Genomic DNA, 230,686 nt, shown 5'->3' on the forward strand with positions numbered 1-230,686 from the left:
TGCTCGCGTGAGCTATTGTTTGGTGAATGATACTGTTCGAAATCAAGGTCTAATCCAACGTAATGGCGTCACTGTTGCAGACAGTATCAATTTCGCTCAAAGTGATTTCCGCTACGAAGAACCCAGCTTACAGCGAGGTGGTGTGATTCACATTGACCTCGTACTTGAACAAAACCGTGAAGTTAGTGTTTACCAACAAGATGTGCAGGTACTCAATGCGCCATAGAAAATCATCTCAACAAGGTAGTGTGCTGGTCGTGGCTGTATTTGTTATCGTGGTGATCGGCTTTCTTGCCACTTCCTTAGTGCAAGTACAGTGGTCGAATCACGATACACTAACGCGTAAGCAACTGGGTACTCAGGCTTGGCTTTTAGCGCATTCTGCGAATGAATGGGCATTGACGCAAGTGTATCCTCTGTCAGTCTCACCTGCGGTGTCAACAAGCGTTAATACGGCCTGTAACGACTTAAATTCAAATCAGGTGAGCAACGGTATGTCGACTATCTGTCGTGTAGACCAATTAACCTGTCATCAGGTTGGTGTTTTAGATGGTGTGGGCTTTTTTAAAATTGAATCAACGGCGGTGTGTGGCTCTGGAATCAATCAAGTGCAACGCATTCAAGAAGTGTGGGTGAGAGAGACAAAATGAAATATCTTAGTCTTATATTTGCGTTGATCTTGGTTTCTTTTCCCGCTTTTGCGGACTTTTCTTCCTCTCAATGTCGTGCCCTTAATTCTGGAAGTGATTTTTCGGTATGGTTTAAGTTGGATCCTGCATCAGCTCAAGACACCATCTACGCCACGAAAAGAAACAGTTCTAGCCCGGCTCCAATGTGGACGAATGATCGCCGTGTTAGAGATGCTGTGATCGATGACAAGGAAACGGTGAGCGGTGATTTCTATGAAGTTTTACTTGAGTATCAAGCTGATAGGAATAAGTCTGGGTGGTTAACTTACCACTTATGGGAAGGTCGTTCTTGGCGACAAGTCGGTGTACCGCAATATGCAGACCTTTCTGGGCTTTCTGCTGCCATTGCGGTTTCAGGGGATGGAGCCAGCGACATCCAATGTGGTGATATCGCAACACCACCGCCCCCACCGCCATCCCCCGAGATTTGTGATGTGACACCAAATGTCGTTCAATCTTGGGGGGGGGATAGCCGTTTAAAATGGACTTCTAGTACGCCCAGTATCCAGATAGAAGGTACTTACCAGGCCAGTGGTCAGGTGGGTATTGGGGTTGATCCTACTAATCCGGCAGGATTAAAAACACAGTGTGATGGAAAGGAGTGTATCGAGAATTCATCGTTATATGTAGCGGAGCCGAATATCGTTAATTTAGACTTGCCAACAGGTCAGAATGTGGATGCTGGTTGGCAAGTGATTGATTTGGGTAGTGGTAAGTACAATACAGTCTCAGCAGGCGGTTCTGGTACTATTCATTTGACGGGGGATACCTATTACATCGAACGCTTAATGGTTGGCGCAAGCGGTAAAATAGTCTTGTCTCAAAATACTCATCTCTATGTGAATCGTTTTGAATTGACGGGGGCTGGAGAGGTCGTTAGCAATAATTTCAAACTCTCTATATGGGCTGAAAACTATCAAGGGAGTCAGGCGTTAGTGCGTGTTGAACGACCTTTAAACGCACTCATTTTCAGTCGAGATAAGGTGATTGTCTCTGGTGGTAATGGCCTTATACACGGGCGTGTTACTGCGAAAAATATAGAATTACGACCAGATGGAAAAATCATTGATGATGGTCAACTGTGCCCTGTGCAACCCCAACCCACAGACTATCAATTGAGTTTGACCCCGAATAAGGATTTCTCATTATTGTGTGAAAACCCGGAAGTGACGGTGACTGTTACGGATAAGCAAGGGAATCCACCCTCGAAGCAGGTCGCGGTCAATGTAACGGTACCTGCCGGTATGTCGGTTATGAATGTTGTAGAAGGAAGTTACAACGGTGGTCGGTCCTATTTAACCAACTCGTCAGGACTATTAACCCTTCAATTGGATGCGACTTCGACTGGTCATTTTCGGGTTGAGGCTGAATTAGAATCCGACTCAACGGAAAACGATGCCGGTGATTTTTTAGTCTCTCTTTATAAATTTGAAGCGAGAGATGTGCTTGCTATTGCTGGAGAAGAGGCTCAATTTACTTTTAATGTCCTAGCTTGTAAGAATGATGCCGTCACTCCTGTATCAGGTTATCAAGGAGACAAAGACCTTAGCGTTTCGGACTTTTTATTGATTCAGCCGACTAGTGCGCAAGGGGCTGTTGATGGCAACTTACTCGTCAAAGGCAATAGTGGTGGTTGGAGCGATACAGCCATCACGGCTAATTTTGATCACACCGCTCAAGCGACAGGGTCTGTTATTTACAATGAAGCGGGGAGGGTGAGCTTTAAACTCTCAGATCCAAGTTTTCAATGTCCCACAGGGTATGATTGTAAAGATAACGAAGGTGGAAGTTGGGATACATTGGAAGGTATTGTCAATGTTGATGTCAGACCTTGGCAATTCGCGATTTGTACGAATAATAATTCGGATGGCAATAGTGATAAAGGCAATGCATTTGTTGCTGCCGGTGAAGCCTTTGACGTGTTTGCTAAACCCATTAGGTTTACGGGCGATCCTAGCCAGTTGTGTAACGATCGCTTAGTCACACGAAACTATTGGCTTTCTGATGGTGCGGTCAGTGTCACTCGCACCTTAGATACGCCAAGCAACAGTGGTGCCGTTCTGGGGAGTTTAGAACCAAGCAATCGACTCATTCAATCGACTTCTGAGATAGTACCAGCTGACAACGGTTATAAATTCAAAAGCTTAAAATATTCAGAAGTGGGTAGCTTTAATTTTATCGCGACTGAAACTGGGCACTTCTATAGCTCAATTTTAGGCGGCTTCTCTGGTAGTAAATCGATAGGACGCTTCTATCCTAAATATTTCATACAAGGTGATCCTGAGTGGAAGGTCGCGGATCAAAACGATATCGCGTATTTAGATCAGCCTTATGATTCAGCCGTTCATCAAGTGTATCCCATGGCCTCTGGTGAAAATGATACGGATAAAGCGCTCAATAATTACCGCTTCTTTGCTCCACAGCTGCAAGTAAAGTTTGGTGTGTTAAAGGACAGCAGTATAAAGAATAGCCTCTTGTTGGATACTCGCTCTGGAACCTGGTCTGCTGCTCATCGGCAATGGTTATTGAATGACAGTGCGGCGGTTTTTAAACGAGTCATAGGCACTGATGGCGTCAGCATTAAAGATACGCCTTTCAATACTTCGGATGCCAACTCGACAACGACTCACTTCGGTTTAACGCTTGATGGACCAGACCCGGTTTCATTTACTGATTCTGAACCGGTGACGAATTCGGCCGTGTTCCCAATCCAACCTCCTGCGCGATACGGTCGAATGGCGCTTGATGATATTGGTGGAAACTCTGGTCGAGCCTTAACGATCCCACTTCGAGTCGAGTTCTGGGATGGCAATCAGTTTGTTGTTAACGAAGACGATAATCGTAGTACCTTTGATGGCTTCAACTATTGTAAGCAAGTCATTTGGCATCGCGCGGGGTCTGTGACCACATCAGTTTCACCGAGTGGCAGTGGAAAGGTGAATGATGGTGAAGACAAAGTAACCGCGCAGCAAAATACGCTTTCTGCGACTTCTCCCCGTGAGCAAGTTCGTCTGTGGTTGAGAATGGATGCCTCTGCACCAACGGCTAATACTGGTGAAAACCCTGTTGTTTGTTCAGGTAGCGACCAAGATCAACCGTGGCTACGTTACAACTGGCGTCAGTTAGGTGATGAAGATCCATCAACCGTCGTCACATTCGGTATCTATCGGGGGAACGATCGCGTGATCTATCGGGGAGAAAGTGGCTTAACAGGCCGGTAATCATATCATTTTGCCCCCTTAAGTTAGGAATCTGTAAGAAATTACGGGTTTCAGTCCATGTTTATACGTCAATGCCTTGCCGTAACTGCAAGGCATTGGTACATTTAGTGCAATTTTTGTCTTCTAATTCTTGCAGGATGAGCGAAGAGTATGTTTAAAAAACTTCGTGGCATGTTTTCAAACGACCTATCGATTGATTTAGGTACAGCCAATACCCTTATTTACGTAAAAGGCCAAGGCATTGTTCTTGATGAGCCTTCAGTTGTTGCTATTCGCCAAGATCGTACAGGATCAGCAAAGAGTGTTGCGGCTGTTGGTCATGCGGCTAAGCAAATGCTTGGTCGTACGCCTGGTAATATTTCAGCGATTCGACCAATGAAAGATGGTGTTATCGCCGACTTCTACGTAACAGAAAAAATGCTTCAGCACTTTATCAAACAAGTGCATGACAACAGTGTGCTTAAACCAAGTCCTCGTGTTTTGGTTTGTGTGCCTTGTGGTTCAACACAAGTTGAGCGTCGCGCTATTCGTGAATCAGCGTTAGGTGCGGGGGCTCGTGAAGTTTACTTAATCGATGAGCCTATGGCTGCTGCGATCGGTGCTGGTCTACGTGTCTCTGAACCGACAGGCTCAATGGTGGTTGATATCGGTGGTGGTACGACTGAAGTAGCGGTTATCTCACTAAACGGTGTGGTTTACTCGTCTTCTGTACGTATCGGTGGTGACCGTTTTGATGAAGCGATCATCAACTACGTTCGTCGTAACTACGGCAGTTTGATTGGTGAAGCAACAGCGGAGAAAATCAAACACGAAATTGGTTCAGCTTACCCTGGCGATGAAGTGGAAGAGATTGAAGTGCGCGGTCGTAACCTAGCCGAAGGCGTGCCTCGTAGCTTTAGCCTCAACTCTAATGAAATCCTGGAAGCGCTCCAAGAGCCGCTATCCGGTATTGTCTCTGCTGTGATGGTCGCACTTGAGCAATGCCCTCCTGAGCTTGCTTCTGATATTTCAGAAAATGGTATGGTACTGACTGGAGGCGGTGCTCTGCTTAAAGATCTTGATCGTCTGTTAACCGAAGAAACCGGTATCCCTGTCGTTGTTGCTGAGGAGCCATTAACGTGTGTTGCTCTCGGTGGCGGTAAAGCCTTGGATATGATCGATATGCACGGTGGCGATCTGTTTAGCGAAGAATAACCTCTAGTGTTAGGCTCTTTTTATTATATTGTTTTATATAAAGAGCCTAAGACCTTGTCTATGGGATCAAATGTAGCTCTAGGACCAAATATAGAATGAAGCCAATTTTTGGTAGAGGTCCCTCTCTACAATTGCGCCTGTTTTTTGCTGTCATTTTATCAGCCAGCCTTATGCTGGCTGATAGTCGTTTAGATACTTTCTCAAATGTCCGGTATTTATTGAACAGCATGGTTGCCCCCATTCAATATGCCGCCAACTTACCTCGCACTATGTTCGATGGGGTATACGATCGTTTTAGTACCCGTAAAAGCCTAATCGAATCCAACCATCAGATTAAACGAGAAGTATTGCGCTTGAAGAGCGAGTTAGTTCTTCTTGATCAATATAAAGAAGAGAATAAGCGTCTTCGTAAGTTATTAGGCTCTCCGTTTATTCGTGATGAGAAGAAGGTTGTCACCGAAGTGATGGCGGTAGACACTTCACCTTATCGCCATCAGGTTGTGATCGATAAAGGTCAGATTGATGGGGTATATGAAGGTCAACCCGTGATCAACGAAAAAGGCATTGTTGGCCAGGTCACTTTTGTTGCGGCTCACAACAGTCGTGTTCTGCTGCTCACCGATGCAAACAATGCCATTCCGGTGCAAGTCGTTCGTAACGATATTCGAGTGATTGCTTCGGGCAATGGCATGATTGATGAGATTCAACTCGACCACATTCCAACCAGTACTGATATTCAAGAAGAAGACTTGTTGGTGACATCCGGTTTAGGCGGCGTGTATCCAGAGGGGTATCCGGTGGCTTATGTCTCTTCTGTCGATTATGACCCTAAACGTGAGTTTGCGGTTATTAAAGCAAAGCCGGTCGTTGAGTTTGATAAGCTTAGATACTTACTACTTGTATGGCCTGACGAAAACAGACAGAAACAAACGGAGCAACTTAATACAGAACAAGTATTGTTAGAGGGCAAAGATGGCCAATAGCGTGTTAAGAAGTAAGGTAGTAATTGGCTGTTCATTTTTAATAGCGCTTATTCTACAAACGATCCCTTGGCCTGGTAGTTTAGACTTATTCAGACCGTCTTGGTTGCTGTTGGTGACGTGTTACTGGGTGTTGGCGATGCCTCATAGAGTGAATGTTGGTAGCGCCTTGATTCTAGGTTTATTGTGGGATCTTTTAATTGGTTCTACGTTAGGTATACGTGGCATGATGATGGCAATAGTCATGTATATTGTTGCACTTAACTTCTTAGTGATTCGCAACATGGCTTTGTGGCAACAAGCGATAATTATTGCTGTGTTGACGGTACTGTTTGAGGTGATGATATTCTTTGGTGAATACTTGATTCAAGACGTCATTTTTAATCCGTTATCGCTATGGAGTGCCTTGATAAACGGTATACTTTGGCCTTGGATGTTTTTATTAATGAGACGTGTGCGTCGCCATTGGCATGTAAGGTAGTGTGACGATGGAAAAGAAATATTTAGTTTTGGCATCCGGTTCGCCACGCCGTAAAGAATTGTTATCTCAACTTGGTTATGATTTTTCGGTCCTCGTCACCGATGTTGAAGAGTGTCAACATGCTCAAGAAACCGCCGAAGAATATGTTAAGCGACTCTCTTTAGATAAAGCCTTAACAGCGCTCTCTTTATTGAAAGGTAACCGTTCTGAAAAGCAGCATGTTGTTCCGAGTTCTGATACTGTAGTTCTTGATTCTGATATTGTCGTTCTTGGTTCTGACACTGTGGTCGTCAGCCAAGGGCAAGTGCTCGAGAAGCCCAGTGATTTTGCTGACTCTAAGCGTATGCTTACTCAGTTAGCGAATGAGCGCCATCAAGTGATGACCGCGGTTTCAGTTGTCTCAGCTGTAAAACAAAAAACAGACATTGTTATTACCGACGTTTGGTTTAAACCCCTCAGTGAACAAGAAATAGAACAATACTGGCATACAGGGGAGCCATGCGATAAAGCCGGTAGCTATGGAATTCAAGGTTTAGGGGGGCGTTTTGTTACCCGAATCGAAGGTAGTTATTACGCCGTTGTCGGCTTACCTTTATTTGAGACGGATAAGCTACTGCAAGAATTCTTATAATTACTAATCTGAGGTGCACCATGAGTGCTGAATTGTTGCTAAACGTGACCCCGAGTGAAACTCGTGTGGCCATGATTGAGGGGGGGGCCCTTCAAGAGATCCATGTCGAACGAGATGCGCGACGTGGTATTGTAGGAAATATCTATAAAGGGCGTGTCAGCCGTGTTCTGCCTGGAATGCAGGCGGCTTTTGTCGATATAGGCCTTGATAAAGCAGCTTTTTTACATGCCTCAGACATTGTTCCACATACTGAATGCGTTGCGGAAAATGAAAAAAAGCAGTTTCAAGTTCGTGATATTTCTGAGCTTGTTCGTCAAGGGCAAGATATTGTCGTTCAAGTCGTCAAAGATCCTCTTGGTACCAAAGGTGCCCGTTTAACTACGGATATTACTCTGCCATCTCGTTATTTGGTCTTTATGCCGGGCTCCAGCCATGTCGGCGTTTCTCAGCGTATTGATAGTGAGTCTGAACGTAACCGTCTTAAAAAAGTAGTGTCCCGTTACTGTGATGAACATGGTGGTTTCATTATTCGTACCGCGGCAGAAGGGGCTGATTCGAATGAACTGGCACAAGATGCCGCCTTCTTGAAGCGACTCTGGCTTAAAGTATTAGAGCGTCGTGGTAAACATAAAGCTCGCACGCGTTTGTACGGTGAGCTTTGCTTAAGCCAGCGCATTTTGCGTGATTTCGTCGGGACTGAGTTGAGTAAAATTCAGGTCGACTCTCGTCTCGAATATGAAAATCTAAAAGAGTTTACTGCTGAGTATGTGCCGGAGCTTACCGACAAGCTTGAGCTGTATGAAGGTGATAAGCCTATCTTTGATATGTACGATACCGAGAACGAAATTCAGCGTTCTTTAGAGCGTAAAGTCGAATTAAAGTCGGGTGGGTATCTGATTATCGACCAAACGGAAGCGATGACCACGGTCGACATTAATACTGGGGCCTTTGTGGGGCGTCGTAACTTAGAAGAAACCATTTTTAATACCAACGTAGAAGCAACGCAAGCCATTGCTCGTCAACTGCGTTTGCGTAACTTAGGTGGCATTATCATTATCGATTTTATCGACATGTTGTCTGAGGAACATCGTAAGCGTGTGCTCACTTCTTTAGAGTCTGCGTTAGGCAAGGATCGGGTAAAAACCAATATTAATGGTTTTACCCAACTTGGCTTAGTGGAAATGACTCGCAAGCGGACTCGTGAAAGTATTGAGCATATTTTATGTTCGAGTTGTCCTGCCTGTGAAGGTCGAGGCAGTGTAAAAACAGTCGAAACGGTTTGTTATGAGATACTTCGAGAGATTACGCGAGTGAACCGAGCCTACGATGCTGACAAATTTGTCGTCTATGCGGCGGCGGCGGTTGCCGAAGCATTAGAGGGTGAAGAATCTCATGCACTTGCAGAGCTTGAAGTGTTTATTGGAAAACAAGTTAAAATTCAGGCTGAGCCTCTGTACATACAAGAGCAGTTTGATGTTGTTATGATGTGATGGATATTTTGTGAGTTCAAGCGTTACTCTAATTCTTCGAGCATGTTTATGGCTAGTGGTTACTCTTTTAGTAACACTAGCCATTGCCGTTACTACACTGCGTGTAGCCTTACCCAATTTGAACAAGTACCAAGCTGAAATTTCGCTTTGGGTAAACCAGCATTCCGGTTTTGAATTTTCCATTCAAGATGTTGGCGGTTTTTGGCGGAATACGCATCCCTCTATTGCTCTGCAAGGCGTTAAAGCCAACCTTCCAAATACTGAAGATGCGCTCTTTTCGGTTGAGCGTGTTGAAATTGAGTTTGACTTGGTTCAATCACTGATTCAGATGCGTCCGGTTGTCGCCGATCTGGTCATGAATAAAATGTACCTTGATATTCGCTCTATTGATCTGTTTGCTGGGCAAAGTGATAAGGAACCCTCCTCAAAAGAGTCGAATTCTTCAAAGCGAGTGATGCAAGAGCTGGATAATTTGCTCTTAAAAACATTAGTGGATGTGACCGCTAAAAATTCAACCCTCATCTATCGCACGGTTTCTGATGAAGAACGCCAACTCGATATTGAAAATCTAAAATGGCAAAATTCAGGTAAACATCACCTTGCGGAAGGTGTGGTGAGTATTAAGGACGCTAACTTAAACTCCTTGTCAGTAAGTGCTAACTTTGTGGATGGCGGTTCGTTGGTCGATATGACCGGGGAGTTTTATGTCAGCGCGAATAATATCTCGATCAAGCCTTGGTTAACTCGTTACATGCAGGAGGAGTCTGGCATTGAAACGGGTACTGTTAGCCTCAATAGCTGGGTAACGTTGAAAAATAGTCAGCCAGTGAGTGCTTATGTTGAAGTGTTGCCTTCTGAATTAACTTGGAATGAAGATGGCTTGCACGATTTGATGTTCGAGTCTGGTGTATTTAAGCTTACCCCCTTGAAAAAAGGCTGGCAAGTCAGTGGGCACTCACTTAAGTTGAGAACAGATGACACGCCCTGGCCTGAACTGGATGTGGCTTTTCAGTGGAGTCAAGGCCCTTGGAAGCTCAACGTTTCTGAGCTAGATATCGGAACCATCACGCCATTGATTAAGTTGTTGCCCGATTCAAAACCATCGACCGAAATGATGGATTCGCTCGCTCCCGGAGGTTTGGTTTCCGATATTCGTGTATCCATGGATTCAAGTATCGAAAGCTTACGTTATTCAGCCAATTTTTCTGATCTGGCTATCAAGCAATGGGAATTGATTCCGGGTTTTAGCCAAGTTTCAGGTAGCGTGTCTGGCTCGACATCAGAAGCGAAAGCCAGTTTGAGCGTTATTGATGATGTCTTTCCATATGGCGATGTGTTCCAAGCGCCACTGAATATTAAACAAGGTCAGCTTGATATTTTTTGGCAACAAGATGAAAGTGGTTGGAAACTTTGGTCAGATAAAATCACCGCAGCAACACCAGATTTACAAGTGTTGGGGGCATTTCGCTTGGATTTTCCAAACAATGCGAGCCCATACCTCTCTTTTTACGGGGAAGCGGATGCTTACAACGTCGGTGAAACATGGCGTTACTTGCCGACATTAGCCCTTGGTCAAGACTTAACTAACTATCTTTCGACTGCGATTCAAGCGGGTAAAGCCGATACCGTTAAGCTACTTTGGTATGGTGAATTGGATCAGTTTCCATACTCCCATCATGAGGGGGTTTTCCAAGTTTGGGTTGGCTTAGAAGATGCTAAGTTCAGTTTTGATACCGCGTGGCCACTGATCAGTGATCTTCAACTTGACCTTTTGTTTGAAAATGATGCGATGTATTTAGATTCTCGCTCAGCTCAATTAATGGATGTGAAGGCTGACCGAATTACAGGGCGCATTCCTTATCTAGGCCAAGGTGGTCATATCGAAATTGAAGCTAAGGCAACGGCGTCAGGCAATGCTGTCCGTGACTACATGATGGCTTCGCCACTGGTTGATTCTGTGGGAGCGGCTTTAACAGCGCTTAAAGTGAGTGGTGATGTCTCTTCTGAATTTCAGCTCAATATCCCGTTTGATTCGAGTAAAGAACCCAGGGCTTGGGGGTATGCCGATCTGAGTGGTAATCATGTTGAGATGGAAGCTCCGCCGATGGTACTTGAACATACGACTGGGCGTATTGAATTTGATAACGATGTGGTAACGGCCAATGGCCTCGCGGCGGATCTGCTTAACCAAGGTATCTCGCTTGATTTTAAGGGCCTTAATGATGGTCCTGGCTATGCCGTTGATATTGATGTGTTAGGTGATTGGGACGTTAAACCTCTAGAACCTTACATTGGTGAGCGCTGGTTAAGTCGCTTGTCAGGTCATGCTCCATGGCAAAGTCAGATTGATATACAGCTCAATGATGTCGGCTTTAGTTACCAATTGGACCTGCAGTCCGATCTTAAGTTTTTAGCCAGTGATTACCCATATCCATTGACTAAAAAAGCATTGGAAAGTGGTTCAGCAAGACTTCAAGCTTCGGGTAACCAAGAATCGATTACTGCACGTTTGCAGTTACCTAACACCAAATATCAGGCTGAAATAGATATCACGGGGGATGTTCCCAAGTTAACGGCCACCAATTTAGTGCTCGGTCGTGGTGGTTACAAAATTAGTCCTGTCGTTGGCCATCATGCACTGATTCGTACCGACAAATTCAATGCCGATGATTGGTTAGCGGTAGTGACAGAGCCTGTAAAAAAGTCAAACGCAGTGCTCAGCCAAATGAATACGCCGACGATTCCCACGCCAAGTCGTATTACTTTTAAGAGCAAAGAGTTAATTTTAGGTGGTATTTCTTGGAATGATGTTGATTTTAGCGCTCGTAAAAACAAGCAGGCGTGGCAAATGGAAGTGTCCAGCCAAGAGCTCGAAGGGGATATTAATTATCAGGCGCCTTACGATTTAAGTGTTTCTTTGGATCGCTTGCATTTATTTGTTCCTGAGTGGGGCGAAGGCATCAACCAAGATCCATTACGGCAACGCAACCCACAAAAGGCACCATCGGTCTCTGAACTCGATAGAAAAATTCATGACGCGATGCCTAACTTGACGCTGACGATTAATGATTTTTGGCTGCAAGGTTACAAAGTCGGTAAAGTTGATGTTGAAATGGTAAGGAAAGACGATCGTATCGAGTGGAAGAAGATTCATATTCTAAGCGGTCGGAACAAAGCCGATGTCAGTGGTTGGTGGGAATTGAAAGAGGGCCAGAGCTATTCGTCGTTATCTCTTGATGTTGAAGGTGAAAACAACAGTGAGTTAATGGAACGTTTTGGTATTACTTCTGGAATTCAAAAAGCGCCATTTGCGTTAGAAGGTCAATTGAATTGGGAGGGGGCTCCTTGGGGGATCCAAATGGATACTCTTGAGGGCAATGTTAAAACTAAGTTTGGTAAAGGCATGATCTCGGATGTGAGTGGCGCGGCTCGATTACTTGGTTTGTTTAGCCTCGATTCGATCATTCGTAAGATGCAACTTGATTTCTCTGATGTTTTTGACAACGGGATGGCGTTTAATAGTATTGTCGGCACGGGTAAAATTAAGAATGGTATTTTCCTGACCAACGACCTAACTATGGATGCCGTCGCGGGTGATATGAAGATCAAAGGTATTGCTAACCTTAATACTCGTCAAGTCGATGCAGAGGTGAACTTCACGCCTGATATTACCTCGGGCATTCCTGTATTAACGGCCTTTGCGGTAGCCCCACAAACCGCTCTGTATGTATTGGCGGTCACCACGGTTATTTCGCCGGTTGTGGAGGTCTTTACCCAAGTCAACTATTCGGTGAAAGGGCCACTAGATTCACCAACGGTAAGTGAGATATCAAGAAGCTCTGGTGAATTCCAGTTACCAGAAAAACTGAGAGAATTAGCGAAATAAGCGTGAATAGCGAATCGATGAATTGGCGAGTGAATTCATTCGCCAGTTTATAGACGGAAAATGCTGATTTCTGAATCATAAAGAATGGAGGAGTGACGCACATGGATTGTGTTGGGTTGATTCAAATGACCTCTGGCCCTAGCCCTGAATTAAACTTTGATTATCTCGCCAAAGAGGTAGCCAAGTGTAAGGCGTTAGGGGCTAAATGGGTCGTTTGCCCAGAGAATGCATTGGTATTCGGTAGCAAAGCGGATTATCACCAGTATGCCGAGCCATTGAATGGTGGTCCATTACAGAAAAAACTGGCTGAGTTAGCTAGGCTTCATCGTATTTGGATCATTGTTGGCAGTATGCCGATAAGTACAGCGAAGGGTGTCACCACAACGACTCTAGTGATTGATGACTTTGGCAGCTTAGTGGCTCACTATGACAAGCTACATATGTTCGATGTGGATGTCGCCGATGCCCACAAGTGCTATCGAGAGTCCGATATTTTCACACCGGGTGACCGAGTTGTGACAACGGAAACGCCTTTTGGTCACTTAGGGCTGAGTATTTGCTATGATGTGCGCTTTCCTCACTTGTATTCAGAGTTACGCCAGCAAGGCGCGCAGATCATCGTGGTACCAGCTGCGTTTACTGCGGTAACCGGTCAAGCGCACTGGGAAGCATTATTAAGATGCCGTGCGATTGAAACACAGTCGTGGATTGTTGCGGTAGGGCAAGGCGGAAAACACCCTTGCCAAAGAGAAACATGGGGACACTCAATGGTGGTTGATCCATGGGGACGAGTGGTCGCACAGTTAGACCAAGATCCTAAAAGTATGGTGGTTGAGATAGACACATCCAGTTGCGAGTCCATTCGGCAAAATATGCCAATCACGCAACATACTCGATTTACCAATCAATTTTAATTACAAACAAGAGCCATCTATGAGTATTAAGCAAATTGAAGAAGCGCTACTGACCCCAACAGGGCTGACAGAGCAAAATATCGCAGATACATTGGCGAGCATTGCTACCCGCCAAATTGATTATGCTGATCTCTACTTTCAGTCAAGCTGGCATGAATCTTTGGTGCTCGAAGACAGTATCATCAAAGACGGTTCTTTCAATATCGATTGCGGTGTAGGTGTTCGTGCGGTCTCTGGCGAGAAAACCGGTTTTGCTTATTCTGATCAAATCCAATTAGAGGGCCTTAACCAAAGTGCCATCGCGGCGCGTGGCATCGCGAAGCAGGGTCAAAATGGGAAAGTTCAAGCATTCAAACGCAACGCCAATCAAGCTTACTATGATGCGGTAAACCCATTAGCGAGTTGGGAAAAACAGCAAAAAACTGAATTATTGAAATCACTGGATGCGTACATTCGTACTAAAGAGCCGATGGTGACTGAAGTGTCGGTAAGTCTAAGTGGTGTGCATGAGCAGATGCTTGTCGCCGCAACAGACGGAACGTACGCTGGTGATATCCGCCCGCTGGTTCGTCTATCAATCAGTGTACTTGCACAGAAAGGCGATCGCCGTGAGCGTGGCAGTGCGGGTGGCGGTGGCCGTTTTGGTTACGACTTTTTCCTAAGCGATGTCGACGGCTCTAAAGTGGCTTACCAATTTGCGGATGAAGCGATTCGCCAAGCATTAGTGAACCTCGAAGCGGTTGCTGCACCTGCGGGGGCAATGCCAGTGGTTCTTGGTTCTGGTTGGCCGGGCGTTCTGCTGCATGAAGCGGTAGGCCACGGTTTAGAGGGTGACTTCAACCGTAAAGCGTCATCAGTATTCTCGGGTAAAGTAGGTGAACAAGTCACTTCAAGCCTATGTACGATTGTCGATGACGGTACATTAACGGACCTGCGTGGCTCATTAAATGTCGATGATGAAGGTGTGAACGGTCAGTACAACACGCTCATCGAAAACGGCATCCTAAAAGGTTACATGCAAGATAAGCTGAACGCGCGTCTAATGGGTGTAGTACCAACAGGTAATGGTCGTCGTGAGTCATACGCGCATCTTCCAATGCCACGTATGACGAATACATACATGCTACCGGGCGAACACACGCCGGAAGAGATCATCGCAACGGTTGAGAAAGGCATCTACGCACCGAACTTCGGTGGTGGTCAGGTTGATATCACATCAGGTAAGTTTGTATTCTCCGCTTCTGAAGCGTACATGATTGAAAACGGTAAGATCACTCACCCAGTGAAGGGCGCAACATTGATTGGTTCTGGTATCGAAGCAATGCAGCAAGTGTCTATGGTGGGTAACGACCTAAGCATCGACCGTGGTGTTGGTGTGTGTGGTAAGGCTGGTCAAAGTGTACCAGTGGGTGTTGGTCAACCAACATTGAAGCTAGACTCGCTCACCGTCGGTGGTACGGAGTAAAGCAGACTAGCCTCTGTAAAGTTACGATAAAGATAAATTGAAAAGCGCCTCTATTGTGAGGCGCTTTTTGTTTTTGGGTGAATGATGAGTAAGAGCCAAAAAACGATTACATGTTCTCTTCTGCAAACTCAGCCAGTCGGCTACGCACCACACCATTGAGGTGGATGTTGGCACTGCCTTCGAAGTTTTTAAAACGCTCGACCATGTAGGTTAAGCCAGAGGTCACAGGGGTTAAGTAGGAAGAATCGATCTGCGCGAGGTTTCCTGAGCAGACGATCTTAGTACCTTCACCACAACGGGTGATGATGGTTTTGATCTGTGAAGCAGTGAGGTTCTGACACTCATCCAAAAGCACAAATGCATTCTGGATCGAACGGCCACGCATGAAGTTGATTGATTTAAACTGGATGTTGGCTTTGTCACAGATGTACTTCATCGAGCCTTCTGTACAGTGATCGTTCTTGTGCAGCGCTTCCAGTGTATCGGTCACCGCGGCCAACCAAGGCAGCATCTTCTCTTCCTCTGTACCCGGAAGAAAACCTATCGACTCACCAATGTCAGGTGTGTTTCGGGTTACGATGATCTTATCGAACTGTTTGTGTTCAATGGTTTGTTCAAGTGCAGCAGCCATGGCTAACAGCGTTTTACCACTACCTGCGGCGCCAGTGAGAATCACAAGATCAATATCAGGGTCGAGTAGTGCATCAATTGCCATCCCCTGATAGACGTTCTTTGGTGTGATGTCCCATGCCCTGCGATTCATCAGTCGTTCGCGGCTGAGGTCTCTCAGGGTAATGCTTTCCGGCTCAATCTCCTCGACTCGAGCGGCAAAATCACTTTTTTCGTCAATCACATATTGGTTGAGGAAGGTTGGCTCGAAAGGTGCTCTTGCTAAGGTGTGTAGCGTCTTTCCGCCTAAACTTCTGCTCTCGACATTATCGATACCATCCCAAAACGAGCCTTCCAGTTGTTGGAAGCCTTTGGTGAGGTATTGGATATCATCAATCAGTTGGTCGGTTTGATAATCTTCGACAAAACGAACACCGGCGCCTTTGGCTCGTAAGCGCATGTTGATGTCTTTGGTGATAAGAACCACTTCGCGTGGTGCGCGTTTATTTTGAAGATAGAGGACTGCGTTGAGGATTCGGTTATCACCAGCCTTGTCATCAGCGAAGGCTTTGATGCTTTCTTGAAGTTCGTAGTCAGCGAGTATTGAAATACTGCCGGATGCGTTTATGTCTTTAGAAAAAGGGATGCCTTCTGATATTTGGTCTGGTGTGGCTTCCCTGAACAGGTCTTCGAGCGTTCGAATCGCAATTCTCGCGTCTCGAGCAACGTCTCTTTTACTGTCTTTGATTCTGTCGAGTTCTTCTAGCACTGTCATGGGGATAACGACATCGTGCTCTTGGAAAGAAAATATAGCGAAGGGTTCGTGAAGTAGGATATTGGTGTCTAAAACAAATAGCTTCCGGTTGGTCTCGCCCATAGCATCTCCTTGCCGACGTGCGGCTTGCTTTGCATTCATTGAACGTAGATAAAACTCATATAAAGATTAGTCTCTGATTCTGGTGATAGTCAACTACTCACCTAAACTTCATCTAGAGGAACAGCGCCATATCGTTATGAGTGAATATGGCGTATTCGTTTGAGAGCAGCAATCTGCTACTGATAGATTAACCATGAATTTTTGACAGTTTGATTGCACTGACGAAAACAGAAAAAAAGTGTGAAATCATCGCCTTTAGGCGTGACCTAAATCACAGCATCGAGTAAGATTAGCGACCTTTTTCTGCACCATTTTCTCGAGATATTGATTATTGAGAGCGCACTTAAAAAGTGGCTGCAAACTAGGTATTTTTGGCTATATTTTTAGTTCAGGAACGCGAGCGTTCTTGTTTGAAACTGCAGTTAAGAAGACCAAATTCCAACTATAAGATTGAGGTAGTCGATTCATGACATTTGCTTTGGGGCAACGCTGGATAAGCGATACGGAGAGCGATTTAGGTTTAGGTACCGTTGTAGCAATGGATGCTCGCACAGTGACACTAATGTTTGCAGCATCAGAAGAAAACCGTGTTTATGCACGTACTGATGCTCCCGTAACCCGAGTAACGTTTAATGTAGGCGATGTCATCGAATGCCAAGATGGTTGGTCTCTATCTGTCGAGGAAGTTATCGAAGATAAAGGGTTACTGACGTACTTAGGCACTCGTGAAGATACTCAAGAGACAGAGGTGACTCTGCGTGAAATCTTTTTAAGTAACCAAATCCGCTTTAACAAGCCACAAGACAAATTGTACGCGGGTCAAATCGACCGTATGGATAATTTTGTGTTGCGTTACCGCGCGCTGAGCAACCAGTACCAACAACACAAGAGCCCGATGCGTGGCTTGTGTGGTATGCGTGCTGGCTTGATTCCTCACCAGTTATACATCGCTCATGAAGTGGGGCGTCGCCACGCTCCGCGTGTTTTACTGGCCGATGAAGTTGGCCTAGGTAAAACCATCGAAGCGGGCATGATCATCCACCAACAGGTGTTGTCTGGCCGTGCGGAACGTATTCTGATTGTGGTGCCTGAAACGCTACAACACCAGTGGTTAGTCGAGATGATGCGCCGTTTCAATCTGCATTTCTCTATCTTCGATGAAGAGCGTTGTATTGAAGCCTTCGCCGAATCAGACAACCCATTTGATACCCAGCAATACGTTCTGTGTTCGTTAGACTTCCTACGTAAGAGCCGTAAGCGCTACGAGCAAGCACTTGAAGGCGAGTGGGACTTGTTGGTTGTCGATGAAGCGCACCACCTTGAGTGGAGCCAAGACAAACCAAGCCGTGAATATCAAGTGGTGGAAGGCCTAGCGGAAAATACGTCTGGTGTACTACTACTCACCGCAACGCCTGAGCAACTGGGTCGTGAAAGTCACTTTGCGCGTCTGCGTCTGCTGGATCCTGATCGCTTCTACGATTACCAAGCATTCGTAGAAGAAGAAGAGCAATACGCACCGGTTGCAGATGCAGTAACGGCTCTGTTCTCAGGTGTGAAGCTTGAAAATAGCGCGAAGAATCAGATTACTGAACTGCTTTCTGAGCAAGATGTTGAGCCTCTATTCCGCGTTATCGAGGGTGATAGTAGCGAAGAAGAGCAAGCGTTAGCTCGCCAAGAATTAATTGATAACCTTATGGATCGCCATGGTACAGGTCGTGTTCTTTTCAGAAACACACGTGCTGCAATCAAAGGCTTCCCTAAGCGTAATGTCAACCTACTGCCGATGGAGATTCCAACGCAGTATACAACCTCGATGCGAGTATCGGGCATGATCGGGGGCAAGATGGCCCCCGAGGCTCGTGCAATGAAGATGCTGTACCCAGAAGAGATCTTCCAAGAGTTTGAAGGTGAAGACTCAAGCTGGTGGCAGTTCGATTCACGCGTTAACTGGTTGATTGAAAAGATCCAAGACAAGCGCAGCGAAAAGATCCTAGTGATCGCTTCTCGTGCAAGTACCGCTTTGCAATTAGAGCAAGCACTGCGTGAGCGTGAAGGTGTACGTGCAACGGTATTCCATGAAGGCATGTCGATTCTAGAGCGTGATAAAGCGGCAGCTTACTTTGCTCAAGAAGAGGGCGGTGCTCAGGTTCTGATCTGTAGTGAAATCGGCTCTGAAGGTCGTAACTTCCAGTTCGCTAACCAATTAGTGATGTTTGATCTACCGTTCAACCCAGACTTGCTTGAGCAACGTATTGGTCGTTTGGACCGTATCGGTCAACTGCGTGATATCGACATTCATGTTCCTTATCTCAAAGGCACATCACAGGCGATTCTTGCGCGTTGGTTCGATGAAGGTCTGAATGCGTTTGCGGAAACTTGTCCAACGGGTCGCACGGTTTACGATAAGTACTCAGATGTTCTTATCGAGATGCTGGCTTCGGGTAACACAGAGCAACTTGATGAAGTGATTGAAGCGTCGGCTAAGCTAAATCAAAGCTTGAAATCAGATCTAGAAAAAGGCCGAGATCGCCTACTAGAGATGCACTCAAACGGCGGCGACAAAGCGCATGAAATTGCAGAGAAGATTGCGTCGACTGACGGCGATACTAACCTAGTGACGTTTGCCCTGAGCCTGTTCGACACCATTGGCTTAAACCAAGACGACAAGGGTGAGAATGCTCTGGTTGTGACGCCGTCTGAACACATGATGGTACCAAGTTACCCAGGCTTACCATACGAAGGCGCAACCATTACGTTTGACCGTGATACGGCGCTTTCTCGTGAAGACATGAACTTCATTAGCTGGGAACACCCAATGATTCAGGGCGGTATTGATCTGCTACTGAGTGAAGGTGTTGGTGCATCAGCGGTATCGCTACTGAAAAACAAAGCGCTGCCAGTAGGTACTATCCTGCTTGAGTTGGTTTACCTAGTGGATGCGCAAGCACCGAAACGCAGCGGTATCAGCCAGTTCTTACCTAAGACGCCAATTCGTTTGATGATGGATGGCCGTGGTAATGATTTATCAGCTCAGGTTGAGTTCGACAGCTTTAACCGTCAACTCAGCCCTGTAAACCGTCACCTAGCGAGCAAGTTGGTTAACTCGGTACAAGGTGAGATTCATAAGTTAATCGAAGCGGCTGAGACGCACGTACTCCCTAAAGTGGAAGAAGTGCGTGAACAAGCTCAACGAGACATGCAGACTAACCTGAACGGTGAATTAGAGCGTCTACAAGCGCTTAAAGCCGTGAACCCTAACATTCGTGATGAAGAGCTAGAGGTCATTGAAACTCAAATCAATGAACTGACAGGTTATATCAGCAAAGCTCAGGTTCAGCTAGATTCCTTACGCTTGATTGTGGTTTCTCACAACTAGTTTTCAATTAGCGACATGCTGCAACGAAATAAGGCCTTCATGATGAAGGCCTTATGTTTATCTAGCGTTTGAAATGTGTATTGGTGGTTGAAAGATGTATTGGCTGAGGAATTACATTAACCACTTCCACCAAACAAATACCGCCAAGAAACCAAACAGGTAAACAAGACCCGCGACAGACAGCCATTTTAGTTTGCTGCCAATGGCCAGTGCTTCTGGAAGCTTAGCTTTGTTCACTAAGATGAAGTTAAGCAGCGCGAAGAATGGCGTAGTCGCAAAGGCAAGCACCATCGCAAAATCAAGCATTGGCATCAGTGCTGCGCTAAAGAACATCACAATCGCCAATGCAGCGATAGAGATAATGATGATCCAGCCTTGCAGCATTCTTGGATTCGACTCTTTTTTGAGTAGCAAGCGCTGTGATTCAGCAAGCACTCGTGAGTAGCCATCAATAACCGTAATGGTGCTGCCAAAAATACAGAAAAAAGCGACAACAGCGATTAATGGACGAGACCATTCACCAATTGTAGACGCATAGATGCCGACCAATTGATGAGTGAAGCCAACACCAGATCGAGACAGTTCAACACCGGAACCGTGAAGCACTAGCGCGCCTAACGCAACAAACACTAAAGCAAGCAATGCGGTACCAATATAGCCGACATTGAAATCGAACAGTGCTGATTGAGCGGTCACTTCTTGTTTCTCTTTTTGGCTTTTTAGCCACATAGAGGTGATGCTGGAGATCTCGATAGGCGCAGGCATCCAACCCATGGTCACCACGATAAAGCCAATAGCGGCCAATGACCAAGGTGATGGGGGAACAAAAGCCGCATCAGGTTCAACCGGAGAGCCGATAGCAATCGCAACCGCCGCTAAGGTTGTAATGGTCAGGATCGCCATAATCACTTTGGATAGCGTATCAAGAGCGCGATAGTGGCCCGCAAATAGAATGATCAAACAGGTCGCGAGTACGATCATACAAAGCGTACTGGTGGCCAAATCGAAAGGAACAAAGTAACTGAGTAGGCTGGCACTGAATAACAGCAAGGCAGCGGTATTCACGACTGCGGAAATAGCACTCAAGATCGAAAAGATCACAAGGTATGGGCGACCTAGGTTAGAGTAACCTTCCACCAAGCTTTGACCGGTTCCGAGTGTGTATTGGATTCCGGCTCTAAAAAATGGGTATTTGAACACGTTAACAAGGATAATAAGAGCCGCGAGCTGCCAACCATAAATAGCGCCAGCTTTGGTTGAGGCGACTAAATGAGAGCCGCCGACAGCCGCGGCAGCCATCATAATACCTGGGCCAAGAGATTTGATTAAACTTGATAGGGAGGCCGGTTTTTGTGCTTGTTGGGTGGGGGTTTTCACCATACTTTCCATCATTTTTCCTTTGATGTTGAGGTTCCTATTATTCGAGACTCTATCAATACCATGTTTTGTAAAGTCGTCAACTTTTATGTACAAAAATGACTTAAATTGTACTTTTTAATAAACAGAGTAGTCACAAGATAATTTATTAAGCAGCCACTAAGAGGATTCAATGGCGTTAGAACTGTACACTCCACCACGTGACCCTTGGATTGATATTGTTTATCAAGATGACGATATTCTCGTGGTCAACAAACCTGCAGGTCTACTTTCTGTTCCGGGTCGATTGCCTGATCATTACGACAGTATGTGGAGTCGGTTGGTTATCGAGTTTCCGAATATTCAAGTCGTGCATCGCTTAGATATGTCCACCTCCGGCTTAATGTTGTTAGCCAAGCACAAACAGGCAGAGCGTCATTTAAAAAAGCAGTTTCAATATCGACTGACGCACAAACTCTATTACGCGCGAGTATGGGGTTCAGTGGAAAAAGCAGCGGGTTTGATTGATTTGCCACTTATTTGTGATTGGCCGAATCGACCAAGACAAAAAGTGTGCTTCGAGCAGGGCAAAGCATCACAAACGCGTTATGTGGTTGAACAAGAGGAAGAGCAAACGACCTTATTAAAGCTACTGCCAATAACGGGGCGTTCTCATCAATTGCGAGTGCATTGCATGGCGATAGGGAACCCAATTGTGGGTGACGAGTTTTATGCCACGCCAGATGCATTTAACTATAGCGATAGGTTAGCTTTGCACGCATGTGAACTCTGTTTTTATCACCCGGCTAATGATCAGTTATTCAAAGCCTTTGTTCCGTGTGAGTTTTATCCTCAAGCATCGCCACAAATCGATCAGCACTTTGAAATTGCGCCAGAGCTTCCAGACTACAGTAAGCGAAAAGCTTAGAATGGTGTCATCAATATCAATTCAAGGACGTACAATGCCGAAGTTGAAAGTGGTCTTTCTTGATAGAGCCACCATCCCATCTCAAATCCATTTGAAACCTCTCTGCTTTGAACATGAGTGGGTCGAGTATGATTTTACGGCTCCAGAACTCGTTGCTGATCGGGTTGCGGGAGCGGATGTTGTTATTACCAATAAGGTTGTACTCAACGCTGACAATTTAGCTCAAGCACAACAACTCAAGTTGATCGCGGTGTCAGCGACTGGTGTCAATAATGTCGATGTCGAGTATTGTAAGGGTAACAATATCGCAGTAGCCAATGTGCAAGGCTATGCGACTCAATCGGTTCCTGAGCATGTTATTGCGATGCTGTTTGCGTTAAAGCGAAACCTCGTTGGTTATCATCGTGACATCGAAGCTAACGAGTGGCAAAAGGATAAACAGTTCTGTTTTTTTACACATCCGATTCAAGATGTAGCAGGCAGCACATTCGGTTTAATCGGCAGCGGCAGTTTAGGGCAAGCAACGGCGATATTGGCTAAAGCGATAGGCATGAACGTTATTTTTGCAGAGCGCAAAGGGGCGAACAGTTGTCGAGAGGGGTATCTGCCTTTTGATACTGTGATGCAGCAAGCTGATGCGATCAGCTTACATTGTCCGCTGACCGACGCGACTCGAAATCTGATTTCAGAGCGAGAGCTAGCAATGATGAAACCAAGTGCGGTGTTAATTAATGCAGGCCGTGGTGGACTCGTCGATGAACAAGCCTTGGTCGAAGCGTTGACAAATCATGAGATTGCAGGCGCGGGTATGGATGTGTTTACACAAGAACCGGCAGACAGGTCGAATCCACTATTGGTTCACAGTCACTTACCTAATTTACTGCTGACACCTCATGTGGCGTGGGGCAGTGACAGTTCAATTCAAAAGCTGTCTGATATCTTAATCGACAATATTGATGGGTTTGTTGCCGGTAATCCGCAGAACTTAGTCAGTTGATTGATGAATTAAATGGTGCGAGCACAAAACAAAAAAGGTTGGCTTTTAGGCCAACCTTTTTGGAATCGTTGTGTCGATTCAGTGAGTTAGCCTTGCGGCTTAACGACCAATACATTGATGGGGGAGTTCTGTACCACTTTACTTGCAACAGAACCAAGCACCACGTTGTCGATTTTCGAACGCTTATGGCTAGGCATCACGATAAGGTCAGCCCCAAGCTTTTCTGCGTAATCTAGAATCGTCGTGTAGGTCTTGCCTTCGGCAACGTGAACCTTATAAACCACTTTATCGTCGATGTATTTGTCGGCAAACTCTTTCAGCTGATTTTTAACATCGAGCTTCATTTGATTTGCGGCATCTTTCGGGAAGTAAGATGCCACCATCGACATGTGAATGCCCGGTAATACGTTCAAGATGTGGATTTCAGCATTACAGTGTTTTGCGTGCCATACCGCCAATTCAACAGCTTTGTCAGAAAAGCCTTTATCGTTAAGATCAACAGGAACAAGGATTTGTTTATACATGTATTTTTCTCTTTTTTATCAGCGCAGAGTCTTGACCAAGCGCTGTGATTATCCTTTCCATGTAATAAAGCCAAGTAGAGTTGAGCGCTACTTGGCTCTATCCATCACGCGCTAATCTCATCTTGACGAGCACGCCTTCTTTGGTTCATCGCTAAGCCAATTAAAATCAGTAGGGCAGGTAAGAATACCCACTCTTTCATTGGTCTTTCTGCGTCTTGGATAACGGATTTAATTTCCCAATCAAAGTCAATGCCAGCCGCTTCTGCCGGGCTACCGAACTCAACCATATCGACAATCATTTTGCCTTCAGATTTCGTCAGCATTAAGCCCATTGAAGCGATCCGGTCTTCACTTGTTATCGCAGAATCTTTAAATGGAAGGCGAACCGTTTTCTCAGAATAGTCACCTTCTAAGTTTTCGCCACCCACTCTTAACTCAAGAGATTGTCCCACAGATAGACCTTCTGTGATTTGAGCGATCTCAACTCCAGGTGAAAGAACTTTATCTGGATAGAGCATGTCCCACCAGAAACCTGGGCGGAAGAAAGAGAAAGTTAGCACTAACAACAGTACTGTTTCCCACCACTTGTTCTTGGTAAACCACCAACCTTGCGTTGCAGCGGCAAAGATCAGTACAGCCGTTACCGAAGAGAAGATTGTCAGTACTAGATGCCACCAAGAATCAATGCCCATCAAAAGTAGTTGGGTATTGAAAATGAACATAAACGGTAATATCGCGGTCCGTATGTCGTAGGTAAATCCTTGAATACCCGTTCGAATAGGGTCTGACTTTGCAATCGCGGCGGCTGCGAATGCAGCCAAACCAACCGGAGGTGTATCATCGGCAAGAATACCGAAGTAGAACACGAATAGGTGAACCGCAATCAGTGGAATGATTAGGCCGTGCGCCGCACCTAAGGTCACAATTACCGGAGCCATCAAGGTCGATACAACGATGTAGTTTGCCGTTGTGGGTAAGCCCATCCCTAAGATCAAGCTGATGACCGCTGTAAACAGCAGCATAAGAATGATGCTGCCACCAGAGATAAACTCAACGAAGTCGGTCATGACTAAGCCGATGCCGGTCAGAGTTACCACGCCGACAACCGTACCTGCTGCGGCTGTCGCGACACCGATACCGATCATGTTGCGAGCACCTGCCACCAAGCTCTCTAATAAGTCAATGAACCCTGCTTTTGTTTGCTCTGCAAGATCGTCTGACTTGTTCATCAGAGTCATTAAAGGACGCTGTGTGGTCAAAATGAAGATCATAAATACAGTCGCCCAGAAGGCAGAAAGGCCTGGAGAGAAGCGTTCGACAGTCAGACACCAAACAAGAACCACGATAGGCAAGAGGAAGTGGAGGCCCGATTTAATCGTAGGGCCAGGATCCGGAACTTCCGTTAGCTCGGCATCGATATCCATGCCACCTTCCGCTGAATATTTTGCTGAAACACGGACCAAGGCAATATAGGCGATCAATAGAGCAGCCGTCACCATCGGTGTTGCGGCATCGCCAAAGACATCTTTTGTCCAACCGACACCGTAGTAAACCGCAGCACTGATCACACAGAGACCTAAAATGGTACCAGTGAAAGAGAGGAGGCTTTGTACGATAGTTGGTGTGTGACGGCGAGGTAAGCCAGTCATGCCTGCTTTACAGGCTTCTAAGTGAACAATGTAAATGAGAGCGACGTAAGAGATCAGGGCAGGCAGTAGTGCGGCTTTGATGACTTCTACATAAGAGATGCCCACATATTCAACCATCAAGAATGCAGCAGCCCCCATGATGGGTGGTGTTAATTGACCATTGGTTGAAGCGGCAACTTCTACCGCCCCGGCTTTTTCACCTGAGAATCCGACTCTTTTCATCAAAGGAATGGTGAAAGTCCCGGTAGTGACCACGTTAGCGATCGATGAACCGGACACGAGACCAGAAAGGCCTGATGCGACAACGGCGGCTTTTGCTGGGCCGCCTTTCATATGACCAAGTAGAGAGAATGCAACCTTGATGAAGTAAGCACCCGCCCCCGCACGTTCTAGCATTGCACCAAACAGTACAAACAAGAATACGAATGACGTTGATACACCAAGTGCAACACCAAATACACCTTCAGTTGTTAGCCACAGATGCGACATTGCCTTGTTTAGGCTCGCACCTTTGTGGGCGATCACGTCGGGCATGTGTGGACCGCCAAAGGTGTAAAGTAGGAATACAGCTGCCACAACCATAAGAGGTGGACCTAAAGCGCGTCGTGTTGCTTCAAGCAGTAAAACCATACCGAATACCGCTGCAACAATATCGAATGTAGTGGGTGCGCCTGAACGGCCAGCAAGTTCTGTATAGAAAATATAGATATAAGAAGCTGAAAAACTGCCTACCAGCGCTAATATCCAGTCGACAGCAGGGATGCGATCCCTAGGCGAGTTCTTCATGGCTGGATAAGCGGTAAAGGCTAGGAAAATAGCAAAGGTAAGGTGAATCGCTCGAGCTTCAGTGTCATTTAAAATAGCGAAGTTAAAAATGAACGGCAGCGGAGATGCATACCAAAGTTGGAACAGTGACCAACAGAGAGGCACAAACCATAAAATACGGCCTTGGATACCGTGAGGGCTACGCGCACCTGTGTCTGATTGTGCCACCATTTCTTGCACATCTGGAGACGGTGATGTTGTCTGCGTCATGTACTTTATCCTTAATATTGATGGTCTGCCTTTATAACGAACAACGAGACAATATTTATTCCTTATCCAGTGTCGTGAACTGACAGGGAATACATTTTTGTCCGCTTTGTCTTAGGCTTGATACGAAGGTAAGTCCTCCAAATGGGAGAAACTTAAAGGTTTGCTCTTTTCACTTATATTGTTTTTATAAACGTGAAAAGCCAATAAGGAGGATGCCCCTCCTTATTGGTTGAGTCGGCTTAAAGTAGAGTTACTTTAGAAGGCCGACTTCTTTGTAGTATTTTACTGCGCCAGGGTGAAGTGGGATCGAGATACCCGCTTTAACCATGTCTTCTTTTTTCAGGTTTGCAAAGGCAGGATGTAGGCGTTTGAAGGTGGCAAAGTTTTCAAATACAGCCTTAGCAACGTTGTAGGCGACTTCATCAGAAACATCTGACGTTGTGACCATTGTTGCAGCTACACCGAAGCTGTTTACGTCAGCATCTGTGCCTCGGTACATACCAGCAGGTACTGTGGTGTAAGCGTAGTATGGGTTTTCAGCTACGATTTTGTCGATTTGTGGTCCGGTTGCTGAAACCAGTTTTGCATCACAAGACGTCGTTGCTTCTTTGATTGATCCATTCGGGTGGCCAACCATGTAGATGAATGCATCAATCTTGTTATCACAAAGTGCTTGTGAACGCTCAGAGCCTTTCAGTTCAGAAGCCAGTTTGAAGCTATCGTTAGTCCAACCCATTGCGTCCATGACAACGCCCATGGTTGCACGGTCACCTGAACCTGGGTTACCTATGTTGACACGTTTGCCGGCGAGGTCAGCAACATTGTTGATTCCAGAATCGGAACGAGCAATGATGTTGAACGGTTCTGTATGTAGAGAGAACATAGCGCGCAGCTTTTTGTACTCGCCCTGATCTTTGAACTTGCTTGTTCCGTTGTAGCCATGGTATTGCCAGTCCGATTGAACAATACCAAAATCAAGTTCACCAGCACGGATGGTGTTAACGTTGTAGATAGAACCGCCTGTCGACTCAACAGAACAGCGAATGTTATGGTCCTTACGGCCCTTGTTCACTAATTTACAAATGGCACCGCCAGTTGGGTAGTAAACACCCGTAACTGAACCGGTACCAATTGTGATGAACTCTTGAGCGTTAACAGCGCCAGCGCCCATTACAGCAGCTGCAATAGCACCAACTTTGATAAGTTTGGTAAATGCCATGAATTTCCCTTCCTTTATTCATTATTAACCCTGAAACAAGTGTAGTTGTTTCTGGAGTTTCCTATTTGGAAACGGCACCTTTTTCAATCCATGTGATGAAAAAGTGGCTGGATAATAGCAAAATTTGGCAGGAAATTACTCAAATGTTAAAAAACATAGATAATAAATCTAGTGAGTGAGGCGGGGATATCGAGTCTGATTTGATAGTTAATTGTTTTAAATCAACAGGTTGGACTGTGTGACCAGCAAAAGGAGAAGATATTTCAGTCTGTGATCTGGGTCACGAAGTGAATGATTGGCTCATGACCCATTATTGTGATAAATGATTATGCAACCGTAAAAAATTACCCAGCGTATTCAAACAGTTCGCATACTGAATCGAACAATTGCTTAGTCGTTACTGTTAAGGTTGGGGTGATGAAGATGGTATCATCACCAGCGACGACGCCGAGTATGCCTTCCGACTTACCTAATGAGTCCAGTAAGCGAGCGATCAGTTGTGCCGCACCTGGTCCGGTATGTATGACAACCAAGGCATTATTGTGGTCAATATCTAACACTAACTCTCTTAGAGAACTAGAAACGGTTGGAACTCCTAGCTCAGCAGGCAGACAGTAAACCATCTCCATTTTGGCATTGCGTGTTCGAACAGCCCCAAATTTGGTTAACATACGCGAAACTTTAGACTGATTAATGCTCTCAAAACCTTCGTGTTTTAGGGCATCAACAATTTCACCTTGTGAACCAAAACGTTCTTCTTTTAATAGCGATTTAAAAGCGCGAACTAAGTTGTCTTGTTTTTCTGTATTGCGCATATGTCATTCTTATTCATTAATAAAGATATCTGCATATTCTCGCATACATATTCAATTTTAGTCAAAGTATCCCATTAATTTGTTAGTTGTATCACTGTAAATTTTTAATGGAATAATGTGTTATTTGTGATGACTTGTTTTGTTATTTCAGTTGATTATCGCCATAATACGAATTCGCTGTGTAGCACGATTTTATTGACTTGCGCGAAGTCGCAAAGATAGCGTTAATTGATTGTAATCACTTTGTGATTATTATAGTTTTTTAATTTAAAGTTAGCTCAAAAATTACCCTACAAAGAACGTATAAGAAAAAGCCCTCAAGGAGAATAATAATGAAAGTAGCTGTTATTGGTGCCGCTGGTGGCATCGGTCAAGCCCTAGCCCTATTACTTAAGAATCGTCTACCTGCTGGTTCAGATCTTGCTCTTTATGACATTGCACCGGTAACACCGGGTGTTGCTGCCGATCTTAGCCATATTCCAACGCCTGTTTCGATCAAAGGTTATGCAGGTGAAGATCCAACACCGGCACTAGAAGGTGCGGATGTGGTGTTGATCTCTGCGGGTGTGGCGCGTAAACCGGGTATGGATCGCGCTGATCTTTTCAATGTAAATGCTGGTATTGTTAAATCCCTTGCAGAAAAAATTGCAGTTGTATGTCCAAACGCTTGCGTAGGTATTATCACGAACCCTGTAAACACAACGGTGCCAATTGCGGCTGAAGTACTGAAGAAAGCGGGCGTTTACGACAAGCGTCGTCTATTTGGTATTACCACTCTTGATGTCATTCGTTCTGAAACGTTCGTTGCTGAACTAAAAGACAAAGATCCAGGCGACATCCGTGTTCCTGTTATCGGTGGTCACTCAGGCGTAACGATTCTTCCTCTCCTTTCTCAAGTTGAAGGCGTCGAGTTCACTGACGAGGAAATCGCAGCATTAACGACTCGTATCCAAAATGCAGGTACGGAAGTCGTCGAAGCGAAAGCGGGTGGCGGTAGTGCGACACTGTCTATGGGTCAAGCAGCTTGTCGTTTTGGTCTTGCTCTAGTGAAAGCGCTTCAAGGTGAAGAGAACGTGATTGAATGTGCATACGTTGAAGGTGAAGGCGAACACGCCCCATTCTTCGCTCAACCCGTTAAACTAGGCAAAGAGGGGGCAGAAGCGATCCTTAGCTACGGTGAACTGAGTGACTTTGAGCGTAACGCATTAGACAGCATGCTGGAAACGTTAAATGGTGATATTGAGATTGGTGTAGAATTCGCGAAATAAGCGGGACGCCTTTAAACTCAGCCAAAAAATGATGATTAAAAGCCGGTCTTGATGACCGGTTTTTTGATCCTAGCATTCAAGTTGCTCGTATTTTCTTCTGTTATCGAGATGGAGGTGCAGCTTATGGCGACGGTTACAAAAGGTATGAATGTTGAATATTTGGGGCGCTTAGGAAAAATATTAGTCATTGATGAGCAAGAGCAGTATGCCTTAGTAGAGACTTATCATGGACATGAGCAGTATGCAGTGCCAATGGAAGAGCTTGAAGAAATTGAAGCTCAATTACCGCTATCCTTGGAAGCGAGCCGGTATTGAAAGTCGCGGCAACACAAATGTTTGTTCAGAACTAAAAAAAGAGCTTAACGGCTCTTTTTTTAGTTCTCTATAGCACCGTGCTTCTAAGACGAGATGTTCATCTTTGCTTGGTTACTTACTGCGTTTTACTGCAAGGTGTGCGAGTGCGGTTAGCGCTTGCTTATATTCAGAGTCAGGCAGCACAGAAAGCTCAGCAATCGCTTTATCGGCTTCTTCATAGGCTTTATTGATGGTGTACTCTAACGAGCCTGTTTCTTTCATAACAGCCATAATGTCGTCGAGACGCTCCATGCCATTCGCTTTTTCAATCGCCTCACGGATCATACTTGCTTGCTCTGGAGAACCATTGTGCATCGCATAAAGTAGAGGCAGTGTTGGTTTGCCTTCAGCAAGATCGTCACCAACGTTTTTACCCATCTCTTTACCATCAGCGGTGTAATCCATCACATCATCAATCAGTTGGAATGCGGTGCCTAAGAATTTCCCATAGTTTTGCATTGCGGTTTCAATTTCTGGGGATGATTCTGTCAGTATGGCACCGATTTGTGTCGCAGCTTCAAACAAACGTGCAGTCTTAGAATAAATGACCTGCATGTAGCTTTCTTCTGTGATGTCCGGGTTATTACAGTTCATCAATTGTTGAACTTCACCCTCGGCAATGACGTTTACTGCTTCACTCATGAGCTCCAGGATCCTTAATGATCCTAGCGTAGTCATCATTTGGAATGAGCGAGTGTAAATAAAGTCCCCGACCAAAACGCTAGCGGCATTACCGAAAGCTGCGTTAGCCGTTGCCTTTCCGCGTCTCATATCTGATTCGTCAACAACATCATCATGAAGCAGTGTCGCTGTATGAATAAATTCGATAAAGGCTGCGGAGGTGATATGAGCTTCACCTTGATAACCTAGAGCTCGAGCCGATAAAAGGACGAGCAAGGGGCGTAGGCGTTTTCCACCGCCACTAACGATATAAAAACCAAGCTGGTTGATTAAACTTACGTCAGAATTAAGTTGAGTTTGAATTGTTTCATTCACTTTTGCCACATCATTGGCAGTAAGCGTTTGGATAGCTTTAAAATCCATTGTTCATCCGGCTGAAGTTAGACCCTGTAAGGCTTATACGTTGTATTTAATTGTTGGATGATACACTAAAAAACATTGATTAATACATCGCTTAAAGGCATCATTGCCGCACTTTTCTTTGGCGAACAGGTTTTCGCCAATTTTTTAAAAATATGGCTTGTCATAGCGGCATGATTCCCGTAGAATCTGCGCCCTATTGATTAGTTTAGCGCACACCCGAGTTGTACAATTAACAACCATAGGCTGTGCGGAAAAAGCGGAGTAAAATATGTACGCTGTTTTCCAATCTGGTGGCAAACAACACCGAGTAAGCGAAGGTCAAACTCTTCGTTTAGAGAAATTAGACGTTGAAACTGGTGCAACTGTTGAATTTGATAAAGTTCTTCTTGTTGCTAACGGCGAAGAAATCGCTGTTGGTGCACCTCTTGTTGAAGGTGGCAAAGTGACTGCGGAAGTAGTACAACACGGTCGTGGCGATAAAGTTAAAATCGTTAAGTTCCGTCGTCGTAAGCACTCTCGTAAGCAAGCTGGTCACCGTCAGTGGTTCACAGAAGTGAAAATCACTGGCATTAACGCTTAAGTATTAGGAGAGTTTAACAATGGCACATAAAAAAGCTGGCGGTTCTACTAATAACGGCCGCGATTCAGAAAGCAAACGTCTTGGTGTTAAGCGTTTTGGTGGTGAATCTGTTCTTGCAGGTAACATCATCGTTCGTCAACGTGGTACTAAATTCCACGCTGGCACAAACGTTGGCATCGGTAAAGACCATACTCTTTTCGCTCTTACTGAAGGTAAAGTGAAATTTGCAGTAAAAGGTCCTAAAAACCGCAAGTTTGTAAGCATCGAAGCTGAGTAATTTAATCTTTTATAAGATTTTTATACTAGCTTTCAAGCTGAATTCAAAAGCCCTGCCGATTCGGCAGGGTTTTTTATTTATAACAAGAATAAAAAAGTAGACGCTCTGGCTTTGATTTTTGAGAAACGGTTTAGTTTTTAAAAAGCAGTACGCATAGAACCTCTCCTTATTTGTTCCTTGATTGCAGATCGACCTGGATCTTAGGTGATCGATCTACACTCGGATCTGCTAGAATTTATATCACTCCTTGGAGAGTGATAACGCAACGTAAGTGCGGAGTTAAAAAATGAAATTCGTTGATGAAGCATCAGTAAAAATAGAAGCCGGCGATGGCGGTAATGGCACCGTCAGCTTTTGGCGCGAAAAATTTGTCGCTAAAGGTGGTCCTGATGGCGGTGATGGTGGTGACGGTGGTGATGTTTACATTCAAGCCGATGAGAATTTAAATACGTTGATCGATTATCGTTTCCAACGTTTTTACAGCGCGGAACGTGGCGAGAACGGCCGCGGTGGTAACTGTACAGGTAAACGTGGTAAAGATATTACTCTGAAAGTGCCAGTTGGTACTCGTGCGGTTGACATCCACACCAATGAAATCGTGGCTGAAGTTGCTGAACATGGCAAGAAAGTCATGGTTGGTAAAGGTGGTTGGCACGGTCTTGGTAATACGCGTTTTAAATCCTCTGTGAACCGTGCTCCTCGTCAAAAGACCATGGGTACTAAAGGCGAAGTTCGCGAACTGCGTTTAGAGCTTCTTTTGTTGGCTGATGTTGGCATGCTTGGCTTGCCAAATGCGGGTAAATCTACTTTTATTCGCTCAGTCTCGGCTGCGAAACCAAAAGTGGCGGATTACCCATTTACGACTTTGATCCCAAGCTTGGGTGTGGTGAGTGTGGTTCCTGAAAAGAGCTTCGTGGTTGCCGATATTCCAGGTCTAATCGAAGGAGCGGCTGATGGCGCTGGTCTGGGTATTCGTTTCTTGAAGCACCTTGAACGTTGTCGTGTTCTTCTGCACATGATCGATATTTTGCCGATTGATGGTTCTGATCCTATTCAGAATGCACTGACGATCATTGACGAGCTTGAACAATACAGTGAAAAAGTGGCACAGAAACCTCGCTGGTTAGTGTTTAACAAAGTAGACCTAATGCCTGAAGAAGAAGCGGATGAAAAGATTCAAGAAATCGTCGAAGCTTTAGGTTGGGAAGGCGAGTACTTCAAGATCTCTGCTGTGAACAAAATCGGCACTAAAGATCTTTGCTTTAAACTGGGTGAGTTCATGGAGAACCTGCCTCGTGAAGTTGAAGTCATTGAAGAAGAAGAAAAAGTGAACTTCATGTGGGATGATTACCACAAAGATGCCATGAGTGGTAAGAATGTCGTTACTGAAGATGATGACGATTGGGATGACTGGGATGACGAAGAAGATGACGGACATGTTATTTATGTTCGTGACTAGCATCTTTTATAGACAATAGTTTGAACAATAAACATAATAAAAAGAGCCTGAATTAGATTCTGGCTCTTTTTTGTCTGTGCTCAACAGAATTTGGCCTACTCACTCTCAGTAAGTGATTAGATATCGCCTGGAAAAGCACTCGAGAATAAGGTGGAAATTTTCGATACGTAGTAATTTTACGATCAAAAGTTCTCACGCAGTCACGAGTCTTAAAGCCCGCTAGAATGACCAGTTAATTTTATACGATTGGTATTATCTCAAGGATCAGAGATTATGCACCTAAACCAGAAAATCTCCAATGTTGATGCGTTTATCTTTACCCACTACCGCATCATCCACGGAGTACGTATTGCGGTAGCGTTTGTTCTCACTTTAATTCTTGCGAATTATCTTGAGATTCCTGAACGAACTTGGATTCTAATAACCCTATTTGTGGTGATAGGACCAATATCGTACCTAGGCAATGTTTTGCCAAGGGCTTGGCACCGTGTTCTCGGTACTTCTCTTGGAGCTGTGTCAGGGATCATCGGCATTGCGATCAGCCAATATTCGATGGTGCTAATGTACCTATGGTGTGCGGTGATTATCTTTCTTAGTGCTTATTTTGCGCTTGGCAAGCGACCATATGTTGGAATATTGATAGGCATTACCTTAGCTGTTACCCTTGGGGCTGTAAATGCCGATGTCGATGTGGCGATGTGGCGCGGCGTTGATGTGACAATAGGCTGTATTATTGCCGTATTGTTTTGCCTTATCTACCCACAGCGTGCTTTTATCCATTGGCGATTGCGCATCGCATATACCTTAAAAATATTTTCTAAAGTTTACCATCTCTCCTATTCTCCCAATGTGCTAGAAAAGCCCAATCTTGAGTCGTTTCAAAATACGCTTTTTAAAGAGATGACGACTATCACGACTCTTACTTCACCATCAGCCAAAGAAACCAAACTCAAGCGGCAGTTGCTCGATGCTATCCAGATTCAGTTGCGTAATCTGCTAAGTACTATTGAACTCCTTAACCATTCTTATTGGAGTGACAGAGAAAGTCATTTGAATATGCTGTGGTCTAAATCGCTAAAACAGTGTCAGCAGCAAGTGGAGCAAGAGTTTGATGATCTGGCTTATTTAGTTGAAAAAGGTGAGGTTCGAGCTGGTGTTAGTATTGGGGAAACGGATGAAATCATTCGTGAATTAAAAGATATTATTGCTGAATTAGGCGGTGAAAAATCCAATATCTATGGCTATGTTTGGCTTAATCTCAAGCTTATTGAGGATCTTGGGAATCTTAAAAAATTACTGATCTTTGCCCTTAATCTTTCGTCAAAATGATAAGTTCGTTTCGGCCTTCAATTTGGTTGTTCTGAATCAATTAATTTTGAATTATCATATTGTTTTATATGTAGACCTAATAGAATCTTGTTTTTATTTTAAACAATTGTCAAAGAGATAGAATGGAATCTAAACAACGCGCTGTTTCTCGCTTAATCGCTCAAGCTGGACAGATGTTGCATGCTCATGGAGCTGAAAGTGCGCTTATCGGCGGCATAATGGAGCGTATTGGCCTTGCCTGTGGTATGGATGAGGTCGAGGTATCACTCTCAGCAAGTTCACTGGTTGTGACCACTGTTACCCATGACCATTGCATGACCACGACTCGGCGTTGTCCCGATAGGGGCATCAATATGCGCGCTGTGACCGAAGTACAACGTATCTGCATCATGTTAGAAAAAGGCATCTTAGACTACGAACTTGCTCAACAGAAGCTGAATAAAATCACCCCAGAGCGTTACAATCGCTGGCTAGTGGTATTTATGATTGGTTTATCTTGTGCTTCATTCAGTCATCTTGCAGGTGGCGACAGCGCTGTGTTTGCGATGACTTTTTTGGCTTCTTCTATCGGTATGATTGTCCGACAAGAGATAGGCCATCGTCACTTCAATCCGCTACTCAACTTTGCGACCACCGCTTTTGTTACTACCTTCATCTCAGCACAAGCTGTGGTATTTGAGATTGGCAACAGTCCAAATGTCGTAATGGCATCATCCGTTCTTATGTTGGTTCCCGGCTTTCCTTTAATTAACGCTGTAGCCGATGTATTGAAAGGGTATATCAATATGGGTATTGCTCGATTTGTGATGGGCAGTTTACTTACACTGGCAACTTGTCTCGGGATTGTTGCTGTGAGTCGTGTGTTAGGCATATTTGGGGTGACATTATGAACGATGCCTTTACTTTGCTTTTCGGTCTTATTGATGACATGTTTTTTGCGTCAATTCCAGCTATCGGTTTTGCTTTGGTTTTCAATGTGCCAAAGAGCGCGTTGTTTTATTGTGCGTTAGGTGGCGCGATTGGACACGGTTCACGTTATTTGATGATGCACTTTGGTATTCCAATCGAGTGGGCAACGTTTTTTGCCGCCACCACGGTTGGTATGATAGGAGTTCATTGGTCGCACAAAATTTTGGCACATCCTAAAGTCTTTACCGTTGCGGCATTGATACCCATGGTTCCGGGTGTGTTTGCCTTTAAGGCGATGATTGCAATGGTGGAGATTCACAGGGTGGGCTACACGCCTGAGTTACTGGCAATGTTGATGGAGAATTTTTTGAAATCGATGTTCATTATCGCAGGACTGGCAGTTGGCTTAGCGGTACCTGGGCTGTTATTCTACCGTCGTAGACCTATTGTCTAGCGTTAACTTTCTTTTTGGGGACAGGACTTTCGATTTATGATCATCAGCATGATAGCGGCAATGGCAAACAACCGTGTAATTGGTAAAGATAATCAGATGCCTTGGCATTTACCTGCGGATTTTGCATGGTTTAAACGCTCAACCATGGGGAAACCAGTGGTGATGGGACGTAAGACCTACGACTCAATTGGACGTCCTTTACCGGGTCGATTGAATGTTGTTATTAGCCGTGATGAAAGTTTAAAGATTGAAGGTGTGACTACGGTTACTTCGATTGAACAAGCTCTAGAGTTCGTCAGTGATGTTGATGAGGTAATGATCATCGGTGGTGGTTCAATCTATGAAAGTTGTTTACCTAAAGCAGATAAACTCTATCTGACTTACATCGATTTTGATGTGGATGGTGATACCCAATTCCCAGACTGGGGAGAAGGTTGGAAGCGGAGTTTTAGTGAAACTTATCAAGCGGATGAGAAAAATAAACACAGCATGGAATTTGTTGTTTTAGAGCGCTAATGTCTTATATTGGCTTGCTTTTTTGTTGTTGAGCAAGCCGGAATGGCTGCCGTCATATGGTGGCTACGTCGCGAACTATTGAATCAATGACGGTCTATTGAGTAATGGCATCTTGAGTAAAGTATTGTTTGTCTTCCCAACGAAGAGCCGTCAATTGTCCTCCCCAAACACATCCAGTATCTAAACCAATGACCTCTTTTCCTGAGTAACCCTCTAGCGCCGCCCAGTGCCCAAAGATAACCGTTTTATCGAGTTTTATACGCTGTGGAAGATCAAACCAAGGTACTAACGACTCTGTCGTGATCTCTTGCGGTGGAAGCTTACATGCCATGTCGAGTCGACCGTCAGTAAAGCAGAATCGCATTCTGGTCAGGCTGTTGATCGAATAGCGATAGCGCTCAATCCCTTCTAAGTCTTGATGCCATACCTCTGGCGTGTTGCTGTACATATTTTCGATAAGCCACGGCCATTGTTCGGATTTCAATAAGTCCGCAATTTCTCGACTTTCAATACGAGCTCGCTCTAGATCCCATTGAGGAGAGATTCCAGCATGAGACATCACAAATTCAGGATGCTCCTGAATTAATGGCTGTTGTCTTAACCACTCAAATAACAACTCTCTATCTTCTGCATCGAGGATAGGCTGAGTCTTATCTTTGGGTTTTGCGGCAAAAAGGCCTAAGGAGATAGCAAGTAGATGCAGGTCATGATTGCCTAATACCACTTTTGCAGCGTGGCCAAGACTACGAATAAAACGCAGTGTCTCCAGAGATTTTGGACCACGAGCCACTAAGTCTCCGGCGACCCACAACGTATCTTGGTGTTTATCAAAGTTAATAGTTTCAAGCAGTAATTGAAGTTCGTCAAAGCAGCCTTGAATGTCTCCGACAATATAATTCGACACAGTAACTTCCTGTAGATGCTAAGGGTAACTAATTAAGGATATTGGGTATAGCGAGTCTAAAAGGGCCAACTTCAGTGATGAAATCGATACCTTTGTTATCCGTCATAACATAATGACCTTGCATAACACCGACTGGGGTTTCGATGACGGTGCCGCTAGTGTAGGTGTATTCGTCTTGGGCTTCAATGACAGGTTGCTGTCCTACTACACCCTCACCTTCTATGGTGAGCTGTTTTCCGTTCGAATCAGTAATCAACCAGCGACGAGACATGAGCTGAACAGTCGTCTTACTGAGGTTTTTGATGGTAATAATGTAAGCGAAGAGGTAGCGATTCTTCGTTGGTTCAGATTGTTCCTCTATGTATTTAGAGTGAACTTGGCATTTGATACAAGGCGTAGATATATCCATATTCGCACCTTTTGCTGTCGGTAGGCTAAGGGAAGCGTTCCCTAAAAGTATGACATAGAAAATAGGCTCCTCACCGAAGTGTAGGAGCCTTTTCAATTATTTGTCAGCGTTGTGACTGTCGTGCAACCAGTTTGCCATATCGACAAACTGTTCGAGCGTTAGATTTTCAGGGCGCATACCAGGGTTTATCCCCAACTCTTCAAGAACTTCCTTGTCGATTAAGCTCTTGTAGCAGTTGCGCACGGTTTTACGGCGTTGGTTGAAGCCTTCACGACATACACGATCGAGCCACTTGAGATCTTTGGCCGGGTAAGGCAGCACTTCATAAGGCTGTAGGCGAACGACGGCTGAGTCTACTTTCGGTGGCGGAACAAAGGCTGTTGGCGGTACTTCTAACACAGGAGTGACTTTACAGTAATATTGAGCCATAACCGTTAGACGACCGTAAGCTTTAGTGCCAGGGCCTGCTGCTAATCGATTAACAACTTCTTTTTGAAGCATAAAGTGCATGTCTTGCACATCTTTATGGAACTCAAAAAGGTGGAACATCAAGGGTGTAGAGATGTTGTAGGGTAAGTTTCCGAAGATACGTAGTTTGTTGTTTGGCTTAACAAGTTGTTCGAAATCGAACTTCATTGCATCGCCTTCATGGATCGTTAACTTTTCAGCAAGATCGGGGTGATTACGCAGACGTTCAGCCAGATCTCTATCCAGCTCAATCACTGTGAATTTATCAACAAGCTTGCCAACAGGTTCGGTAATCGCTCCAAGACCTGGGCCGATTTCGACTAGGTTTTGACCTGGAAGTGGATTAATACTCGATACGATTCCATCAATAATGTACGGATCGTTAAGGAAGTTTTGACCAAAACGTTTACGCGCTTTGTGCCCTAAGTGGACATCATTTCTCATTGTTTTTTCTCTACTAATTCAATGGCGTGCGTGAGCGCTGTTCTAAAGCTCCCTGTATCGGCTTGGCCTTTTCCTGCCAAGTCTAAGGCGGTACCGTGATCGACGGATGTACGAATAAACGGTAAGCCAAGCGTGATGTTCACTGAGCGACCAAACCCTTTGTATTTTAATACTGGGAGTACTTGATCGTGATACATACCTAAAACAGCATCTGCATCTTGCAAATATTTTTCATTAAAGATGGTATCTGCTGGCAATGGGCCAACTAAATTAATGCCATCTTTCAGACGAATTTTTTCTAGCGTAGGGGTGATGGTTTCTATCTCTTCACGCCCTAAACAACCGTCTTCACCTGCGTGTGGGTTTAATCCACATACGTAGATAGTTGGTTTCTCAATAGCAAATTTTTCAACCAAATCTTTATGCAGAATAGCAATGATTCGCTCTAGTCTGTCTTCGGTCACGGCTTGAGATACATACGCTAGCGGGATGTGTGTTGTTACGAGAGCAACACGCAGCCCTTCTGTTGCCAACATCATTACCACGAGTGGCGTATTGGACTTCTCTGCAAAGAACTCGGTATGGCCACTAAAAGCAACGCCAGCTCGGTTAATTACACCCTTGTGAACAGGGCCGGTGACAATAGCATCAAATTCATCATTCATACAGCCAATTGCTGCGGTTTCTAAAGTATTTAATACGTAATGACTGTTGGCTTCGTTGAGTTGGCCCGCAATGGTGGGTTCCGCGAGTGGAATGTGTTTCACAACCAGTGTGCCAGATTGTTGAGGCAACTTGGGAGAGGCGGGATCGTAATCCAACAACTCAACGTCAATCCCTAGCATTTTAGCTCGCTGAGCCAGCAAATTTTTATCGGCACAAACGACGAGTTGATGAGGCCAGCTCTCTTGAGATAGAGCCAGAGTTAAATCGGGACCGATCCCTGCGGGTTCACCGGCAGTAATGACAAGGCGTTTAGTTATCATCTTGGTCACCTTTTACCATTTCAACGAAGGCACTGGCTCTTATTTCTTGTAGCCAAGCACCCACTTCTTCATTGAACTTACGATTAAATAGGATTTGGTACGCTTTGTTTTTTAAAGCTGAATCGGTACGGTCAACTTGTCTGCGGTCTAATACTTCAACAATGTGCCAACCATGAACAGTTTTAAATGGCGCGCTGATTTTACCAGTAGGCAGAGTTTCTACTTGGTGTTTAAACTCGGGTACATATAAATCAGGGGTTTGATAGCCCAATTCTCCGTCTTGTACTGCAGAACCTGGATCTTGGCTGTATTGTTGCGCAAGTTCTCCAAAGGTCGCTTCTCCGGCATTGATGCGGCGTGTGATTTCTTCCAATTGTTCTTTCGCCCCTTCGTCACTTAAGATGACGGTTGGCTTAATCAAGATATGACGTGCATTCACTTCTGTTACAGCAACGGTTTCTAGGCCTTTCACATCTTCAATTTTCAGAATATGGAAACCAGCACCACTTCGGAAAGGGCCAATGATGCTGCCTTTATTCTGCATTTTAATTTGGTCTGCAAAAATGGTTGGCATCTCTTCTTTACGCATCCATCCCCAGTCGCCACCTTGTAGTGCCTTAGGGCCTTTTGAGTAAGTATATGCCATGGTATTAAAGTCTTTGCCGCTCTTGAGTTCTTTCACTAAATCGTCAGCTTGAGACTCTAACTCTTCTTTTGTTTGAGTGTCATTGAAGCGAAGCTGAATATGCCCAATTTTATATTGAACAGTTGCGTTAGTCTCTTGCGCTAAGATGTCGGCTAAGTTGTCAACTTCCGCAGGAAGGATGTTAATGCGGCGACGAACGAGAGCGTTACGCGCTTCACTGGCTGCAATCTCTTTTCTTACTTGTTCGCGAAACGCATTGTAACTTAGGCCTTCTTTGGCTACGGAGGCGGTGAGTTGATCGACCGTTTGGTTATTCTCTTTGGCAATCCCTTGAATGGCTTGATCAAGTCGAGCGTCATCAATTCGAACGCCAATACGTTCCGCTTCTTGAGTTTGAATCGTGTCGATGATCAGTTTTTCTAAAACTTGCTCATTCAATACATCTTGTGAGGGTAATGTTTGACCGTTTTTATTCGCGTTGGCACGCAGTGTCTTCATCGCGGTATCGATGTCACTTTGTAAGATCACGCCTTCGTTAACAATAACTTTGACGCTATCGAGTTCAACTGGCGCGGCATAGCTTGTTGATAAAGTACAAGCGGCTGCGATAGTCATTAATGTGCGTTTCCACAATGTCATGAGTTGTCCTTTAAATTTACTGATGTTTTATCAATAAAGAAAATTAGTTGTTTAAGAAAAATGGGCGACCGTAGCTCAGTGAGTTGTCAGCGCTGCTTCCACCGATAGCACCAGAATCAGAACCGATGTTAGTACCAAAGCCAACAATACCGAAATTCACACTGAAGTTATTTTCATATTCAGGTGTCGTATTTGGATTACTAATGTTATTTGTCAAACGGTTACTATAGGTAAAGCCGATATACCAACAATCCGATTTATAGTTAAGTCTCGCTAACCACTCGAGGTCTTCTTCTGTTGTTAAATCATAGAAATATTGAGCACTGGCATTCCATTTCGGTGAAATTTGGTAAGCACCGAGTAAACCGGCTTGCGAGATACCTTCTTTCGTGATTGAACCAACCTTAAAATCAACGGTGTCTTCAATATACTCTTTGGTTACATAGCGGTAGTTGGTTTGTACGTAACCGCCCGCAAAGCGGTACTCTAACGTACTGTTGGCTAGCTGCATTGCTGATGTATCAATGTCGTACTGCAGCCCACCATGGTAGAACAAGGAATCATCGTAGTTAAAATCAACATCAACAGCCCAAGATGAATAGCTAGAGTTTTGTTTTGTATTATTTAGACTGTTTTGGGTATTGCTTGCTTTTGTATCTCGGTCGATATAAAAAATTTGGCCAAAGGAAATATTGAGACGTTCTCTATATTCATCGTCAAAAAAGCGAGATGACGCGCCATAGCTCACTTGGTTTGCTGAAGCAATACGGTCTACACCGCTGTATTTACGGCTTCGGAATAGACCATAGTAATCCGTTTGCAGCAGTGTCGTATCGTAAAAACCAATGTTTTCTTGATTTTCTTTGGGTACATACAGGTACTGTACTTGAGGCTCAAGGGTTTGCGTGTAGTTGCCGACAATTTTTGTGTCGCGTTCTAAAACAATTCCGGCATGGCTTCGAAACTCTGGAATAACACGAAATGCCGTATCTTCTAATCCATAATATGGGTTTGTTTCTGCTGTTCCTGATGTTGTATCGACACCATCAAGATCTTGTTGGTAGTAAGTGCCAAGCAGTCGAGCTTCTGTTGTCCAGGTTCCCCAAGTATTGCCGAATGGTATGGTTATACCTGGCTCAACATGGACACGAGTGGCCGATGGCTTACCCGAGGCATCAGTATCAAATTTTGAAATATGACTGATGAGGTCGAAATCAAGGTGATCCATTACCTGAGGAGCATAATAGTTGTAGGCCACCTGCGGCATAAGGCGGTACGGCAAGTTATTATTTTTAGTCAGGATCTGGAAATCACGGACAAGTATTGACGCATCCCAGTTTTGAGTACGGTAGGTTGCTTGCCCTTCTTGAAGCAATTGACCATCTTCACGGTTACCAATACTGCTTGAGTTTACATCCGTGAAGTAATCGATATCACTGACTTTTGAATAATCGATTTCGAATAACCAAGATTGTTGGAATATTCCTGAGTGCTCAAGTTGCGCCCCCCAACGAGCTCCTTTGTCTTGGTATTTTTGGTCGTCAGGTAAATATTCAGATTTGATGCTACCTGAACCAAAGTCGTTTAAGTATCTGAACTTACTGTTTAGCTGAGTGCCACGCTCTTGCATGTACTTGAGCGTGGTTTCCAAGTCGTAGTTTGGTGCTAAGTTCCAATAAATGGGAACCTCTGCTTCAAAGCCATCGCTCGAACCGTATGATACCGTAGGGTATAGAAAGCCTGTTTTACGCGTATCACCGATAGGTACCGTTAAGTAAGGTAAGTAAAAGATGGGAACACTTTGGATTTCAAAACGCGGATTATAAAAAGTGGCTTGCTCTTCGTTTTGGTCGACACTGATACTCGATGCTCTTAGGCGCCAAGCATTGTCACCGATAGGGCAAGAGGTAATGGAGCCATCTTCAATTTCATAAACCGCTTTCCCTGTTTTGGATACATAAACCGCGTCGCCTCGACCAGGTTCACAAAGGAATTCGTAATCGGTGTTTTCTAACGTTATGTCATTGGTCGTCAGATTATTGGTTGCTCTTTCTGACACGGACTTAATTTGACCATCACTAAAGTTCACATTGCCTTCAGCAACAACGATATTTTCTTTTTGGTGTAGAGTAACATTGTCAGCAAGGATGGTTTTATTGCCTTGCGTAACTCTAACATCCCCTGAATACATGGCTTTATCACCATTGATAGCTTCTAAGCGATCGGACTCAACATGAGCGGGCAGTTGTGTCTCGTTTTCTGCAGCGGGTTCGATCAAGCATTGATCTATAGAGGGCATTTCCTGCACACTACTATCGATGATGGTTTCGGCTTGAGTTGTCGGCACGCATAACGCTGTAGTTATAGATGCAGCTAACAAGGTGCGGGAAAAACATTGCATGAAGTTGAACTATCCTGTGTTACTAGATGAAGGGTTGATCTAGTATCAATCCAATTAATAAAGCATTTTCCTTATGATAAAGGAAATATTAGCATTCAGCACCATCAGACAGCTGTACTCAGATAAAATTCATAGATAGAGAACACATAATGCAAATATTTGGCAAAATTTTGGGCGCTTTTTTTGGCTTTTTATTTGGGAACATCCCCGGTTTAGTTTTGGGCCTTTTTCTCGGGCATCAATTCGATAAGGCTCGCCGTTTAAATCAGTCGGGCTTTAATAGCTCTGGTTTTGGGCGTGGACCAAACCAAGCGGAAAAACAGAACGAGTTCTTTACATCAGCATTTGCAGTAATGGGGCACGTTGCTAAAGCCAAAGGGCAGGTTACCCGAGAAGAGATTCAGCTCGCTTCTACCATGATGGAGCGAATGAATTTGCATGGTGAGCAACGTAAAGCCGCGCAAGATGCATTTCGTGATGGTAAAGAGGGGGATTTCCCGTTAAATGATGTGCTTGAGCGTGTCAAGATTTCATCGGGGGGGCGCTTTGACTTGCTGCAGTTCTTTTTAGAGCTTCAAGTCTCTGCGGCATTTGCTGATGGCAGTTTACATCCGAGTGAGCGTCAGGTCTTACACAGGATAGCGCAAGGGCTTGGGTTTTCTGCGGAGCAACTAGAACGACGTTTGCAAATGCAAGAAGCCGCCTTCCGCTTTCAACAGCAGGGAGGGAGCTTTGGAGGCCATCAAGGCCATGGTCAATCATCAGGCTGGCAGCAAGCTTCGCAACAAAATCAATTGGCAGATGCGTATAAAGTTATTGGTGTGAGTGAAAATTCGGATGGTAAAGAGGTGAAGAAAGCCTACCGTAAACTGATGAATGAACATCACCCAGACAAGTTGATGGCGAAGGGCTTACCACCCGAAATGATGAACGTCGCGAAAGAAAAATCACAAGAAATTCAAAATGCTTATGACCTCATTAAGAAGGTCAAAGGCTTTAAGTAGTCGACCGTTTTGAGTGATCCTGATTGTCATCAGATATTCTTTCGATCTTCTAATTAGGAATCAACAGTCGTGTTAAAGCCCTATCGAGCAAGAGGCCATTGGTTAATAAAAACTTTCGCTTCTTTTTTGTTAGGGACTTTAGCGTGAGCGTTCGTTTGCTTGATTGAGTGACCAATCGTAGTCATAGCTGATTTTGTGCGTATTCGTGACGGGTTGAGTGCGATACAGATCTAAGTGTTGAAGGAGTTGTTGCTCTGTACCAAAATCCACTGCAAACCATTGGTAAATCGATGACAGTTGGAGTTTATTATTGGTCACCAGAACACCTTTGTTACTGTTTACAAATTCACGAGCGGCTTGCTCTAACAAGGGTTCTGTATTGTCTGAGGTAAAAGCGTCAGGTTGTAAGTTAGGGCAACCTAGGCTGGCACAGTTCACTGCATAATGCGTACGAGGATCTTGCCAAATCGGTCTTAGGATTCGGTGTTCAATGTCGTTGAGTGTCAATGATTTCTCGTTAACGACTACCACATCATCTCCCCACGGCCCGAAACTAAATAGTCCGCCAAGTTTAGTGATGGATTTGATCGGGTAGGCATCAAGAATCAAATCGACAGTCACAGCGTTGTATAGATTAACCCAATAGGCATACTGTTCTGCTTTTGAATAGTTGAGCGGATTAAGCTGTTCTAACCTCTTGATATAATGCTTCAGCTTTGCCTTGTCTTCAGTGCTTACCGCTTGATAACGAACGAGAGCGTTTTGTCCTTGTTTTACTCGGTAACGGTCGAGGAATTGCTGCCAATCTTGATGAGATATCTGTTCTTGGTGGATTTCGTTGCTTTGATTCCAATATGGCCAAAGTTCGGATTTCGGCGCAGACCACGCAAAGGTCGAGAAAAGTAGGCTGACAATTAAAAGTAGTGGTTTCATGGCATTCTCCTGCTGACTGACTACTAAGACCTTATGCTTTACGATTTTCTTTCATGGTTCTTCAGTTAAATTACAGAGTTAAGTCTAATCAATATATTCAGCTAAATAAAAAAGGTTGGCACTGGCCAACCTTTAGATTTATTCAGAAATGTCTGATTATTTTAGGAAGCTAGGAATCTTAGCTTCAAACTCTGAGATCTTATCGGCGTGTTGAAGTGTCAGGCCGATATTATCTAAACCATTCAGTAAGCAATGACGACGGAACTCATCAATTTCAAACGAGTACTCTTTGCCATTCGCGCTCACTTTCATTGCTTCTAGATCAACCGTGATTTCTGCACCGTCATTCGCTTCGACGAATTGGAATAGCTCATCCACCTCTTGCTCAGTCAATCGAACTGGCACCATTTGGTTGTTGATCGAGTTACCGTAGAAGATGTCGGCAAAGCTAGGTGCAATCATTACTTGGATACCGTAATCGGCAAGCGCCCAAGGTGCGTGTTCACGAGATGAGCCACAACCGAAGTTTTCACGAGCGAGAAGAATCGAAGCGCCTTGGTAGCGAGCTTTGTTCATCACAAATTCAGGGTTTGGCTGTTGGCCTGCGTCATCAAGGAAGCGCCAGTCGTGGAACAAGTGCTTACCAAAACCGATGCGGTTTACTTTCTGTAGAAACTGCTTTGGGATGATCGCATCTGTATCGATGTTGGCCGTATCTAGAGGAACGACTAATCCGGTGTGTTGTTGAAAACCTGACATGTTAAATCCTCTAATTAAAGTTCACGAATATCGACAAAGTGGCCAGCGATTGCCGCTGCGGCTGCCATGGCTGGGCTAACTAGGTGCGTACGACCATCACGGCCTTGGCGACCTTCAAAGTTACGGTTTGATGTAGATGCGCAGCGCTCTTGTGGACCTAAACGGTCGTTGTTCATCGCAAGACACATAGAGCAACCCGGTAGGCGCCATTCAAAGCCTGCTTCGATGAAGATCTTATCTAGGCCTTCAGCTTCAGCTTGTGCTTTCACTTGTTCTGAACCTGGAACGATCAATGCCTGTACATGTTTTGCGACTTGGCGACCTTTCGCAACCGCGGCGGCGGCACGCATGTCTTCGATACGAGAGTTTGTACAAGAGCCAACGAACACTTTATCAACGTTGTAATCCGATAGAGATTTGCCTGCTTCAAGACCCATGTAAGCCAGCGCTTTTTCAGCCGACGCTTTTTCTACTGGGTCAGCGAAGCTTTCTGGTGCTGGGATTGGTGTGTCTACTGAGATAACCTGACCTGGGTTCGTGCCCCAAGTAACTTGTGGTTTGATATCAGCAGCTTCTAGCGTGACAACCGCATCGAAGGTTGCGTCAGCATCAGTTTTCAAGGTATTCCAATATTCGATTGCTGCTTCTAAGTCTTCGCCTTGTGGAGAGAACTTACGGCCTTTAATGTATTCGTATGTTGTAGCATCAGGCGCAATTAAACCCGCTTTTGCACCTAGCTCGATCGCCATATTACATACTGTCATACGCCCTTCCATCGTAAGGTCGGTAATGGCCTCACCACAGAATTCAACCACGTAGCCAGTACCACCGGCAGCCGTTGTTTTACCGATGATCGCTAGCACGATATCTTTGGCTGTAATACCCGGAGCAACTTTGCCCTTAACTTCGATCTTCATGGTTTTCGCACGTGCCTGTTTTAGCGTTTGAGTCGCTAGAACGTGCTCAACTTCTGAAGTACCGATCCCAAATGCTAGTGAGCCAAATGCACCGTGTGTCGCAGTGTGTGAATCACCACATACGATGGTCATGCCCGGTAGCGTAATGCCTAGCTCTGGGCCCATTACGTGCACAATACCTTGGTATTTGTGGTTTAGGTCGTAAAGCGTGACACCAAACTCTTCACAGTTCTTCGATAGCGTTTCCATTTGGATACGAGCCATCTCGCCAGATGCGTTGATGTCTTTAGTTTGGGTCGATACGTTGTGATCCATGGTCGCAAAAGTCTTACTAACTTGGCGAACTTTACGGCCTTTTTCACGTAAGCCATCAAAGGCTTGAGGTGATGTCACTTCGTGGACAAGGTGGCGATCGATATAAAGAATCGGGTTTTCACCTTCTGCTGCTACTGCAACGTGCGCGTCATACACTTTTTCGTATAAGGTTTTGGCTTGCTGGTTTGTCGACATAGCTTTTCTTCCTTGGGAGCATCCGTCCCAGTGTTTGTTTCTAGCCAAGTCGTGCTGTTTAAGCTGACTTGGCTTGATATTATTTTATGTACTGGCTTCTTATCAGAGCATCCAGTTTATGACGCTAAGATGTACTCAGCGATCTTGTCACCCATTTCTGAGGTCGTCAGTGCTTGGTTGTTACCTGCAAGGTCAGCGGTTAGCTCGCCTGCTGAAAGTGCTTTAGAAACCGCGGACTCGATGTCTTGTGCTGCCGTTTCTTCGCCTAGGCTGTAACGCAGCATTAGCGCAGCTGAAAGAATCTGTGCGACTGGGTTCGCGATGTTCTTACCTGCGATGTCTGGTGCACTGCCGCCCGCGGGCTCGTATAGACCGAAGTTGCTTTCGTTCAAACTTGCAGAAGGAAGCATGCCCATAGAGCCTGTGATCATTGCGCACTCATCAGAGATGATGTCACCAAAGATGTTCGAACATAGCATGACGTCAAACTGAGATGGATCTTTGATTAGCTGCATGGTCGCGTTGTCGATGTACATGTGGTTTAGTGTCACATCGGGGTAGTCTTTTGCGATCTCTTCTACGACTTCGCGCCATAAGATAGAGCTTTGTAGGACGTTCGCTTTATCAATTGAGTAAACATTTTTGTTACGTAGACGGGCAGATTCAAACGCAATTTTTGCGATACGTTCGATTTCGTAACGGTGATAAACCTCGGTATCAAAGGCTTTTTCTGTCGCGCCTTCACCTTCGCGACCTTTAGGTTGGCCGAAGTAGATACCGCCAGTTAGCTCACGTACAACAACGATGTCAAAACCGCGCTCAGAGATGTCAGCACGAAGTGGGGAGAAAGACTCTAAACCCTTGTGAATTTGTGCCGGGCGTAGGTTGCAGAAAAGTTGGAAGTGTTTGCGTAGAGGTAGTAGAGCACCACGCTCAGGTTGGTCGTTTGGTGGAAGGTGTTCCCATTTGGGACCGCCAACCGAGCCAAACAGTACCGCATCAGACTCTTCACAACCTTTTACTGTCGCTTCTGGAAGCGGGCAGCCGTGGTTATCAATCGCAATACCACCAACATCATACTCTTCGCGAGAAAAGTGAATCGCGTGCTTCTTTTCGATCGCGTCTAGCACTTTATGTGCTTGTTGCATTACTTCTGGGCCAATGCCATCGCCAGGTAGTACGGCAATTTTGTATGATTTATCAGTCATGTTAATCCTTTAATTCTTGTTGCTGAGCTCATTAGCTCGTTTTAAATTTTGTCCCTAAAGCCAACAACATTGGCTCTAGGGCTCTGTTATTGTGTGATCAAACGGTCACAATTTTTTGCTGCTTTATTTCTTCGATGGTGTCTGCGCGTTGAATGCTATTAATAACGTGCAATAGTGCTTGACCAGAGGCTTCAACAATATCGGTAGAAACGCCCGTACCATGGTATTTACGGCCTTTATAATTAGCAATAATATCCGCTTGTCCTAAGCCATCTTCACCTTCGCCTTTCGCGGTCAGATCGAATTTATCCAATGCGATGTCGTAACCTGTTAGGCGATAGATGCATTGATACAAAGCATCAACCGGACCATTACCGACAGCCGCTTCGCATTTTTCTTCATCACCACATTGCAGCTTGATACTGGTGGTCGACATTACACTACCAGATTGTACGCTTAGGTAGTTAAGTTTATAGAAGTCGTCTTCATCTCGTAGATTTGCGAAGTGCATTAATGCTTCTAAGTCGTAATCGAACACTTGGCCTTTACGATCAGCCAGCTTCAAAAAGTCTTCGTATAATGAATCTAGATTGTACTCATTGTCTTTATAACCCATTGCATCCATGTGGCTCTTGACGGCAGCACGACCACTGCGACTGGTTAGGTTGAGTGCTTTATTCTTCAAACCAATCGACTCGGGAGTCATGATCTCGTAAGTGTTCTTGTTTTTAAGCATGCCATCTTGGTGAATACCTGAGGAGTGGCTAAATGCATTCGCACCTACGATTGCTTTATTGTCCTGGATTGGCATGTGGCAAAGTTGGCTAACCAATTTGCTGGTACGGTGAATTTCTTGATGATTTAAACCGGTATGGACACCTAAAAGCTCTTGACGCGTTTTGATGATCATCGCAATTTCTTCTAAAGAACAGTTACCCGCGCGTTCACCTATCCCATTGATCGTACCTTCAATTTGGCGAGCACCAGCTTGTACAGCCGCAATTGAATTTGCAACGGACATGCCCAAATCATCATGGCAGTGAACCGAGATGATCGCTTGGTCGATGTTTGGTACGCGATTGAATAGTGTTTGGATAATGCCACCAAACTCATTCGGAACAGTGTAGCCAACGGTGTCAGGAATGTTGATGGTTTTTGCGCCTGCGTTAATTGCCGCTTCAACCATGCGACATAGGTTATCAATTGGCGTACGTCCGGCATCTTCACAAGAGAATTCAACATCGTCCGTATAGTTACGAGCGTGTTTCACGGCTTTAACGGCCATTTCTACCACGTCGTCGTAGCTACGGCGTAATTTGTCTTGTACATGAACCGTTGATGTTGAAATGAAGGTGTGAATACGAAACTGCTCGGCGACTTTTAGTGCTTCTGCAGCCGCGTCGATATCTTTCGCTACGGCGCGAGAAAGGGCGCAGATACGACTGTCTTTAATGTTCTTAGCAATGGTTTGTACTGACTCAAAATCGCCTGGCGATGAGACTGGGAAACCCGCTTCGATAACATCGACACCCAGTCTCTCAAGTGCATAAGCGATCTGTAACTTCTCTTTTACCGTAAGGCTTGCTGCCAACGCTTGCTCGCCATCACGTAAGGTCGTATCAAAAATTATTACTTGATCGTTCATGGGTGCTTCCTTATATCGATAATGAATCGATTGCTATCCAAATTATTATTAAGAATGATGTTCTTTTAAAAGTGGCAGTTACAAAAAAACCCGCTTAGTGCGGGTTTTAATATTTGTGTCGTTCTTGACCCACAACTTACCCGCGCGATTGGTTCACGATAAGGAGTAGTTTCAGAAGTCGAGAAGAAGAAAAAATCATGACACAAATATCCGTAAATAAACTGTTAACACCATATTTACCGCAATTTATTCTGAGCGTCAAACAAGAAAATCCAATATCAGCGTGCATTGGCAACGTTTTGTTTTGGTTTATGCTGCTTTACATTGCTTTGTTGGCTAAATCATCTGATTGGTGGTTTTGTATTGGGGGGTTAGTTTATCGTTTGGCTTATGTGCAGGTTAAAACTTTGTAGTAAATCTTTTTGATGGAACGATTCACCCCAAAAATCACAAGCGTAACCCCATTAATTAATCAATTGATTAAATAGTGAGTAATTAATCTTCTATTGTTACGCCTGTTTATCTCTATAATTAATCAGATGATTAATTATAGAGATGGATTTCTGCCATGACGGCACGAAAAGCGGGGCGACCTCAAAAGAACTTAGATGTTCGACAGTTATTGGTTGAGCATGCTCGCGATCTGTTTGTTGTTCAGCCGTACGACAAGGTCTCGACGCGCCTGATTGCTGAGCGTGCAGGTGTCAACATTGCGATGATCCGTTATTACTTTGGCAGTAAGGCCGGGTTGTTTGAAGCGATGCTACGTGAAACCTTACGACCGATGCAATTGCAGATGCAAAGATTGGTTGAAGAAAGCAGTCATGAGAACTTTCTTGATTTAATGCGGACTTACTACAAAGAGATGGTCAAGGTGCCGAAGTTTCCACGCTTGATTGCCCAAGTGATGAATATGCCTCCCTCTGAAGTGCAAAGAGAGTTGCTCGAAAAGGTTTTCCTCGATGTCGCCAAGCCAGCCCAAGATGTCATTTTTGAAAAGTTGGTTGAACAAGGCATCTTAAAACAGAACATGGATCCAACATTGTGCCGTGTTTCGTACGTAAGCTTGATGGTGTTTCCTTTCATCGCTCCGCCGCCTTTATTGGCAATCCATGGTATTGAGATTAATGAAGAATTTCTTAATCGTTTAATCGAACACAACATTCAACTGATGACCGAAGGCTTTATCAACGCACCGAGCCCTTCTTCCGTGCAGGAACAAAGATAATGAAAATAAATAAAAAACGCCTCTTCTTTCCAGCACTTGCGGTTGGTGTTATTGGCCTTGTCGTCGCGATTAACTTGAAACCGGATCTTCCAACCAAACCTGCGGGTGATAGAGCCCGCTTAGTTGATACCGTAAGCCTAGAGCAACAACTGATAGCGCCGTTAGTGGTTGGCTTTGGCAAAGTGGTGCCGAAAGTCGAATGGAAAGCGATTGCTGAGGTGACTGGACAAATCGTGTATCGACATCCAGATCTTGAAAAAGGCCAGGTGATCCCTGCGGGAACGGTCGTGCTCAAGGTTGATCCATTGGATTACGAATTGAAATTGATACAAGCAGAGGCGGATCTAACATCAAGCCAAACTTCGCTAGCGAAATTGAATCAAGAAGAAGATAACCTCAATCAGACTCTTAAGATCGAAAAGAATCGCTTAGTGATCAGCAATAAAGAGCTACAGCGTAAGCAGGATCTGCGTAAGAAAGGGCTGACTTCTCAGTCTGATGTCGATCTCCAACAACAAAGCGCGTTGTCTCAGCAGAAGCTAGTGTTGGACATTACTAACCAAATGGCTTTGATACCCGACGAAAAGCGCGTCGCGGAAGCGGTGATTAAAGTGAATGAATCTAAAGTTAAAGAGGCGCAACGCTCTTTGGACAAGACGATCGTGACCTTGCCGAGAACGATGCGAATTGCTCAGGTTGATATCGAACAAAATCAAGTCGTTAATCTTCAGCAAGAAATGTTTGTGGCTCACGGGATTAATGTCATGGAAGTGGAGGCACAACTTTCTATTCACGATATGCAAACCTTAGTCTCAAGTTTTGTTCAATTTCCTCGTGATGCCACAGGTATCCCTAATCTTTATGAAGCTCCGATTAAGGCGAGTATTCAGTTGAGCAGTGGCAACCTGAACCTTAGCTGGCCTGCGAAGGTGGCAAGAATTAGCGAAACGGTTGATGAAAAGCAAGCCACGGCGGGGATTATTCTCGAGATCGCTCAAGATTACTCGCAATTACAACCTGACAGCGCAACGCCTCTGGTCAACGGCATGTTTGTCAAAGCTGAGATTGAAGGTGTCGCTAATCTGAGTTGGGTGGTTCCAGAGCGAGCACTGCACGGTGATAAGGTTTACCTGATGGATGACAGTCAGCACTTGCAAGTGGTGAGTGTTGAAGTGCTTTATCGCCGAGATAACCAAGTTATCGTGGATGGTGAGTTGCATGAGGGGGATAAGTTAATTCTTAATGATGTTCTGCCTGCGATTCAAGGCATGCTACTCAAAGAATCTGTCCCTGAAACTATTGGTTTGGTTGATGATAAGCAAGAGAGTTCTCTATGATACGGTTTTTCTCTCGACATCCAACTGCTGCCAATTTGTTGATGCTTGGGTTGTTGATCTTGGGTATAAGCTCACTATCAACCATCAAACGTGAAACCTTTCCTGCCTATGACCCGCCTTATATTATGGCTGCAATCGTGTATCCCGGAGCATCACCACAAGAAGTGGAAGAGAGCTTGTGTGTGCGAATGGAAGATGCCGTCGATGGGTTAGCTAACATTGAAGAGACAAAGTGTGAGGCGACTGAAGGCAGTGCACGGCTCATTCTGAAACTCAATGAGAAAGCGGATATTGGCCGAATGCTGGTGGACGTACAAACTCAGATTAACTCGATCAATGACTTTCCAACTGAGATTGAATCCCCAGTTGTCAAAGAACTGGATTGGAACGAACCGGTTGTTGATGTTGCTATTACCGCTGAAACCTCTTGGCCGGAACTTAAGGCGTACGCGGAAGATCTTAAGCGCACCATGAAGCGTGACTACGATGTTTCTTTGGTGGAAGTCAGTGGTTTTTCTGCTCATCAGTATCGTGTAGAACTGGATATTCAAGCCATTCGTCAGTTGGGCTTAAGTGTTGGAGATATCGCCGATCAAATTGGCCGTCAAAATGTAAAACTACCGAGTGGTAACGTTGAAACGCCAGACAAAAACTTCCTGATTCGGTTTGACGAAAGACGAATTACACCGGTTGAGCTGGAAAGTATCGTGGTTGGATCGGCGCCGAATGGCTCAGTGATCCGTTTAAGGGACATAGCCAAAATAACCGACCGCTTTGAGTTGGATGAACAGAAGGTGTTATTTGATGGCAAGCCTTCGGCGCTGCTTAAGATCAGTAAAAACAAAGAAGACGATGCGCTGCGAATCAAAGAGAACGTAACGCGATTCGTTGAGGATCAAAGCGCGATTGCCCCTGATGGCGTGACGCTACAAATGACCAACGATCTCTCTTCTGTACTTTGGGATCGTCTAACCATGATGGTGAGCAATGGCTGGCAAGGTATTGTGCTGGTTTTCGCAACCATGTGGCTGTTCTTCAGCTTACGTTATTCGTTTTGGGTGGCGGCGGGGTTGCCGGTGGCCTTCCTTGGTGGTCTGTTCTTAATGGCCAACCTTGGTTTGTCGATCAACATTATGTCATTAGTCGGGTTGTTGATGGCAATCGGTATTATGATGGATGACGCCATCGTTATCGCCGAATCGATAGCGTCCCATTTAGACCGGGGGCAGAGCGTAGATGATGCGGTGTACAACGGCGTTAACAAAGTGCTTCCCGGAGTACTGTCTTCTTTCCTAACCACGGTGTGTATTTTCGGTAGCTTACTGTTTCTTGATGGCGAGATGGGCGCGGTGCTTAAGGCTGTTCCTCAAGTCTTGATTTTGGTGCTGTCGTTGAGCTTGATTGAAGCCTTCCTGATTCTACCTAATCACCTATCCCATTCTTTACACAAAGAAAAAAATGACAAGCCAGCGCTGCGCTTTAAGGTTGTGTTACTTGAGAAATTCGAGAACTTTCGTAATACCACTTTGATGAACATGGTTGAGAAAGTCGTGACATTTCGTTATGCCTTTATGGGGGGAGTAATAACGTTGTTGTTACTTTCGGTCGCCTTGATTGCTGGTGGTGTTGTTAAGTTCCAACCTTTCCCTGAACTGGATGGTGATATTGCCGAGGCGCGTATCATTCTTCCGCCGGGCGCATCATTGTCTCAAACTGAAAAAGTGGTCGATAAAATTGTTGCGTCGGCTGAGCGTTTGAACAAGCAATGGAGCGAAGAGGTTGAGGAAGGTAATACACTGGTCGAGCATATCACCAGCCAATTCAATGCCAACGCTGATGCCAATGAGTCTGGCCCGCACTTAGCCACAGTTCGCTTAGATTTGCGCGGAGCAGAGAGCCGTAATACGGTTATCGATGACTTCCTTGATGCATGGCGAGAGGATATTGGCGACTTAGCGGATCCGATTTCGTTGGTGTTCAAGCAACCGACCATGGGGCCGGGCGGTCGTGCTATCGAGATCCGCGCCAAACACGATGACCTGAGTGCGTTGAAATCTGCTTCTTTGGATATTCAGGAGTACCTTAATCAGTTTGATGGGGTGCATGGCGTGCTTGATGACATGCGCATGGGTAAAGAAGAGATCTTGGTGAAGCTGCGCTCTGGAGCTGAAACCTACAATGTGAATGGCCAGATGATTGCGTCTCAGTTACGAGCGGCTTTCTTTGGGCAAACGGCGGATGAGATTCAAATTGGGGCTGAAAATATTTCGATTGAGGTTCGCCTTAATAAAAAGCAAGCAGGGGATTTACAGCAACTGGCCAACTTCCCGATCATAACTCCTGATGGCAGTCAGATCCCGTTAGCGACTTTAGCGACATTGGATTTTCAACGTAACTACGTACGAATCCAGCGCATTGATGGGATGAGAACGATCAGTATCTTTGGTGATATTGATAATAAGAAGGCCAGTTCTTCAGCGATTTTAGCTCAGTTCCAAAAAGAGGAAGCAGCCAAGCTAACGAAAAAATACCCGGGGTTGCGTTTTGATTTCGAAGGGGAGACCAAGGATACGGCTAAGACTGGAACCTCGATGGGCAAAGGATTCTTGCTCGGCTTATTCGGCGTATTTGCGATTCTTAGCTACCAGTTCAGAAGCTACTTAGAGCCTGTGGTCGTGATGTTGGCGATTCCACTCGCTTTTATTGGTGTGGTCGTTGGTCACTGGATACTTGGCCACGCTTTGAGTATGCCAAGCATGATGGGCTTTGTATCACTCGCAGGTATAGTGGTTAATGATTCTATTTTGTTGGTGCAGTATATACGTCATCACATTGATGAAGGGGACAGTGTGCATGATTCGGTGGTGAAAGCCAGTCGTGAGCGTTTTCGTGCGGTATTTTTGACGTCGATGACCACTGCTGCAGGTTTGCTGCCTTTGTTAACGGAAACCAGTTTACAAGCTCAGGTTATTCAACCCTTGGTGATCTCGATAGTTTTTGGAATATTTGCTTCTACTTTGTTGGTGCTATTTATGATTCCAGCGGCCTACGCGATATTGGCTGATTTCGGTTTGGTGAAAAAGCACCAGCCACTCACGCTCTAGAATCTACGTTTGTTCGCGGATATTAAAGACGGAAAAGTCATCGAGCAAATAGAGCGGCCTAAAGTTGCTTTATTTTGACGTGGGCCTTATTCATCCACCGTTATTCACGTGGAAAATAAACGCGTTCAATGGGTATTTTAGTCAATAAGTGAGCGAATCAAGATGACTTTAGGAAAAAATTTTTGCGGCAAAGTAGACTTTGCTTGTTATGGATTACCTACCTGATGCATAAGTCGTGCTTATCAATGGTAGGCATGACCTAGATAGGCTCAATAGTTGATGGACGATATGAGTAAAAGAGGCAATCGTTAAACTAACCGCAGGAAAATTCATAAAAATGGCGTTTTATATTTTTTTATAAATAGCTATGTATTTGATTTTTATTATCTTGTTTAATATAAATATAAAATTAAGTGATTATTTATCAATCTTATTGGTGGCTAGAGATGCATTGGTTAATAGTAATGGAAAGTTAGGAATCATCGATCTGGTAAATATAAGAATTACTGGTTATCTATTCCCTCACAATTATCAATTTAATGCTGTCGAATCGACAAGAGGCTACTTGAATGTTAGAGAAAAAAGACGCAATGAGTGCTATTGCAAGCTACAGAATGGAAAGCACTTTGCGTGGCGTTGACTTAAATCTTTTGACTGTCTTTGATGCAGTAATGCAAGAACAGAATATTACGCGAGCCGCTCATAATTTGGGGATGTCTCAACCTGCCGTAAGTAACGCTGTGGCTCGCCTAAAAGTGATGTTTAATGACGAACTATTCATGCGTCAAGGTCGTGGTATTCAACCGACTCAACGTGCTCGTCAGTTGTTTGGGCCAATTCGCCAAGCACTACAGTTAGTACGCAACGAACTACCAAGTTCGGTGTTCTCTCCAGAGTCATCTTCTCGTCAGTTTAAACTGGCTATTTGCAGCCCTTGTGACATGCGTTTTGCACCTAAGATTATGTCGACAATCAACGAACAAGCACCAAGCGTTAAACTGCATATGGATGCCGAGTTTGACCGTCAACTTTCTGAGCGTATGCGTTATCAAGAAATTGACTTCGTTATTGATTATGCTCGATTTGATGAACAAGGTTTCTCAAGCACTGAAATTTTCCAAGATGAATTGGTTGTGGTTGCTTCCGCTTTTCACCCTCGTATTAACAGTGAAGTGACAGCAGCAGAATTACATAATGAAAAGCATGCAAAACTGTCTCGTATTCATGGTCAACGTAGCTTCTCTGAACAGGCTTACCGCGACTTAGATTGTATGCCTTTTTATGAAGGTACCAGCTTGAGTAACGTTCTTTACGTTGTCGGTCAGTCTGAACTTGTTACGATTGCACCTCGCTGGATGGTAGAACATGCAGCAAACAAAGAGCAGCTACAGATTCTGGATTTCCCATTCGATAATGCGGCGATTTCCGGCTTTCTAAGTTGGCATGAATCAAGTGAAAAGGACAAAGGACACATTTGGTTACGAGATCAATTAATGATGATCTGTGGCGAAGTCGTTGCTCTTAACTAAGCCTTAATTCTATGATTTATAAGCCCTTAACTAGGTTTCTAGCTAAGGGCTTTTTTATGTTAACAATCGGGGAAAGTATAAAATGCGAGGTGAGATGTACTATTACTGATAACTTAGAACTTCGTCAGTTGCCTTTTTTATGATCGAAGGTACACTTGTGCGCTCAAAAAAGCTTGCAGGTGTAAGCCAAAGGTAAAGAGATGGCCTATTTAGATTTTCATATTGTAAAAAGACTTCGTGACCAAATAGCCCAAGGTGGCAACCGTACAGCGTTGAAGCACAAAGTCGACAATGTATGGCAAGGTATTAGTTGGGAGCAGTTTGGACAGCAGATTGATACGCTTTCATTAGCGCTATTAGCCCAAGAGTTGAGAGTTCAAGATAAGATCGGTATCTTCTCAAATAATATGCCTCAGTGGACGGTGGCCGATTTTGCCTCTTTACAAGCTCGTCTTGTTACAGTGCCTATTTATCCAACAAATACTGCAGCGCAGTCTTCTTATATCATTCAGAATGCCGATGTGAAGGTCTTATTTGTCGGTGAGCAATCTCAGTTTGATGCGGCGGTTAGCCTGTTTGAAGAGTGCGAGCAGCTAGACATTGTTGTGGCTATGTCAGATGACATCGACCTGCAAGGACACAGCTTTGCCGTATCTTGGAATGACTTCATGGCGCGTGGCGTTAAAGCACAACAAGCCGAACTTGATGTGCGTCTTGCTGATGCAAGCATGGACGACTTACTGACTCTTATCTATACCTCGGGTACCACCGGTCAGCCAAAAGGTGTCATGCTTGATTACTCTAATATTGGTTATCAGTTAGAGGGGCACGATGAGCGTCTAAGCTTAAGCCAAGATGATGTGTCATTATGCTTTTTACCTTTATCGCACGTATTTGAACGTGCTTGGACTTTCTACGTTCTCTATAAAGGTGCAACCAACTGTTATTTGCAAGACACAATGCAAGTACGTGATGCTCTAAGTGATGTGAAACCAACCGTAATGTGTGCGGTTCCACGCTTTTACGAGAAGATTTTCTCTGCGATTCACGAGAAGGTATCCAAAGCGCCATTTCTTCGTAAGGTGGTATTTACTTGGGCGGTGAATATGGGAGCTAAACTCTCGGTTTGTCACCAACAAGGGCGCACACCATCATTGATGCTGAAAAAAAGTCATGCGCTAGCCGATAAGCTTGTGCTATCTAAACTGCGAGCTCTACTCGGCGGTAACATCAACTTCATGCCATGTGGTGGCGCGAAGCTTGATGAAACCATTGGTCGCTTTTTTCATGCTATTGGCATCAATGTAAAACTGGGCTACGGCATGACAGAAACCACGGCGACGGTGTCATGTTGGGATGATCGTTGTTTTAATCCTGACTCTATCGGCATGTCTATGCCGGGCGCAGAAGTGAAAATTGGTGCTAAGGATGAAATTCTTGTCCGAGGCCCGATGGTGATGCGCGGTTACTATAAAATGCCCGAAGAAACTGAAAAAACATTTGATGAGCATGGTTTCCTAAAAACTGGCGATGCGGGCCATTTTGATGAGAATGGTAACCTGTTTATTACCGATCGTATTAAAGAGTTGATGAAAACATCAGGCGGCAAGTATATTGCACCGCAAGTGGTAGAAGGGGCGATCGGTAAAGATCACTTTATTGAACAAATTGCCGTTATTGCTGACACGCGCAAATTCGTTTCTGCATTGATTGTCCCTTGTTATGACTCGCTAGAAGAGTATGCAAAAGAACTGAATATTAAGTATCACGATCGCGTTGAATTGATTAAGCATCACCAAATTGTGGAGATGCTGGAGAAGCGCGTGAATGGGCTGCAACAAGAGTTGGCTAAGTTTGAACAAGTGAAGAAGTTCAAACTGTTACCCAAAGCATTTTCTATGGATGATGGCGAACTGACACCGACTCAAAAATTGCGTCGTAAAGTTATCAACGACAAGTATCAAGATGAAATCGAAGAAATGTATACTGAAAAGCCTAAAGATAAGTAGTTTTTAGGTGAGATAAATGCTCAGTTGTTTGAAAATCCCTCTACGAATGTGATTGCATTTTTAGGGGGATTTTTTATATCTGATGATTTATCGCAATGTGCGAGAGCGCACATCCCAACGATCGCTTTCTATGGGTTTATTATGTAATTTTTTATTATTAAGTGCTTTTTTTTATTCTCTTTCTAGTTGTTAAGGCTGTCTTTTTGATTTTGTTTGGTTTTTGTTTGATGGTTGTCTGTTTGATGCTGGTTGTTTCCACTATTGCTTGTTAGTGGGTGTTAGACCGAGTGATAATAAAGCGTTAAAGTTGTTTCGTATTACTGATTGTTGTTATCACGACAGACAGTCATAGCCGAGAAAGTGAAAATATTTCGAATTAGGCTACGAATAAGCCCTAGACTATGTAAAACCAGCCCAACATGTTCACCAAATGTGATTGGAAACTGGTGAGGAGAGTAATATGACAACAAAACCTGAAACAGCAATGTTATCTGGCGCTGAGATGGTGGTGCAGTCTCTGATTGAAGAAGGTGTAGAACAAATCTTTGGTTACCCAGGAGGATCTGTACTTGATATTTATGATGCACTGCATGCTAAAACCGACGAAATTAAGCACGTATTAGTACGCCACGAACAAGCTGCTACTCATATGGCTGATGGTTATACCCGTTCTACCGGTAAGCCGGGTGTGGTTCTGGTCTGTTCTGGTCCTGGTGCGACCAATACCGTTACTGGTATTGCAACGGCCTATATGGACTCAATCCCAATGATTGTTATTTCTGGTAACGTACCAAATAACCTGATTGGTAACGACGCCTTCCAAGAGTGTGACATCGTGGGGGTATCACGCCCTATCGTTAAACACAGCTTCTTGGTTAAGAAAGCGGAAGATATCCCAGACGTCGTTAAAAAAGCATTCTATATTTCAACGACAGGACGACCTGGTCCTGTGGTTATTGATTTGCCTAAAGATATTCTCAATCCACAAATCAAGCTTCCTTATGACTACCCAGAAACGATTAAAATGCGTTCGTATAATCCAACGCTTACGGGTCATAAAGGACAGATCAAAAAGGCACTAAAAGCACTTCTTGATGCGAAAAAACCGGTCCTTTACGTCGGTGGTGGTGCGGTAATTTCTGAGGCAGATAAGCCGCTGTTAAAATTAGCAGAGGCACTGAATTTACCCGTGGTAAGTACCTTAATGGGGCTTGGCGCTTTCCCTGGTACCCATAAAAACGCCTTGGGTATGTTGGGTATGCATGGCTTGTATGAAGCCAACATGGCGATGCACAATGCAGACTTGATCTTTGGTATTGGCGTACGTTTCGACGACCGTACCACCAACAACTTAGACAAGTACTGCCCTGATGCGAAGATCATGCACATTGATATCGATCCATCTTCTATCTCGAAGAACGTGAAAGTAGATCTACCGATTGTTGGCTCTGCGGAAAAAGTACTAGAGAGCATGGTGAATCTGCTGGTTGAGCAAGGTGGAACCAATGACGCACAAGCGGTGGAAAGTTGGTGGAGTGAAATCCAGCAATGGCAAGAACGCGATTGTTTAGCCTATGACAAATCTTCTGAGCGGATCAAGCCACAGCAGGTTATTGAAACACTGTATAAAGTAACCAATGGCGATGCCTATGTTGCTTCGGATGTTGGTCAACATCAAATGTTTGCTGCGCTATACTACCCGTTCGATAAACCACGTCGCTGGATTAACTCTGGTGGCTTAGGCACGATGGGCTTTGGTCTACCTGCCGGTATGGGCGTTAAGTTTGCCAAACCCAACGAAGAAGTCGTTGTTGTCACTGGTGACGGCAGTATCCAAATGAATATCCAAGAGCTATCAACTGCGTTGCAATACAATATTCCGGTTAAAATTATTAACCTTAACAACCGTTTCTTAGGAATGGTAAAGCAGTGGCAAGATATTGTTTATCAAGGTCGTCACTCTAACTCATATATGGACTCTGTTCCTGATTTCGCGGCGATTGCAGAGGCTTATGGTCATGTTGGCATGCGTATTTCATCTCCAGATGAATTGGAATCAGGCTTGGAAAAAGCATTAGCAATGAAAGATCGTCTGGTATTTGTCGACATCAGTGTTGATGACACCGAGCACGTTTACCCAATGCAAATAAAAGGCGAGGGTATGGATAACATGTGGCTAAGCAAAACGGAGAGAACATAATATGAGACACATCATTTCACTATTAATGGAAAACCAACCTGGTGCACTTTCTCGAGTGGTTGGTTTGTTTTCTCAGCGTGGCTACAACATCGAATCTTTGAATGTATCCCCAACGGATGATCCAACGCTTTCTCGTCTGAACGTGACCACTAATTCTAGCGAAATGCAGCTTGAACAAATCCAGAAACAGCTCCACAAGCTGATTGATGTACTTAAGGTACAAGAGGTTTCTGAGTTTGAGCATCTCGAACGTGAATTGTTGATGATCAAGGTACGAGCAAGCGGTTTTGCTCGTGCTGAAGTGAAACGTACCGCTGATATTTTCCGTGGCCAGATAGTCGATGTAACGGCTTCGCAATATACCGTTCAAATGGCGGGCACCAGTGAGAAGCTGGATGCTTTTATTCAAGCCTTATCTGAAGTAACCGAAGTGCTTGAAGTGGCTCGCAGTGGTGTTGTGGGGATCGCACGAGGTGAGCGAGCCTTAAAAGCCTAAGTTGACTCGTCCAGTATTGAGTAAATTGAAGGTGATTATTTGAAATGGTTATTTCGAATATAACGTGTTTTAGTCGCTTCTAAGCCGCTTTTAAAAGCGGCTTTTATTTTGTTCATTTTCTAGGGTGCTATAATCGGTACTCTCTTTTTTCCCGAGCTAGTAATGCGAAACAAAAAAGCCATCTTAACATTACTGATCATCTCAATCACACTCTGTTCAGCGGTCGCTCTTTATTACTTACAGCGATACAAAGAAGTCAAACAGCAGAGTTTTGATTATTCGGCGATACAAGCTGTCCATCAGCTCGTGTATGCCAAACGAGATTATGACCTGATTAAGACCCAATTGGTCTCCGTCATGGGGTTGCTCAGTCACAGTCAGAGCCTTGTTAATTTTGCGATATCGCCATCTGAACAAACCAAAAGCTTACTCGAAGAGGTTTGGCAATCTGTACTTGTTAATCAGAAATGGTATCGACAGATTTATCTTTTAGACACCACTGGTCAAGAACGCGTTCGAGTCAATTACTCTGTAGACACAGGGAATGTCACGATCCCTCAACAGTTACAAGATAAGTCGGATTCCAACTATTTCCAACACGCTCAAGACCTAGAAAGCGAGCAGATTGGTGGTTGGGGGATTGAGCTTGATGCGGAGAATGGAGAGTTAACCTTCCCTTATATGCCTGCAATCCGTGTATTTACCCCCGTAGAAACCGCAGGTAAGCGAGTGGGGTATCTTGTTATTAACCTTGATATTATGGATTTATCGTCACGTATTAGCTTTTCTCCGGATAATGATCTTAGAGCGGAAGTACTTAATGAGGCTGGCTATTACATATCGAGTAGCGACAGCGGCAAGCTATTTGGTGACTCTATTCCAGAAAGAAAGTCGTACAACCTGAAGAACATCGCACCGAAGACATGGGAATTGATGTCGAATGAGCCGGCTGGACATGTTTTCGAAGATGGGAATTTGTTTGCGTTTAATACGGTTACGCTCGCTAACAATCAAAAGGTTCATCTGCTGATTCAACTTAATCAGGAGCAACTGATGAAGCGAGCTGAGCGTGACCTGAATGATCTCGTTCATGAAGAGATGATCGTTCTGTTTACGGTGCTGGTTTTTGCCTTTCCGTTTGCCTATTTTGTGACGCATTGTCGACGCCGACGTCTAGAGAGTAAGTTGGCACGCGCTGCATTAAGCGGGATGTCGGCCGTGATGATCTCTGATAAGCACCATCGAACTATGATGATCAATAGCGAATTTGAAAATATGACGGGTTACAGCAAAAGCCAAGTCATCGGGCATAATGCCTTGCAGTTACTTCTGGAAAACACCGATCAGGAGCTTTCTAGTGACTCAATTTGGCAAAACCTTGAGCAAGAAGTATGGGAAGCAGAGGTTCTGTGTAAGAACAAATATCGCATTCCATTTACTGCCATCATGAGAATTCAGGCGGTTCAAAACAACGCCGGAAGGATCAGCTACTATATAACATCCTTAGTGGATATTACCGTAAGAAAACAGCTTGAAGTTCGCCTACGTTTTTTAAGTGAGAGAGACTCTTTGAGCAACCTTTGGAACCGAAGAAAGTTCGAAAAACAGTTAGCGTACTACGCTCGATTGATTGAGCATTCCCCTAATGAGGCCACGACTTGTTTGGCTTTGGTTGATATCGATAACTTTAAGCGAATTAATGACGAGCTTGGTCACGATGAAGGTGATCGTGTGATAGCGGGTGTTGCTCAGCTCTTACAGAACAGCCTTCGCAGTACCGATTTCGTGGCTAGGGTAGGTGGCGAGGAATTTGCACTCCTGATGCCGCATACCTCATTGCCTGAAGCGAAGCGCATACTGGAACGCCTACGCATTGAGATAGAGCTAACCGCGGGCACTAAAGTAACAGTGAGCATCGGATTCACGGATTTGACGAGTAACACTACTCGTTCATACAAATGCGCGGATGTTGGGCTCTATCAATCGAAATCTTCTGGGCGTAATACCGTTTCTATGTATCCAAGTCATGCTGATGTTGCTTAACGTTTTATCGATCCGGCTTCTATGTTTTATTCGAAATCGCATTGTTGAGCGAGCGATATCACAAAATTCATACAGTTAGACTAAAGTCTAATGTCGGTACTAATTTGAGCTAAAATAAATGATAAGTAAACGACATTGTTTCAGATTGCATCACGCTAAGCCCTATACAAAATAGAGTGTTGAGCCGATGTAAAGGACGATACTGTTTGGCCCTTATCAATAATTTGACTGGCAGCCATCATGAAGTTCGCTGAAGCAAGAGTTTAAGGGATCATACTGTCTGGTTAAAAGAGGCGTGGTATGTTTGTCGATTTTTTAGTGAGGTTAACTATAGGTGCATTAGCGGTTCTTGGCTTTCAACTTAGCGCGTTGTATTTTTTACCTATGGTTGTGCTGCTCAATACTCATCACAAAGAGTTTTTTGGGTGGTAGTTCTGTGAATCAAAAGGGTGTGCGCTTTTGTTTATGTTGACGGCGCTGCGCATTGGCCATTTAGGAACGTTTTTTTCATAAAAAAAAGAGGGCCGAAGCCCTCTTTTCTATTTTATACGAATCGGTTCATTGTTATAGAACGTGAACAGATGCTGTATTTGTCGTACCAGAAGCAACTAGGGCACCAGATACCATCACTACGATGTCGCCTTTGTTACCTAGACCTGATTGTAGAGCAATCTCTTTACCGTTGATGTAGAAAGCGTCAGTGCTTTCAATTGAATCAACAAGAACTGGCTTAACACCTTTAGTTAGTACAAGCTGTGCAGCAGTCTTAGCGTTAGTCGTCAGCGCTAGAATGTTGGCTGTTGGGAAGTACTTACGTACTGAACGTGCAGACTTGCCGCCGTCAGTTGCTACCACAATTAGAGGAGCAGCTAGTTTTTCAGCTGTATCCACTGCGCCTTTACATACAGCTTCAGTGATGCGTAGACGTGGGCTGTCTAGACGAGAACCCAGTTCAGCTTTAAGAGCAGAATCAGTACGGTTTGCGATTTGAGCCATGATAGTCACAGCTTCAACTGGGTACTTACCTTTAGCCGTTTCACCAGAAAGCATTACTGCATCCGTACCATCCATGATTGCGTTCGCAACATCACCCGCTTCAGCACGAGTTGGACGTGGGTTGCTGATCATAGAGTCAAGCATTTGAGTTGCAGTGATAACCATCTTACGTGCGCGGTTACACTTCTCGATCATCATCTTCTGAGCGAAGATTACTTCTTCTGCTGGGATTTCAACACCTAGGTCACCACGAGCAACCATGATGCCGTCAGACGCTTCAAGGATTGAATCGAAGTTATCTACACCTTCTTGGTTTTCAATCTTAGAAATGATGTGGATGCTCTCGCCGCCGTTAGCGTTTAGAAGTTCACGGATTTCTTTCACATCGTCTTCTTTACGGATGAAAGAAGCCGCTACGAAATCAACGCCTTGCTCACAGCCAAACTTAAGGTCAGCTTTGTCTTTTTCAGAAAGCGCTGGAAGTTGAACAGAAACGCCAGGAAGGTTAACACCTTTGTTTTCGCCTAGAGCACCGTTGTTAAGAACTTTACACTTAACTTCAGTGTCTGTGGTTGCGATAACTTCCATTTCGATCAGGCCGTCATCAACAAGAATCGTGTTACCCGCAGATAAGTCTTTCGCGAAACCTAGGTAAGTTACGGCTACTACGTCTTTGTTACCAACAACTGTAGCATCAGTTGTGAAAGTGAACTCTTGACCAGCTACTAGATCTACGTCGTTACCATCTTCAAGTTTGATAGTACGGATTTCTGGACCTTTAGTATCTAGAAGGATAGCAAGTTGCTCACCTTTGTTTTCCATTACTTTACGGAAGTTCGCGATACGAGTGCCGTGCTCTGCGAAATCACCGTGAGAGAAGTTAAGACGCATAACGTTCATGCCAGCATCTACTAGTTCAGTTAGCTTCTCTACAGATTCAGTTTTAGGGCCAATCGTACATACGATTTTGGTCTTTTTCATGGAAGGTACTCTCCGGTAAGTATTGTTACAATTTCAAATTTATTTAAGTTCTGAAGAATTGGTCCGCTACATCAACATTTTGTGCCTGTTGTGTAAAAGCGCGGGACTTCCAATATGTCCTTCAGAGTTGTAAGTCTTTCATCAATTTTAGTCATTTTATGACCAAAATATTTTGATTCAATATCGGTTTTCTGTGACTTACCCCACTATATAGGGGGTAAGTTGCAAAAAAATAACAGTCAGTTTTGTAATTTTTTTTCTTTTCGGGTGCGGATTCTACCACCTAATGAGTTCAATATCACGGCTTAACAATTGTCTTAGGACAAGGTTTTATCGCTATTTATTAATTTTTTGGATCGAAATAAATGGACTAAATAGTTTCGTTGTAACTATAATAAGTTTCACATCGAAACATTATGGTCTTTTATAAATGTCGAAACGAAACACTCAGCTCAGAAGACATGCAATTTCACAGCTAGTGAACGAAAAGGGGGAGGTTAGTGTTGATGAGTTATCCGCTAAATTCGAAACCTCTGAAGTCACTATTAGAAAGGATTTGGCGTCTTTGGAAACAAACGGTCAACTCTTACGCCGTTATGGTGGTGCGATTTCGTTACCGAAAGAAGTGGTCAACGAAGAGTTGGGTTATAAGGTTTCGAATCGAAAGGTTTTGTTGGCAAAAGCCGCTGCAGATTTAATTCGCGACCATAACCGTATTGTGATCGATAGTGGTAGTACTACGGGGGCCCTAATTCAGCAGCTTAATGCCAAGCGTGGTTTGGTTGTTATGACCAACTCATTGCACGTTGCGAATGCGCTTAATGAGCTTGAAAGTGAGCCGACGTTATTGATGACTGGCGGCACGTGGGATACCCATTCGGACTCTTTCCAAGGCAAAGTCGCAGAGTCAGTGTTGCGTGCTTACGATTTTGACCAACTATTTATTGGGGCTGATGGTATCGACCTTGATAGAGGCACAACCACGTTTAACGAACTGGTTGGCCTGAGCAAAGTAATGGCTGAAGTATCACGAGAAGTGATCGTGATGGTTGAGTCGGAAAAAGTGGGACGAAAGATCCCGAACTTAGAGCTGGCATGGGAACACATTGACATCTTAATTACCGATACAGACTTGGGCGAAGAATCTAAAGCAAGTATCGAATCACATGATGTTCGCGTGATCCTGACTGATCCAGCGTAAAAACAAATTTAAATATTATGCATTTCCCTTCCTATAATTGATCTTAATAAAGATATGGCCTTTGCTTGCTGCCAATAGGAATAAAACAACATTGATGGAGTGAAACTATGTGTGGAATTGTTGGTGCAGTAGCACAGCGTGACGTCGCCGAAATCTTGGTCGAAGGCCTTCGCCGTCTAGAATACCGTGGCTACGATTCAGCAGGTGTTGCTGTTGTTGATACCGAATCGAACCTAACTCGTGTGCGCCGCCTAGGTAAAGTACAAGAGCTCGCTGACGCGGTAGAAGAGCAACAGGTGATTGGCGGTACCGGTATTGCTCATACACGTTGGGCGACACACGGTGAACCGTCTGAAGCGAACGCACATCCACACATGTCGGGTGATATTGCCGTGGTACACAATGGTATCATCGAAAACCACGAAGCACTGCGCGCTCTGCTGCAAGAACGTGGCTACGTGTTTACTTCACAAACGGATACCGAAGTGATTGCTCACTTAGTGGAGTGGGAACGTCGCACTTCAGCTTCTTTGCTTGAAGCGCTACAGAAAACGGCAAAACAGTTAGACGGTGCTTACGGTACGGTTGTTATTGATCGCAAAGATCCTAGCCGTATTGTTGTGGCCCGTTCTGGTAGCCCTATTGTGATCGGTTTTGGCGTCGGTGAGAACTTTCTTGCCTCTGACCAGTTAGCGCTGCTAAACGTCACTCGTCGCTTTATGTACCTAGAAGAGGGCGATGTGGCTGAAGTGACTCGTCGTGATGTAACGGTATTTGATAGTGTGGGTGAGCGTGTTGAGCGTGAAATTGTTGAATCAAACGTAGAACACGATGCCGGTGATAAAGGCCAATATCGTCACTTCATGCAGAAAGAGATCTTTGAGCAACCCACTGCGTTAATCAACACGATGGAAGGTCGTATCTCTGACTCATCAGTTATCACTAACGCGATTGGCGTTAAAGCGGAAGCGATCCTAAGCAAGGTTGAACATGTGCAGATCATCGCATGTGGTACGTCTTACAATTCAGGCATGGCAGCGCGTTACTGGTTTGAGTCTTTAGCTGGTGTAAGCTGTGATGTCGAGATCGCCTCTGAATTCCGCTATCGTGATTTCGTTGTTCGCCCGAATAGCCTACTGGTGACTCTGTCTCAGTCTGGGGAAACCGCGGATACGCTAGCTGCGCTTCGTCTTGCAAAAGAGAAGGGTTACATGTCAGCAATGACCATCTGTAACGTTGCGGGTTCTTCGCTGGTTCGTGAATCTGATTTTGCCTTCATGACTCGCGCAGGCACAGAGATCGGCGTGGCTTCGACGAAAGCTTTCACCACTCAACTCGCCGCAATGCTGATGATGGTCACGTCAATGGGTCGCCTACAAGGTCGCATCAATGAACAGAAAGAAGCAGAGATCGTTCAAGCACTTCATCAACTGCCTGCTGATATCGAGAAAGCACTCGCGTTTGACAAAGAGATAGAAGCGCTAGCACCCGATTTTGCTGATAAGCACCACACACTGTTCTTGGGGCGTGGTGAGTTCTACCCAATCGCAATGGAAGCATCTCTTAAACTGAAAGAGATCTCTTACATCCACGCAGAAGCATACGCAGCGGGTGAGCTTAAGCATGGTCCTTTGGCGCTTATCGATGCCGATATGCCTGTGGTGGTTATTGCACCAAGCAACGACTTACTAGAGAAGCTGAAATCGAACGTTGAAGAAGTACGTGCTCGTGGTGGACTACTTTACGTATTCGCTGATGAAGACGCTGGCTTTGAAAGTGATGAGAACATGAAGATCATCAAGATGCCTCACGTTAGTGAGGTAATAGCACCTATCTACTACACCGTCCCGATGCAGCTGCTGTCTTATCATGTCGCGTTAATCAAAGGTACCGACGTTGACCAACCTCGTAACCTTGCGAAAGCAGTAACGGTTGAGTAAGTCTAGATTATCTGAGAAGTAGATTGTACGAGAGTATTAAAGTCTCATACTAAGTATTAAAGTGTCATACTAAGGGATAAAGTATCATACTAAAAAGGCAGCGAAGATTCGATCTCGCTGCCTTTTTGCTGTTTGCTCTAGCGCGTTTTTGCCCCAAAACGTGTCATCTTGATTTGAGACCGGTGAATCCAGCAAGAATTTGCCCAATTTTTTCTAATGTCGGGCTAAGTTTGGGAAATGTTTTGGACAGGCGGTGCCTCTAACTTAACCTCAGTTATCGAGTATAGTAATAGCTTAGGTTTAACTTAGACAATCAGTCCAAAAAAAACGCCCGCATCCACTGTGTCAGATTTAAGTACAAATTAACAGGGACCACTTTTGAAACGAAAAAAAGCCCCAATTGGGGCTTTGCTAAAACTGTTCGGGGGTAGGAGCAGTTATTTGGCGTCACAAGAGAAGGCAATACCTGCACTTAATCGTGCCTGCTCGATGACGTTCATCACGGAAACCGAATGGTTTAGGTGTTGGTAACATTGTTCCAGATCCTGTTCTCGGAACAGACGCTCAAAGCCTTGAAACTCTTCGACCATGTGATTCTCATGATCAGCTTCATCAAACATTTCTGTATGGTCTCCGCACACAAACGTTACTCTTGGGCAGAAGTTTGTCGCTCCTTCAACCTTAATGTAGCCTTTCTCACCCTGAATAATGGCAAAGTTTGGGCTAGTTGAGTCTTTTGCTGCTGCACATGATGCGATGAAACTAGGGTATTTAAGGGTGCAAATACCCGAAGTATCGATGCCGTTGTGCCCTTGATTCGCTAGGTAGTGCACATCGCTTGGCGTACCAAACAGCCCCATCACAAAATGAATGTTGTAGACATTTAAATCGTACAGGGCACCACCTGATAGCTCAGGACTAAAAGCAGGAAGAACATTGCCGTCTTTGTACTGAGGGTAGCGACTCGAAAACTGGGAGAAATTACACTGCACCAGTTTAATATCACCAAGCTCACCGATCTTTTCTTGAACATATCGGTAGTTTCTAAAGTGCAGCAGTGTGATGGCTTCAAACAAGTACAAGCGCTTTTCCACTGCCATACTTGCCAACTCTCTACTTTCACTCGCTAACGATGTAAAAGGCTTCTCACAGATAACGTTCTTGTTTGCTTCAAGCGCTTTTTTGGTGAACGCATAATGCAGGCTATTGATGATACCAATATACACAGCATCGATTGATTCGTCAGCCAAGAAGTCATCGTAATCGGTGTATACCGTTTCAATAGCGTATTTCTCAGCGAGCTCTTCTGCAATCTGGCGCTCTTTTTCAAGAACACAGATCGCAGACACAGTAATTTCATCAATCTTCAGAAGTGCTTCTAAGCAGACTTTTACGATACCGCCTGCACCCACGATTCCAAGTTTCATTATTGCTCTCCTGTTACAGCTGAGTCCAGTCGAATGCGACGCACTTGTAGTTATCACGATCTTCCATCAAGCCTTGATAGCCTTGCATTGCATCACGAGGAGACAGGATATGACTGATGTAGTCTTCTGCTTTCAAACGACCATCTTTCAGACAATCGACGATGTACTGCATATTGCGCTCTACACACATGCGTGAGCCTTCTTGCTCGTAAAATGGATACAAACCATTGTATGCACCCTTAACGGTCAACATGCGCATGTGAATGCGATTAAGAATGGCGGTAACATTACCTTGATGCTCGGCACGTGGAGAGCCGCTCAAAATCACCTGACCATTGAATGCAGCACAGTTAACTGCAGTTTCGATCGCAGGCGATACCCCTGCGACATCGATGGCAATATCAACGCCGCGACCATTTGTTAACGCCATGACTTCAGATTCTTGATGCTCTGGTGCACAGCTAACAGCGTGCTGAATGCCGATTCTTTTCGCGTCTTCGGTACGAGAAGCGACAGGATCAATGGCAATGACTTTTGCACCGGCGAGTTGCAGAAGCTTTGCGGTAATAAGACCGATAGTGCCAAGCCCAAATACAGCCGCAGTGTCACCAAGTTTGATGTCAGCGATAGCAACACCATTCATCGATATAGAGGCTAGGTAAACCAGAGCCGCTTGCTCCAAAGTCAGCTCTGGATCGACTTTAAGGATAAGCTCTAGATTGCGTCCGTTGTGCTCGAAACGTTGGAACTGTTTGTGAGGGCCGTTGAACATAACTCGGTCACCAATTTCGATGTCAGATAAGTCATCGCCTTTTTCAACGACTTCGCCAACGGAAATATAGCCAGTGTAGAGCGGGTACTCGATACCTTTTTTAATACCATACACTCGAGATAGTTCAGTTCCGGCACTAATTAGTGACATCTCATTCTTAATGATGGCTTCATTTGATTTTAGATTAGAGTCATCAAGTTGTTCATTTAATAGTTGTACGTCTTTTAAGCCAATAAGCTTTACGTTATATGTATCTCTCATAACTTACCTCAAAAAATTTAAATTTTATAAGGGAGGAGGGTCTCCTCCCTGAAATTTGGATTGTCTAGGCTTCTAAACCTAACGCGTCACACATTTTCTCTTTATAGGTTTCTACATGCATGCCAATGATAATTTGAACATTATTGCCATTAACAACGACGCCAGTTTGTTTACCTTTCTCTATCTCTAACTTATTAATTAACTGTGGGTTTTTAACTTGAACACGTAATCGAGTAAAACAGTTTCCAACGGTTTCGATATTTTCTTGTCCACCTAAGCCAGCAATAAAGTGTTTCACATCTGAATTGTCGCTGACGGCACTTTTAATTACGTCCTCATTGGAGACTTCTTGGTCTTGGAATATGTCGATATTTCTCTTTTTAATGATCCATACTGTTGGCAAATACCATAGTGGCATCATCAAAATACCGATCAATACAGTGAAGTGAGCCTTCGTTAAACTTAACGGCATCGCAATATTGGTAATAATCAGGTCAATAATACCATTTGGCATATAAGTGCTAACGCCAAGCATGTAGGTAATACTGTCTGCAATACCGCCAACAAGTCCGTAGATAAACCAGATTGATGGTGCAATGAAGATGTATAAGAAGTGTAATGGCTCAAGAATACCCGTACCTACCGCTACCGCTAAGCTCGGAATAATGATGCTCTTAGCGTAGGCTTTCTTCTCTTTGGGTGCAGTGCGGATAAAAGCAGCTGCGATAGCTAAAGAACCAAACACTTTAGTCAGACCGAAGCTCACATACTTAATCGATGGATCTAGCTTTGTGATCTCATTCGCATGCGACATCTCAGCAAGGAAGATGGTTTGCGCACCATGAATCACTTCGCCGCCAACCTCTGCAGTACCGCCTAGAGGTGTGTAGAAGAAGGACATCCATAACGGGTGATGTAGACCTGTTGGGATTAGCCAGAAGTTCCATGCGGTGTAGTTAAAGATTCCGAACACACCTGAAGTCTCAATCAACGAAGCTAAGCTGTTGATTATATTGTTCATCGGTGGCCAGAAGTAACATGCAGAGATAGCAAGTACAGCGGTAATTGGAATCATTAGAATAAATACAAAGCGAGAGCCTTCATAGATTCTAAAATACGCACCAAACGTCAAGCCTTGGTATTTATTATGCAACCAACCGACTAAGATCCCCATTAGCATGCCGAGAATAACGCCCATGTCGACAACTTGGAAACCGAGTACCATTGTTTGACCAGTACCGTATAAACCAGCGATACCTTTTTCTGCTAACATATTGTTATTAGTCAGATAAGTATTGTTGGCAACCAAAAAGAATAGGAATGATATAAGCGCGGTTATAGCAGCATCAACCTTTTTCTTTTGTGCAAGTGCTGCAGCCAAACCCATACAAAATATAATTGGAAGATTGCCAAGCATCCCAAACATCATTGACATAATCATGTCGCCGATAGAAATAATGAAGCTAGGCATAAACTCCATTCTCATAATTGCCGCAACAGCCATTGCTGTACCCATTACGGCAATAAAAAGAATAACCTGTATCGCTGCTCTGGAGAACTTTTGCGTCGCCTCCTTGACATTGTATCGTAGGGCAGAGGTATTCATTTTATTATCCTTGTTACTTATTAAACTGAGGTAAATAACGTCTGTTTTCTTCAAGAATGTCTTCAACGATCGCTTTCGCCTTGGGTACATTGACCACAGTGCGGTTTAAAGTGAGGGCGTTGATGAGTTTTTGCTTGCTACCTTCATACCAAGCGTCAACCACGAGCTTTTCGTAGCCGAGCTGGCTTTCAATCATGGCTTTTTGGAATGTTGGTATCTTACCGACGCTTAGAGCTTTCGGCCCACTGCTCGTTAGCAAGCTTGGGACTTCAACCATCGCGTCTTCTTGAATATTTGAGATAGCTCCGTTATTTGGAACAATGACTAGGTAGGTTTCGTACAAATTGTAAGCAAGAGATGCTGCGACTCGAACCATGTAACGACCATGAATATCAGCGTGTAGCTCTTCTTGAGCCGTGCTGTTGGCGGAAATGACGCGCTGGCAAAGGTCAAAGACACGTTTTTCTCGCCCATTAATGACCTGGCGTGCACGCGTATTGTTGATGTCCTCTTTCGCGGCCATTTTTTCAGGGTACAGATAGTACTGTAGGTAGGTGTTTGGTAGGTACTCTGGGTTGTCACGAAGCATCGTTTGCATGTTCTTAAACGTTGCTTGCCATGATGGGTCATTGACGATTTCAGAATCTACCGCTTTGATACCCTCATTAAGAATCACGTCCTTAATACGGTTTGTAAGATCTTTACCATGTCGGTTTTTAATGCCGGTAAACCAGCCGTAATGGTTGAGTCCGAAGTACTCAGGGACTAGATCCCAGATCTCGCAGCCAAGGATTTGAGCATAGCTGACCATAATAGCCGCAGGCATATCACAGATATTGAGGATCTTTTTATCTGTCGGGAATTCACGATTGAGAGCCTCTGCTACGATCGCTGCAGGATTTGTGTAGTTCAGGATCCATGCGTCTGGACACTGTTTTCGGATATCGTTGATGATTTCAATCATGTCACCGATTGAGCGAAGACCATAAGCCATGCCACCTGGACCACAGGTCTCTTGGCCAACACAACCGTGCGCAAGAGGGATTTGCTCATCACGCTCACGCATTTGTAAGCCGCCGCTACGGATTTGGATGAAGAAAAAGTCGCTATCTTTGAATGCTTCTTCTTTGTTTGTGGTGTAGTGAAACTCTTCTACTTCTGGGTAACGTTCTTTTAATAGGATCTTTGTCGCTTCGGCGTTAAGTGCCTGACGTTCTGCATCAGTATCATAAAAAGTGATCTTTTTTAGCGGAAATGTCTCTTTTTCAGCGATCAAACTCATGATCATACCGATAGTGTATGTGCTGCCAGCGCCTACGATAGTAAGGTTTTGTTTCTTCATTTCTGAACCTATTGGATGTCGATTAAGTACGTTAAATGTATTCTTTAAGTGGATACATTTAAAGTACATTTAAAAGCGCAAGTTCAAAAAACAACCCTAGATCACATAAATATATGCATTTATAGATTGGTAACGGCTATATGTACTCTTTGTTGAATCAAAAGTACTATTAATGTATTCTTTGGGGAAATTCAACGAGGCGATATCATGAGTAAACACCTCTACATTAGAGTTTCGGAAGTACTAGAACAAAGAATTGCCGATAAAACCTATCCTCGGGATTCGTTATTACCTACCGAACAAGAGCTGCAAGAAGAGTTTGGCGTAAGCCGAGCGACCATTAGAAACGCGATGAAGATGCTAGTTGAAAAAGACCTCGTCCATCGAGTGCGTGGTGATGGCACTTACATCAAATCGGTTAAGACGCAGCATGATGCATTGAGTCACTCTGGGTTTACGGAAGAAGTTGAGCTGCAGGGCGGTAAGGCTTCAACTCGTATACTTTCATTTCAACTTCAAGAAGCAGACGAATATGTGGCGCAAAAACTGGATGTCGTGGCAGGCGATCAAGTCTATTTCATTAAGCGTATTCGAATGATTAATGATGTGCCTGAGGTGTTAGAGCACAGCTATATGCCTTTTGCGTTGTTCCCAGACTTGTCTGTAGAAACGATTCAAAACTCGAAATACCAATATATCGAGCATAAACTTGGTCATAAAATCAAACACAGCCGAGAAAAAGTGTACGCAGAAGGTATATCTGCAGAGGATTCAAAGCCTTTGAAGCTGAAAAGCGGTACTCCAACATTGTGTGTAGAAACGATTGGTGTACTTGAAGATGGTACTATCTTTGACTTTGCCATTAATCGATTTAGTTTGAAGCAGTATTCTTTCGAATATACATCTCCACGAAGTAAAATTATTCAGCAGTAATAACCGTTTTAATGTAGTGGCTGAGTGATTTTGGCCACTCGAATTGAAGTGATCTGTACCATCAATACCGGACACTAAGCGAGGTGATTTTCCATACCTTTTAATAAGTCATGCTTTGCTTAATTAGCTATCTTGCTAAAACGGAAGTGTCCAGAGACTTGATGGCGGGGTATGAAACACGAAAATGCCCCAAACCGTTTTAGAGAGCACCTTCTTTTCGATAAGACAGGTTAATGGGCTTAGATTTGATTCACCTTAATAACCCGCATATTATTGACTACCAAGGATAAAATCAGTCGAGTAAATTATGGATTTTGGAAAATATAAAGAAACAAGGCATCTCAAGCCTCTCCAAATACCTAATAAGGAACAACTACTTCTCGATGTGTCCAACATTGAAGACAGCTTCACAGGAAGGTCTGACGCTAGTATTGCAAACACCTTCATCTTTGAAGCAAGTCATCTGATTGTTAATGCTCTTGCTTTGTTCGAACTGGGATATTTTGATTGTGCGTTCTACTCTCTGCGTCAGTCATTAGAAGCCGCAATGACGATGATGTATCTCTATGATTCCGAGGAAGATGTTAGAAAAAAAGAGCTAGAGAAATGGAGAACCGAACAACATTTTCCAATGTATGCAGGTATGACTAAATACTTGGAATCGAATGAGAGCGAATTTAAGGATATCAAAAGCAAACTTTCAGCATTTTTTGAAGAAACAGAGAAAGTTAAAAAGCGTCTCAATAAGTACGTCCACAAACAGGGCTTTGATAAGTTATACGCTAGTAGAAATAACCCATTAAGTCGAATCAAAGGCAAGTTTGATGATGTCGAGTTTATTAATGAATTTGACGGATATGTTGTGAGCTGTATTGGAACTGTAGCAGTAATGAGGTTAGCGATAGATCCAATGCCTGTGCTACTCAACGATGAAGAGATCTACGCTAGAACTGGCGACACAATTACTTATCCATACTCTGATGAGTTTATTGAAAAATACATCGGTTTTGATGCAATTGAGAAGTACAAGCGAACATCAATGTATACACAGCACTACGACAATTTTATGCAAGAAGAGAAGCAAAATGAAGCCGTAAGCTGTGTGATCAAAGACAAGTTTGTTGATGTAAGAAGAGCAGATGAAATTCTAAATCAAGGTCATCTTTTGCCACAAGCTGCATTACTAGGTGTTATTGCTCTCGAAAATATTGAGAGTGTAACCAAGTTTTATACTTGCGGAGGATTTATGATGTACTTCTCAAATAGAGATTCGCTCAGACAGAAGCTTGAGTGGGACTCTCGGCAATTTAATAATTTTCTGGAAACAAATCCTAGCACTAATCAACCATTTGATGAGGTGTTCATATCAGCATTCAAGCTACCAGAAGGTGAGATTTTCCTTGAGCATAATCAAGAAATTACGGCAAACGACATTTACAATATTGAACATATTATCGGCTCATTTGAGAATGATCCGCACCAAAAGTTTTGGACACTGAGTTAAGTGAGTACAATCACTAACGAGGTGAACAATGACAACTAAGAAAATACGAATCAAACATGCTCCTGAATTTAAAGCTGAAGCACTTAAGTTAGCAGAGAAAGTGGGGGTCGCTGCGGCTGCACGGCAGCTATCGTTATATGAATCCCAGATCTATGGATGGCGTAAAGCCGTCAAAAAAGACGCGAAAGTCAGTGATAGAGAAAGAGAGCTCGCCACCGAAAATGCCAAACTCAAACGATTATTGGCAGAGCAAGCTGAAGAGCTAGATATCGTAAAAAAGGCCGCCACCTACTTCGCGAAAAATCTAAAGTAGATTGCTATGAGTTTATGCTCAAACACCTTATGCAATATAGGATTGTCCGTATGGCTAAGGTGTTTGGGGTTTCTCGAAGTGGGTTTTATTACTGGATTGATAATCGCAATAAAGTCACTCAACGAAACGAGCACCGCAAGCAACTTGATATCAAAGTTCGCGAAGTCTTTGATGATAAAAAGGAACGTGATGGTGCAAGGCGTATTCAAAAAGAACTTGAAGAAAATGGTAATAAGCACGATGTAAAAACCATCGCCGCGAGCATGAAGCGTCAGGGACTCGTTGCGAAGGCCGCCCGTAAGTTCAAAAGCACGACAGACAGTAAGCATAGGCTTCCCGTTGCCCCGAACTTGCTTGACCAAGACTTTAATGCGACAGCCCCAAATCAAAAATGGGCTGGAGATATCACCTATCTCGCGACTAGCGAAGGCTGGATGTATTTAGCTGTTATTATCGACCTGTATTCACGGCAAGTCGTTGGTTGGTCAATGAGTACAAGAATGACCGCAACTCTTGTCTGTGATGCGCTATCAATGGCTTTGTTCCGCAGAGGCATGCCAGAAGGAATGATTATCCATAGTGATAGAGGCAGCCAATATTGCTCAAAAGACTACCGAGACTTAATCGCAGCTCATAATTTAAAACAAAGTATGAGTAGGAAGGGAAATTGCTGGGATAACGCCTGTGTTGAAAGCTTTTTCCACACAATGAAAGTAGAAGCCATCCAATACGAGCCGATAATGACGCGAGAAGAGATGCGCCAAGCGCTTTTTGAATATATCGAAGTTGATTATAATCGAACAAGAAGGCACAGTGCTCTTGGGTATCTAAGCCCAGTTAACTTTGAAAAACAATATGTCGCTTAATGCGGTGTCCAGTCTGACTGGAGCAGATCATGGGACTTTATTACTCGTGTACAAGATAATAGAAAGCCCATCTCGTGATGGGCTTTTTGTGTCTGTAGCTTAAAGCAGTGGCGTCATTAAGCGCTCAGTGCTTGCTCTAGGTCAGCCAAGATATCGTCAATGTGTTCAATACCTACTGAGAGGCGAATCATCTCTGGTGATACACCGGCTTGTTTTTGTTCAGCTTCGCTTAGTTGACGGTGTGTCGTCGAAGCAGGGTGACAAGCGAGAGATTTCGCATCACCAATGTTGACCAAGCGTTTGAAGATTTGCAGTGCATCGTAAAAACGAACCCCGGCTTCGTAACCATCTTTTAAGCCAAAAGATAAAATCGCAGATGGTTTACCCTGCATGTACTTTTCGGCGAGTGGGTAGAATTCTGAATCAGGTAGGCCAGCGTAACTCACCCAACTGACTTTCTCGTGTTGCTTAAGGTATTCCGCTACTTTCAAGGCGTTCTCTGTGTGTCGCTCCATACGCAGCGATAGCGTCTCCAAACCTTGCATCAGCATGAAAGCATTCATGGGTGACAGTGCAGCACCTGTATTGCGTAGGGGAACGGTTCTAGCACGACCAATAAACGCAGCCTCACCAAAGGCCTCGGTATACACCACACCATGGTAAGAAGGCTCTGGCTGATTAAATACAGGGAAGCGGTCCTTGTGCTGTGCCCATGGGAATTTGCCTGAATCGACAATCACGCCACCTAACGTTGTACCGTGACCACCCACGTATTTGGTTAGTGAATGCACCACGATGTCGGCCCCAAAATCGATAGGTTTACACAGCACGGGTGTGGCCACCGTGTTATCGACAATCACAGGCACACCTTGTGCGTGAGCAAGTTCTGCAACACGCTCTAAGTCGATAATATTACCTGCTGGGTTACCAATACTTTCACAGTAAACCGCCTTGGTTTTTTCATCGATCAGCGCTGCTAAGCTTTCTGGTTTGTCATCTTTAGCAAAGCGAACTTCAATCCCTTGGTTTGGCAGCATGTGAGCAAATAGAGTGTAAGTACCGCCGTAAAGCTGAGGTGTTGAAACTATGTTGTCACCGATTTGAGCCAATGTTTGAATCGCATAGTTGATTGCTGCACTGCCCGCACTCACGACCAAACCAGCAATCCCACCTTCTAAGGCAGCCATACGTTTTTCTAGCACATCATTGGTTGGGTTCATTATGCGAGTGTAGATATTACCTGGTACCGCAAGGTTGAAGAGGTCAGCACCGTGTTGTGCATCATCGAATTCGTAAGCAACGGTTTGGTAGATTGGTGTGGCAACCGATTTGGTTGTTGGATCAGTTTCGTAACCGAAGTGAATCGAGAGTGTTTCGTCTTTCATGAGTCTTCCCTGAACGATTGAATAGTCTGTGTACTTTTATATTGCCGATTTTTTTATAAAAGAAAAGCATCTTTAGTCAAATAGAGGGAACTCGATGAGAGAGTCAGATCGTTGATCGAGAAGGTGCAGAGCTAGAAAAGCAAAAAGCCAGAGCAGTGTAAACTGTTCTGGCTTTTCTAATTTGGTGGCCCCTCCCAGATTTGAACTGGGGACCGAACGATTATGAGTCGTGCGCTCTAACCACTGAGCTAAGGGGCCGTAGGGCATAGATTATAGGGGAAGCGTTCAATGGTGTCTAGACACTATAGGGGCCAATTCCGCTTACATCTTAGCCACTTAAATCATGCAGGCACAAAAAAGGTGAGCCAACGCTCACCTTTTATTCTGCATGCTTAAATATTAACCCGCATTCAAGCGTGTGATTACTCGTCTAGGAAGCTACGCAGAGTTTCTGAGCGGCTTGGGTGACGAAGTTTACGCAATGCTTTTGCTTCAATCTGACGGATACGTTCACGAGTTACGTCGAACTGCTTACCCACTTCTTCAAGAGTGTGGTCAGTGTTCATGTCGATACCGAAACGCATACGCAGTACTTTAGCTTCACGAGGAGTCAGGCCAGCAAGAACGTCTTTAGTTGCACCACGTAGGCTGGTGGCCGTTGCAGAGTCTAAAGGAAGCTCGAGAGTGGTATCCTCGATGAAATCACCTAGGTGCGAATCTTCGTCGTCACCGATTGGTGTCTCCATTGAGATTGGCTCTTTAGCGATTTTCAGTACTTTACGGATCTTATCTTCCGGCATTTGCATGCGTTCAGCCAGTTCTTCCGGAAGTGGTTCACGGCCCATCTCTTGTAGCATTTGACGAGAGATACGGTTTAGTTTGTTGATCGTTTCGATCATGTGAACCGGGATACGGATAGTACGAGCTTGGTCGGCAATTGAACGAGTGATTGCTTGACGGATCCACCACGTAGCGTAAGTCGAGAACTTGTAACCACGACGGTATTCAAACTTATCTACGGCTTTCATCAGACCAATGTTACCTTCTTGGATGAGATCCAAGAATTGTAAACCACGGTTTGTGTACTTTTTAGCAATCGAGATTACTAGACGTAAGTTCGCTTCAACCATCTCTTTCTTCGCACGACGAGCTTTCGCTTCACCGATAGACATACGACGGCTAATATCTTTGATGCTTTGAACTGTCAGAGACGTTTCACGTTCGATCATATCCAGTTTTTGGATAGAACGGCGAATGTCGTGCTCGTTACGTTTGATTTTTTCTACGTATGGCTTGTCTGAAGCAAGCACTTCATCCAACCACGCTTCGCTTGATTCGTTGCCTGTAAATAGGGCAATGAATGATTTCTTCGGCATTTTAGCGTACTCAACCGTTTGACGCATGATCAGGCGTTCTTGAGTACGTACACGATCCATTGAAGTGCGAAGTTCATTGACTAGGTAATCAAACTGTTTTGGTGTTAGACGGAACTCTTTGAATACGTCTTGCATCATTGTTGTTGCAATCGTGGCTTTCGGGCTTTCGTGGCCGTATTCATTGATCGCTAGCTGACGGTTTTGGTAGCTGGTGCGAAGTGCTGTAAACTTCTCTAGAGCAAGCTCAGGATCAATACCTGTATCTTCTTCTTCCGCTTCCTCGTCGTCTTCCGCTTCTTCTTCGTCTTCGTCGTCTAGATCTGTTTCAGCCAGTTCTGAACCGATGTGTGTTGCCGTTGGTGCAGCCGTGCCATCGTCGTCTGGGTCAACAAAGCCATTAATTAGGTCGGTTAAGCGAATTTCTTCTGCTTGTACGCGATCAAACTGTTCCAGAATGTATGGAATGGTACCTGGGTACTCAGCCACAGAGAGTTGAACAGTATTGATGCCATCTTCAATGCGTTTAGCAATATCGATCTCGCCTTCACGAGTCAGTAGCTCAACGGTACCCATTTCACGCATATACATACGAACAGGGTCAGTAGTTCGGCCAATTTCGCTCTCTACGCTGGAAAGCGCAGCAGCAGCAGCTTCAGCTGCATCTTCATCTATATTGGCATCGTCATCATTCAGCGCAAGATCATCAGCATCAGGCGCAGTTTCAACTACCTTGATACCCATGTCGTTAATCATTTGAATGATGTCTTCTACCTGTTCAGAATCCACGATTTCTGCAGGTAGGTGGTCGTTTACTTCGGCGTAGGTCAGATAGCCTTGTTCCTTGCCTTTAATAACAAGTAATTTTAGCTGTGACTGCGGATTTTGATCCATAGATGATATCCAACTTCAGGTCTGGTGAAGGATGTTGCATTCTCAAATGCAAACCAATTATGTTAACAAATTTATTAAATGCTGACTAATCAAACAGGGTTACGCTTTTAGATCTCGCATTAAAGCGAGTAGCTCCCTTTTTTCTTCGGCTGATAAACCGACACTTCTTGCTTTGGCCTGCAGGTTTTCAATTTGTTTTTCAACGCACTGGGCAAGGATATTGTCCAATGAATCTAAAAATATGTCTTCTTGGTTGTCTTCGTCGAGGGGGATTTCCCAGCTCGCAAGACGAGACAGAAGAGCCTCATGTTTATTTTCTCGCCAATGTTCTAATAATTGGCCTGTGCTGATATGGGGATTCACTCGGCAGATATCAAGTACTTCGACGAATAAACTTAATCCAGGTAGTGGTAACCCCTTAATGCTTGATAAATCCGGTATCATATCAGCATAGCTCGGATTTTGGATAAGCAAAGCAATAACCTCACGCATTGGCGTGCGCTTAAGCTCTTTATGCGGTTGAGGTGCCGGGTTCTTTGTGTGAACGCGAGCACGTCTCAATTGATTATCAAATCCAGTCCGCTCATCGAGCAGTTTTTCGAGCAGCTCTTGGAAGTAAACGTCTGGGATTTTGTTAATCAAAGCGCTGGCGTGTGCACGCAGTGCTGATTTCCCTTCCGTTGTTCCTAAGTTTAGTTTATGCAGTTCGATGAGGTTATCAAACAAGTAAGTCGAGAGCGGCGTCGCATTTTGCACGAGTTGTTCAAACGCGCTTTTGCCGTGTTCTCTTATATAACTATCAGGGTCTTCGCCATCCGGCAAAAATAGAAACTTTAATGTATTACCTGTTTTTAGAAACTCTAATGCGTTTTCTAATGCACGCCACGCTGCCTCTTTACCCGCTCGGTCACCGTCATAACAACAAACCACGGTGTTGGTTTGTCGGAACAACAATTGAACGTGATCACCCGTGGTTGAGGTGCCCAGTGACGCGACAGAGTAATCGACACCGTATTGTGCCAGAGCAACGACATCCATGTAACCTTCAACCACAAGTATCTGAGGCGGTTCACGGTAGGCTTGCATCACTTCATAAAGACCGTAAAGCTCTTTGCCTTTATGAAAGATAGGGGTTTCTGGTGAGTTGAGATATTTCGGTGTGCCGTCTTCTAATACACGACCGCCAAATCCAATCACTCGGCCACGGCGATCACGAATTGGAAACATCACGCGGCCACGGAATCGATCGTATCGGTTGCCTTTATCGTTCTCGATTAACATGCCACCAGTAACCAGCATGTCTTGGGCTTCTTTTTGTTGCCCAAAGTTTTTACGAACAAGGTCCCACTCGTCGGCCACGTAACCAATACCAAACTTCTGGACGATTTCGCCAGAGAGCCCACGATTCTTTAGGTACTCAATCGCTGGTTTGTTGCTTGATATCTTAAGTTGTGAGCGATAAAAGTTGCTGATGCCGCCCATTAAGTCATAGAGATTACGTTTTTGTTCGCTGTTGGCTCTGGGTGTTGTCGATATTTCACCGCTGCGTTGCTCTCTTGGGACCTCTAACCCTAGAAATGAAGCAAGTTCTTCAATCGCTTCCACGAAATCGAGGCGTTCGAACTCCATCATGAAGTCGATAGCATTGCCGTGCACGCCACAGCCAAAGCAGTGATAAAACTGTTTTTCTTGGCTTACGCTGAAAGAGGGGGTTTTCTCGTTGTGAAATGGGCAACAAGCACCGTAGTTTTTGCCTTTTTTCTTAAGTTTCACGCGTGCGTCCACAATATCGACAATGTCGAGACGCGCTAGGAGATCATCGATGAAACTACGCGGGATGTGTCCTGCCATAAAACCTTAGAAAAATACACTAACTGGGAGTGTGGGTAATAATAGTTTGAATGGGTTACAGATACAAACAAGCCGTGCGTTCCGAAGGATTGCACGGCTTGTTGCAATTTGATTTGGGATTAAGCGAGTTTAGAACGAACTAAACCACTAACTTTCCCCATATCTGCACGCCCTTGAATTTGTGGTTTCAAGATAGCCATTACTTTACCCATGTCTTGCATGCCCGCAGGTTGAGCTTCAGAAATTGCGCTATCAAGTAGTGCAATGACTTCTGCTTCCGTTAGCGGTTGAGGCATAAAGCCTTCAAGTACCGTAATTTCTGCTTTTTCCACGTCAGCAAGATCTTGACGATTTGCTGATTCATATTGAGCAACAGAATCGCGACGTTGCTTAACCATTTTAACTAATACAGCAAGAATGTCGTCGTCGTTCAGAGTGATCCGTTCGTCAACTTCACGTTGCTTGATTGCTGAAAGAGCTAAGCGGATAGTGCCAAGGCGCGGTTTGTCCTTGGCTTTCATCGCTAATTTTTGCTCTTCTTTGAGTTGTTCAATAAGAGCCATAACTCAGTCCTTATGGATTAAGTTATTAGTACAGGCGAACGCGACGTGCGTTTTCGCGAGCTAGCTTCTTAGCGTGACGCTTTTGAGCTGCTGCTTTAGCGCGTTTGCGAACTGTAGTTGGCTTTTCGTAATGCTCACGACGACGCACTTCAGAAAGGATACCTGCTTTTTCACAAGAGCGCTTGAAACGACGTAGTGCAACGTCGAACGGTTCGTTTTCACGTACTTTAACTATTGGCATATGCCTTTCACCTCAGGGGTTATTCATTATCGCTGGTCATTCAGTACCAAATCAGAGAAGTTACCCATCGAGCTAACTCTCTATTCGCGTTTGGCCATTAACCAGCTTGATCAAAAATGGTGCGGAATTTTAATCCGATCACAGTGGCTTTGTAAAGCACTTTGTCGATTATAGTCTGTACAATATTTGTTTGAAGCGCTTAGGCAGGGTAATATTGCGTTAATTTCCCATTTTAGACGAAAGCGTGCCGAGAAAATTATGCGCATTATTGGTATTGAAACCTCTTGTGATGAAACAGGAATCGCGATTTATGATGATGAGCAAGGGCTGCTTTCTCATCAATTATATAGCCAAGTAAAGCTGCACGCCGATTACGGTGGTGTGGTGCCTGAGCTAGCTTCGCGTGACCACGTGAAAAAAACAATTCCTCTGATTAAAGCGGCATTAGCGGAAGCGAATCTGACCTCGAAAGGCATTGATGGTGTGGCTTACACCGCTGGCCCGGGGTTGGTGGGTGCACTGCTTGTAGGTGCAACGATTGGTCGTAGTATTGCTTATGCGTGGGGCGTGCCTGCTGTGCCTGTTCACCATATGGAAGGTCACCTGCTTGCGCCAATGTTAGAAGATAACCCACCTCCATTCCCATTTGTGGCTCTGCTGGTTTCTGGCGGCCATACCATGATGGTCGAAGTGAAAGGTATTGGTGAATACCGAATCCTTGGTGAGTCGATTGATGATGCCGCGGGTGAAGCGTTTGATAAAACCGCGAAACTGATGGGCTTAGATTACCCTGGTGGTCCACTGCTATCTCGCTTGGCAGAAAAAGGCACTCCGGGTCGTTTTAAGTTCCCGCGCCCAATGACCGATCGTCCGGGTTTAGATATGAGCTTTTCTGGTCTGAAGACGTTCGCAGCGAATACCATTCGCGACAACGATAATGATGACCAAACGCGTGCTGATATCGCCTACGCGTTCCAAGAAGCGGTTTGTGCAACCTTAGTCATCAAGTGTAAACGCGCCTTGGTAGAAACGGGCATGAAACGTATAGTGATTGCTGGCGGTGTAAGTGCCAACAAACAACTGCGTGTTGAGCTTGAAGCTCTTGCCAAGAAAATCGGTGGTGAGGTGTACTACCCACGCACAGAATTCTGTACAGATAATGGTGCGATGATCGCTTATGCGGGTATGCAGCGCTTGAAGAATGGCGAAACAGCGGATTTATCCGTTCACGCCACACCGCGTTGGCCCATTGACCAACTAGAGCCAATTGCGTAATTGGCTATAGTGTTTCGATAAACGGTCGCTTGGTGCGGCCGTTTTTATATATTGTTGCTTTATCAGCTTAACGATGTTCGTAGATAGATATTAGGGAAGAAAATGAATCACTTTACTGTAGATAATCAGTCAATGACCTACCTCGATGAAGGTCAAGGTCCAGTTGTTGTATTCGGTCACAGCTATCTTTGGGATAGTGCGATGTGGAAGCCACAGATCGAAGCATTAAAGACTCAGTATCGCTGTATTGTTCCAGAGCTTTGGTCACATGGTGAATCTCAATCGGCACCCACTTCGATGCGTAACTTGAAAGATTATGCTCAGCACGTTTTGGCTCTGCTTGATCATTTAGAGATCGAAGACTTCTCAGTGGTTGGACTATCGGTTGGCGGTATGTGGGGGGCTGAGTTAGCAGAATTAGCTCCCGCCCGCATTAAGTCATTAGTACTGATGGATACTTTCGTTGGTCTCGAACCAGAAGTGGCTCATACGAAATACTTCAGTATGTTGGATACCATCACTCAAACCAAGACGGTTCCTCAACCAATTGTTGAAGCGGTTGTGCCATTGTTCTTCGCGAATGATGCTCAAACTCAGACTCCGGCTTTAGTCGAAGGTTTTACTCAGCAGTTGTCACAACTTGAGGGGGAGAGAGCTGAAGAGGTGGCGCGCATCGGTCGCATGGTCTTTGGTCGTCGAGACATGATTGAAGCGATAGAGAGTTTTGCATTGCCCGTTTTGATAGCGGTAGGACAAGAAGATAAACCACGTCCGGCACTGGAGTCATACTTAATGCATGATTGCATAACAGGCAGTGAATTGGTGGTGATTCCAGGGGCTGGTCATATTAGCTCGTTAGAGCAACCCGAGTTTGTGAACACCATGCTGAAGACGTTTTTAGATAAACATCTGCTGTAAGCACTTAAAGAGCGAATAGTATTGATCAATCAGATTGACGTCGATTCAAACGCATCTCGGTTTAAAATGTTCGGCTTAAGCATCAACGTTTAAGCCGATTTTTTTTGTCCGAGTTTTGGTTCACTGCCATCAAGTAGTCGACGGATATTTTGATGATGGCGTAGCACAATCAAACAACACAACATGGCAACGGGCAGAGTATATTGTGGTTTGACGAGCCAAGCGTAAAACGGAGCAAGGAGCACGGTAACCAGTGCGGCTAGAGAAGAGTAACGAAATAGAAACGCCACAATCAACCAAGTTGCCATGAGCATACCGGTTAAGTCGAACCCAATTGGGGCGATGGCTCCGAGAGCGGTTGCCACGCCTTTCCCCCCTTTGAAGTGGAAGAATATCGGATACATATGCCCTAGACACGCGGCAATGGCGACAACCCCTAAAATGATTGGAGCGATATTGAGATAATAGCCAAGCCATACAGGAATGGTGCCTTTAAGCATGTCACACAACAATACAGAAGCCGCTGCGCCTTTACCGCCGACACGCAGAACATTGGTGGCGCCAGGGTTATTCGAACCCACCGTTCTCGGGTCAGGAAGTCTTAAGATTCGGCATATCAAGACCGCACTAGAGATTGAACCTAGCAAATAGGCTGCAATGATCATGATTAGTGCCAATGGGGTCATGTCTTTCCTTAAACGGTTATAAGCCTAACGATGGGAAAATAATGCTCAATCCAAGAGTAATTGATATCATATCTCGAATTACGCAAATAATACGTTTTTTTCCCCAATATGGGTATCCGACCTCTAAAAGGACAAGTCATGGCGCTGGATAAAGTTTTCATTGAACAGCTAGAAGTAATTACAACGATCGGTGTTTACGATTGGGAACAAGAGATTAAACAAAAACTGGTGCTTGATATTGAAATGGCTCATGACAATCGCCCTGCGGGCAAAAGTGATGACGTGGTCGATGCGTTGGATTACTCAACGGTGAGTACTGCCGTGCTTGACCATATTGCGAATGGCCGATTCTTATTGGTTGAACGTGTGGCAGAAGAAGTCGCGGAATTGATCATGACTCAGTTCTCTGTGCCTTGGATTAAAATCCGCTTGGCAAAACCGGGCGCAGTACCACAAGCGAAAGCGGTAGGCGTGATCATTGAACGAGGTCAAGCATGACAATAGCCTATGTTGGTGTTGGCACGAACATAGACCGCGACAAGCATGCAAGGGTGGCATGGACAGAGCTTCAATCGTTAGGGATTAACCTCAAATGCTCTAAAATCTATCACTGTGAGCCTGTGGGGTTTATAAGCTACCCGTTTTATAACTTTGTCATAGAACTCGATACCTCACTCTCACTGACTGAATTTTCCCAGCAGCTGCGTAACATTGAGTTTAAATGGGGTCGCTCTCAAGATGCACATAAACTCCAAGATCGAACGCTCGATCTTGATGTGGTGTTGTTTGGAGAGGTGGTGTCTGAACGTGATCCAGAACTGCCTCGCAGTGATATATTTAAATATCCTTTTGTAACACAACCACTTTATGATCTCTGTCCAGCGAGAGTGATCCCGCAGGACGGAAGAACCGTGGATGAAATATGGCAGAAGATGCAATCATTAGACTCGCTCTCTGTCGTAGATATAAAACTATAATTTTTAAGGTGAGTCATGAGTTATTTTGAAGCGTTTATGCTGGCGTTGGTGCAAGGCTTTACTGAATTTCTACCTATCTCCAGCTCAGCACACTTAATTCTACCTTCTGCTGTTTTAGGTTGGGAAGACCAAGGCTTGGCTTTTGATGTTGCGGTTCATGTTGGTACTTTAGCTGCTGTGATCATCTATTTCCGCACAGAAGTGGTGTCTCTTCTGAGCGCTTTCTTTGGTTCGGTATTTAAGGGCGATCGCAGTAAAGAAGCGAAGCTGGCGTGGATGATCATTCTCGCGACGATTCCTGCGTGTATCTTTGGTTTGTTGATGAAAGATATTGTTGAGCTTTACTTACGTAGTGCGTGGGTGATTGCGACGACAACGATTATCTTTGGTCTCTTGCTTTGGTGGGTGGATAAGAACTCAAGCTTGCGTGATGACGAATATCAAGCGGGTTGGAAAAAGGCGCTGTTTATTGGCCTTGCTCAAGCCATGGCGATCATTCCGGGTACGTCTCGTTCTGGTGCCACCATTACCGCCGCGCTTTATCTGGGTTTCACTCGTGAAGCCGCCGCTCGATTCTCTTTTCTCATGTCTATTCCTATCATCATGTTAGCAGGGGGTTACTTAGGTCTGAAGCTAGTAACCAGTGGTGATCCTGTTCATGTGGGCACCTTAATCACGGGGATCGTGGTATCTTTCATTAGTGCTTATATCTGTATTCACTTCTTTTTGAAGCTTATCTCACGTATGGGTATGACACCGTTTGTTATCTACCGTCTGATCCTTGGTTGTGGTCTGTTTGCTTTCTTGATGATGCAGTAACCGTGATGACGTAATTAAATGCTGTTACGTAGACCAATTGTTCGTCCTACCGATTGAAACGGAAAAACCCGCTTAGTGGCGGGTTTTTTAATGCATGATAATCAGCGTTATGAAGATCAATGCGTTGCGAGTTCTGATAGCGCTTTTTCAATGACGACAGCTCTACGTTGCTCTTGTTCTTCTCGAATATCTTTACCTTGAAAACCATCGGCTATGATCGCTTTCACCTCGACTTGAAGCGCTGCTTGGTAAGCGACTTCAAAACGCGCTTTTTGAGGGTAAGGCAGATCTTCTAACCCTTTTCGGCCGGCGTGGTCAGCTTGGCAGCAAAGCAGTATATCGTTGAGCCTATCTGGCTTACGCCAAACATCGAACTTGTTGAGAATCTTGAGAAAAGTGGTTGGCTTGAGCTCTTCTGCACGATGGATATTAGAATGCTGCTCGCACACTAATAGCGCTAGATCTCTAAACTCATTGGGGATTCTGACTCGTTCACATAGCTTTTTGATGATATTAACACCGGTGTGGCAGTGCATTTTGTGGCTCGGCCATTCACTTTCTGGCGTGACGCCCTTACCTAAATCGTGCACTTGAGCGGCAAAGCGTACTGGCAGCGATGGACTTAAGCGTGCGGCTTGTTGAGCAACCATCAACGTGTGAATGCCCGTGTCGACTTCAGGGTGCCATTTCTCAGGTTGAGGGACGCCAAAGAGAGCGTCAATTTCGGGTAATACAACCGCTAATGCCCCACATTCTCTCAGTACGGAGAGGAATACTTCTGGGTGTGGTGTACTCAGCGACTTATGCCACTCTTGCCAAACTCGTTCGGCGGTAAGATGTGTCAGCTCACCGGATTGGACTATCTCACTCATCATATCCATGGTTTCAGGGGCAACCGTGAAGTTGAGATGGTGAAGTTTGGCAGCGAAGCGAGCCACACGCAGTACGCGAAGAGGGTCTTCAACAAAAGCGTCCGAAACGTGTCTTAAAACACGATCGGAGAGATCTTGCTGGCCATGGTAAGGATCGTAAAGTTGACCTTTATCATCTTGAGCGATGGCGTTAATGGTCAGATCTCGGCGCATCAGGTCTTCTTCCAAACTGACGTCTGGAGCAAAGTAACACTCGAAGCCGGTATAACCGGAACCGGATTTTCTCTCAGTGCGAGCCAGTGCGTGTTCTTCTTTGGTTTTTGGGTGTAGGAATACGGGGAAATCTTTGCCCACCGCAGTAAAACCAAGGTTTTCCATCTCTTGAGGGGAACTCCCCACCACGACCCAATCTCTATCATAACTGTCGATATTGAGCAGCTTATCTCGTACTGCTCCACCGACGAGATAGCGCTGTAGCACTCGCTCTTGTGGGCGGCCATCGAATATTTGCAACGTATCACCTCGAAATGTTTTATCACTGCTGGACTTTACTGCAAGCAATGGTACTTTCCATTAACCGTAATTATAGGGCAGCACATGTATAAGGAATATTTTGGCTTCGTTGAGATGCCATTTTCGATTGTACCAAATTCTCGCTATTTGTTTTTGAGTCAGCGTCATCAAGAAGCGATGCAGAACTTACAAGCCGGTTTAGGCGAGGGTGGGGGCTTCGCTATGCTCACTGGTGAGGTCGGTACAGGAAAAACAACGGTCGCTAAAGCGATGTTGTCATCACTCGATAGCCAGACTCAAGCAGGCCTTATACTTAACCCGACCTTTTCTAATGCGGATTTACTGGAAGCTATCTGCGATGAATTTGAGGTCGAGTACCCAGAGCAGGCATCGTTAAAACAGCTCAGTCAGGCCATTCATCACTTCCTGCTTGATAGCCATGCCGAAGGTATCCAAACTCTATTGGTGATAGATGAGGCTCAACATCTCGCAGCCGATGTGTTGGAGCAGTTGCGCCTTCTCACTAACTTAGAAACGGACAGTCGTAAGTTGCTAAAAGTACTGTTGGTCGGCCAACCTGAATTACAACAGCACTTACAAACCACGCAGTTACGTCAGCTAGCGCAGCGTATTACTGGTCGCTATCACTTGCTGCCACTCAATATGGAAGAGACCGGCAAGTACATCGCGTTTCGTTTGGAAACCGCGGGTGGCGAGCAGATGTTATTTTCAAATCGTTCTATCAAGCTGATCGCTCAATATACCCATGGTATTCCAAGGCTGATTAACCTGGTATGTGACAAAGCGCTTCAACTCTCTTTTCATGATGGTGAGCTGACTCCTTCGAATGAAACCGTGAACCGAGCTTGTCAGCTGATCATGGCTTTTCAGGCCGATGTCTATCATGTTGAGAAAGTTCGTCGCGTCCATGTCGCCTCTAAATTATTCCAATATGCAGCCATAGCCACACTAAGTGTTGGCTTTGCGATAGCGACCTTTAACATCGCCCCATCATACATCGCGTCATGGTTAGCGACTCAGACTTCAAACGAAGTAAAAAATGAAGTGTTGGCAGGCTCTCAGCGAACTGTGGTAGCAGAGAGTGCTAGGTTAACCGCTGAACCGAAGGTTTCAAAGTTTGCATTACCACAAGATATTCAACAGCATTTGATGCAGGGAACCCATCGCTCTCTCGCTATCAAGGACTTGTATACCCTTTGGGGTTATCAATCTTCACTACGTGATGACTTATGTTTAAGTGAGCCGCAAAGTGTGTTTGTGTGTCAGCAACATCGCTCCAATTTGACGTCGTTATTGGCGTTGGGGGTGCCGGTAGTGCTTCATTTAGAGATAGAGCAAGAATCCGTGTTTGCGGTGCTTTATGGTGCATCTGAAGCGTCTGTCGAGCTACTGGTTAACGAAAAGCTGTTGGTGATGCCGAAGCAATCCTTAGAGAAAATCTGGCAAGGCGATTATGTTGCCATTTGGAAGCAGCCGTTAAGAGAGACCCTTAAAGAGGGCTATCAAGGTGAGGCGGTTGCTATGCTTGACTTGCTACTTTCAGAAGTTTTGGGTGAAGTGGTGTCGGGTAGTGATGTGTTTGATCGCGAGCTCAAAATGAAAGTCGAGGCGTTTCAAACTTGGCAAGGTATGTCTGTTGATGGCATCGCAGGTCAGCGCACCTTAGCAAGATTGCAAAGGTTAGCTCAACTCGACTCGCCGAAGTTGATGTCACTAGAAGGAGGCGAAAGCTAATGTCACGTATTATGCATGAGCTTAAACGGTCGTCTACCAAGCTGTCATCGGTTAATCAATCCAGCTTCAAAGGCTATCAGAACCATCATATGCCTAGTTTAGAGCGAGGAGTTGGCAATAAACGAAGTTCGTCGCGAGCGATAGGGCTGCTCATCATTTTTGTTCCTTCTTTGTTAGTGGGTGGCGCTCTGGTGTATCAATCGTACAGTCAACAACAGGCACACTTAGCTAAGCAACCCATCAATACGGTAATGGCCGAGCTTGAACCTCAAATTGTTGAGGTTGAGGATGTCGCACAGACGAAAGCGACAGCGCTGGCATCGGCGGAGAATAACACGCTGTTTGCTGTTCGTGTCGCTCCGACAAACAAGGCATTAAAAGCATTACCTCGCCAAGGGGTGTATGCGCGGGTTGAATTTGAGACGAAAAGTAACCAGCTTGCTGTTGGGCCATCAGTCACAAGGGCTAATACCCGTGAGACACTTAAAACGACTGTGAGTGCAGCTCCCAAACCGGCTCAGCCAACCGTTCAGCCAAGTGCGAGTGATAAGGGGGCTCAACCATCAGTGGACCATGATTTGTTGCAGGGGCTCGATCTGAGTCAATTCTCACCTGATCTGGCATTGAAGCTCGAGTCCATGATGGGAAAGCAACAAAGCGCACCCGAACCGATGGACTCAAGACCTGCCGGACAGGCGGAGTCACAGGTCATAGAGCTGGAGTCTCATCGCGATAGCTTATCGGGTGTTCTGCCTAAATTAGATCTGCAAACTCATATGTATTCGAGTAGTGAAGCTAAGCGTTGGGTAAAAGTAAATGGCCATGAAGTGACGCAAGGAGATTGGATTGAACAAGGTATACGGTTGCTAGAGATCAAGCCACAGTCGGTGATCATAGAATTTAATCAACAGAAGATAGAAATCCCAGCGTTGTACGAATGGCAAGGCTAGTGAGTTCTAAAGGCATCAAAATGACTGACAAATAAAAAGGAGCACCGAGGTGCTCCTTTTTGATGTTCGATACTGAGTTTACGGTACCGGATACCAGCGCTAAGTTACGCCCAACCGTTTGGTGACTTTCTGCGACGAGGCATGATGTGCGGCAGAACAAGGCCAAGAAGTAGACCAATACCCGCTACACCCCCACCGTACATGAAGTACTTCAACAGTAAGTCGTCTTTTTGTGTGTCTAGCTTCGCACGCAGCTCACGGTTTTCTGTTTGAGAGCTCGTCAGCTGTTGATTGATTTTGCTGTAGTTTTGTTCAAGCTCAGCAATTTGCGTGTTACGAGAGTCTAGAGACTTCGCTAGGCCGGCTTTTTCACTGTCAGCATTTTGGCGAGCGTTTGCTAGCTTGTCTTTTACTTCAGCCAGCTCTTTCTCTAGCTTAGGCATGCGTAATGCCATGCTCTCTTTAGTGCTGACAAACTTACTTTCAACCCAACCTTTACGACCACGGTTGTCTTGGATTTGAGTGTAACCCGTGCTTTTATTGGTTTGCAGGTAGGTGATCTTCTCACCTGCATCAACACTTCCTATAATACGGAACGTATTGTTTGGACCTGAATGCATGTAAGTAAATAGTTTGTCTGCAATATAACGGTCTTGTGCAAAGGCCGCTGGAGCCGCAAGCATTGCAAACAAAACGAAGCTAATCAGTTTTTTCACAGTAAATCCCTTAACGATTTGAATTGGGTAGGCGTATGAGTCAGCCTCAATCAACAAATAATATTTAGTTTCTTAATGCGGTGCAACAAAGAAGGGAGGCAAAGCCTCCCTTTCTGTGTATTTGAGTCAATAATGACATGTTATTTACAAAGCATTATTGAAACTCACGCTATTCTGACGCAATTATTTACGAGCGAAGTCGCGATTACATGCTAAACATCGCCTGAATTGCGTAGAAGAATACAACAGCAAGTAGTGCGCCAGCGGGTAACGTCACAATCCATGATGCAACGATATTACGCACAACACCCAAGTTGAGTGCTGCGATACCACGTGCAAAACCTACGCCTAATACCGCACCAACCAGTGTTTGCGTCGTTGAGATTGGAAGGCCAGTACCCGAAGCCAGTACAACGGTACATGCTGTCGCAAGCTGAGCGGCAAAGCCACGGCTTGGTGTGAGCTCTGTAATTCCAGTTCCTACCGTTGCCATCACTTTATGGCCCATGGTCGCGAGACCCACAACGATACCAACCCCACCAAGTGGAAGAATCCACCATGCGATAGTGCTTTTACCTGTAATCTCACCCATATGTTCAACGGTTGAAACAACTGCTGATAGTGGACCTATCGCATTTGCTACGTCGTTTGAACCGTGGGCAAAAGCCATCGCACAAGCGGTAATAACCATGAGCACACTGAAGATACCTTCTACGCCAGTAAAGCCGTGATCTTCTTCGCGGTGAGCAAATTTCTTCTGAATGTATAAGTAGCCACCAACCATGACGACGGCAGATATGCCTGCAGCCCACATCCACGCTTCAGTACCGCTTAGGTGAAGACCAACGTGTTTAAGACCTTTCTTGATCGTAACAAGTGCAATGACCATGGTCGTAATGAACATGTACACAGGCACAAAGCGCTTAGCGTTAAACAACGGATTTTCAGTATCGAATATCAGTCGCTGAGCACTGACAAAAATGAGATAGGCGAAAATGCCGGAAATCAACGGTGTGATAATCCAACTTCCCACAATACCTTGAACGCTGTTCCAATCTACGGCTTCCGTTCCTACTGACACACAGGCGAAACCGATGATTGCACCGATGATTGAGTGAGTGGTTGATACTGGCCAACCCATGTATGAAGCCAGAAGTAGCCACGTACCAGCTGCGAGTAGTGCAGACATCATGCCGTACACAAGTACATCAGGTTGGTGCGCAAACAGAGATGTTTCGATAACACCTTTACGGATCGTGTCTGTTACTTCGCCGCCCGCAAGGTAAGCCCCTGCGAATTCAAAGATCATTGCAATAATGATCGCTTGTTTTACGGTTAGAGCTTTAGAGCCTACTGAGGTGCCCATTGCGTTCGCAACGTCATTTGCACCAATACCAATAGCCATCAAGAAACCGAAAGCTGCTGCAACAATAATCAGGACAGTGCCGTAGTTAGCAAGGATATCCATCGTAATACCTAGTTGTTTGATAACAAGCGGAACAAATTTAGACGCAAAAAACCGCTCAGCGAGAGAAATACTCAACGCTCAAGTGGTTTGGTTAAAAAATGCTCTTCGTTATTTGGTTAACGTATGATTTAAGATCGAGAAAGCATTACTTCAAGACGAGCGCCTACACGCTGCGCTTGATCTGCAATACCACCGACCCATTCAAGAATTTTGTATAAGAACATGATATCAACGGGATTCATATCGAATTCAATTGCCATTAACTGTTGGCGTAATTCGATTTGCATCGCGTCGGTGTCATCTTCAATAACGTCTAATTGATGAATCATTTCAGCAACGAGTGTTACTTCACGGCCTTTAAAGCCCGTTTCAAGCAATTCGTCTAATTCATTGATTACGCTTTGTGCTTGGTTCGCTGCATCTAGACAACGTTTTACGTAAGCGATGAAGTTCTGTTGCATTGGAGCAGGAATGACAAGTTGACGACCATATACACGGCCTGCAATGTCTTTCGCTAGGTTTGCGAGTTTGTCTTGTTGTGTTAATAGCTCCAACATATCGGTGCGATCAACGGGCATAAACAAACCACGAGGAAGTTTAAGGCGAATTTCACGTTTTAGTACGTCAGCTTCTTTCTCAAGGTGAGAAATTTGAGCTCGAATTTCTGATGCTTTTTCCCAGTCACCTTTCGAAGAAACTTCAAAAAAGTTAACTAAGTGAGAACAACATTCGTTCACGCATACTACGTGACGCTGCAAAGGTTTAATTGGGGACTTTGCAAATAACCCCATAATTGTATTTACTGGCATGGTCATCCAACCTAATAAATAATAACCTTAAAACAACATACACCATATTCACGGTGAAATGTTAAGCGATGGCTACAAAGTCGCGCATGTTAACCTAATCAATGTCTCATTAAAACTGTTTTAGATCATCATAAGGGCGATATTTCTGACTTGCTGACTTTTCAAATTGGCAATATCCTGTCCCTATCTTCACAGAAAGGTATAACTATGGAAACCGAGATAGAACTGAAGTTTTTTGTTTCTCCTGATTTTTCAGAGACATTACGCAATAAAATTGCTGAAACTAAAGTACTTCAGCACAGTTGTCGAGCGCTAGGTAACATCTACTTTGACACTCCTGACAACTGGCTACGCAAGCACGATATTGGTTTGCGCATTCGACGCTTTGATGACGTATTTGTACAAACTGCAAAAACCGCAGGTCGTGTGGTTGCAGGCCTGCATCAAAGGCCTGAATACAATGCTGAGCATGATAGCAACGAACCTAAGTTATCGTTACACCCTGAAGACATTTGGCCTAACGGTAAAGACATTGAAACGTTGCAAGCTGAGCTTACCCCTCTATTTTCTACTAATTTTACTCGTGAGCAGTGGTTGATTGGTATGCCTGATGGCAGTCAAGTCGAGGTCGCGTTTGACCAAGGTTTTGTTGAATCAGGCGAACGTCAAGACCCTATTTGTGAGGTTGAGTTAGAACTTAAATCTGGCCAAACGGATGCGTTGTTTACGCTTTCTCGACTATTCTGTGAACAAGGCGGCATGCGTTTAGGGAACCTTAGTAAAGCGGCTAAGGGTTATCGCCTTGCTCAAGGTTACCAAGGCGATGAAGTGATGCCTTTGACCTTAGTGGATACGAGCAAAAGTGATACTGTTGAATCGTGCTTCATTCAATCTCTAGAGCATGCTCTCGCTCATTGGCATTATCACGAACAGATTTTCTCTGAGCGTCAATCGATTGAGGCATTATATGAGATCAGTCATTCGCTGAGCTTTATTCGACAAACCTTTACCATTTATGGCGGCATTGTGCCACGCAGAGCGAGTGCTATCTTACGTCAAGAGTTGAAGTGGCTTGAGCAGGAGCTCGATTGGCTTAAGAGCTATGATCACTTGGAATATTTGCTTGAAGATAAAGGCCATGTGCTGCGTAAGTTGGACGCGCGCAAGTTTTTGGTTGCCGAACTGAAAGAGATGCAAGAACAACTCCCTGATCGTGAGGCGTTGCTCACCTTGTTGAGTTCTGCCCGTTATACCGGTTTATTGTTAGATCTCAGTCGTTGGATTTTATCTCGAGGTTGGCAGCCGTTCTTAGACGATAAAGCTCGTGAACAAATGGCGCGTGGTATTGAATGGTTTTCGGTACAACAATTAGAGCGAACATGGGCGGATTTAATCGAAGCTTTCCCACCTGAACGCGTAATGACAAGTCAAGCCTATATCGATCAGCAATATCGTTTAATGCGAAACCTCTATTCTGGGGTTGGTTTTGCGAGCTTATACGATGATGGCGAGCGTAACAGCTTCCGTTTGCCATGGGACGATCTTGTTCAGGGTATCGATGACTTACTGGCGTTGAGAACACTTGCCCCATTAACGGATAAGTTGGAAGGCAGTGAGAAAGATCAATTGGAGCGTTGGTTAGCTCGTCAGGAAGTGTCGATCTTGCATGCAATGGAACAGACACGTCAAATTAGTGTGGAAGTTGAGCCATATTGGCAAGATTAAGACCAACACGACGATGAATAATAAAATGGGGCTACGGCCCTATTTTTTTGTTTGTTGTTCGAGTTTCTCTAATCGTTTTAGGATCTGTTGTTGTTGTTCTATGATTTTTTCAAGATGCTTCTCTTTGCTTTCCGCTCGTTGATTTTCATGACGAGTTGGGGAGGTAATCAAAGATGTAATTAGGCCTGAAATCATACCAAAAATACCGACACCACAAACAATAATCAGAGAGGCGACCAGTTTCCCTGAACTGGTCACTGGATAATGATCACCATACCCCACCGTGCTTATCGTGACGAAGGCCCACCATAAAGCATCTTGCCCTGTTGTAATGTTGGCATTGGGATCTTGGTGCTCTAAAAGCAGTATGGTCCCTGCGCCTAACGTAAGGAGCATCACCAATAGCAGAATAATTGAGGCGAGAGTGGTCTCTTTTCGGTTACGGAATAACTCTCTGAACACGCGTTTTCCTGAACGAAGAACAAGAATGACACGCAGAATCTGAAAAATGCGAGCGAAACGAAGCGGTTCGACCATGGGGATGCTTGCCAAGAAATCGATCCAGTGTACTTTCAAATATTCTTTCTTATTTTGTGATCTGAATAGATCTATTGTGAGCTGAAAAAGAAAAACACTACAGATTATAAAGTCGAGGCCGACAAGAACTTGTTTTGATTCTTTATCAATCGGTGCAAACAATAAGCCTGAGATCACAAATAACGCTAAGAAAGAAAGAATCAGTGATAATAAGCTCATTGGCTGTAGGGTATTTTTGATATTATTTAACATTCATACGAGGCTCGAAATAAATTGCGAATGTTGACTGATATAGTCACCTCGCAGATATACAAGCCTTCAATATATAAGAATTAGTGGAGAACTGACAATGACTAAACTGTCATTCAAGTGGTGGGAAAGGATTATCTCTGACATTCGTCTCGTTCCAAAAATGATTATGCTGATGATATTCAGCACTGTGTTGATCATTTCAAAGCAGTTATGGGATGCAAGTATGTTTTATGATTCATTACTTGCGGTCACAAACAATGCACAAGTCGCACAACAACACTATGAGACTTACTTAGTTGAAGTGGTTTGGCAGACAACCTTAATGATCATCGTTTTTGTGGTTCTCCTACTTGCGGCAGCTCGTGTGATGCTGCGTCAAACTCAATACCTTAGCGATGCGATAAAAACCATGGCCGACAAAAACTTATCGGTGCCGATTCAAATGGATTGTAAAGATGAATACGGCGATGTGGCACGCGAGCTTGAAAAAACTCGAGTTCAATTGAACGACATGATCAAAACTCAAGTGGCCTCTTCTGATGAGTTATTCGCTTTAACAGAAGTGATGACCATCAGCATGTCTGAAACCAAAGACTCGACTCAGGAAGAATTCAATGAGATCGACCAACTGGCGACAGCGATGAGTGAGATGACTTCTACGGTATTAACGGTTGCTGAGCATGCACAAAGTGCCTCTTCGCTGACTGAACAGGCTTCAGGCCAAGCATTGACGGGCCAAAAATTCGTGCAAGGTTCGGTGTCTAAAATGAGCGAACTGTCTTCAGATATCGCCGCATCGGCCGCAGCGGTAAATCAAGTTGAAGAGCGTGTTGATTCGATTGGTAGTGTTGTCGGCACTATCCAAGGCATTTCAGAACAAACTAACTTATTGGCACTTAACGCAGCGATTGAAGCGGCGCGTGCGGGTGAGGCTGGTCGCGGTTTTGCTGTTGTTGCCGACGAGGTTCGTAACCTTGCTCAGCGAACTCAACAAGCGACGGTTGAGATTCAAGACATGATTAGCCACCTACAAACCAGCGCTAATTCGGCTGTCGAGTTGATGGAAAAGAGTGTGGTAGAAGCGGCGGAAGGTGTCGAGTTGGTGACCAATGCCGGCTCTGAATTGGATGGTATCGTAAGCCAGGTCAATCAGATAAATGATATGAATTTCCAAATCGCAACTGCAGCGGGTCAGCAGAGCAGTGTGGCTGAAGAGATGAGCGTTAACCTAACCAATGTTCGTGAGCTGGTTGAAGCTTCCGTGGTGGTGATTGGTGAGCTGCTCGATACTTCTCAGATCATGGAAAATAATGCACAAGAACTCGACGGCAAGATTAAGCAATTTAAGGTTTAATCATTGATTGGCCCTCGCCGTTATGCCCAAGACTTATGCATAGAGACATCGGCCTAACTCGACAAGTTCACTGATAAAACGCCCACATTACGAATGTGGGCGTTTTTTATTGGTATAACTTTGATATAACTTACCTTTGGTTTTTAATACTCGTAACTGAAGAACTGAACCGTTCGGCGCGCAGCTTATACAAGGAAGAAACATGCCATTGCCTTCTCAACTCGTCATTCATTCACAGTCTGCCTTTGAGCAATTGTTAGAGCACCAAAGTGAAGCCATTAATGCTTGGCCTGAGCCGCTAATTGAAGACCTTAAACGCGTCTTAGGATTAAGCTGCTTTGTGGGTGATTGCTTACAACGTGACACGGTTTTATCGACGACTCTACCGGATATGTTGGAATGTGAGGAGCGTGCTGAAGGGTATCGTGGACGATTGGCTGAGCTGCTTTCTGATTGTACTGATGAAATGAGTGGTCAACGTGTGCTGCGTCAATTCCGTAATCGAGAAATGACTTACATTGCGTGGCGTGATTTCATGGGTTCATGGAAGCTAGAGCAGAGCTTAAACCATCTATCAATGTTGGCTGAGGCGATGATCTTCGAGACTTATCAATGGCAGTACGATAGTTGTTGTAAAGAGTGGGGTACACCTTGTAATGAGCAAGGTGAAGTACAGCCGATGCTGATCATTGGTATGGGTAAGCTCGGTGGTGGTGAGCTTAACTTCTCTTCTGATATCGACCTGATTTTTACCTATCCTGAAAATGGTGAAACCCAAGGTGCAAGACGCAGCATTGCAAATGCTCAGTTCTTCACACGCTTAGGGCAACGAATTATCAAGGCCCTTGATCAGCAAACCTTTGATGGATTCTGCTATCGAGTCGACATGCGCCTGCGCCCGTTTGGTGAGAGTGGCCCATTGGTGATGAGCTATGCCGCACTTGAGGACTATTACCAAGAACAAGGTCGCGACTGGGAACGCTACGCGATGGTCAAAGCGCGTGTGATGGGCAGTGAAATGTACCCTGAATACCAAGAGCTTCGTCAGATGCTTCGCCCGTTTGTATTCCGTCGCTATATCGATTTCAGTGCGATTCAATCTCTGCGCCGAATGAAGTCGATGATCAGCAGCGAAGTTCGTCGTCGCGGTTTATCAAACAACATCAAACTTGGGTCTGGTGGCATTCGCGAAGTGGAGTTTATTGCTCAAGTCTTTCAATTGATTCGAGGCGGTCGAGAGCCGAGTCTTCGTGGGCGAGGGTTACTGGAAACCTTAAACGCCATTGAGTCACTTCATCTGCTAGAGGCTGAAGAAGTCGGGCATTTGCGTGAGGCTTATCTGTTTTTACGTCGCCTAGAAAACTTGTTACAAGCAATGGCCGATAAACAAACTCAAACTCTACCGGACGGTGAGTTCGAACAATTGCAACTCGCGGTTGCCATGCAATTTGACGATTGGGATAGTTTGATTGGTGAGACTCGTACTCATATGGCGAATGTGCATACGGTGTTCGAAGCGCTTATTGGGGTTGATGAAGATGACGCCAACCCAGTTGCGAGCCATTTTAGTGAACTGTGGGATATGGCCCATAAACCGGACGTGATTGAACATGTACTGGAGCATGATATTGCGGTCGCTAGCCCACCAGAAGCGGCAAAAACCATTATTCAGTTTAAAGCTGATTTAGCAAAGAAAACCCTTGGTCCACGTGGCCGTGAAGTCCTCAATCGTTTAATGCCGAAAGTGTTTCAAGCGTTATATACCGCTAAGGATGCCGAGTTTGGTTTGTCGCGAGTACTGCATCTACTGCATAAAATCGTTACGCGCACCACTTACCTTGAACTACTCGATGAACACCCTGCCGCGTTGACTCAGTTAGTTCGCCTGTGTACCGCTAGCCCAATGATTTCGGAGCAATTAGGTCGTTACCCTATTCTGTTAGATGAACTCATCGACCCTCAGCAACTCTACAATCCAGTGCCTTTAGAGTCATATAAGACTGAATTGCGTGATTATCTGGCTCGTATCCCGGAAGACGATATGGAGCAACAGATGGAAGGTCTGCGTCAGTTTAAGCAGACTTGTATCTTAAGAATTGCTGCCGCGGATATTGCAGGAGTGTTGCCTGTGATGAAGGTCAGTGATCACCTTACCTATTTGGCCGAGGCGATAGTGGAAGCTGGCGTTAACCAAGCGTGGCTGCAAGTCTCCGCCAAATTTGGTGAGCCAACTCATATTAAAGATCGAGAAGGCCGCGGTTTTGCGGTGGTTGGGTATGGCAAGGTAGGGGGCTGGGAGCTTGGCTACAATTCCGATCTTGATATTGTATTTATGCATGACTGTCCGGTGCACATCTATACTGACGGTAAGAAAGAGATCGATGGCCGTCAATTTTATCTCAGGTTGGCCCAGCGCATTATTCATATTTTCTCAACCAGAACTGCTTCCGGAATTCTGTACGAAGTTGACACTCGCTTGCGTCCTTCAGGAGCATCCGGTTTGTTGGTGAGTCCAACCGAGGCCTTCGATGAGTATCAGCATAAAGAAGCTTGGACATGGGAGCATCAAGCCTTGACTCGTGCTCGAATGATTTATGGCGACGAGCCACTGGTCACCGCGTTTAACAAAACTCGCCATGATATTTTGTGCTTGCCACGTGATGAGGCGACGCTGAAAAAGTCGGTTGTGGATATGCGTGAGAAGATGCGCGGACATTTAGGCGGTAAAAAAGCCGACAGATTCATGCTTAAACAAGATGCGGGTGGGATTACTGATATCGAGTTTTTAGCGCAATATTTAGTCCTTCGATACAGCCACGAAAAACCGAAGCTCACGCGTTGGTGCGACAATGTTCGAATCTTTGGAAGTTTATTATCGCAAGGGATTATGGATGAGCAGCAAGGCATGGCTTTGACTCATGCGTATACGACGTTACGGGATGAAATTCATCATCGAAACTTACTCAATTTGGATGCGGATGTGGCAAACGACAAGTTTGAGAGGGAAAGAGAACATGTCGTGCAAGCATGGAAGCACTGGATGGATATCTCATTAGAGGCTGATGTAGGACACGGCTCCTAACTTTCTGCTTATTTTCTATTGTTTAGCCACTGTAATCAGTGTGCTAGACTCTGGCCAGATTTGATTTTTGGAGATCAATAATGAAACCAATTCTACCTGACTACAGTCAATCAGGTGTTCTTATTGTCGGTGACGTCATGCTTGATCGTTACTGGTATGGCCCAACTGGCCGTATTTCACCAGAAGCTCCTGTACCCGTTGTGAAAGTCGAAAATAACGAAGAGCGTCCTGGGGGAGCTGCCAATGTAGCCATGAATATCGCGTCTCTGGGTGGTCATGCGCATGTTGTGGGTTTAACCGGTAAAGATGAACCAGCCGAAGTGTTAAAAAACACCTTGGGTGCACTAAAGGTGACGTGTGATTTCGTTGAGTTGGACGATTACCCGACGATTACGAAATTGCGAGTGATGAGTCGTGGGCAGCAATTAATTCGCCTTGATTTTGAAGATAAGTTTGAAAATACAGATCCTGAACTTATTTTGTCGCGCATGGAGCAAGCGCTGCCTAATGTTCGTTCAGTTATCCTTTCTGATTACGCAAAAGGTGCTTTGGAGCATGTGCAGAGCTTTATTCAAAAAGCCCGCGCAGCACAAGTGCCGGTATTTATCGATCCGAAAGGCGCAGATTTAGAACGTTACCGTGGCGCGACTCTACTTACGCCAAATATGTCTGAGTTCGAATTAGTCGCTGGAAAGGTGAAATCGGAAGAAGATCTTATCGAGAAAGGCCTAGCTTTGATCGAAAAATATGATTTTGAAGCTTTGTTGGTCACTCGCAGCGAGCATGGAATGACATTACTTCGTAAAGGTCAGGCCCCATTCCATTTACCGACTCAAGCGAAAGAAGTGTATGACGTGACGGGTGCCGGTGATACGGTTATCTCGGTACTGGCAGCTTCCGTTGCTGCGGGTAAGCCGCTGGATGAAGCGTGTGCATTAGCGAACGCTGCTGCTGGTGTGGTTGTTGGTAAGCTTGGCACATCGACGCTGTCTACGATTGAGTTAGCGGAAGCGATTCACGGCAGCAAAGACACCGACTATGGCGTGATCTCGGAAGCGGCATTGGTTGAAGCAGTGAAACGTGCTCGTGCGAAAGGCGAGAAAGTTGTGATGACCAATGGCTGCTTCGATATTTTGCATGCAGGTCATGTCTCTTATATGAATCACGCGGCTGAGTTGGGTGATCGTTTGATCGTAGCCGTGAATACGGATGAGTCAGTGAAGCGTTTGAAAGGCCCGGGGCGTCCTGTGAACCCTACCGATCGCCGTATGGCGGTATTAGCAGGTTTAGGGGCGGTTGATTGGGTTGTCCCATTCTCTGAAGATACACCGCAACGTTTGATCTCTGAGGTATTGCCAAGCATTCTTGTGAAAGGTGGAGATTACAAGCCTGAAGAGATCGCTGGTGGTGCAGAAGTGATTGCTGCGGGTGGCGAAGTGAAAGTGCTTAACTTTGAGGATGGTTGCTCTACCACTGAAATCATCAAGGCGATTAAAGGCGGCCGCGGTTAAGCGCGCAACGTTATGATCGCTAATAAAAATGCCGCTCAATGAGCGGCATTTTTGTAACGGTAACGTGAGTAATTAAGAGTTACTTACTGGCTACTTTTAGACCTGCGTTTACATCCACAATGTCTTGTTCGCTTAGCGTACCAACGGCTTGACGAAGCTGAAGCACACTTAGGATGTAGTTGTAACGAGCATCTGAAAGGTTTTTGTTGGCATCGTATAGACGGCGCGTTGAGTCTAGTACGTCAACGATAGTACGAGTACCTACATCAAACCCCGCCTCTGTTGCTTCTAAAGCCGACTGAGCCGAAACGACAGACTGTTCGTAAGCACGTAGCGCGCCAATCGAAGCTGTGATGTTGTTGTTGAATGCACGTACGTCTTTGACAACGCTACGGTAAGTGGCTTCTAGATCTTCACTTGCTGCAACATAGTTGTATTCAGCTTGTTTGGTCAAAGACGTTGTGTTGCCACCTGTGTATAGAGGAACCACTAAGTTTAAGCCAACGTTTAGGTTGTCTGCATCGTAATCATTAGAGCTGTTTGATTGATCTGCAATAGAGTAGCTACCATCTAACGTTAAGCTTGGTAGGTGGCCAGAGCTCGCGAGAGAGATGTTATCTTTTGCTACGTCTTGAGAGATGCGTGCCGCGAGCAGCCTAAGGTTCTTTTGTTCTGCTTGTTCGACAAGGGCAGAAATGGATTCTGAAGGTTTACTTGCTGAGAAGCGGTCAGTGTCTAGAATGCTTAGGTCAGAGTGTTCTTGACCAGTAATTTCTCGCAGACCTTCGTAGTTATTAATCAGAGTATTCTCCGCTAAAACTTCGTCCGCTAAAACACCATCATACTGAGCTTGCGCATCATGCACATCAGTAATCGCTGAAAGTCCCACTTCAAAGCGCTGTTTTGTTTGTTCTAGTTGGCGAGCAACGGCGGCTTTTTCTGCTCGAACAAACTCTAGGCTATCTTGAGCTCGAAGTACTTCGAAGTATGTGGTAGCAACACGAAGGATCAGGGCCTGTTGTTCTGCAGCATAAGCAGAATCAGCCTGACGAGCTGTTTTCTCTGCGGTATCGAGCGTGAGCCATGAAGAACGTTGGTACAACTCTTGCGAAAAGTAGATCCCTGCTCCCCATTGATTGTTGTCATTATTTGTATCATTTCGCTCACCACGGTTAATGTCGTAGTTAGCTCTTAAGTCAATTTGTGGTAACAAGTCACTGCGATTTGATGTCACTGCTTCAAAAGCAGCATCACGCTGCGCTGCTGAACGAAGAAGTTGTGGATCGTTCTGTTTTGCTTGGTCGTAAACTTCAGCTAGCGTATCAGCAAAAGCTGACGAACTCAGGCTGACAATTGCTGCACTGATAAGTAGTGGAAGCAGTTTTTTCATTTTCCTATTCCTGCCTTTTATGGAATTTTCTTTAAAAGAGTTTAACCCAGTTTGGTGGTAATTCACTCGAAACTTTGCACTTTTTTACATTTAACTGTCCACTTGTGCAATATTTATTTTTTCAGGGCTTAACTTTAATTATAAATTTTATATAAAAAGTTGAACCTTATCCTTGGTAGTTAACTCGGACAATGAGTAAACTATAAAGATCACTGAGTGAGGTGCCAAATGCAACAGTATGACAAGCAACGACATGAGTTTACTCCGCAAGATGTGGAAATCGTCTCAAAAGAGACACTGTTTCGTGGTTTTTTCAAAATGGTTAAATACACATTTAAACATCGACTGTTTGAGGGAGGCTGGAGCCAACCCATAGAACGGGAGATGTTTGAGCGTGGTCATGCTGCCGCTTTGTTACCTTATGACCCTATTCGTGATGAAGTCGTAATCGTTGAACAGATCCGAGTTGGTGCTTTAGAGCACGAAAACCCATGGCAATACGAAATTGTTGCTGGGATTATTGACAGCGATGAATCGCCACAAGAGGTTGCTCGTCGTGAGGCAATGGAAGAAGCCGGGGTTGAAGTCGGATCTGTATTACCTATCACTTCGTATTACCCTTCGTCAGGGGGATGTTCAGAAAAGCTTGACGTTTTTATTGGCTGTGTTGATACAACAACAGCAAAAGGTGTACACGGTTTAGATTACGAAGGTGAAGACATTCGTGTGCAAGTGATGAGTCGTGAAGTCGCGTATCAATTAGTCAAAGACGGTGTGTTTGAAAATGGTGCCACGATCATTGCGTTACAGTGGCTACAATTGAACTACCAAGAATTACAGTCAGAGTGGATCGATTAACGTCATGCCAAATATCGCTGTCAAAAAACCGTATCATGTTGATCTTGCTGAATTGATGCGGGTTTATGAGACGAACTACGCGAAGCTTAATGCTCTGTTACCGGTCGCGCATGAGGTTGGTGACGTTCGCTGTTACCAAGCCGTTAATATGGTGTATCAATTGACAGTGAATGAGGTCACAAAATACACCACTTTAATAGATATATGTCAGAGTGATGCGATGCCAGTGTTTCCTTTGCCAAAAATGTCTGTCAGGCTATATCACGATGCTCGAGTTGCAGAAGTGTGCGCCAGTGGGGATTTTTCGCGAGTCAAAGCGAAATATGACTACCCCAACACTAAGCTTTTGCAGAAAGACGAGAAATTTCAATTGAATAAATTTCTTGGGGAATGGTTAACGTTTTGTTTAAAAACGGGTCTCAGCCGAAGCCCTATTACCTTTTAATTGAGCCTATTTAACAACACTTTTAAAGTCTAAACCGTAACGTATCTGGATTTGTTATTTTGGAATTATCACACACTTCAAAATTTGATGAGAGCACGATTAAGCTTGTTCAGCTAACGGACACGCATTTATTTGCGCCGAGCACAGGCAGCTTATTAAGCATCAACACTCAAGATAGCTTTCAGGCAGTCGTCGATGGCATTGTTAGCCAGGGCTTCAATTATGAAGCGATCTTAGCGACCGGTGATATCTCTCAAGATCACAGTGCTGAGTCGTACCAAAAATTTGAATCCGGTATTCAACCTTTAGAAAAGCCATGCTATTGGCTACCTGGTAACCATGACTTTAAGCCGAATATGAGTCGTGTTTTACCATCACCACAAATACAATGTGTTGAGCATGTTTTGCTAGGTGATAACTGGCAGATGGTGATGCTCGACTCTCAAGTGGTGGGTGTACCTCATGGGCGCCTCAGTGATCAACAACTTGATTTACTGGCACGAAAACTAACGGATTTCCCTGAGCGTAATACGCTGGTTTTACTGCATCACCATCCATTATTGGTGGGCAGTGCGTGGTTGGATCAGCATAACCTAAAAGACGCAGAACAGTTTTGGGATGTGGTGCAACAGCATACCAATGTCAAAGCGGTGCTGTGTGGGCACGTTCACCAAGACATGAATCGAGAGCATCTTGGTGTGCAAGTCATGGCAACCCCATCGACTTGTGTTCAATTCAAACCAAACTCGAACGACTTTGCGGTTGATACTTTATCTCCAGGTTGGCGAGAGCTTGAGCTACACCAAGATGGCAGCGTGACGACAAAAGTTCGTCGTCTGCCTGATGGACAATTCTTACCTGACTTTGATGCGGGTGGTTATTGATGCAGGACGTGACTCATGTTTGATTCTAATCCGCAAGCGACGAAGCCATCATTGCTTCTCTATATTCATGGTTTCAACAGTTCGTCACGTTCTCATAAAGCGAATGTGATGATTGATTACTGTGCAGAGCATCGCGCTGATATTAAGGTTATAGCGCCTCAATTGCCCAGTTTTCCTCAGCAAGCGGCGCTTTATTTGCAGCAGTTGGTGGAGCAGTATAAAGATCACTATCGGATCGCACTCGTGGGTAGCTCGTTGGGTGGTTATCTTTCAACATGGCTCAATAGCCACTATGGTTTCAAAGCGGTGGTAGTTAACCCAGCGGTAAAGCCTTACGAGTTGCTTGCGGACTATTTAGGTGAGCAAGTAAACCCATACACAGATGAACGATATGTGTTAGAAACACAACACATTGATGAACTGAAGGCGTTAGAGGTTGCGGCTCTCGCTAAGCCGAGTGACTTCTGGTTACTTCAGCAAATGGAAGACGAAGTTCTGGATTACCGACAAGCGGTAGAGAAGTACCAAGGTGCAACACAGACAGTAGAAGAGGGCGGGGATCATAGCTTTGTTGATTTTGAACGCTTCCCACAACAAATCATCACTTTTCTAAATCTTTAATCTGTTCCACTAACCAAGTAATTTTCTCTTGTTTGCCTGATATTTCATCTATCAATGGTGAAATATCATAGTTTGATGTCTTAGTTTTTGAACTAGCTTGACATCATTCCTCAGCTTCCAGACTATATTCCCCAATACTTCGCTCGTTCGCTCTACTATGAAGGTTCATAGTAATGATTTTGCTTTAGTGAAACTAGAGCCAGCGAATTGATGCAAACTTTTTGAGTAAACTCCGTATTATGACTGAACAATATAATGCAAAAGACCTCGAGGTACTTGAAGGTCTCGATCCTGTGCGACACCGCCCAGGTATGTATACCGAGACAGAAAGACCAAACCACCTTGCCCAAGAAGTCATTGACAACTCGGTCGATGAAGCTCTAGCAGGACACGCCAAGAAAATTAAAGTCGTGCTTCATGCTGATCAATCGTTAGAAGTTACCGATGACGGCCGTGGTATGCCCGTTGATATCCACCCTGAAAAAGGGATTTCGGGTGTTGAGCTGATTTTAACCAAGCTCCACTCTGGCGGTAAATTCTCAAACAACAACTACAAGTTTTCAGGTGGTTTACACGGGGTAGGTATCTCGGTCGTCAACGCACTCTCTAAACGTGTAGAAGTGACGGTTCGCCGTGATGGTCAGGTACATGAAATCGCCCTTGAGGGTGGTCATGCCGTAACAGAGCTTACAGTTACGGGGACTTGTGGCCACCGCAATACCGGTACTACCGTGCATTTCTGGCCAGATCCAAAATACTTCGATAGCTCTAAGTTCTCCGTTTTACGCCTTATTAATAACCTACGCGCTAAAGCCGTACTTTGCCCAGGTTTAGAAATTACCTTTATCGATAAGGTTGGCGGTGAAGAGCATAAATGGTTCTATGAAGATGGCCTAAAAGATTACCTTGCCGAAGGCGTAAAAGGTTATACCTTGCTGCCTGAAGAGCCTTATGTTGGCGAATTTGTTGCTGAAACAGAGATGGCGAACTGGGCGATTATTTGGCAGCCAGAAGGCGGTGATATGATCACCGAGAGTTACGTGAACTTAGTACCGACTAAGCAAGGTGGTACACACGTAAACGGGCTTCGCCAAGGCCTACTTGATGCAATGCGTGAGTTCTGTGAGTTCCGTAATCTTCTACCACGTGGCGTTAAGCTAACGGGCGACGACATCTTCGATCGCTGTTCATACGTGCTATCAGTGAAGATGCAAGATCCGCAGTTTGCCGGTCAAACAAAAGAACGTCTATCTTCTCGTCAAACCGCAGCGTTTGTATCTGGTGTGGTAAAAGATGCCTTTAGTTTGTGGTTAAATGAAAAACCACAACTGGCAGAACAGTTGGCAGAAGCTTGTATTGCGAATGCTCATCGCCGTATGCGTGCAAGCAAGAAGGTTGTGCGTAAGAAAATCGCTTCAGGCCCTGCACTACCGGGTAAACTAACAGACTGTTCGGTTCAAGATTTAAGCCGTACCGAAATCTTCTTCGTGGAAGGGGACTCGGCGGGTGGTTCTGCGAAACAAGCCCGTGATCGAGAGTTCCAAGCGGTAATGCCACTTCGCGGTAAAATCCTAAATACTTGGGAAGTGTCGGCTGACCAAGTATTAGCTTCGCAAGAGGTACACGATATTTCAGTGGCGTTGGGTATTGACCCAGATAACGATGATTTATCCGGTTTGCGTTACGGTAAGATCTGTATTCTTGCCGATGCGGACTCAGATGGTCTTCATATCGCGACGCTGCTCTGTGCGCTCTTTACTCGCCATTTTCATGCCTTGGTTGAAGCGGGTCATATCTATGTGGCAATGCCTCCTCTGTATCGCATCGATTGCGGTAAAGAGGTGTTCTATGCACTCGATGATGCTGAGAAAGATGGCGTGCTTGAGCGACTGTCGCAGAAGAAAGCCAAGATCAACGTGCAACGATTCAAAGGTCTGGGTGAAATGAACCCGCTTCAGTTGCGTGAAACCACGATGGATCCAAACACTCGCCGTCTCGTTCAATTAACGATTGATGACAACGACGCGACCAACGAGATGATGGACATGCTGCTTGGTAAGAAACGTGCAGATGATCGCCGTACATGGCTACAGACTAACGGTGATATGGCCGAGGTATAATGGATGTCTAACGAAATTACATATGATGGCGTTGAACAGTTGCCAATGCGCAAGTTCACCGAAGATGCCTATTTAAATTACTCAATGTACGTGATCATGGATCGTGCATTGCCGTATATCGGTGATGGCTTGAAGCCAGTACAGCGTCGCATTATCTACGCGATGTCTGAGCTGGGCTTATCGGCTGCATCGAAATACAAAAAATCGGCGCGTACCGTTGGTGACGTATTAGGTAAGTATCACCCACACGGTGATTCTGCTTGTTACGAAGCGATGGTACTGATGGCGCAGCCTTTCTCTTACCGCTACCCATTGGTGGATGGTCAAGGTAACTGGGGGGCGCCGGATGACCCGAAATCGTTCGCGGCGATGCGTTATACCGAAGCGAAATTATCTAAGTTTGCTGAGGTTCTTCTAGGTGAACTAGGTCAAGGTACTGTTGATTGGCAACCTAACTTTGATGGCACGATGAAAGAGCCGCAAATGTTGCCAGCTCGTCTGCCTCATATCCTGCTTAACGGTATCACTGGTATCGCGGTAGGTATGGCGACCGATATTCCACCACACAACGTGCGTGAAGTCGCTAATGCAGCCATTCACCTCATTGATACGCCTAAGTCTGAGCTTTCAGACGTGATGGGTTTCATTCAAGGTCCAGATTACCCGACAGAAGCTGAGATTATCTCTCCGAAATCGGACATCGAAAAGATCTACCGTACTGGACGTGGCAGTATCAAGATGCGCGCGGTTTGGCACAAGGAAGGCTCTGATATTGTTATCACGGCTTTACCTCATCAAGTGTCAGGTGCGAAGTTACTTGAGCAAATCGCCAACCAAATGCGCGCTAAAAAGCTGCCAATGGTTGACGATTTGCGTGATGAGTCTGATCATGAGAACCCAACGCGTATCGTCGTGGTGCCTCGTTCAAATCGTATCGACTGTGACCAATTGATGAGTCACCTGTTCGCGTCGACGGATCTAGAGAAAAACTTCCGCGTTAACTTGAACATGATTGGTTTAGATAACCGTCCTCAAGTGAAAGGCTTAGTTCAAATCCTGAAAGAGTGGATTGAGTTCCGTCGTACAACGGTTCGCCGCCGTTTGCAGTACCGTTTAGATAAAGTACTGGCACGTTTGCACATCTTAGAAGGTTTGCTTGCTGCTTATCTTAATATCGATGAAGTGATTGAGATCATTCGTACAGAAGACGAACCCTGTCCTGTCCTAATGAGCCGTTTCAACATTTCTGAAATTCAAGCCAATGCGATTCTTGATATTAAACTTCGTAACTTAGCTAAGTTAGAAGAGTTTAAAATCCGAGCGGAACAAGAAGAGCTTGAAGCTGAACGTGAAAAGCTTGAAAAGCTACTCGGTTCAGAGCGTCGCTTAAATACGCTGATCAAAAAAGAGATCCAAGCCGATGCGGATAAATACGGCGATGATCGTCGTTCACCTCTGATTGAGCGTGCTGAAGCGAAAGCGCTAACAGAGCGTGACTTAGTACCAAGCGAACCGATTACGGTTGTATTGTCTGATAAGGGGTGGATTCGTCATGCTAAAGGGCATGAGGTTGACGCCGAAGGCTTGAACTATAAATCGGGTGATAAATTCTTAGCCTGTGCTAAGGGTAAGAGTAACCAGCAAGCGGTGTTCCTTGGCAGTGATGGCCGTAGTTACTCCCTTGAATCTCACTCATTACCGTCGGCTCGTAGCCAAGGTGAGCCGATTACAGGGCGCTTAAATGTGAGCCCGGGCAGTTCGATTCGCCAAGTGGTGATGGGAGAGGATGAACAGCTATGGTTAGTTGGTTCTGATGCTGGATACGGTTTTGTTTGTAAAGGCAGTGATTTGTTGTCGAAGAACAAGAGCGGTAAAGCGTTGGTTAACTTACCACCATCTTCAGAAATCATGCTGCCAAGCCCAATAGCTGACCTTGAAAGTAACCAGATTTTGGCGATTACTAACCAAGGTCGTATGTTGTTGTTTCCAATTAAAGATCTGCCGCAGCTTAGCAAGGGTAAAGGCAACAAGATCATCAACATCCCTTCTGCGAAAGCAAAAGCGCGCGAAGAGTTTGTCTCGCATCTCATGGCTATCCCAGACAATGCGACGCTGACGATCTATGCCGGTAAACGTAAGCTAGGTTTGAAACCGACGGATCTTGAAAACTTCCGTGGTGAACGTGGTCGTCGTGGTGGCTTACTGCCGAGAGGGTTACAACGAGTGACCCGTATTGATATCGATGAACCAAGCGAATCTTAGTGTGATAGCTTGCTCTGAGCGATAAAAGAAAACCCAGCCTGAGAGCTGGGTTTTTTGTGTTTATATTTCTATTAGCTTGGGTCTACCACTGTGTAATATCGAGTTACAGGCGAGTATCTTCAGCGATCGTTACCTTGAGAGTTTTATTTTTTCCTTGGCGTAATATACCCACATCGATCACCGTGCCTGGTCGCAGATCAGTAACGATGTCCATGACACTTTGACGGCCATTCACCTGAGTATTGTTGATGCTAACAATAATATCTTGGGCCTCAAAACCAGCGCCAGCTGCTGGGCCATTAGGATCAATACCTAACACAACAATGCCACCAATATTTTTATTACCAAGCAAGCGTGATGTTACTGAGTTGATGTCTTGGCCATCAATACCAATATAACCACGAATCACACGACCATCTGCGATGATCTTCTGCATGATTTTATTGGCTAGTGGGTAGGGTATAGCAAACGATATGCCGTAGGTTTCCATATCAGTGGCTTGTTGGAAAGATGCGGTATTGATGCCAACCAGTTCGCCTTGTGAATTGACGAGAGCGCCTCCTGAGTTACCTTCATTAATCGCGGCATCGGTTTGGATAAAGGCTTGATGGCCATCAGCACTGATCGAAGAGCGCCCTGTTGCTGAGATAATCCCAAAAGTTGTCGTTTGGCCTAGGTTATAGGGATTGCCGATAGCCAGTACTACATCACCAACATTCGCTTTGTAATCGGGATTTAATGGGATAACGGGTAAGTTGTCGCCGCTAACTCTAAGTATCGCGATATCGGTGCGTTTGTCTGAGCCGACCAGTTGTGCTGCTGCTATTCGGCCATCTTGAAGTGCTACTACAATTTGGTCGGCTTGAGCAACGACATGAAAGTTGGTAATGATATAGCCTTTTTCGCTGACAATAACCCCAGATCCTAGCCCTTGAGTCAGCAGCTTATTACGTTCGCCTTCTGCGTATTTTCGGCTATAAATATTTACAACGGCAGGTGCTGCGCGGCGTACCGCTTGGTTAAATGAAATCTGAAGAGAGGCGATATTATCGACTTTAGGGGTTGTGGCATCGGAAACAATCGCCGGTCTTAAACTCGGAAATGCGAGAAGAATAAGCGCCGCTGAAACGAGCCCAAGGGAAATAGAACGGAATATAAAGGACAGCATGTTTCCCTCTTCAATAGGCATGGTGTGAAGCCTCCGTTAGTGGATGGCTTGATTACAAGTGAAGCATAGCATCTTGATACATTTAAATAAAAGGGAGGCTAAGTTAGTTTCAAGCTAACTTTTTTAGCCCTCCCTCGGCTTATTTGAATTCCATGTTAGCGAATCACCAGATAGATCGTTCTATCGTCTCGTTGGATATTTAATGCCAAAACACCAGGCTGTTTCTCTAAAATGTCTCTAAACTGTGCAAGGTTCTTAACTGGCTGACGGTTTACCCCGATGATAATGTCACCTTTCAATAGTTGGTAGGCTTCTGCTGGTGAGTCTTTCGCCACATTCGACACTTTGACACCTGTGACTTTATCGCTGTCGGTTGTGTTGGTTAACTCAGCGCCGGCTAGTCCTTTATGGAGTTTCGCTGCTTGCGTCTTGCTATTGGTCGATTCACCTAACGTGACATCAAAGGCTTTATTTTTTCCGTCGCGAACAACGCCCAGTTCGATCTGTTTACCTGCGCCGAGAGTGGCGACCTTAGCTCTTAACTCGCTGAAGGTATCAATGCGCTTGCCATTAATAGAGACAATAATGTCACCCGCTTTTAATCCAGCATCATCGGCTGCACTGTCAGGGACGACTTGGCTAACGAAGGCACCTTTGCTTGATTCATAACCGAGTGCTTCTGCTAATTCAGAGGTAATTTCTCCACCTTGAACGCCGAGCATCCCCCGTTTGACTTCACCAAAATCGAGAATTTGTTCTGTCAGATTTTTCACCATATTCGATGGAATCGCAAAACCGATACCCACATTGCCGCCATTAGGGCCCAGAATAGCCGTGTTAATACCGATCAGCTCACCGTTAAGGTTTACTAACGCACCACCAGAGTTACCACTATTGATAGCGGCATCGGTTTGAATGAAGTTTTCAAAGTTCTCTAAGTTTAATCCGCTACGCCCCAATGCTGAAACGATACCGGATGTCACGGTTTGACCGAGTCCAAATGGGTTGCCGATAGCGACACTAAAATCACCGACGCGTAATTGATCGGAATCTGCGATTTTTATTTGGATTAAGTTTTTGGCTTTTTCTAACTTCAGTAGAGCGATATCAGACATCTGGTCACCACCAATGAGCTCGGCATTGTATTCTCGACCATCATAAAGTTTTACTTTGATATCATCGGCACCGTTAATAACATGGTAGTTAGTCACGATATAACCTTTTTAGCATCAATAATGACACCAGACCCTAAACCACGGAATGGTCGTTCTTGTGTTTGCTCTGGACCAAAAAAGAATTGAAATTGTTCAGGAATTTGCTGACGTTGTACCTGTTTGCCTTCTACAGCAATACTAACTACAGCGGGAGTCACTTGTTCAAGCATTGGAGCTAAGCTAGGTAATGGTTCACTGCCTAAACTTAATGGTAGTGCAGCGGTTGCTTGAATGGGGGTGATGAGCGAGCTTAGGCTTAAAGTCAGTACCGATAAAGCAAGCAAAGGTTTTTTCATCATAAATGCCTCTCTAGTTAGGGTCTTCTTTTCATATCGGTTGGAGATATGAGAATTTTCAAATGACCTGAGTGACAGTTATGACTCAAAAACCTTTGTAAAGTTCACTGAAGTGTTAAATGTTTACGACGCTTTTGCTGTAACGACATCCGGAGCGCCCATGATTTCTTTCTTCTGCTCTTTAAACAGGCCTGTTGCACCATTAGCGTAATCTTTAGGTGGTTCCTCAAGTGAGGTCTCTTTCGTTGAAGGCTTATCTTGCAGCTTGTCTGAGTGGGCTGCCGCTGTTTTCACAAATGGGTTATCTTGCTCAGGTAGGTTAGGAATGAGCTCCGAGCTTGTTTTTTCCATGTGTTGATACAGTTTTGTATAGTCTTTTCCTAGTGTGTCCAACATTTCTGCGGATTTCGCAAAGTGGTCGGCGAGCTCTTGCCGCTGTTGCTCAAGAGCAAACTTTGCGCTGTCTAATTCTTTCTGTACGTTCTTTTGTTTTTTGTATTCAGGTGTCATGAGACGAGAGATAGCGACCCCTAAAATAACTCCAACGAGTAAACCGACAACGGCATACATCCAAGGCATAACAGCTCCTTATTATTGTTTTTTAACATGTTTGTTACTGCTTAGTTACACGTGATACAGCTCCATGGTACTATGAGAAAGCGACAGTATAAAGATAAATGCGTGTGCGCTACATAGCAGTTTAATGCTGCATTATTCGTCGCATAATGTCACGTCTCTTGCTGTTTGAGCTTAATTTACTCGCTGTCTGATATCGCTTTCATTGTGGAAATGCCATCATGAACCCCATCAAAAAATACGAACAAGATATAAAAGAATATGGATTTCAAAGAGATCCAGCGCAAGAGCAAGCCGTTAAATCTTTAGATGAGCTTTTTTATCAGTTCCAAGATTACCTGAACACTCCGGTTCCTCCGTTGACTCGATTTCAGAAGCTTCTTGGCAAAAAACACCCAATCCCCAAGCCACCTAAAGGTCTCTATTTCTGGGGGGGAGTCGGGCGCGGCAAAACTTATCTAATGGATACGTTCTGCGATGCCTTACCGACCACTAAAAAAATGCGCGTACACTTTCATCGTTTTATGTATCGCGTGCATGACGAGTTAAAGGCATTAGGTCATGTCAGCGATCCGCTGCCTTTGGTGGCCGACAAGTTAAAAGAAGAAGCGGATATGATCTGTTTCGATGAATTTTTTGTTTCGGACATTACAGATGCAATGATCTTAGGGACTTTGTTCCAAGCGCTATTCGAACGGAATATTATTTTGGTGGCAACGTCAAATATTCCACCGGAAGATTTATATCGAAATGGTTTACAGCGTGCGCGTTTCTTACCGGCAATTAAGCTCATTCAAGACAACTGTCATATTCTCAATGTGGATAACGGGATTGATTATCGATTGCGGACGTTAGAACAAGCAGAGATCTATCATTACCCGTTAGATAACCAAGCGAAGATAAATCTTGAAAAATATTACGTACAACTGGTGGGGGACGATAAACCGAAGTTGCAGAAGATAGAGGTTAATCATCGTCAATTAGAGGTCGTTGAAGCCAGTGATGGAGTGCTCTATGGCACCTTTGCTCAGCTTTGTCAGTCAGCCCGTAGTCAGAATGATTATATTGAGCTATCTCGAGTGTATCACACGGTTTTGTTGGCGGATGTTTTGCAAATGGACGCGACCTCCGACGATGCTGCAAGACGTTTTATTGCATTAGTCGATGAGTTCTATGAGCGCAATGTAAAATTGATAATCTCAGCAGAGGTTGAGCTTATCAATTTATACGGCAATGGTCGATTAGAGTTTGAATTTAAGCGTTGTCAGTCGCGCTTAATCGAAATGCAGAGTCATGAATATTTGGCAAAAGAGCATTTAAGTTAGCTTTGATTATCGCGAATAAGAAAGGGAATTAAAAAAATCGTGATTTTGTTCAAAAAGAGGTGATTTTTTCTTCGCTCTTCTCTATAATCCTGCGACCTACCGTTACTGCGGGCCTCTAACGACGAGTAAAATCACGTTATGCCAAGAGTTTTCCAACACTCGAAGGGGTGATGAATGGTAACTCTTAGACAGTGGGAATACGCGAGTATTCCTTAAGTGTAAATTTTTTAAATAGGTAATTATTAGCATGAAAACTTTCGTTGCTAAACCAGAAACTGTAAAACGCGACTGGTACGTTGTAGACGCTGAAGGCAAAACTCTTGGCCGTCTAGCAAGTGAAATCGCTTCTCGCCTACGCGGCAAGCACAAAGCAGAATACACTCCTCACGTAGACACTGGTGATTACATCATCGTTGTTAACGCTGAGAAAGTTGCTGTAACTGGTAACAAAGCTAAGGGTAAGGTTTACTACCGTCACTCTGAGTTCCCAGGTGGTCTTAAAACTATCACTTTTGAAAAGCTAATTGCTAAGAAACCAGAAATGGTTCTAGAACTAGCAGTTAAAGGTATGCTTCCACGTGGTCCTCTAGGCCGCGCGATGTACCGTAAGCTTAAAGTGTACGCTGGTACTGAGCACAACCATGTTGCTCAACAGCCACAAGTACTAGACATCTAAGGGGATTATGAAAATGGCAGAGAATCAATACTACGGCACTGGTCGTCGCAAAAGCTCAGCAGCTCGTGTTTTCATCAAACCAGGCTCTGGTGAGATCGTAATCAACAAGCGTAGCCTTGATGTTTACTTCGGTCGTCCAACTTCTCGTATGGTTGTTAAGCAACCTCTTGAGCTAGTTGAACTAACTGAGAAACTTGACCTTTACATCACTGTTTCTGGTGGTGGTATTTCTGGTCAAGCTGGCGCAATCCGCCACGGCATCACTCGCGCTCTTATGGAGTACGATGAAACTCTACGTCCTGCTCTACGTGCAGCTGGCTACGTTACTCGTGACGCTCGTTGCGTTGAACGTAAGAAAGTTGGTCTACGTAAAGCACGTCGTAAACCTCAATTCTCTAAGCGTTAATTTTTCTTTACGAAAAAGTACACGCTCTCAGTTTTATTACTGGAATTGCGGTTCAAAGCTCGGCTATATGCCGAGCTTTTTGTTTTTATCCCCCCCTGCTAACTACGCTCTCCTCCTCGTTTTATTGCTAAATTCTTATGTTTTGAACGCTTTTGTTAACCAGTGTGCGCTTTGCCTCATGATTGTTACAAAAAAGTAGCTTTATCTTGTCAAAAAGTAGGGTTTTATTTATCATTTGCCGTTAATAAATAGAACTAAATACATATTTTGTTAGCCATGCTCTTTGTGCGGAATGATTTTCATTCATAGGGAGCAAGTGGGAGAATGTTTGGATGAGCAACGCGCCTTTAAATAACGGTCGCAGGCGTTTCTTGACTGCAACAACAGCTGTTGTTGGTGGTTTAGGAGCAGCCGCTGTCGCCGTGCCTTTTATTAAATCATGGAATCCGAGTGCTAAGGCGAAAGCTGCAGGAGCTCCGGTGGAAGTGGAAGTCAGTAAGCTAGAACCGGGACAAATGGTTCGTGTCGAATGGCAAGGCAAACCTGTCTGGGTTGTACGCCGAGCTGAGTCGGTACTCGAAAACTTAAAAGCGATCGGTGGTCAACTTCGAGACCCTCAATCTGAAGCAGAACAACAACCTGAATACGCTCAAAATGTATTCCGTTCGATTAAACCGGAGTTTTTCGTTGCGGTTGGTTTTTGTACGCATTTAGGTTGTTCTCCAACTTATTTGCCAGATTCTTTTGCAGAACAAGTTCAGGGGGTTAAGTCTGGTTTCTTCTGTCCTTGCCATGGTTCAAAGTTCGATATGGCAGGTCGAGTCTTCCAAGGCGTACCCGCTCCATTGAATCTTGTTGTGCCGAAGCATATGTATTTGAGTGACACTAAGATCATGATAGGTGTCGACGAGGGAGACGCGTAATGCAAGGATTGCTTGACTGGGTAGAGAAACGTCTACCTGTAATGAATGCTTATAAAAAGCACTTATCTGAATACCCAATGCCTAAGAACTTCAATTTTTGGTACCTTTTCGGTTCTTTGGCAATGTTGGTATTGGTTAATCAAATTCTCACCGGTATTTGGTTGACGATGAACTACGTGCCGTCTGGTGAAGGTGCTTTTGCTTCAGTTGAATACATCATGCGTGATGTGGAGTACGGTTGGTTACTGCGTTATATGCACTCGACGGGGGCTTCGGCATTCTTTGTCGTTATCTACTTGCATATGTTCCGTGGTCTAATCTACGGCTCTTACCAAAAGCCTCGTGAGCTACTTTGGATCTTCGGTATGTTGATCTTTTTGGTACTGATGGCTGAGGCGTTCATGGGGTACTTATTACCATGGGGACAAATGTCTTACTGGGGTGCTCAGGTTATCATATCTCTATTTGGTGCGATTCCTGTTATTGGTGATGACCTAACACTTTGGATCCGTGGTGATTACATCATCTCTGGTGCAACGTTGAACCGTTTCTTCGCATTGCATGTGATTGCTCTACCAATCGTACTGTTATTGCTTATTGTACTTCACGTACTTGCGCTACATGAGGTGGGTTCGAACAACCCTGACGGCATCGAAACCAAACTGCCAAAGGGGGCAATGGGCGACGACTATAAAACTCAGTTCCCATTCCACAAGGATTACACGAAGAAATACGACATCATCGACTCCATTCCTTTCCATCCATACGGAACGGTGAAAGATATGGTCGGTGTTGCGGGTTTTCTATTCTTATTCTGTTATGTGCTGTTCTTTAACCCTGAGATGGGGGGTTACTTCCTCGAGCCACCTAACTTTGAAGCAGCAAACCCACTGAAAACACCTGAGCATATTGCTCCTGTATGGTACTTCACTCCGTTCTACGCGATCCTTCGTGCGGTTCCGGACAAGCTATTAGGGGTGGTTGCAATGGGGGCATCTATTGTTGTCCTATTCCTACTGCCATGGTTCGATCGCTGTAAAGTGCGCTCTTATCGTTATCGTAGTAAGTTGCATTTGATTAATATCATCCAGTTTACCATAAGCTTTATTGCGCTTGGTGTACTTGGCGCGCTTCCTGCAACGCCAACGTATACGCTACTCGCTCAGATTTTTAGCTTAGGTTACTTCATGTTCTTCGTTCTGTTGTGGTTCTACAGCAAAAATGAAGCGACGAAACCATTACCAGAAAGGGTGACATTCAAATGAAAAAGTGGATTGTAATTTTATTTGCTATGTTGCCGTCGTTGGTGATGGCGGCGGGTGCAAACGTGCCATTAGATAAGGCGAACAATGATTTAACAGATAAAGCTTCATTACAAAATGGTGCCAAGCTGTTCATGAACTACTGTTTTGCTTGTCACTCAACACAGTATCAACGCTATGAACGTGTCGCGAATGACTTGGAGATTCCAGTCGATCTGATGAAAGAAAATCTGATTTTCGATCCTGAAGCGAAAATTGGCAGCTTAATGGTCAATGCCATGCCTGCTGACCAAGCAGCGAGCTGGTTTGGTGCTCCACCACCAGATCTCACCTTGGTTGCTCGTGTTCGTGGCGCCGATTGGCTATACACATACCTTCGTACTTTCTATGAAGATCCGTCTCGTCCATTCGGTGTGAACAACATTGTTTTCCCTAGCGTTGGTATGCCGCATGTTCTTGAAGAGCTGCAAGGTATCCCTAAGCCGATTTACGATACGCATATCGTCGATGGCGAGGAAGTGACGGTTGTTGTTGGCACTGAGACTGACGGCTCTGGCGAATTAAGTGCTGGTGAATACGACGAAGCGGTTCGTGACCTTGTTAACTTTTTGGTTTACTCGGGTGACCCTGTACAACTTGAACGTCATGCGATGGGTTGGTGGGTTATGGCTTTCTTAGTGATTTTTTCTATTGTTGTGATTTTACTGAAGAAAGAGTATTGGCGTGATGTGCACTAATTGTGCTATAATGCCTCGCTAATTTCCAAATTATGTTAATGTTCAATGGAGGCTTTTAGGCCTCCATTGTTTTTATTTAAAGTGTACTGGAGGGCTCCATGGCTGTAGCTGCCAATAAACGTTCTGTGATGACTCTTTTCTCAAGTGCCTCTGATATGTATAGCCATCAGGTGCGCATTGTTCTTGCTGAAAAAGGCGTAAGTGTTGAAGTTGAGTTGGTGGATGAAAAAAATCTACCAGCAGAGCTTATTGAATTGAACCCGTACAAATCAGTACCGACTCTTATTGATCGTGAGCTTGCTCTGTATGACTCAAAGATCATTATGGAATACCTAGATGAGCGTTTTCCTCATCCACCATTGATGCCTGTTTACCCGGTTGCTCGTGGCAACAGTCGTCTTATGATGTACCGCATTGAGCGCAACTGGTATTCCGTTGCAGAGAAAATTGTTAAAGGTAATGCGGAAGAATCAGAAGCCGCTCGCGTGAAACTGCGCAACGACCTACTGACTCTTGCTCCTATCTTTGCTGAGTATGAATACTTCATGAGCGAAGAATTTAGCCTAATTGACTGTTACCTAGCACCGCTATTATGGCGTCTACCTGAGCTTGGTATTGAGCTGATTGGCCCTGGTTCTAAAGAGCTTAAGGTTTACATGAGCCGTGTTTTCGAACGTGATTCATTCCTCGCTTCTCTAACGGAAGCTGAGCGTGAGATGCGACTGGTTCGCTAAGCGTGATGGATATTTCAAATATGACTCCACGCCGACCATACATGCTTCGCGCATTTTATGAATGGCTGGTTGATAATGAATTAACTCCTCACCTGGTTGTTGAAGCAACATTACCGGGTGTGCGAGTTCCAGAAGAGTTTGTTCAAGATGGTCAGATTATTCTGAATATCGCGCCTCGTGCGGTTGGACAGCTTGAACTGGGCAACGAAGCGGTAACGTTCAGTGCTCGCTTTAGCGGTCGTCCACACTCGGTGATCGTTCCGCTCTATGCTGTACAAGCGATTTATGCTCGTGAGAATGGTGCGGGTACCATGTTTGAACCTGAAGAGGCATACATGGCGACGTTTGAAGAAGGGATTGAAGAAAGTCCTTTTGAAAAAACAGAAAAGGGCCCATCACTGAGCGTAGCGACGGCTGACGTAGATGCTGAAGAGTCTGACTCAGATCCCGAGCCGCCTCGTCCAGCAAAAGGTCGCCCAAGCCTTCGTGTTATCAAATAGCATTGGCGATAATAACAATGAAACAAAAAAGCAGTGAATCTTCACTGCTTTTTTTTTGTTTTTTTAAGCGCTTTTGCCAGTGCTATTGTTCTTTTAGCTGCGTTATTGGTTTTCAGAAACGTTTTCTTCACCGTATTCGAAGGCGCGTATTACCTGTTTTACTCCCGAGATGTTGCGTGCAATATCAGTCGCAATGTCAGCGTGTTTTCGCGAAACCAATCCAAGCAGAAAGACTTCTGAATCTTCAGTGATGACTTTCACCTTAATACCGTTGAGTTCAGCATTGGCGAGTAAAGCCGATTTTACCTTAGTGGTCGTCCAACTGTCTTTACTTATCGCGCTCACAGACAGTGGCTCTTTTACTCTAATTTGATTGTGGATGTTTTTCACACCAGCAACTTCTTTTGCTTGGCTTTCGAATGCACGACGCTCTGAGTCAGTGGTTGCTTGTCCCATCAATACGACCGAACCTCGGTAAGAGCTAGCTGTGGCACGAACCCTACCACGGTATGGTTGTTTGTTCGTTATCGCTGCAACTTCAAATTCGATATTGTTATCGTTCCATATCTCTTTGGTGGTTCGTGTGTCAGTGACTAAGTTCGCTGTGGTTGCTGCACCAGCAATGAAAATACCTGCACATCCAGAAAGGGACCAAGTAAGGAGTAAAGCACAGATCAGTTTAAACAGCCTTGTCGAGGTGAGTGGTTGCATTGTGATGCTCCGTATATCAGTCTTCGTGAGCAGGGAAGAGTACTTGATCGATTAAGTCACATAGACAGTGTAATGTCACCATGTGTACTTCATGAATGCGCGCTGTACGGTGTGAAGGAATGCGAATTTCTACATCGTGTTCTCCAAGCAAGCCGGCCATTTCCCCACCATCTTTACCCGTAAAGGCAATGATGGTCATGTCACGAGTTACCGCAGCTTCCATCGCTTTGATGATGTTCTTGCTGTTACCACTTGTAGAGATCGCCAACAAAATATCACCGGCTTGACCGAATGCACGTACTTGTTTAGAGAAGATTTCGTCATAGTGGTAGTCGTTGGCAACGGCCGTTAGCGTGGTGTTATCGGCCATCAGGGCCATTGCTGGAAGGCTAGGGCGTTCGGTTTCAAAGCGGTTGAGCAAGCACGATACAAATTGTTGAGCATTTGATGCCGAACCACCATTGCCACAACAAAGGATTTTGTTTCCGTTGAGCAAGGTCGCCACCATGGCTTGTGCCGCATGTGTGATGGCGTCTGGCAGTGCTTCCGCTGCCGCAATTTGTATTTGAATACTTTCTGTAAAACTTTCTTTAATGCTGTCTAGCATGTTTATCCTTGGGTAATCGCGTTTTGAATCCAGTCGATATGGTCATTCGGCCCTTCAATGGCAACGATATCAAACCTGAAGTCTGTGGAGTGCACCGACAAGCCTTGCTGCATCAGCCATACATGGGCGGTTTTGAGCAGCCGCTGTGACTTCTTTACTGTTACCATTTCAGCGGCATGTCCGTAGCGGGTTTGCTTTCGGTACTTTACCTCAGCAAACACAACGGTGTTGTTATGGCGCATTATAAGATCAATTTCGCCACATTTAGCTATGAAGTTTTCTTGAATTAACGATAAACCGTGACTCACTAAATAGTTTTTAGCCACGGTCTCGTATTGATCACCCACTTGTTTGTGGGTGATCGTCGGTTTAGATAAGAGCTTACGGCTAAAAAGCCCCATGCTCTGCCCAGCTGATTTCGCGTTGTACAACGCAATTGTTATCTATGGTTAATATGCCCGTTTCTCCAGGAATACTGAAACCTTGTACGGCTTTCATTTGGGGTAATGCATCCATGAGGTAGTATGCATCCATTCCCAATGCCTGCAAACGTTTTTGGCCGTTTGAATAGGCCGGCCATAGCTCGTCGAGCTCTTTGTTCAGTTTGTTCTTATTGTCGATGAGTAGTGGGATGTCACTGTAGAAGACACCAGTTAAATCTTCATACTGTTTATCCCCGCTGTTACTGCGTGAATTTGAGAAGAGTGCTGGTTGGCGAGCATCTGGGTTAATTGCTACTTCAATAAAAGGTTTGATTAACGTTAGCTCTGAGTTTTTCGCCACAATGTAGACCGAATCGATATCACGACGGCTGCGTGGCTCCGTTTCTAGATCCAAGTTCAGTAATTTGTCCATTTGGGCAATACGTTGTTGGCTTTCTTGCAAACCGAATACTTGATTGACATTACGTTGCAGTTGGCGTTTGTCAGAGAAAAAACTTACGGTGACATCGTTATTGCTGTATTTTTTCCACTCTTCTTTAAACGCTTGCTCCACTCGTTCTCCTAGGTGTCCTTTTGGCGCTAGGATAAGTGGGTATTTATAGCCTTGAGCAAAAAGGTGTTTCGCGGCTTGAGCAACTTCTTGTTCTGGTGACAGAGTGAGATAACAGATATTACTGTTTGGTTCCAACTCCTCAGGAATGTTAAGTGCTAAGGCTGGAATTGAATGTTCTTGGTCTTTCTGTGCTTGTTGCAGCTTGGTGATGTTGCTCTTTATCAATGGGCCAACAATAAAATCCACGTTATTTTTTTCCAGTGCCGCTTCAATTTCAGCGGTACTTTGCACGTTAGTATCCAAAACGGTCAGCGTCGCATCTTCTTCACGCTCTTTGTCATTCATCATCGCAAAGATGAAACCATCACGAACAAGCTGTGCTTGTCTGCCATATTTTCCGGTCAACGGCAATAATAGGGCGGTGTTGGTTGGTTTTCTGATATCTAACGCTAAAATGTCAGTGATCGCCTGAGGTGTGTATGTCGCCGCTGGGTGATGAGGATTCTCTGCTAACCAGTCAGACAGTGTTTTCTGGAGATCGGGAAGACTCGAATTTAGTGTTTTCATATAGACAGCCAGTTGCAACCAACCCGCTAAAACATCTTCTTCAGGGGATGTTTTGAGTTCTAAAATCTCATACTGAGAGTAGTTGTTCAGGTTCTGCCAAATACGGTCGGCCGCTTGCTGTTGAGCTTTGTCGTCATCGGTGATGAATTCTGAATAAAGCACGAGCTCACGACTTGCTTCAAAATATTGACTTAGCATCTCTAAAATGTTGGCGCGCAGTTCGTGATAATCTTTCCACTGTTCGTTAGGAAGTTTCCACCAAGGCTGAAAGTTCAGTTGGCTGTAAGCTTGCTCCGGTTGAGAGTTGTTCACAAGTAGCCGTGCTCGGGCAAGTTGCCACTCGGCTTGTTGAACGTCGCTCAGTGCCTGTTTTGCTAAGCGCTTGATAAGCAGAGTGGCTTGATCGGTTTTTCCTGCTTGCACAGAGGCTTTAAGTGCCATGATCAGCCAGTCATTTTGCAGGCTTCCTTTGCTGCTATCCGCTTGCATCATGTAACTTTCAGTGGATTGCGCTGGATCAAGTGTAATATCAACACGCGTCGGTGCTTGAGGGCCTGAAGAACAAGCCGCCAATGTAATTGCTAATGCAATTGGAGTGAGTAAGCGTGGTACACTGAGTCTCTTATGGTTCATCGTTGCCATGAGTTCTTTAAATTCCGTATCAATTTGTATCTATATTAATCGTTGAAGTGATGGTAAACAAATGACAGATAACAAAACCTTGCTCACTGAGAGCCCAACGCTCTATATTGTGCCAACCCCCATTGGAAATTTGGGAGATATCACTCAAAGAGCAATTGAAATCTTATCAAGTGTCGATGTTATTGCAGCCGAAGACACACGCCACACGGGTAAGCTGCTGGCTCACTTCAATATATCAACCAGGACATTTGCTTTACATGATCATAATGAACAAAATAAAGCGCAAGTTCTAGTTGAAAGGTTATTAGAAGGTCAGTCTATCGCATTAGTCTCTGATGCGGGTACTCCTTTAATCAGTGACCCAGGTTACCATCTTGTATCACAATGTCGTCAAGCGGGTGTGAGAGTTGTGCCACTTCCAGGTGCTTGTGCTGTGATTACCGCCTTAAGTGCTTCTGGTTTGCCTTCCGATCGTTTCAGCTTTGAAGGCTTCTTACCGCCAAAGAGCAAAGGTCGTAAAGATAAATTCTTGGAGATAGCAAAGGCCGAGCGCACCTGTATTTTCTATGAATCACCGCACCGAATTTCTGATTCCCTACTGGATATGTTAGAGATTCTAGGCCCTGATCGTGAGGTTGTGCTAGCCCGTGAGCTGACGAAGACATTCGAAACCATTCAAGGGTTGCCTTTGGGGGAGCTTATTGAGTGGATTGAAGAAGATTCGAATCGTAAGCGTGGCGAGATGGTGTTATTGATTCATGGTCACCGAGAAGAAGCGACCACAGAACTGCCAGACGAAGCGACTCGCACGCTCGGCATACTAACCAAAGAGCTACCCCTTAAAAAAGCGGCAGCAATGACAGCAGAAATCTATAATCTGAAAAAGAACGCCCTCTATAAGTGGGGGTTAGAACACTTAGAGAACTAATGCTCCTTTCGTAAATTATGAGTTCAGATACAGATAAATGAGTCATTAAGCTTAAGCTACCCTCTTTTATCTGTGTCTCTTCTCTCATTCCTCCTCGTTGGCTTTTCTGCTCAAAACCTCATCAGTTAACCATCGGTGTGCAGCATATTTGTGATCTCGCTAGACACTGCACGCTAATCTCTATACAATCCGCCCTCGGAGTTGAACGGGTAATCGCTGCTTTGCTGATGTCCTTCGGGAGACTGACGTTGAGGTCCTTCGGGAAACTGACGTTGAAGTCCTTCGGGAGACTGGTAGAGGGGAGGAACGTCCGGGCTCCATAGAGCAGGGTGCCAGATAACGTCTGGGGGGCGCGAGCCCACGACAAGTGCAGCAGAGAGAAGACCGCCGATGGCCTCATTTCTTCGGAAGGGGCACAGGTAAGGCTGAAAGGGTGCGGTAAGAGCGCACCGTGCGACTGGCAACAGTTCGTAGCGAGGTAAACTCCACCCGGAGCAAGATCAAATAGGCCCTCACATTGCGTTGCTCGCGTATGGGGGCGGGTAGATTGCTTGAGCCTGTGAGCGATTGCAGGCCTAGACGAATGGTTACCGCCGCGCAAGCGGAACAGAACCCGGCGTATGTGTCAACTCCACCTATATAAAGAACCCATCATTACTTAACGGTAGTGATGGGTTTTTTGCTTTATATTGACGTAAATGATGGTGATTGCCTTAGAATCTTTCACTCTAATCTGAGTTTGGAGAAAAATTCCTCTAGCCTATACATAATATGGTGGAGATACCGTGTGAAATCAGTACACTAAAACGTTAATAAATGAATTATTGCCGAACTATTGGCTCAATCCACTCACTGAGAAGACTATGACAGAAGCATTCAAACATATTTCAGTATTGCTTAACGAATCTATTGACGGACTTGCGATCAAATCTGACGGTACCTACATTGATGGTACTTTTGGCCGCGGTGGTCATAGCCGTACAATCCTGTCTAAACTGGGCGAGAATGGACGACTTTTTAGTATCGACCGCGATCCACAAGCGATAGCGGAAGCACAGAAAATTGATGATCCGCGTTTTACGATTATTCACGGTCCATTCTCTGGTATGGCTGAATATGCAGAGCGGTATGACTTAGTGGGCAAAGTGGATGGTGTTTTGCTGGATCTAGGCGTCTCTTCACCACAACTGGATGATGCCGAGCGTGGTTTTAGCTTTATGAAAGATGGCCCGCTAGACATGCGTATGGATCCAACTGCAGGAATCCCCGTTTCCCAGTGGTTAGATGAAGCGGATCTGGATGACATTACATGGGTGATCCGTGAGTTCGGTGAAGATAAACACGCTCGTCGCATCGCGAAAGGCATCATTGCTTATCAAGAGAATGAAGAGAACGAACCTCTGACACGTACGGGTCAGTTGGCGAAGCTGATTTCGGATGTTGCTCCGAAAAGCTTTAAAGAGAAAAAGCACCCAGCAACTCGTGCATTCCAAGCGTTCCGTATCTATATAAACAGTGAACTTGAAGAGATTGATACCGCATTGAAAGGTGCAGCAAGCATTCTTGCACCTGAAGGTCGCCTGTCGGTTATCAGCTTCCACTCACTGGAAGACCGCATGGTGAAGCGTTTTATTCGTAAAGAGAGCCAAGGCCCACAGGTACCACATGGCCTGCCATTAACAGAAGAGCAGATCAAGGCACTAGGCAGTGCTGATCTTAAGCCTGTAGGTAAAGCGATCAAACCATCGAAAGGCGAAGTGGATGAGAATACTCGTTCACGTAGCTCAGTATTACGAATCGCAGAAAAGTTATAGTCAATGAAGACCTCCAAACCCAATCTAGCCAAGATAATATTTTTTGATTTGATCTCTGAGGGTAAAGTTCCACTGGTGCTCCTTCTCTGTATATTCGCGAGTGCAATGGGGGTCGTTCTGACGACACATATGTCACGTCAAGCTATCACGCAAAAAGACATCGCGTCGGTGGAACGAGAACATCTTGACGATGAGTGGCGAAATTTAATGCTTGAAGAGACGGCTTTGGCTGAACATAGTCGGGTTCAAGCATCGGCAAAAAGAGAGCTAGGCATGAAACGCCCAGACGCTGACAAAGAAGTTGTGATTACACTGAAATGACCAGTAAAAAGGAAAAAGCACCCACGAAAACGGTGAAGAGATCAGCGAAAGATCATGTGAAGAGTGAAAATGACTCAGATCCAATTCTTATTAAATGGCGTTTCAACGTCGTGATTGCTTTCGTGTTTCTTGCCTTTGCAACACTCGTAGGTCGTGTCGCTTATATTCAAATTATTGAACCGGATAACTTAATTCGTCAAGGTGACCTTCGTTCTGTACGTGTAAAGGCTATTCCCTCTGCTCGCGGTATTATCTCAGACCGTAACGGTGAACCGCTTGCTGTGAGTGTTCCTGTTGAAGCGGTTTGGGCCGACCCTAAAACGATTTTTGATAAAAATGGCATGGCAGAAATTGATCGCTGGTATGCATTAGCTGATGTACTTGGCTTAGACCGGCAGTCGATGATTTCAAAACTCTCCAGTAACAAATCCCGTCGATTTATCTATCTACAAAGGCAAGTTAGCCCAGCGATGGCTAAATATATTCGTGAGCTTAAGCTGGCTGGTATTGGCCTTAAAGCGGAATCTCGTCGTTATTATCCTGCGGGTGAGGTCAGCGCGCATCTTATCGGTGTTACTGGGATCGACGGACACGGTTTGGAAGGGGTTGAGCGCAGCTATGATAAATGGCTCACGGGAGAGGCCGGTAAGCGCACGATCCGTAAAGATCGCTATGGGCGAGTTGTTGAAAATATAGCCCTAGAAGAGCGTGAAGAAGGCAAGCCACTAGAGTTGACAATTGATCAACGATTGCAAGCCATCGCTTACCGAGCTATCAAACAGGCCGTGGCTGATTACAAAGCGACTTCTGGCTCTGCCGTCTTGTTAGATGTAAAAACGGGGGCTGTATTAGCCATGGTTAATGCACCGTCTTACAATCCCAACAATCGTGCCGATCTACAAAGCTTTAAGATGCGAAATAGGGTCATCACTGATGCCATGGAACCGGGCTCGACAGTCAAACCTTTTGTAGTGCTTGCTGCACTCGAAAATGGGACCGCGGATGAAAACACAGTGATTGATACCGGGAATGGGATCATGCGAATTGGCGGTAGCCGCGTGCGAGACTCTTCCAAAGTGGGCAAAGCGGACTTGGCGTTGATTCTCAAGAAGTCGAGTAATATCGGTGTTGCAACACTAGCATTGAATATGCCTTTAGAATCGTTGCTTGGGATGTACAGTTCTGTCGGGTTTGGTGAAATGTCAGGGTTGAATTTGATCGGTGAAACGACGGGTATTTTTCCGAATCGTCGACGTTGGTCCAAGTTCGAGATCGCAACATTGGCGTTTGGTTATGGCTTATCAGTGACGCCGCTGCAGTTAGTTCATGCTTATGCCACGTTAGCGAACAGAGGTGTGTATGAACCGATTCATATCATTAAAAAGAATACCCAAGATTTTTCTAAGCAGATAATCAGTCGTAAGAATGCTGATTTGGTTATCAAAATGTTAGAAGGGGTGACTCACCCGGGCGGAACGGCAACCAAAGCGGCGGTTCCTGGTTATCGAGTGGCAGCCAAAACCGGTACTTCTCGAAAAGCAGATGCGGGAGGCTACAGTGACCAATATGTTGCAATTACGGCCGGTTTTGCTCCTGTGAGTGAGCCTAGAGTTGCACTGGTTGTTGTGGTCAACGAGCCTCAAGGAGACCTTTATTATGGTGGTTCGGTTGCTGGCCCTGTTTTTTCTGAAATCATGAAGGGGGCACTGCAAATACTGAATGTTCCTGCTGATGAAAACAAATTCCAAGAATAAGAATAGAGCCAATTAGGATTCAATATGAGTAGTAGCTTCACGCTGTCATCTTTACTTTCTCCTTGGGGAGACTTTTGCTCCCCTGAGTTGGATGCGATTGTTGTTGAGCAATTGGAGTTGGATAGCCGTACTATCCAGGACGGCGATATTTTTGTTGCGATAGTTGGGCATGCGGTCGATGGTCGTCGTTTTATCAATAAAGCCATCGCTCAAGGTGCGAAAGCCGTGATTGCACAAGCTGACGATGATAAAGCTCATGGTCTAGTTGAGTGGTTAAACGCGGTTCCAGTTGTTTACGTTTCAGAACTTAACTCAATGTTATCTGAACTCGCTGGGCGTGTTTACTCTTCTCAAAGCACAAAGTTGATTGGCGTAACGGGTACGAATGGTAAAACCACCATCACGCAATTGATAGCGCAATGGCTTGATCTCGTTGGTCTGCGTTCTGCGGTAATGGGCACTACGGGTAATGGTTTCTTAGATGAGCTGAAAACGGCCGCTAACACCACCGGCAGCGCCATTGAAATACAGCGTACACTCAGCGAGTTAGCGGCAAACAACGCGGTTTATACAGCGATGGAGATATCTTCTCATGGCTTGGTGCAGAGTCGTGTTAAAGCCTTAGATTTTGATGTTGGTGTGTTTACTAATTTGAGTCGTGATCACCTTGATTATCATGGGACCATGCAAGAGTACGCGCTAGCGAAGAAGAGCCTGTTCACTGAACATAAATGCAAGCATGCCGTTATCAATGTTGATGACGAAGTGGGCAAAGCTTGGATGGCTGATTTATCAGACGCGATTGCAGTTTCATTGCTTCCTCTAACCGATTACCAGCAATCAGTATGGGCTTCTGATGTGGCCTATGCGGAGACCGGCATCCAACTCTCTTTCGATGGGTGTTGGGGACAAGGCGATCTTTCGGTTCCATTGATTGGTCAGTTCAACGCATCAAACGTCTTGGTTGCCTTTGCGACCTTACTTTCATTAGGTATCGATAAGCAAACCTTGGTCGATACAGCGCCTCAGTTGCAACCGGTTATTGGCCGCATGGAATTATTCCAAGTGCCGAGCAAAGCAAAAGTGGTTGTCGATTATGCGCATACGCCCGATGCGCTAGAGAAAGCGTTGACCGCACTACGTGTGCATTGTTCAGGAAAATTGTGGGCAATCTTTGGTTGTGGTGGCGATCGTGACACTGGCAAGCGCCCTATGATGGCAGCAACTGCAGAACAGTTCGCCGATAAAATTATCATTTCCGATGACAATCCTCGTAGCGAAGATCCTGCCTTGATTGTCAAAGACATGCTCGTTGGTTTAAAGGAACCAGAATCGGCGTTCATCGAACACGATCGCTATCAAGCGGTTAAGTTTGCTTTAGAGCAAGCCAGCAGTAAGGACATTATTCTTTTGGCGGGTAAAGGCCATGAGGATTACCAAGTATTGAAAGACACGACGATCCATTACTCCGATCGAGAGTCTGCGCTACAACTTTTAGGTATTTCACAATGATTGATGTATCACTCGAGCAGGTTTGCTCTGTAGTTAACGGGACGTTGATTGAGGCGGGTGCGTCGAGCCGCAGCATCATAAATGCCGTTTCTATTGACACGCGTACCGTTGAGGAGGGCGCGTTGTTTGTTGCTCTCGTTGGTGAACGTTTTGATGCACATGACTTTTGTCATCAAGCGGTTGAGGCAAAGGCGAGCGCCTTGTTAGTTGAACGAAAACTTGACCTAAATATTACTCAAGTTGTTGTTGAAGACACTAAACTAGCTTTAGGTCAGCTAAGTGCTTGGATCCACAAACAATGTGATGTGCCAACCATGGCGATAACAGGAAGCTGTGGTAAAACGACCGTCAAAGAGATGGTGGCGAGCATTCTACAACAACGTGGCACGGTGCTATTTACGGCGGGTAACTTTAATAATGATATTGGTGTGCCATTAACCCTGTTACGCAGTGAACTTAATGATGACTACGCCGTGATCGAATTGGGGGCCAATCATATTGGTGAGATCGCCTACACGACACAGCTCGTGAAACCACAGGTTGCCTTAGTCAACAATGTGGCAGCTGCGCACCTAGAAGGATTTGGTTCGATCGATGGTGTTAGGCAAGCAAAAGGTGAAATCTTCCAGGGGCTGGCTGCCGGTGATGTTGCGATTGTGAACCTGGAGAGCAACGGTGGTGATTTTTGGCATGATGTACTCGCGGATAAAACGGTGCTGACATTTTCAGAAAGTGACAATACCGCGGATTACTTTGCTAAGAATATTTGCGTCAATGAACAAGGTGAAGCTTGCTTTGATATGCAGACGCCACAAGGCGCTATCCCCGTTGAACTTGGTATCATTGGCCAGCACAACGTCGCGAATGCGTTAGCGGCGGCAGCGTTGAGCGTTCAATTTGGTGCTACGCTTGACGAGATAAAAACCGGTTTAGCGAATCTTATCTCAGTCAAAGGGCGAGTTGAGGTTCAGCGATTAAGTGAGAATATCAAGCTAATCGATGACAGTTATAACGCCAGCGTGCCTGCGATGAAGGCGGCAGTTAAACTGCTTTCGAGCTTTAAAGGTCAACGTTGGTTGATTTTAGGCAATATGGCTGAATTAGGCGACGAAAGTCTTGCACTTCACCGTCAAGTCGGTGAATATGCTGCCCCATTCGCTTTTGAACATGTACTCACTTACGGTAATGATACCAAGGTGATTAGTGAAGTCTGTCATGGTACTCACTTTGCAACGCATCAAGCGATGATCACGCACATAGAGCAGCACTTATGCTTGCCAGAAAACGCCTCGCATACCTTGTTGGTAAAAGGCGCAAATAGTGCAGGAATGAGTAAAATAGCCGCTGCTTTAAAGGAGAACTTTTCATGATCATTTGGCTCGCAGATTTACTACAGCCACACTTTTCTTTTTTCCGTTTGTTCGAATATTTATCTTTTCGTGCAATCGCGAGTATCTTGACGGCGCTATGCCTGTCGCTGTGGATGGGACCTCGCTTAATTGAGCGTCTGCAAATGCTGCAAATTGGCCAAGTGGTTCGTAATGACGGCCCTGAGTCTCATTTCAGTAAACGTGGTACGCCAACCATGGGGGGGGTCATGATCTTGGCTGCGATCATCATTACTGTGTTGATGTGGGCCGATCTTTCTAACCCATATGTTTGGGCTGTTCTGGCTGTACTTGGTGGTTATGGCACTGTTGGTTTTGTTGATGACTACCGTAAAGTGGTTCGCAAGAATACCGATGGTTTGATTGCACGTTGGAAATACTTTTGGCAATCGGCCATTGCATTAGTGGTCGCATTTGCTCTGTATGCGCATGGTCAAGATACCGCAGCAACGCAACTGGTGGTTCCTTTCTTTAAAGATGTAATGCCACAGTTGGGTTTGTTATACATCGTACTGACGTACTTTGTTATCGTGGGGACCAGTAATGCGGTGAACCTAACCGATGGTCTCGATGGCTTGGCGATTATGCCAACGGTTATGGTTGCGGCTGGTTTTGCGGTGATTGCTTGGGCTACCGGTAATGTTAATTTTTCAGAATACCTACATATTCCATATATACCGTACACCTCTGAATTAGTGGTTGTTTGTACCGCTATTGTGGGGGCAGGGCTTGGTTTTTTATGGTTCAACACCTACCCAGCACAAGTGTTCATGGGCGATGTGGGCTCGCTAGCGCTTGGCGGTGCATTGGGTGTGATTGCGGTGTTAGTCCGTCAAGAGTTTGTACTGGTGATTATGGGGGGGGTGTTTGTTATGGAAACCTTATCCGTTATTCTTCAGGTCGGCTCTTATAAGTTGCGGGGCCAGCGTATTTTTCGTATGGCACCCATTCATCATCACTATGAATTGAAAGGTTGGCCTGAGCCGCGCGTCATCGTGCGTTTTTGGATTATCTCAATGGTATTAGTGCTGATTGGCCTGGCAACATTGAAAGTTCGTTAATTTTCTGTGTAAGCCTCTTTCGTTGGGGGCTTGAAAACAATAAAGAGCATCTTGTTTAAATGGAACAGTGGCAAAATATTCAAAATGTAGTCGTGGTGGGGCTCGGTATTACCGGGCTCTCTGTCGTGAAATATCTCGCCAAATTTCAACCTCACACTCAGGTGAAGGTGATTGATACGCGGGAACGACCACCTGGACGAGAGTCTTTGCCTCAATCGGTAGCACTGCATTCTGGAAGTTGGAACCGCCAATGGTTAGCCGATGCTGATTTAGTGGTTGCTAATCCGGGTATCGCTTTAGCAACACCTGAAATACAAGATGTGATTCAAGCGGGCACTCCTGTTGTTGGTGATATTGAACTGTTTGGTTGGGCGGTAGATAAGCCCGTTGTCGCTATAACCGGTTCTAATGGCAAGAGTACGGTGACCGATCTGACCGGTGTACTGGCAAAGGCTGCGGGTTTAAATGTCGGTGTGGGTGGCAACATTGGTATTCCTGCTTTGGATCTTCTCGAGCTGGATGCTGATTTATATGTTCTTGAGCTTTCAAGTTTTCAGTTAGAAACAACATCAAGCCTAAACTTAGCAGCAGCAGCATTTCTGAATCTGTCAGAAGACCATATGGATCGCTACCAAGGCATGGCTGATTACCGCGATGCCAAGTTAAGAATCTTTAACAATGCTCAATATGCGATTGTTAACCGCGACGACAAAGAGACGTATCCAGACCACAACATGTCATTAGTAACATTTGGACTCGATGACCAAGAGTTTGGTGTCGCGACAGTTGATGGCATCGAATGGCTGATCGATAACGGTAAGCCTGTACTTGCTACCCAAGATTTAACATTGGTTGGACGTCACAATGTGGCAAATGCGTTAGTCTCGCTAGCACTGCTTAAACAAGTCGGTATTGATTACAGCAAAAGCCTTGAAGCCTTGAAGGCCTACAATGGTTTGACACATCGTTGCCAAGTGGTGGCTGACAAACGCGAAATCAAATGGATTAACGACTCAAAAGCGACGAACGTAGCCAGCACATTAGCCGCTCTATCAGGGCTAGAATATGAAGGTACTTTATATCTCTTAGTCGGTGGTGTCGGTAAGGGGGCTGATTTTAGTGAGCTTGAGCCTGTGTTGTCACGGCTAGAGCGTGTTCAACTGTGTTGTTTCGGTGAAGATGCAGCGCAATTTATGCCGTTGCACCCATCAGCTAAGACGTTTGAAACTATGGATGACATCATCGAGAGTATCTCGAAACAGCTAGCCTCTGGAGATATGGTGATGTTATCTCCAGCGTGTGCAAGCTTCGATCAATTTAATAACTTCATGGCGAGAGGTGATGCGTTCACGGCACTTGCCCATGAGTATGCTTAACGTGTTGAAGGACTAACATTCAGTGCAAAGAGTCAAAGATATTCGCCTATCTATTTGGCAGTGGCTTAACCGAGCCACTCCAGAAGCGCTTTACGATCGTCAATTGGTATGGATCGCTCTTGGGCTGATGCTGACTGGCTTAGTGATGGTAACGTCAGCTTCGTTTCCTATTAGTGCTCGTTTAACCAATCAACCATTTCACTTTATGTTTCGCCATGCCATCTTCCTTGTGTTGGCTTTGGGCGTATCGAGTGTGATTTTACAAATCCCCATGAAGCGTTGGTTCCAATATAGTATGTACTTATTGGCCTTATCCTTCTTTTTACTGATCGTAGTGTTGGCCATTGGTAAGTCGGTTAATGGTGCATCGCGTTGGATTCCACTTGGGTTGTTTAACTTACAACCGGCAGAAGTCGCTAAGTTATCGTTGTTTATCTTTATGGCGGGCTACCTGGTTCGTAAGCAAGACGAAGTAAGGAAAACTTTCTTTGGTGGTTTTGCCAAGCCTATCATGGTGTTTGGTGCTTTTGCTGTGTTGCTACTGGGCCAGCCCGATTTGGGTACCGTAGTCGTAATGTTGGTAACTCTGTTCGGTATGCTATTTATCGCCGGCGCCAAGCTGTCCCAGTTTATCGCCTTGATGGTCGCGGGGATTGCTGCGGTCGTTGGTTTGATTCTTGTAGAGCCTTATCGTATTCGACGTGTGACCTCATTTTGGGAGCCGTGGAGTGACCCATTTGGCAGTGGTTATCAGTTAACTCAATCGTTAATCGCGTTTGGTCGTGGTGACTGGATGGGGCAAGGGCTTGGTAACTCGATTCAAAAGCTCGAATATCTTCCCGAGGCGCATACCGACTTTGTTTTTGCGGTTTTGGCTGAGGAGTTGGGCTTTATTGGTGTCACTTTAGTGCTAATCCTAATTTTTAGCTTAGTTTTTAAAGCGATTCTCATTGGCAAAAAAGCCTTCGAAAATGACCAAGCCTTCAGTGGCTATTTGGCATTTGGCATTGGTATTTGGTTCGCTTTTCAAACGCTTGTTAACGTCGGTGCGGCTTCCGGTATTGTTCCGACTAAAGGTCTCACATTGCCGTTGATCAGTTACGGTGGTTCCAGTCTCATTATCATGTCAGTGGCTGTTTCGATGCTATTGCGTATTGATCATGAATGTCGAGTACAACAAAAAGAACAAGCAGACAATCAAAACGAATTAGTTGAATAAGAATCTACCATGATGAAAAAAAACAAAAAATTGTTAGTGATGGCTGGTGGAACTGGTGGTCATGTTTTCCCAGGGTTAGCGGTGGCTAAAAAACTTCAGCAGCAAGGTTGGGAAATTCGTTGGTTAGGTACCGCGGATAGAATGGAAGCGGATTTAGTACCTAAGCACGGTATTGAAATTGACTTTATTAAAGTGAAAGGTTTGCGTGGTCAAGGCATTACCAAGTTAATCAAGGCACCATTTCAGATCATTAATGCCATACTTCAAGCAAAGCAATACATCAAAGCATGGCAGCCTGATGTGGTGCTTGGCATGGGGGGATATGTGAGTGGTCCCGGTGGTATCGCGGCATGGTTATCCGGTATTCCCGTGGTTCTTCATGAACAAAACGCCGTGGCGGGTTTAACCAATCAATGGCTCTCTAAAATAGCAAAAAAGGTATTCCAAGCGTTCCCTGGGGCTTTCCCTGCCGCAGAAGTAGTGGGGAATCCAGTGCGGGAAGATGTTGTTGCCTTAACTGAACCCGAGCAACGCATGGCTGAACGTGACGGTGATGTTCGTATCCTAGTCATGGGTGGTAGCCAAGGCGCGAAAATTCTTAACGATACTCTGCCTGTGACATTGGCTCAGTTAGGCTCTGGTTTTACCGTGATGCACCAAGCGGGTAAAAACAACCAACAGCAAGTGATTGAACAATACAAATCACATTCTGTAGATAATGTTCAAGTAACTGAATTTATTGATGATGTGGCGCAAGCTTATGAGTGGGCTGATCTATTAGTGTGTCGCTCAGGAGCATTAACTGTATCAGAAGTGTCTGCCGCCGGTGTTGGTTCTATCTTCGTTCCATTTATGCATAAAGATAGACAACAAGCGTTGAATGCTGATCACCTAGTTGAATGTGGGGCGGCGTTAATGATCGAACAGCCTCAACTGACGGCCGATAAGCTTGCGAATACCATCGCTCAGCTTGATAGAAATGAATTAAAAATGATGGCAACAAAAGCTCGTCAAGCCGCCAAGCTTGATGCTGATGTGACCGTCGCTGAAGCGATTAAAGCTTTAGCAAAATAATGAGATTGAATTGATGACGATTGAACATACCCAAGACTTAGCGCAAATCCGTGCAATGGTGCCAGAGATGCGCCGTGTTAAATCCATCCACTTCATTGGTATTGGTGGCGCGGGAATGAGCGGGATTGCTGAAGTCTTGCTTAATGAAGGTTACCAGATCACGGGGTCTGATATTGCTCAAAACCCAGTGACCGATCGTTTAGTTAGCAAAGGTGCCACCGTTTACATCGGTCACCAAGCAAGCAACGTTGTTGATGCCAGTGTTGTGGTAGTTTCAACCGCCATCAACGAAGAGAACCCTGAGATCATTGCCGCTCGCGACGCGCGAACCCCTATCGTTCGCCGTGCTGAAATGCTGGCTGAGCTGATGCGTTTTCGTCATGGTATCGCTGTGGCTGGGACGCATGGTAAAACAACGACAACCGCGTTAGTTACGCAGATTTACTCGGAAGCAGGCTTGGATCCAACCTTTGTTAATGGTGGTTTGGTTAAGAGTGCTGGGACTAATGCCCGCTTAGGCTCTAGCCGTATCCTTATCGCAGAAGCTGATGAAAGTGACGCATCATTCCTACATCTGCAACCAATGGTTAGTATTGTTACTAATATTGAAGCGGATCATATGGATACTTATGGCGGCGATTTTGAAACGCTAAAGCAGACGTTTATTGATTTCTTACACAACCTGCCATTCTACGGCCAGGCTGTGATGTGTATTGATGATCCAGTCGTGCGTGAGCTTATTCCTTTGGTGAGTCGTCAAGTGATTACCTACGGCTTCTCAGAAGATGCGGATATTCGTATTGAGAACTACGTACAAGAAGGCCAACAAGGCAAATTCACGGTGGTACGTGAAGGTAAAGCTAATCTTGATATTACGTTAAACATTCCGGGTCGCCATAATGCTCTGAATGCCTCGGCTGCGATTGCAGTTGCAACGGAAGATGACATTAGCGACGAAGCGATTCTAAAAGCGATGGCGGGGACGGAAGGGACAGGTCGTCGTTTTGATCATCTTGGTGAATACGAAACGGGCAAGGGGATTGCAATGTTGGTTGATGATTATGGTCATCATCCAACTGAAGTCGATGTGACGATTCAAGCGGCTCGGAGTGGCTGGACAGATAAACGCCTTGTCATGATCTTCCAACCACATCGCTACAGCCGCACCCGCGATCTGTATGATGATTTTGCTAACGTTCTTGAACAAGTTGATGTTTTAATCTTATTGGATGTTTACTCGGCCGGTGAGAAGCCGATTGCCGGTGCTGACGGACGCTCGTTAAGCCGAACTATTCGTGGACGTGGTAAGATTGATCCGATTTTCGTTGCTGATATCGACACACTGCCATCTGTTCTTGCTAACGTAATTCAAGGCGGTGACCTTGTTTTAACTCAAGGGGCCGGTGATGTAGGTCGCGTAGCGAAACAACTTGAGTCGTTACAACTCGATATTAATAAAATGCAGAATCCTTAACAGAATACGGTTTAAAGACTGTGGTTGATCGCTCACTTCTTGCGATTGACCTGAAATTGACCAAAAATGTTATTATCAACGTTTGATACTTTAATTTTGCTCAGTATAATTCATAGGTTAAAGTAAGTGCTTTAAATCTATTACGATGATAGGGAATAGAATTGCGAACCAACGACAGGGAATGCGGGCTTTGGTAGAAAGTACTTTTAGCGAAAACCGCCACCTATTCAGTATACCATTGTTGAAGAAACATGCGCTTGGTGGTTCTTTTTTAGTTTTGGTATTGCTATTCATTGGGTTTCTTTTCTATACCACGCTGACTTGGATGTGGGACGATCAGCGATTGCCTCTTTCTAAAATAGTGCTTCAAGGTGATTTAACTTATGTAACGGCGGGTGATGTTCAGCATGCTTTTGGTCAGTTAGAGCATATCGGGACCTTCATGTCGCAAGACATTGGTGTGTTGCAAGACAGTTTAGAAGCATTACCTTGGGTGTCTGCTGTCTCTATTCGTAAGCAGTGGCCAGACACAATAAAAGTTTTTTTGACTGAGTACCATGCGGCAGCAATCTGGAATGGTAATATGCTGTTGAATGAAAATGGTCAGGTGTTCAATGGTGATATCGGCCTGTTGAAGGGTGATAGAGTCAAGCTTTACGGCCCAGAAGGCACCAGCCAAGAAGTGATAGAAAAATGGCGACAGATAACCCCTTCGATTAACCGTCTAGGTTTATCCGTCACCTCACTCGTTCTCAACGAGCGTCGCGCTTGGCAAATAATCCTAGATAACGGTATCCGTTTAGAACTAGGTAAAGATTCTTTAGGTGAGCGTGTTGATCGCTTTATTTTGCTTTACAACGAATTAGGTAGTAAAGCGAATCAAGTGAGCTACATCGACCTCAGGTATGATACGGGAGCCGCTGTAGGCTGGTTTCCAGAGCAATAGTTAGAAGAGAGCACAGATGACTAAGACCGCAGATGACAACATAATCGTTGGTCTTGATATAGGCACTGCGACCATATCCGCTCTGGTTGGTGAAATATTGCCTGATGGTCAAATCAATATCATTGGTTCAGGGCAAAGCCCATCCAGAGGTATGGATAAAGGTGGTGTAAACGACCTAGAGTCGGTAGTTAAGTCGGTTCAGAGAGCGATTGATCAAGCTGAGTTGATGGCGGAATGCCGGATCAGCAATGTTTTTATCTCGCTATCGGGCAAACATATCGCAAGCCGAATTGAAAAAGGCATGGGCACTATTTCAGATGAAGAAGTGTCCCAAGATGACATGGATCGAGCGATTCATACCGCGAAATCAATTAAAATAGGTGATGAGCAGAGAATTCTGCACGTGATTCCGCAAGAATTTACCATTGATTACCAAGAGGGAATTAAGAATCCGCTTGGTTTATCGGGTGTTCGAATGGAAGTGAGCGTTCATCTGATTTCTTGTCATAGCGATATGGCGAGAAATATTATTAAAGCTGTCGAGCGATGTGGTCTCACAGTCGAACAAATCGTATTCTCAGGACTTGCCTCAAGTAATGCGGTAATTACTGAAGACGAGCGGGAGCTTGGAGTGTGTGTGGTCGATATTGGTGCCGGTACCATGGATATTTCCATTTGGACTGGCGGCGCTCTTCGACACACAGAAGTCTTTTCCTACGCAGGAAATGCGGTAACCAGTGATATTGCCTTCGCTTTCGGTACACCTGTGAGTGATGCTGAAGAGATAAAAGTAAGCCATGGTTGCGCTTTGAGTGAACTCGTAAGTAAGGACGATTCAGTGAATGTCCCAAGTGTTGGTGGTCGCCCATCGAGAAGTTTGCAACGACAAACGTTATCGGAAGTGATTGAACCACGTTACACTGAACTTATGGGGCTTGTTAACCAAACTATTGATACGGTTCAATTACAGCTACGCGATGAAGGTATTAAACACCACCTTGCAGCTGGTGTGGTTCTGACTGGTGGAGCGGCACAAATTGACGGGTTGGTAGAGTGTGCGGAACGCGTATTCCGCAATCAAGTTCGAGTTGGTAAGCCATTAGAAGTTAGTGGCTTAACTGACTATGTTAAAGAGCCGTATCATTCTACGGCGGTTGGTTTACTTCATTACGCAAGAGATTGCCAGATAAGTGATGAAGGTGATTACAGTGAACCTAAGCGTTCAGCACCTTCTATGTCTTCTATGTCAGGCTTATTTGGTAAATTGCGTAATTGGATACAAAAAGAGTTTTAACCTGAGTTGCAGGAAAAAACGGAGATAACACATGTTTGAACCGATGATGGAAATGTCTGACGATGCTGTAATCAAAGTCGTTGGAGTTGGTGGCGGTGGCGGCAACGCTGTTGAGCACATGGTACGTGAATCAATCGAAGGTGTAGAATTCATCAGTGTTAACACTGATGCACAAGCACTTCGTAAAACGAGCGTGAGCAGCGTGATCCAAATTGGTGGTGATATCACTAAAGGTTTGGGCGCTGGTGCAAACCCACAAGTAGGCCGTGATGCAGCTCTCGAAGATCGAGACAGAATTAAAGAAGTTCTAACGGGTGCCGATATGGTCTTTATCGCAGCCGGTATGGGCGGTGGTACCGGTACAGGTGCTGCTCCCGTTATTGCTGAAGTGGCGAAAGAGCTGGGCGTGTTAACGGTTGCTGTTGTCACAAAGCCTTTTAGCTTTGAAGGCAAAAAGCGTTTAGCGTTTGCTGAGCAAGGCATTGAAGAGCTTTCTAAACATGTGGATTCTTTAATTACGATTCCAAATGAGAAGCTACTCAAAGTGCTTGGCCGCGGCGTAACGCTACTCGAAGCTTTCGCAAGTGCAAACGATGTACTTAAAAATGCGGTACAAGGTATTGCTGAACTCATTACTCGCCCTGGTATGATTAACGTCGATTTCGCGGATGTTCGCACCGTAATGTCGGAAATGGGTCATGCAATGATGGGTAGCGGTATCGCAAAAGGTGAAGACCGTGCTGAAGAAGCGGCTGAAACGGCAATTTCTAGCCCACTACTCGAAGACATCGACCTCGCGGGTGCGCGTGGTGTTCTTGTGAACATCACAGCTGGCTTAGATATGCGTCTAGATGAATTTGAAACAGTCGGTAATACAGTTAAGGCATTCGCATCTGATAACGCAACCGTGGTGATTGGTACTTCTCTAGACCCTGATATGACGGATGAAATTCGTGTGACTGTTGTAGCAACAGGCATCGGTACTGAGAAAAAACCAGACATTACATTAGTTGCTGGTGGCAAAGCTAAGGTTGCATCAACGCCTCAACCACAGGTCGCAGCTCAAACTGCAGCAAAAGTGGAAGATAAAGTGGCACAGCCATTGCAGGAAAAAACTGAAGTGAAACCTCAAGTTAAGCCGCAATCAACGACATCAACGGTTTCTTCAGGAACAGGCGCTAGCCAGAGTGCGGCACCTAAAGCTGAAAAAGAGAGTGGATACTTAGATATTCCAGCGTTCTTGCGACGTCAGGCTGACTAGTCAATACTCAAAATTTGACTATCGTCGAATTAATGATAAAATTCACGGTCGGTAGATGCTGGCCGTGATTTGTAGCACTGATAAGAGGTAAGTAGATGATTAGACAACGTACTCTCAAAGAGATCGTGAAAACAACTGGTGTGGGTCTCCACTCTGGTCGTAAAGTCACACTTACTCTTCGTCCGGCAGCTGCAAATACAGGTATTGTTTATCGTCGTACTGATGTCAATCCGCCTGTCGATTTTCCAGCTGACCCTGCGTCAGTTCGTGACACGATGCTATGTACTGCTCTTGTTAACGACGAAGGTGTGCGTATTTCGACAGTGGAACACCTTAACGCAGCTCTAGCGGGTATGGGCATCGACAACATCATTATTGAAGTCGATGCACCTGAGATCCCAATTATGGATGGTAGCGCAAGCCCATTTGTATACTTGCTACAGCAAGCGGGTGTCGAAACACTGAATGCAGCGAAGCGTTTTATTCGAATCAAGAAACCCGTTCGTTTTGAGGATGGCGATAAATGGGCAGAATTTGTACCATTTGACGGCTTCCGAATGGATTTTGAAATCGAATTCAATCACCCAGCGATTGAATCCGATGAGCAACGTTTGTTATTTGATTTCTCATCGCAAGGTTTTGTAAAACAGATTTCTCGCGCTCGTACTTTCGGCTTCATGCGTGATATTGAGTACCTGCAATCACAAAATTTGTGTTTGGGTGGTAGCTTTGATTGTGCCATCGTACTGGATGAATACCGCATTCTTAATGAAGAAGGTCTTCGTTTCGAGAATGAGTTTGTCACTCATAAAGTACTCGACGCGATTGGCGACCTTTATATGTGTGGACACGCTATTATTGGTGAGTTCCGCGCATACAAATCAGGTCACGGTCTAAATAATCAACTTTTACGTGCAGTGCTTGCTGACGCAGAAGCTTGGGAATGGGCTACATTTGAAGAAGAAGTCGGTTCTCCAGTGGCTTTCGCAGAGCCGGGTATGGTTCTAGCGTAATAAGTGGCTTACAACAATATAAGATTTCAAAAACCAGGTCATCGGCCTGGTTTTTTTGTGTCTATTTTCCAGATACAGTGTCGTTAACCTCCGGAAATTGCTGGCCAATGGGCTGCTGTTTGCTTAATCCAGCAGCAATTAGAAAGAAAAGTTCCAAGCACATCAAACAAATGGTGTTCTAAATGGTCGTTAGTGTGAAAATTACTTACACTAAGGGGCATTAATTTTAACTCAAGCCTTGAAAACTCTACGCTCAAGTACAATATCAAAGATACTAGATTTATCTCAGTATCCTTGGTTAGTAACTGAAGACTAGCTTATCGCTAGTAGAGACTGACGGCATTTAAAATAGATCGCGGACGATCTGAGAACGAAGAGATTCCAAGCACATGATTACTAAGCTGCTGACAAAGGTAATTGGCAGTCGCAATGACAGAACACTGCGCCGCCTTAGAAAAATTGTAAAAGAAATTAATAGCTACGAACCGTCATTAGAAGCTCTATCTGATGAAGAGTTAAAAGCAAAAACGGTTGAGTTTCGTGAGCGCTTAGATAAGGGAGAATCGTTAGACCAACTTCTACCAGAAGCATTTGCAACGGTACGAGAAGCGTCAAAACGTGTTTATGGTATGCGCCACTTCGACGTGCAATTGATTGGTGGCATGGTTTTAAATGCTGGCCAAATTGCAGAAATGCGTACTGGTGAAGGTAAAACTCTTACTGCAACTTTGCCTGCTTATCTTAATGCTTTACCAAGTAAAGGTGTTCATGTCGTAACGGTGAACGATTACTTAGCGAAGCGTGATGCGGAAACAAACCGCCCATTATTTGAATTCCTTGGTATGACGGTTGGCGTGAATGTGCCAAATATGGCTCCGCCAGAAAAGAAAGCGGCGTATCAAGCTGATATTTTATACGGGACTAACAACGAATTTGGTTTCGATTACCTACGTGACAACATGGCTTTTCGTGCTGAAGACCGAGTTCAGCGTGAGCGTTTTTTCGCTGTTGTCGATGAAGTTGACTCAATCCTAATCGATGAAGCTCGAACTCCACTGGTTATTTCTGGACCGGCTGAAGATAGCTCAGATCTCTACACGCGTATTAATACGTTGATCCCTCACCTTGAGCGTCAAGATAAAGAAGATTCTGAAGAGTACCGTGGCGAAGGTCACTACACCATGGATGAAAAATCGAAACAAGTTCACCTGACTGAAAACGGTCAAGAATTTGTTGAAGAGTTGATGGTGAAAAATGGCTTGATGGAAGACGGAGACACGCTTTACTCTCCAACTAATATCAGTTTATTACACCACGTAAACGCGGCTCTTCGTGCGCATGTTCTGTTTGAGAAAAACGTTGATTACATTGTTACGGAAGACGGTGAAGTTGTTATTGTTGACGAACATACGGGTCGTACAATGCCGGGTCGTCGTTGGTCTGAAGGGTTACACCAAGCTGTTGAAGCGAAAGAAGGTGTGAAGATTCAGAATGAAAACCAGACGCTCGCATCAATTACATTCCAGAACTTCTTCCGCTTGTACGAAAAACTGTCTGGTATGACAGGTACTGCCGATACAGAAGCGTTCGAATTTCAGTCTATTTACGGCCTAGAAACGGTGGTTATCCCAACCAATAAACCTATGGTTCGTAACGATATGCCAGATGTGGTTTATCGTACCGAAGAAGACAAATTTAATGCGATCATTGAGGATATTAAAGATCGTGTAGCAGCGGGTCAGCCATCGCTGGTTGGTACTGTGTCTATTGAAAAATCTGAGCTTCTTTCAAATGCCCTGAAGAAAGCTAAGATTAAGCATAATGTTCTAAACGCCAAGTTCCACGAAATGGAAGCTGAGATCGTAGCGCAAGCGGGTACGCCTAGCGCGGTCACCATTGCAACTAACATGGCCGGTCGTGGTACCGATATCGTGCTAGGTGGTAGTTGGCAGGCACAAGTTGAGAAATTAGAAAACCCAACTCAAGAGCAGATCGACAAGATCAAATCGGATTGGAGAATCATCCACGATAAAGTGCTTGAGTCTGGAGGTCTGCACATCATCGGTACTGAGCGTCATGAATCTCGTCGTATCGATAATCAGCTACGTGGTCGTTCTGGTCGTCAAGGTGATGCGGGTTCTTCTCGTTTCTATCTATCGATGGAGGATTCTTTACTTCGTATCTTTACTTCTGATCGTATGGCAGGTCTTATTCAAAGTGGCATGGACGAAGGCGAAGCGATTGAGTCTAAAATGTTGTCCCGCTCCATTGAAAAAGCACAACGTAAAGTGGAAGGGCGTAACTTCGATATTCGTAAGCAGCTGCTTGAGTACGATGATGTTGCCAATGACCAACGTAAAGTCGTTTATGAGCTTCGTGATGAATTGATGAGTTCTGAAGATATCAGTGAAATGATCGAGCACAACCGTGAAGATGTGTTTGCTTCGATCATTGATGAGTATATTGCACCGCAATCACTAGACGAAATGTGGGATATAGCCGGTCTACAAGAACGTTTGAAAAATGACTTCGATCTTGAGTTCGATATTCAAGGTTGGTTAGACGAAGATGATAAGCTCTACGAAGAAGCATTACGTGAACGTATCCTAGGTATGGCGGTTGATTCGTATAAACAGAAAGAAGAAGTGGTTGGTGCTCAAGTACTACGCAACTTCGAGAAGTCTGTGATGCTACAAACGCTCGATACTCTTTGGAAAGAGCATCTGGCTGCAATGGATCACCTTCGCCAAGGTATTCATCTGCGTGGTTATGCTCAAAAGAACCCAAAACAAGAGTACAAACGTGAGTCATTTGAACTGTTTGAAGGTCTTTTAGAAGCTCTGAAATTAGACGTTATTACTATCCTTTCTAAAGTTCGCGTTCAGCAACAAGAAGAAGTGGAAAGGATGGAAGCTCAACGCCAAGCTCAAGCTGAAGAAGCGGCTCGTCGTGCACAAGCACAACATGCAAGCGCTGAAAATCAGTTAGGGAACAATGAAGCAAACACCGCCTCTCCACAAACGGTAGTACGCGAAGAGCGTAAAGTGGGCCGAAACGAACCATGTCCATGTGGAAGTGGCAAAAAATACAAACAGTGTCACGGTCAAATTAACTAATTGAACCGTTGTCAGAAATAAAAAGAGTCGCTTACGCGACTCTTTTTGTATGTAAATTTCATGGCTTACTTTGTTATGCAAGGAAGTCGTCATTCCCTATAGCGAGGAACGAGCGTAGTAGGGAATCTCGTTTAGTTAGGCTCATGTTGTTTTAGATCCCCAACTCAGTCGTTCCTCCTTCTTGAGGATGACGTATTAAGGGACTGCATGAGCGAAGTGCTTTATTAAGGAACACCATATGAAAAGAACCCATATTGTTGCGGGTATCATCTTTAACTCAGATAAGTCACAGGTATTCATCACTAAACGCCCGGACGACAAACACAAAGGCGGTTTCTGGGAATTCCCTGGTGGCAAGGTTGAAGTCGGCGAAACCATTGAACAAGCAATGACTCGTGAGCTTGATGAAGAGATTGGGATTAAGGTGACAGAGCAGTCACTGTTTGAACATCTTGAATTTGATTACACCGATAAGTCGCTTAAGTTCGACTTCATCCTTGTGACCGACTTTGAGGAGCAACCTTATGGCAAAGAAGGTCAACAAGGTGAATGGGTAAGCCTAGAATCATTGAATCAATACACCTTTCCAGAGGCAAATGTGCCAATTTTAGAGCGAGTAATAAAAGAGTTTTCGTAATTGCTAGCCTGAGTTTGAGATTGTTGTTAGTTTAAAGAGATTAATCGATTGAACGTTGCTGCAAGAGATAAGTGGCAACAGTAACCAAAACAATGGAGATATTCGCAGTGGTAAGAATTGCAATTGCAGGAGCAGCGGGCCGCATGGGTCGCAACTTGGTGAAAGCCGCTCATCATAATTCAGAAGCAAGTGTTGGAGCTGGTTCAGAGCGTCCAGAGTCCTCTTTGGTCGGCGTAGATGTCGGTGAGTTATGCGGTGAAGGTCGTTTTGATGTTGTTCTCGTTGATGATTTATCGAAAGCCATCGAAGAGTTTGACGTGATCGTCGATTTTACTGCCCCTGTTAGCACATTAGCGAATATTGAACTTTGTAAACGTCACGGTAAAAAACTGATTATCGGTACGACGGGTTTCTCTGAAGAAGAGAAGCAGGTGATTGATGCTGCTTCAAAAGAGATGGCTATCGTAATGGCACCTAACTACAGCGTTGGCGTGAACCTGGTCTTTAAGCTGCTAGAGAAGGCCGCTAAAGTGATGGGCGACTATTGTGATGTCGAGATCGTTGAGGCTCATCACCGTCATAAAGTCGATGCACCGTCAGGCACTGCGATTGGTATGGGCGAAGCGATTGCGAGTGCGATGGGCAACGAGCTAAACGATGTCGCCGTATGGTCACGCGAAGGTATTACTGGCGAGCGTACTAAAGATGAGATTGGTTTCGCGACGATTCGTGCCGGTGACATTATTGGTGAACATACCGCTATGTTTGCTGATATCGGTGAGCGAGTGGAAATTACCCATAAAGCGACTGATCGAATGACCTTTGCTAATGGCGCAATCAAAGCCGCGGTTTGGTTAAATGATAAACCAGCAGGCTTTTATACCATGACGGATGTGCTTGGTTTGAATGACCTGTAAATAGATATTTATGCGCTGGCAATTGCCGGCGCTTTCTTTGTTTGGTGCCTTTTCCTTAGTAATCTCTTCTCTACGATCTTCCTTCTACTTTCTTTCTATCGCCTTTTTTTCTCTATTTTTATGTTGTTTATGTAGGGTTTGGTGTGTTTTTTATTTTAGATCTTTAAATTATCATGTTTTCTCTTGGCATTTATCGATTGCGTTTTGTTGCTGACATTTTTATCACTCCATGGTTGGCTAAAATGAGGGATGAAAATGAGAAAATCGTAATATTCGAGCTAAATGAGCATAAAAGTTGAACTTTTGGCGCTTTGAGGAGGGAAATTGAATTAGTCCTTACAAATGTTTAATTTCTTTTGAGTTAAATGTTGACACATATCACGCAGATCACTAAAATACCGCCAATTTGTCTAATTTCCATAAACACGCAGTTTTTGGTGTTGCAGGAAGGTAGATTTGCAAATTAAATCAATTTTAATGCATTTTTATTTCTGGAGGTTGTCTTGAAGAAGTCAGCACTACTCGTCCTAGAAGATGGGACAGTATTTCACGGTGAAGCCATTGGCGCTGTAGGTTCTGCAGTTGGTGAAGTCGTTTTTAATACCTCGATGACGGGGTACCAAGAAATCCTCACTGATCCTTCCTATTCTCAACAAATCGTTACCCTTACTTACCCTCACATTGGCAATACCGGAACCAATTCCGAAGACGAAGAATCTTCTTCAATCCACGCTCAAGGCCTTGTGATTCGCGATCTCCCTCTCATCGCTTCTAACTTCCGTAATGAACAATCCCTCTCTGATTACCTTAAGTCGCAAAACGTTGTTGGTATCGCTGATATCGATACTCGTAAGCTGACGCGTATTCTGCGTGAAAAAGGCGCACAGAACGGTTGTATCGTAGCGGGCTCTTCAGTAAATGACGGGAACCTAGACGAAGCTTTGGCTCTAGCTAAAGCAAAAGAATTCCCTGGCCTGAAAGGTATGGACCTTGCGAAAGAAGTTACAACAAAAGAAGCGTATCAGTGGAAACAAGGTTCGTGGACGCTTACGGGTGGACTTCCTGAAGCGAAAGCAGACTCAGAATTGCCATACCACGTTGTTGCTTATGACTTCGGTGCAAAACGAAACATCCTACGAATGCTTGTTGACCGCGGCTGCCGCCTAACGGTTGTTCCTGCTGAGACTTCAGCTGAAGAAGTGCTAGCTCTGAACCCAGACGGTGTTTTCCTTTCAAATGGCCCTGGTGACCCAGAACCATGTACTTACGCAATTGAAGCGACAAAAGTGTTCCTAGAAAAAGGCTTACCAATCTTCGGTATCTGTCTAGGTCACCAGATTCTTGCTCTTGCGTCAGGCGCTAAGACAGTGAAGATGAAGTTTGGTCACCACGGTGCAAACCACCCGGTTAAAGATTTAGATCGTGATGTTGTGATGATTACTTCGCAAAACCACGGCTTTGCTGCTGACGAAGAAACCCTGCCAGAGACACTACGTGCAACGCACAAATCACTATTTGATGGTTCTCTACAAGGTATTCACCGTACAGACAAACCAGCATTCAGCTTTCAAGGTCACCCTGAAGCAAGCCCAGGTCCAGAAGACGCAGCGCCGTTATTCGACCACTTTATTGAACTAATCAAACAGCACACAGCGTAATTCGGAGTAGTAGACAATGCCAAAACGTACTGACATTAAAAGTATTCTTATTCTAGGTGCTGGCCCGATCGTTATCGGCCAAGCATGTGAGTTCGATTACTCTGGTGCTCAAGCTTGTAAAGCGCTTCGCGAAGAAGGTTACCGAGTTATTCTTGTAAACTCGAACCCAGCGACCATCATGACTGACCCAGATATGGCCGATGCCACTTACATCGAGCCTATCCAATGGGAAGTGGTGCGTAACATCATCGCTAAAGAGAAGCCTGATGCCGTTCTACCTACTATGGGTGGCCAAACTGCATTGAACTGTGCTCTAGACCTAGAAAAGCACGGCGTTCTTGAAGAGTTCGGTGTTGAAATGATTGGTGCAACGGCTGACGCTATCGATAAAGCAGAAGACCGTTCACGCTTCGATAAAGCAATGAAAGCCATTGGTCTTGAGTGTCCAACTGCTGATACTGCGAAAACCATGGAAGAAGCTTACAAAGTTTTAGACATGGTTGGCTTCCCTTGTATCATTCGTCCATCGTTCACGATGGGTGGTACGGGTGGCGGTATCGCTTACAACAAAGAAGAATTTGAAGAAATCTGTCGCCGTGGTTTGGACTTATCTCCAACAAACGAACTTCTTATCGATGAATCACTTATCGGTTGGAAAGAGTACGAGATGGAAGTGGTTCGTGACAAAAATGACAACTGCATCATCGTATGTGCGATTGAAAACTTCGACCCAATGGGTATTCACACAGGTGACTCAATCACCGTGGCTCCAGCTCAAACGCTGACAGACAAAGAATACCAACTAATGCGTAACGCATCTCTAGCAGTACTGCGCGAGATTGGTGTTGAAACAGGTGGTTCAAACGTACAGTTTGGTATCAACCCGAAAGATGGCCGTATGGTTATCATCGAGATGAACCCACGTGTATCTCGCTCTTCTGCACTAGCATCTAAAGCAACAGGTTTCCCAATCGCTAAGATTGCAGCGAAACTGGCTGTTGGTTTCACGCTAGACGAGCTAATGAATGACATCACTGGCGGCGCAACACCAGCATCATTCGAACCAACAATCGACTACGTAGTTACTAAGATTCCTCGTTTTAACTTCGAGAAATTTGCCGGTGCTAACGACCGTCTAACGACGCAAATGAAGTCGGTTGGTGAAGTTATGGCTATCGGCCGTAACCAACAAGAATCTCTACAAAAAGCACTTCGCGGCCTAGAAGTTGGCGCGACTGGTTTTGACGAAATGGTCGACCTCGATGCACCAGACGCACTGACGAAAATTCGTCATGAGCTGAAAGAAGCTGGCGCAGAGCGTATTTGGTACATCGCTGACGCATTCCGTGCGGGTATGTCGGTAGATGGTGTATTCAACCTAACGCAAATCGACCGTTGGTTCCTCGTTCAAATCGAAGACATCGTTAAACTAGAGCAAGAACTTAAAGCGAAAGGCTTTGCTGGTCTAAATAAAGACGAGCTAAACAAGCTTAAGCGTAAAGGTTTTGCTGATGCGCGCCTATCTAAGATTCTAGGTGTAGCGGAAAGCGAAATCCGTCGTCTACGTGACCAATACGATATCCACCCGGTGTACAAGCGTGTCGATACATGTGCGGCTGAATTCTCTTCAGATACGGCTTACATGTACTCATCTTACGATGACGAGTGTGAAGCAAACCCAACAGACAAAGAAAAAATCATGATTCTAGGCGGCGGTCCAAACCGTATCGGCCAAGGTATTGAATTTGACTACTGTTGTGTACACGCATCACTCGCGCTACGTGAAGATGGCTACGAAACTATCATGGTTAACTGTAACCCTGAGACAGTTTCTACAGACTACGATACGTCTGACCGTCTGTACTTCGAACCCGTCACTCTGGAAGACGTACTCGCAATCGCTCGCGTTGAGAAGCCAAAAGGCGTTATCGTTCAGTACGGTGGTCAAACACCACTTAAACTGGCTCGTGCTCTTGAAGCAGCTGGCGTACCAATCATCGGTACTAGCCCTGACGCAATCGACCGTGCAGAAGACCGTGAGCGTTTCCAAGTTGCTGTAGACCGTCTAGGCCTACTTCAGCCAGAAAACGCGACAGTAACAACCATGGAGCAAGCGGTAGAGAAATCTCGTGAAATCGGCTTCCCACTGGTTGTACGTCCTTCATACGTACTGGGTGGTCGTGCGATGGAAATCGTATACGACGAGCAAGACCTACGTCGCTACTTCAACGAAGCAGTAAGCGTATCAAACGAATCTCCAGTACTACTTGATAGCTTCCTAGATGACGCTGTTGAAGTTGACGTAGATGCGATTTGTGACGGTGAGCGCGTGGTAATCGGCGGTATCATGGAGCACATCGAGCAAGCAGGCGTTCACTCCGGTGACTCAGCATGTTCGCTTCCTGCATACACGCTAAGCCAAGAAATCCAAGACGTAATGCGCGAGCAAGTTGAAAAGCTGGCGTTCGAGTTGGGTGTTCGTGGTCTGATGAACACGCAGTTTGCGGTTAAGAACAATGAAGTGTACCTAATCGAGGTTAACCCTCGTGCAGCACGTACGGTTCCATTCGTATCTAAAGCAACGGGTGCGCCAATCGCTAAGATTGCCGCTCGTGTCATGGCGGGTCAATCTCTAGAGTCTCAAGGCTTTACCAAAGAAATCATCCCACCTTACTATTCAGTGAAAGAAGTGGTACTTCCATTCAACAAGTTCCCTGGTGTTGACCCACTGTTAGGCCCAGAAATGCGCTCTACTGGTGAAGTTATGGGTGTTGGTGCGACGTTCGCAGAAGCATACTCTAAAGCTGAATTAGGTTGTGGTCACATCTACCCTGAAGGCGGTCGTGCGCTGCTTTCTGTTCGCGAAGGCGACAAAGAGCGTGTTGTTGACCTAGCATCTAAGCTATCTAAGCTTGGCTACCAGCTAGACGCAACGCACGGCACAGCAGTTATCCTTGGCGAAGCGGGCATCAACCCACGTCTAGTGAACAAGGTACACGAAGGTCGTCCTCACATTCTTGACCGTATCAAGAACAACGAGTACACCTACATTGTGAACACAGCTGCTGGTCGTCAAGCGATTGAAGATTCTAAAGTTCTTCGCCGTGGCGCACTGGCTGAGAAAGTGAACTACACGACGACGCTAAACGCTGCATTCGCGACTTGTATGGCGCACACTGCAGATGCGAAGACGTCAGTGACTTCAGTTCAAGAGCTTCACGCACAGGTTAAAGCTTCTCTAGCTTAATCGCCTCAAATGTATTGCTGTTAAGCGGATATCAATGCGCAAAGCCCACTCTTCGGATTGGGCTTTTTTATGTCTGTTATTCGGCGGCAACTCAATGATGAATATTTGGAATAGGTTAGAATCTTGTGTTTCGTTATTGCTCGTCTGTCGTGAGTGGTAACTTGTCGCTAAACAGGACTTAAAGGCGTTGGGTATATGGAAATTACATTGGAATTATTGGCAATTTTGTTTGTTGTCGCAACAGGGGCTGGTTTTATCGACGCGATGGCGGGTGGCGGTGGATTACTAACCCTACCGGCATTGTTAGCGGCCGGAGTACCACCAACGCAGGCACTAGCAACCAACAAACTCCAAAGTTCCTTTGGTAGCTTCTCTGCGAGTTGGTATTTCGTGCGCAACGGCATTGTCAGCATTAAAGAGATGCGTCTCGCTATCTTTTGTACTTTTATCGGTTCTGCGGTGGGGGCTGTATCAGTGCAGTACATTGATGCGAGCTTACTGACCAGTGTTATTCCGCTGCTGTTGATCGCCATCTCTCTCTACTTCCTATTAGCGCCACAAACCAAAGTAACTGAAGGTAAACAGAAAATCTCCGAGGCGATGTTTGCTCTGTGTATTGGTGGCGGTATTGGCTTCTACGATGGTTTCTTTGGCCCAGGAACCGGTTCTATTTTTACGGTCTGTTTTGTCGTGATTGGTCACTTCTCGTTAGTCGATGCTACGGCGCGAACTAAGGTACTTAACTTCACCTCGAATATTGCCGCATTGACCTTCTTTATCTTAGCTGGCTTACCCATTTGGGAGTTGGGATTAGTGATGGCGGTCGGTGGCTTTATGGGCGCTCAGCTTGGCGCCAAAGTCGTGGTGACAAAAGGGCAAAAATGGATTCGCCCGCTTGTGATCGTGATGTCGATGCTCATGGCGTCTAAACTGCTTTGGGAACAGCATCAACAATGGATTCTATCAGTGTTTTAACTCGAGGAGACTGATAGCTATTTGGTCTCACACAGATATGAATCGGTCGAATCAAGCCAGCTAATTCGGTGAAACTATACAGATATTGAGGCTCAATATTGAGTGTTTTTACGATAGAGAGCGGGATTAACGCTGACCCAGTCCCGCCCAATGCAAGTTGCGCTGCTGCGGTATAGGCATCCATCTCCATCAAGGGTTTGATACCAAACTTCTCTAATACAGAAAGTTGATAAGAATTGGCAGGATTGGTCATGTCGTTAGTGATGACCATTGGAGGGAGCTCCGTTAGCGGCGACTTACTCACTATGTAAAACGGCTCATCAAACAGATGGAAGGTCATCAACCCATGATGCGGTGGCAGTAAGCCAGCACACAACCCCAAGGTCGCCTTGCCAGATTGCACTCGCTCTATGATTCTCGGTGTGTGGTTGGTGGTAATGGTGATGTATTTATCTTGCTGGATAAATTGGCCCATCATCTCACCTAAATAGCCGGCTATCAGAGACTTAGAGCTGTCTAATGTAATGAGAGTGGTATCTTCCAACTCTTGCTGTTCATAAATAAGCCCGCGAAGTTCATTGAATGTAGGGCCAATACTCTCGATTAATGCAATCGCATCTGGCGTGAGTTTTATCTGTCGGCCACTCGGTTCAATGAGCTTTTTACCTAGCTTCTTTTCTAAATTCGCAATCCGTTTGCTGACCGCTGATTGGCTGATATAAAGCAAACTGCCGGTGCGGCTCATGGTCTTTGCTTTGCTCAGCACCAATAGCGTTTCAATTCCTTCGAGTAACATTGAGTCATATTCATGAAAGTTGGGAATGATTGGATCAAGTTACCTGAAATTACAACTATTCTCTAGTCTCTTGCTCATTGATATTAACCCCGCGAGATGATGTGAGGTGTGCGTATTATTTGCTGACGGCAATCTAAAGTGGCTTTCTATGCGTAGGAGATATCATCTTCGAGGCTCTGGAGAGCACGACTACGGAGAGACGATTTAAATGACCGATGAGGTGGAAATAAAGAAGGCTCCTTGCGGAGCCTTTTTCTATTTTATAACTCTGGCTTATTTGAGAGCGAAAGTCGGCAATGACAAGTGCCAGCGAATCGCGGCTAGCCTTATAAGCAGTGTTGTAAAGACGCCAGCTAAAAATGCGGTTTCTGAGTCGTGACCCATGCTGATTGCCATGGTATGAAAAGCACCGCCAATGATACAAGCGGTTGCGTAAACCTCGCTTCTTAGAATCATCGGAACTTCTCTTGCTAGAACATCACGGATAATCCCACCACCACAGCCGGTGATAACACCCATGATAATCGCGACTAATGCTGAGTCTTGATACATCAGAGCTTTTTCAACCCCGATTCCCACAAATACGGCTAAGCCTATCGCATCACAGACAGGTAATATCCACCATGCTAAACGTTTTGGTCGTCTCACAATCATCATGGTGAGTAAGCAAGTGATGAGAATGACCCAAAGGTAGGTTGTATTTGAGATCCAAAATACAGGCGTTGCACCTAATGCCATGTCACGAATCGTGCCACCACCAATAGCGGTTACGCTACCCAAAACAGCGACACCAAAGGGGTCCATCTTGAGGCGGCCGGCGACAAATACACCTGAAATAGCAAAGATGGCAGTGCCAAATAAATCGATAATATAAAGCAGCATGGAGTCCATGATACTGTGCTCTTATAGTTGAAATTTTAGGAATGGGTAAGTTGCGAATTGTACGAAAAAATTCGGCAAATAGTTAGCGATTTTGCCTCGCTCTATCGAAGAAATCGCACACTTGCTGAATCGCTTTTAATGTTCTCGTTGTTGGACGATTAATCCAGTCAGAGTTGAGTGACCAAATCTGATTTTGAGCCACTGCCGGGATTTCGTCTTTCCAAGTTTGCCACATCGTTCCATTCTCAATCGCATGCTGAGAAGTGAAGATCACTTGCGGTTTCTTTAGTACGACTTGCTCTATCCCGACTTGTGGGTAAGGGGAGGCACTGTCTTCAAACACATTGTGCCCCCCACAAAATTCAAAGACCTCACTTGGCCAGTTCCCTTGAGCAACGGTGATGATCGGTTTTTCACTCAGTTGATAAAAGTAGTTTACGGGCTGTGCATCTTTATATTTTAACCTCAATGCGTTGAGCTGTTTTCTGTATTGTTGAGCGTTGTTTTGGCCAACACTTGGATCGCTTGAATATTGGCTCAGTTGCTCAATATTGGTTGCGATACTGTCGAGGCTTTTCGTTTTGGAATAGTAGATGTTAAAACCAAACTGCTCTAGCTTCGCGAGTTCTCTTGGCGGGTTTCCGGCTGGCCAAGCGATAATAAGATCAGGTTGCAGCGTGATGATTTTTTCAACCTTGATGCCTTGATAATTAGCTACCTTTTCAAGTTTATCGGCTTGTTGTGGGTAATCACTTCGCTCACTTACCGCAACCAGTTGATCGCCTAAACCGGCGCTATACGCGAGTTCAGTCGCGTGAGGAGCAAGGCTTATCACGCGTTGAGCTGGTTGAATGTTCTTTGGCGTTTCAGCAAAGGATAAAGGCAGCCAAAAACTGGAAGACAATAAAGTAAGGCTGGTAATAAGTGCTGAAGGTTTCACTCTAAACCCCTTGGTGAATAAATAGTAAGGCTAGGCTTTGTAAGAAAATCCAGATAGCGATGCGACCAAACAGCAACTTCTGAACCTGAGATAAATGCAGCGCTGATGGGGCAACTCTCCCCCCTAATTTTGCACGAATGGCTTTGGTGTTGCCATAAATAGCAGGGCCGCCTAATGACAGTTCAAGTTTGTTACCGACAGCGGTAATCAACCACGCAGGGCCGGGTAGCGGCCAAGCACGACTTTGAATCAACATTGTCTTAAATGTGTACGTTGCTTTCTCACCACATACGATCATCAAAGCAAACAGACGCATCGGTATGAATTCGAGAATCGCGACGATCTTGACTGCCGTTGATCCAAATGGAGCAAATTGTTGACGACTTGGCGACCAAGCTCGCGCTAATTCGACCGTTAAGCGATACATTAAAGCGGCGATGCCCCCTCCTATAGCGTACCAGAATAACACACCAACTACGTTCCGGGCATAACCCATGATGATGGTTTCTGTCGCGGCTTTGCCAAGTCCTAGAGACGACAATGATTCGGTTTGACGATTGACGATGGGAGCCAGTAACAGGCGAGCCGTGGCTTTATCTTCTCGACTCAGTGCTTTAATCAGTTGATTCGCCAAATTTTCATTATTGCGCCAATCAATCGCGATCAATAACAGCGCTAATTCAAACAGTTGAGATTGCCAAACTAATGGTTTCAGTGCCAAAAGGACAATCAGAGCGGGCAATACCATTAATACCCAGGCTAATGCACCTGAAATTAAACTTTGGGAGTAATTTTGATTGGTATTCACCCTAGCGACCAAAAGCTCAGCAAATTTATGCCATAAAGTGGTAGGGTGGGCGGCATGAGGGATAGGCAAGATTAAATGAAAAAGCAGTGCTCCCCACATTACAAGGAGCACGCCATTTGCAAATACTTGATCAAACAGTGCTTGCATGTCTAGTTGCTTATTTTAGTAGGGCAACCATCTTGATCACCATTTCAGAAGAGCTCTGTGCGGCTAACGGTAGGAACTCTTCGAAGCTCATCGGAGACTCTTTGTCTGCAACATCAGAGATTGCACGCACCACCACGAATGGTACTTGGAATTGGTGACAAGCTTGAGCAATCGCAGAGGCTTCCATCTCTACAGCAACCACTGATGGGAAGTGCTTGCGGATGAACTCTTGGCGTTCTGCTGTGCAAACAAATGCGTCGCCAGTACAAATAAGACCGCGAACGGCATGCTTATCTTCCATTTGTGCGAGTGCTTGTTCAGCAACCGCCATCAGTTTGTCGTCAGCTTTGAACGCTGCAGGTTGACCTGCCATTTGGCCAATTTCGTAACCGAAAGCGGTAACGTCAGCATCGTGGTGGCGAACTTCAGTTGAGATCACCACATCGCCAAGATTCAGTGTTGAATCAAAACCACCCGCAGAACCCGTGTTCAGAACGACATCTGGTTGGTATTCGCTGAGTAGGATTGAAGTACCAACAGCTGCTGCTACTTTACCAATGCCTGATTGAAGCAAAACAACGTCAACACCATTTAGCTGACCAGAAAAAAAGGTACAACCGCCTTTATTAACTTCAGTAATGTCTGAAATTGCTGCTTTTAGGATCGCAACTTCTTGCTCCATTGCGCCAATGATGCCGATTTTCATGTGTAGTCTCTTAATAAATAATATTTAAACAGTAGAGCGAAATTGTAGCATGGATAAGAAGTGTCGAGCGACTGCCCAGAGACACTTCTCATCCGAATAGCCGCGATTTATCTGCGAATTCTATTCTCTATTTGATTAGGCCTTCGCTTTTCAAGCTAGCACGAAGTTGTTCAGCACGTTTTCGGTTTACGCCAAAATCAGAATAACCAGTGCGAGACTCCGAACGCACCATCAGTTTGCCATCCGTGATTTTAAGTTCTAAGTCATCGACAAAACGCATGATGCGAGAAGTACATTCAACACGCAGATAATCTTCTGTTTTACTCGCGGTTTTCGATCCCGGTAAGGTTAGCGCAACCTGCTCAATCGCATCTAAGTTCACTGAATCTGACAACTCAAACGCGGCCAAAGCATGCTGCTCACGGTCATCTTGAGTGGATACGCAGTTTGGTTTGTCTCCACAAGGTGATGAAGTTCTGTCTTTCATGTCCGTGATTCCTTGGCTGCAAGCGGTTAAAGTGAAAAGAGATAGCGAGAGGAGAGCGGCTTTTTTCATAGTGTTTCCTATGGCGTTGTTTTAATTGTAATTGTAGTTCTCGGTATTCGTTAATTTACGATTGTTTTACGTATTCTTTGTTATGCCGTTGGTAAAACATATCGAATTTAAAAAAGGATCCATATACGGATCCTCTTTTTATAGTAACGGCTTGATTAATAGCGGAAACTTTAGATTAGTCACACTTCTAGGTAATCCAAGATGCCTTCCGCTGCTTTACGGCCTTCATCGATAGCGGTTACTACCAAGTCAGATCCTCGAACGGCATCGCCGCCCGCAAAGATCTTGCTGTTGGTGGTTTGGTATTGAAACTCTTGTTTACTCGGGGCCTTGATACGTCCCCATTGATCGAGTTCCACACCGAAAGGTTCTAACCACTCCATAGCATGGGGTTGGAAACCAAATGCCATAATGACGGCATCAGCCTCAAGAACATGCTCACTGCCTTCGACAGGTTCTGGGCGACGACGACCTGCTTCATCGGGTTCACCTAGCGCCGTTTTCACCACTTTGACGCCAGTAACGTGACCTGATGAATCCGTTTCCAGTGCTAATGGTTGAAGGTTGAACATGAACTTCACGCCTTCTTCTTTCGCGTTCTTCACCTCACGACGAGAGCCTGGCATGTTTGCTTCATCTCGGCGATAAGCACAAACAACGTTAGCTGCCTGTTGACGAATCGAAGTTCGGACACAGTCCATCGCAGTATCACCACCACCAAGCACGACCACTTTTTTGCCCTTCATGTCGATAAATGGGGTTGGGTTATCCAGTTCCATGACCTTGTAAGTATTGGAAACAAGGAAGGGTAGAGCATCATAAACGCCCGGTGCTTCTTCGTTGTCTAACCCTGCACGCATGTTTTTGTAGGTGCCGACACCCAAGAAAACAGCATCATAATCATCGACCAGTTGTTGTAGTTGAACGTCTTTACCGACTTCGGTATTCATCTTAAATTCGACCCCCATTCCACTAAAGATACGGCGACGGTTTTCCATGATGCCTTTCTCGAGTTTGAATGATGGGATACCAAACGTGAGCAGACCACCGATCTCCGGATAGCGGTCAAATACCACGGCTTTCACACCATTTCGAACTAAGATATCAGCAGCAGCAAGACCGGCGGGGCCTGCGCCGATGATTGCGACCTTTTTGTCGGTCCATTCGACATGCGACATGTCTGGCTTCCAACCCATCTCAAACGCTTTGTCATTGATGTATTTTTCAATGTTGCCGATGGTGACTGCGCCGAAATCGTCGTTGAGTGTACAAGAACCTTCACACAGACGGTCTTGAGGACAAACTCGTCCACACACCTCAGGTAAGCTGTTGGTTTGGTGAGACAGTTCAGCCGCTTCGATAATGCGCCCTTCATTGGCAAGCTTGAGCCATTGAGGGATGTAGTTGTGGACTGGGCACTTCCATTCACAGTAAGGGTTACCACAATCTAAACAGCGGTCAGCTTGCGCCTTGGCTTGTTGTTTAGTGAAAGGTTCGTAGATCTCTACAAACTCAATCTTACGAATCTTGATTGGTTTCTTCGCTGGATCTACGCGATTCACATCAATAAATTGGTATACATTCTGGCTCATGATTGGCTCCTTCCAATTATTGTGCTTGAACACGAAGTTCAGCTGAGCTGCGGCTTTGGTGACCGAGCAAGGTGTTAAGATCCGCCGTCTTCGGCTTCACTAAGTAGAACTTCGGAATCCATTCATCAAAGTTCGCCAGAATCGCTTCAGCGTGTGCGGAGCCTGTTTCTTCTAAGTGCTCCGCAATCAAGCCGCGCAGATGTTCTTGGTGGATAAATAAGTCCGACAGAGAAAGTGCCTCGACCGATTCGTTGTTCACTCGGCCTTGGAAGTCTTCATTCTTATCCATCACATAAGCAAAACCACCTGTCATACCGGCGCCGAAGTTGACTCCGGTTGCGCCAAGAATCGCCACAATACCACCCGTCATATACTCACAAGCGTTATCACCCGCACCTTCAATCACAGCGACGGTGCCTGAGTTACGCACGCCAAATCGCTCGCCGGCAGTACCTGCTGCAAATAACTTGCCTCCGGTTGCGCCATACAAACAGGTGTTACCGATGATGGTCGCTTCGTTACAAACAAATGCAGTACCTTGGTGAGGCTTGATAACCACCTTACCGCCCGCCATGCCTTTGCCGACATAGTCATTAGCATCGCCTGTCAGATATAGCTCGACGCCACCCGCGTTCCAAACTGCAAAAGATTGGCCCGCTGTACCATCGAGGTACAACTTAATTGGTGAGCCCGCCATGCCTTGGTTACCGTAACGCTTCGCTATTTCACCAGAGATACGAGCACCAATCGAGCGATCGGTGTTGATTACGTTGTAGTAAAGGTTGGTGGACTGTCGTTTCTCAATCGCATCGAGTGCATCATCAAGGATTTGTTGGTTGAGCTGAGCCTTATCGAATGGTGCGTTTGGCTCGGTCCAAAACAGCGGGTGACCTTCTGGAGATACCGGAACTTCAAGTATTGAAGAGAGATCGAGTTTGCTCTGTTTCGCCGTGAGGCCTTGAACGGCTTCAAGTAGATCTGTGCGACCAATCAAGTCCGTGAGTTTTTCCACGCCAAGTTCTGCAAGGTGTTGGCGTACTTCATCGGCTAGGCCAGTAAAGTAGTTGACCACCATGTCTGGCAGACCTTTGAAGTATTCGCGGCGTAGCGTTTCATCTTGAGTCGCCACACCCGTCGCACAGTTGTTTAGGTGACAAATTCGTAGGAACTTACAACCCATGGCGACCATTGGCGCGGTACCAAAACCAAAGCTTTCAGCACCGAGAATCGCGCCTTTAATGACATCAAGGCCAGTTTTTAAACCACCATCGACTTGCAAGCGGATCTTATGACGCAGGCCATTGGCAACCAATGCTTGTTGAGTTTCCGCTAAGCCAAGCTCCCAAGGACAACCTGCGTATTTTACTGAGGTCAGTGGGCTTGCCGCGGTGCCACCGTCGTAGCCTGAAATGGTGATCAGATCGGCATAGGCTTTTGCTACACCAGTTGCAATCGTACCGACACCCGGTTCGGATACTAACTTCACTGAAACCAAGGCTTTAGGGTTCACTTGCTTAAGGTCGAAAATCAGCTGCGCTAGATCTTCGATAGAATAAATATCGTGATGTGGAGGCGGGGAGATCAGTGTCACCCCTTGAACTGAATATCTCAGCTTAGCGATTTCTGCGGTGACTTTATGTCCCGGCAGTTGACCACCTTCGCCCGGCTTCGCACCTTGTGCGACTTTGATTTGTAAAACATCCGCATTGGTTAAGTAATGTGGCGTCACACCAAAACGACCGGAAGCGATCTGCTTGATACGGGAGTTACGATCAGTCCCAAAGCGTCGTGGATCTTCACCACCTTCACCAGAGTTGGAGTAACCACCCAAGCGGTTCATCGCTATGGCTAATGCTTCGTGCGCTTCTGGGCTCAACGCACCGATCGACATTGCCGCAGAATCGAAGCGTTTAAACAGATCGCTGTTAGGCTCGACTTGCTCGAGTGGTAGAGGTTGGTCGGCTTTTTTGAGGCTCATTAAGTCGCGTAACATCGCAGCGGGTCGAGCATTTACTTGCTTAGCAAAAGAGAGATAATCTGATGCTTCACCGGTTTTTACTGCAGTTTGCAGCGTCCCAACCACATCAGGGTTATAGGCGTGATATTCGCCGCCGTGTACATATTTGAGCAAACCACCGTGTTCGATCGGCTTGCGCTTAGTCCATGCCTTACGCGATAGGTTATAGATATCTTGTTGGAAATCACTAAAGCTAGCACCTTGGATTCGAGTGGTAACTCCGCGGAAACAGAGCTCAACTATATCCGAATGTAGGCCAACAGCTTCGAAAAGCTGCGAACAGCGGTAAGAGGCAATAGTTGAAATACCCATCTTCGACATGATCTTATATAGACCTTTGTTGATGCCGTTTTGGTAATTTTGCATTGCGGTACGATAGTCTTTATCTAAAGACCCGTCATCCAACATTTTACCTAACGCTTCATAAGCGAGGTATGGGTAAACGGCGGTAGCTCCGAAGCCAATCAGCACGGCAAATTGGTGTGGATCGCGCGCAGTTGCGGTTTCAACCACGATGTTGGCGTCACAACGTAGGTTGTTGTCAGCAAGCCTGGTTTGCACCGCACCGACAGCCATCGCTGCTGGAACTGGCAGTTTGCCTTTTTCTAAACCTTTGTCTGAAAGCACAATCAGAACAGCACCATCACGCACTTCTTGAACCGCACGATCACACAAGTCATTGATGGCTTGTTCGAGATCTTGCTGAGCCGGATCGTAGTGTAGGCTTAGAAGCGCGTGGCCATAGTGTTTTTGATTTAACTGCAGAAGTTGCTGCATGTCAGAGTAGAGAAGAACGGGCGAATTAAATGTTACACGGTAGGCGTGGCCATCTGTTTCGCAGAATACATTCATCTCTTTACCGATACTGGTCGCTAAAGACATCACGTGTTTTTCACGCAATGGATCGATTGGCGGGTTGGTGACTTGTGCAAACTTCTGACGGAAATAATCAGTGATGAGACGCTCTTTAGAAGAGAGTACGGCCATTGGCGTATCATCGCCCATCGAGCCTACTGCCTCTTGCCCCATATCACCAAGTACTCGCAGCACTTGGTCTGATTCTTCGTTGCTCATCGCAAACTGTTTTTGGTAGGTTTTGAGCGTGTCATCGTCAAAGCTGCGCTTACCGACTTGCTCATCGGGCAGATCGGAAAACGGTGTGAGTTTGTGAACGTTCTTTTCCATCCACTCTTTATAAGGGTGGCGACCTTTGAGGTCATTGTCGATCTCGTTAGATTGCCACAGTTTGCCGCGGCGCGTATCAATAACGAGCAATTCACCTGGGCCGACACGCCCCTTTTCAGCGACTTCATCTGGCGCGTAGTTCCATATACCCACTTCTGATGCCAAGGTGATCAAACTGTCTTTGGTGATCACATAACGTGCAGGACGTAAGCCGTTTCTATCGAGGTTACATGCCGCGTAACGACCATCAGAAAGGACGATACCTGCGGGGCCATCCCACGGCTCCATATGCTTGGAGTTGAAGTCATAAAAGGCGCGCAGATCGGGGGCCATATCTGGGTGATTTTGCCAGGCGGGCGGTACAAGCATACGCATCGCTCGGAAGATATCCATACCACCAGCAAGGAATAGATCGAGCATGTTATCTAGGCTTGATGAATCTGATCCTGTCTCATTCACAAAAGGTGCGGCCGTTTGTAAATCGGGCAGCAGAGGTGAAGAGAATTTATAGGCGCGAGCCTTAGCCCATTGACGGTTGCCTTCAATGGTATTGATCTCACCATTGTGCGCTAAATAGCGGAATGGCTGAGCCAGTGGCCAACGGGGCTGAGTATTGGTTGAGAAGCGCTGGTGGAACAGACATATCGCCGATTCCATGCGTAAGTCAGCAAGATCGAGGTAAAATCGCGGAAGATCGGCCGGCATACACAGACCTTTGTAAACCATGACTTGTGTCGAAAGGCTACAAATATAGAAATCTTTGTCTTCGGTGAGCTGCTTTTCAATTCTACGACGAGCAATGTATAGACGTCGTTCAATATCGCGTTCACGCCAACCCGCAGGAGCTGAGATAAAGACTTGCTGAATATTGGGAACTGAATCTTTGGCGATCGGACCTAATACGTCTGTGTTGGTTGGTACAACGCGCCAACCTGCAACCGTTAACGTTTCTTGAGCGAGCTCTTTATTGACGATGTCTTGCGCGGTTTGCGCTTTGATTGGATCTTGGCTGAAGAAAATCATGCCGACAGCGTATTGCTTGCCGAGCTTGAAGTTATTCTCTTCTGCAATAATTCTGAGATAAGAGTCTGGTTTCTGTAGCAATAAGCCACAGCCATCTCCTGTTTTACCATCCGCAGCAATACCACCACGGTGTGTCATACGATCGAGGGCTGAAATAGCCGTTCGTACCAACTTATGACTGGGTTGGCCTTCCATTTGCGCTATTAAACCAAATCCACAGTTGTCTTTTTCAAGACTAGGATCATATAGAGCCATTGCAATTCTCCCTTTTGCTTCTCTGTCATCCAGACAGTAAATGACCAACTATTCATGTACTTATTATTTTTATCAATGGGTTATTCTATTGCTCGGTTGAAATCTTGTTAATTGTGTTAATGTGTGTGATTGATTTTGTTTTCATCAGTTTTACAACGTATAGCTAATTGTGTTTAAGGTCAAGTTCATGGTTAATTATCATGCGTAAACGCGATTAACCACGTAATAATCTAAAGTTGTAGAATGATATCAAGGTTCTATAACAGAATACTGTTAATGGGATTTAACAGATGTAACTGGGTGATTTTCGAACTGGCAGGGCGTCAGGTAAAAAAAAGGCTAGCATCGAGTGCTAGCCAAATACAAAAGTTTAGGAAGGGTGTTGCTTTTCCTCTAGGCTAACGTCTGTGACATTAGCCTGAGAAATATTATGCGGAAAGCATGAGTGAATCCGCTTTCGCTTCTAAGTTTGAGTTGCCCATTAAGAAGTCATCAATAGCAATTGCACATTCACGACCTTCGTTGATACAGCGAACGACAAGAGATTGACCAGTGCGCATATCACCAGCAGCGAAAACACCTTTTTGATTGGTCGCAAAACCTTCAGAAGCGACGTTGCCGCGGTCGTCCAGTTTGATATCTAGTTGAGCAAGCACACCTGATGGTTCAGGGTGCAAGAAGCCCATTGCTAGGAATGCCATATCACAAGGGATAACACGTTCAGAGTTAGCGACTTCCTCAAAAGCTGGACGCTCACCTGGTTTCGCATCTTGCCAAACGATGTCAGCGATACGTAGACCCGTCACTTGGCCTTGCTCGTTACCGATGAACTCTTTAGTCAGGATGTTCCAATGACGCTCACAACCTTCTTCATGAGAGGTTGTGGTCTTCATGATCATTGGGTATTGAGGCCAAGGCATATTGGCTGGGCGCTTCTCTGGCGGGACCGGCATGATCTCTACCTGAGTAATGCTTGCTGCTTTATGACGGTTTGATGTGCCTACACAGTCAGAACCCGTATCACCACCACCGATAACCACAATGTGCTTATCTTTTGCGTGAATCTCTTCTGTCTTAAGCTCTAAGTCGTTCGCTCGGCGGTTGTTTTGACCCAGGAAATCCATGGCAAAGTGAACGCCTTTCAGCTCACGACCTGGAATTGGTAAGTCGCGTGGCACCGTAGATCCACCCGTTAGTAACACCACATCAAACTCTTGACGTAACTGCTGAGCATTGACATCAACGCCGATGTGTTGGTTCACTTTGAATTCAACACCTGCTTCTGCCATTAGGTTGATCTTACGATCAATCACGTCCATACCCAGTTTGAAGTCTGGGATACCAAAGCGCAGTAAGCCACCCACTTTCTCGTCACGCTCAAAGACTGTCACAGAGTGACCAGCACTGTTTAGCTGCTCAGCAGCGGCTAGACCCGCAGGGCCTGAACCAATCACTGCGACAGTTTTACCTGTGCGAGAACGTGGTGTTTTCGGTTTTGCGTACCCTTCACGGTACGCCGTTTCGACAATCGTTTTCTCGATATTACAGATGGTGATTGGATCTTGGTTAATACCAAGAACGCAGGCACTCTCACAAGGAGCTGGACAAACACGACCTGTAAATTCAGGGAAGTTGTTGGTGGAGCTTAGAATGTTCCACGCTTCTTCCCAGCTGTCACGGTAAACCGCGTCATTGAATTCAGGGATGATGTTGCCAATCGGACAGCCGTTGTGACAGAAAGGTACACCACAGTCCATACAACGAGATGCTTGAGTATTGATCTTTTCACCAAACTCTTCGTTAAGTACGAATTCTTTGTTGTTTTCAATACGAACTGACGGGTCAAGCTTCTTTGGAAGCTCACGACCGTGCTCTAAAAATCCAGTAGGCTTACCCATTATACTGCCTCCACTTGTTCCGTTTGTGCTTGTTGTGCTTCAGCTTTACGCTTTTCAAGAACCGCTTTGTAGTCTCGAGGCATGACTTTAACCAGTGATGCAACGCTAGCTTCAAAGTTGTCTAGGAAAGACTGAGCAACTTCACTTCCTGTGAATTCAACATGCTTAGTTAGCATATCTAGTAAAAGATCTTTATCTTCTTGTTCTATCGGATCTAGGTCGACAAGTTCTGCGTTGAGTTTGCTTTCGAAGTCGCCCGCTTTATCCCACACATAAGCGACACCGCCACTCATACCAGCAGCAAAGTTACGACCTGTTGCTCCTAGGATTATCGCCGCACCACCAGTCATGTATTCACAACCGTGGTCACCCACGCCCTCAACAACAACCTTCGCACCAGAGTTACGAACACAGAAACGTTCGCCCGCCATACCGCGAATGAAAGATTCGCCTGATGTTGCACCATAGAAACATACGTTACCAACAACGATGTTATCTTCGGCAACGATGGTTGACTTCGCATCTGGGTACAGTACCAATGTACCGCCAGATAGACCTTTACCCCAGTAATCGTTCGCGTCGCCTTCTACTTCGAACTTCACACCTTTCGCAAGGAAAGCGCCGAAAGACTGACCAGCAGATCCCGTGAACTTCACGTTCATTGGCTGTGGTAAACCTTGGTCTTTGTAAACCTTCGAGATTTCGTTCGACAGCATGGTACCTGCAGAGCGGTCCGTGTTGATAATAGGGAAGCTCGCATTCACGGCTTCGCCTTTCTCAAGAGCTGGAATTGCAGCTTGAATCAACTTGCGGTCTAGAACGTCTTCTAGGTTGTGGTTTTGTTGTGTCTGGTTGTAGATTCCATCTTCTGCACGCGCCTGCTCGATGTGCAGTACAGGGGTTAGATCGAGGTTCTTGTACTTCCAGTGACCGATGTCATCACGAACTTTAAGTTTGTGCGATTGACCCACCATCTCATCGATAGAGCGGAAGCCAAGTTCAGCCATGACTTCACGCAGACCTTCAGCCATGTATTGGAAGAAAGTGACGACGTCTTCTACGCGGCCGTCGAAACGTTCACGCAGAGTCTTGTTCTGTGTTGCGATACCAACAGGACAAGTATTTTTGTGACACTTACGCATCATGATACAGCCTTCAACCACTAGAGCGGCTGTTGCTACGCCCCATTCTTCAGCGCCAAGTAACGTTGCGACTGCAAGGTCTCGTGGTGTTTTCATCTGACCATCAGACTGAACAACGATACGGTTACGTAGGCCGTTTTTCAGTAGTGTTTGGTGCGTTTCCGCTAGACCCAGTTCCCAAGGCAGACCGGTGTGACGGATAGAAGACATCGGAGATGCACCCGTACCACCATCAAAACCTGCGATAAGTACTACGTCAGCTTTCGCTTTCGCTACACCCGATGCAATCGTACCTACGCCAGCTTCTGATACTAGCTTCACGTTGACACGGCCGTTACGGTTCGCGTTTTTCAGATCGTAGATCAGCTGAGCCAAATCTTCGATTGAGTAGATATCGTGGTGTGGCGGTGGTGAGATAAGACCTACGCCCGGAGTTGAGTGACGCGTTGCGCCGATCCAATCATCAACCTTATCACCAGGTAGTTGACCACCTTCGCCCGGTTTCGCACCTTGAGCCATCTTGATTTGTAGTTCATCAGCGTTCGATAGGTAGTAAGACGTTACACCAAAGCGACCAGAAGCCACCTGTTTGATTGCTGAACGTTCCCAGTCGCCGTTTTCTTTACGTTCGAAACGTGCTGGATCTTCACCACCTTCACCTGAGTTTGATTTCGCGCCGATGCGGTTCATCGCAACAGCCAGTGTTGAGTGAGCCTCATGCGAGATTGAACCAAAGCTCATTGCGCCGGTTGCGAAACGCTTAAGGATGTTCTCGATTGGTTCTACTTCTGCTAGAGGAATAGAGCCTGCAGGGTTCTTGATGAAATCCAGTTGGCTACGTAGCGTTGCTGCGTTATCGCCTTGGTCATCGACTGCTTTTGCGTACTTCTTGAACTGACCGTAATCTTTGTTACGCGTCGACTCTTGAAGTAGAGAAATCGTTTCTGGGTTGAATAAGTGCTTCTCACCACGCTGTTTCCACTGGTAAACACCGCCAACATCAAGGATTTGAGCTGGGATTTCACGAGCTGGGTAACCAACACGGTGACGGACCAGTACTTCACGAGCGATGTCGTCGATCGTTAGACCTTGGATACGAGAAACCGTACCGGTGAAGTATTTTTCAACCACTGACTTGCTGATACCAAGAGCTTCAAAAATTTGCGCACCGTGGTAAGACTGCAGTGTCGAGATCCCCATCTTAGAGAAGATCTTCAGTAGACCGCCGTTAACACCTTTACGGTAGTTATCGAAGAACTCACGTGGGTGTACGTTTGGATCGAGCTTCTTCGTACGTTGTAGTTCAACAATCGTTTCAATTACTAGGTATGGGTTAACTGCGTTCGCACCGTAACCGATAAGCGTTGCAAAGTGGTGTGTCTCACGAGCGTCGCCCGTTTCAACCACGATGTCACACTTAGCACGTAGCCCTTTACGGATTAGGTGGTGGTGAACCGCGCCAACGGCCAGCATTGCTGGAATAGCGGCATGGTTTGAGTTAACTGCACGGTCGGTCAGTAGGATGATAGAGTAACCATCAATCACGGCATCTTCTGCGTATTGGCAGATACGCTTAAGTGCGCGCTCTAATTTACCTTGGTCGCCATTTGCTTGGAATACGATGTCCAGTGTCTTCGCTTGAAGGTGCTCGTTATCGATTGCACGCAGTTTTTCTAACTCCGAGTTAGACAGTACTGGAGACTCAAGTTCTACTTTTTGACAGTGCTCAGGTGTTTCAGCAAGTAGGTTCTGATCTTTACCTAGGTAAGTGTTCAGAGACATAACCATACGCTCACGAATCGGGTCGATTGGCGGGTTGGTGACTTGTGCAAACAACTGTTTGAAGTAGTTTGAAAGGTGCTGCGATTGGTGAGACAGAATCGCGAGCGGCCAGTCAGCACCCATTGCAGAAAGTGGCTCGTAGCCTGTTTTCGCAAGAGGTAGAATGATTTCGTTGACTTCTTCAGAGCTCACGCCAAACGATTGTTGTTTGTGTAGGAGTTTATCTGGAGAAGGTTGGCTAAATTCGTTGCTCGCATCGGGTAGCTTTTTCAAGCTCAGAAGGTTCTCTTCAACCCACTTTTCGTAAGGCTGTGCTTTAGCAATGCTGTCTTTCACTTCTTCATCAGAAATGATGCGGCCTTGCTCAAGGTCAGCAACAAAGATACGACCTGGTTGCAGACGACCACGGTACTCAACGTTTTCTGGTGCGATTTCAACTACGCCAGACTCAGATGCCATCACTAGGAAGTCATCTTTAGTGACTGTGTAGCGAGAAGGACGCAGACCGTTACGGTCTAGTGTTGCACCGACTTGAACACCATCCGTGAAACAGACAGATGCTGGGCCATCCCATGGTTCCATAACGTTCGCGTGGTACTGGTAGAACGCGCGACGAGTTGGATCCATGTTTTTGTTTTCTTGCCATGCTTCTGGGATCATCATCATCAACGCATGTGGCAGAGTACGACCTGAAAGAACAAGTAGCTCAAGCGCCATATCGAAGTTTGATGAATCCGAACTGCCTTCCTGACAGATAGGCAGTAGCATGTCGATTTCAGCTTGTGTGAACAGATCCGATTCTAGGATTGCTTCACGTGCTTTCATCCAGTTTAGGTTACCGCGAACCGTATTGATTTCGCCATTATGTGCGATGTAACGGAAAGGCTGAGCTAGACGCCAACGTGGGAATGTATTGGTAGAGAAGCGAGAGTGTACCAATGCTAGAGCTGTTACCATGGTTGGGTTTTGCAGGTCTAGGAAGTACTGAGGAACTTGTTCGGTTGTTAGCTGACCTTTGTACACCAATGTCTTGTAAGACATAGAGTTGATGTAGAAGTCATCACCGATATTTGACACGCTTTCTAGGCATACACGAACTGTGTAGTTACGTAGAACATACAGTTTACGCTCAAGCTCTTCTGGTGTGATACCAGGGCCGCCAGAAATAAAAACGTGTTCAAATTGAGGTTCAGTGCTTAGTGGGTCAGCACCAATCATTGAATTGTCAGTTGGAAGTTCACGGTAACCGATCACATCTAACTCAAGGCGTTGTGCATTGCGTTCTAGAATGTCACGACACTGTGCACGTTTGTGTTCATCTTTAGGGAAAAGTACAACACCAACACCATATTTTTCAAAAGATGGCAGCTTAATTCCAAGCTTTACGGCTTCTTCTAGTAAGAATTCGTGCGGCTTCTGTAGCAGGATACCTGCACCATCACCAGAACACGGATCGCAGCCTTGGCCGCCACGGTGTTCCATACGTGCAAGCATATCGAGTGCTTGAGTGACTACATCATGAGATTTGCGATTCTTTAGATGCGCAACAAAACCGATACCACAAGCGTCATGCTCCAATTCAGGAGTATACAGACCCTGTGAGTTCTGCTCTTGATCTACCATAGATACATCCTTCCAGTTAAATCTAGGCGCAACTTCTTTGTATAAAGTTAGCCTTGTCCTTTTATATTTATGGGTCTGAACCTGCCTATGCTGGCGGTTCGAATCCTTTCCGTATCTCGCAGGAAAAGTATTGCGAGAAAAACAATCCTTAGTGATATCCGTTTATTTTTAACCACAAACTAGTGGTTTATATAGGTGAGGAGTGGATATCACCGATTTATCAGCAAATCTTTGTTGTAAGTAAACACTCAAAAATAGCCAATATGTGTAAGTATCCTACAATTTTGTCTAGGCGAATTGCAATGAAAGTTGAGCCATGTAGACCATTTTTTTCGTTTTATTTTGAATTTAATGGCTAACATATGTGCAACATTAGGCGAATATAGCTGATTTTTTGCATGTTTATTGATATTTGTTAGGTCGTTTACGAACGGCTTTACGTAAACTATTTGGTCGAATTTTGCAGGGATGTAATTTTTTTTCAACAAAACGAATATTCATTCTTATTTACAGAGCACTTTGAAATTATGCAACTACACGAACTGGTTAATACTATCGGCCAAGACCTTCAACGTCGTTATGGTGAGAAGGTTCATAAATTGACACTACACGGTGGTTTTAGTTGCCCAAATAGAGACGGAACCATAGGTCGCGGAGGGTGTACCTTCTGTAATGTTTCCTCGTTTGTGGACGAACAAACTCAAATTCAAAGTATTTCTGAACAGCTAAAAGATCGTGCGGGTGAGATTGCTCGTGCCAAGAAGTATCTCGCCTATTTTCAGGCGTACACCAGTACTTATGCTGAAGTGCAAGTACTCAAAAATATGTATGAAGAAGCGCTTAGAGCCCCAGAGGCTGATATTGTGGGTTTGTGTGTCGGTACAAGACCGGATTGTGTTCCAGACTCTGTATTGGAGCTGCTGGCTGGGTATGTGGAACAAGGCTATGAAATATGGCTTGAGTTAGGCTTACAAACGGCAAACGACCAAACACTGAAGCGCATTAACCGAGGTCATGATTTTGCGGTGTATGAAACGATCACCCGGCGTGCCCGCGATTTAGGGATTAAAGTGTGTACTCACCTTATTGTGGGCCTGCCGAAAGAAACCAAAGCCGATAACCTTGAAACGTTAAGCAAGGTATTAGCTGTTGGCACTGATGGAATTAAACTGCATGGCTTGCATATCGTAGAAGGCAGCACTATGGCGAAGGCATGGAAAGCTGGCAAGCTCGAAGCCCCAACGTTGGAGGAGTACATTGATATTGCGAGTGAGATCATTCAACGCACGCCAGCGGAGGTGGTCTACCATCGTGTTTCTTCAGCGGCGAGACGCCCGACTCTACTCTCTCCTTTGTGGTGTGAGAACCGTTGGTTGGCGATGACTGAGATAGGTCGGTCGCTTGATAAAACCGGCGCACAAGGCATTAAAACAGGATCTGCATTCAAGTACACTCTGCCTATTCTAAACGCAGTGAGTGGATAGGAACTGGTGACGGTAGGTTACAGCAGATAATCCCCACATTTAGTGGTAACATTTCACGCACTGATTTTATGGCATAGATTGAGAGTAAATGGAACTGGTAATGACTTGGTTATGGGACAGGGCGTATGGCTACGGTATGTATATCGTTATTGTATTGCTGATTGCTCTCATTTGCTGGCATCTCTATTCTCGTTATCAGTCGCATATCGAAACGCTTCTACTTACGACCCCATCGCCACTCTACTTTGTTGATGTGCGAAGTGGCGAAATACTCTATGCCAATCGTCAGGCGATGCAACTGCTCGGTATTCGCCAGGTTGGCGTTCATTTTTGCTTTCCTACTGTAGAAAGTGAAAACAACTTTCGTCACTACTTAACCAATCACATCAACTCTCGAACCTTTGAGCAGGTCTCCCTGTGGGCGCTGTCTGAATTTGAGTCATTTAAGATCAACCTAGTCGGTCGTAAGCTCCATTTTAGAAATAAGCAGACTTGGATGATTCATGCATCACTTTATCAAAATACCAATGAAGATCTGTCTCAAGAAGTGCGTGAGCTTAATATCGCGCGCACGATTTTGGATTCGTTATCTGAGCTTATCTATGTGAAAGATCAAAGGGGGGGACTGGTTGCGAGCAATCGCTCGTTTAAAAAGTTTTGGCATGGCCGTCAAGATGAGGGCTCCTCAAGTATTTCAGGTGGTGCTTTGAAAGGGCGTGTGAGTGAGCGATCTTGGACTACGGACCAAGAGGGAAAAAGTTGCCTGCTTGAAACTTATCAAAGTGTTTTACTATCCCAAGATGGGGAGAGGATTGGAACTTTGTCAATCAGTCACGATGTGACGGATTGGCATGACATGCAGCAACAATTACGCGGTGAAATGGAAAAACGAAAAGATACCGAAGTGGCGCTTGCGCAGCGTGAGACCATTTTACAAAATATCTTGGAAGCGAGCCCTGACGCGATTGGTATTTTTAACGAGAATATGGTTTACCAAGCGTGTAATAAGGCTTTTGTAACAGCGCTTGGGATCTCAGATGTGAGCGATCTCATTAGTAAGCGACTGCAGGATGTGGTCCCAAATAGCATATATGCGCGTCTTGCCAATACGGATTATCAAGCTCTTCATCACGGTGAAATATTACGCTTTACCGATACCGTGGTTTCTAGTGATGGTCAGTTTACTTGGTATGATGTGGTGAAGTCACCGTTTAGAGACCCAGTATCAAAAACAAACGGTGTGTTAATCATGGCTCGTGATATTACCGAGCGCTATTTGGCTGAGCAGAAGCTTGAAGAGGCCAATCTTGAGCTTGAACGCCTCAGCTTCATGGACAGCCTTACTCAGGTTTCTAATCGACGCAGTTTTGATGAGCAGTTACTGACATTGTGGGGCTATCATGTTCGTGAAAAGTTACCACTAACCATTATGTTATGTGATATCGACTTTTTTAAAGGGTATAACGATTTTTATGGGCATCAACAAGGTGATGATGCATTAATTCAAGTTTCACAAGCATTTAAGCAGGTGCTCAATCGCTCTTCTGATTTTGTGGCTCGCTATGGCGGTGAAGAGTTTGGTTTTATTCTACCGAATACAACGACAGAGGGTGCGAAGTTGGTGGCGCGTCGTATTCATGATGAAGTCCAAAATTTGAAGCTGGCACATGAGAAGTCGACAGTCTCTGAGCTTCTCACGGTGAGCATCGGTATCATATCTTATATTCCTACGCCAAATGACGAAATGGAATCTGCGGTTGCGATGGCAGACCGCGCGCTTTACCAAGCTAAATCTGAAGGCCGAAATCGTTCGTTTGTCTCTTCCTTTTCAATGCACTAAATTTTCAGATTAACGCGCTCTATAAAATCGATGATTGGGCTAACTTATTAATTGTTGTCGAGTGCACATGATATTAATTAAATAATCTTGATATAACGGTGGCTCTCTTGCTACGTGTGATGTGGCTAGCTTACCTGCTTTCTTCAAACACGCTAGAATGTGGCTAGTCTTAACGCATGGAGCGCTAAATGAAACCCATGAAAAACCTCGCCCAGTATTACGTGGATCTACTTGTCAAACTGGGAATTGTCCGCTTTTCAATTTTACTCGCTCTAGCGCTTGTTGCGCTTGCCGTTGTCGTACAGGTCGGCATCACTCTAGCACTTAACGGTAGTGTTGATGATATCGATATTATTCGTTCAGCCTTTTTTGGTTTGGTGATCACCCCTTGGGCCGTTTATTTCCTGTCCGTGGTCGTCGATCAGTTAGAAGAGTCCCGTCAAAGGTTGGCGAAGTTAGTCTCTAAGCTTGGTGACATGCGTGATAGAGACCAAGAACTCAATAATAAACTGCAACTTAATATCGAAAAGCTTAACCAAGAAATTGAAGAGCGTGAAAAAGCCGAAGAAGCACGGGCTGAAGCGATGCACGATCTCGAAAATGAAGTATTCCAGCGAGAGCGAACTCAACTTGAATTGGCTGAACGTACTGCACTACTGCGTTCGTTTATTGATGCGTCTCCGGACCTTATTTACTACCGGAATGAAGAAGGGGTGTTCTCGGGATGTAACCGTGCGGTTGAAGAACTGACCGGAAAAACAGAAAAAGATCTGGTGGGTTTAACCCCTTGGGATGTCTACAGTAAAGAGATCGCGCAGCAAGTTGTTGAAACAGATAAGAAGGTTTTTACCGACAACCAATCACTGACCTACGACCAATGGTTAGAATATCCTGATGGGCGCAAGAGCTACTTCGAGCTGCGTAAGGTGCCTTTTTATAGCAAAGATGGGCGTCATCTCGGCTTAGTGGGGTTTGGTCGTGATATTACTGAACGTAAAGAGCACCAAGAGTCACTAGAAAAGGCCAGTCGTGACAAAACCACTTTTATCTCCACCATCAGTCATGAACTAAGAACACCGCTTAATGGCATCATAGGCTTGAGCCGTATGTTGTTGGACAGTCATTTGACCACTGAACAGCGTAAACAGATGCAAACCATCAAAGTGTGCGCCGTGACATTAGGTAATATCTTTAACGATATTATCGATATGGATAAGTTTGATCGCCGTAAACTGGAATTATTCCCAACCCCAATAAACTTTGAAGATTTCGTCGTTGAAATTGAGAGTATTTCAGCATTGATGGCAGAACAAAAAGGTTTACGGTTCGATCTTGAACGACTCTCTGATTTACCTATTTCAGTTGAAGTTGATGGTACGCGTCTAAGACAAGTGTTGTGGAACTTGGTTAGTAATGCCATGAAGTTCACCAAGGATGGCGGCGTGGTGATGACAGTCAGTGCGTACATTGACGGTGATTTTGCCGATATCACGATGGAAGTTGAGGATACAGGGATAGGTATTCCAGAAAGTGAAGTGGATAAAATTTTCGCGATGTACTATCAGGTGAAATCGGGTTCTGACAATTTGCATGCCGTGGGAACAGGGATTGGTCTTGCGGTCTCTAAGCAACTGATCAATATGATGGATGGCGATATTAATGTCACCAGTGAAGAGGGTTTTGGCAGTACCTTTACGGTTTCTATTCGCGTGCCAGTGAATCACGATACTCAGGCGCTGATTAAGAAACCGAGAAAGCAATCTAACCTTAAGATCTTTATGGTAGAAGACATAGAACTTAACATTACGGTTGCTCGTTCTCTGCTTGAAAGTTTGGGTCATGAAGTTACGGTGGTAATGACAGGGCAAGAGGCACAAATTGTTTTCAATCCTGACAATTATGATTTAGTGCTGTTGGATATCCAACTGCCTGATATGACTGGTTTCGACATAGCTCAGTATTACCGAGAGAAATACAGCAAGCTACCACCTTTAGTCGCTTTAACAGCGAATGTTTTAAATAATAAACATGAATATCTACAAAAAGGAATGGATGAAGCGATCAGCAAGCCGCTATCGGTGAAAGCGATCCAAGACGTTATCGCTAAATTTATTGAGAACACATCTGAGGTGCTAGAAGAAGATCAGGTTGTTAAGCCGATTGTTTCTTCGATTGATCCGACTTTGCTTGATATTGATATGTTAGAGTCTTATGTTGGCATTGTGGGGACGAAACCGGTTCTCGATAGCATTGCGATGTTTGAAGATATGATGCCGGAGTATATGGAAATATTGAACTCTAACATGGTCGCCAAAGACCAAGCTAGTATCGTTTCTGAAGCGCATAAGATTAAAGGTGCAGCCGGTTCTATCGGCTTGAAACGAATACAACAAGTGGCCCAGAAAGCTCAATCACCCGATATGCCAGCGTGGTGGGAGAATATCTCGGATTGGGTCGATGAAATTAATAATGAATACCAAAATGACATTGAAGTGTTAAAGAGTTGGTTAAATCAAAGGTAGAAGAATCATGAAAAAATTAGCATTCGTCGCATGCATTTTGGCGTTAGTCGGCTGCTCTGCCCCACAAGTAGAGTGGCAACAAGATAATCAAGTTGAAGTATCTGAAGCGACCGTCACCATGAAAAGTAACCTTTGGCACAGCAAGATGCCAACGATCGAAGAGGCTCAAGATAAGACACTATACGGTTCTATCTACCTAGAGTCTGACTCACAACTTCCAGCGACGCTTGCAGTTGAGAGTGTTACGGTTAAGCAGGGGGCGGATACCTTGTTGGTCACCGCCGACGATCTTGATTTAAAAACTCACAGTGAAACTCAATGGGAAGTTGCTTTTGTATGGCAGTTAGAGATCGACAGCGAAAAGCCAGTAGACGTAGCCGTTGAGCTTAAAGACGGTGAAATTGTGAAGTGGCTGGTCGAGAAAAACGTTAAGGTGGATACGGTTTACTAAAAACTGATTCAATTAAGAATAATAAAAAGGGAGAATGCGTTGGCATTCTCCCTTTTTTATCACTATTGATTTTACGCTTCGATTGTTAAAAACACTGACTGGTTAGCAATGCTAACCAGTGATAAGTTCAATCGACTTAGTCTTCTAGGTCACCACAAAAGCGGTAGCCTTCACCGTGAATCGTTGCGATGATTTCTGGTGTACCAGAAACTGATTCAAAGTGCTTACGAATACGACGGATTGTTACGTCTACAGTACGATCGTGTGGTTTAAGCTCACGACCAGTCATCTTCTTAAGAAGGTCTGCACGAGTTTGGATTTTACCTGGATTCTCACAGAAGTGAAGTAGAGCTCGGAACTCTGAACGAGGTAGCTTGTAGCCTTCGCCATCTGGACTAACCAGAGAACGGCTGTTGATATCGAGTACCCAACCGTTGAACTCATACTTCTCAACAATACGTTTTTCTTCTTGAACAGAGCTTGTGCTCATTGAACGGCTAAGAAGGTTACGAGCACGGATAGTCAGTTCACGTGGGTTGAAAGGCTTAGTGATGTAGTCATCTGCACCAATTTCAAGGCCAAGTATTTTATCAACTTCGTTATCACGACCCGTTAAGAACATAAGCGCTACGTTTGCTTGTTCACGCAATTCACGCGCAAGCAATAGGCCATTCTTGCCAGGAAGGTTTATGTCCATAATAACAAGGTTAACTTGGTTGTTAGATAGCACTTGGTGCATCTCTTCACCGTCGCTAGCCTCAAAAACAGCATATCCCTCTGCTTCAAAAATACTCTTTAGAGTGTTACGAGTTACTTGCTCATCTTCAACGATCAGAATCTGCGGGGTTTGCATTTGGCGGTACCTAAATTTGTGACGAAACTGTGTTAGTAGAATAAATTCTAGGCAAAAAAGTAACATACAGGTAATAGAATTTTGATGATAACGTAAAGTTTTCAAAAAAACACTTACTTCTAGCTATCTGCCTTCCTTGAAGTATTGCCCAATAACGTAGATCCAGTACGCCTTTTAATCATTCTTTTAGTAATTGCAGAGGATTCTATAATGTTAACAGCATGCTAACAATACGAGAATGTTAATTCCATTCACTTTGTTGATTTACATCAATTGCCGTATCGCAACAAACTTTAATAGTATGGCTACAACTCAACCAATGTTATGGTGAGTATTTAGTAATAAAAAAAGAATGATTATTCGATATGGTTCTCACCTGCTTTTCGGTTAAACACAAGAATATGAACGAATGGGACTGAAAGCTGTCTTTAAAATTTAGTAGATAAATATGCTCAATCAATGGTGATTCTCTATTGAATGGAGCGTGGAACCATGGGAAAGGGATTAATTTTAATAACATATAAATGTATCGAGGCGCATCTGACTTAACAGGTAACGCTTCACTCACGGAGGATATATGCACGATATAACACCCGACTTGTGTGATGAGTTTGAAAGCAAACTCACATTATTGAACATACCATTGCAGAATTTTGGTCAACGTGGTGCGTTCTGGGGGGAAATTGTAACCGTTCGTTGTTATCACGATAATTCCAAGGTTCGCGAGGTTTTAGAGAGTGAAGGCTGTGGAAAAGTGCTTGTTGTTGATGGCAATGGTTCGTGTCAGAGAGCGCTATTTGGTGACCAATTGGCGATTCTCGCTATAGAGAATGGTTGGGAAGGTGTGATTGTGAACGGTGCAGTGCGAGATGTTGGGATGATGTCTCAAATGGATCTTGGTGTGCAGGCACTTGGCACATCACCATTTAAAACCGAGAAACGTGGAGTGGGGCAGGTTAATGTGACTCTTTCTGTGCATAATCAGCTGATTCAGCCAGGTGATTACATTTATGCTGATTGGAATGGGGTCTTAATTTCATCTGAATTATTAATTGAAGCTTGAAGGTTTAGACGTAATGTCATTGGATTGGTTAGTCGATATAAACTTTAGAGTTAAGACGCAATCTACGGTTTTATCCATAATAGCTCGACCAAATTAGAATCTAAACCCTAATCCGACTTCAACACCTTGCTGCCATTCTTCATAGTCAAGGGTGGCATGCAAATCTAGATTTTCGGTCAGTTGCACTCGGCTTGATATCTCTGCGGCAACTGAATTTTCTCTGTCTTCGGAATCATCTTTATAAGTATGCAGGGAGCTGTTGAACGAGATCCTATCTGAGAGTTGATAACTTACGCCACTCAAAAAACCATTTTCATTTTTAAGTGAAGCGCTATTGATTCGTGTACCGACATAAAGATCAACATCAGAAAAGAGTCGATAGGAATAGCCACTGTCTATTTTCCATGTATCAAAGCTTTCACCAGAGGCGTTCTGTGTTGAGATAAAGAATTTATGATAAGAGTGGTCTATTGGGTTCGCCAGCAGAGGTAAGCTATTGAATCTGGGGAGGCTATTCGCAGAGCAAACAACAGGTGCAATAAAGGACAAAATAATAAGTAGCCTCTTCACTTTATCACTCCTGATACCCTTGTTATTGTTTTACGAGCCCCGTCGTTCAATTAAAGCACAATAACGGTACGTTTGCTGTGCAATTGGTGCAATATTTTATTAGGCCGATATGTGTCATCGTGACCTATTGGTTGTTGACTCAATCGTGCATCTGGAATGGGACGTTTATATCGGGTGTTTTACCCCTGAAATGATGGTTTGCTCTGAAAAATGATGCGAATGTAAAAAAGATGCAACTTTTCATTGACGTCTGGTGGTAAAAATTGGTACACGTAGAGTAAAGCACAAACAGAGAAATTGATATGCAGCACGTAAGCCCACTAGTAATGACCACCACCATTATTATTACCGACATTTACATTGTTGGGGCAGGCTGCTAAGTAACATATTTTAAAAAAAAGGCCTGTATCCAACAAGATACAGGCCTTTTTTTGTACCATTTTTATGACTTATGGAGAAAGGGATGCGCGTTTTAAAGTTTGGAGGTTCATCATTGGCTGATGCTGATCGTTTTTTACGAGCGGCTGATATTATCGCCAATAATGCCCAGCAAGAAGAGCTAGCCGTTGTACTATCGGCTCCAGGAAAAACAACCAATAAGCTAGTTGCTGTAATTGAAGCAGCATTAAAAAATGGTGAAGCAGACGCTCAAATTACAGAGATCGAATCCTCATTTTCGGATCTGTTTACAGAGATTCAAACGGTATTGCCAGCGGTTGATGGGGCTGCGTTTCAAGAGCAAGTGGATACGTCTCTTGCTCAACTGAAACAGTTCGTGAATGGTATTAATCTACTGGGCATGTGCCCCAATCACGTCAATGCTCGAATCATCAGTAAAGGTGAGCGAATCTCAATCCAGTTGATGAAAGCGGTACTTGAAGCGAAAGGCCAACCAGCAAGCCTGATTGACCCAGTTCAATACCTATACGCTAAAGGTGATCACCTTGAAGCGATGGTTGATGTGGATGTCTCGACTCAGAACTTCCGCCAATCGCCACTTCCACAAGGTCATGTCAACATCATGCCGGGCTTTACTGCTGGTAATGAAAAAGGCGAGTTAGTGACACTCGGACGTAATGGTTCTGACTACTCGGCTGCGGTTCTTGCTGCGTGTCTACGTGCTGATTGCTGTGAGATCTGGACAGATGTAGACGGTGTTTATAACTGTGACCCGCGTTTAGTCGATGATGCTCGTCTTCTTAAATCATTAAGCTACCAAGAAGCGATGGAGCTTTCTTACTTTGGCGCTTCGGTACTACACCCGAAGACTATCGCTCCTATCGCACAATTCCATATTCCTTGTCTGATCAAAAACAGCTTTAACCCGCAGGGAGCTGGGACTTTGATTGGTCAAGATACTGGCGAAGATAACCTTGCGATAAAAGGTATCACGACGCTTAGCGACCTAACCATGGTTAACGTATCAGGCCCAGGCATGAAGGGTATGGTAGGCATGGCGAGTCGTGTATTCGGTGCGATGTCTTCAGCCGGGGTTTCTATCGTCCTAATTACCCAATCTTCTTCAGAGTACAGCATTAGCTTCTGTATTGAATCGGCTGATAAAGTGAAAGCCAAGCAAGTGTTGTCCGATGCGTTTGAACTTGAACTAAAAGATGGCCTATTGGAACCGGTTGAGTTTATGGATGATGTGGCAATCGTGACGCTGGTGGGAGATGGTATGCGCACTTCTCGTGGCGTTGCTTCTCGATTCTTCTCTTCTTTGGCTGAAGTGAATGTCAATATTGTTGCTATTGCTCAAGGATCATCTGAGCGTGCGATTTCTGCCGTGATTCCTGAAGATAAAATTTCAGAAGCGATTAAAGCGTGTCACGAGAACCTCTTTAACTCTAAGCACTTCCTTGACGTATTCGTTGTTGGTGTTGGCGGTGTGGGCGGTGAGCTTGTTGACCAGATCCAACGTCAACAAAGTAAATTGGCTGACAAAGGCATCGTGATTCGCGTATGTGGTTTAGCAAACAGTAAAGGCTTGTTGCTAGACAGCGACGGGCTACCACTCGAGCAGTGGCGCGACCGCATGTCGAGTGCGACGGAAGAATTCAGCCTAGCGCGTTTAGCGGCTCTGGTTCAACGTAACCACATCATCAATCCTGTATTGGTCGACTGTACATCTAGCGAAACCATCGCTGCACAGTACGCAGACTTCCTAGCGTCTGGTTTCCACGTAGTCACACCCAATAAAAAAGCCAATACAGCAAGCATGGCTTATTATCATCAGCTTCGTGAAGTTGCACGTAGCTCGCGTCGTAAGCTGATGTATGAGACAACCGTTGGTGCAGGCCTTCCCGTCATTGAAAACTTACAGAACTTAATTTCTGCGGGAGATGAGCTTGAGAAGTTTAATGGCATTCTGTCTGGCTCATTGTCTTATATCTTCGGAAAGTTGGATGAAGGTATGACGTTAAGCCAAGCAACCAATATCGCAAAAGATAACGGCTTTACTGAGCCTGACCCTCGTGATGACTTATCCGGAATGGATGTAGCGCGTAAGCTGCTCATTTTGGCTCGTGAAGCGGGCATGGCACTTGAGTTAGAAGATGTAGAAGTCGATCAAGCACTACCACCGGGTTTTGATGATTCAGGCACGGTTGAAGAGTTTATGGCTCGCCTACCAGAAGCGGATGCTTACTTCCAAGAGCAGACAGCAATCGCGGCAGAAGAAGGCAAAGTACTTCGTTATGTTGGCGAAATCGCGGCAGGTAAGTGTAAGGTTCGTATCGCTGCTGTTGATGGCGATGACCCAATGTTCAAGATTAAAGATGGCGAGAACGCGCTGGCATTTTATAGCCGTTATTACCAACCGATCCCTCTCGTACTTCGTGGCTACGGTGCGGGTACTGAAGTAACAGCAGCCGGCGTATTCTCTGATGTGATGCGTACTCTTGGTTGGAAATTAGGAGTTTAGGAATGAGTTCAAGTGATATGGATGTTGTCGTTTATGCTCCTGCATCAATCGGTAATGTGAGTGTAGGATTTGATGTGCTGGGGGCCGCAGTGTCTCCTGTGGATGGTACACTGCTGGGCGACCGAGTTATGGTTAAAGCTGGTGATGAATCATTCTCACTTAAAACAGCAGGCAGCTTTGTTTCTAAGCTGCCAACTGAAACCAAAGAAAACATTGTCTACGATTGCTGGGTGGTGTTCTCTCGAGAGCTTGATAAAAAAGGTGTTGCGCTTAAGCCTTTGGAAATGACACTAGAAAAGAACATGCCTATCGGTTCTGGTTTAGGCTCAAGTGCATGTTCAATTGTCGCGGCACTGGATGCGCTAAACCGTTTTCATGGCCAGCCCCTGAATGAAACTGAACTGCTGGCTCTAATGGGGGAAATGGAAGGTAAGATTTCAGGCGGTATCCATTATGATAACGTTGCACCATGTTATCTTGGTGGTGTGCAGTTAATGCTCGAAGAGTTAGGTATTATTAGCCAAGAAGTACCGTGTTTTGATGATTGGTACTGGGTAATGGCGTATCCGGGGATTAAGGTTTCAACAGCAGAGGCGCGCGAGATCTTGCCTTCTCAGTATCGTCGTCAGGATGTGATTGCCCATGGCCGTCATCTAGCCGGCTTTATCCACGCGTGCCACTCTGGTCAGCCGGAGCTAGCCGCGAAGATGATCAAAGACGTGATTGCCGAACCATATCGTGAGAAACTGCTGCCAGGGTTTGCTGATGCGCGTAAATACGCAACCTCAGCGGGAGCATTGGCGACGGGGATCTCCGGTAGTGGTCCAACGCTATTTAGTATTTGCAAACAACAAGATGTCGCCGAGCGTGTTGCACGCTGGTTAGAACAAAATTACGTACAAAATGAAGAAGGATTCGTCCACGTTTGTCGCCTAGATAAGCAAGGTTCGATCGTTACAGGAAGTGAGTTATGAAGCTGTACAATATCAAAGAAAATGATGAACAAGTCTCTTTTGGCCAAGCCGTTCGTCAAGGTTTAGGTCGTAATCAAGGTCTATTTTTTCCATCTGAACTGCCAAGGTTTGATGATATCGATGCGCTGCTAGCAGAGGACTTTGTCCCTCGTAGCTCAAAGATTTTGTCTGCATTGATTGGTGATGAATTACCAAAAGAACAGGTTGATCAATTAGTGGATGCGGCATTCCAATTCCCTGCGCCGATCAATCAAGTGAAAGATGGTGTTTACGCACTGGAACTGTTTCATGGCCCAACACTCGCATTTAAAGACTTTGGCGGCCGCTTTATGGCTCAATCGTTAGCGGCGGTTTCTGATGGCGGGCAGATCACGATTCTTACAGCAACATCGGGTGATACTGGCGCAGCGGTTGCGCATGCTTTCTACGGCATGGAAAACATCAATGTCGTGATCTTATACCCGAAAGGTAAAATCAGCCCACTACAAGAAAAGCTATTTTGTACGTTAGGTAAAAATATTCATACCGTCGCCATTAATGGTGATTTTGATGCGTGTCAGGCTCTGGTTAAAGAGGCGTTTGACGATGCAGAGTTGCGCAAAGAGATTGGCTTAAACTCTGCAAACTCAATCAATATCAGCCGTTTGATGGCTCAGATCTGTTACTACTTTGAGGCGGCTTCTCAGCTGACTAAAGCGCAACGTGACAACCTCGTGATCTCTGTTCCAAGTGGTAACTTTGGCAACCTAACAGCAGGCCTATTAGCGAAAGCGTTGGGCTTACCGGTTAAGCGTTTCATTGCAGCAACCAATGAAAATGATACCGTTCCTCGTTATCTTGAAACAGGGCTATGGGAGCCAAAACCAACGGTTGCAACGACTTCAAATGCAATGGATGTCAGCCAACCAAACAATTGGCCTCGTATCGAAGAGCTTTGCCAACTGAAAGGTTGGGGCTTAGATACTTTGGGTAAAGGTAAGGTATCTGATGAGCAGAGCGCAGAGTCCGTTCGCGATCTAAAAGAACAGGGCTACCTATGTGAACCACATGGTGCAATTGCTTACCGTTTATTGGAAGAGCAGCTGCAAGAGAACGAAACCGGCATCTTCTTATGTACGGCACACCCAGCTAAATTCAAAGAAGTGGTCGATGATATCTTAGGTACAGATATTGAATTGCCTGGCCCACTGGCTAAACACGCTGCGATGGCGTTGTTGTCTGAAGATTTAGACAATGATTTTGAAGCGCTAAAAACCGTGCTTCGTCGAGTTCAGCCGTAACGTCCATCGAATAAATAAAAACGGCGCTCGATGAGCGCCGTTTTTGTATTCGAATCTAAGTTCTAAAAATTATAGAGACTCAGTAAAAGTACGAGCGATAACGTCACGTTGTTGCTCTGGTGTTAGTGAGTTGAAACGCACTGCGTAACCAGAAACACGAATCGTTAGCTGAGGGTAGTTCTCTGGGTGAGCAACAGCATCTTCTAGTGTTTCACGCTTAAGAACGTTAACGTTTAGGTGTTGGCCACCTTCGATGCGAGGAGCTGCTTCAATTGCTACTTCGCGGCTTTCGTAGTCGCCTAGGTCTGCTGCTGAGATAACTTGGTCAGCTTCGAAGCCTGCTGTAGCAACAACACAACGAGCTTCATTCTTTTCGCTGTCTAGTAGCCAGATTGAGTTTAATAGGTCATCGTTTGCTGCTTTAGTAATTTGAATACCTTGGATCATAACTATCTCCTAGTCCACTGAATGTGGTTTGATTATGGTGTTAACTTTCGATTTTTATTGAGCTGGGTAATGTATACCTAATACCCGCAAGGTTAACATTGATTTAAGTCAAAAAACAACCAAAAACCATATTTTTACAAAGGTAATTATATTGAGGTAAATCAATAAAACCTTTGAAAACAAAACAATTACAAAATATTTTAAAGTATAAAAAATATTTAACAGCCAAATTTGTTGTAAGTTTACTACATTTGTTGTGTTTTTATTGAACTACAATCGATACGGCCCTTTATTTAACCAGCATTCTGAAAGTGTAAAGTGATTTAATGACAAACAATCGTTCATCCTCAAAACCTGAAACCAAGATTAAGTTTATTGGCGCTCATGTATCGGCAGCGGGTGGTGTTGATCAGGCGCCGATGCGTGCGCGTGAAATTGGCGCCAATGCGTTCGCACTGTTTACTAAGAACCAGAGACAATGGGCGGCAAAACCGCTAGAAGCCAAGACCATTAGTGCCTTTAAAGCCAATTGCAAAATGTTAGGCTTTGGTGCTGAGCACATTCTTCCTCATGACTCTTACCTGATTAACCTAGGAGCGCCAGAAGAAGAGAAGCTAGAGAAATCACGCGCTGCTTTTATTGATGAAATGGAGCGTTGTAATCAACTTGGATTAACGCTTTTGAATTTTCATCCAGGGAGTCATTTAAAGAAAATCTCAGAAAGCGAATGTTTGGCTAAGATTGCTGAATCGATCAACTTAGCTCATCAAGCGGTGCCTGACGTTATCGCCGTGATTGAAAATACGTCAGGGCAGGGGACTAACCTAGGTTGGAAGTTTGAGCACCTAGCTGAAATTATCGATCAGGTAGAAGATAAGTCACGTGTGGGTGTGTGTTTAGACACTTGCCATACGTTTACGGCTGGTTACGACTTACGTACCAAAGAGGCGTGTGAGCATACTTTTGCTGAGTTCGACCGCATCGTGGGTATGCACTATCTAAGAGCAATGCACATCAATGATTCAAAAGCTGAGTTCGCGAGCCGAGTCGATCGACACCATTCTTTAGGAAAAGGCGAAATTGGCTGGGATTGTTTTGAGTATATTGCCTCTGATTCGCGCTTTAATGGTATCCCTCTTATCTTGGAAACTATTGATTCGACGATCTGGAAAGAGGAAATTCAACAACTTAGAATGTTTCATCGCTCAGCAACGCTAGCGAGCGAAGAAGCGTAATAATAGAGGGCAAAATTTATTTCCGTCTCTTTCTAAAAATTGGCACCTTTCTTTCATAGTCTTAAAGTGAATATGTAGTTCACGATGTCTTAGAGGAGGTGCCTTTATGTATTCAATCACCCAAACTTCAACTATTGCTGTCGCACGCCGTTTACCAACACCAAACCGTCATGTGCATAACCATGGTCACCATCGTACACAGCAGAAAAGTGGTTAATCGAGATAAACACAACTTGAACTGATTATTATGATTCATCAACAAGTGAACCCTACACATCATGTTTATTGATAGCGGTATGAGGTATAACTAGAGCCTTATTTAGGACCGTTAGCCGATACCGCTATTTTTTTGTCTGGCAAAAGATCCCCCTAAAAACCTTGATGATTGGGAAGTAAAACGATGAGCGCACCAAAGACTTGGGAATCCATTATTAGTGATGAACGTGAAAAAGAGTACTTTCAGAGTGTGCTGGCGTTTGTTGAACGGCAACGCAATAGTGGTAAAACCGTCTATCCTCCACAGGAACAGGTGTTCAGTGCCTTCGAGGTGACGCCTTTTGAGTCGGTGCGAGTGGTTATTTTAGGTCAAGACCCTTATCACGGTGCCAACCAAGCTCACGGTTTAGCATTCTCCGTGTTGCCTGGTGTTAAAATTCCGCCTTCGCTGCGTAATATGTACAAAGAACTCGCTCAAGATATAGAGGGCTTTGAGATCCCTAATCATGGATATCTTGATGCATGGGCGTCACAAGGTGTGTTGATGTTGAATACGGTACTGACGGTAGAAGAGGCCAAAGCGCACTCACATGCAAAGTGTGGCTGGGAACATTTTACTGATGCGATCATCGCTGAGTTGAATCAACGTTCGGAACCGGTCATTTTCTTGCTTTGGGGAGCACACGCTCAAAAGAAAGGCCAAGTGATTGATACGAACAAGCACTATGTCTTGGTTGCGCCTCATCCATCGCCACTATCTGCACGCCGTGGCTTCTTTGGTTGTCAGCACTTCTCAATAACCAATAAGCTGCTTTCTTCGCTTGATCAACAACCTATCGATTGGCGGTTACCCACAGAACTGTAGATTGATGGTTTTCTGAGCAGGGTCAAACCATAAATAAGCATCTTCGTATACACTTGTAAACAGTAGGTGTAATGGAGTGCAATACTATGATGATTGAAAGGATAAGACGAGAACATGGCTATATGGCTCGTTTGCTGGCGATTCTCAATAATAAATTAGAGTGTCTAAAACAAGAGCATGAAATAAACTATAGCTTGATCGCGGAGGTGGTTCACTATTTGATGAATCATTCGGAAAAGGTGCATCATCCTAAAGAAGATGTCATTTATCGTTATTACCTCAAGCAATATGGAAGTGACCAAGTCATTGAAGATCTGGAGCTAGAGCATCAATTGCTTTCGGAAAAAACGGCCGACTTTTTGGCTTTAGTCGATATGATCCTCCAAGATGCAGTCGTGCCTCAGCAAGTGTTTATTGAACAGCTTGAAGCCTTTGTTGAGGCGCAGCGAAAGCACATGGAATTTGAAGAAAAGCATGTACTGCCAATGATTGTTGAGTCATTTACTGTTAAAGATTGGCAAGAGGTCGAATCGCAATGGCTTCAACCTGAAAACGACCCCGTCTTTGGAGAGACGATTGCCGATCAATACCGTCAGCTTGCAGCCCGTGTGCGACAAAATGAACAAGAGTGTGTTTAGTCTATAAGCACCGTTAGTATGAGTATTGAAGCACCTCTATGTAGAGGTGCTTTTTCTATTCGTCATTTTATACTCACTCGTCCTTTGTCATCGATCATTGGCGTTCAAAAAGACGCTTTGAATCGGTGAGCTAGCCCAGATATTAAAAAGGCACCGATATAGGTGCCTTTTACTATCTAATTTCTTATCGTGCTGATTAAAGCTTTATATCGTCAAGGTCGAAGTCAAGACCTAGGTTCATCTCTCTCAGCTCTTTCTCAAGCTGCCTACGATCATTGATGGCTTCGATTTCACGCCACTTACGCTTGAGTGGTTTTGAGCGTGCTTTTTGAGTTGATCGAGGCATTTCTAGTTCTGATATTTCATCGAATTGAAAGCTATCCATAAGCCATATCTCCTTCCGTGGGACTCGTGCTTGCGAGCTAATAAATATCATATTTAGGCTCACAATAACCTTGATTTGTTTCTCATTTGTTTCATTTTCATGAATGTTTTGTTCTTTTTTTTATGCAAACTCACACATTTTCTTTTATTTGCAGTATAAAAAACAGGCAAACAGATTGGCATGAACAATTAAATTAAACGTGTTTGAATGTTAATTCATTGTGCGAAAGGAATATCACTTTGACTCTAGCGTATTAAGTCGCTCATTGTGCAGTGCAGTATGGGAATCGAGTTGTTCTAGAAAAATCCTCAGATCGTCACTATACCTTGTACAACCTAGGTTGGTGTTAATTTTATAGAATGATGTTTTTGTTTTGGTTGGGGGCGGATTGTTGTTGAGATTATGTCCCTATAATGTGACTTTTATTGAGGGTGATTGTTTTTGATGCTGTTAACAAAAGGTGTATTATTAGTGAAATGTCATTTTAATATAAGTGTGTTTGCATATTGATTTTTAAGCCATCTCGCTGCATTATCCGCCCGTCAAAAAATACACTGATACGTAAAATGGATGCATGAAGCGACATTTACAGTCTCAATCGCCGCAAGAATATAACAAGAGTGCCGACACAACATTGACAGAGGCATAGGCGATTAAGAGGAAGGCTAGGAAGCATGATCGGTGCTTAAACTCAATTACGAGGTTCACGTGACAGACTTAATCAATTTGATGAACGATCTCCTGTGGGGATCTATCTTAGTTTACTTACTGGTTGGTGTGGGTATCTACTTCACTGTACGACTAGGCTTCATTCAATTCCGCCATTTCGGCCACATGTTCTCTGTTCTTAGAAACAGCCGTAAAGCAGACAGTGCTGGTATCTCTTCTTTCCAAGCTCTTTGTACCAGTCTCGCTGCTCGTGTAGGTACGGGTAACATGGCAGGTGTTGCTGTAGCGCTAACCGCGGGTGGCCCTGGTGCTATCTTCTGGATGTGGCTAATCGCCATGCTAGGTATGGCAACATCGTTTGCAGAAAGCACACTGGCACAGCTATACAAAACGCGTGATAACGACGGTAACTACCGCGGCGGCCCTGCATACTACATGGAGAAAGGCCTAGGCATGCGCTGGATGGGGGTTCTATTCTCTATCTTCCTAATCATTGCATTCGGTCTGGTATTCAACGCGGTTCAAGCAAACGCGATTGCAAGTGCAATGAACACAGCATTCGACCTTGAGCGTAGCTACGTTGGTGTTGGTATCGTCATCATCTCTGCATTCGTTATCTTTGGTGGTATCCGTAAGATTGCACGTACAGCAGAAATCATCGTTCCAATCATGGCATTAGCTTATCTAGCGATCGCTATGTACGTGATGTTCGCGAATATTGAGAAAGTGCCTGAAGTACTGGCTCTTATCTTCAAGAGTGCGTTCGGCCTGCAAGAAGCAGCAGCGGGTGGTCTAGGTTACGCCATCGCACAAGCGATGATTAACGGCATTAAACGTGGTTTGTTCTCGAACGAAGCGGGGATGGGTTCTGCGCCAAATGCAGCCGCTTCTGCTACGCCTTATCCACCGCACCCAGCATCACAAGGTTACGTGCAAATGCTAGGCGTGTTTATGGATACGATTGTGATCTGTTCAGCTACAGTAGCCATCATCCTGATGTCTGGTGAGTATGTACCACACGGTGAAGTTACCGGTATCGAACTAACGCAACGCGCCCTGACAGCGCAAGTTGGCGAATGGGGCGGCATCTTTGTCGCGGTAGCGATTTTCTTCTTCGCTTTCACTTCAATCATTGCAAATTATTCGTACGCCGAAACGAACCTGATCTTTTTAGAGCATAACAACAAGAAGGGCCTAGTGATGTTCCGTCTCGTCGTGCTCGGTATGGTGATGTTCGGGTCTCTCGCGACATTGCCAACGGTGTGGGCATTGGCTGACGTATCGATGGGCCTAATGGCGATCGTTAACTTGGTGGCGATTATCCTGCTATCGGGCATCGTGATTAAACTAGCGAAAGACTACAACCGTCAATTGGATGCAGGTAAAGTACCAACGTTTAATACTGATGATTTCCCTGAGCTTAAGGCTCAGTTGGAAGAGGGTATTTGGGATAACAATAACAAGTAAGCTTGTTGGAGCGACAATCCGCTCATCCTAGAATAACCCGAAAGACCAAGGTTTCGACCTTGGTCTTTTTTTTGGGTTCTGTCACAAATCTAATTAGAGGCGTGGCAGACCAACCCTAGAGATACAATTATACTATGAGTGCGTAGAATCGCTCAAAGGCCGTCTGCCCTTCAATATCTATCTGCTCTTGTTTTAACATCGTCCACACTTCTCGCCCATGCAAACTGGCCAAGGCTCCTTCCGTTGACTTCCAACCCAGCGCTTGACGTGTTTTTTGCTTCACCCAACAGTTACTCTGCTCAACGATATTGTTCAGATATTTAATGTCCAAAATCTCTACCAAGGAGAGCATAAAATACCCCGTCAACTAGAGCTGTACATTCATCGAATCAATGGCCGCGTAGTTACTCTTACTTCCGTCTACGACGACTTTGCTTGGTAAACCATTTTGTGCAATCGCCTTATTCAGAAAGGCTTTAGCAGCAGCTTCATCACGGTTAGGGCTAAGATAATAATCGATCACTTTCCCAAACTTATCGACGGCTCGGTAGTAGTAGACCCACAGGCCTTTTACTTTGATGTAGGTTTCATCCATTCGCCACGAGTCAGACACGGGCTTCTTTCTACACCTCGCTTTGTGCTCTAATATTGGCGTAAATTTGATAACCCAACGATTAATCGTGGCGTGAGCTACAACGACACCGCGCTCTAATTGAATCTCTTCAATTTCACGATAACTGAGTTTTAGGCGAAGTAATAACGTACGGTTTCGAGAATAACTTCAGAAGGGAAGTGGCAGCCTTTAAACATTAGGAATCCGTCTCATGAATAGAAATGAAGCAAATCTTAACTTAATGACTCAAAGTTTGCGACAGAACCCTTTGTATTTAAAAATCAAGAATAATTTATGTTTTACATAGATATTGTTGTGCGTAGGTCCTCAATTTAACGTAACGGCACTTAGTTCAAGGTAAGGGATCTCAATGTTTGGTTCTGTCGCAAATCTAATTAGAGGCGTGGCAGACCACCCTCTCATCTTGCTAAGTATAAGAATTTAGACTTAGATCCCCGTTATCTTGAAAAAATAACCATCAAACGAATTATATCTATTTTTTTTTAAGTTATTAGTTCATGACGCGCGCTTAAATGACCTCAAGCAAATTAGAGGTCATAAGTATGAGCAATGTTATCGCAGTCGACTTGGGCGCATCGAGCGGTCGAGTGATGGTTGGCACACTAAAAAACTCCAAAGTTTCATTGAAGGAATATCATCGATTCCCGAATGTTCAGGTCATTTGCAATGGCCAATCATGTTGGGATCTATATGCAATCCTTGAAGAAATTGAAAGAGGCATATCTAAAGTTGCTGCAAGCGGTATCGAGATTGATTCACTTGGAATCGATACTTGGGGCGTCGACTTTGTCCTGCTAGACCGATTCGGCAAACATCTAGGCGAATTTGTGAGTTATCGCGATGAACGCACTGAAGGCATGATTGATAAGCTGACGTCTGACAGCTCTATTACCCACAAAGACATCTATACGACCACCGGAATTCAGTTTCTAACGTTCAACACGATCTATCAACTAAAAGCGATCATTGACGCAAAGCCTGCATGGTTAGAGCGCGTAGATAAGCTTTTATTTATCCCAGATTACCTAAATTACAAACTGTCTGGCCTGAAGCATTGTGAGTATACAAATGCCTCAACAAGCCAACTTCTTAATTGCGAAACAAAGGAGTGGGATGAAGAGCTAATTACAGCTTGTGGCGCTAAAAAGTCTTGGTTCTTAGAGCCTACCCTACCAAACAAAGTGGTTGGGCGATTCACACGTCATTGCTGTGACATTCCGGTAATTTCGATCCCTAGCCACGACACAGCATCTGCTGTATCGGCTGCCCCAGTTGATAACAAAACTGCATATTTAAGTTCAGGCACGTGGTCTTTGTTAGGGATCGAAAGCTTCGAACCTTTCACAAGCGAACTCGCATATCAATACAACATCACAAACGAAGGTGGTGTTGAAGGTCGATACCGCGTTCTGAAAAACATCATGGGATTGTGGCTTGTTCAACGCTTACGAGCTGAGAACCCTTCGCTTGCCTTTTCTGACATGGCATTAATGGCTGAGAGAGCCACCCCATTTAAGTACGTAATTAATCCAAATGACAATGCGTTTTTGAACCCAGAATCCATGACTCAAGCCATCGTTGAATGGTTCAAGAGCCGCAATCTAGAGGCCCCAACAACGTTCTCTGAAATCATCCGTTGTGTATACGATTCTCTGGCCTTGGCTTACTCAACCGCATTGGAAAACATCAAAGAAGTTAGCGAAAGAGAAATCCAATCCATTCGAATTGTTGGCGGCGGCACACAAGACAAAATTCTTAATCAACTGTGCGCGGATGTCTGCGAAATCCCTGCCATTACCGAACCGGTAGAGGCCTCTGCGTTAGGCAATGTAACCAACCAAATGATAGCAATCGGCAAGATATCGAATACCGAGTCAGCTCGCCAGATTATCGAGGCGTCTTGCTCGAAAGTGCGCTATGAGCCAAGTCATATCGAAGGACTTGAAGCAATCAAAGCAAACTACAAAAAAATTCTTTAATAAGGAAAAAAACAATGAAATCTGAACAAATCATCTCGAACTTTAAAGCAGCGAAAGAAGTATTTGCACAACAAGGTGTCGACGTCGAAAAAGCGCTAGAGACTCTGGCTGAAACACCAATTTCTATTCACTGCTGGCAAGGCGATGACGTACGCGGGTTCGAAAACCCAGACCAAGAACTTTCTGGCGGTATTCAGGCTACCGGCGATTACATGGGCGCTGCGACAACGCCAACACAGTTGCGTCAAGATATGGAAAAAGCATTTAGCTTAATCGGCGGTAAAAAGCGCGTTAATCTACACGCAATTTACATTGACACTGATGAAGTAATTGAACGCGACCAAATCAAACTTGAGCATTTCGATCGCTGGGTAGCATGGGCAAAAGAAAACGAACTAGGTCTTGATTTCAACCCGACTCTATTCTCTCACCCTAAAGCATCTGACGGCCTTACTCTTTCTCACCCAGATAAAGCCATTCGCGACTTCTGGATTGAGCATGTTAAAGCATCTCGCAAAATTTCTGAGCACTTTGGTCGTGAATTAGGCACTCCGTCGTTCATGAACATTTGGATTCCAGATGGCATGAAAGATCAGCCTGCAGACCGCTTATCTCCTCGTCAACGTCTTGCAGACTCTCTAGATAAAGCGCTGGCAGAGAAAATCGATACTAAGTTCCACCGTGATGCTGTAGAGAGCAAACTGTTCGGCATAGGCGCTGAAGCTTACACCGTTGGCAGCAACGAGTTTTACTTAGGCTACGCTGCTACGCGCAATATTGACCTTTGTCTTGATGCTGGCCACTTTCACCCAACTGAAATGATTAGCGACAAAATCAGCACTTGTTCATTGTTTGTAGACAACATGCTTTTACACGTTACTCGCCCTGTTCGTTGGGATTCTGATCACGTTGTATCTTTCGATGACGAAACTCAGGCAATCATGCGTGAAATCGTGCGCAATAAACTGCTTGATCGCGTTGCGATTGGTTTGGACTTCTTTGACGCTTCAATTAACAGAATCGCAGCGTGGGTTATTGGTACTCGTAATGCACAAAAAGCATTGATGAAGGCGCTGCTTGAGCCAACAGAAGCAATTAAAAATGCGGAAGAGGCGTTCGACTACACAACACGTCTTGCGCTAACAGAAGAGGCGCACTCTGCACCTTGGACAGCGGTTTGGGATTACTTCTGCCATATTAATGATGTTCCAGTAGGCTCAGCTTGGCTAAATGATGTCAAAACTTATGAAGCCGAAGTGCTAGCAGAACGATAATAACAAAACAATAAAAGGTCACCATAGAGTGGCCTTATTTAACTAAATCCAATATTCGAAAAAGGAAACGTGATGTCTGTAGTAGCCGGTATAGGTTGGCATTTGGTCGGGGCAGCTTCTGCGGCCGCGTTCTATGCGCCTTATAAAAAAGTAAAAGGTTGGTCTTGGGAGTTAATGTGGTCAATTGGCGGCCTGTTCTCTTGGATTATCATGCCTTGGTTGGTTACATCCATGCTCGTTCCGGATCTGGGGGAGTTCTATTCCCACATCCCAACAAGCACGCTCGTAACTCTCGTATTTTGCGGTGCCTTGTGGGGAATAGGTAACATCACCTATGGTCTGACAATGCGTTATTTAGGCCTATCTATGGGCATTGGTATCGCTATCGGACTGAACTTAGCTGTCGGTACATTATTGCCGCCTCTTATTAATGGCGAGCTAATGAATGTTATCTCTTCAGATGGCGGTATGTGGACAATGCTGGGTATTTTCGTTGCTCTAATTGGCATCGTAATTGTGACCTACGCAGGCAATGAAAAGGAAAAGATTCTTGGAGAAACGTCTGAAGAATTTAACCTTAAAAAAGGCGTAACGCTTGCCATTATTTGCGGAATTTTCTCTGCAGGGTTCGCTTTTGGTCTTGCAGCGGCAGGCCCTATCAAAGCGCAATCTGAAGCAATGGGTATTAACTATCTATACGTAGCAATGCCTGCATACGGCTTCATCATGGGCGGCGGCGCTTTCGTTAACTTCGCTTTCTGTTTATTCAATATCCTACGCAACAAAGATATCTCCATCGCGCGTGACCTATCTCTTCCTAAAAGCCAGATGCTAAGAAACTTATGTTTGGCCGCAACAGGCGGGATCATGTGGTACTTGCAGTTCTTCTTTTATGGCTGGGGCGAAGCGTCAGTGCCAGAGCAACTAGGCTACATCAACTGGATGCTGCATATGAGTGGCTACGTGTTGTTTGGCGGCATCATTGGCCTAGTTATGGCCGAGTGGAAAGGCGTTGGAACAAGACCGGTACGTATCTTAATCGCTGGCTTATTGGTAATTACCGCAGCAGCAAACATTGTCGGAATCGGCATGATTTAAGGAATTATTGTGATCAGAAAAGCTTTTGTTATGTGGGTTAACAAAGACTCACATAAAGAATACCAAAAGCGTCACGATGAGATATGGGGGCGTCTTGTAGACGTCCTCAAATCACACGGGGTGCACAACTATTCAATTCATCTTCTACCAACACAGAACATGTTATTTGCTTATGCAGAAGTAGAAGACGAAGAGCGTTGGGCGGCAGTAGCTCAAACACCAGAATGTCAAGAATGGTGGTCATACATGAAAGATGTAATGCCATCTAACGCAGATAACTCTCCAAAGAGTCGCAATTTATCAGAGGTTTTTTACTTAAAATGAAAACACTAAACAAAGCAGTTACCACTGAAATAAACAAAGTTAGCGAAGCCGCACAGTATCTGTGGGAACGTGAATGGGCTGAGCGCAATGGTGGCAATATTTCAGTCGACGTTACCGATATTTATGGCGAAGTTGAAGATGCGCAGCTTTCTGAAAAGCGTTTAGGCAAACAACTACCGATTAGCTGCGCAGGTCGCATCTATTATGTGAAAGGCACCGGTCAGCGCATTCGTGAGCTTCGTGACCCATCTTATGCAGGCTGCGTTCTTCAAATCACTGATGACGCACACGGCTTCAAAATCCTTTGGGGCGGCGAAGCAAGTTCAGATTTTGCACCAACTTCTGAGTTCATTAGCCACATCAAAATTCTCGAGTCAAAACGCGCATCTGGTTCAACACACAAATGTGTCGTACACACTCACCCGCTCGAGTTAATCGCTCTATCGCACCACCCTATCTTAAACGCTAGCAGTGACGTATTTACTAATGCGTGCTGGAAAATGCTACCAGAAGTGCGTGCGTTTGTTCCTAAAGGTATCGGCATGATCCCTTATTGCCTGCCGTCTTCTGAAGAGTTAGCAGACAAGACCACAGAGGCTCTTGAGACACGAGACGTTGCTATTTGGGAAAAGCATGGCGCTACTGCATCAGGCGATGACGCTCTGCAGGCATTTGATTTTGTAGATGTAGCGAATAAAGGCGCGAAGTTGCACTTGATGTGCCTTGCGTCTGGCTTTGAGCCTCAAGGTGTATCTCAAGAAGATATGGATACTCTAAAAACTGAATTCAATTTATAAGGGCTGAAATGAGCGTTTTTAAACTAGCTTTCCCAAAGATTAATCTTTCTGGATACGGTGCAATCGGTGCATTAATCGAGCGTATTGTCGCCGAGCATGGCGAAGAAACCGGTATGGTAATTTGCGACCCTGCAATGGTAAAACTTGGTCACATCGATCAACTTGTTGCAAGTCCTCTGCGTTTTACATTATTTGATGGAATCAAGCCTAATCCTGACACAAATACCGTAAAAGCTGCATACGACGAGTTTACAAGAAAAAATGCTAAATACGTTATTGCCTTTGGTGGTGGAAGCTCTATTGACACTGGCAAGGCGATTCGTATTCTGTCTGCAAACGAAGGCGCGATTGCACAGTTCAATGGCGTCGAAAAAGTAAAGAACATTGGTTGCCCTCTTTACGCGATCAACACGACTGCAGGCACTGCTGCTGAAGTGACAAGTAATGCTGTGATTACCGATACAGAGACAAAGGTTAAGCACGTTATCATTTCAGATAAGATCATTCCGGACGTATCAGTTAACGATCCATCTGTGATGCTAGGCATACCAGCGAGCGTTACCGCTTCTACAGGTATTGATGCTCTTACTCACGCTATTGAATCGTACGTATCTGTTGGCTCTCACCAGTTAACTGACTATATCTCGCTTCAGTCAATTAGCCTGATTGCTCAGTCGCTACCTTTGGCTGTAGAAGATGGCCAAAACAAAGAAGCGCGTGAAATGATGGCTCAAGGCCAGTTTGTGGCAGGCCTTTCTTTCAATAGCGCAGGCTTAGGTATGGTTCACGCAATGGCTCACCCTGCAGGCGCACATAAAGATTTGCCTCACGGCGTCTGTAACGCGATCTTGCTTCCAGTTGTTTGTGAATTCAATAGACAAAACTGTGTTGAAAAGTTTGCAAAAGTAGCAGAAGCGATGGGCGTAGATACTTCGAACATATCTATCGAAGAGGCGAGCTTTACTGCAATCGAAGCCATCAAGTCTTTGAACGAGCGCGTTAATATCCCGAAAGGCTTTGCTGAACTAGGGGTAACTGAAGAAGACATTGCTAGCTGGGTAGATGATGCTCTAGCTGACCCATGTGCAGGTGGTAACCCACGCCCTATGTCGGCAAAACAAGTGTTAGAGTTATACACTCGAGCTCTTTAGTTTCATCTTAATTAAACAAAAGTGGCCGAATGGCCACTTTTTTATTTGTTGGCTATATGATTTAAAACAAAACCAGCAGCATTATTAAACTTCTTTGTTTCGAAGTGCGGCGCTGTTCTCTATTTTCTATCCCTAAATTAAGCAAAATACACAGTCTTAATAAAGAGGATGCCCTATGTTGTTGCTAAAATCTGATGATTATATGGGGCGAAATCCGTCTATTTATGCCATTAATCGTACACCTCAAAATGACTTCCCAGAGCACGGACATGACTTTTCAGAGTTTGTGTTTGCGTGCAACGGTAGCGGCATACATGTAAAAAATGATGCGCAGAAAGTGATTCTCCCCCAAATGGTGACCTTAGTTACAGACAAGGATTACCACCTTTACGAAGGCACCAATGATCTTCAGTTATTCAACATCTGCTATAAAAAAAATGCCATCAATCTTCGAGAAGAGTCAGCGAATGTCCTCAAAAAGATAGAGGGCAATATGAGCGACATTTTGGTTACCGAAAAGTCCTTTGAACAAGTCATGAATACCGTGAGACTCATAGAGAACGAGCAGAAAGCAGATGGTGACCACGCTGAGGTAATGATCTCGGTTTTGTTTGAACAGTTGCTTTTGCAAATAGATAGATTGATCGTCCACACTGGAACCAGTAATAATGTGACAAGAGCCATTGTTTATATCTGCGACCACTATAAAGATTGCGAACTCTTAGTCGCCCACGTATGTGAGAAATTTGAGGTTCCATCAGCCGCGCTAAATTCTAGGATTTTGTCGCTGACGGGCATCTCAGCCAATAAGTTCATCAATGCACTTCGAATAAACAAAGCTAAAAAGCTCTTATCAGAGGGAAGATCTATTACCGAAGTTGCCTTCTTTGTTGGCTTTAACGACAGCAACTACTTCAGTACTAAATTTAAGTCGGCAACCGGCTACACGCCTCGCGACTATCAGCGTTGATTAACGGTTACTAATAGGGGTAGACAGGGAATTAGTAAATTATCCTACATTAAGGATTTGGCCAACGGTACTCACCAGTTAATGCTATGTGCTCCCAACTCAAAGGCGATATATGCTGGAGAAGCTTATCATCGACTTCTACTCCTTGTTTTATAAGAGTTTCTACTACTTTTTCTAAATAGACGGTATTCCAAAGAACAATCGCTGCTGTGACTAAGTTTAAGCCGCTTGCGCGGTAACGCTGTTGCTCAAAACTACGGTCTCTAATTTCATTTAGCTGATTAAAAAAACTGCACGTGCAAGTGCATGAGGGGTCTAAGGTGCAGTGGAACGGTTTTCTATGATAAGAAAACATTAACATTTAATATCAATTAGATAGCTCGATTGTACTACTGTAATTCTTTAATGTTTTGGAGGTGAATTTTACATTGATGGAAAAAAGTAGAATTTAACTATCAGACACGACTTGTTTGATAGTCAATTAGGGTGGGACACAGCTATTAATAGCCATAGCCTAATTGGATATAGATCATTTGACCTAGTGTATAAGGATGGCTAAAAACAAGAAATAGGGATTTAAATTGGCCATGTTGATTTTGGCTACTTAAATTAGCCATTTGGACTAAAAATCATATTCTGGAGGTAAAGGTAGGGGCAGTAACCAATTCTTTATCATAGTTTTTCGTTCCGTTGCACCATAGACCCCAAATAGAGCGTGAGTTTATCTCGATGAGAACGAAGGAAGCTCTTGCCGCTAGAAAGAAAAACGGCATGATTCTCGGAAGACCAAAGGGCCAAGCTGAGGCTCGATGCTAAGCGTGAGTAAATAGAGAAGTATCTAAAAATGGGCTTAGGTATTCGACCGACGGCCAAATTGATTGATGAAGCGCCGAGTACGTTACGTGACTACATGAAGCGACGCAGGTTAACCCTTAAATTAGCTTGAGGGTTAAGAGAGTTGTGAAAAGTGCTTGGCCGGAGACATGTGCTTACCAAGAACGGCTGCAATAACGATGTGCTCTTGTTTTTGGATGTAATAAATCACATGGTGCTTTAAAGGAAACCGGAAGTAATTTTGGCCCAGTTCAGAAACTCCTATGCCAAGCAGTTGGTTGTTCGCTAGTAATTCCATGGATTGCTTGAACTCTGAAAAATAAGTTGTCCATTGTGTTTGCCCCCATAGCTCTAATGTATAGCGACGAATCTCAATGAGATCTGATTGCGCTGCAGAAGAAAGCTTATAGTGCGTCATTAATCAAACTTACCTTGGTCAAGTGCATTCATGAAATCGTCACCGTCGACTAGGTTATCTGATAGAACATCGGCCTCTGCTTGTTCGAAGCGCGATTTCACCACCATCAATTTCAATGCTTCAAGTTGTTTATATTCTTCACAAGACATCATCACCGCAACGGGTGAACCGTTCTTATTGATTTGTACAGGTTCACGTTGAACCTTCATCAGTAAGTCACCAAATTTGGTTTTAGCTGTATTAGCAGTAAGTGATTGCATAATATTCTCCTTTTCGTTCATTATAAACGAATCGAACGATTTAACCAATTTGTATGATTCTGTGATTGAAGGTAATCTGATGCAATGTCCATAAAGCTGTAACTTTATGGACGTTGCTCACAATCATCTAATAACTGGGTTCTGTCGCAAATCTAATTAGAGGCGTGGCAGACCAACCCTAGAGATACAATTATACTGTGAGTGCGTAGAATCGCTCAAAGGCTGTCTGCCCTTCAATATCTATCTGCTCTTGTTTTAACATTGTCCACACTTCTCGCCCATGCAAACTGGCTAAGGCTCCTTCCGTTGACTTCCAACCCAGCGCTTGACGTGTTTTTTGCTTCACCCAACAGTTACTCTGCTCAACGATATTGTTCAGATATTTAATGTCCAAAATCTCTACCAAGGAGAGCATAAAATACCCCGTCAACCAGAGCTGTACATTCATCGAATCAATGGCCGCGTAGTTACTCTTACTTCCGTCTACGACGACTTTGCTTGGTAAACCATTTTGTGCAATCGCCTTATTCAGAAAGGCTTTAGCAGCAGCTTCATCACGGTTAGGACTAAGATAATAATCGATCACTTTCCCAAACTTATCGACGGCTCGGTAGTAGTAGACCCACAGGTCTTTTACTTTGATGTAGGTTTCATCCATTCGCCACGAGTCAGACACGGGCTTCTTTCTACACCTCGCTTTGTGCTCTAATATTGGCGTAAATTTGATAACCCAACGATTAATCGTGGCGTGATCTACAACGACACCGCGCTCTAATTGAATCTCTTCAATTTCACGATAACTGAGTTTTAGGCGAAGTAATAACGTACGGTTTCGAGAATAACTTCAGAAGGGAAGTGGCAGCCTTTAAACATTAGGAATCCGTCTCATGAATAGAAATGAAGCAAATCTTAACTTAATGACTCAAAGTTTGCGACAGAACCTTTTTTTATCTTCTTCTTTGCTTTGTATACCTATCAAAGCAATAGGAAGAGTCGTAAAGACAAGTTGATGTTTTTTCTATACTCTAGCCGTATCCAGTTAGATAACCGATTAGGGTAAAGTTATGTTAGTTGTTGTTTCTCCAGCCAAAACACTTGATTACGAATCACCAGTAGCGACGGAACGCTTTAGTCAACCAGAGTTTATTGAGCACTCTGCTGAACTGATTGAAGAGTGCCGTAAGCTGACACCAGCTGATGTTTCTGCATTGATGAAAGTCAGCGATAAGATCGCAGGATTGAACGTAGCGCGTTTTGAGCAGTGGAGCGAGACCTTTACCCAAGACAACGCACGCCAAGCAATCCTAGCCTTTAAGGGCGATGTATACACTGGCCTAGATGCTGAAACGCTATCGGATGAAGATTTTGACTACGCACAAAACCACCTGCGCATGCTTTCTGGCCTATATGGTTTGCTTAAACCGTTAGATTTGATGCAGCCTTACCGCCTAGAGATGGGGACACGCTTAGCCAATGCTCGTGGTACGAACTTGTACCAGTTCTGGGGCAACATCATCACAGACAAGCTGAATGAAGCGTTGAATGCTCAAGGTGATAATGTGTTGATCAACTTAGCATCGAACGAATACTTTAAAGCGGTGAAGCCGAAGAACTTGGATGGCCAAGTGATTACCCCTATATTTAAAGACGGTAAGAACGGTCAGTACAAGGTGATCAGTTTCTACGCGAAGAAAGCGCGTGGCATGATGGCTCGTTACATTATCGAGAACAAGATCGACTCGATTGAGGCGCTAACCCAGTTTGATACGGCGGGTTACTACTTCGTTGAAGAAGAGTCGAACGCGAAAGAGCTTGTCTTTAAACGTGAAGAGCAAAACTAGTAGCCCTTGGTTAACGAGTTACTCTCAGTTTTAGCCTGATAACAGGCCAGATAGAGAAAAGCCCCATGCAGCGAACTGCATGGGGCTTTTTTAAGTCTTTGAAAGTGCTAAGTTACTTCTTCTTTGCTGCTTTCTTTTTCTTGGCGATTTTTTTCTTCTTGGCGATTTTTTGTTTCTCTACCGCTTTTTTATCTTCTTTCTTCGGCTTCTTCTTCTTAGTCACTGCCGCTTTCTTATGCGTAGGGCGCATGCCTTCGATGAAGCGTTCTTTGATGGGTTCGTCCGTGTAACGAGCCACACGCTCAATCATCAGTTGATCGTGCGCTTCAATGATAGAAACCGCGTTCCCTTTTTTACCAGCACGAGCCGTACGGCCGATACGGTGTAGGTAGACATCTGCTGTACGTGGCATGTCGTAGTTGATGACGTGGCTAACATCTGGAAGGTCGATACCACGAGCTGCAACGTCAGTCGCTAGCAGTACGTTTACAGAGCCGTCACGGAAACGAGCGATCGCGTTGTTACGACGATCTTGAGGCATTTCACCCTGGATCCACGCACATGGGATTTGCGCGCTTTCAAGTTGAGCTCGTAGATCACCTAGACGATCACGCGTCTTCAAGAACACGATGCTGCGCTCAGCTTGCTCTGTGATGATGTGCTTTAGGAGGTTCAGTTTGTGCTCTGCTGTGTCTGCGCGATGGTACCACTGGGTAATCTTCTTACGCTCACGAAGTGATGATTTTGCATCGATCTCCGCTGGGTTGTTCAGTAGATCTTCTGTGAAGCCTTCAATGCCTTTACCTTCTAGTGTTGCAGAGAACAGTAAAGTTTGTTTACGCCAGCGACATTCTGCAGACAGACGGTCAACAACAGGGCCAAAGCCCATGTCTAGCATACGGTCGGCTTCATCTAGAACCAGCCATTCAATCGCACGACAGTCAAAACGCTCGCCTTCAATGTATTCCATCAGGCGGCCAGGTGTTGCTACTACGATATCTTGAGTCGTACTTAAGATATCTGCGTGCTCTTGGTACATCACACCGCCTGTGATCGTGAAGATGTTTAGGCTGGTGTATTTAGCAAGCTCACGTGCTTGTTCGGTGATCTGCATTGCTAGCTCACGCGTTGGCGTCAGGATAAGCATACGTGCAGGACCAGATTTCTTACGTGGGAAATCCAGTAGGTATTGCAGTGCTGGCAATACAAATGATGCTGTTTTACCAGTACCTGTTGGCGCAGAAGCCAAAACGTCTCTTCCATCTAACGCTTGTGGGATTGCTTCAGCTTGTATCTGTGTTGGACGTTCGTAGCCCATTTCGTCAATTGCTTTAAGCAGCTCTTGGTTTAGATCGAGTTCTGCAAAGGTTCTGATCACTGTTGTTTCTCCACAAGCAATAAATGTTTCTGCCTCAAAAAGCAGACGATAAAAAAGAGTAGTCGGACATTATAGAAGCATTAGTGATTAGGATCACATGGTATTTGCTACATCTTGAGATAAAAATCTTTCGTGAGCGCAATAAATGCTTCGCTATAACCACCTTGGTGGTGAATTGTAAGCGATTCGCGCTGCAAATCTTGCTCGCAGGCAGGATCTTTAGATAACTCAAATAGAATTCGGCTAGCCGGTTTCTTGTCTGTTGTTCTCACATCAAGGCGTTTTGCTAGATACCAACCACATTGCTCGGCAAGCTTGATAAAACCTTCCCCCTCAGGCGTCGGTAGGATGAAACTGGCCGTCGCGGTTTCAGTGGTTATCTCGAAACAACGCTGGGCAAGCGCTAAATGATCCAAGCTGTCGGTGTGCCTGGCGGTGGCTCTTTGGCTTTGCTGCGCCTGTTCTCCAGAGTTGAAGTAGGGCGGGTTACAGATGATCGCATCAAACTTTTGTGGAAAGTCGGTCGTTAACACGCTGCCGTGATGAAGGGAGATACGATCTTGCCAAGGCGATTGCTCAATATTGATGATGGCAGCATCAATGGCGTGCTGATCAATATCTATCGCAGAGATGAACGCATCCTCAAAACGCTGCGCGGTCATCAAGGCCAACAGCCCAGTTCCTGTCCCGATATCAAGCACACATGATCTTTGTGGCAGGCTTATCCATGCGCCAAGTAGCACGCCATCGGTACTGACAGGCATACCGCTTTGCCCACCGTAAATAGAAAATTTCTTAAATTGGAAGTTTTTAGTTTCTATTGTTCTGTTTTCCATGAAAGCTCTAAGTATCGAGGTATTTTAAGTGATTGGTATTAATGTTAACCAATTTCACAGATCAATGTTCTATTCGGTTAACTATTGTTATGGTTTATGGTTGGTTTATAATTTTGTTTATTTTTATAATCTTAGTTTAATCAACTGTATTTGTTTCTCATATGCAAATTTATATGGTGTTCTTTTCTGTTGACTTGCAGCTCACTGAGCGTTTCGTCATTATGCGCGACTATTTTAAAGATGGATTGGCAGCATGGAGCTGTAACATTCCTGTAAACACAACATAAATTCATAAATATAATTAAGGATTGTCTGTGAAACAGAGTCTAAAACTAACAGATATAATGGCATTGGGCTTTATGCTTTTTGCGTTTTTCTTAGGGGCGGGTAACATTATCTTCCCACCTCTCGCTGGCCAATTGGCGGGTGATCACTTTCTTCCCGCTATGTTTGGTTTCTTGCTGACCGCCGTTGGTCTGCCGTTAATCACGATCGTAGCGGTGGCAGTGGCTGGTGGCTCTTGGGGTCACTTAACTCAAGATCTTCCTAAGAAAGCAGCAACCATTATGGCGGTGCTGATCTTTATAATTATCGGTCCTGCATTTGCTGCACCACGTACTGGCCTTGTGGCCTATGAGATGGCGGTGAAACCATTATTCATCGATGCCTCTCACGCTCACCTGACTCTCTTTTCGATTGCATTTTTTGTCGTAGCGATGTTCTTCTCATGGTCGCAAGGTAAGCTTATTGACGTCATTGGTAAGCTACTAACACCGGCACTGTTCGTTGGTTTGGTGGTACTGGCGATTGCTGTATTTGTTAACCCCCAAGGCGATATTCTTGCGGCTCACGGTGAGTACATCACTCAACCGTTAACCAAAGGCTTCCTTGAAGGCTATAACACCATGGACACTTTTGCTTCTTTAATGTTTGGTATGTTGATTGTTGACGCGATACGCAGCAAGGGCATTACTGATCGTGCTGCGACGACTAAGTATCTAATTAGCGCGGGTTGTATTGCCGCTGCGGGTCTTGCGTTTGTTTACATCTCTCTATTCTTCCTGGGGGCAACCAGTGCAACAGTCGCTGCGGGAGCCGATAACGGTGGCACGATCTTAAGTCTTTATGTTCAATCGTTGTTTGGTCCATCAGGCCAGCTAGTGCTTTCTGTGATCGTATTACTGGCGTGTCTAACTACGGCGATTGGCCTGATATCAGCCTGCTCGGATTACTTTAGCTCGCTAACGCCTCTGTCTTACAAGACTTGGGTCATCATTAACGGTGTGGCTTGTGCAACGGTCGCCAATGTGGGGCTTTCTCAGCTGATTTCTCTGTCGGTTCCTGTGCTATTTGCACTGTACCCAGTTGCTATCGCTTTGGTAGCGCTGACATTCTTGCGTCGCCGTTTCCCTAATCCAAAAGCGGCGTACCGCGTGGTGGTATTAGTGTCATTGCTGTTTGCTCTTATTGATGGCGCTAAAGTGGCGGGAGTTGATGTGTCTGCACTGAACATGCTGCCACTGTTTGATATTGGCATGGGTTGGTTACTTCCGACCGTGGCAGCCATCATCTGTATGTTCTTTGTGGGTCAATCAACAGAACAAGAGATGGCTGAAGAGACGGTTTAATCTTCCGTTGAGATTAGATTGCTTTGCGAGATGAAATAGAAAAGGCCTCATGACTTGGCAGTCATGGGGCCTTTTTGTATTCTGTTGAGTCAACGCGCCATTTTGATGAATGCTTAAACCTAGCACTCTGAATGGATAGCTTTCTATCGAACGAATGGATTGCTATTGAACTGATAGCTTTTCACTGTATTCGACCAGTACTTGCTCCACCCAACTTGCAATGCGTTGATCGCTGAGTTCATACTGTGAATCTTCATCCAGAGCTAAACCAACAAAGTGAGATTGGTCTTCCGTTAACGCTTTAGAGGCTTCGAACTCGTAGCTGTCATCATTCGGCCAGAAGCCAACAAACTCTGCCCCCGCGGTTTTCAGTTCATCATGCAATAGGCCCATTGCATCTAGAAACCATTCGCCGTAGCCTTCTTGGTCACCTAAACCAAACAGAGCCACAACCTTGCCTTTCATTGGCGTGGTTGCGATGTCTTCCCACAACTCATTCCAATCTTCTTGAATTTCACCGAAATCCCAAGTTGAGATGCCCAGTAACAAAAGGTCGTAGTTCGCCATCAATGAAAGCGGAGTCTCTTTCACGTTATGGATATCAACTAGGTCTTCACCAATAATGCCGCGAATCTTCTCAGCTGCCATTTCGGTATAGCAGGTGGTTGAGCCGTAAAATAATCCAATTTTCATAGCAAACGTTCGATTTTAATTTCAGATGGCGAATTCTAACCATAAATCGCCTTCGATTGCAGCGATTATCCACTCAAGTCGTAATTTTTATGGCATTCATATTTGCTCTGGCATACTCTCAAAACAGTTTCCAATATTGTGAGTAACGCTATGCAGTCGCCTCAAGGGCAGAGCGCAGACCACGGTCTCGTTGAGCAGTTTTTAGATGCTATGTGGATGGAGAGAGGGTTGTCCGAGAATACCCTCGTTTCTTATCGTAATGATTTATCCAAACTCCTGACGTGGATGGAAAAGCACAATTATCGCCTGAATTTTATTAGTCTTTCAGGGCTGCAAGACTATCAAAGTTGGTTAGCTGATGCCGATTTCAAGCAGACTTCACGTGCTCGTATGTTGTCGGCGATTCGCCGCTTGTTCCAATACTTGCACCGCGAGAAAGTGAGAGGCGATGACCCAAGTGCCTTGTTGGTCAGCCCTAAACTGCCGCAGCGTCTGCCGAAAGATTTGAGTGAAGAACAAGTTGATGCCTTGCTTGAATCGCCGGATCCCAATGATCCTATTGAGCTTCGTGATAAAGCGATGCTTGAGCTACTTTATGCCACGGGTTTACGTGTTACTGAATTGATCAGTTTAACGATGGAAAACATTAGTTTACGTCAAGGCGTTGTGCGTGTGATTGGTAAGGGGGGCAAAGAGCGTTTGGTTCCGATGGGTGAAAATGCTGTGGATTGGATAGAGACTTTTATTGAACAAGGTCGCCCACAATTACTCGGTGAAAAGAGTTCTGATGTCGTTTTTCCCAGTAAACGTGCTAAGCAAATGACCCGCCAGACATTCTGGCACCGGATTAAGCATTATTCGGTTATTGCTGGTATTGATACTGAGTTATTATCACCACACGTATTAAGACACGCTTTTGCGACGCATTTACTAAACTATGGTGCTGATCTCAGGGTTGTACAGATGTTACTTGGACATAGTGACTTATCAACAACCCAAATTTATACTCATGTGGCGACCGAAAGGCTGAAGCAAATTCACGCTCAGCATCACCCTCGCGCTTAAATCTATTTATTTTAAAGGTGAACTTAATGAGCGTATTACGCCGTCTTCCTTTGTTAGTGCTTCCTCTGATGATTACTGCATGTAATGCATCAGAAGCGAAGGTAGAAACAACGTCAACAGCCGTAGAAGCCGTTCCAGCTCAAGTGATTGATACGGCAGCGTTAACCAAGCGTTTTGAAAAAATCGGTATTAAGGTCGATAAGATTATCCCTTCGGATATTGATGGCCTGTTAGAAGTTCAAACCAACAGCGGCATTATCTTTTCTTCTCCAGAGGGGGATCACTTTTTAGCCGGTACCTTATACTCTTTGGATGACAACGGTAAATTCAGTGATGTTCTGGCTGAGCGTCAAGCACCACTTAATGCGAAAAAGGTGGCGGCATTGTCCGATACCGTTATCGAATATAAAGCTGATAATGAAAAGTACATCGTGACCGTATTTACTGATATTACGTGTGGCTACTGTGTTCGTCTGCACAGCCAAATGCAGGGCTACAACGATCTGGGTATCACCGTTCGTTACATGGCTTATCCACGCCAAGGTCCGACCGGGCAAGTGGCAGAACAAATGGCCGCTATTTGGGCTTCTGATGATCCAAAATCAGCGATGCATAATGCTAAAGTCGAGCGTCAACTGCTATCGTCAAATCAAGATCTTACCGAGCAGAAAAAAATCATCGCGAAACAATATCAACTGGGGCGTGAACTGGGTATCAATGGCACTCCTGCTATCGTATTACCAAGTGGTGAGTTGGTGAGTGGTTACTTACCTCCCGCGCAGCTGCTTCAGCGTTTAGAGCAGTAAGCTTTGTATCGAGCCGTGATCTTCGTTTCGAGTAGAACGGTTCACCGTCGTTATCGTTAAGTATTTCCCATGTTTTGATTTAAGGAGTGGCCTGATTGATATCGGGCCCATTGTTATATGATAGAGATCCAACGCCGTCCTGAGGCCGACATTTCAGTCTTACCTGCTCATTTACCTGACTTGTTAAAGCGCATTTATGTGAGTCGCGGAATCGACAGTGCCGACCAACTAGAGACAGCAGCGAAAGGCTTGCACTCTTATCAAAAACTGGGTGGCATAGATGCAGCCGTTGAGCTGTTGTTCAAAGCCATTCAACAGCAAAAGCGCATCATCATTGTGGGTGATTTTGATGCCGATGGCGCGACCAGTTCTGCGTTGTCTGTTTTAGCGTTACGTATGCTTGGCAGCGCTAACGTCGATTATCTGGTACCCAACCGTTTTGAAGATGGCTATGGTTTGAGCCCTGAAGTTGTCGAACAGGCGATCGAGCTTGGTGCTGAAGTGATCATGACGGTTGATAACGGTGTCTCTTCGATTGAAGGTGTCCGTTTCGCAAAAGAAAAAGGCTTAGAAGTACTTGTTACCGATCATCACTTACCGGGCAATGAACTGCCAATGGTCGATGCGATGGTCAATCCCAACCTTGAGAGCTGTGCTTTTCCTTCGAAAGCCTTAGCGGGTGTTGGCGTCGCTTTTTACCTGATGATGGCATTGTGTGTTCACATGCGTAAATTAGGTTGGTTTGCAGAGCGCGGCATGACAGAACCTAAGTTGATGGAACTGATAGACCTTGTGGCGTTGGGTACGGTTGCCGACGTGGTGCCACTTGATGAAAACAACCGAATCTTGGTGCATCAAGGCTTGCAACGTATCCGTGCGGGCAAAGCTCGTCCGGGTATTCAAGCTTTGATCGAGATAGCCAAGCGAGACGCAAAACGTTTGGTGGCGTCTGATTTTGGTTTTGCACTGGGCCCGCGTATCAATGCGGCGGGTCGACTGGATGACATGTCGTTTGGTGTTGAGCTGCTGATGAGCAATAACATCCACGCCGCGCGTCGCATGGCGAGTGAACTGGACGGCTTGAACCAAACACGTAAAGAGATCGAAGAGGGCATGAAACAAGAAGCGATGGCCTTTTGTGAGCGGCTTGAATTTGGTAAAGATGACCTACCTTCGGGTTTAGCCCTGTTCCAACGTGATTGGCACCAAGGTGTGATTGGAATCTTGGCTTCGCGCATCAAAGATAAATACCATCGCCCAGTGATTGCGTTTGCGGATGGTGGGGAAGGCTGCATTAAGGGCTCTTGCCGCTCGATTCCGGGGCTGCACATGCGCGATGTGCTAGACAGAATCGATACTCAAAATCCGGGGTTGATCTTGAAGTTTGGTGGTCATGCAATGGCGGCTGGCTTAACCATCATGGAGAAAGACTTCGAACGCTTCAGCAAGCTGTTCAATGATGTTGTGAAGAATGAACTTGGAGAAACAGCACTGAAGGGCATTATCTTGTCTGATGGTGAGTTGTTACCAGAAGAGTTCTCGATGCACACCGCTGAAACGCTGCGTTCTGGTGGTCCATGGGGACAAGCTTTCCCTGAGCCGATCTTCGACGGTGAGTTTAAAGTGCTGCATCAAAAGCTGGTGGGTGAAAAGCACCTAAAGTTAATGCTCGAGCCGCTCTACAAAGGTCATCCTACTAATGTGATGATTGACGGTATTGCCTTTAATGTCGATTTACGTCGCTGGCCTGATGCTTCGGTGAAAACTGTACGCCTCGCATTTAAGCTCGATATTAACGAGTTTCGCGGCAACCAATCGTTGCAGTTGATGGTTGATCACATCGAAGCGAAGTAGTGCTTTTTAGGCTCAATAACGCTCATCATATAGCGCTAAATTCATCAAGCTCTGTTCATAAACAGGGCTTGTTTTCCTTTCTTCCCTTACAAATTTTACGTGTTTTTTCAGCCTGTCTATTTTATATCCCATTAAGTTGTTGAATCTTGGTTTTCCTCTCTAAAAAATTCTGTATCTCCGTCACACTTTTAAGTACAATTCTTCGGTTAAATTCTACTCATAAATGATGAGCTAAAATGTTTGAAATCAATCCTATAAAAAACCGTCTGCAGGATGTGTCTGAGCGCACACATATCCTGAGGGGGTATCTTTGACTATGACGCTAAGAAAGAGCGTCTAGAAGAAGTAAACGCAGAATTAGAACAACCGGATGTATGGAACGAACCTGAGCGTGCTCAAGCGTTAGGTAAAGAACGTTCTGCATTGGAAGCCGTAGTAGAAACGATCGACCAACTTGACCAAGGTGTTGAGGATGTTGACGGCCTATTAGAGCTTGCGGTTGAAGAAGAAGATCAAGAAACGTTCGATGAAATTGAACCAGAACTGGCCGAGCTTGAAGCTAAGCTAGAGAAGCTGGAATTCCGTCGTATGTTCTCCGGTGATCACGATGCATCAGATTGCTACATCGATTTACAGTCAGGTTCGGGCGGTACAGAAGCTCAAGACTGGACGTCAATGATGTTGCGCATGTACTTACGTTGGGCAGATTCGAAAGGCTTCAAGACTGAAGTGATCGAAGTGTCGGATGGTGATGTTGCTGGCCTTAAAGGCGCAACAGTACGTATTTCTGGTGAGTACGCTTACGGGTGGTTACGTACAGAGACGGGGGTTCACCGTTTAGTTCGTAAGTCACCATTTGATTCAAGTGGTCGTCGTCATACTTCGTTTGCTTCTGCGTTTATCTATCCTGAGATTGATGACAATATTACGATCGACATTAATCCTTCTGATTTACGTATTGACGTATACCGTGCTTCTGGCGCGGGTGGTCAGCACGTCAACACTACAGAATCGGCGGTACGTATTACTCACGTTCCGACCAACACTGTGGTTCAGTGTCAGAATGACCGTTCGCAGCATAAGAACAAAGATCAAGCGATGAAGCAGCTACGTGCTAAGCTTTTTGAACTTGAGATTCAAAAACAAAATGCGGAAAAACAAGCGAGCGAAGAAACGAAATCAGACATCGGTTGGGGCAGTCAGATCCGCTCTTACGTACTGGATGATTCTCGTATCAAAGATTTACGCACTGGCATCGAAAACCGTAATACTCAAGCGGTTCTTGACGGTGATTTAGACAAATTTATTGAAGCTAGCCTGAAATCAGGTTTGTAAGCTTTATCAACTATTAAGCTTTACCAATAATATTGGTAAAAATGCCTATATTTGCAAAGATATAGCGGTCCAAATTATAAAAGCAGGGTACATCTCTAATGACTGATGCTGTTCAAAACGAAAACGTACAAGACGCTTCTTCACCTGAAGAAAATAAACTCATTGCTGAGCGCCGTAGCAAGCTGGATCACATCCGCCAAAACTGCAAAGCAAATGGTCACCCAAATGATTTCCGTCGTGAGCACCTAGCTGGCGATCTTCAAGCGGAATTCGGTGAGAAGACGAAGGAAGAGCTAGAAGAGCTTAACCACATCGTTGCGATCGCAGGCCGTGTTATGGCGAAGCGTGGTCCATTCCTTGCGATTCAAGAAACTTCTGGTCGTATCCAAGCATACGCAGCGAAAGACGTACAAAAAGTACTGAAAGAGAAGTACCAAGGCCTAGATATCGGTGACATCATCGGTGTTAAAGGTGCGCTTCACAAATCAGGTAAAGGTGACCTTTACGTGAACATGGAAGAGTTTGAATTGCTGACTAAAGCACTTCGTCCTCTACCAGAAAAGTTCCACGGTCTCACTGATCAAGAGATGCGTTACCGTCAGCGTTACGTTGACCTAATCGTGAACGAAGATTCTCGCAACGCATTCATCGTGCGTTCTAAGCTTGTATCTTCAATCCGTAACTTCATGAGCGCGAAAGGCTACCTAGAAGTTGAAACGCCAATGATGCACGTGATCCCGGGTGGCGCAACTGCACGTCCATTCATCACTCACCACAATGCACTAGACATCGACATGTACCTACGTGTTGCACCAGAGCTTTACCTTAAGCGTCTAGTGGTTGGTGGTTTTGACCGTGTATTCGAGATCAACCGTAACTTCCGTAACGAAGGTCTATCTCCACGTCACAACCCAGAATTCACAATGATGGAATTCTACCAAGCGTACTCTGACTACAAAGACCTTATGGATCTGACTGAAGAGATGCTAAGCACGGCAGCAATGGACGTTTTGGGTTCGACTTCGATGCCTTACGGTGACGAAACGGTTGAGTTCGGTGGCACTTATGCTCGCATGAGCATGTTCGATGCAATCAAACACTACAACCCTGAGCACGCTGAGATTCAAGCGTTGACGGAAGCAGACCTACAAGACCGTGACAAGATGGTTGCTATTGCAAAATCTGTACACGTAGACGTAGAAACGTTCTGGACATGTGGTCAGCTTCTAGAAGAGATCTTTGGTGAAACGGCTGAGCCTCAGCTAATTCAACCAACGTTCATCACTGGTTACCCAGCGGACATCTCTCCTCTAGCACGTCGTAGCGATGACAACCCATTCTTCACTGACCGTTTTGAGTTCTTCATCGGTGGTCGTGAAGTTGCGAATGGTTTCTCTGAGCTTAACGATGCACAAGACCAAGACGAGCGTTTCAAAGCGCAAGTTAACGCGAAAGACGCGGGTGATGACGAAGCGATGTACTACGATGCAGACTACATTACGGCACTAGAGCACGGCCTACCGCCAACAGCGGGTCAAGGTATCGGTATCGACCGTCTAGCCATGCTATTTACAAACACGCACACAATCCGTGACGTGATCTTGTTCCCAGCAATGCGCCCACAAGCGTAATTCTCGCTTATAGGGCGTAACAGCCCTGCTTATTTTAAAAGTCACCTTCGGGTGACTTTTTCTGTTTTTATGGCTTTAAAACCTCGTCTACCCCGCACTCTTAATTCGAAAAATGACTATTTCTGACTTAGTCTTACTATTGAGACAAACATCTAGATAGTCTCACTCCCATACGATTCGGTGCTGGAGAGACGCTGATGGCACTTTATAGAGTGATGGATCGTTGAACTCGTATAGGCCTAATTTAAATAAAAACAGAACAAGGAAGAAGGATGGGGACTCAATTTAAGATGGATGCCTCACCAGGTTCTCTCATCGTCGTGGGTGGTGCGTACGAACCCTGGTTATCAGTATTAGAGCAAGTCGGTTGGCAGTGCAATCAGTGTGCCGATTTACGAAAAGCCGATGCCATGATTGCTGATATTGGCCCATGTATTGGTATTGTGGATCTTAGTCATGATGAATTCAGTCTCAACGGTATTGCTAACCTTGTGAGCAATAACAAACCGGTGAGATGGCTCGCTTTTATCCGAGAGTCACAACTGAGTTCTGATACCATTTGCCAGTTTATTGTGAATTTCTGTATCGATTTTTTCACGGCGCCCATTCCAGATGCGCAGCTATTGAGTACCATGGGACATCAATTGGGTATGCTCAAGCTTGAACAAAAAGTATGGCCGAATTACGGCATCAACAACAATATGGGGTTGTTGGGTGACTCTGTGGCTATCAAGCGTTTGAGAGATCAAGTGAGGCGTATTGGCCCGACCGATGTCAGTATTTTAATTTACGGAGAGAGTGGGGCTGGTAAAGAGACGATTGCCCGCTCCATTCATCAAAACTCATCGCGAGCGCACAAACCATTTTTAACGGTTAACTGCCGTGCCTTGTCAGAGATGAGAATAGAGGCCGAGGTGTTTGGTATTTCAGCCCAACCTGTGATAGCGGCATGTCTGTTAGAAGAAGCCGATGGCGGAACCCTGTTGCTTAATGATGTTCTAGCCATGCCACGCAATCAACAATTGAATTTGTTACGCTTTTTGCAAGAGGGTAAGATTGAAACTACGAATGGACCTAAATCCGTCGATGTGCGTATTCTGGCTGCAAACTCCTCTGATATCGAAAAAGCGTTGATCGAGGGGGATTTCAATGAAGAGCTCTACCACTATATTAATGTTCTGCGTATTCATGTCCCGAGCTTGAAAGAGCGCGGTAGTGACATATCCGTATTGGCGAATCATTTTTTGCGTGCATACTCGAAAGAGTTTAATGCTCAAGCTAAACGCTTTTCTGATGATGCTATCCGATCGATGAATCGTTACCATTGGCCGGGCAATGTTCGTGAACTGATGAACCAAATTAAACGTGTGGTCTTGATGTCGGATACGATGATCATTGACGAGCATCAACTCGAATTACCAAAACAGAATGATGAACGCCGAAGCTTGAAGAGTATTAGAGAAAGCTCAGAGCGCGATGCATTGTTAATGGCTTTGGAATCATATAGCGGTCAAGTGTCGCAGGCTGCTAAGGAGCTTGGCGTATCACGGGCAACGATGTACCGTTTATTGAATAAACACGGCCTTATTTCTGAGGGGGTTGTGTAGACTCTTTCTCGATGATTTTATTCAGTCACTGTAAATGAAAAGCCATGTATCTACGTGGTTTTTTTGTTTCTGAAGGATAGTCCGTTGTTTTCTAGATCAGCCCTAAGAGAGATATGCTGTGATTGTATATAATCATAGTGAATGTTTTATATGTAAATGAATATGAAACTAATATTTCAGGAGAATGCATTGTTTTAAAAATGTTAACTAATTAGCGGTTGAATAATATACTCACTTGGTTAGACTTTAACCGTGAAAGCAAATATTTAACAAAGACTTGTCTGCTTTTATTACCCCATTTTTTTTTGGATTTTTTAGTTAGTTTGGAGGCGCAAATGAAACATTTCGATTTTATACAGCATATTTGCGCGTCGTTTGATCCGTGTACTGACATGGTGACTGATATGTCACAAACATCAGCCATGGCCGATCGAAACATTCACGATAAACCTAACTAACAGATCCGTACCCTTATTTGGCTGCGGAAAAATAGCAGCTAAGTGAGAAGCCCTCATACTATCTAACACGCTATTTTTCCTCAGTTGATTCAACAACTGGAGAGTTATTATGCGTCACTCAGTATATTTAAAATTAGCAACAGTCCTAATCCGTGCCGATCTTCGTCGTGAAGAGCGTGAATGGCAACGAAAAGTTCGTCGTAGTTCATATGATCTGCCGTGGAACAATACTCACTTATTAAGAGATATTGGCCTTGAAGCTGACGGTCGACCGATTGGTTTTTCTGAGCCAGAAGTCGTCACTATTGAACGTCGAGTACGTCACCTTCGTCGTGTCTTAAGTGCGCGAATACCGACGTAATCTACGGGGTTGATAGCACCATTCAACCCCTAAGATAAGTCACAGTGATAGTTATGGCGTCGAACGTGCAAACTTTTGAACTAGAACTGGCCAAAAAAGAGAAGCGCTTGCTTCTCTTTTTGGCTTTTTTAAGCTGTTATCTAGTAAAGGAAAAGAGTTCTACTACGCTTTATAGAGCAAGGGAGGCTGGCTATGCAAATGCATCAATTAGACATGTGGTTACATGGCGACCACAAAGACTCTTATCAAATCCCCAAGGTGTACGTTATTGGCTGTTCTGATATCTCAGAATATCTATTGGCGGTGGAGTACAAACACAAGCTAGAACCGGTAAAACAAGATAATGAGCCGCTTCATTTTGGATCTTTAGATCAAGTGAAAGAGGAGTTACTTCGGCTCGGTTTTGAAAAGGCTTATCTTCGTTTACACAACGCATATGACGAGTTTGGTCATGAACCAAGTCAAAGTTACTGTGACATTGAATTAGCGCTTAAACCTCATTAGGGGTATCTATAACGTAAAATGATCCGTGTAAACGAGTTTAGATCATGTTCATTAAGCGTAGTGTGAAGCCAGCAATTTGTGGGTGAATTGAGTTCGTAGATAGAAACCTCGTGGTTTCGTCTTGATGGGCTTTCCACTGGCACCGTAAGCTTCGGTTAACACTCGGCTGTTAGCGGCTTTTGGTCGAAGATGCAGCGCTTCGCCGTGTCTTGCTGTTATCTGCTCAACATGGCCTAATACGATCAACTCCATCAACTCTTCCCAATCTTGCTTCAAGAGTTTGTCTTCAGCTTGGCTCGGTGTCCATAATAAAGGGGATCCTACATGCCTCTCAGCGAGCGGGATCTCTCTTTCTCCCTCAACCGGGATCCACAATACCTTAGACAGCTTGTTTCGAACGTGGCTGGTTTCCCAAGTAATGCCTTGCACACCCATCAATGGCGCGACACAAACAAACGTAGTTTCGAGTGGCTTGCCAGAATAGCCAATCGGGATACTTTTTAGTTCAATACCAAGTTTGGCAAAATCTTGTTCAGGTTTGCTGCCTGCCACCGCACCTAAGTGCCATTCCAACAGTTGCCCGACCCAACCTTTATCACGCTTAAGATCGTTTGGTATCATCATCTCAGCTTCGTTGGCGAGCTCTTTGAAGGTCATTCCGGCAATCGCGTAGGCTCTGTCTAACAGTTCTTGTTGAGTTTGTGGTTCTGGTTTCATAATACAAGGCATGATAAAAAAAAATATTTTACCAGAAGTTATCACTATATGACGACTGGTTAATAAATGATCTCTTGATTTCAGAATGGATCAATCTCATGGTTATCCACAGGACATGAAGGTTACTGATCGAAATATTAATTGGGTGTATAAATAAACAGGGATTTGTAGTGGATAAAATGCTTGCTAAATGGGGTTCAAAATGAATCTTTCACTCGCTCGTGTGGATAAACACCTGAGTGGTTGATCTTTAACCATACGCTTTTTTGAAAAGATCTTTTGCTATGTGAATGTTTTTAAAAATTTTATTTTTAATTTAAGTTGTTGATTTTTAATTGTTTAAAATAATAATTTTAGCTTTTCTATTTAAGGTTATGATGAGTCTATGGATTAAACAAAACGATTGCGGTGAATTCTTCACACAGTTATTCACAGAAAAGGTGAATAAATGTGGTCTATGTCTCACTATTGTGTGGGTAACTAGAATTTGAGCAAAACTTATCCATATTCTTAGTTAATATTCATAAATATCGCGCTTATCACGTCACTAAGTTTGCTCCAATTGGGGATATGTGGAAAAATCAGTGTAATTAAAAATTTAGATAGAGGTTGGCCAGTGATAGATGGCGATGGTTACCGATTAAATGTTGGTATTGTAATCTGTAACAACCATGGTCAGGTCTTCTGGGCTAAACGATACGGGCAACATTCCTGGCAATTCCCTCAAGGGGGAATCGATGAAGGTGAAACTCCGGAACAAGCAATGTACCGCGAGTTGTATGAAGAGGTTGGCCTTACTAAAAAGGATGTGAAAATCGTTGCGACAAGTCGTCATTGGTTACGCTATAAGCTACCCAAACGACTGGTTCGATGGGATTCTAAACCTGTCTGTATTGGACAAAAACAGAAGTGGTTTCTTTTACGCTTAGATTGCGATGAGTCGTGTATCAATATGCAGCGTGGAAGTACACCTGAGTTTGATGGTTGGCGTTGGGTGAGTTACTGGTACCCTGTTCGGCAAGTTGTTTCTTTTAAGCGAGATGTTTACCGTCGAGCGATGAAAGAATTCGCGTCTTTAGCAATGCCGTTTAAAGAGCGAAAAATGAAAGGAAAACGCAAATTGCGTAGAGGTTAAGCATGCTCAGTCAACTAAGGGAAATAGTTGAACACGTATCAAGAGTTGAAGATGTGTCGACGGCTCTTGATATTTTAGTTAAAGAGACATGCAGTGCGATGCAGACGGAATGTTGCACCGTGTATTTGGCCAATCATGATATGCAGCGCCTTGAGTTGATGGCAACTCAAGGCCTGATCTTTAAAGGCAGTAGTATTCACATTGGTTTTGACGAAGGTTTGGTTGGCCTTGTTAAAAGAAGTGCTGAACCTATCAACCTTGCACAAGCGTCTGCTCACCCTGCGTATAAGTTTTTTCCAGAACTTGGAGAAAACGTCTATCACTCTTTTCTTGGCACTCCGATTATCCATCGCAAGCAAGTGCTTGGTGTTTTGGTTATTCAACAGAAGTCCCCACGTTTATTCAGTGAGATGGAAGAGTCTTTTCTTGTCACACTCTCCGCCCAACTTGCGGTGATTGTGGCACATGCCCAAACTCAAGGTCATTGGCTGTTAGAGCAACAGAAGCTACCTGCGACTAAAGGTATTGCCGCTTCATCGGGCGTGGCGATTGGTGATTTATGGTGGGATAACACGCAACCTGAACTCACCGATGTTTATCCAGCTTCGACGCTCAATGTAGAGAGAGAGCATGAGTTGTTGGCGGTTGCGGTTGAAAACGCCCTCAATGACTTTAAGCGAATGCGAAAGCGTTTGGACAGCGAAATCAATAAAGACGCGCTGGCGATCTTTGACCTGTTTACTCACTTACTCAATGATCCTATGTTGCGTAAGGATCTTAAAAATCAGATTCAGAAAGGCGATAAGGCTGATTGGGCATTAAGACAGGTTGTTGAGAGTTATTCGAATCGCTTTGCTCGTATGTCTGATGTTTATCTTCGAGAGAGAGCACAAGATATCCGAGAGCTCGGACAAAGGCTGCTCTATTTCCTTCATAACTCCGAGCATGCACTCCGTACGTTAGACAAGCCCATTATTTTGGTGGTTCGTGAGTTAACGGCTTCGGTATTAGCGTCGATTCCAAAAGAAAAACTGCTGGCCGTAATTTCCATAGAAGGGGCGGCCAACTCACACGCAGCGATCTTATCTCGTGCTCTTGGCATTCCTTCTGTGATGGGAGTTAATCTCAACCTTGTTCAAGCGAATGGTAAGCAGGCGATTGTTGATGGATATAGTGGTGAGATCTTTATTGAGCCGACCCAAAATCTACTCAATGAATACCAAGGATTGATTTTAGAAGAGGGTGAACTCTCTTCTATGGTTAACCGAGAACTCAACTTACCGGCAAAAACGCAAGATGGTCAACCGGTCGAGATCTTGTTGAATGCAGGTTTAAGTGCGGATACTAACATTGCGATCAACCAAGGCGTTGATGGGGTGGGGCTGTATCGAACAGAAATTTCTTTCTTATTACAGCAGAGGTTTCCGTCAGAGGATGAACAGTTTAAGCAGTATCATTCCGTGCTCACGAGCTACCCAGAAAAGCAAGTGGTGATGCGTACGCTTGATATCGGCGGTGATAAAGCCTTGCCTTATTTCCCCATCGAAGAAGACAATCCATTCCTTGGTTGGCGTGGCATTCGATTCACACTCGATCACCCTGATATCTTTATTATTCAATTACGTGCCATGCTACGAGCTAGCTGCAGCAGTCAAAACTTAAGTATCTTACTGCCGATGATTTCCAGCACTCAAGAATTGGATGATGCGGTTCAGCTCATTGAGCAGGCTTATCATGAAGTGCATGAACTGGATAATCGAGTGTGCATGCCTCGTGTTGGTATCATGATTGAAGTTCCGTCAATGCTTTATCTACTGCCGTTCATTGCCGATAAGGTTGATTTTGTTTCTGTTGGTACTAACGATTTAACGCAATATTTATTGGCGGTTGATCGGAACAATTCACGAGTATCTGATGTCTATGAATCCATGCACCCTGCAGTGATCATGGCATTAAAACAAATTCATGATATCTGTAAGCAATATCAATTACCGGTGTGTATTTGTGGAGAGCTAGCGGGCGACCCGATGGGAGCACTATTACTGATTGGCTTAGGGTATGAAACGTTAAGTATGAATACTTCGAATGTGGCCAGAATCAAATATTTGATTCGTCAATCTTGCTTGAGTGAATTACAGGATTTGGCAAATAAGGCACTTTCGAAACCGTATGGTAGTGACATCTATAGTATGATGCTGAACTATTTCGAAGAGCGTAAATTTACAGGCTTCATTCGAGCGGGCAAAAAATAGGATTTAACGTGTCATATGAACTGATAGGTTTGTTAGCAGGCCTTGGGGCCATTGTTGGTGTTTTAGCAGGCTTGCTTGGTATTGGTGGGGGATTGCTGGTGGTTCCTGCCCTACTGTTTTTGCTTCCTAAAGCGGGCATTCCCCAAGAGTTTGCGATGCAAATGGCATTAGCTACGTCGTTATCAACCATCATTGTTACCTCAGGCTCATCTGCGATCAATCATTTAAAATTGGGCAACATTGATATATTTGTTGTGAAGTGGCTGATACCTGGTGTGGTTGTCGGTGGTTTCCTTGGTTCTTTTGTAGCCGACGTGATTCCAGCTCAATACTTACCAAAAGTCTTCGGCGTGATCGTGTTGGTGTTAGCGTTACAAATGCTATTATCGATCCGATCCAAGAGTCAGAAAGTGATGCCGACGCCAGCTAAAACGATATTGTGCGGTGGCGGGATTGGCTTAGTCTCAAGCTTGGCAGGTATTGGCGGTGGGTCGTTATCGGTGCCGTTTCTTAACCATCATGGTGTGGAAATGCGTAAAGCGGTGGGGTCCTCTTCGGTGTGTGGTTGTGTTATCGCAATCTCGGGAATGCTGGGATTCATTTGGCATGGCTCTTCTGTTGAGGGGCTACCTGCGTTGAGTTTAGGTTATGTGTATTTACCCGCTTTGATCGCGATATCTTGTGTCTCTGTTCTGACGACAAAAGTGGGTGCGAAATTGGCGACTCAATTGCCAACCCCAGTATTAAAGAAAGTCTTTGCGGTCTTTTTAATGTTTATAGCAGCCACAATGCTGCTGTAGTGTCTTTTCTGTTAGCTGTTGTTAACCGTTATTTAATTTAGATAGAGAGCCTAGTATGTCTCAGGGTTTTATCGAATACCCAAATATCGATCCGGTTCTTATTGAACTAGGACCAATTTCAGTTCGCTGGTATGGCTTAATGTACCTTGTTGGTTTTATGTTTGCTCTTTGGTTGGCAAATCGCCGGGCTGATAAGCCGGGCAGTGGTTGGACACGAGAGCAAGTATCAGATTTACTGTTTGCTGGCTTCCTTGGCGTGGTTGTTGGTGGCCGCATTGGCTATGTACTTTTTTATAATTTTGGCCTTTTCCTTGCTGATCCGCTTTACCTATTTAAAGTGTGGACAGGCGGGATGTCTTTCCATGGTGGTTTGCTTGGGGTTATTACGGCCATGGTTTGGTATGCCAAAAAGAACGGTCGAACCTTCTTCGGTGTCGCGGACATGATCGCACCATTAGTTCCGTTTGGCTTAGGGATGGGGCGTTTAGGTAATTTCATGAATAGTGAGCTATGGGGGCGTGTAACCGATGTACCATGGGCCATCGTATTCCCGAATGGTGGACCATTTCCTCGCCATCCATCTCAGCTTTATGAAATGGCCCTCGAGGGGATTGTATTGTTCTTCATCTTGAACTGGTTTATCAAAAAGCCGCGTCCTCTTGGTTCGGTTTCGGGGTTATTCCTAGCTGGATATGGTACATTCCGCTTCCTCGTTGAATACGTACGTGAACCTGATGCTCAACTCGGGTTGTTCGGTGGATTCATTTCTATGGGACAAATTCTATCACTGCCAATGGTTATTATTGGTGTGTTGATGATGGTTTGGGCATACAAGCGTGGTCACTACAAAGATGAATTACCACAACAAACGAAGTAAGGAATTGGTGTGAAACAGTATTTAGATCTCTGTCAGCGTATCGTTGACCACGGTACTTGGATTGAAAATGAACGCACAGGCAAGCGCTGCCTCACTGTGATCAATGCTGACCTTGAATATGATGTTGGCAATAACCAATTCCCACTGGTAACAACGCGTAAAAGTTTTTGGAAAGCTGCTGTTGCTGAGTTACTTGGCTATATTCGTGGTTACGATAATGCGGAAGACTTTCGCAAGCTAGGGACTAAAACTTGGGATGCGAACTCTAACCTCAACGAAGCATGGCTCAATAACCCATACCGTAAGGGTGAAGATGATATGGGGCGTGTTTATGGTGTTCAAGGGCGCGCTTGGGCAAAACCAGACGGCGGCTATATCGATCAACTGAAGAAAATTGTTGACGATTTAACTAACGGTATTGATGACCGTGGTGAGATCTTAAACTTTTACAACCCTGGTGAGTTCCACATGGGCTGTTTGCGTCCATGTATGTACAGTCACCATTTTTCTTTGCTTGGTGACACTCTGTACCTAAACAGTACTCAGCGCTCTTGTGATGTTCCGCTAGGTTTGAACTTCAACATGGTTCAAGTGTATGTGTTCTTGGCTATCATGGCACAAATTACTGGAAAGAAAGCGGGTGTGGCTTACCATAAGCTTGTTAATGCTCATATCTACGAAGACCAATTAGCGCCAATGCGTGATATTCAATTGAAACGTGAGCCATTGGCTGGTCCAACGTTCCATATTAACCCAGAGATTAAGTCTCTAGAAGATCTGGAAACGTGGGTGACGATGGATGATTTCTGGGTTGAAAACTACGAGTGCCATGAAGCGATTAAGTACCCGTTCTCGGTGTAATGTCATCCGCTTCGTTTGATTGAAAGGCTGCCTTTGTGTAGCCTTTTTTATTTTTATACTTGGCTTGATTACTATTTGCAAAACCAATAACCTTGGAGGGTCTTTTCTAACCACAGAACAACTATGACTCGCTCGCATTACTTCGTATTGCAACACGACTTTCCTATTGCTTTCTACCCTGATAAAAATCAGTTAGTGATTGATAGTGAAGAGATTCATTTGGAGCCATTACAATCAAGGCTACTCAGCTATTTCATCGAAAAGCATGGGCAAGTGGTTAGCGTTCAACAGATAGCCGTTGATGTGTGGCAAAGAACTCAAGTGTCTGACAACTTGGTTAGACAGGTCATCAGTTTACTGCGCAGTCAGCTTCAGGATAAGTCACGTCCGTATCGCATTATTCAGACCATTCCAAAGCAAGGTTACCTGTTCGATATTGAGATAATTCAGCCTAGCGTTGAGACGACGCCTGTCGCAGAAGTCTCCCTACCGGCGACCAAAGAGGTTGTTGCTAAGTCCAAAAAGAAAACTATCGGCCTTATTACAAGCGCCGTATTCGCGTTTGGTTTGATCGCGATTTTGGCATGGAAAAGTGATGTCCCAACCCATGATACTGTGGTTATTGCTGCCCATCAAAGTGATGTGATCCCCGTTTATATCCATGATATTACGCTCGATTCTGCGAACGATTATAAGATGTCAGAAAGCGTCTATAACTATCTTTTTTATGGGCTGAACTCGGCTACAAATTTATCCGGGTACCACTTTTCTCAGCTATCGAAACAGGGCAAACAATCGGTTGCCAATAATGGTGTTGAACTCAAAAGTTGGCTTAAGAAAAAGGGCGATGACTATACGCTTAGTGTGCTAATACAAAATAATCGCCAACCTAATCAAAGTCAGAAGGTGGAGAAGAGCTTTCGCCAAGATAACTTCTTTAATGCTGTTGGGGATGTCATTCTTGAGATCAAAGCCATTATCGCCCCGGCGAGTTCAGAATACGGCGTGGCAAGTCATCGAGTGACCTCTATTGATAGCTATGATGATTGGAGTGTTATTTCTGAGGGGATCTCGCTGTTCTACCAAGGTAAAGGTGGTCAGCCATTTGAGGATATTGCTCTTCAATTGGCAATCATTCGACATCAAGGGCGAGACAATTATCTGGTTAATGCGTTGCTCTCTTATTCTGAATCTTTGGCTTATTTGCAAAACCATAAACAGGAAGACCGTGAACAATCACTGCAATTTGCGAAGCAAGCCTTCGAGATGAACCCGCGTTGTGATATTGCCAACTTAACGTTGGGTCTTGCGCTGGTCATCAACCAACATGCTAATCAAGCTTTCCCTTACCTCTCTTATGCTGCTGAAAGCACCCCGAGTCCAATCAGTTTTTATCTACTGAGTGCTGCAGATAAGTTGTCGGATAATCCAAAAGGTTCGCAATACTATTATCAACGTTTTACTGAAGTGAAAAAAGAGCGTAACGGCCAACTATTTGATCTTATTGACTCTTTATAAAAAACAAACCTTTTCTAAACCATAAAATACGCTTGCAAGTGAAGGGGGAGGCTTACCGCTGATAACTAGGGCATTTCCGTGGGCTCTCCTTGTGCCTACGGGCGGCTTAAAATGTTTGATTATTGTTTGAACTCAGATTCAATTGCCTTGCATCAAACCTAAAAACATCGACGGCTACATACTGTTACCTAAATCATTCATTATTTGGGGTACACACATGTTGAAGAAGCTGGCTTTTCAGATCGTTCCAATTCAGATCTTCTTATTCGTCTTTTGGTTCAAGAACGGCTTTGTCGATAAGGTTATGGGCATTTTACTTGGCATTGTCACACCGGATACAGCTTATGCGGGAGACACTTGGGCTGGCTGGAAAGGCTATATTGTAGGAACTTGGGATAAGAGCCAGATCGGTCATGCTCTATTGAGCCCGACTTTCGACGTTATGTTCCCTATTCTGATTATATTGCAATGTATTCCGTTTTTACTGGTTATTCGCTCGGTATTTGCTGGCGAGTTCATGGCCGGAAAAGAACGTCCATGGTTACTTTATGCGGCATTTTCATCTTTGTTTGTGACTAGCTGTATGGTTTTCACGCAAACCATCACAGGCGCAAGCGATGGCCAATATTTGTGGCAATTTATCGGCTTTAGCATGGTTGCTATCATTTATTTACGTAACGAACAAGGTAAGTAGTCTGCGTTCAAAATCTTCTCTGGATCGAAGACGTCGTAAAGTAAAAAGTAAATAAGTTTACGGTTTACTTACCTCCTACTAACTCATGTTTTTAAGAGTTTGTTCAAAAAGAAAAAGCCCACAACCTAGGTTGTGGGCTTTGTTGTGAGCGTTAAATAAAACGGGATTTTAAGCGGTCAGTGCTAATACAGTACCAGGTAATACAAGGAATATTGCAGTAAGGTAACCAGCTACTACGGCTTTGTTCTTCACCGCCATATCTGAAATTATGTCAGCAGCTTTAACAGGAAGTTCACGTAGGAACGGAATACCGAAGATGAATACCGTAGCCATGATATTAAACACCAAATGCACTAGCGCAATCTGAAGTGCGAATACAGCGAACTCACCAGATACTGCTGTAGCTGCAAGTAGAGCCGTAATACACGTACCGATGTTTGCGCCCAGAGTGAATGGGTAAACGTCACGTACTTTAAGAACACCTGAGCCTACCAATGGAACCATCAAGCTTGTCGTCGTAGAAGAAGACTGAACAAGGATAGTCACGATAGAGCCAGAAGCGATACCGTGGATAGGACCACGACCGATTGCGTTCTTTAGAATCTCACGAGCACGACCCACCATTAGGCTCTTCATCAGCTTACCCATTACCGTAATAGCAACGAAGATAGTTGCGATACCCAGAACGATAAGCATGATACCGCCCACGGTGTCACCAAATGTTGATAGTGGCTCTTTAATCGCACTCACGACTGGTTTCGTGATTGGGTTGATGAAGTTGAGTCCTCCCATGCTCATATCACCGGTCGCTAACATCGGTGAGACTAACCAGTGAGAAGTTTTTTCTAGAATGCCAAACATCATCTCTAGTGGTAGGAAGATCATAACTGCCAATAGGTTAAAGAAGTCGTGAATCGTCGCACTGGCGAATGCACGCTTAAACTCTTCTTTACAGCGAACATGGCCAAGACTAACGATCGTATTGGTGACTGTCGTACCAATGTTTGCGCCCATGATCATTGGGATCGCGAGTTCAACAGGTAAACCGCCTGCCACAAGGCCAACGATAATTGAAGTGACGGTACTTGATGATTGAATCAGCGCCGTTGCTACTAAACCTATCATTAAGCCTGCAACTGGGTGTGAAGCAAATTCGAAAAGAACCTTTGCTTGCTCGCCTGTTGCCCATTTGAAGCCTGTACCAACCATTGAAACTGAAAGTAATAGTAGGTAAAGCATGAATGCCAAGTTAGCCCAGCGTAGCCAACGAGTTGTGCTCGAGATAGGCGCAGCTGCAGTAGTAGCTTGGTTCATAATGTTTTCTCCATTGGACCGTTTAAGTCTGTGTTTGGTCTGTGTGTTTAATCTGATCGTGATGTTAGAGGGGAAATATTTCAGTAATATTACATTTTGATTTTAGGGGGGCTTTTTTGTGAGGGGTCGCGGTTTAAAAAACAAAACCCCAATTATTACGCTTTTAGTTTGTTGTTTTTAAAGGTTTTTTAATTTATTCCTGTTGGGTGATATAGATCTTAAAAGCTAGAAAAAAATTGAAAATAATCATTTTAATCTTACATTGTGAAACTAGATACTTCGAAAAAACAAATGATAAGGTCTAATTACGTTAGGTTTTTCCGAGTTTGTTGAGTGGTGGTGTCATATTTGATATAAAAGGGCATCGACTCTTTTTATTACGGCGCATCTATGTCGCACCTCAACTACAACCATCTGTATTACTTTTGGATGGTCTGCAAGCAAGGCTCTGTTACTAAGGCTGCAGAAGCCTTATTTCTAACGCCACAAACGGTAACGGGTCAGATAAAAGCCTTAGAAGAGCGTATGGATGGCAAGTTGACCAAACGTAATGGCCGCAGTGTTGAGCCTACCGAGTTGGGGCAACTGATATTTAAATATGCCGACCGTATGTTTGGTTTGAGTTATGAAATGCTCGATATCGTGAATTACAGTCAGCACTCCAATATTCTGTTTGATGTGGGTGTAGCGGACGCACTATCCAAAAGGTTAGTGAGTAAGATATTGATGTCTACGATTCCCCCTGACAACAGCATTCACTTACGTTGTTTTGAATCGACCCACGAAATGTTACTAGAGCAACTCTCTCAGCATAAGCTTGATATGATCTTGTCTGATTGTCCGGTGGACTCGAGTCAAAGTCCGGGGTTATTTAGTAAGAAATTGGGCGAAAGTGGAATGAGTTTTTTCTGTTCCGGTGGTGTTGAAGACGCCAGTTTTCCTGCCGTTTTAGAGCAGAGAAAACTGTTGATTCCAGGAAGCCGTACTTCAATGGGGCGTAAAGTGCTGCAATGGTTTGATCGGCAAGGACTTAAGCCCGATGTTCTCGGTGAATTTGATGATGCGGCATTAATGAAAGTGTTTGCTCGTTATCATCATGACGTTATTTTCTTAGCACCGACGCTGTATATGTCAGAAGTTGAAGAAGACATATCTCTGCAATTGTTGGGCGGTATTGAAGAGCTTAAAGAGGAGTACTATGTCATATTTGCCGAGAGGATGATTCAGCACCCAGCAGTCAAAAATGTCTGTGATGCCGATTTTAGTAAATTGTTCGAATGAGGTAGTTTGTTAATCAATTGACATCGACTATCATCACTTCACAATATACCAGAAATATTGATAGCCCGTAGTTGGTGTGAAGGTTGTAGGGATCCAAGCTATGAACTTAAAAGAGATGGAGAAGAACTCAGCGCAAGTTGTGATTCTACTCAAAGCCATGGCCAACGAGCGTCGCTTACAGATCTTGTGCCTATTGCATGGCACTGAATTGTCGGTTGGGGAGTTGTGTCGCAAGTTAGAATTGAGCCAGTCTGCTTTATCTCAACACCTTGCGTGGTTGAGAAGAGATGGATTAGTCGATACTCGTAAAGAGGCTCAAACCGTGTATTACACATTGAGCAGCGAAGAG

General features: G+C 44.9%; 183 protein-coding genes, 1 tRNA gene, 1 other RNA gene, 5 pseudogenes and 1 other annotated feature (2 of these 191 cut by a window edge). Of the genes and pseudogenes, 123 read left to right on the top strand and 67 right to left on the bottom strand.

Features of this window, described 5'->3' with window-relative positions; all coding sequences use genetic code 11:
- The 11 genes from OCU36_RS01670 to tldD form a co-directional block, all read left to right on the top strand.
- Positions 1 to 226 carry the 3' portion of a PulJ/GspJ family protein gene (locus tag OCU36_RS01670; protein ID WP_261838754.1) on the top strand. Its footprint begins 515 nt before the window's first position, so the window shows 226 of its 741 coding nt (coding positions 516–741); the start codon falls outside the window, past its left edge; it ends in the stop codon at positions 224 to 226.
- Positions 216 to 650: an MSHA biogenesis protein MshP gene (locus OCU36_RS01675; protein WP_261838755.1), complete on the top strand. Its 435-nt coding sequence runs from the start codon at positions 216 to 218 to the stop codon at positions 648 to 650. Before OCU36_RS01670 ends, OCU36_RS01675 begins: the two co-directional genes overlap by 11 nt.
- Positions 647 to 3,910, top strand: coding sequence for a DUF6701 domain-containing protein (locus OCU36_RS01680; RefSeq protein WP_261838756.1), 3,264 nt, complete (start codon positions 647 to 649; stop codon positions 3,908 to 3,910). Before OCU36_RS01675 ends, OCU36_RS01680 begins: the two co-directional genes overlap by 4 nt.
- Before the next feature lie 150 nt (positions 3,911 to 4,060).
- Positions 4,061 to 5,104: a rod shape-determining protein gene (locus OCU36_RS01685; RefSeq protein ID WP_261838757.1), complete on the top strand. Its 1,044-nt coding sequence runs from the start codon at positions 4,061 to 4,063 to the stop codon at positions 5,102 to 5,104.
- 95 nt (positions 5,105 to 5,199) lie between these two features.
- Positions 5,200 to 6,087 (top strand): rod shape-determining protein MreC, encoded by an 888-nt coding sequence (mreC, locus tag OCU36_RS01690; protein WP_261838758.1) that lies wholly within the window; start codon positions 5,200 to 5,202, stop codon positions 6,085 to 6,087.
- A complete protein-coding gene (gene mreD / locus OCU36_RS01695) occupies positions 6,077 to 6,565 on the top strand; it encodes a rod shape-determining protein MreD (protein ID WP_261838759.1) in 489 nt (162 codons plus the stop codon). Before mreC ends, mreD begins: the two co-directional genes overlap by 11 nt.
- A 7-nt stretch (positions 6,566 to 6,572) precedes the next feature.
- Positions 6,573 to 7,196: a Maf family protein gene (locus OCU36_RS01700; RefSeq protein ID WP_261838760.1), complete on the top strand. Its 624-nt coding sequence runs from the start codon at positions 6,573 to 6,575 to the stop codon at positions 7,194 to 7,196.
- 20 nt (positions 7,197 to 7,216) lie between these two features.
- A complete protein-coding gene (gene rng / locus OCU36_RS01705; RefSeq protein WP_261838761.1) occupies positions 7,217 to 8,686 on the top strand; it encodes a ribonuclease G in 1,470 nt (489 codons plus the stop codon).
- A gap of 10 nt (positions 8,687 to 8,696) precedes the next feature.
- Positions 8,697 to 12,572: a YhdP family protein gene (locus OCU36_RS01710; protein ID WP_261838762.1), complete on the top strand. Its 3,876-nt coding sequence runs from the start codon at positions 8,697 to 8,699 to the stop codon at positions 12,570 to 12,572.
- Between the two features lie 101 nt (positions 12,573 to 12,673).
- Positions 12,674 to 13,486: a carbon-nitrogen hydrolase family protein gene (locus OCU36_RS01715; RefSeq protein WP_261838763.1), complete on the top strand. Its 813-nt coding sequence runs from the start codon at positions 12,674 to 12,676 to the stop codon at positions 13,484 to 13,486.
- A gap of 19 nt (positions 13,487 to 13,505) precedes the next feature.
- Positions 13,506 to 14,951 (top strand): metalloprotease TldD, encoded by a 1,446-nt coding sequence (gene tldD / locus OCU36_RS01720; protein WP_261838764.1) that lies wholly within the window; start codon positions 13,506 to 13,508, stop codon positions 14,949 to 14,951.
- A gap of 106 nt (positions 14,952 to 15,057) precedes the next feature.
- Here the strand turns inward: tldD and OCU36_RS01725 are convergent, their stop codons facing one another.
- Positions 15,058 to 16,437: a PhoH family protein gene (locus OCU36_RS01725; protein WP_261838765.1), complete on the bottom strand. Its 1,380-nt coding sequence runs from the start codon at positions 16,435 to 16,437 to the stop codon at positions 15,058 to 15,060.
- A gap of 466 nt (positions 16,438 to 16,903) precedes the next feature.
- Between OCU36_RS01725 and rapA the strand changes: the two genes are divergently transcribed.
- Positions 16,904 to 19,813 carry an RNA polymerase-associated protein RapA gene (gene rapA, locus OCU36_RS01730; protein WP_261838766.1) on the top strand — a complete coding sequence of 970 codons (2,910 nt, stop codon included), beginning with the start codon at positions 16,904 to 16,906 and terminating at the stop codon, positions 19,811 to 19,813.
- 111 nt (positions 19,814 to 19,924) lie between these two features.
- Here rapA and OCU36_RS01735 read toward each other — a convergent pair whose 3' ends face one another.
- On the bottom strand, positions 19,925 to 21,202 hold the full coding sequence (locus OCU36_RS01735; protein ID WP_372040533.1) for an NRAMP family divalent metal transporter: 1,278 nt from the start codon (positions 21,200 to 21,202) through the stop codon (positions 19,925 to 19,927).
- A 160-nt stretch (positions 21,203 to 21,362) separates the two neighbouring features.
- On the opposite strand from OCU36_RS01735, the gene rluA reads away from it, so the two are divergent.
- Both rluA and OCU36_RS01745 read left to right on the top strand, forming a co-directional pair.
- A complete protein-coding gene (gene rluA, locus OCU36_RS01740; RefSeq protein WP_261838767.1) occupies positions 21,363 to 22,097 on the top strand; it encodes a bifunctional tRNA pseudouridine(32) synthase/23S rRNA pseudouridine(746) synthase RluA in 735 nt (244 codons plus the stop codon).
- A gap of 34 nt (positions 22,098 to 22,131) precedes the next feature.
- Positions 22,132 to 23,094 (top strand): D-2-hydroxyacid dehydrogenase, encoded by a 963-nt coding sequence (locus OCU36_RS01745; RefSeq protein ID WP_261838768.1) that lies wholly within the window; start codon positions 22,132 to 22,134, stop codon positions 23,092 to 23,094.
- An 86-nt stretch (positions 23,095 to 23,180) separates the two neighbouring features.
- Here the strand turns inward: OCU36_RS01745 and OCU36_RS01750 are convergent, their stop codons facing one another.
- The 4 genes from OCU36_RS01750 to argR form a co-directional block, all read right to left on the bottom strand.
- Positions 23,181 to 23,618, bottom strand: coding sequence for a universal stress protein (locus OCU36_RS01750; RefSeq protein WP_261838769.1), 438 nt, complete (start codon positions 23,616 to 23,618; stop codon positions 23,181 to 23,183).
- A gap of 104 nt (positions 23,619 to 23,722) precedes the next feature.
- On the bottom strand, positions 23,723 to 26,302 hold the full coding sequence (locus OCU36_RS01755; RefSeq protein ID WP_261838770.1) for a TRAP transporter permease: 2,580 nt from the start codon (positions 26,300 to 26,302) through the stop codon (positions 23,723 to 23,725).
- A 250-nt stretch (positions 26,303 to 26,552) separates the two neighbouring features.
- Positions 26,553 to 27,521, bottom strand: coding sequence for a TAXI family TRAP transporter solute-binding subunit (locus OCU36_RS01760; RefSeq protein ID WP_261838771.1), 969 nt, complete (start codon positions 27,519 to 27,521; stop codon positions 26,553 to 26,555).
- 344 nt (positions 27,522 to 27,865) lie between these two features.
- Positions 27,866 to 28,336, bottom strand: a complete 471-nt coding sequence (gene argR, locus OCU36_RS01765) for a transcriptional regulator ArgR (RefSeq protein WP_076676203.1) — start codon at positions 28,334 to 28,336, stop codon at positions 27,866 to 27,868.
- Between the two features lie 332 nt (positions 28,337 to 28,668).
- Between argR and mdh the strand changes: the two genes are divergently transcribed.
- Positions 28,669 to 29,604, top strand: a complete 936-nt coding sequence (gene mdh / locus OCU36_RS01770; protein ID WP_261838772.1) for a malate dehydrogenase — start codon at positions 28,669 to 28,671, stop codon at positions 29,602 to 29,604.
- A gap of 123 nt (positions 29,605 to 29,727) precedes the next feature.
- Positions 29,728 to 29,919: a hypothetical protein gene (locus tag OCU36_RS01775; RefSeq protein ID WP_261838773.1), complete on the top strand. Its 192-nt coding sequence runs from the start codon at positions 29,728 to 29,730 to the stop codon at positions 29,917 to 29,919.
- A 111-nt stretch (positions 29,920 to 30,030) separates the two neighbouring features.
- Here OCU36_RS01775 and ispB read toward each other — a convergent pair whose 3' ends face one another.
- Complete coding sequence (ispB, locus tag OCU36_RS01780) at positions 30,031 to 31,002, bottom strand: octaprenyl diphosphate synthase (RefSeq protein WP_261838774.1); 972 nt, start codon at positions 31,000 to 31,002, stop codon at positions 30,031 to 30,033.
- Between the two features lie 268 nt (positions 31,003 to 31,270).
- Between ispB and rplU the strand changes: the two genes are divergently transcribed.
- The 7 genes from rplU to folA all read left to right on the top strand — a co-directional run bounded on the left by rplU (position 31,271) and on the right by folA (position 36,526).
- Entirely contained in the window at positions 31,271 to 31,582 is a 312-nt protein-coding gene (gene rplU, locus OCU36_RS01785) for a 50S ribosomal protein L21 (RefSeq protein WP_004740823.1), read from the top strand.
- A gap of 19 nt (positions 31,583 to 31,601) precedes the next feature.
- The gene (gene rpmA / locus OCU36_RS01790; protein ID WP_004735905.1) at positions 31,602 to 31,859 is read left to right on the top strand and encodes a 50S ribosomal protein L27; all 258 of its coding nucleotides are present in this window, start codon (positions 31,602 to 31,604) and stop codon (positions 31,857 to 31,859) included.
- 286 nt (positions 31,860 to 32,145) lie between these two features.
- Positions 32,146 to 33,318: an Obg family GTPase CgtA gene (cgtA, locus tag OCU36_RS01795; RefSeq protein ID WP_261838775.1), complete on the top strand. Its 1,173-nt coding sequence runs from the start codon at positions 32,146 to 32,148 to the stop codon at positions 33,316 to 33,318.
- A gap of 273 nt (positions 33,319 to 33,591) precedes the next feature.
- Positions 33,592 to 34,647, top strand: coding sequence for an FUSC family protein (locus OCU36_RS01800; RefSeq protein ID WP_261838776.1), 1,056 nt, complete (start codon positions 33,592 to 33,594; stop codon positions 34,645 to 34,647).
- 122 nt (positions 34,648 to 34,769) lie between these two features.
- Positions 34,770 to 35,537 carry a threonine/serine exporter family protein gene (locus OCU36_RS01805; RefSeq protein ID WP_261838777.1) on the top strand — a complete coding sequence of 256 codons (768 nt, stop codon included), beginning with the start codon at positions 34,770 to 34,772 and terminating at the stop codon, positions 35,535 to 35,537.
- Positions 35,534 to 36,010 (top strand): threonine/serine exporter family protein, encoded by a 477-nt coding sequence (locus OCU36_RS01810; protein WP_261838778.1) that lies wholly within the window; start codon positions 35,534 to 35,536, stop codon positions 36,008 to 36,010. The genes OCU36_RS01805 and OCU36_RS01810 overlap by 4 nt, the downstream gene beginning before the upstream one ends.
- A 36-nt stretch (positions 36,011 to 36,046) precedes the next feature.
- On the top strand, positions 36,047 to 36,526 hold the full coding sequence (folA, locus tag OCU36_RS01815) for a type 3 dihydrofolate reductase (RefSeq protein WP_261838779.1): 480 nt from the start codon (positions 36,047 to 36,049) through the stop codon (positions 36,524 to 36,526).
- 94 nt (positions 36,527 to 36,620) lie between these two features.
- Here folA and apaH read toward each other — a convergent pair whose 3' ends face one another.
- The 6 genes from apaH to lptD form a co-directional block, all read right to left on the bottom strand.
- A complete protein-coding gene (apaH, locus tag OCU36_RS01820; RefSeq protein WP_261838780.1) occupies positions 36,621 to 37,430 on the bottom strand; it encodes a bis(5'-nucleosyl)-tetraphosphatase (symmetrical) ApaH in 810 nt (269 codons plus the stop codon).
- A gap of 28 nt (positions 37,431 to 37,458) precedes the next feature.
- Complete coding sequence (gene apaG / locus OCU36_RS01825; protein WP_261838781.1) at positions 37,459 to 37,839, bottom strand: Co2+/Mg2+ efflux protein ApaG; 381 nt, start codon at positions 37,837 to 37,839, stop codon at positions 37,459 to 37,461.
- 96 nt (positions 37,840 to 37,935) lie between these two features.
- Complete coding sequence (gene rsmA, locus OCU36_RS01830) at positions 37,936 to 38,751, bottom strand: 16S rRNA (adenine(1518)-N(6)/adenine(1519)-N(6))-dimethyltransferase RsmA (RefSeq protein ID WP_261838782.1); 816 nt, start codon at positions 38,749 to 38,751, stop codon at positions 37,936 to 37,938.
- Positions 38,748 to 39,737, bottom strand: coding sequence for a 4-hydroxythreonine-4-phosphate dehydrogenase PdxA (pdxA, locus tag OCU36_RS01835; RefSeq protein WP_261838783.1), 990 nt, complete (start codon positions 39,735 to 39,737; stop codon positions 38,748 to 38,750). Before pdxA ends, rsmA begins: the two co-directional genes overlap by 4 nt.
- Positions 39,727 to 41,022, bottom strand: a complete 1,296-nt coding sequence (gene surA, locus OCU36_RS01840) for a peptidylprolyl isomerase SurA (RefSeq protein ID WP_261838784.1) — start codon at positions 41,020 to 41,022, stop codon at positions 39,727 to 39,729. The genes pdxA and surA overlap by 11 nt, the downstream gene beginning before the upstream one ends.
- Before the next feature lie 43 nt (positions 41,023 to 41,065).
- A complete protein-coding gene (gene lptD, locus OCU36_RS01845) occupies positions 41,066 to 43,423 on the bottom strand; it encodes an LPS assembly protein LptD (protein ID WP_261838785.1) in 2,358 nt (785 codons plus the stop codon).
- A gap of 149 nt (positions 43,424 to 43,572) precedes the next feature.
- Here lptD and djlA point away from each other — a divergent pair, with 149 nt between their 5' ends.
- Positions 43,573 to 44,427 carry a co-chaperone DjlA gene (gene djlA / locus OCU36_RS01850; RefSeq protein ID WP_261838786.1) on the top strand — a complete coding sequence of 285 codons (855 nt, stop codon included), beginning with the start codon at positions 43,573 to 43,575 and terminating at the stop codon, positions 44,425 to 44,427.
- Between the two features lie 138 nt (positions 44,428 to 44,565).
- Here the strand turns inward: djlA and OCU36_RS01855 are convergent, their stop codons facing one another.
- The 5 genes from OCU36_RS01855 to leuA form a co-directional block, all read right to left on the bottom strand.
- Complete coding sequence (locus tag OCU36_RS01855; RefSeq protein ID WP_261838787.1) at positions 44,566 to 45,360, bottom strand: DUF547 domain-containing protein; 795 nt, start codon at positions 45,358 to 45,360, stop codon at positions 44,566 to 44,568.
- A 156-nt stretch (positions 45,361 to 45,516) separates the two neighbouring features.
- Positions 45,517 to 46,119, bottom strand: a complete 603-nt coding sequence (leuD, locus tag OCU36_RS01860; RefSeq protein ID WP_261838788.1) for a 3-isopropylmalate dehydratase small subunit — start codon at positions 46,117 to 46,119, stop codon at positions 45,517 to 45,519.
- Between the two features lie 14 nt (positions 46,120 to 46,133).
- A complete protein-coding gene (leuC, locus tag OCU36_RS01865) occupies positions 46,134 to 47,546 on the bottom strand; it encodes a 3-isopropylmalate dehydratase large subunit (RefSeq protein ID WP_261838789.1) in 1,413 nt (470 codons plus the stop codon).
- 116 nt (positions 47,547 to 47,662) lie between these two features.
- Positions 47,663 to 48,754 carry a 3-isopropylmalate dehydrogenase gene (leuB, locus tag OCU36_RS01870; RefSeq protein WP_261838790.1) on the bottom strand — a complete coding sequence of 364 codons (1,092 nt, stop codon included), beginning with the start codon at positions 48,752 to 48,754 and terminating at the stop codon, positions 47,663 to 47,665.
- Positions 48,755 to 48,851: 97 nt separating this feature from the next.
- Positions 48,852 to 50,399, bottom strand: a complete 1,548-nt coding sequence (gene leuA / locus OCU36_RS01875; RefSeq protein WP_261838791.1) for a 2-isopropylmalate synthase — start codon at positions 50,397 to 50,399, stop codon at positions 48,852 to 48,854.
- A 568-nt stretch (positions 50,400 to 50,967) separates the two neighbouring features.
- Between leuA and OCU36_RS01880 the strand changes: the two genes are divergently transcribed.
- From OCU36_RS01880 to OCU36_RS01915, 8 genes are all read left to right on the top strand, one after another.
- Positions 50,968 to 51,627 (top strand): TetR/AcrR family transcriptional regulator, encoded by a 660-nt coding sequence (locus OCU36_RS01880; protein ID WP_261838792.1) that lies wholly within the window; start codon positions 50,968 to 50,970, stop codon positions 51,625 to 51,627.
- A complete protein-coding gene (locus tag OCU36_RS01885; RefSeq protein ID WP_261838793.1) occupies positions 51,627 to 52,964 on the top strand; it encodes an efflux RND transporter periplasmic adaptor subunit in 1,338 nt (445 codons plus the stop codon). Before OCU36_RS01880 ends, OCU36_RS01885 begins: the two co-directional genes overlap by 1 nt.
- On the top strand, positions 52,961 to 56,068 hold the full coding sequence (locus OCU36_RS01890; RefSeq protein ID WP_261838794.1) for an efflux RND transporter permease subunit: 3,108 nt from the start codon (positions 52,961 to 52,963) through the stop codon (positions 56,066 to 56,068). Before OCU36_RS01885 ends, OCU36_RS01890 begins: the two co-directional genes overlap by 4 nt.
- 569 nt (positions 56,069 to 56,637) lie before the next feature.
- Positions 56,638 to 57,597, top strand: a complete 960-nt coding sequence (gene leuO, locus OCU36_RS01895; RefSeq protein ID WP_261838795.1) for a transcriptional regulator LeuO — start codon at positions 56,638 to 56,640, stop codon at positions 57,595 to 57,597.
- Positions 57,598 to 57,797: 200 nt separating this feature from the next.
- Positions 57,798 to 59,606: an AMP-dependent synthetase/ligase gene (locus OCU36_RS01900; protein WP_261838796.1), complete on the top strand. Its 1,809-nt coding sequence runs from the start codon at positions 57,798 to 57,800 to the stop codon at positions 59,604 to 59,606.
- A gap of 460 nt (positions 59,607 to 60,066) precedes the next feature.
- Positions 60,067 to 61,806: an acetolactate synthase 3 large subunit gene (locus OCU36_RS01905; RefSeq protein ID WP_261838797.1), complete on the top strand. Its 1,740-nt coding sequence runs from the start codon at positions 60,067 to 60,069 to the stop codon at positions 61,804 to 61,806.
- Position 61,807: 1 nt separating this feature from the next.
- Positions 61,808 to 62,302, top strand: a complete 495-nt coding sequence (ilvN, locus tag OCU36_RS01910) for an acetolactate synthase small subunit (protein WP_261838798.1) — start codon at positions 61,808 to 61,810, stop codon at positions 62,300 to 62,302.
- Positions 62,303 to 62,464: 162 nt separating this feature from the next.
- Positions 62,465 to 64,345, top strand: coding sequence for a sensor domain-containing diguanylate cyclase (locus OCU36_RS01915; RefSeq protein WP_261838799.1), 1,881 nt, complete (start codon positions 62,465 to 62,467; stop codon positions 64,343 to 64,345).
- Positions 64,346 to 64,909: 564 nt separating this feature from the next.
- Here the strand turns inward: OCU36_RS01915 and pykF are convergent.
- A complete protein-coding gene (gene pykF / locus OCU36_RS01920) occupies positions 64,910 to 66,322 on the bottom strand; it encodes a pyruvate kinase PykF (RefSeq protein ID WP_261838800.1) in 1,413 nt (470 codons plus the stop codon).
- A gap of 430 nt (positions 66,323 to 66,752) precedes the next feature.
- Between pykF and OCU36_RS01925 the strand changes: the two genes are divergently transcribed.
- Complete coding sequence (locus tag OCU36_RS01925; protein WP_261838801.1) at positions 66,753 to 67,523, top strand: DeoR/GlpR family DNA-binding transcription regulator; 771 nt, start codon at positions 66,753 to 66,755, stop codon at positions 67,521 to 67,523.
- A 107-nt stretch (positions 67,524 to 67,630) separates the two neighbouring features.
- The gene (gene glmS, locus OCU36_RS01930) at positions 67,631 to 69,463 is read left to right on the top strand and encodes a glutamine--fructose-6-phosphate transaminase (isomerizing) (RefSeq protein ID WP_261838802.1); all 1,833 of its coding nucleotides are present in this window, start codon (positions 67,631 to 67,633) and stop codon (positions 69,461 to 69,463) included.
- Between the two features lie 437 nt (positions 69,464 to 69,900).
- On the opposite strand, the gene OCU36_RS01935 is transcribed toward glmS, so the two are convergent.
- The 4 genes from OCU36_RS01935 to OCU36_RS01950 form a co-directional block, all read right to left on the bottom strand.
- A complete protein-coding gene (locus tag OCU36_RS01935; RefSeq protein ID WP_261838803.1) occupies positions 69,901 to 70,890 on the bottom strand; it encodes a Gfo/Idh/MocA family protein in 990 nt (329 codons plus the stop codon).
- Between the two features lie 13 nt (positions 70,891 to 70,903).
- Positions 70,904 to 71,923, bottom strand: a complete 1,020-nt coding sequence (locus OCU36_RS01940) for a zinc-binding dehydrogenase (RefSeq protein WP_261838804.1) — start codon at positions 71,921 to 71,923, stop codon at positions 70,904 to 70,906.
- A 64-nt stretch (positions 71,924 to 71,987) separates the two neighbouring features.
- Positions 71,988 to 73,529 (bottom strand): PTS transporter subunit EIIC, encoded by a 1,542-nt coding sequence (locus tag OCU36_RS01945; protein ID WP_261838805.1) that lies wholly within the window; start codon positions 73,527 to 73,529, stop codon positions 71,988 to 71,990.
- 13 nt (positions 73,530 to 73,542) lie between these two features.
- Complete coding sequence (locus OCU36_RS01950; RefSeq protein ID WP_261838806.1) at positions 73,543 to 74,871, bottom strand: 6-phospho-alpha-glucosidase; 1,329 nt, start codon at positions 74,869 to 74,871, stop codon at positions 73,543 to 73,545.
- 207 nt (positions 74,872 to 75,078) lie between these two features.
- Here OCU36_RS01950 and OCU36_RS01955 point away from each other — a divergent pair, with 207 nt between their 5' ends.
- From OCU36_RS01955 to OCU36_RS01965, 3 genes are all read left to right on the top strand, one after another.
- Complete coding sequence (locus tag OCU36_RS01955; RefSeq protein ID WP_261838807.1) at positions 75,079 to 75,804, top strand: GntR family transcriptional regulator; 726 nt, start codon at positions 75,079 to 75,081, stop codon at positions 75,802 to 75,804.
- A 307-nt stretch (positions 75,805 to 76,111) separates the two neighbouring features.
- On the top strand, positions 76,112 to 77,308 hold the full coding sequence (locus OCU36_RS01960; protein ID WP_261838808.1) for a hypothetical protein: 1,197 nt from the start codon (positions 76,112 to 76,114) through the stop codon (positions 77,306 to 77,308).
- 28 nt (positions 77,309 to 77,336) lie between these two features.
- A protein-coding gene (locus OCU36_RS01965) for an IS3 family transposase (protein ID WP_261837465.1) occupies positions 77,337 to 78,487 on the top strand; the annotation gives its coding sequence in 2 pieces (ribosomal slippage) (positions 77,337 to 77,580 and positions 77,580 to 78,487; 1,152 coding nt in all).
- 116 nt (positions 78,488 to 78,603) lie between these two features.
- Here the strand turns inward: OCU36_RS01965 and OCU36_RS01970 are convergent.
- From OCU36_RS01970 to rpsU, 6 genes are all read right to left on the bottom strand, one after another.
- Positions 78,604 to 79,872, bottom strand: a complete 1,269-nt coding sequence (locus OCU36_RS01970) for an O-acetylhomoserine aminocarboxypropyltransferase/cysteine synthase family protein (RefSeq protein WP_136973934.1) — start codon at positions 79,870 to 79,872, stop codon at positions 78,604 to 78,606.
- A gap of 182 nt (positions 79,873 to 80,054) precedes the next feature.
- Positions 80,055 to 80,130: transfer RNA gene (locus OCU36_RS01975), tRNA-Ile, on the bottom strand.
- A gap of 164 nt (positions 80,131 to 80,294) precedes the next feature.
- Positions 80,295 to 82,139: an RNA polymerase sigma factor RpoD gene (gene rpoD / locus OCU36_RS01980; RefSeq protein ID WP_261838809.1), complete on the bottom strand. Its 1,845-nt coding sequence runs from the start codon at positions 82,137 to 82,139 to the stop codon at positions 80,295 to 80,297.
- 99 nt (positions 82,140 to 82,238) lie between these two features.
- Positions 82,239 to 83,990, bottom strand: coding sequence for a DNA primase (gene dnaG, locus OCU36_RS01985; protein ID WP_261838810.1), 1,752 nt, complete (start codon positions 83,988 to 83,990; stop codon positions 82,239 to 82,241).
- A gap of 119 nt (positions 83,991 to 84,109) precedes the next feature.
- Positions 84,110 to 84,553 (bottom strand): GatB/YqeY domain-containing protein, encoded by a 444-nt coding sequence (locus OCU36_RS01990; RefSeq protein WP_261838811.1) that lies wholly within the window; start codon positions 84,551 to 84,553, stop codon positions 84,110 to 84,112.
- A 25-nt stretch (positions 84,554 to 84,578) separates the two neighbouring features.
- Complete coding sequence (rpsU, locus tag OCU36_RS01995) at positions 84,579 to 84,794, bottom strand: 30S ribosomal protein S21 (protein ID WP_004396009.1); 216 nt, start codon at positions 84,792 to 84,794, stop codon at positions 84,579 to 84,581.
- A gap of 258 nt (positions 84,795 to 85,052) precedes the next feature.
- Between rpsU and tsaD the strand changes: the two genes are divergently transcribed.
- Both tsaD and OCU36_RS02005 read left to right on the top strand, forming a co-directional pair.
- Positions 85,053 to 86,069, top strand: coding sequence for a tRNA (adenosine(37)-N6)-threonylcarbamoyltransferase complex transferase subunit TsaD (gene tsaD / locus OCU36_RS02000; RefSeq protein ID WP_261838812.1), 1,017 nt, complete (start codon positions 85,053 to 85,055; stop codon positions 86,067 to 86,069).
- Positions 86,070 to 86,171: 102 nt separating this feature from the next.
- Positions 86,172 to 86,987 (top strand): alpha/beta fold hydrolase, encoded by an 816-nt coding sequence (locus OCU36_RS02005; RefSeq protein ID WP_261838813.1) that lies wholly within the window; start codon positions 86,172 to 86,174, stop codon positions 86,985 to 86,987.
- 89 nt (positions 86,988 to 87,076) lie between these two features.
- Here OCU36_RS02005 and plsY read toward each other — a convergent pair whose 3' ends face one another.
- Positions 87,077 to 87,673, bottom strand: a complete 597-nt coding sequence (plsY, locus tag OCU36_RS02010; protein ID WP_261838814.1) for a glycerol-3-phosphate 1-O-acyltransferase PlsY — start codon at positions 87,671 to 87,673, stop codon at positions 87,077 to 87,079.
- A gap of 138 nt (positions 87,674 to 87,811) precedes the next feature.
- On the opposite strand from plsY, the gene folB reads away from it, so the two are divergent.
- Genes folB through OCU36_RS02025 form a run of 3 tightly spaced genes read left to right on the top strand, consistent with a single transcriptional unit; the run spans position 87,812 to position 89,469 of the window.
- Positions 87,812 to 88,171, top strand: coding sequence for a dihydroneopterin aldolase (gene folB / locus OCU36_RS02015; protein WP_004735969.1), 360 nt, complete (start codon positions 87,812 to 87,814; stop codon positions 88,169 to 88,171).
- Entirely contained in the window at positions 88,168 to 88,650 is a 483-nt protein-coding gene (folK, locus tag OCU36_RS02020) for a 2-amino-4-hydroxy-6-hydroxymethyldihydropteridine diphosphokinase (protein ID WP_261838815.1), read from the top strand. The genes folB and folK overlap by 4 nt, the downstream gene beginning before the upstream one ends.
- A gap of 15 nt (positions 88,651 to 88,665) precedes the next feature.
- Complete coding sequence (locus OCU36_RS02025; RefSeq protein ID WP_261838816.1) at positions 88,666 to 89,469, top strand: undecaprenyl-diphosphate phosphatase; 804 nt, start codon at positions 88,666 to 88,668, stop codon at positions 89,467 to 89,469.
- A gap of 116 nt (positions 89,470 to 89,585) precedes the next feature.
- Here the strand turns inward: OCU36_RS02025 and OCU36_RS02030 are convergent, their stop codons facing one another.
- Positions 89,586 to 90,902 (bottom strand): multifunctional CCA addition/repair protein, encoded by a 1,317-nt coding sequence (locus tag OCU36_RS02030; RefSeq protein WP_261838817.1) that lies wholly within the window; start codon positions 90,900 to 90,902, stop codon positions 89,586 to 89,588.
- Positions 90,903 to 90,938: 36 nt separating this feature from the next.
- On the opposite strand from OCU36_RS02030, the gene OCU36_RS02035 reads away from it, so the two are divergent.
- Positions 90,939 to 92,609, top strand: coding sequence for an ExeA family protein (locus OCU36_RS02035; RefSeq protein ID WP_261838818.1), 1,671 nt, complete (start codon positions 90,939 to 90,941; stop codon positions 92,607 to 92,609).
- Positions 92,609 to 93,559 carry a general secretion pathway protein GspB gene (locus OCU36_RS02040; protein WP_261838819.1) on the top strand — a complete coding sequence of 317 codons (951 nt, stop codon included), beginning with the start codon at positions 92,609 to 92,611 and terminating at the stop codon, positions 93,557 to 93,559. The genes OCU36_RS02035 and OCU36_RS02040 overlap by 1 nt, the downstream gene beginning before the upstream one ends.
- Before the next feature lie 104 nt (positions 93,560 to 93,663).
- Here OCU36_RS02040 and OCU36_RS02045 read toward each other — a convergent pair whose 3' ends face one another.
- From OCU36_RS02045 to OCU36_RS02055, 3 genes are all read right to left on the bottom strand, one after another.
- Positions 93,664 to 94,275, bottom strand: coding sequence for a TIGR04211 family SH3 domain-containing protein (locus OCU36_RS02045; RefSeq protein WP_261838820.1), 612 nt, complete (start codon positions 94,273 to 94,275; stop codon positions 93,664 to 93,666).
- 205 nt (positions 94,276 to 94,480) lie between these two features.
- Positions 94,481 to 95,743 carry an inorganic phosphate transporter gene (locus tag OCU36_RS02050; RefSeq protein WP_261838821.1) on the bottom strand — a complete coding sequence of 421 codons (1,263 nt, stop codon included), beginning with the start codon at positions 95,741 to 95,743 and terminating at the stop codon, positions 94,481 to 94,483.
- Between the two features lie 128 nt (positions 95,744 to 95,871).
- Positions 95,872 to 96,552 carry a TIGR00153 family protein gene (locus tag OCU36_RS02055; RefSeq protein WP_261838822.1) on the bottom strand — a complete coding sequence of 227 codons (681 nt, stop codon included), beginning with the start codon at positions 96,550 to 96,552 and terminating at the stop codon, positions 95,872 to 95,874.
- 207 nt (positions 96,553 to 96,759) lie between these two features.
- On the opposite strand from OCU36_RS02055, the gene OCU36_RS02060 reads away from it, so the two are divergent.
- Positions 96,760 to 98,277: a CYTH and CHAD domain-containing protein gene (locus tag OCU36_RS02060; protein WP_261838823.1), complete on the top strand. Its 1,518-nt coding sequence runs from the start codon at positions 96,760 to 96,762 to the stop codon at positions 98,275 to 98,277.
- A 39-nt stretch (positions 98,278 to 98,316) separates the two neighbouring features.
- Here the strand turns inward: OCU36_RS02060 and OCU36_RS02065 are convergent, their stop codons facing one another.
- Positions 98,317 to 99,066 (bottom strand): potassium channel family protein, encoded by a 750-nt coding sequence (locus OCU36_RS02065; protein ID WP_261838824.1) that lies wholly within the window; start codon positions 99,064 to 99,066, stop codon positions 98,317 to 98,319.
- A 97-nt stretch (positions 99,067 to 99,163) separates the two neighbouring features.
- Here OCU36_RS02065 and OCU36_RS02070 point away from each other — a divergent pair, with 97 nt between their 5' ends.
- The 3 genes from OCU36_RS02070 (at position 99,164) to hldE (ending at position 105,013) form a co-directional block, all read left to right on the top strand.
- Positions 99,164 to 100,420, top strand: coding sequence for a methyl-accepting chemotaxis protein (locus OCU36_RS02070; protein WP_261838825.1), 1,257 nt, complete (start codon positions 99,164 to 99,166; stop codon positions 100,418 to 100,420).
- A gap of 202 nt (positions 100,421 to 100,622) precedes the next feature.
- Complete coding sequence (gene glnE, locus OCU36_RS02075; protein ID WP_261838826.1) at positions 100,623 to 103,502, top strand: bifunctional [glutamate--ammonia ligase]-adenylyl-L-tyrosine phosphorylase/[glutamate--ammonia-ligase] adenylyltransferase; 2,880 nt, start codon at positions 100,623 to 100,625, stop codon at positions 103,500 to 103,502.
- An 80-nt stretch (positions 103,503 to 103,582) separates the two neighbouring features.
- Complete coding sequence (gene hldE, locus OCU36_RS02080; RefSeq protein ID WP_261838827.1) at positions 103,583 to 105,013, top strand: bifunctional D-glycero-beta-D-manno-heptose-7-phosphate kinase/D-glycero-beta-D-manno-heptose 1-phosphate adenylyltransferase HldE; 1,431 nt, start codon at positions 103,583 to 103,585, stop codon at positions 105,011 to 105,013.
- 79 nt (positions 105,014 to 105,092) lie between these two features.
- Here hldE and tolC read toward each other — a convergent pair whose 3' ends face one another.
- Positions 105,093 to 106,403, bottom strand: coding sequence for an outer membrane channel protein TolC (gene tolC / locus OCU36_RS02085; protein WP_261838828.1), 1,311 nt, complete (start codon positions 106,401 to 106,403; stop codon positions 105,093 to 105,095).
- 228 nt (positions 106,404 to 106,631) lie between these two features.
- On the opposite strand from tolC, the gene nudF reads away from it, so the two are divergent.
- From nudF to parC, 6 genes are all read left to right on the top strand, one after another.
- Entirely contained in the window at positions 106,632 to 107,261 is a 630-nt protein-coding gene (gene nudF / locus OCU36_RS02090) for an ADP-ribose diphosphatase (RefSeq protein ID WP_261838829.1), read from the top strand.
- A 4-nt stretch (positions 107,262 to 107,265) separates the two neighbouring features.
- Positions 107,266 to 107,706 (top strand): DUF1249 family protein, encoded by a 441-nt coding sequence (locus OCU36_RS02095; RefSeq protein ID WP_261838830.1) that lies wholly within the window; start codon positions 107,266 to 107,268, stop codon positions 107,704 to 107,706.
- A gap of 59 nt (positions 107,707 to 107,765) precedes the next feature.
- Positions 107,766 to 108,590 carry a 3',5'-cyclic-AMP phosphodiesterase gene (gene cpdA / locus OCU36_RS02100; protein ID WP_261838831.1) on the top strand — a complete coding sequence of 275 codons (825 nt, stop codon included), beginning with the start codon at positions 107,766 to 107,768 and terminating at the stop codon, positions 108,588 to 108,590.
- 15 nt (positions 108,591 to 108,605) lie between these two features.
- Entirely contained in the window at positions 108,606 to 109,211 is a 606-nt protein-coding gene (gene yqiA, locus OCU36_RS02105) for an esterase YqiA (RefSeq protein WP_261838832.1), read from the top strand.
- Between the two features lie 239 nt (positions 109,212 to 109,450).
- A complete protein-coding gene (gene parE, locus OCU36_RS02110) occupies positions 109,451 to 111,331 on the top strand; it encodes a DNA topoisomerase IV subunit B (RefSeq protein ID WP_261838833.1) in 1,881 nt (626 codons plus the stop codon).
- 3 nt (positions 111,332 to 111,334) lie between these two features.
- Positions 111,335 to 113,593, top strand: a complete 2,259-nt coding sequence (gene parC, locus OCU36_RS02115; RefSeq protein ID WP_261838834.1) for a DNA topoisomerase IV subunit A — start codon at positions 111,335 to 111,337, stop codon at positions 113,591 to 113,593.
- A gap of 103 nt (positions 113,594 to 113,696) precedes the next feature.
- Here parC and degS read toward each other — a convergent pair whose 3' ends face one another.
- The 3 genes and pseudogenes from degS to zapG all read right to left on the bottom strand — a co-directional run bounded on the left by degS (position 113,697) and on the right by zapG (position 116,850).
- Positions 113,697 to 114,761 carry an outer membrane-stress sensor serine endopeptidase DegS gene (gene degS / locus OCU36_RS02120; RefSeq protein WP_261839671.1) on the bottom strand — a complete coding sequence of 355 codons (1,065 nt, stop codon included), beginning with the start codon at positions 114,759 to 114,761 and terminating at the stop codon, positions 113,697 to 113,699.
- Positions 114,762 to 114,916: 155 nt separating this feature from the next.
- Positions 114,917 to 116,271 (bottom strand): annotated as a pseudogene (locus tag OCU36_RS02125) (DegQ family serine endoprotease).
- A gap of 123 nt (positions 116,272 to 116,394) precedes the next feature.
- A complete protein-coding gene (gene zapG, locus OCU36_RS02130; RefSeq protein ID WP_261838835.1) occupies positions 116,395 to 116,850 on the bottom strand; it encodes a Z-ring associated protein ZapG in 456 nt (151 codons plus the stop codon).
- A 218-nt stretch (positions 116,851 to 117,068) separates the two neighbouring features.
- On the opposite strand from zapG, the gene zapE reads away from it, so the two are divergent.
- The 8 genes from zapE (at position 117,069) to sspB (ending at position 123,410) form a co-directional block, all read left to right on the top strand.
- Complete coding sequence (zapE, locus tag OCU36_RS02135; RefSeq protein ID WP_261838836.1) at positions 117,069 to 118,172, top strand: cell division protein ZapE; 1,104 nt, start codon at positions 117,069 to 117,071, stop codon at positions 118,170 to 118,172.
- A 247-nt stretch (positions 118,173 to 118,419) separates the two neighbouring features.
- A complete protein-coding gene (gene rplM / locus OCU36_RS02140; RefSeq protein ID WP_010434689.1) occupies positions 118,420 to 118,848 on the top strand; it encodes a 50S ribosomal protein L13 in 429 nt (142 codons plus the stop codon).
- A 13-nt stretch (positions 118,849 to 118,861) separates the two neighbouring features.
- Positions 118,862 to 119,254, top strand: coding sequence for a 30S ribosomal protein S9 (gene rpsI / locus OCU36_RS02145; RefSeq protein WP_004740758.1), 393 nt, complete (start codon positions 118,862 to 118,864; stop codon positions 119,252 to 119,254).
- Between the two features lie 332 nt (positions 119,255 to 119,586).
- Positions 119,587 to 120,177 (top strand): ubiquinol-cytochrome c reductase iron-sulfur subunit, encoded by a 591-nt coding sequence (petA, locus tag OCU36_RS02150; protein WP_261838837.1) that lies wholly within the window; start codon positions 119,587 to 119,589, stop codon positions 120,175 to 120,177.
- Positions 120,177 to 121,442 carry a cytochrome b gene (locus OCU36_RS02155; protein WP_261838838.1) on the top strand — a complete coding sequence of 422 codons (1,266 nt, stop codon included), beginning with the start codon at positions 120,177 to 120,179 and terminating at the stop codon, positions 121,440 to 121,442. The genes petA and OCU36_RS02155 overlap by 1 nt, the downstream gene beginning before the upstream one ends.
- On the top strand, positions 121,439 to 122,176 hold the full coding sequence (locus tag OCU36_RS02160) for a cytochrome c1 (RefSeq protein ID WP_261838839.1): 738 nt from the start codon (positions 121,439 to 121,441) through the stop codon (positions 122,174 to 122,176). The genes OCU36_RS02155 and OCU36_RS02160 overlap by 4 nt, the downstream gene beginning before the upstream one ends.
- Before the next feature lie 98 nt (positions 122,177 to 122,274).
- Positions 122,275 to 122,910, top strand: coding sequence for a stringent starvation protein SspA (gene sspA, locus OCU36_RS02165; protein WP_261838840.1), 636 nt, complete (start codon positions 122,275 to 122,277; stop codon positions 122,908 to 122,910).
- A gap of 5 nt (positions 122,911 to 122,915) precedes the next feature.
- Positions 122,916 to 123,410: a ClpXP protease specificity-enhancing factor gene (sspB, locus tag OCU36_RS02170; protein ID WP_261838841.1), complete on the top strand. Its 495-nt coding sequence runs from the start codon at positions 122,916 to 122,918 to the stop codon at positions 123,408 to 123,410.
- 102 nt (positions 123,411 to 123,512) lie between these two features.
- On the opposite strand, the gene OCU36_RS02175 is transcribed toward sspB, so the two are convergent.
- Genes OCU36_RS02175 through OCU36_RS02190 form a run of 4 tightly spaced genes read right to left on the bottom strand, consistent with a single transcriptional unit; the run spans position 123,513 to position 126,933 of the window.
- Complete coding sequence (locus OCU36_RS02175; protein WP_261838842.1) at positions 123,513 to 124,121, bottom strand: BON domain-containing protein; 609 nt, start codon at positions 124,119 to 124,121, stop codon at positions 123,513 to 123,515.
- A gap of 16 nt (positions 124,122 to 124,137) precedes the next feature.
- Entirely contained in the window at positions 124,138 to 124,728 is a 591-nt protein-coding gene (locus tag OCU36_RS02180; protein WP_261838843.1) for a phosphoheptose isomerase, read from the bottom strand.
- A gap of 2 nt (positions 124,729 to 124,730) precedes the next feature.
- Positions 124,731 to 125,129, bottom strand: coding sequence for a YraN family protein (locus OCU36_RS02185; protein WP_261838844.1), 399 nt, complete (start codon positions 125,127 to 125,129; stop codon positions 124,731 to 124,733).
- The gene (locus tag OCU36_RS02190) at positions 125,116 to 126,933 is read right to left on the bottom strand and encodes a penicillin-binding protein activator (protein WP_261838845.1); all 1,818 of its coding nucleotides are present in this window, start codon (positions 126,931 to 126,933) and stop codon (positions 125,116 to 125,118) included. The genes OCU36_RS02185 and OCU36_RS02190 overlap by 14 nt, the downstream gene beginning before the upstream one ends.
- 61 nt (positions 126,934 to 126,994) lie before the next feature.
- On the opposite strand from OCU36_RS02190, the gene rsmI reads away from it, so the two are divergent.
- The 22 genes from rsmI (at position 126,995) to OCU36_RS02300 (ending at position 155,918) form a co-directional block, all read left to right on the top strand.
- A complete protein-coding gene (gene rsmI / locus OCU36_RS02195; protein ID WP_261838846.1) occupies positions 126,995 to 127,861 on the top strand; it encodes a 16S rRNA (cytidine(1402)-2'-O)-methyltransferase in 867 nt (288 codons plus the stop codon).
- Positions 127,862 to 128,058: 197 nt separating this feature from the next.
- Positions 128,059 to 128,498: RNase P RNA component class A (gene rnpB, locus OCU36_RS02200), an RNA gene on the top strand.
- Between the two features lie 226 nt (positions 128,499 to 128,724).
- Positions 128,725 to 129,675 carry a 16S rRNA (cytosine(1402)-N(4))-methyltransferase RsmH gene (gene rsmH, locus OCU36_RS02205; RefSeq protein WP_261838847.1) on the top strand — a complete coding sequence of 317 codons (951 nt, stop codon included), beginning with the start codon at positions 128,725 to 128,727 and terminating at the stop codon, positions 129,673 to 129,675.
- Positions 129,676 to 129,678: 3 nt separating this feature from the next.
- Positions 129,679 to 129,996: a cell division protein FtsL gene (gene ftsL, locus OCU36_RS02210; protein ID WP_261838848.1), complete on the top strand. Its 318-nt coding sequence runs from the start codon at positions 129,679 to 129,681 to the stop codon at positions 129,994 to 129,996.
- Positions 129,993 to 131,750, top strand: coding sequence for a penicillin-binding transpeptidase domain-containing protein (locus OCU36_RS02215; RefSeq protein WP_261838849.1), 1,758 nt, complete (start codon positions 129,993 to 129,995; stop codon positions 131,748 to 131,750). The genes ftsL and OCU36_RS02215 overlap by 4 nt, the downstream gene beginning before the upstream one ends.
- 24 nt (positions 131,751 to 131,774) lie before the next feature.
- Entirely contained in the window at positions 131,775 to 133,262 is a 1,488-nt protein-coding gene (gene murE / locus OCU36_RS02220; protein ID WP_261838850.1) for a UDP-N-acetylmuramoyl-L-alanyl-D-glutamate--2,6-diaminopimelate ligase, read from the top strand.
- The gene (locus OCU36_RS02225; RefSeq protein ID WP_261838851.1) at positions 133,259 to 134,632 is read left to right on the top strand and encodes a UDP-N-acetylmuramoyl-tripeptide--D-alanyl-D-alanine ligase; all 1,374 of its coding nucleotides are present in this window, start codon (positions 133,259 to 133,261) and stop codon (positions 134,630 to 134,632) included. The genes murE and OCU36_RS02225 overlap by 4 nt, the downstream gene beginning before the upstream one ends.
- On the top strand, positions 134,629 to 135,711 hold the full coding sequence (gene mraY / locus OCU36_RS02230; RefSeq protein ID WP_261838852.1) for a phospho-N-acetylmuramoyl-pentapeptide-transferase: 1,083 nt from the start codon (positions 134,629 to 134,631) through the stop codon (positions 135,709 to 135,711). The genes OCU36_RS02225 and mraY overlap by 4 nt, the downstream gene beginning before the upstream one ends.
- A 59-nt stretch (positions 135,712 to 135,770) precedes the next feature.
- Positions 135,771 to 137,087, top strand: coding sequence for a UDP-N-acetylmuramoyl-L-alanine--D-glutamate ligase (murD, locus tag OCU36_RS02235; RefSeq protein ID WP_261838853.1), 1,317 nt, complete (start codon positions 135,771 to 135,773; stop codon positions 137,085 to 137,087).
- A gap of 22 nt (positions 137,088 to 137,109) precedes the next feature.
- Entirely contained in the window at positions 137,110 to 138,306 is a 1,197-nt protein-coding gene (gene ftsW, locus OCU36_RS02240; protein ID WP_261838854.1) for a cell division protein FtsW, read from the top strand.
- 12 nt (positions 138,307 to 138,318) lie between these two features.
- Positions 138,319 to 139,380 (top strand): undecaprenyldiphospho-muramoylpentapeptide beta-N-acetylglucosaminyltransferase, encoded by a 1,062-nt coding sequence (murG, locus tag OCU36_RS02245; protein ID WP_261839672.1) that lies wholly within the window; start codon positions 138,319 to 138,321, stop codon positions 139,378 to 139,380.
- 13 nt (positions 139,381 to 139,393) lie between these two features.
- The gene (gene murC / locus OCU36_RS02250; protein ID WP_261838855.1) at positions 139,394 to 140,854 is read left to right on the top strand and encodes a UDP-N-acetylmuramate--L-alanine ligase; all 1,461 of its coding nucleotides are present in this window, start codon (positions 139,394 to 139,396) and stop codon (positions 140,852 to 140,854) included.
- A 190-nt stretch (positions 140,855 to 141,044) separates the two neighbouring features.
- Positions 141,045 to 141,800 carry a cell division protein FtsQ/DivIB gene (locus OCU36_RS02255; protein WP_261838856.1) on the top strand — a complete coding sequence of 252 codons (756 nt, stop codon included), beginning with the start codon at positions 141,045 to 141,047 and terminating at the stop codon, positions 141,798 to 141,800.
- A 16-nt stretch (positions 141,801 to 141,816) separates the two neighbouring features.
- Positions 141,817 to 143,094, top strand: coding sequence for a cell division protein FtsA (gene ftsA, locus OCU36_RS02260; RefSeq protein WP_261838857.1), 1,278 nt, complete (start codon positions 141,817 to 141,819; stop codon positions 143,092 to 143,094).
- 31 nt (positions 143,095 to 143,125) lie between these two features.
- Positions 143,126 to 144,355: a cell division protein FtsZ gene (gene ftsZ / locus OCU36_RS02265; protein WP_261838858.1), complete on the top strand. Its 1,230-nt coding sequence runs from the start codon at positions 143,126 to 143,128 to the stop codon at positions 144,353 to 144,355.
- A gap of 95 nt (positions 144,356 to 144,450) precedes the next feature.
- Entirely contained in the window at positions 144,451 to 145,368 is a 918-nt protein-coding gene (gene lpxC, locus OCU36_RS02270; RefSeq protein ID WP_261838859.1) for a UDP-3-O-acyl-N-acetylglucosamine deacetylase, read from the top strand.
- A 389-nt stretch (positions 145,369 to 145,757) separates the two neighbouring features.
- The gene (secA, locus tag OCU36_RS02275) at positions 145,758 to 148,484 is read left to right on the top strand and encodes a preprotein translocase subunit SecA (protein WP_261838860.1); all 2,727 of its coding nucleotides are present in this window, start codon (positions 145,758 to 145,760) and stop codon (positions 148,482 to 148,484) included.
- A gap of 238 nt (positions 148,485 to 148,722) precedes the next feature.
- On the top strand, positions 148,723 to 149,121 hold the full coding sequence (gene mutT / locus OCU36_RS02280; RefSeq protein ID WP_261838861.1) for an 8-oxo-dGTP diphosphatase MutT: 399 nt from the start codon (positions 148,723 to 148,725) through the stop codon (positions 149,119 to 149,121).
- 92 nt (positions 149,122 to 149,213) lie between these two features.
- Entirely contained in the window at positions 149,214 to 150,038 is an 825-nt protein-coding gene (gene dapB / locus OCU36_RS02285; RefSeq protein WP_261839673.1) for a 4-hydroxy-tetrahydrodipicolinate reductase, read from the top strand.
- 503 nt (positions 150,039 to 150,541) lie between these two features.
- Positions 150,542 to 151,696 carry a glutamine-hydrolyzing carbamoyl-phosphate synthase small subunit gene (carA, locus tag OCU36_RS02290; protein WP_010434758.1) on the top strand — a complete coding sequence of 385 codons (1,155 nt, stop codon included), beginning with the start codon at positions 150,542 to 150,544 and terminating at the stop codon, positions 151,694 to 151,696.
- Between the two features lie 16 nt (positions 151,697 to 151,712).
- The gene (carB, locus tag OCU36_RS02295) at positions 151,713 to 154,943 is read left to right on the top strand and encodes a carbamoyl-phosphate synthase large subunit (protein ID WP_261838862.1); all 3,231 of its coding nucleotides are present in this window, start codon (positions 151,713 to 151,715) and stop codon (positions 154,941 to 154,943) included.
- A 195-nt stretch (positions 154,944 to 155,138) separates the two neighbouring features.
- Positions 155,139 to 155,918, top strand: a complete 780-nt coding sequence (locus OCU36_RS02300; RefSeq protein ID WP_261838863.1) for a TSUP family transporter — start codon at positions 155,139 to 155,141, stop codon at positions 155,916 to 155,918.
- On the opposite strand, the gene OCU36_RS02305 is transcribed toward OCU36_RS02300, so the two are convergent.
- The 10 genes from OCU36_RS02305 to gltB (OCU36_RS02350) form a co-directional block, all read right to left on the bottom strand.
- On the bottom strand, positions 155,869 to 156,714 hold the full coding sequence (locus OCU36_RS02305) for a LysR family transcriptional regulator (RefSeq protein WP_261838864.1): 846 nt from the start codon (positions 156,712 to 156,714) through the stop codon (positions 155,869 to 155,871). The genes OCU36_RS02300 and OCU36_RS02305 overlap by 50 nt on opposite strands.
- Before the next feature lie 273 nt (positions 156,715 to 156,987).
- On the bottom strand, positions 156,988 to 157,605 hold the full coding sequence (locus OCU36_RS02310) for a TRIC cation channel family protein (RefSeq protein WP_261838865.1): 618 nt from the start codon (positions 157,603 to 157,605) through the stop codon (positions 156,988 to 156,990).
- Positions 157,606 to 157,678: 73 nt separating this feature from the next.
- Positions 157,679 to 158,536, bottom strand: coding sequence for a vitamin B12 ABC transporter substrate-binding protein BtuF (btuF, locus tag OCU36_RS02315; RefSeq protein ID WP_261838866.1), 858 nt, complete (start codon positions 158,534 to 158,536; stop codon positions 157,679 to 157,681).
- Between the two features lies 1 nt (position 158,537).
- Positions 158,538 to 159,491 (bottom strand): cobalamin biosynthesis family protein, encoded by a 954-nt coding sequence (locus tag OCU36_RS02320; protein WP_261838867.1) that lies wholly within the window; start codon positions 159,489 to 159,491, stop codon positions 158,538 to 158,540.
- A gap of 10 nt (positions 159,492 to 159,501) precedes the next feature.
- On the bottom strand, positions 159,502 to 160,197 hold the full coding sequence (gene mtnN / locus OCU36_RS02325; protein ID WP_012603226.1) for a 5'-methylthioadenosine/S-adenosylhomocysteine nucleosidase: 696 nt from the start codon (positions 160,195 to 160,197) through the stop codon (positions 159,502 to 159,504).
- Between the two features lie 127 nt (positions 160,198 to 160,324).
- Positions 160,325 to 160,753 (bottom strand): DUF1499 domain-containing protein, encoded by a 429-nt coding sequence (locus OCU36_RS02330; RefSeq protein WP_261838868.1) that lies wholly within the window; start codon positions 160,751 to 160,753, stop codon positions 160,325 to 160,327.
- Between the two features lie 179 nt (positions 160,754 to 160,932).
- Positions 160,933 to 162,345 (bottom strand): FAD-dependent oxidoreductase, encoded by a 1,413-nt coding sequence (locus OCU36_RS02335; RefSeq protein WP_261838869.1) that lies wholly within the window; start codon positions 162,343 to 162,345, stop codon positions 160,933 to 160,935.
- 16 nt (positions 162,346 to 162,361) lie between these two features.
- On the bottom strand, positions 162,362 to 166,825 hold the full coding sequence (gltB, locus tag OCU36_RS02340) for a glutamate synthase large subunit (protein ID WP_261838870.1): 4,464 nt from the start codon (positions 166,823 to 166,825) through the stop codon (positions 162,362 to 162,364).
- A gap of 428 nt (positions 166,826 to 167,253) precedes the next feature.
- Positions 167,254 to 168,723 carry a glutamate synthase subunit beta gene (locus tag OCU36_RS02345; protein ID WP_261838871.1) on the bottom strand — a complete coding sequence of 490 codons (1,470 nt, stop codon included), beginning with the start codon at positions 168,721 to 168,723 and terminating at the stop codon, positions 167,254 to 167,256.
- Positions 168,723 to 173,270 (bottom strand): glutamate synthase large subunit, encoded by a 4,548-nt coding sequence (gene gltB, locus OCU36_RS02350; RefSeq protein ID WP_261838872.1) that lies wholly within the window; start codon positions 173,268 to 173,270, stop codon positions 168,723 to 168,725. Before gltB (OCU36_RS02350) ends, OCU36_RS02345 begins: the two co-directional genes overlap by 1 nt.
- Before the next feature lie 527 nt (positions 173,271 to 173,797).
- On the opposite strand from gltB (OCU36_RS02350), the gene OCU36_RS02355 reads away from it, so the two are divergent.
- The 4 genes from OCU36_RS02355 to OCU36_RS02370 all read left to right on the top strand — a co-directional run bounded on the left by OCU36_RS02355 (position 173,798) and on the right by OCU36_RS02370 (position 179,567).
- Entirely contained in the window at positions 173,798 to 174,754 is a 957-nt protein-coding gene (locus OCU36_RS02355; protein WP_261838873.1) for a TIGR01212 family radical SAM protein, read from the top strand.
- A gap of 88 nt (positions 174,755 to 174,842) precedes the next feature.
- Positions 174,843 to 176,594, top strand: a complete 1,752-nt coding sequence (locus OCU36_RS02360; protein WP_261838874.1) for a diguanylate cyclase domain-containing protein — start codon at positions 174,843 to 174,845, stop codon at positions 176,592 to 176,594.
- 188 nt (positions 176,595 to 176,782) lie between these two features.
- The gene (gene arcB / locus OCU36_RS02365) at positions 176,783 to 179,116 is read left to right on the top strand and encodes an aerobic respiration two-component sensor histidine kinase ArcB (protein WP_261838875.1); all 2,334 of its coding nucleotides are present in this window, start codon (positions 176,783 to 176,785) and stop codon (positions 179,114 to 179,116) included.
- A gap of 7 nt (positions 179,117 to 179,123) precedes the next feature.
- Positions 179,124 to 179,567, top strand: a complete 444-nt coding sequence (locus tag OCU36_RS02370; protein WP_261838876.1) for a hypothetical protein — start codon at positions 179,124 to 179,126, stop codon at positions 179,565 to 179,567.
- Positions 179,568 to 179,703: 136 nt separating this feature from the next.
- Here the strand turns inward: OCU36_RS02370 and arcA are convergent, their stop codons facing one another.
- Positions 179,704 to 180,420 carry a two-component system response regulator ArcA gene (arcA, locus tag OCU36_RS02375; protein WP_261838877.1) on the bottom strand — a complete coding sequence of 239 codons (717 nt, stop codon included), beginning with the start codon at positions 180,418 to 180,420 and terminating at the stop codon, positions 179,704 to 179,706.
- A 577-nt stretch (positions 180,421 to 180,997) separates the two neighbouring features.
- Here arcA and OCU36_RS02380 point away from each other — a divergent pair.
- On the top strand, positions 180,998 to 181,483 hold the full coding sequence (locus tag OCU36_RS02380; protein WP_261838878.1) for a putative 4-hydroxy-4-methyl-2-oxoglutarate aldolase: 486 nt from the start codon (positions 180,998 to 181,000) through the stop codon (positions 181,481 to 181,483).
- Positions 181,484 to 181,576: 93 nt separating this feature from the next.
- Here the strand turns inward: OCU36_RS02380 and OCU36_RS02385 are convergent, their stop codons facing one another.
- Complete coding sequence (locus OCU36_RS02385; protein ID WP_261838879.1) at positions 181,577 to 182,053, bottom strand: ribonuclease regulator; 477 nt, start codon at positions 182,051 to 182,053, stop codon at positions 181,577 to 181,579.
- A 315-nt stretch (positions 182,054 to 182,368) separates the two neighbouring features.
- Positions 182,369 to 182,487, top strand: a sequence feature (Thr leader region).
- Between the two features lie 29 nt (positions 182,488 to 182,516).
- On the opposite strand from OCU36_RS02385, the gene thrA reads away from it, so the two are divergent.
- From thrA to thrC, 3 genes are read left to right on the top strand one after another with little or no spacing between them, the layout of a single operon-like run.
- Positions 182,517 to 184,976, top strand: coding sequence for a bifunctional aspartate kinase/homoserine dehydrogenase I (gene thrA / locus OCU36_RS02390; RefSeq protein ID WP_261838880.1), 2,460 nt, complete (start codon positions 182,517 to 182,519; stop codon positions 184,974 to 184,976).
- A 17-nt stretch (positions 184,977 to 184,993) separates the two neighbouring features.
- Positions 184,994 to 185,950, top strand: a complete 957-nt coding sequence (thrB, locus tag OCU36_RS02395) for a homoserine kinase (RefSeq protein ID WP_261839674.1) — start codon at positions 184,994 to 184,996, stop codon at positions 185,948 to 185,950.
- Positions 185,947 to 187,230 (top strand): threonine synthase, encoded by a 1,284-nt coding sequence (gene thrC / locus OCU36_RS02400; protein WP_261838881.1) that lies wholly within the window; start codon positions 185,947 to 185,949, stop codon positions 187,228 to 187,230. Before thrB ends, thrC begins: the two co-directional genes overlap by 4 nt.
- Positions 187,231 to 187,299: 69 nt before the next feature.
- Here thrC and grcA read toward each other — a convergent pair whose 3' ends face one another.
- Positions 187,300 to 187,677 (bottom strand): autonomous glycyl radical cofactor GrcA, encoded by a 378-nt coding sequence (grcA, locus tag OCU36_RS02405; protein ID WP_261838882.1) that lies wholly within the window; start codon positions 187,675 to 187,677, stop codon positions 187,300 to 187,302.
- Between the two features lie 326 nt (positions 187,678 to 188,003).
- Between grcA and nfo the strand changes: the two genes are divergently transcribed.
- From nfo to OCU36_RS02420, 3 genes are all read left to right on the top strand, one after another.
- Entirely contained in the window at positions 188,004 to 188,912 is a 909-nt protein-coding gene (gene nfo, locus OCU36_RS02410; RefSeq protein ID WP_261838883.1) for a deoxyribonuclease IV, read from the top strand.
- 400 nt (positions 188,913 to 189,312) lie between these two features.
- Complete coding sequence (ung, locus tag OCU36_RS02415) at positions 189,313 to 189,993, top strand: uracil-DNA glycosylase (protein WP_261838884.1); 681 nt, start codon at positions 189,313 to 189,315, stop codon at positions 189,991 to 189,993.
- An 86-nt stretch (positions 189,994 to 190,079) separates the two neighbouring features.
- On the top strand, positions 190,080 to 190,631 hold the full coding sequence (locus OCU36_RS02420) for a hemerythrin domain-containing protein (protein WP_261838885.1): 552 nt from the start codon (positions 190,080 to 190,082) through the stop codon (positions 190,629 to 190,631).
- A 196-nt stretch (positions 190,632 to 190,827) separates the two neighbouring features.
- Here the strand turns inward: OCU36_RS02420 and OCU36_RS02425 are convergent, their stop codons facing one another.
- On the bottom strand, positions 190,828 to 191,016 hold the full coding sequence (locus tag OCU36_RS02425; protein ID WP_261838886.1) for a DUF3545 family protein: 189 nt from the start codon (positions 191,014 to 191,016) through the stop codon (positions 190,828 to 190,830).
- Between the two features lie 708 nt (positions 191,017 to 191,724).
- Here OCU36_RS02425 and OCU36_RS02430 point away from each other — a divergent pair.
- Positions 191,725 to 193,152, top strand: a complete 1,428-nt coding sequence (locus OCU36_RS02430; protein WP_261838887.1) for an alanine/glycine:cation symporter family protein — start codon at positions 191,725 to 191,727, stop codon at positions 193,150 to 193,152.
- A gap of 192 nt (positions 193,153 to 193,344) precedes the next feature.
- On the opposite strand, the pseudogene OCU36_RS02435 reads toward OCU36_RS02430, so the two are convergent.
- Positions 193,345 to 193,962 (bottom strand): annotated as a pseudogene (locus OCU36_RS02435) (IS6 family transposase).
- 366 nt (positions 193,963 to 194,328) lie between these two features.
- Here OCU36_RS02435 and rhaB point away from each other — a divergent pair.
- The 7 genes from rhaB (at position 194,329) to OCU36_RS02470 (ending at position 201,379) form a co-directional block, all read left to right on the top strand.
- On the top strand, positions 194,329 to 195,765 hold the full coding sequence (gene rhaB, locus OCU36_RS02440; RefSeq protein ID WP_261838888.1) for a rhamnulokinase: 1,437 nt from the start codon (positions 194,329 to 194,331) through the stop codon (positions 195,763 to 195,765).
- Positions 195,766 to 195,779: 14 nt separating this feature from the next.
- The gene (locus OCU36_RS02445; protein ID WP_261838889.1) at positions 195,780 to 197,039 is read left to right on the top strand and encodes an L-rhamnose isomerase; all 1,260 of its coding nucleotides are present in this window, start codon (positions 195,780 to 195,782) and stop codon (positions 197,037 to 197,039) included.
- 72 nt (positions 197,040 to 197,111) lie between these two features.
- Positions 197,112 to 198,137 (top strand): L-rhamnose/proton symporter RhaT, encoded by a 1,026-nt coding sequence (locus OCU36_RS02450; RefSeq protein WP_261838890.1) that lies wholly within the window; start codon positions 197,112 to 197,114, stop codon positions 198,135 to 198,137.
- A 9-nt stretch (positions 198,138 to 198,146) separates the two neighbouring features.
- Positions 198,147 to 198,461, top strand: coding sequence for an L-rhamnose mutarotase (gene rhaM, locus OCU36_RS02455; protein WP_261838891.1), 315 nt, complete (start codon positions 198,147 to 198,149; stop codon positions 198,459 to 198,461).
- Positions 198,458 to 199,258, top strand: a complete 801-nt coding sequence (gene rhaD / locus OCU36_RS02460; protein WP_261838892.1) for a rhamnulose-1-phosphate aldolase — start codon at positions 198,458 to 198,460, stop codon at positions 199,256 to 199,258. The genes rhaM and rhaD overlap by 4 nt, the downstream gene beginning before the upstream one ends.
- An 8-nt stretch (positions 199,259 to 199,266) precedes the next feature.
- The gene (locus OCU36_RS02465) at positions 199,267 to 200,409 is read left to right on the top strand and encodes an iron-containing alcohol dehydrogenase (protein WP_261838893.1); all 1,143 of its coding nucleotides are present in this window, start codon (positions 199,267 to 199,269) and stop codon (positions 200,407 to 200,409) included.
- Between the two features lie 175 nt (positions 200,410 to 200,584).
- Positions 200,585 to 201,379 carry a helix-turn-helix domain-containing protein gene (locus OCU36_RS02470; RefSeq protein WP_261838894.1) on the top strand — a complete coding sequence of 265 codons (795 nt, stop codon included), beginning with the start codon at positions 200,585 to 200,587 and terminating at the stop codon, positions 201,377 to 201,379.
- A 49-nt stretch (positions 201,380 to 201,428) separates the two neighbouring features.
- Here the strand turns inward: OCU36_RS02470 and OCU36_RS02475 are convergent.
- Positions 201,429 to 201,668: pseudogene (locus OCU36_RS02475) on the bottom strand (Tn3 family transposase); the annotation flags it as partial.
- Between the two features lie 416 nt (positions 201,669 to 202,084).
- Between OCU36_RS02475 and OCU36_RS20020 the strand changes: the two are divergent.
- Positions 202,085 to 202,325, top strand: a pseudogene (locus OCU36_RS20020) (recombinase family protein); the annotation flags it as partial.
- Between the two features lie 3 nt (positions 202,326 to 202,328).
- On the opposite strand, the gene OCU36_RS02485 reads toward OCU36_RS20020, so the two are convergent.
- The 3 genes and pseudogenes from OCU36_RS02485 to OCU36_RS02495 all read right to left on the bottom strand — a co-directional run bounded on the left by OCU36_RS02485 (position 202,329) and on the right by OCU36_RS02495 (position 203,764).
- Complete coding sequence (locus tag OCU36_RS02485) at positions 202,329 to 202,631, bottom strand: type II toxin-antitoxin system RelE/ParE family toxin (protein WP_261838895.1); 303 nt, start codon at positions 202,629 to 202,631, stop codon at positions 202,329 to 202,331.
- Positions 202,631 to 202,891 carry a type II toxin-antitoxin system Phd/YefM family antitoxin gene (locus OCU36_RS02490; protein ID WP_261838896.1) on the bottom strand — a complete coding sequence of 87 codons (261 nt, stop codon included), beginning with the start codon at positions 202,889 to 202,891 and terminating at the stop codon, positions 202,631 to 202,633. Before OCU36_RS02490 ends, OCU36_RS02485 begins: the two co-directional genes overlap by 1 nt.
- A 190-nt stretch (positions 202,892 to 203,081) precedes the next feature.
- Positions 203,082 to 203,764, bottom strand: a pseudogene (locus OCU36_RS02495) (IS6 family transposase).
- Between the two features lie 191 nt (positions 203,765 to 203,955).
- Here OCU36_RS02495 and yaaA point away from each other — a divergent pair.
- The gene (yaaA, locus tag OCU36_RS02500; protein ID WP_261838897.1) at positions 203,956 to 204,732 is read left to right on the top strand and encodes a peroxide stress protein YaaA; all 777 of its coding nucleotides are present in this window, start codon (positions 203,956 to 203,958) and stop codon (positions 204,730 to 204,732) included.
- Positions 204,733 to 204,844: 112 nt separating this feature from the next.
- On the opposite strand, the gene srmB is transcribed toward yaaA, so the two are convergent.
- Entirely contained in the window at positions 204,845 to 206,110 is a 1,266-nt protein-coding gene (srmB, locus tag OCU36_RS02505; protein ID WP_261838898.1) for an ATP-dependent RNA helicase SrmB, read from the bottom strand.
- A gap of 107 nt (positions 206,111 to 206,217) precedes the next feature.
- On the bottom strand, positions 206,218 to 206,946 hold the full coding sequence (locus tag OCU36_RS02510; protein WP_261838899.1) for a tRNA1(Val) (adenine(37)-N6)-methyltransferase: 729 nt from the start codon (positions 206,944 to 206,946) through the stop codon (positions 206,218 to 206,220).
- A 314-nt stretch (positions 206,947 to 207,260) separates the two neighbouring features.
- Between OCU36_RS02510 and brnQ the strand changes: the two genes are divergently transcribed.
- A complete protein-coding gene (gene brnQ, locus OCU36_RS02515) occupies positions 207,261 to 208,574 on the top strand; it encodes a branched-chain amino acid transport system II carrier protein (protein ID WP_261838900.1) in 1,314 nt (437 codons plus the stop codon).
- Positions 208,575 to 208,736: 162 nt separating this feature from the next.
- Here the strand turns inward: brnQ and fldB are convergent, their stop codons facing one another.
- Positions 208,737 to 209,267, bottom strand: coding sequence for a flavodoxin FldB (gene fldB, locus OCU36_RS02520; protein ID WP_261838901.1), 531 nt, complete (start codon positions 209,265 to 209,267; stop codon positions 208,737 to 208,739).
- 150 nt (positions 209,268 to 209,417) lie between these two features.
- Here fldB and xerD point away from each other — a divergent pair, with 150 nt between their 5' ends.
- The 8 genes from xerD (at position 209,418) to OCU36_RS02560 (ending at position 218,888) form a co-directional block, all read left to right on the top strand.
- Positions 209,418 to 210,332: a site-specific tyrosine recombinase XerD gene (gene xerD / locus OCU36_RS02525; RefSeq protein WP_261838902.1), complete on the top strand. Its 915-nt coding sequence runs from the start codon at positions 209,418 to 209,420 to the stop codon at positions 210,330 to 210,332.
- A 26-nt stretch (positions 210,333 to 210,358) separates the two neighbouring features.
- Entirely contained in the window at positions 210,359 to 211,138 is a 780-nt protein-coding gene (locus OCU36_RS02530) for a thioredoxin fold domain-containing protein (RefSeq protein WP_261838903.1), read from the top strand.
- Between the two features lie 117 nt (positions 211,139 to 211,255).
- Positions 211,256 to 212,992 carry a single-stranded-DNA-specific exonuclease RecJ gene (recJ, locus tag OCU36_RS02535; protein ID WP_261838904.1) on the top strand — a complete coding sequence of 579 codons (1,737 nt, stop codon included), beginning with the start codon at positions 211,256 to 211,258 and terminating at the stop codon, positions 212,990 to 212,992.
- Between the two features lie 236 nt (positions 212,993 to 213,228).
- A protein-coding gene (gene prfB / locus OCU36_RS02540) for a peptide chain release factor 2 (RefSeq protein WP_261838905.1) occupies positions 213,229 to 214,327 on the top strand; the annotation gives its coding sequence in 2 pieces (ribosomal slippage) (positions 213,229 to 213,303 and positions 213,305 to 214,327; 1,098 coding nt in all).
- Between the two features lie 98 nt (positions 214,328 to 214,425).
- Positions 214,426 to 215,958 (top strand): lysine--tRNA ligase, encoded by a 1,533-nt coding sequence (gene lysS, locus OCU36_RS02545; protein ID WP_261838906.1) that lies wholly within the window; start codon positions 214,426 to 214,428, stop codon positions 215,956 to 215,958.
- Between the two features lie 272 nt (positions 215,959 to 216,230).
- A complete protein-coding gene (gene vpsR, locus OCU36_RS02550; protein WP_261838907.1) occupies positions 216,231 to 217,565 on the top strand; it encodes a cyclic-di-GMP-binding transcriptional regulator VpsR in 1,335 nt (444 codons plus the stop codon).
- A gap of 567 nt (positions 217,566 to 218,132) precedes the next feature.
- Positions 218,133 to 218,384, top strand: a complete 252-nt coding sequence (locus tag OCU36_RS02555; protein ID WP_004735015.1) for a hypothetical protein — start codon at positions 218,133 to 218,135, stop codon at positions 218,382 to 218,384.
- A gap of 192 nt (positions 218,385 to 218,576) precedes the next feature.
- Entirely contained in the window at positions 218,577 to 218,888 is a 312-nt protein-coding gene (locus OCU36_RS02560) for a DUF6482 family protein (protein WP_261838908.1), read from the top strand.
- Between the two features lie 51 nt (positions 218,889 to 218,939).
- Here OCU36_RS02560 and mutH read toward each other — a convergent pair whose 3' ends face one another.
- A complete protein-coding gene (gene mutH / locus OCU36_RS02565) occupies positions 218,940 to 219,605 on the bottom strand; it encodes a DNA mismatch repair endonuclease MutH (protein ID WP_261838909.1) in 666 nt (221 codons plus the stop codon).
- Between the two features lie 616 nt (positions 219,606 to 220,221).
- Here mutH and rppH point away from each other — a divergent pair.
- From rppH to OCU36_RS02600, 7 genes are all read left to right on the top strand, one after another.
- Positions 220,222 to 220,740 carry an RNA pyrophosphohydrolase gene (rppH, locus tag OCU36_RS02570; RefSeq protein WP_261838910.1) on the top strand — a complete coding sequence of 173 codons (519 nt, stop codon included), beginning with the start codon at positions 220,222 to 220,224 and terminating at the stop codon, positions 220,738 to 220,740.
- A 2-nt stretch (positions 220,741 to 220,742) separates the two neighbouring features.
- On the top strand, positions 220,743 to 222,992 hold the full coding sequence (gene ptsP / locus OCU36_RS02575; protein ID WP_261838911.1) for a phosphoenolpyruvate--protein phosphotransferase: 2,250 nt from the start codon (positions 220,743 to 220,745) through the stop codon (positions 222,990 to 222,992).
- A gap of 8 nt (positions 222,993 to 223,000) precedes the next feature.
- On the top strand, positions 223,001 to 223,792 hold the full coding sequence (locus tag OCU36_RS02580; RefSeq protein WP_261838912.1) for a sulfite exporter TauE/SafE family protein: 792 nt from the start codon (positions 223,001 to 223,003) through the stop codon (positions 223,790 to 223,792).
- A 55-nt stretch (positions 223,793 to 223,847) separates the two neighbouring features.
- A complete protein-coding gene (lgt, locus tag OCU36_RS02585) occupies positions 223,848 to 224,669 on the top strand; it encodes a prolipoprotein diacylglyceryl transferase (protein ID WP_261838913.1) in 822 nt (273 codons plus the stop codon).
- A gap of 9 nt (positions 224,670 to 224,678) precedes the next feature.
- Positions 224,679 to 225,530 (top strand): thymidylate synthase, encoded by an 852-nt coding sequence (locus OCU36_RS02590; RefSeq protein WP_261838914.1) that lies wholly within the window; start codon positions 224,679 to 224,681, stop codon positions 225,528 to 225,530.
- A gap of 123 nt (positions 225,531 to 225,653) precedes the next feature.
- Positions 225,654 to 227,048 (top strand): winged helix-turn-helix domain-containing protein, encoded by a 1,395-nt coding sequence (locus OCU36_RS02595; protein ID WP_261838915.1) that lies wholly within the window; start codon positions 225,654 to 225,656, stop codon positions 227,046 to 227,048.
- A gap of 217 nt (positions 227,049 to 227,265) precedes the next feature.
- Positions 227,266 to 227,742 (top strand): hypothetical protein, encoded by a 477-nt coding sequence (locus OCU36_RS02600; protein WP_261838916.1) that lies wholly within the window; start codon positions 227,266 to 227,268, stop codon positions 227,740 to 227,742.
- Between the two features lie 168 nt (positions 227,743 to 227,910).
- On the opposite strand, the gene OCU36_RS02605 is transcribed toward OCU36_RS02600, so the two are convergent.
- Positions 227,911 to 229,056: a Na/Pi symporter gene (locus OCU36_RS02605; protein WP_261838917.1), complete on the bottom strand. Its 1,146-nt coding sequence runs from the start codon at positions 229,054 to 229,056 to the stop codon at positions 227,911 to 227,913.
- 390 nt (positions 229,057 to 229,446) lie between these two features.
- Here OCU36_RS02605 and nhaR point away from each other — a divergent pair, with 390 nt between their 5' ends.
- Both nhaR and OCU36_RS02615 read left to right on the top strand, forming a co-directional pair.
- Positions 229,447 to 230,337: a transcriptional activator NhaR gene (nhaR, locus tag OCU36_RS02610; RefSeq protein ID WP_261838918.1), complete on the top strand. Its 891-nt coding sequence runs from the start codon at positions 229,447 to 229,449 to the stop codon at positions 230,335 to 230,337.
- 100 nt (positions 230,338 to 230,437) lie between these two features.
- Positions 230,438 to 230,686 carry the 5' portion of an ArsR/SmtB family transcription factor gene (locus tag OCU36_RS02615; protein WP_261838919.1) on the top strand. It continues 45 nt past the right edge of the window, so only the first 249 of its 294 coding nucleotides appear in the window; the start codon lies at positions 230,438 to 230,440; the stop codon falls past the right edge of the window.

The sequence above is a fragment of the Vibrio artabrorum genome (genome assembly GCF_024347295.1).
In the GTDB taxonomy this organism is placed as follows: Bacteria; Pseudomonadota; Gammaproteobacteria; order Enterobacterales; family Vibrionaceae; genus Vibrio; species Vibrio artabrorum.

Bases quoted from the DNA above. Each gene is read 5' to 3' on its own strand.
- OCU36_RS01675 (WP_261838755.1), top strand. From the start codon at position 216: ATGCGCCATAGAAAATCATCTCAACAAGGTAGTGTGCTGGTCGTGGCT.
- OCU36_RS01680 (WP_261838756.1), top strand. From the start codon at position 647: ATGAAATATCTTAGTCTTATATTTGCGTTGATCTTGGTTTCTTTTCCC.
- OCU36_RS01685 (WP_261838757.1), top strand. From the start codon at position 4,061: ATGTTTAAAAAACTTCGTGGCATGTTTTCAAACGACCTATCGATTGAT.
- mreC (WP_261838758.1), top strand. From the start codon at position 5,200: ATGAAGCCAATTTTTGGTAGAGGTCCCTCTCTACAATTGCGCCTGTTT.
- mreD (WP_261838759.1), top strand. From the start codon at position 6,077: ATGGCCAATAGCGTGTTAAGAAGTAAGGTAGTAATTGGCTGTTCATTT.
- OCU36_RS01700 (WP_261838760.1), top strand. From the start codon at position 6,573: ATGGAAAAGAAATATTTAGTTTTGGCATCCGGTTCGCCACGCCGTAAA.
- rng (WP_261838761.1), top strand. From the start codon at position 7,217: ATGAGTGCTGAATTGTTGCTAAACGTGACCCCGAGTGAAACTCGTGTG.
- OCU36_RS01715 (WP_261838763.1), top strand. From the start codon at position 12,674: ATGGATTGTGTTGGGTTGATTCAAATGACCTCTGGCCCTAGCCCTGAA.
- tldD (WP_261838764.1), top strand. From the start codon at position 13,506: ATGAGTATTAAGCAAATTGAAGAAGCGCTACTGACCCCAACAGGGCTG.
- OCU36_RS01725 (WP_261838765.1), bottom strand. From the start codon at position 16,437: ATGGGCGAGACCAACCGGAAGCTATTTGTTTTAGACACCAATATCCTA.
- rapA (WP_261838766.1), top strand. From the start codon at position 16,904: ATGACATTTGCTTTGGGGCAACGCTGGATAAGCGATACGGAGAGCGAT.
- OCU36_RS01735 (WP_372040533.1), bottom strand. From the start codon at position 21,202: ATGGAAAGTATGGTGAAAACCCCCACCCAACAAGCACAAAAACCGGCC.
- rluA (WP_261838767.1), top strand. From the start codon at position 21,363: ATGGCGTTAGAACTGTACACTCCACCACGTGACCCTTGGATTGATATT.
- OCU36_RS01745 (WP_261838768.1), top strand. From the start codon at position 22,132: ATGCCGAAGTTGAAAGTGGTCTTTCTTGATAGAGCCACCATCCCATCT.
- OCU36_RS01750 (WP_261838769.1), bottom strand. From the start codon at position 23,618: ATGTATAAACAAATCCTTGTTCCTGTTGATCTTAACGATAAAGGCTTT.
- OCU36_RS01755 (WP_261838770.1), bottom strand. From the start codon at position 26,302: ATGACGCAGACAACATCACCGTCTCCAGATGTGCAAGAAATGGTGGCA.
- OCU36_RS01760 (WP_261838771.1), bottom strand. From the start codon at position 27,521: ATGGCATTTACCAAACTTATCAAAGTTGGTGCTATTGCAGCTGCTGTA.
- argR (WP_076676203.1), bottom strand. From the start codon at position 28,336: ATGCGCAATACAGAAAAACAAGACAACTTAGTTCGCGCTTTTAAATCG.
- mdh (WP_261838772.1), top strand. From the start codon at position 28,669: ATGAAAGTAGCTGTTATTGGTGCCGCTGGTGGCATCGGTCAAGCCCTA.
- OCU36_RS01775 (WP_261838773.1), top strand. From the start codon at position 29,728: ATGGCGACGGTTACAAAAGGTATGAATGTTGAATATTTGGGGCGCTTA.
- ispB (WP_261838774.1), bottom strand. From the start codon at position 31,002: ATGGATTTTAAAGCTATCCAAACGCTTACTGCCAATGATGTGGCAAAA.
- rplU (WP_004740823.1), top strand. From the start codon at position 31,271: ATGTACGCTGTTTTCCAATCTGGTGGCAAACAACACCGAGTAAGCGAA.
- rpmA (WP_004735905.1), top strand. From the start codon at position 31,602: ATGGCACATAAAAAAGCTGGCGGTTCTACTAATAACGGCCGCGATTCA.
- cgtA (WP_261838775.1), top strand. From the start codon at position 32,146: ATGAAATTCGTTGATGAAGCATCAGTAAAAATAGAAGCCGGCGATGGC.
- OCU36_RS01800 (WP_261838776.1), top strand. From the start codon at position 33,592: ATGCACCTAAACCAGAAAATCTCCAATGTTGATGCGTTTATCTTTACC.
- OCU36_RS01805 (WP_261838777.1), top strand. From the start codon at position 34,770: ATGGAATCTAAACAACGCGCTGTTTCTCGCTTAATCGCTCAAGCTGGA.
- OCU36_RS01810 (WP_261838778.1), top strand. From the start codon at position 35,534: ATGAACGATGCCTTTACTTTGCTTTTCGGTCTTATTGATGACATGTTT.
- folA (WP_261838779.1), top strand. From the start codon at position 36,047: ATGATCATCAGCATGATAGCGGCAATGGCAAACAACCGTGTAATTGGT.
- apaG (WP_261838781.1), bottom strand. From the start codon at position 37,839: ATGGATATATCTACGCCTTGTATCAAATGCCAAGTTCACTCTAAATAC.
- rsmA (WP_261838782.1), bottom strand. From the start codon at position 38,751: ATGAGAAATGATGTCCACTTAGGGCACAAAGCGCGTAAACGTTTTGGT.
- pdxA (WP_261838783.1), bottom strand. From the start codon at position 39,737: ATGATAACTAAACGCCTTGTCATTACTGCCGGTGAACCCGCAGGGATC.
- surA (WP_261838784.1), bottom strand. From the start codon at position 41,022: ATGACATTGTGGAAACGCACATTAATGACTATCGCAGCCGCTTGTACT.
- lptD (WP_261838785.1), bottom strand. From the start codon at position 43,423: ATGCAATGTTTTTCCCGCACCTTGTTAGCTGCATCTATAACTACAGCG.
- djlA (WP_261838786.1), top strand. From the start codon at position 43,573: ATGCAAATATTTGGCAAAATTTTGGGCGCTTTTTTTGGCTTTTTATTT.
- OCU36_RS01855 (WP_261838787.1), bottom strand. From the start codon at position 45,360: ATGAAACCACTACTTTTAATTGTCAGCCTACTTTTCTCGACCTTTGCG.
- leuD (WP_261838788.1), bottom strand. From the start codon at position 46,119: ATGTCAGGTTTTCAACAACACACCGGATTAGTCGTTCCTCTAGATACG.
- leuC (WP_261838789.1), bottom strand. From the start codon at position 47,546: ATGTCGACAAACCAGCAAGCCAAAACCTTATACGAAAAAGTGTATGAC.
- leuB (WP_261838790.1), bottom strand. From the start codon at position 48,754: ATGACTGATAAATCATACAAAATTGCCGTACTACCTGGCGATGGCATT.
- leuA (WP_261838791.1), bottom strand. From the start codon at position 50,399: ATGAACGATCAAGTAATAATTTTTGATACGACCTTACGTGATGGCGAG.
- OCU36_RS01880 (WP_261838792.1), top strand. From the start codon at position 50,968: ATGACGGCACGAAAAGCGGGGCGACCTCAAAAGAACTTAGATGTTCGA.
- OCU36_RS01885 (WP_261838793.1), top strand. From the start codon at position 51,627: ATGAAAATAAATAAAAAACGCCTCTTCTTTCCAGCACTTGCGGTTGGT.
- OCU36_RS01890 (WP_261838794.1), top strand. From the start codon at position 52,961: ATGATACGGTTTTTCTCTCGACATCCAACTGCTGCCAATTTGTTGATG.
- leuO (WP_261838795.1), top strand. From the start codon at position 56,638: ATGTTAGAGAAAAAAGACGCAATGAGTGCTATTGCAAGCTACAGAATG.
- OCU36_RS01900 (WP_261838796.1), top strand. From the start codon at position 57,798: ATGGCCTATTTAGATTTTCATATTGTAAAAAGACTTCGTGACCAAATA.
- OCU36_RS01905 (WP_261838797.1), top strand. From the start codon at position 60,067: ATGACAACAAAACCTGAAACAGCAATGTTATCTGGCGCTGAGATGGTG.
- ilvN (WP_261838798.1), top strand. From the start codon at position 61,808: ATGAGACACATCATTTCACTATTAATGGAAAACCAACCTGGTGCACTT.
- OCU36_RS01915 (WP_261838799.1), top strand. From the start codon at position 62,465: ATGCGAAACAAAAAAGCCATCTTAACATTACTGATCATCTCAATCACA.
- pykF (WP_261838800.1), bottom strand. From the start codon at position 66,322: ATGAAAAAGACCAAAATCGTATGTACGATTGGCCCTAAAACTGAATCT.
- OCU36_RS01925 (WP_261838801.1), top strand. From the start codon at position 66,753: ATGTCGAAACGAAACACTCAGCTCAGAAGACATGCAATTTCACAGCTA.
- glmS (WP_261838802.1), top strand. From the start codon at position 67,631: ATGTGTGGAATTGTTGGTGCAGTAGCACAGCGTGACGTCGCCGAAATC.
- OCU36_RS01935 (WP_261838803.1), bottom strand. From the start codon at position 70,890: ATGAAACTTGGAATCGTGGGTGCAGGCGGTATCGTAAAAGTCTGCTTA.
- OCU36_RS01940 (WP_261838804.1), bottom strand. From the start codon at position 71,923: ATGAGAGATACATATAACGTAAAGCTTATTGGCTTAAAAGACGTACAA.
- OCU36_RS01945 (WP_261838805.1), bottom strand. From the start codon at position 73,529: ATGAATACCTCTGCCCTACGATACAATGTCAAGGAGGCGACGCAAAAG.
- OCU36_RS01950 (WP_261838806.1), bottom strand. From the start codon at position 74,871: ATGAAGAAACAAAACCTTACTATCGTAGGCGCTGGCAGCACATACACT.
- OCU36_RS01955 (WP_261838807.1), top strand. From the start codon at position 75,079: ATGAGTAAACACCTCTACATTAGAGTTTCGGAAGTACTAGAACAAAGA.
- OCU36_RS01960 (WP_261838808.1), top strand. From the start codon at position 76,112: ATGGATTTTGGAAAATATAAAGAAACAAGGCATCTCAAGCCTCTCCAA.
- OCU36_RS01970 (WP_136973934.1), bottom strand. From the start codon at position 79,872: ATGAAAGACGAAACACTCTCGATTCACTTCGGTTACGAAACTGATCCA.
- rpoD (WP_261838809.1), bottom strand. From the start codon at position 82,139: ATGGATCAAAATCCGCAGTCACAGCTAAAATTACTTGTTATTAAAGGC.
- dnaG (WP_261838810.1), bottom strand. From the start codon at position 83,990: ATGGCAGGACACATCCCGCGTAGTTTCATCGATGATCTCCTAGCGCGT.
- OCU36_RS01990 (WP_261838811.1), bottom strand. From the start codon at position 84,553: ATGGCTCTTATTGAACAACTCAAAGAAGAGCAAAAATTAGCGATGAAA.
- rpsU (WP_004396009.1), bottom strand. From the start codon at position 84,794: ATGCCAATAGTTAAAGTACGTGAAAACGAACCGTTCGACGTTGCACTA.
- tsaD (WP_261838812.1), top strand. From the start codon at position 85,053: ATGCGCATTATTGGTATTGAAACCTCTTGTGATGAAACAGGAATCGCG.
- OCU36_RS02005 (WP_261838813.1), top strand. From the start codon at position 86,172: ATGAATCACTTTACTGTAGATAATCAGTCAATGACCTACCTCGATGAA.
- plsY (WP_261838814.1), bottom strand. From the start codon at position 87,673: ATGACCCCATTGGCACTAATCATGATCATTGCAGCCTATTTGCTAGGT.
- folB (WP_004735969.1), top strand. From the start codon at position 87,812: ATGGCGCTGGATAAAGTTTTCATTGAACAGCTAGAAGTAATTACAACG.
- folK (WP_261838815.1), top strand. From the start codon at position 88,168: ATGACAATAGCCTATGTTGGTGTTGGCACGAACATAGACCGCGACAAG.
- OCU36_RS02025 (WP_261838816.1), top strand. From the start codon at position 88,666: ATGAGTTATTTTGAAGCGTTTATGCTGGCGTTGGTGCAAGGCTTTACT.
- OCU36_RS02035 (WP_261838818.1), top strand. From the start codon at position 90,939: ATGTATAAGGAATATTTTGGCTTCGTTGAGATGCCATTTTCGATTGTA.
- OCU36_RS02040 (WP_261838819.1), top strand. From the start codon at position 92,609: ATGTCACGTATTATGCATGAGCTTAAACGGTCGTCTACCAAGCTGTCA.
- OCU36_RS02050 (WP_261838821.1), bottom strand. From the start codon at position 95,743: ATGGATATCCTTGCTAACTACGGCACTGTCCTGATTATTGTTGCAGCA.
- OCU36_RS02055 (WP_261838822.1), bottom strand. From the start codon at position 96,552: ATGCCAGTAAATACAATTATGGGGTTATTTGCAAAGTCCCCAATTAAA.
- OCU36_RS02060 (WP_261838823.1), top strand. From the start codon at position 96,760: ATGGAAACCGAGATAGAACTGAAGTTTTTTGTTTCTCCTGATTTTTCA.
- OCU36_RS02065 (WP_261838824.1), bottom strand. From the start codon at position 99,066: ATGTTAAATAATATCAAAAATACCCTACAGCCAATGAGCTTATTATCA.
- OCU36_RS02070 (WP_261838825.1), top strand. From the start codon at position 99,164: ATGACTAAACTGTCATTCAAGTGGTGGGAAAGGATTATCTCTGACATT.
- glnE (WP_261838826.1), top strand. From the start codon at position 100,623: ATGCCATTGCCTTCTCAACTCGTCATTCATTCACAGTCTGCCTTTGAG.
- hldE (WP_261838827.1), top strand. From the start codon at position 103,583: ATGAAACCAATTCTACCTGACTACAGTCAATCAGGTGTTCTTATTGTC.
- tolC (WP_261838828.1), bottom strand. From the start codon at position 106,403: ATGAAAAAACTGCTTCCACTACTTATCAGTGCAGCAATTGTCAGCCTG.
- nudF (WP_261838829.1), top strand. From the start codon at position 106,632: ATGCAACAGTATGACAAGCAACGACATGAGTTTACTCCGCAAGATGTG.
- OCU36_RS02095 (WP_261838830.1), top strand. From the start codon at position 107,266: ATGCCAAATATCGCTGTCAAAAAACCGTATCATGTTGATCTTGCTGAA.
- yqiA (WP_261838832.1), top strand. From the start codon at position 108,606: ATGTTTGATTCTAATCCGCAAGCGACGAAGCCATCATTGCTTCTCTAT.
- parE (WP_261838833.1), top strand. From the start codon at position 109,451: ATGACTGAACAATATAATGCAAAAGACCTCGAGGTACTTGAAGGTCTC.
- parC (WP_261838834.1), top strand. From the start codon at position 111,335: ATGTCTAACGAAATTACATATGATGGCGTTGAACAGTTGCCAATGCGC.
- degS (WP_261839671.1), bottom strand. From the start codon at position 114,761: ATGCTGTCCTTTATATTCCGTTCTATTTCCCTTGGGCTCGTTTCAGCG.
- zapG (WP_261838835.1), bottom strand. From the start codon at position 116,850: ATGCCTTGGATGTATGCCGTTGTCGGTTTACTCGTTGGAGTTATTTTA.
- zapE (WP_261838836.1), top strand. From the start codon at position 117,069: ATGAACCCCATCAAAAAATACGAACAAGATATAAAAGAATATGGATTT.
- rplM (WP_010434689.1), top strand. From the start codon at position 118,420: ATGAAAACTTTCGTTGCTAAACCAGAAACTGTAAAACGCGACTGGTAC.
- rpsI (WP_004740758.1), top strand. From the start codon at position 118,862: ATGGCAGAGAATCAATACTACGGCACTGGTCGTCGCAAAAGCTCAGCA.
- petA (WP_261838837.1), top strand. From the start codon at position 119,587: ATGAGCAACGCGCCTTTAAATAACGGTCGCAGGCGTTTCTTGACTGCA.
- OCU36_RS02155 (WP_261838838.1), top strand. From the start codon at position 120,177: ATGCAAGGATTGCTTGACTGGGTAGAGAAACGTCTACCTGTAATGAAT.
- OCU36_RS02160 (WP_261838839.1), top strand. From the start codon at position 121,439: ATGAAAAAGTGGATTGTAATTTTATTTGCTATGTTGCCGTCGTTGGTG.
- sspA (WP_261838840.1), top strand. From the start codon at position 122,275: ATGGCTGTAGCTGCCAATAAACGTTCTGTGATGACTCTTTTCTCAAGT.
- sspB (WP_261838841.1), top strand. From the start codon at position 122,916: ATGGATATTTCAAATATGACTCCACGCCGACCATACATGCTTCGCGCA.
- OCU36_RS02175 (WP_261838842.1), bottom strand. From the start codon at position 124,121: ATGCAACCACTCACCTCGACAAGGCTGTTTAAACTGATCTGTGCTTTA.
- OCU36_RS02180 (WP_261838843.1), bottom strand. From the start codon at position 124,728: ATGCTAGACAGCATTAAAGAAAGTTTTACAGAAAGTATTCAAATACAA.
- OCU36_RS02185 (WP_261838844.1), bottom strand. From the start codon at position 125,129: ATGGGGCTTTTTAGCCGTAAGCTCTTATCTAAACCGACGATCACCCAC.
- OCU36_RS02190 (WP_261838845.1), bottom strand. From the start codon at position 126,933: ATGGCAACGATGAACCATAAGAGACTCAGTGTACCACGCTTACTCACT.
- rsmI (WP_261838846.1), top strand. From the start codon at position 126,995: ATGACAGATAACAAAACCTTGCTCACTGAGAGCCCAACGCTCTATATT.
- rsmH (WP_261838847.1), top strand. From the start codon at position 128,725: ATGACAGAAGCATTCAAACATATTTCAGTATTGCTTAACGAATCTATT.
- ftsL (WP_261838848.1), top strand. From the start codon at position 129,679: ATGAAGACCTCCAAACCCAATCTAGCCAAGATAATATTTTTTGATTTG.
- OCU36_RS02215 (WP_261838849.1), top strand. From the start codon at position 129,993: ATGACCAGTAAAAAGGAAAAAGCACCCACGAAAACGGTGAAGAGATCA.
- murE (WP_261838850.1), top strand. From the start codon at position 131,775: ATGAGTAGTAGCTTCACGCTGTCATCTTTACTTTCTCCTTGGGGAGAC.
- OCU36_RS02225 (WP_261838851.1), top strand. From the start codon at position 133,259: ATGATTGATGTATCACTCGAGCAGGTTTGCTCTGTAGTTAACGGGACG.
- mraY (WP_261838852.1), top strand. From the start codon at position 134,629: ATGATCATTTGGCTCGCAGATTTACTACAGCCACACTTTTCTTTTTTC.
- murD (WP_261838853.1), top strand. From the start codon at position 135,771: ATGGAACAGTGGCAAAATATTCAAAATGTAGTCGTGGTGGGGCTCGGT.
- murG (WP_261839672.1), top strand. From the start codon at position 138,319: ATGAAAAAAAACAAAAAATTGTTAGTGATGGCTGGTGGAACTGGTGGT.
- murC (WP_261838855.1), top strand. From the start codon at position 139,394: ATGACGATTGAACATACCCAAGACTTAGCGCAAATCCGTGCAATGGTG.
- ftsA (WP_261838857.1), top strand. From the start codon at position 141,817: ATGACTAAGACCGCAGATGACAACATAATCGTTGGTCTTGATATAGGC.
- ftsZ (WP_261838858.1), top strand. From the start codon at position 143,126: ATGTTTGAACCGATGATGGAAATGTCTGACGATGCTGTAATCAAAGTC.
- lpxC (WP_261838859.1), top strand. From the start codon at position 144,451: ATGATTAGACAACGTACTCTCAAAGAGATCGTGAAAACAACTGGTGTG.
- secA (WP_261838860.1), top strand. From the start codon at position 145,758: ATGATTACTAAGCTGCTGACAAAGGTAATTGGCAGTCGCAATGACAGA.
- mutT (WP_261838861.1), top strand. From the start codon at position 148,723: ATGAAAAGAACCCATATTGTTGCGGGTATCATCTTTAACTCAGATAAG.
- dapB (WP_261839673.1), top strand. From the start codon at position 149,214: ATGGAGATATTCGCAGTGGTAAGAATTGCAATTGCAGGAGCAGCGGGC.
- carB (WP_261838862.1), top strand. From the start codon at position 151,713: ATGCCAAAACGTACTGACATTAAAAGTATTCTTATTCTAGGTGCTGGC.
- OCU36_RS02300 (WP_261838863.1), top strand. From the start codon at position 155,139: ATGGAAATTACATTGGAATTATTGGCAATTTTGTTTGTTGTCGCAACA.
- OCU36_RS02305 (WP_261838864.1), bottom strand. From the start codon at position 156,714: ATGTTACTCGAAGGAATTGAAACGCTATTGGTGCTGAGCAAAGCAAAG.
- OCU36_RS02310 (WP_261838865.1), bottom strand. From the start codon at position 157,605: ATGGACTCCATGCTGCTTTATATTATCGATTTATTTGGCACTGCCATC.
- OCU36_RS02320 (WP_261838867.1), bottom strand. From the start codon at position 159,491: ATGCAAGCACTGTTTGATCAAGTATTTGCAAATGGCGTGCTCCTTGTA.
- mtnN (WP_012603226.1), bottom strand. From the start codon at position 160,197: ATGAAAATCGGCATCATTGGCGCAATGGAGCAAGAAGTTGCGATCCTA.
- OCU36_RS02330 (WP_261838868.1), bottom strand. From the start codon at position 160,753: ATGAAAAAAGCCGCTCTCCTCTCGCTATCTCTTTTCACTTTAACCGCT.
- OCU36_RS02335 (WP_261838869.1), bottom strand. From the start codon at position 162,345: ATGAGCCAGAATGTATACCAATTTATTGATGTGAATCGCGTAGATCCA.
- gltB (WP_261838870.1), bottom strand. From the start codon at position 166,825: ATGGCTCTATATGATCCTAGTCTTGAAAAAGACAACTGTGGATTTGGT.
- OCU36_RS02345 (WP_261838871.1), bottom strand. From the start codon at position 168,723: ATGGGTAAGCCTACTGGATTTTTAGAGCACGGTCGTGAGCTTCCAAAG.
- gltB (WP_261838872.1), bottom strand. From the start codon at position 173,270: ATGGTAGATCAAGAGCAGAACTCACAGGGTCTGTATACTCCTGAATTG.
- OCU36_RS02355 (WP_261838873.1), top strand. From the start codon at position 173,798: ATGCAACTACACGAACTGGTTAATACTATCGGCCAAGACCTTCAACGT.
- OCU36_RS02360 (WP_261838874.1), top strand. From the start codon at position 174,843: ATGGAACTGGTAATGACTTGGTTATGGGACAGGGCGTATGGCTACGGT.
- arcB (WP_261838875.1), top strand. From the start codon at position 176,783: ATGAAACCCATGAAAAACCTCGCCCAGTATTACGTGGATCTACTTGTC.
- OCU36_RS02370 (WP_261838876.1), top strand. From the start codon at position 179,124: ATGAAAAAATTAGCATTCGTCGCATGCATTTTGGCGTTAGTCGGCTGC.
- arcA (WP_261838877.1), bottom strand. From the start codon at position 180,420: ATGCAAACCCCGCAGATTCTGATCGTTGAAGATGAGCAAGTAACTCGT.
- OCU36_RS02380 (WP_261838878.1), top strand. From the start codon at position 180,998: ATGCACGATATAACACCCGACTTGTGTGATGAGTTTGAAAGCAAACTC.
- thrA (WP_261838880.1), top strand. From the start codon at position 182,517: ATGCGCGTTTTAAAGTTTGGAGGTTCATCATTGGCTGATGCTGATCGT.
- thrB (WP_261839674.1), top strand. From the start codon at position 184,994: ATGGATGTTGTCGTTTATGCTCCTGCATCAATCGGTAATGTGAGTGTA.
- thrC (WP_261838881.1), top strand. From the start codon at position 185,947: ATGAAGCTGTACAATATCAAAGAAAATGATGAACAAGTCTCTTTTGGC.
- grcA (WP_261838882.1), bottom strand. From the start codon at position 187,677: ATGATCCAAGGTATTCAAATTACTAAAGCAGCAAACGATGACCTATTA.
- nfo (WP_261838883.1), top strand. From the start codon at position 188,004: ATGACAAACAATCGTTCATCCTCAAAACCTGAAACCAAGATTAAGTTT.
- ung (WP_261838884.1), top strand. From the start codon at position 189,313: ATGAGCGCACCAAAGACTTGGGAATCCATTATTAGTGATGAACGTGAA.
- OCU36_RS02420 (WP_261838885.1), top strand. From the start codon at position 190,080: ATGATGATTGAAAGGATAAGACGAGAACATGGCTATATGGCTCGTTTG.
- OCU36_RS02425 (WP_261838886.1), bottom strand. From the start codon at position 191,016: ATGGATAGCTTTCAATTCGATGAAATATCAGAACTAGAAATGCCTCGA.
- rhaB (WP_261838888.1), top strand. From the start codon at position 194,329: ATGAGCAATGTTATCGCAGTCGACTTGGGCGCATCGAGCGGTCGAGTG.
- OCU36_RS02445 (WP_261838889.1), top strand. From the start codon at position 195,780: ATGAAATCTGAACAAATCATCTCGAACTTTAAAGCAGCGAAAGAAGTA.
- OCU36_RS02450 (WP_261838890.1), top strand. From the start codon at position 197,112: ATGTCTGTAGTAGCCGGTATAGGTTGGCATTTGGTCGGGGCAGCTTCT.
- rhaD (WP_261838892.1), top strand. From the start codon at position 198,458: ATGAAAACACTAAACAAAGCAGTTACCACTGAAATAAACAAAGTTAGC.
- OCU36_RS02465 (WP_261838893.1), top strand. From the start codon at position 199,267: ATGAGCGTTTTTAAACTAGCTTTCCCAAAGATTAATCTTTCTGGATAC.
- OCU36_RS02470 (WP_261838894.1), top strand. From the start codon at position 200,585: ATGTTGTTGCTAAAATCTGATGATTATATGGGGCGAAATCCGTCTATT.
- OCU36_RS02485 (WP_261838895.1), bottom strand. From the start codon at position 202,631: ATGACGCACTATAAGCTTTCTTCTGCAGCGCAATCAGATCTCATTGAG.
- OCU36_RS02490 (WP_261838896.1), bottom strand. From the start codon at position 202,891: ATGCAATCACTTACTGCTAATACAGCTAAAACCAAATTTGGTGACTTA.
- yaaA (WP_261838897.1), top strand. From the start codon at position 203,956: ATGTTAGTTGTTGTTTCTCCAGCCAAAACACTTGATTACGAATCACCA.
- OCU36_RS02510 (WP_261838899.1), bottom strand. From the start codon at position 206,946: ATGGAAAACAGAACAATAGAAACTAAAAACTTCCAATTTAAGAAATTT.
- fldB (WP_261838901.1), bottom strand. From the start codon at position 209,267: ATGAAAATTGGATTATTTTACGGCTCAACCACCTGCTATACCGAAATG.
- xerD (WP_261838902.1), top strand. From the start codon at position 209,418: ATGCAGTCGCCTCAAGGGCAGAGCGCAGACCACGGTCTCGTTGAGCAG.
- OCU36_RS02530 (WP_261838903.1), top strand. From the start codon at position 210,359: ATGAGCGTATTACGCCGTCTTCCTTTGTTAGTGCTTCCTCTGATGATT.
- recJ (WP_261838904.1), top strand. From the start codon at position 211,256: ATGATAGAGATCCAACGCCGTCCTGAGGCCGACATTTCAGTCTTACCT.
- lysS (WP_261838906.1), top strand. From the start codon at position 214,426: ATGACTGATGCTGTTCAAAACGAAAACGTACAAGACGCTTCTTCACCT.
- vpsR (WP_261838907.1), top strand. From the start codon at position 216,231: ATGGGGACTCAATTTAAGATGGATGCCTCACCAGGTTCTCTCATCGTC.
- OCU36_RS02555 (WP_004735015.1), top strand. From the start codon at position 218,133: ATGCGTCACTCAGTATATTTAAAATTAGCAACAGTCCTAATCCGTGCC.
- OCU36_RS02560 (WP_261838908.1), top strand. From the start codon at position 218,577: ATGCAAATGCATCAATTAGACATGTGGTTACATGGCGACCACAAAGAC.
- mutH (WP_261838909.1), bottom strand. From the start codon at position 219,605: ATGAAACCAGAACCACAAACTCAACAAGAACTGTTAGACAGAGCCTAC.
- ptsP (WP_261838911.1), top strand. From the start codon at position 220,743: ATGCTCAGTCAACTAAGGGAAATAGTTGAACACGTATCAAGAGTTGAA.
- lgt (WP_261838913.1), top strand. From the start codon at position 223,848: ATGTCTCAGGGTTTTATCGAATACCCAAATATCGATCCGGTTCTTATT.
- OCU36_RS02595 (WP_261838915.1), top strand. From the start codon at position 225,654: ATGACTCGCTCGCATTACTTCGTATTGCAACACGACTTTCCTATTGCT.
- OCU36_RS02600 (WP_261838916.1), top strand. From the start codon at position 227,266: ATGTTGAAGAAGCTGGCTTTTCAGATCGTTCCAATTCAGATCTTCTTA.
- OCU36_RS02605 (WP_261838917.1), bottom strand. From the start codon at position 229,056: ATGAACCAAGCTACTACTGCAGCTGCGCCTATCTCGAGCACAACTCGT.
- nhaR (WP_261838918.1), top strand. From the start codon at position 229,447: ATGTCGCACCTCAACTACAACCATCTGTATTACTTTTGGATGGTCTGC.